This window comes from Priestia endophytica DSM 13796 (assembly GCF_900115845.1).
Taxonomy (GTDB): Bacteria; Bacillota; Bacilli; order Bacillales; family Bacillaceae_H; genus Bacillus_I; species Bacillus_I endophytica.
The window spans coordinates 115,344-346,029 of record NZ_FOXX01000001.1; the positions used below are offsets into that span (position 1 = coordinate 115,344).

242 protein-coding genes, 1 riboswitch and 1 other annotated feature (2 of these 244 only partly in view) are annotated in these 230,686 nt (G+C 38.4%); of the genes, 12 read left to right on the forward strand and 230 right to left on the reverse strand.

All coding sequences use genetic code 11. The features are described 5' to 3' along the window. From dapA to BM012_RS01015, 94 genes are all read right to left on the reverse strand, one after another. A protein-coding gene (gene dapA / locus BM012_RS00550) for a 4-hydroxy-tetrahydrodipicolinate synthase (RefSeq protein WP_061801678.1) crosses the window boundary here: on the reverse strand, positions 1 to 151 show its 5' end (the start). Its footprint begins 725 nt before the window's first position; only the first 151 of its 876 coding nucleotides appear in the window; its start codon is at positions 149 to 151; its stop codon lies beyond the left edge, outside the window. Beyond that, a complete protein-coding gene (gene dapG / locus BM012_RS00555; RefSeq protein WP_061801679.1) occupies positions 148 to 1,398 on the reverse strand; it encodes an aspartate kinase in 1,251 nt (416 codons plus the stop codon). The genes dapA and dapG overlap by 4 nt, the downstream gene beginning before the upstream one ends. A gap of 32 nt (positions 1,399 to 1,430) precedes the next feature. Further along, positions 1,431 to 2,474 (reverse strand): aspartate-semialdehyde dehydrogenase, encoded by a 1,044-nt coding sequence (gene asd / locus BM012_RS00560; RefSeq protein ID WP_019391867.1) that lies wholly within the window; start codon positions 2,472 to 2,474, stop codon positions 1,431 to 1,433. 185 nt (positions 2,475 to 2,659) lie between these two features. Next, on the reverse strand, positions 2,660 to 3,256 hold the full coding sequence (locus BM012_RS00565) for a dipicolinate synthase subunit B (protein WP_061801680.1): 597 nt from the start codon (positions 3,254 to 3,256) through the stop codon (positions 2,660 to 2,662). Then, entirely contained in the window at positions 3,253 to 4,155 is a 903-nt protein-coding gene (dpaA, locus tag BM012_RS00570) for a dipicolinic acid synthetase subunit A (RefSeq protein ID WP_019391865.1), read from the reverse strand. Before dpaA ends, BM012_RS00565 begins: the two co-directional genes overlap by 4 nt. Before the next feature lie 112 nt (positions 4,156 to 4,267). Beyond that, complete coding sequence (locus BM012_RS00575; RefSeq protein WP_019391864.1) at positions 4,268 to 4,534, reverse strand: YlmC/YmxH family sporulation protein; 267 nt, start codon at positions 4,532 to 4,534, stop codon at positions 4,268 to 4,270. A 69-nt stretch (positions 4,535 to 4,603) separates the two neighbouring features. After that, the gene (locus BM012_RS00580) at positions 4,604 to 5,842 is read right to left on the reverse strand and encodes a M16 family metallopeptidase (protein WP_061801681.1); all 1,239 of its coding nucleotides are present in this window, start codon (positions 5,840 to 5,842) and stop codon (positions 4,604 to 4,606) included. Between the two features lie 13 nt (positions 5,843 to 5,855). Continuing rightward, positions 5,856 to 6,845: a polysaccharide deacetylase family protein gene (locus BM012_RS00585; RefSeq protein WP_061801682.1), complete on the reverse strand. Its 990-nt coding sequence runs from the start codon at positions 6,843 to 6,845 to the stop codon at positions 5,856 to 5,858. Between the two features lie 129 nt (positions 6,846 to 6,974). Then, positions 6,975 to 9,095 carry a polyribonucleotide nucleotidyltransferase gene (gene pnp / locus BM012_RS00590; protein WP_061801683.1) on the reverse strand — a complete coding sequence of 707 codons (2,121 nt, stop codon included), beginning with the start codon at positions 9,093 to 9,095 and terminating at the stop codon, positions 6,975 to 6,977. Between the two features lie 152 nt (positions 9,096 to 9,247). Further along, positions 9,248 to 9,517 (reverse strand): 30S ribosomal protein S15, encoded by a 270-nt coding sequence (gene rpsO, locus BM012_RS00595; RefSeq protein ID WP_019391860.1) that lies wholly within the window; start codon positions 9,515 to 9,517, stop codon positions 9,248 to 9,250. Between the two features lie 137 nt (positions 9,518 to 9,654). Then, complete coding sequence (ribF, locus tag BM012_RS00600) at positions 9,655 to 10,611, reverse strand: bifunctional riboflavin kinase/FAD synthetase (protein ID WP_061801684.1); 957 nt, start codon at positions 10,609 to 10,611, stop codon at positions 9,655 to 9,657. 28 nt (positions 10,612 to 10,639) lie between these two features. After that, on the reverse strand, positions 10,640 to 11,548 hold the full coding sequence (gene truB / locus BM012_RS00605; protein WP_061801685.1) for a tRNA pseudouridine(55) synthase TruB: 909 nt from the start codon (positions 11,546 to 11,548) through the stop codon (positions 10,640 to 10,642). A 62-nt stretch (positions 11,549 to 11,610) separates the two neighbouring features. After that, the gene (gene rbfA, locus BM012_RS00610; protein ID WP_019391857.1) at positions 11,611 to 11,970 is read right to left on the reverse strand and encodes a 30S ribosome-binding factor RbfA; all 360 of its coding nucleotides are present in this window, start codon (positions 11,968 to 11,970) and stop codon (positions 11,611 to 11,613) included. A gap of 17 nt (positions 11,971 to 11,987) precedes the next feature. Continuing rightward, positions 11,988 to 12,266 carry a DUF503 domain-containing protein gene (locus BM012_RS00615; protein ID WP_061801686.1) on the reverse strand — a complete coding sequence of 93 codons (279 nt, stop codon included), beginning with the start codon at positions 12,264 to 12,266 and terminating at the stop codon, positions 11,988 to 11,990. Beyond that, positions 12,263 to 14,329, reverse strand: a complete 2,067-nt coding sequence (gene infB / locus BM012_RS00620; RefSeq protein WP_061801687.1) for a translation initiation factor IF-2 — start codon at positions 14,327 to 14,329, stop codon at positions 12,263 to 12,265. The genes BM012_RS00615 and infB overlap by 4 nt, the downstream gene beginning before the upstream one ends. A gap of 20 nt (positions 14,330 to 14,349) precedes the next feature. Continuing rightward, positions 14,350 to 14,652, reverse strand: coding sequence for a YlxQ family RNA-binding protein (locus BM012_RS00625; protein ID WP_061801688.1), 303 nt, complete (start codon positions 14,650 to 14,652; stop codon positions 14,350 to 14,352). Then, entirely contained in the window at positions 14,649 to 14,930 is a 282-nt protein-coding gene (gene rnpM, locus BM012_RS00630) for an RNase P modulator RnpM (RefSeq protein WP_061801689.1), read from the reverse strand. Before rnpM ends, BM012_RS00625 begins: the two co-directional genes overlap by 4 nt. 15 nt (positions 14,931 to 14,945) lie before the next feature. Next, positions 14,946 to 16,055 carry a transcription termination factor NusA gene (gene nusA, locus BM012_RS00635; RefSeq protein WP_061801690.1) on the reverse strand — a complete coding sequence of 370 codons (1,110 nt, stop codon included), beginning with the start codon at positions 16,053 to 16,055 and terminating at the stop codon, positions 14,946 to 14,948. Positions 16,056 to 16,095: 40 nt separating this feature from the next. Then, positions 16,096 to 16,566: a ribosome maturation factor RimP gene (gene rimP, locus BM012_RS00640; RefSeq protein ID WP_019391851.1), complete on the reverse strand. Its 471-nt coding sequence runs from the start codon at positions 16,564 to 16,566 to the stop codon at positions 16,096 to 16,098. 317 nt (positions 16,567 to 16,883) lie between these two features. Then, the gene (locus BM012_RS00645; RefSeq protein ID WP_061801691.1) at positions 16,884 to 21,197 is read right to left on the reverse strand and encodes a PolC-type DNA polymerase III; all 4,314 of its coding nucleotides are present in this window, start codon (positions 21,195 to 21,197) and stop codon (positions 16,884 to 16,886) included. A 96-nt stretch (positions 21,198 to 21,293) separates the two neighbouring features. After that, positions 21,294 to 22,991 carry a proline--tRNA ligase gene (locus tag BM012_RS00650; protein WP_061801692.1) on the reverse strand — a complete coding sequence of 566 codons (1,698 nt, stop codon included), beginning with the start codon at positions 22,989 to 22,991 and terminating at the stop codon, positions 21,294 to 21,296. A gap of 85 nt (positions 22,992 to 23,076) precedes the next feature. After that, the gene (gene rseP / locus BM012_RS00655) at positions 23,077 to 24,342 is read right to left on the reverse strand and encodes an RIP metalloprotease RseP (protein ID WP_019391848.1); all 1,266 of its coding nucleotides are present in this window, start codon (positions 24,340 to 24,342) and stop codon (positions 23,077 to 23,079) included. Positions 24,343 to 24,357: 15 nt separating this feature from the next. Further along, entirely contained in the window at positions 24,358 to 25,500 is a 1,143-nt protein-coding gene (gene dxr, locus BM012_RS00660) for a 1-deoxy-D-xylulose-5-phosphate reductoisomerase (RefSeq protein WP_061801693.1), read from the reverse strand. A gap of 18 nt (positions 25,501 to 25,518) precedes the next feature. Then, positions 25,519 to 26,301, reverse strand: coding sequence for a phosphatidate cytidylyltransferase (locus BM012_RS00665; RefSeq protein ID WP_061801694.1), 783 nt, complete (start codon positions 26,299 to 26,301; stop codon positions 25,519 to 25,521). Then, complete coding sequence (locus BM012_RS00670; protein ID WP_235606095.1) at positions 26,298 to 27,008, reverse strand: undecaprenyl pyrophosphate synthase; 711 nt, start codon at positions 27,006 to 27,008, stop codon at positions 26,298 to 26,300. Before BM012_RS00670 ends, BM012_RS00665 begins: the two co-directional genes overlap by 4 nt. Before the next feature lie 236 nt (positions 27,009 to 27,244). Beyond that, on the reverse strand, positions 27,245 to 27,802 hold the full coding sequence (gene frr, locus BM012_RS00675; protein WP_061801696.1) for a ribosome recycling factor: 558 nt from the start codon (positions 27,800 to 27,802) through the stop codon (positions 27,245 to 27,247). Then, positions 27,802 to 28,527 (reverse strand): UMP kinase, encoded by a 726-nt coding sequence (pyrH, locus tag BM012_RS00680; protein WP_061801697.1) that lies wholly within the window; start codon positions 28,525 to 28,527, stop codon positions 27,802 to 27,804. The genes frr and pyrH overlap by 1 nt, the downstream gene beginning before the upstream one ends. Positions 28,528 to 28,640: 113 nt before the next feature. Further along, the gene (tsf, locus tag BM012_RS00685) at positions 28,641 to 29,522 is read right to left on the reverse strand and encodes a translation elongation factor Ts (protein WP_061801698.1); all 882 of its coding nucleotides are present in this window, start codon (positions 29,520 to 29,522) and stop codon (positions 28,641 to 28,643) included. A gap of 88 nt (positions 29,523 to 29,610) precedes the next feature. Continuing rightward, a complete protein-coding gene (rpsB, locus tag BM012_RS00690) occupies positions 29,611 to 30,330 on the reverse strand; it encodes a 30S ribosomal protein S2 (protein WP_061801699.1) in 720 nt (239 codons plus the stop codon). Positions 30,331 to 30,478: 148 nt separating this feature from the next. Next, on the reverse strand, positions 30,479 to 30,964 hold the full coding sequence (locus BM012_RS00695) for a hypothetical protein (protein ID WP_061801700.1): 486 nt from the start codon (positions 30,962 to 30,964) through the stop codon (positions 30,479 to 30,481). 54 nt (positions 30,965 to 31,018) lie between these two features. Further along, on the reverse strand, positions 31,019 to 31,786 hold the full coding sequence (locus BM012_RS00700; protein WP_061801701.1) for a FliA/WhiG family RNA polymerase sigma factor: 768 nt from the start codon (positions 31,784 to 31,786) through the stop codon (positions 31,019 to 31,021). Between the two features lie 112 nt (positions 31,787 to 31,898). Next, entirely contained in the window at positions 31,899 to 32,354 is a 456-nt protein-coding gene (locus BM012_RS00705) for a chemotaxis protein CheD (protein WP_061802311.1), read from the reverse strand. A 166-nt stretch (positions 32,355 to 32,520) separates the two neighbouring features. Continuing rightward, entirely contained in the window at positions 32,521 to 32,922 is a 402-nt protein-coding gene (locus tag BM012_RS00710) for a chemotaxis protein CheW (protein WP_061801702.1), read from the reverse strand. Further along, complete coding sequence (locus tag BM012_RS00715; protein WP_061801703.1) at positions 32,919 to 34,814, reverse strand: chemotaxis protein CheA; 1,896 nt, start codon at positions 34,812 to 34,814, stop codon at positions 32,919 to 32,921. The genes BM012_RS00710 and BM012_RS00715 overlap by 4 nt, the downstream gene beginning before the upstream one ends. A 53-nt stretch (positions 34,815 to 34,867) precedes the next feature. Beyond that, entirely contained in the window at positions 34,868 to 35,731 is an 864-nt protein-coding gene (locus BM012_RS00720; RefSeq protein WP_082802457.1) for a MinD/ParA family protein, read from the reverse strand. Beyond that, positions 35,731 to 36,816, reverse strand: a complete 1,086-nt coding sequence (gene flhF, locus BM012_RS00725) for a flagellar biosynthesis GTPase FlhF (protein WP_061801705.1) — start codon at positions 36,814 to 36,816, stop codon at positions 35,731 to 35,733. Before flhF ends, BM012_RS00720 begins: the two co-directional genes overlap by 1 nt. Next, the gene (flhA, locus tag BM012_RS00730) at positions 36,816 to 38,852 is read right to left on the reverse strand and encodes a flagellar biosynthesis protein FlhA (protein WP_061801706.1); all 2,037 of its coding nucleotides are present in this window, start codon (positions 38,850 to 38,852) and stop codon (positions 36,816 to 36,818) included. Before flhA ends, flhF begins: the two co-directional genes overlap by 1 nt. A gap of 30 nt (positions 38,853 to 38,882) precedes the next feature. Next, positions 38,883 to 39,959, reverse strand: a complete 1,077-nt coding sequence (flhB, locus tag BM012_RS00735) for a flagellar biosynthesis protein FlhB (protein WP_061801707.1) — start codon at positions 39,957 to 39,959, stop codon at positions 38,883 to 38,885. Beyond that, positions 39,959 to 40,735 carry a flagellar biosynthetic protein FliR gene (fliR, locus tag BM012_RS00740; protein WP_061801708.1) on the reverse strand — a complete coding sequence of 259 codons (777 nt, stop codon included), beginning with the start codon at positions 40,733 to 40,735 and terminating at the stop codon, positions 39,959 to 39,961. The genes flhB and fliR overlap by 1 nt, the downstream gene beginning before the upstream one ends. 5 nt (positions 40,736 to 40,740) lie before the next feature. Continuing rightward, complete coding sequence (fliQ, locus tag BM012_RS00745) at positions 40,741 to 41,010, reverse strand: flagellar biosynthesis protein FliQ (protein ID WP_019391829.1); 270 nt, start codon at positions 41,008 to 41,010, stop codon at positions 40,741 to 40,743. Between the two features lie 9 nt (positions 41,011 to 41,019). Further along, positions 41,020 to 41,688 carry a flagellar type III secretion system pore protein FliP gene (gene fliP, locus BM012_RS00750; protein ID WP_061801709.1) on the reverse strand — a complete coding sequence of 223 codons (669 nt, stop codon included), beginning with the start codon at positions 41,686 to 41,688 and terminating at the stop codon, positions 41,020 to 41,022. Then, positions 41,681 to 42,301, reverse strand: coding sequence for a flagellar biosynthetic protein FliO (locus BM012_RS00755; protein WP_235606096.1), 621 nt, complete (start codon positions 42,299 to 42,301; stop codon positions 41,681 to 41,683). Before BM012_RS00755 ends, fliP begins: the two co-directional genes overlap by 8 nt. 69 nt (positions 42,302 to 42,370) lie before the next feature. After that, the gene (locus tag BM012_RS00760) at positions 42,371 to 42,733 is read right to left on the reverse strand and encodes a response regulator (RefSeq protein WP_061801711.1); all 363 of its coding nucleotides are present in this window, start codon (positions 42,731 to 42,733) and stop codon (positions 42,371 to 42,373) included. 30 nt (positions 42,734 to 42,763) lie between these two features. Continuing rightward, positions 42,764 to 43,930 carry a flagellar motor switch phosphatase FliY gene (gene fliY, locus BM012_RS00765; RefSeq protein WP_061801712.1) on the reverse strand — a complete coding sequence of 389 codons (1,167 nt, stop codon included), beginning with the start codon at positions 43,928 to 43,930 and terminating at the stop codon, positions 42,764 to 42,766. Next, a complete protein-coding gene (gene fliM, locus BM012_RS00770; protein WP_061801713.1) occupies positions 43,920 to 44,918 on the reverse strand; it encodes a flagellar motor switch protein FliM in 999 nt (332 codons plus the stop codon). Before fliM ends, fliY begins: the two co-directional genes overlap by 11 nt. Positions 44,919 to 44,950: 32 nt before the next feature. Next, positions 44,951 to 45,376: a flagellar basal body-associated protein FliL gene (gene fliL, locus BM012_RS00775; RefSeq protein ID WP_061801714.1), complete on the reverse strand. Its 426-nt coding sequence runs from the start codon at positions 45,374 to 45,376 to the stop codon at positions 44,951 to 44,953. Beyond that, positions 45,376 to 45,591, reverse strand: a complete 216-nt coding sequence (locus BM012_RS00780; protein ID WP_061801715.1) for a flagellar FlbD family protein — start codon at positions 45,589 to 45,591, stop codon at positions 45,376 to 45,378. Before BM012_RS00780 ends, fliL begins: the two co-directional genes overlap by 1 nt. Positions 45,592 to 45,615: 24 nt before the next feature. Further along, complete coding sequence (gene flgG, locus BM012_RS00785; RefSeq protein ID WP_061801716.1) at positions 45,616 to 46,419, reverse strand: flagellar basal body rod protein FlgG; 804 nt, start codon at positions 46,417 to 46,419, stop codon at positions 45,616 to 45,618. Positions 46,420 to 46,440: 21 nt separating this feature from the next. Beyond that, the gene (locus BM012_RS00790; protein ID WP_061801717.1) at positions 46,441 to 47,067 is read right to left on the reverse strand and encodes a flagellar hook capping FlgD N-terminal domain-containing protein; all 627 of its coding nucleotides are present in this window, start codon (positions 47,065 to 47,067) and stop codon (positions 46,441 to 46,443) included. Then, positions 47,068 to 48,294, reverse strand: a complete 1,227-nt coding sequence (locus BM012_RS00795; protein WP_061801718.1) for a flagellar hook-length control protein FliK — start codon at positions 48,292 to 48,294, stop codon at positions 47,068 to 47,070. It abuts the gene before it with no gap. 12 nt (positions 48,295 to 48,306) lie between these two features. After that, positions 48,307 to 48,900, reverse strand: a complete 594-nt coding sequence (locus BM012_RS00800; protein ID WP_061801719.1) for a MotE family protein — start codon at positions 48,898 to 48,900, stop codon at positions 48,307 to 48,309. Between the two features lie 10 nt (positions 48,901 to 48,910). Further along, entirely contained in the window at positions 48,911 to 49,357 is a 447-nt protein-coding gene (fliJ, locus tag BM012_RS00805) for a flagellar export protein FliJ (RefSeq protein WP_061801720.1), read from the reverse strand. A gap of 14 nt (positions 49,358 to 49,371) precedes the next feature. Then, positions 49,372 to 50,673, reverse strand: coding sequence for a flagellar protein export ATPase FliI (gene fliI, locus BM012_RS00810; protein WP_061801721.1), 1,302 nt, complete (start codon positions 50,671 to 50,673; stop codon positions 49,372 to 49,374). Then, positions 50,670 to 51,446, reverse strand: a complete 777-nt coding sequence (fliH, locus tag BM012_RS00815) for a flagellar assembly protein FliH (RefSeq protein WP_061801722.1) — start codon at positions 51,444 to 51,446, stop codon at positions 50,670 to 50,672. The genes fliI and fliH overlap by 4 nt, the downstream gene beginning before the upstream one ends. Beyond that, positions 51,439 to 52,449, reverse strand: a complete 1,011-nt coding sequence (fliG, locus tag BM012_RS00820; protein WP_372440002.1) for a flagellar motor switch protein FliG — start codon at positions 52,447 to 52,449, stop codon at positions 51,439 to 51,441. The genes fliH and fliG overlap by 8 nt, the downstream gene beginning before the upstream one ends. Positions 52,450 to 52,470: 21 nt before the next feature. Continuing rightward, complete coding sequence (fliF, locus tag BM012_RS00825) at positions 52,471 to 54,066, reverse strand: flagellar basal-body MS-ring/collar protein FliF (protein ID WP_061801724.1); 1,596 nt, start codon at positions 54,064 to 54,066, stop codon at positions 52,471 to 52,473. Between the two features lie 71 nt (positions 54,067 to 54,137). After that, positions 54,138 to 54,431, reverse strand: a complete 294-nt coding sequence (fliE, locus tag BM012_RS00830) for a flagellar hook-basal body complex protein FliE (RefSeq protein ID WP_061801725.1) — start codon at positions 54,429 to 54,431, stop codon at positions 54,138 to 54,140. Between the two features lie 9 nt (positions 54,432 to 54,440). After that, positions 54,441 to 54,887: a flagellar basal body rod protein FlgC gene (flgC, locus tag BM012_RS00835; protein ID WP_061801726.1), complete on the reverse strand. Its 447-nt coding sequence runs from the start codon at positions 54,885 to 54,887 to the stop codon at positions 54,441 to 54,443. Positions 54,888 to 54,889: 2 nt separating this feature from the next. After that, entirely contained in the window at positions 54,890 to 55,279 is a 390-nt protein-coding gene (gene flgB / locus BM012_RS00840; RefSeq protein WP_061801727.1) for a flagellar basal body rod protein FlgB, read from the reverse strand. A 330-nt stretch (positions 55,280 to 55,609) separates the two neighbouring features. Then, positions 55,610 to 56,389: a GTP-sensing pleiotropic transcriptional regulator CodY gene (gene codY / locus BM012_RS00845; protein WP_019391809.1), complete on the reverse strand. Its 780-nt coding sequence runs from the start codon at positions 56,387 to 56,389 to the stop codon at positions 55,610 to 55,612. 99 nt (positions 56,390 to 56,488) lie between these two features. After that, complete coding sequence (gene hslU / locus BM012_RS00850) at positions 56,489 to 57,892, reverse strand: ATP-dependent protease ATPase subunit HslU (protein WP_061801728.1); 1,404 nt, start codon at positions 57,890 to 57,892, stop codon at positions 56,489 to 56,491. Between the two features lie 15 nt (positions 57,893 to 57,907). Continuing rightward, positions 57,908 to 58,450, reverse strand: a complete 543-nt coding sequence (hslV, locus tag BM012_RS00855; protein WP_019391807.1) for an ATP-dependent protease subunit HslV — start codon at positions 58,448 to 58,450, stop codon at positions 57,908 to 57,910. A 64-nt stretch (positions 58,451 to 58,514) separates the two neighbouring features. Beyond that, positions 58,515 to 59,417, reverse strand: a complete 903-nt coding sequence (gene xerC / locus BM012_RS00860) for a tyrosine recombinase XerC (protein ID WP_061801729.1) — start codon at positions 59,415 to 59,417, stop codon at positions 58,515 to 58,517. 60 nt (positions 59,418 to 59,477) lie between these two features. Then, the gene (trmFO, locus tag BM012_RS00865) at positions 59,478 to 60,785 is read right to left on the reverse strand and encodes an FADH(2)-oxidizing methylenetetrahydrofolate--tRNA-(uracil(54)-C(5))-methyltransferase TrmFO (RefSeq protein ID WP_061801730.1); all 1,308 of its coding nucleotides are present in this window, start codon (positions 60,783 to 60,785) and stop codon (positions 59,478 to 59,480) included. Positions 60,786 to 60,866: 81 nt separating this feature from the next. Further along, positions 60,867 to 62,945, reverse strand: a complete 2,079-nt coding sequence (gene topA, locus BM012_RS00870; protein ID WP_061801731.1) for a type I DNA topoisomerase — start codon at positions 62,943 to 62,945, stop codon at positions 60,867 to 60,869. Positions 62,946 to 63,012: 67 nt separating this feature from the next. Then, on the reverse strand, positions 63,013 to 63,900 hold the full coding sequence (gene dprA, locus BM012_RS00875) for a DNA-processing protein DprA (protein WP_061801732.1): 888 nt from the start codon (positions 63,898 to 63,900) through the stop codon (positions 63,013 to 63,015). A gap of 78 nt (positions 63,901 to 63,978) precedes the next feature. Continuing rightward, on the reverse strand, positions 63,979 to 64,905 hold the full coding sequence (sucD, locus tag BM012_RS00880) for a succinate--CoA ligase subunit alpha (RefSeq protein ID WP_061801733.1): 927 nt from the start codon (positions 64,903 to 64,905) through the stop codon (positions 63,979 to 63,981). A gap of 18 nt (positions 64,906 to 64,923) precedes the next feature. After that, positions 64,924 to 66,084 carry an ADP-forming succinate--CoA ligase subunit beta gene (sucC, locus tag BM012_RS00885; RefSeq protein WP_061801734.1) on the reverse strand — a complete coding sequence of 387 codons (1,161 nt, stop codon included), beginning with the start codon at positions 66,082 to 66,084 and terminating at the stop codon, positions 64,924 to 64,926. A 134-nt stretch (positions 66,085 to 66,218) separates the two neighbouring features. After that, the gene (locus tag BM012_RS00890) at positions 66,219 to 66,491 is read right to left on the reverse strand and encodes an EscU/YscU/HrcU family type III secretion system export apparatus switch protein (RefSeq protein WP_061801735.1); all 273 of its coding nucleotides are present in this window, start codon (positions 66,489 to 66,491) and stop codon (positions 66,219 to 66,221) included. Beyond that, positions 66,491 to 68,035 carry a hypothetical protein gene (locus BM012_RS00895; RefSeq protein ID WP_061801736.1) on the reverse strand — a complete coding sequence of 515 codons (1,545 nt, stop codon included), beginning with the start codon at positions 68,033 to 68,035 and terminating at the stop codon, positions 66,491 to 66,493. Before BM012_RS00895 ends, BM012_RS00890 begins: the two co-directional genes overlap by 1 nt. A 9-nt stretch (positions 68,036 to 68,044) precedes the next feature. Further along, entirely contained in the window at positions 68,045 to 68,818 is a 774-nt protein-coding gene (locus BM012_RS00900) for a ribonuclease HII (RefSeq protein WP_061801737.1), read from the reverse strand. Positions 68,819 to 68,884: 66 nt separating this feature from the next. Beyond that, positions 68,885 to 69,757 (reverse strand): ribosome biogenesis GTPase YlqF, encoded by an 873-nt coding sequence (gene ylqF, locus BM012_RS00905; RefSeq protein ID WP_061801738.1) that lies wholly within the window; start codon positions 69,755 to 69,757, stop codon positions 68,885 to 68,887. A gap of 16 nt (positions 69,758 to 69,773) precedes the next feature. Beyond that, a complete protein-coding gene (gene lepB, locus BM012_RS00910; RefSeq protein ID WP_040056674.1) occupies positions 69,774 to 70,331 on the reverse strand; it encodes a signal peptidase I in 558 nt (185 codons plus the stop codon). A gap of 149 nt (positions 70,332 to 70,480) precedes the next feature. Next, positions 70,481 to 70,825, reverse strand: coding sequence for a 50S ribosomal protein L19 (gene rplS / locus BM012_RS00915; RefSeq protein WP_061801739.1), 345 nt, complete (start codon positions 70,823 to 70,825; stop codon positions 70,481 to 70,483). A gap of 139 nt (positions 70,826 to 70,964) precedes the next feature. Next, positions 70,965 to 71,708: a tRNA (guanosine(37)-N1)-methyltransferase TrmD gene (gene trmD, locus BM012_RS00920; RefSeq protein ID WP_061801740.1), complete on the reverse strand. Its 744-nt coding sequence runs from the start codon at positions 71,706 to 71,708 to the stop codon at positions 70,965 to 70,967. Beyond that, positions 71,708 to 72,220: a ribosome maturation factor RimM gene (rimM, locus tag BM012_RS00925; protein WP_061801741.1), complete on the reverse strand. Its 513-nt coding sequence runs from the start codon at positions 72,218 to 72,220 to the stop codon at positions 71,708 to 71,710. Before rimM ends, trmD begins: the two co-directional genes overlap by 1 nt. Positions 72,221 to 72,232: 12 nt before the next feature. Further along, complete coding sequence (locus BM012_RS00930) at positions 72,233 to 72,619, reverse strand: YlqD family protein (RefSeq protein WP_040056676.1); 387 nt, start codon at positions 72,617 to 72,619, stop codon at positions 72,233 to 72,235. Positions 72,620 to 72,693: 74 nt separating this feature from the next. Continuing rightward, on the reverse strand, positions 72,694 to 72,966 hold the full coding sequence (rpsP, locus tag BM012_RS00935; protein WP_019391791.1) for a 30S ribosomal protein S16: 273 nt from the start codon (positions 72,964 to 72,966) through the stop codon (positions 72,694 to 72,696). A gap of 83 nt (positions 72,967 to 73,049) precedes the next feature. Then, positions 73,050 to 74,390, reverse strand: coding sequence for a signal recognition particle protein (gene ffh, locus BM012_RS00940; RefSeq protein WP_061801742.1), 1,341 nt, complete (start codon positions 74,388 to 74,390; stop codon positions 73,050 to 73,052). A 13-nt stretch (positions 74,391 to 74,403) separates the two neighbouring features. After that, complete coding sequence (locus tag BM012_RS00945) at positions 74,404 to 74,730, reverse strand: putative DNA-binding protein (RefSeq protein ID WP_026009511.1); 327 nt, start codon at positions 74,728 to 74,730, stop codon at positions 74,404 to 74,406. 94 nt (positions 74,731 to 74,824) lie between these two features. Beyond that, positions 74,825 to 75,820 carry a signal recognition particle-docking protein FtsY gene (ftsY, locus tag BM012_RS00950; protein ID WP_061801743.1) on the reverse strand — a complete coding sequence of 332 codons (996 nt, stop codon included), beginning with the start codon at positions 75,818 to 75,820 and terminating at the stop codon, positions 74,825 to 74,827. Positions 75,821 to 75,840: 20 nt separating this feature from the next. After that, complete coding sequence (smc, locus tag BM012_RS00955; protein WP_061801744.1) at positions 75,841 to 79,401, reverse strand: chromosome segregation protein SMC; 3,561 nt, start codon at positions 79,399 to 79,401, stop codon at positions 75,841 to 75,843. A gap of 42 nt (positions 79,402 to 79,443) precedes the next feature. Beyond that, positions 79,444 to 80,193, reverse strand: coding sequence for a ribonuclease III (rnc, locus tag BM012_RS00960; RefSeq protein ID WP_061801745.1), 750 nt, complete (start codon positions 80,191 to 80,193; stop codon positions 79,444 to 79,446). A 221-nt stretch (positions 80,194 to 80,414) separates the two neighbouring features. Next, a complete protein-coding gene (gene acpP / locus BM012_RS00965; RefSeq protein ID WP_019391784.1) occupies positions 80,415 to 80,648 on the reverse strand; it encodes an acyl carrier protein in 234 nt (77 codons plus the stop codon). A gap of 80 nt (positions 80,649 to 80,728) precedes the next feature. Further along, positions 80,729 to 81,469, reverse strand: a complete 741-nt coding sequence (gene fabG / locus BM012_RS00970; protein ID WP_061801746.1) for a 3-oxoacyl-[acyl-carrier-protein] reductase — start codon at positions 81,467 to 81,469, stop codon at positions 80,729 to 80,731. 2 nt (positions 81,470 to 81,471) lie between these two features. Next, positions 81,472 to 82,416 (reverse strand): ACP S-malonyltransferase, encoded by a 945-nt coding sequence (gene fabD / locus BM012_RS00975; RefSeq protein WP_061801747.1) that lies wholly within the window; start codon positions 82,414 to 82,416, stop codon positions 81,472 to 81,474. A 2-nt stretch (positions 82,417 to 82,418) separates the two neighbouring features. Beyond that, positions 82,419 to 83,444, reverse strand: coding sequence for a phosphate acyltransferase PlsX (plsX, locus tag BM012_RS00980; RefSeq protein ID WP_061801748.1), 1,026 nt, complete (start codon positions 83,442 to 83,444; stop codon positions 82,419 to 82,421). Continuing rightward, on the reverse strand, positions 83,428 to 84,024 hold the full coding sequence (gene fapR / locus BM012_RS00985; protein ID WP_061801749.1) for a transcription factor FapR: 597 nt from the start codon (positions 84,022 to 84,024) through the stop codon (positions 83,428 to 83,430). The genes plsX and fapR overlap by 17 nt, the downstream gene beginning before the upstream one ends. 123 nt (positions 84,025 to 84,147) lie before the next feature. Beyond that, complete coding sequence (gene recG / locus BM012_RS00990; protein WP_061802312.1) at positions 84,148 to 86,196, reverse strand: ATP-dependent DNA helicase RecG; 2,049 nt, start codon at positions 86,194 to 86,196, stop codon at positions 84,148 to 84,150. After that, entirely contained in the window at positions 86,189 to 87,076 is an 888-nt protein-coding gene (sdaAA, locus tag BM012_RS00995) for an L-serine ammonia-lyase, iron-sulfur-dependent, subunit alpha (RefSeq protein WP_061801750.1), read from the reverse strand. Before sdaAA ends, recG begins: the two co-directional genes overlap by 8 nt. Positions 87,077 to 87,094: 18 nt before the next feature. Next, positions 87,095 to 87,757 (reverse strand): L-serine ammonia-lyase, iron-sulfur-dependent subunit beta, encoded by a 663-nt coding sequence (sdaAB, locus tag BM012_RS01000; protein WP_061801751.1) that lies wholly within the window; start codon positions 87,755 to 87,757, stop codon positions 87,095 to 87,097. An 84-nt stretch (positions 87,758 to 87,841) separates the two neighbouring features. Beyond that, positions 87,842 to 88,873 (reverse strand): PTS sugar transporter subunit IIC, encoded by a 1,032-nt coding sequence (locus tag BM012_RS01005; RefSeq protein ID WP_061801752.1) that lies wholly within the window; start codon positions 88,871 to 88,873, stop codon positions 87,842 to 87,844. A gap of 217 nt (positions 88,874 to 89,090) precedes the next feature. Then, positions 89,091 to 90,755, reverse strand: coding sequence for a DAK2 domain-containing protein (locus BM012_RS01010; RefSeq protein ID WP_061801753.1), 1,665 nt, complete (start codon positions 90,753 to 90,755; stop codon positions 89,091 to 89,093). Between the two features lie 16 nt (positions 90,756 to 90,771). After that, complete coding sequence (locus BM012_RS01015) at positions 90,772 to 91,134, reverse strand: Asp23/Gls24 family envelope stress response protein (RefSeq protein WP_061801754.1); 363 nt, start codon at positions 91,132 to 91,134, stop codon at positions 90,772 to 90,774. Between the two features lie 264 nt (positions 91,135 to 91,398). Here BM012_RS01015 and rpmB point away from each other — a divergent pair, with 264 nt between their 5' ends. Continuing rightward, positions 91,399 to 91,587 (forward strand): 50S ribosomal protein L28, encoded by a 189-nt coding sequence (rpmB, locus tag BM012_RS01020; RefSeq protein ID WP_019391773.1) that lies wholly within the window; start codon positions 91,399 to 91,401, stop codon positions 91,585 to 91,587. A gap of 30 nt (positions 91,588 to 91,617) precedes the next feature. Here the strand turns inward: rpmB and spoVM are convergent, their stop codons facing one another. The 15 genes from spoVM to BM012_RS01095 all read right to left on the reverse strand — a co-directional run bounded on the left by spoVM (position 91,618) and on the right by BM012_RS01095 (position 108,024). After that, positions 91,618 to 91,701 (reverse strand): stage V sporulation protein SpoVM, encoded by an 84-nt coding sequence (gene spoVM, locus BM012_RS01025; protein WP_019391772.1) that lies wholly within the window; start codon positions 91,699 to 91,701, stop codon positions 91,618 to 91,620. Positions 91,702 to 91,797: 96 nt separating this feature from the next. Beyond that, positions 91,798 to 92,430 carry a thiamine diphosphokinase gene (locus BM012_RS01030; RefSeq protein ID WP_061801755.1) on the reverse strand — a complete coding sequence of 211 codons (633 nt, stop codon included), beginning with the start codon at positions 92,428 to 92,430 and terminating at the stop codon, positions 91,798 to 91,800. Positions 92,431 to 92,479: 49 nt separating this feature from the next. Further along, complete coding sequence (rpe, locus tag BM012_RS01035) at positions 92,480 to 93,130, reverse strand: ribulose-phosphate 3-epimerase (RefSeq protein WP_061802313.1); 651 nt, start codon at positions 93,128 to 93,130, stop codon at positions 92,480 to 92,482. Position 93,131: 1 nt separating this feature from the next. Then, entirely contained in the window at positions 93,132 to 94,013 is an 882-nt protein-coding gene (gene rsgA, locus BM012_RS01040) for a ribosome small subunit-dependent GTPase A (RefSeq protein ID WP_061801756.1), read from the reverse strand. Between the two features lie 15 nt (positions 94,014 to 94,028). Further along, positions 94,029 to 96,029 (reverse strand): Stk1 family PASTA domain-containing Ser/Thr kinase, encoded by a 2,001-nt coding sequence (gene pknB, locus BM012_RS01045; RefSeq protein WP_061802314.1) that lies wholly within the window; start codon positions 96,027 to 96,029, stop codon positions 94,029 to 94,031. 5 nt (positions 96,030 to 96,034) lie between these two features. Continuing rightward, on the reverse strand, positions 96,035 to 96,778 hold the full coding sequence (locus tag BM012_RS01050; RefSeq protein ID WP_061801757.1) for a Stp1/IreP family PP2C-type Ser/Thr phosphatase: 744 nt from the start codon (positions 96,776 to 96,778) through the stop codon (positions 96,035 to 96,037). Positions 96,779 to 96,875: 97 nt separating this feature from the next. Next, a complete protein-coding gene (gene rsmB / locus BM012_RS01055; protein WP_061801758.1) occupies positions 96,876 to 98,216 on the reverse strand; it encodes a 16S rRNA (cytosine(967)-C(5))-methyltransferase RsmB in 1,341 nt (446 codons plus the stop codon). Next, positions 98,209 to 99,156, reverse strand: a complete 948-nt coding sequence (gene fmt, locus BM012_RS01060; protein ID WP_167360128.1) for a methionyl-tRNA formyltransferase — start codon at positions 99,154 to 99,156, stop codon at positions 98,209 to 98,211. Before fmt ends, rsmB begins: the two co-directional genes overlap by 8 nt. A 154-nt stretch (positions 99,157 to 99,310) precedes the next feature. Continuing rightward, entirely contained in the window at positions 99,311 to 101,728 is a 2,418-nt protein-coding gene (gene priA / locus BM012_RS01065) for a primosomal protein N' (RefSeq protein ID WP_061801760.1), read from the reverse strand. Further along, complete coding sequence (gene coaBC, locus BM012_RS01070; protein WP_061801761.1) at positions 101,725 to 102,933, reverse strand: bifunctional phosphopantothenoylcysteine decarboxylase/phosphopantothenate--cysteine ligase CoaBC; 1,209 nt, start codon at positions 102,931 to 102,933, stop codon at positions 101,725 to 101,727. Before coaBC ends, priA begins: the two co-directional genes overlap by 4 nt. A gap of 79 nt (positions 102,934 to 103,012) precedes the next feature. Beyond that, the gene (gene rpoZ / locus BM012_RS01075; protein WP_019391762.1) at positions 103,013 to 103,213 is read right to left on the reverse strand and encodes a DNA-directed RNA polymerase subunit omega; all 201 of its coding nucleotides are present in this window, start codon (positions 103,211 to 103,213) and stop codon (positions 103,013 to 103,015) included. Then, positions 103,213 to 103,827: a guanylate kinase gene (gene gmk, locus BM012_RS01080; protein WP_019391761.1), complete on the reverse strand. Its 615-nt coding sequence runs from the start codon at positions 103,825 to 103,827 to the stop codon at positions 103,213 to 103,215. The genes rpoZ and gmk overlap by 1 nt, the downstream gene beginning before the upstream one ends. Positions 103,828 to 103,842: 15 nt before the next feature. After that, positions 103,843 to 104,106 (reverse strand): DUF370 domain-containing protein, encoded by a 264-nt coding sequence (locus BM012_RS26000; RefSeq protein ID WP_019391760.1) that lies wholly within the window; start codon positions 104,104 to 104,106, stop codon positions 103,843 to 103,845. 141 nt (positions 104,107 to 104,247) lie between these two features. Further along, positions 104,248 to 105,126, reverse strand: a complete 879-nt coding sequence (locus tag BM012_RS01090; RefSeq protein WP_061801762.1) for a YicC/YloC family endoribonuclease — start codon at positions 105,124 to 105,126, stop codon at positions 104,248 to 104,250. A gap of 222 nt (positions 105,127 to 105,348) precedes the next feature. Continuing rightward, positions 105,349 to 108,024 carry a calcium-translocating P-type ATPase, SERCA-type gene (locus BM012_RS01095; protein ID WP_061801763.1) on the reverse strand — a complete coding sequence of 892 codons (2,676 nt, stop codon included), beginning with the start codon at positions 108,022 to 108,024 and terminating at the stop codon, positions 105,349 to 105,351. Positions 108,025 to 108,159: 135 nt separating this feature from the next. On the opposite strand from BM012_RS01095, the gene BM012_RS01100 reads away from it, so the two are divergent. Next, complete coding sequence (locus BM012_RS01100; protein WP_061801764.1) at positions 108,160 to 109,872, forward strand: Rqc2 family fibronectin-binding protein; 1,713 nt, start codon at positions 108,160 to 108,162, stop codon at positions 109,870 to 109,872. Between the two features lie 119 nt (positions 109,873 to 109,991). Here the strand turns inward: BM012_RS01100 and pyrE are convergent, their stop codons facing one another. From pyrE to BM012_RS01300, 40 genes are all read right to left on the reverse strand, one after another. Then, a complete protein-coding gene (gene pyrE / locus BM012_RS01105; protein ID WP_061801765.1) occupies positions 109,992 to 110,627 on the reverse strand; it encodes an orotate phosphoribosyltransferase in 636 nt (211 codons plus the stop codon). After that, positions 110,624 to 111,340 (reverse strand): orotidine-5'-phosphate decarboxylase, encoded by a 717-nt coding sequence (pyrF, locus tag BM012_RS01110; RefSeq protein WP_113765337.1) that lies wholly within the window; start codon positions 111,338 to 111,340, stop codon positions 110,624 to 110,626. Before pyrF ends, pyrE begins: the two co-directional genes overlap by 4 nt. Beyond that, a complete protein-coding gene (locus tag BM012_RS01115) occupies positions 111,312 to 112,253 on the reverse strand; it encodes a dihydroorotate dehydrogenase (RefSeq protein ID WP_061801767.1) in 942 nt (313 codons plus the stop codon). Before BM012_RS01115 ends, pyrF begins: the two co-directional genes overlap by 29 nt. Next, entirely contained in the window at positions 112,250 to 113,023 is a 774-nt protein-coding gene (locus BM012_RS01120; protein ID WP_061801768.1) for a dihydroorotate dehydrogenase electron transfer subunit, read from the reverse strand. Before BM012_RS01120 ends, BM012_RS01115 begins: the two co-directional genes overlap by 4 nt. After that, on the reverse strand, positions 113,020 to 116,235 hold the full coding sequence (carB, locus tag BM012_RS01125) for a carbamoyl-phosphate synthase large subunit (RefSeq protein ID WP_061801769.1): 3,216 nt from the start codon (positions 116,233 to 116,235) through the stop codon (positions 113,020 to 113,022). Before carB ends, BM012_RS01120 begins: the two co-directional genes overlap by 4 nt. Further along, positions 116,220 to 117,320, reverse strand: a complete 1,101-nt coding sequence (locus BM012_RS01130) for a carbamoyl phosphate synthase small subunit (RefSeq protein ID WP_061801770.1) — start codon at positions 117,318 to 117,320, stop codon at positions 116,220 to 116,222. The genes carB and BM012_RS01130 overlap by 16 nt, the downstream gene beginning before the upstream one ends. Next, entirely contained in the window at positions 117,317 to 118,603 is a 1,287-nt protein-coding gene (locus tag BM012_RS01135; RefSeq protein WP_061801771.1) for a dihydroorotase, read from the reverse strand. Before BM012_RS01135 ends, BM012_RS01130 begins: the two co-directional genes overlap by 4 nt. Beyond that, entirely contained in the window at positions 118,587 to 119,495 is a 909-nt protein-coding gene (locus tag BM012_RS01140) for an aspartate carbamoyltransferase catalytic subunit (RefSeq protein WP_061801772.1), read from the reverse strand. The genes BM012_RS01135 and BM012_RS01140 overlap by 17 nt, the downstream gene beginning before the upstream one ends. Before the next feature lie 151 nt (positions 119,496 to 119,646). Then, complete coding sequence (gene uraA / locus BM012_RS01145) at positions 119,647 to 120,951, reverse strand: uracil permease (RefSeq protein WP_061801773.1); 1,305 nt, start codon at positions 120,949 to 120,951, stop codon at positions 119,647 to 119,649. A gap of 129 nt (positions 120,952 to 121,080) precedes the next feature. Next, a complete protein-coding gene (pyrR, locus tag BM012_RS01150; protein ID WP_019391747.1) occupies positions 121,081 to 121,623 on the reverse strand; it encodes a bifunctional pyr operon transcriptional regulator/uracil phosphoribosyltransferase PyrR in 543 nt (180 codons plus the stop codon). 188 nt (positions 121,624 to 121,811) lie between these two features. Further along, the gene (locus BM012_RS01155; protein ID WP_372491616.1) at positions 121,812 to 122,702 is read right to left on the reverse strand and encodes an RluA family pseudouridine synthase; all 891 of its coding nucleotides are present in this window, start codon (positions 122,700 to 122,702) and stop codon (positions 121,812 to 121,814) included. A gap of 21 nt (positions 122,703 to 122,723) precedes the next feature. Beyond that, complete coding sequence (gene lspA / locus BM012_RS01160) at positions 122,724 to 123,182, reverse strand: signal peptidase II (protein WP_061801775.1); 459 nt, start codon at positions 123,180 to 123,182, stop codon at positions 122,724 to 122,726. Positions 123,183 to 123,422: 240 nt separating this feature from the next. After that, on the reverse strand, positions 123,423 to 123,677 hold the full coding sequence (locus BM012_RS01165; protein WP_064504925.1) for a TraR/DksA C4-type zinc finger protein: 255 nt from the start codon (positions 123,675 to 123,677) through the stop codon (positions 123,423 to 123,425). A 158-nt stretch (positions 123,678 to 123,835) separates the two neighbouring features. Beyond that, positions 123,836 to 126,604, reverse strand: a complete 2,769-nt coding sequence (gene ileS / locus BM012_RS01170) for an isoleucine--tRNA ligase (RefSeq protein ID WP_061801776.1) — start codon at positions 126,602 to 126,604, stop codon at positions 123,836 to 123,838. A gap of 75 nt (positions 126,605 to 126,679) precedes the next feature. Next, positions 126,680 to 126,913 (reverse strand) — a binding site (T-box leader). A 75-nt stretch (positions 126,914 to 126,988) separates the two neighbouring features. Beyond that, entirely contained in the window at positions 126,989 to 127,498 is a 510-nt protein-coding gene (locus tag BM012_RS01175; RefSeq protein ID WP_061801777.1) for a DivIVA domain-containing protein, read from the reverse strand. A gap of 141 nt (positions 127,499 to 127,639) precedes the next feature. Further along, positions 127,640 to 128,416: a YlmH family RNA-binding protein gene (locus BM012_RS01180; protein ID WP_061801778.1), complete on the reverse strand. Its 777-nt coding sequence runs from the start codon at positions 128,414 to 128,416 to the stop codon at positions 127,640 to 127,642. Positions 128,417 to 128,441: 25 nt separating this feature from the next. After that, positions 128,442 to 128,711 (reverse strand): YggT family protein, encoded by a 270-nt coding sequence (locus BM012_RS01185; protein WP_225985182.1) that lies wholly within the window; start codon positions 128,709 to 128,711, stop codon positions 128,442 to 128,444. Next, positions 128,705 to 129,169, reverse strand: coding sequence for a cell division protein SepF (locus BM012_RS01190; RefSeq protein WP_061801779.1), 465 nt, complete (start codon positions 129,167 to 129,169; stop codon positions 128,705 to 128,707). Before BM012_RS01190 ends, BM012_RS01185 begins: the two co-directional genes overlap by 7 nt. Before the next feature lie 17 nt (positions 129,170 to 129,186). Continuing rightward, positions 129,187 to 129,864: a YggS family pyridoxal phosphate-dependent enzyme gene (locus BM012_RS01195; RefSeq protein ID WP_061801780.1), complete on the reverse strand. Its 678-nt coding sequence runs from the start codon at positions 129,862 to 129,864 to the stop codon at positions 129,187 to 129,189. Then, a complete protein-coding gene (pgeF, locus tag BM012_RS01200; protein WP_061801781.1) occupies positions 129,861 to 130,691 on the reverse strand; it encodes a peptidoglycan editing factor PgeF in 831 nt (276 codons plus the stop codon). Before pgeF ends, BM012_RS01195 begins: the two co-directional genes overlap by 4 nt. A gap of 90 nt (positions 130,692 to 130,781) precedes the next feature. Next, on the reverse strand, positions 130,782 to 131,039 hold the full coding sequence (locus BM012_RS01205; RefSeq protein WP_061801782.1) for a YlmC/YmxH family sporulation protein: 258 nt from the start codon (positions 131,037 to 131,039) through the stop codon (positions 130,782 to 130,784). Between the two features lie 111 nt (positions 131,040 to 131,150). After that, entirely contained in the window at positions 131,151 to 132,056 is a 906-nt protein-coding gene (sigG, locus tag BM012_RS01210) for an RNA polymerase sporulation sigma factor SigG (RefSeq protein ID WP_206765242.1), read from the reverse strand. Positions 132,057 to 132,117: 61 nt separating this feature from the next. After that, positions 132,118 to 132,837, reverse strand: a complete 720-nt coding sequence (gene sigE, locus BM012_RS01215) for an RNA polymerase sporulation sigma factor SigE (protein ID WP_019391734.1) — start codon at positions 132,835 to 132,837, stop codon at positions 132,118 to 132,120. 25 nt (positions 132,838 to 132,862) lie between these two features. Continuing rightward, positions 132,863 to 133,774 (reverse strand): sigma-E processing peptidase SpoIIGA, encoded by a 912-nt coding sequence (gene spoIIGA, locus BM012_RS01220; RefSeq protein ID WP_061801783.1) that lies wholly within the window; start codon positions 133,772 to 133,774, stop codon positions 132,863 to 132,865. Positions 133,775 to 133,958: 184 nt separating this feature from the next. Continuing rightward, positions 133,959 to 135,131, reverse strand: coding sequence for a cell division protein FtsZ (gene ftsZ / locus BM012_RS01225; RefSeq protein WP_019391732.1), 1,173 nt, complete (start codon positions 135,129 to 135,131; stop codon positions 133,959 to 133,961). Between the two features lie 36 nt (positions 135,132 to 135,167). Further along, positions 135,168 to 136,496 (reverse strand): cell division protein FtsA, encoded by a 1,329-nt coding sequence (gene ftsA / locus BM012_RS01230; protein WP_061801784.1) that lies wholly within the window; start codon positions 136,494 to 136,496, stop codon positions 135,168 to 135,170. A 417-nt stretch (positions 136,497 to 136,913) separates the two neighbouring features. Further along, positions 136,914 to 137,702, reverse strand: coding sequence for a cell division protein FtsQ/DivIB (locus BM012_RS01235; RefSeq protein WP_061801785.1), 789 nt, complete (start codon positions 137,700 to 137,702; stop codon positions 136,914 to 136,916). A 311-nt stretch (positions 137,703 to 138,013) separates the two neighbouring features. After that, the gene (gene murB / locus BM012_RS01240; RefSeq protein WP_061801786.1) at positions 138,014 to 138,916 is read right to left on the reverse strand and encodes a UDP-N-acetylmuramate dehydrogenase; all 903 of its coding nucleotides are present in this window, start codon (positions 138,914 to 138,916) and stop codon (positions 138,014 to 138,016) included. Positions 138,917 to 139,015: 99 nt separating this feature from the next. Continuing rightward, positions 139,016 to 140,107 (reverse strand): undecaprenyldiphospho-muramoylpentapeptide beta-N-acetylglucosaminyltransferase, encoded by a 1,092-nt coding sequence (murG, locus tag BM012_RS01245; protein WP_061801787.1) that lies wholly within the window; start codon positions 140,105 to 140,107, stop codon positions 139,016 to 139,018. A 198-nt stretch (positions 140,108 to 140,305) separates the two neighbouring features. Next, entirely contained in the window at positions 140,306 to 141,406 is a 1,101-nt protein-coding gene (spoVE, locus tag BM012_RS01250; protein WP_040056699.1) for a stage V sporulation protein E, read from the reverse strand. 70 nt (positions 141,407 to 141,476) lie between these two features. Beyond that, a complete protein-coding gene (murD, locus tag BM012_RS01255; protein ID WP_061801788.1) occupies positions 141,477 to 142,823 on the reverse strand; it encodes a UDP-N-acetylmuramoyl-L-alanine--D-glutamate ligase in 1,347 nt (448 codons plus the stop codon). Further along, complete coding sequence (gene mraY, locus BM012_RS01260) at positions 142,824 to 143,798, reverse strand: phospho-N-acetylmuramoyl-pentapeptide-transferase (RefSeq protein ID WP_019391725.1); 975 nt, start codon at positions 143,796 to 143,798, stop codon at positions 142,824 to 142,826. A 41-nt stretch (positions 143,799 to 143,839) separates the two neighbouring features. Next, positions 143,840 to 145,318: a UDP-N-acetylmuramoyl-L-alanyl-D-glutamate--2,6-diaminopimelate ligase gene (locus tag BM012_RS01265; protein ID WP_061801789.1), complete on the reverse strand. Its 1,479-nt coding sequence runs from the start codon at positions 145,316 to 145,318 to the stop codon at positions 143,840 to 143,842. 203 nt (positions 145,319 to 145,521) lie between these two features. Next, entirely contained in the window at positions 145,522 to 147,441 is a 1,920-nt protein-coding gene (locus BM012_RS01270) for a stage V sporulation protein D (protein WP_061801790.1), read from the reverse strand. Positions 147,442 to 147,613: 172 nt separating this feature from the next. Next, a complete protein-coding gene (locus BM012_RS01275) occupies positions 147,614 to 149,833 on the reverse strand; it encodes a penicillin-binding protein (RefSeq protein ID WP_061801791.1) in 2,220 nt (739 codons plus the stop codon). Next, a complete protein-coding gene (gene ftsL, locus BM012_RS01280; RefSeq protein ID WP_061801792.1) occupies positions 149,833 to 150,192 on the reverse strand; it encodes a cell division protein FtsL in 360 nt (119 codons plus the stop codon). Before ftsL ends, BM012_RS01275 begins: the two co-directional genes overlap by 1 nt. Before the next feature lie 31 nt (positions 150,193 to 150,223). Next, positions 150,224 to 151,162, reverse strand: a complete 939-nt coding sequence (gene rsmH / locus BM012_RS01285) for a 16S rRNA (cytosine(1402)-N(4))-methyltransferase RsmH (RefSeq protein WP_061801793.1) — start codon at positions 151,160 to 151,162, stop codon at positions 150,224 to 150,226. 390 nt (positions 151,163 to 151,552) lie between these two features. Further along, entirely contained in the window at positions 151,553 to 153,163 is a 1,611-nt protein-coding gene (bshC, locus tag BM012_RS01290) for a bacillithiol biosynthesis cysteine-adding enzyme BshC (RefSeq protein ID WP_061801794.1), read from the reverse strand. 81 nt (positions 153,164 to 153,244) lie between these two features. Further along, positions 153,245 to 153,628: a DUF3397 domain-containing protein gene (locus BM012_RS01295; RefSeq protein WP_061801795.1), complete on the reverse strand. Its 384-nt coding sequence runs from the start codon at positions 153,626 to 153,628 to the stop codon at positions 153,245 to 153,247. A gap of 2 nt (positions 153,629 to 153,630) precedes the next feature. After that, complete coding sequence (locus BM012_RS01300) at positions 153,631 to 154,512, reverse strand: 2-dehydropantoate 2-reductase (RefSeq protein WP_061801796.1); 882 nt, start codon at positions 154,510 to 154,512, stop codon at positions 153,631 to 153,633. Positions 154,513 to 154,759: 247 nt separating this feature from the next. On the opposite strand from BM012_RS01300, the gene BM012_RS01305 reads away from it, so the two are divergent. After that, a complete protein-coding gene (locus BM012_RS01305) occupies positions 154,760 to 155,233 on the forward strand; it encodes an N-acetyltransferase (protein WP_061801797.1) in 474 nt (157 codons plus the stop codon). Positions 155,234 to 155,280: 47 nt separating this feature from the next. Here the strand turns inward: BM012_RS01305 and BM012_RS01310 are convergent, their stop codons facing one another. From BM012_RS01310 to BM012_RS01320, 3 genes are all read right to left on the reverse strand, one after another. Further along, positions 155,281 to 155,847, reverse strand: coding sequence for an RsfA family transcriptional regulator (locus tag BM012_RS01310; RefSeq protein WP_061801798.1), 567 nt, complete (start codon positions 155,845 to 155,847; stop codon positions 155,281 to 155,283). A 141-nt stretch (positions 155,848 to 155,988) separates the two neighbouring features. Beyond that, entirely contained in the window at positions 155,989 to 156,159 is a 171-nt protein-coding gene (rpmF, locus tag BM012_RS01315) for a 50S ribosomal protein L32 (RefSeq protein WP_019391714.1), read from the reverse strand. A 68-nt stretch (positions 156,160 to 156,227) separates the two neighbouring features. Then, positions 156,228 to 156,743, reverse strand: coding sequence for a YceD family protein (locus BM012_RS01320; protein ID WP_061801799.1), 516 nt, complete (start codon positions 156,741 to 156,743; stop codon positions 156,228 to 156,230). A 159-nt stretch (positions 156,744 to 156,902) separates the two neighbouring features. On the opposite strand from BM012_RS01320, the gene BM012_RS01325 reads away from it, so the two are divergent. After that, the gene (locus BM012_RS01325) at positions 156,903 to 158,108 is read left to right on the forward strand and encodes a nucleotidyltransferase (protein WP_061801800.1); all 1,206 of its coding nucleotides are present in this window, start codon (positions 156,903 to 156,905) and stop codon (positions 158,106 to 158,108) included. Between the two features lie 41 nt (positions 158,109 to 158,149). On the opposite strand, the gene BM012_RS01330 is transcribed toward BM012_RS01325, so the two are convergent. Then, positions 158,150 to 159,175, reverse strand: coding sequence for a SepM family pheromone-processing serine protease (locus tag BM012_RS01330; protein WP_061801801.1), 1,026 nt, complete (start codon positions 159,173 to 159,175; stop codon positions 158,150 to 158,152). Then, positions 159,165 to 159,959, reverse strand: coding sequence for a patatin-like phospholipase family protein (locus BM012_RS01335; RefSeq protein ID WP_061801802.1), 795 nt, complete (start codon positions 159,957 to 159,959; stop codon positions 159,165 to 159,167). Before BM012_RS01335 ends, BM012_RS01330 begins: the two co-directional genes overlap by 11 nt. A 180-nt stretch (positions 159,960 to 160,139) precedes the next feature. Here BM012_RS01335 and ylbJ point away from each other — a divergent pair, with 180 nt between their 5' ends. Continuing rightward, positions 160,140 to 161,351 carry a sporulation integral membrane protein YlbJ gene (ylbJ, locus tag BM012_RS01340; RefSeq protein WP_074842752.1) on the forward strand — a complete coding sequence of 404 codons (1,212 nt, stop codon included), beginning with the start codon at positions 160,140 to 160,142 and terminating at the stop codon, positions 161,349 to 161,351. A 27-nt stretch (positions 161,352 to 161,378) separates the two neighbouring features. On the opposite strand, the gene coaD is transcribed toward ylbJ, so the two are convergent. From coaD to BM012_RS26240, 3 genes are all read right to left on the reverse strand, one after another. After that, the gene (gene coaD, locus BM012_RS01345) at positions 161,379 to 161,861 is read right to left on the reverse strand and encodes a pantetheine-phosphate adenylyltransferase (protein WP_019391708.1); all 483 of its coding nucleotides are present in this window, start codon (positions 161,859 to 161,861) and stop codon (positions 161,379 to 161,381) included. A 32-nt stretch (positions 161,862 to 161,893) separates the two neighbouring features. Further along, positions 161,894 to 162,445, reverse strand: a complete 552-nt coding sequence (rsmD, locus tag BM012_RS01350) for a 16S rRNA (guanine(966)-N(2))-methyltransferase RsmD (protein WP_061801803.1) — start codon at positions 162,443 to 162,445, stop codon at positions 161,894 to 161,896. A 63-nt stretch (positions 162,446 to 162,508) separates the two neighbouring features. Next, on the reverse strand, positions 162,509 to 162,652 hold the full coding sequence (locus tag BM012_RS26240) for a hypothetical protein (RefSeq protein ID WP_161939269.1): 144 nt from the start codon (positions 162,650 to 162,652) through the stop codon (positions 162,509 to 162,511). A gap of 180 nt (positions 162,653 to 162,832) precedes the next feature. Between BM012_RS26240 and BM012_RS01360 the strand changes: the two genes are divergently transcribed. Further along, positions 162,833 to 163,219, forward strand: a complete 387-nt coding sequence (locus BM012_RS01360; RefSeq protein ID WP_061801805.1) for a DUF7147 family protein — start codon at positions 162,833 to 162,835, stop codon at positions 163,217 to 163,219. Between the two features lie 3 nt (positions 163,220 to 163,222). Here BM012_RS01360 and BM012_RS01365 read toward each other — a convergent pair whose 3' ends face one another. From BM012_RS01365 to BM012_RS01545, 37 genes are all read right to left on the reverse strand, one after another. Beyond that, positions 163,223 to 163,495 carry a YlbG family protein gene (locus BM012_RS01365; protein ID WP_026009502.1) on the reverse strand — a complete coding sequence of 91 codons (273 nt, stop codon included), beginning with the start codon at positions 163,493 to 163,495 and terminating at the stop codon, positions 163,223 to 163,225. A 91-nt stretch (positions 163,496 to 163,586) separates the two neighbouring features. Continuing rightward, positions 163,587 to 164,030, reverse strand: a complete 444-nt coding sequence (locus BM012_RS01370) for a YlbF/YmcA family competence regulator (protein ID WP_019391703.1) — start codon at positions 164,028 to 164,030, stop codon at positions 163,587 to 163,589. Between the two features lie 161 nt (positions 164,031 to 164,191). After that, positions 164,192 to 164,548 (reverse strand): hypothetical protein, encoded by a 357-nt coding sequence (locus BM012_RS01375; RefSeq protein WP_061801806.1) that lies wholly within the window; start codon positions 164,546 to 164,548, stop codon positions 164,192 to 164,194. A gap of 56 nt (positions 164,549 to 164,604) precedes the next feature. Continuing rightward, positions 164,605 to 164,844, reverse strand: coding sequence for a YlbE-like family protein (locus BM012_RS01380; protein WP_061801807.1), 240 nt, complete (start codon positions 164,842 to 164,844; stop codon positions 164,605 to 164,607). Between the two features lie 18 nt (positions 164,845 to 164,862). Then, positions 164,863 to 165,267, reverse strand: coding sequence for a YlbD family protein (gene ylbD, locus BM012_RS01385; RefSeq protein ID WP_061801808.1), 405 nt, complete (start codon positions 165,265 to 165,267; stop codon positions 164,863 to 164,865). 70 nt (positions 165,268 to 165,337) lie between these two features. Continuing rightward, complete coding sequence (gene lhaT / locus BM012_RS01390) at positions 165,338 to 165,931, reverse strand: lipoprotein heptaprenylglyceryl N-acetyltransferase LhaT (RefSeq protein WP_061801809.1); 594 nt, start codon at positions 165,929 to 165,931, stop codon at positions 165,338 to 165,340. Positions 165,932 to 166,011: 80 nt separating this feature from the next. Next, positions 166,012 to 166,785 carry a menaquinol-cytochrome c reductase cytochrome b/c subunit gene (locus tag BM012_RS01395; protein ID WP_061801810.1) on the reverse strand — a complete coding sequence of 258 codons (774 nt, stop codon included), beginning with the start codon at positions 166,783 to 166,785 and terminating at the stop codon, positions 166,012 to 166,014. 25 nt (positions 166,786 to 166,810) lie between these two features. Continuing rightward, positions 166,811 to 167,485, reverse strand: coding sequence for a menaquinol-cytochrome c reductase cytochrome b subunit (gene qcrB / locus BM012_RS01400; protein WP_019391697.1), 675 nt, complete (start codon positions 167,483 to 167,485; stop codon positions 166,811 to 166,813). A gap of 3 nt (positions 167,486 to 167,488) precedes the next feature. Continuing rightward, positions 167,489 to 168,001 carry a QcrA and Rieske domain-containing protein gene (locus BM012_RS01405; RefSeq protein WP_061801811.1) on the reverse strand — a complete coding sequence of 171 codons (513 nt, stop codon included), beginning with the start codon at positions 167,999 to 168,001 and terminating at the stop codon, positions 167,489 to 167,491. Between the two features lie 128 nt (positions 168,002 to 168,129). Continuing rightward, the gene (locus BM012_RS01410) at positions 168,130 to 168,570 is read right to left on the reverse strand and encodes a DUF2487 family protein (RefSeq protein ID WP_061801812.1); all 441 of its coding nucleotides are present in this window, start codon (positions 168,568 to 168,570) and stop codon (positions 168,130 to 168,132) included. Between the two features lie 85 nt (positions 168,571 to 168,655). Then, entirely contained in the window at positions 168,656 to 169,204 is a 549-nt protein-coding gene (locus tag BM012_RS01415) for a ReoY family proteolytic degradation factor (RefSeq protein WP_019391694.1), read from the reverse strand. 141 nt (positions 169,205 to 169,345) lie between these two features. After that, on the reverse strand, positions 169,346 to 170,605 hold the full coding sequence (locus BM012_RS01420) for a tetratricopeptide repeat protein (protein ID WP_061801813.1): 1,260 nt from the start codon (positions 170,603 to 170,605) through the stop codon (positions 169,346 to 169,348). Between the two features lie 131 nt (positions 170,606 to 170,736). Further along, on the reverse strand, positions 170,737 to 172,023 hold the full coding sequence (gene aroA / locus BM012_RS01425; RefSeq protein WP_061801814.1) for a 3-phosphoshikimate 1-carboxyvinyltransferase: 1,287 nt from the start codon (positions 172,021 to 172,023) through the stop codon (positions 170,737 to 170,739). 29 nt (positions 172,024 to 172,052) lie between these two features. Then, positions 172,053 to 173,156, reverse strand: a complete 1,104-nt coding sequence (locus tag BM012_RS01430; RefSeq protein WP_061801815.1) for a prephenate dehydrogenase — start codon at positions 173,154 to 173,156, stop codon at positions 172,053 to 172,055. Between the two features lie 106 nt (positions 173,157 to 173,262). Next, positions 173,263 to 174,366: a histidinol-phosphate transaminase gene (gene hisC, locus BM012_RS01435; protein WP_061801816.1), complete on the reverse strand. Its 1,104-nt coding sequence runs from the start codon at positions 174,364 to 174,366 to the stop codon at positions 173,263 to 173,265. A 5-nt stretch (positions 174,367 to 174,371) separates the two neighbouring features. Continuing rightward, a complete protein-coding gene (trpA, locus tag BM012_RS01440; protein WP_061801817.1) occupies positions 174,372 to 175,190 on the reverse strand; it encodes a tryptophan synthase subunit alpha in 819 nt (272 codons plus the stop codon). Continuing rightward, entirely contained in the window at positions 175,156 to 176,388 is a 1,233-nt protein-coding gene (gene trpB / locus BM012_RS01445) for a tryptophan synthase subunit beta (RefSeq protein ID WP_061801818.1), read from the reverse strand. The genes trpA and trpB overlap by 35 nt, the downstream gene beginning before the upstream one ends. Beyond that, a complete protein-coding gene (locus tag BM012_RS01450; RefSeq protein WP_061801819.1) occupies positions 176,378 to 177,004 on the reverse strand; it encodes a phosphoribosylanthranilate isomerase in 627 nt (208 codons plus the stop codon). The genes trpB and BM012_RS01450 overlap by 11 nt, the downstream gene beginning before the upstream one ends. After that, positions 176,994 to 177,761 (reverse strand): indole-3-glycerol phosphate synthase TrpC, encoded by a 768-nt coding sequence (trpC, locus tag BM012_RS01455; RefSeq protein WP_061801820.1) that lies wholly within the window; start codon positions 177,759 to 177,761, stop codon positions 176,994 to 176,996. Before trpC ends, BM012_RS01450 begins: the two co-directional genes overlap by 11 nt. Further along, positions 177,754 to 178,773 carry an anthranilate phosphoribosyltransferase gene (trpD, locus tag BM012_RS01460; protein ID WP_061801821.1) on the reverse strand — a complete coding sequence of 340 codons (1,020 nt, stop codon included), beginning with the start codon at positions 178,771 to 178,773 and terminating at the stop codon, positions 177,754 to 177,756. The genes trpC and trpD overlap by 8 nt, the downstream gene beginning before the upstream one ends. After that, on the reverse strand, positions 178,766 to 180,286 hold the full coding sequence (gene trpE / locus BM012_RS01465) for an anthranilate synthase component I (protein WP_061801822.1): 1,521 nt from the start codon (positions 180,284 to 180,286) through the stop codon (positions 178,766 to 178,768). The genes trpD and trpE overlap by 8 nt, the downstream gene beginning before the upstream one ends. A 281-nt stretch (positions 180,287 to 180,567) precedes the next feature. Continuing rightward, the gene (gene aroB / locus BM012_RS01470; RefSeq protein ID WP_061801823.1) at positions 180,568 to 181,641 is read right to left on the reverse strand and encodes a 3-dehydroquinate synthase; all 1,074 of its coding nucleotides are present in this window, start codon (positions 181,639 to 181,641) and stop codon (positions 180,568 to 180,570) included. Further along, positions 181,641 to 182,813 carry a chorismate synthase gene (gene aroC / locus BM012_RS01475; protein ID WP_061801824.1) on the reverse strand — a complete coding sequence of 391 codons (1,173 nt, stop codon included), beginning with the start codon at positions 182,811 to 182,813 and terminating at the stop codon, positions 181,641 to 181,643. The genes aroB and aroC overlap by 1 nt, the downstream gene beginning before the upstream one ends. Before the next feature lie 166 nt (positions 182,814 to 182,979). Continuing rightward, on the reverse strand, positions 182,980 to 183,750 hold the full coding sequence (locus BM012_RS01480; protein ID WP_061801825.1) for a CheR family methyltransferase: 771 nt from the start codon (positions 183,748 to 183,750) through the stop codon (positions 182,980 to 182,982). A 76-nt stretch (positions 183,751 to 183,826) separates the two neighbouring features. Next, positions 183,827 to 184,279, reverse strand: a complete 453-nt coding sequence (gene ndk / locus BM012_RS01485) for a nucleoside-diphosphate kinase (protein ID WP_061801826.1) — start codon at positions 184,277 to 184,279, stop codon at positions 183,827 to 183,829. A 96-nt stretch (positions 184,280 to 184,375) separates the two neighbouring features. After that, on the reverse strand, positions 184,376 to 185,338 hold the full coding sequence (gene hepT, locus BM012_RS01490) for a heptaprenyl diphosphate synthase component II (RefSeq protein WP_061801827.1): 963 nt from the start codon (positions 185,336 to 185,338) through the stop codon (positions 184,376 to 184,378). A 46-nt stretch (positions 185,339 to 185,384) separates the two neighbouring features. Then, positions 185,385 to 186,086, reverse strand: a complete 702-nt coding sequence (locus tag BM012_RS01495) for a demethylmenaquinone methyltransferase (RefSeq protein ID WP_061801828.1) — start codon at positions 186,084 to 186,086, stop codon at positions 185,385 to 185,387. Beyond that, positions 186,073 to 186,879, reverse strand: a complete 807-nt coding sequence (locus tag BM012_RS01500; RefSeq protein ID WP_061801829.1) for a heptaprenyl diphosphate synthase component 1 — start codon at positions 186,877 to 186,879, stop codon at positions 186,073 to 186,075. The genes BM012_RS01495 and BM012_RS01500 overlap by 14 nt, the downstream gene beginning before the upstream one ends. 260 nt (positions 186,880 to 187,139) lie before the next feature. Further along, complete coding sequence (gene mtrB / locus BM012_RS01505) at positions 187,140 to 187,364, reverse strand: trp RNA-binding attenuation protein MtrB (protein ID WP_061801830.1); 225 nt, start codon at positions 187,362 to 187,364, stop codon at positions 187,140 to 187,142. Between the two features lie 21 nt (positions 187,365 to 187,385). Next, positions 187,386 to 187,958 carry a GTP cyclohydrolase I FolE gene (gene folE / locus BM012_RS01510; RefSeq protein ID WP_061801831.1) on the reverse strand — a complete coding sequence of 191 codons (573 nt, stop codon included), beginning with the start codon at positions 187,956 to 187,958 and terminating at the stop codon, positions 187,386 to 187,388. 203 nt (positions 187,959 to 188,161) lie between these two features. Continuing rightward, on the reverse strand, positions 188,162 to 188,434 hold the full coding sequence (locus tag BM012_RS01515) for an HU family DNA-binding protein (RefSeq protein ID WP_061801832.1): 273 nt from the start codon (positions 188,432 to 188,434) through the stop codon (positions 188,162 to 188,164). Positions 188,435 to 188,814: 380 nt separating this feature from the next. Beyond that, entirely contained in the window at positions 188,815 to 190,293 is a 1,479-nt protein-coding gene (gene spoIVA, locus BM012_RS01520) for a stage IV sporulation protein A (protein ID WP_061801833.1), read from the reverse strand. 181 nt (positions 190,294 to 190,474) lie between these two features. Next, positions 190,475 to 191,185, reverse strand: a complete 711-nt coding sequence (locus tag BM012_RS01525; protein ID WP_061801834.1) for a hypothetical protein — start codon at positions 191,183 to 191,185, stop codon at positions 190,475 to 190,477. A gap of 40 nt (positions 191,186 to 191,225) precedes the next feature. After that, on the reverse strand, positions 191,226 to 191,429 hold the full coding sequence (locus BM012_RS01530) for a DUF2768 domain-containing protein (RefSeq protein ID WP_061801835.1): 204 nt from the start codon (positions 191,427 to 191,429) through the stop codon (positions 191,226 to 191,228). 181 nt (positions 191,430 to 191,610) lie between these two features. After that, positions 191,611 to 192,651 carry an NAD(P)H-dependent glycerol-3-phosphate dehydrogenase gene (locus BM012_RS01535; RefSeq protein WP_061801836.1) on the reverse strand — a complete coding sequence of 347 codons (1,041 nt, stop codon included), beginning with the start codon at positions 192,649 to 192,651 and terminating at the stop codon, positions 191,611 to 191,613. A gap of 20 nt (positions 192,652 to 192,671) precedes the next feature. Next, complete coding sequence (gene der, locus BM012_RS01540; protein ID WP_040056724.1) at positions 192,672 to 193,982, reverse strand: ribosome biogenesis GTPase Der; 1,311 nt, start codon at positions 193,980 to 193,982, stop codon at positions 192,672 to 192,674. 188 nt (positions 193,983 to 194,170) lie between these two features. Beyond that, on the reverse strand, positions 194,171 to 194,773 hold the full coding sequence (locus tag BM012_RS01545) for a YphA family membrane protein (RefSeq protein WP_061801837.1): 603 nt from the start codon (positions 194,771 to 194,773) through the stop codon (positions 194,171 to 194,173). Positions 194,774 to 194,876: 103 nt separating this feature from the next. On the opposite strand from BM012_RS01545, the gene BM012_RS01550 reads away from it, so the two are divergent. After that, entirely contained in the window at positions 194,877 to 195,011 is a 135-nt protein-coding gene (locus BM012_RS01550) for a YpzI family protein (RefSeq protein ID WP_019391668.1), read from the forward strand. 45 nt (positions 195,012 to 195,056) lie between these two features. Here BM012_RS01550 and fni read toward each other — a convergent pair whose 3' ends face one another. From fni to prsW, 9 genes are all read right to left on the reverse strand, one after another. Next, a complete protein-coding gene (gene fni / locus BM012_RS01555; RefSeq protein ID WP_206765243.1) occupies positions 195,057 to 196,127 on the reverse strand; it encodes a type 2 isopentenyl-diphosphate Delta-isomerase in 1,071 nt (356 codons plus the stop codon). Continuing rightward, positions 196,128 to 197,273 (reverse strand): 30S ribosomal protein S1, encoded by a 1,146-nt coding sequence (rpsA, locus tag BM012_RS01560; protein ID WP_061801838.1) that lies wholly within the window; start codon positions 197,271 to 197,273, stop codon positions 196,128 to 196,130. A gap of 142 nt (positions 197,274 to 197,415) precedes the next feature. Then, complete coding sequence (locus BM012_RS01565) at positions 197,416 to 197,997, reverse strand: lysophospholipid acyltransferase family protein (protein ID WP_061801839.1); 582 nt, start codon at positions 197,995 to 197,997, stop codon at positions 197,416 to 197,418. Next, positions 197,994 to 198,674 carry a (d)CMP kinase gene (cmk, locus tag BM012_RS01570; protein WP_061801840.1) on the reverse strand — a complete coding sequence of 227 codons (681 nt, stop codon included), beginning with the start codon at positions 198,672 to 198,674 and terminating at the stop codon, positions 197,994 to 197,996. Before cmk ends, BM012_RS01565 begins: the two co-directional genes overlap by 4 nt. 130 nt (positions 198,675 to 198,804) lie before the next feature. Continuing rightward, entirely contained in the window at positions 198,805 to 198,981 is a 177-nt protein-coding gene (locus tag BM012_RS26245; RefSeq protein WP_158512826.1) for a YpfB family protein, read from the reverse strand. 69 nt (positions 198,982 to 199,050) lie between these two features. Next, positions 199,051 to 199,707, reverse strand: coding sequence for a flagellar brake protein (locus tag BM012_RS01575; protein ID WP_061801841.1), 657 nt, complete (start codon positions 199,705 to 199,707; stop codon positions 199,051 to 199,053). Between the two features lie 123 nt (positions 199,708 to 199,830). Further along, the gene (gene ypeB, locus BM012_RS01580; RefSeq protein WP_061801842.1) at positions 199,831 to 201,177 is read right to left on the reverse strand and encodes a germination protein YpeB; all 1,347 of its coding nucleotides are present in this window, start codon (positions 201,175 to 201,177) and stop codon (positions 199,831 to 199,833) included. A gap of 13 nt (positions 201,178 to 201,190) precedes the next feature. Next, on the reverse strand, positions 201,191 to 202,162 hold the full coding sequence (sleB, locus tag BM012_RS01585) for a spore cortex-lytic enzyme (RefSeq protein WP_061801843.1): 972 nt from the start codon (positions 202,160 to 202,162) through the stop codon (positions 201,191 to 201,193). 192 nt (positions 202,163 to 202,354) lie between these two features. After that, a complete protein-coding gene (gene prsW, locus BM012_RS01590; protein ID WP_061801844.1) occupies positions 202,355 to 203,029 on the reverse strand; it encodes a glutamic-type intramembrane protease PrsW in 675 nt (224 codons plus the stop codon). Between the two features lie 114 nt (positions 203,030 to 203,143). Here prsW and BM012_RS01595 point away from each other — a divergent pair, with 114 nt between their 5' ends. Beyond that, positions 203,144 to 204,109 (forward strand): asparaginase, encoded by a 966-nt coding sequence (locus BM012_RS01595; RefSeq protein ID WP_061801845.1) that lies wholly within the window; start codon positions 203,144 to 203,146, stop codon positions 204,107 to 204,109. Positions 204,110 to 204,137: 28 nt separating this feature from the next. Here the strand turns inward: BM012_RS01595 and BM012_RS01600 are convergent, their stop codons facing one another. The 9 genes from BM012_RS01600 to BM012_RS01640 form a co-directional block, all read right to left on the reverse strand. After that, positions 204,138 to 205,097: a YpdA family putative bacillithiol disulfide reductase gene (locus BM012_RS01600; protein ID WP_061801846.1), complete on the reverse strand. Its 960-nt coding sequence runs from the start codon at positions 205,095 to 205,097 to the stop codon at positions 204,138 to 204,140. A 144-nt stretch (positions 205,098 to 205,241) separates the two neighbouring features. Further along, positions 205,242 to 206,522, reverse strand: coding sequence for a Glu/Leu/Phe/Val family dehydrogenase (locus BM012_RS01605; RefSeq protein WP_040056728.1), 1,281 nt, complete (start codon positions 206,520 to 206,522; stop codon positions 205,242 to 205,244). A gap of 204 nt (positions 206,523 to 206,726) precedes the next feature. Continuing rightward, entirely contained in the window at positions 206,727 to 207,326 is a 600-nt protein-coding gene (locus BM012_RS01610) for a genetic competence negative regulator (protein ID WP_061801847.1), read from the reverse strand. A 121-nt stretch (positions 207,327 to 207,447) separates the two neighbouring features. Beyond that, positions 207,448 to 208,353, reverse strand: a complete 906-nt coding sequence (locus BM012_RS01615) for a MerR family transcriptional regulator (protein ID WP_061801848.1) — start codon at positions 208,351 to 208,353, stop codon at positions 207,448 to 207,450. Between the two features lie 90 nt (positions 208,354 to 208,443). Then, positions 208,444 to 209,196 carry a metallophosphoesterase gene (locus tag BM012_RS01620; RefSeq protein WP_061801849.1) on the reverse strand — a complete coding sequence of 251 codons (753 nt, stop codon included), beginning with the start codon at positions 209,194 to 209,196 and terminating at the stop codon, positions 208,444 to 208,446. Positions 209,197 to 209,359: 163 nt separating this feature from the next. Then, the gene (locus tag BM012_RS01625; protein WP_061801850.1) at positions 209,360 to 209,818 is read right to left on the reverse strand and encodes a DUF2663 family protein; all 459 of its coding nucleotides are present in this window, start codon (positions 209,816 to 209,818) and stop codon (positions 209,360 to 209,362) included. Positions 209,819 to 209,886: 68 nt separating this feature from the next. Beyond that, on the reverse strand, positions 209,887 to 210,456 hold the full coding sequence (locus BM012_RS01630) for a CPBP family intramembrane glutamic endopeptidase (protein ID WP_061801851.1): 570 nt from the start codon (positions 210,454 to 210,456) through the stop codon (positions 209,887 to 209,889). Then, on the reverse strand, positions 210,443 to 211,975 hold the full coding sequence (locus BM012_RS01635; RefSeq protein ID WP_061801852.1) for a RecQ family ATP-dependent DNA helicase: 1,533 nt from the start codon (positions 211,973 to 211,975) through the stop codon (positions 210,443 to 210,445). Before BM012_RS01635 ends, BM012_RS01630 begins: the two co-directional genes overlap by 14 nt. After that, positions 211,966 to 213,036: a YpbB family protein gene (locus tag BM012_RS01640; protein ID WP_061801853.1), complete on the reverse strand. Its 1,071-nt coding sequence runs from the start codon at positions 213,034 to 213,036 to the stop codon at positions 211,966 to 211,968. The genes BM012_RS01635 and BM012_RS01640 overlap by 10 nt, the downstream gene beginning before the upstream one ends. A 360-nt stretch (positions 213,037 to 213,396) precedes the next feature. On the opposite strand from BM012_RS01640, the gene BM012_RS01645 reads away from it, so the two are divergent. Then, positions 213,397 to 213,645: a ferredoxin gene (locus tag BM012_RS01645; RefSeq protein WP_019391647.1), complete on the forward strand. Its 249-nt coding sequence runs from the start codon at positions 213,397 to 213,399 to the stop codon at positions 213,643 to 213,645. 37 nt (positions 213,646 to 213,682) lie between these two features. On the opposite strand, the gene BM012_RS01650 is transcribed toward BM012_RS01645, so the two are convergent. From BM012_RS01650 to BM012_RS01720, 15 genes are all read right to left on the reverse strand, one after another. Beyond that, positions 213,683 to 214,279, reverse strand: coding sequence for an ECF transporter S component (locus tag BM012_RS01650; RefSeq protein ID WP_061802318.1), 597 nt, complete (start codon positions 214,277 to 214,279; stop codon positions 213,683 to 213,685). 143 nt (positions 214,280 to 214,422) lie between these two features. Beyond that, positions 214,423 to 214,543, reverse strand: a riboswitch (FMN riboswitch). A gap of 104 nt (positions 214,544 to 214,647) precedes the next feature. Continuing rightward, positions 214,648 to 215,337, reverse strand: coding sequence for a peptidoglycan DD-metalloendopeptidase family protein (locus BM012_RS01655; protein WP_061801854.1), 690 nt, complete (start codon positions 215,335 to 215,337; stop codon positions 214,648 to 214,650). Between the two features lie 120 nt (positions 215,338 to 215,457). Beyond that, the gene (locus BM012_RS01660; RefSeq protein ID WP_061801855.1) at positions 215,458 to 216,015 is read right to left on the reverse strand and encodes a sigma-70 family RNA polymerase sigma factor; all 558 of its coding nucleotides are present in this window, start codon (positions 216,013 to 216,015) and stop codon (positions 215,458 to 215,460) included. Between the two features lie 123 nt (positions 216,016 to 216,138). Then, on the reverse strand, positions 216,139 to 217,905 hold the full coding sequence (locus BM012_RS01665) for an ATP-binding protein (RefSeq protein ID WP_061801856.1): 1,767 nt from the start codon (positions 217,903 to 217,905) through the stop codon (positions 216,139 to 216,141). Then, positions 217,902 to 218,618, reverse strand: a complete 717-nt coding sequence (locus BM012_RS01670; RefSeq protein WP_061801857.1) for a response regulator transcription factor — start codon at positions 218,616 to 218,618, stop codon at positions 217,902 to 217,904. Before BM012_RS01670 ends, BM012_RS01665 begins: the two co-directional genes overlap by 4 nt. A gap of 124 nt (positions 218,619 to 218,742) precedes the next feature. Next, positions 218,743 to 219,927 (reverse strand): c-type cytochrome biogenesis protein CcsB, encoded by a 1,185-nt coding sequence (gene ccsB / locus BM012_RS01675; protein WP_061801858.1) that lies wholly within the window; start codon positions 219,925 to 219,927, stop codon positions 218,743 to 218,745. Beyond that, the gene (resB, locus tag BM012_RS01680; RefSeq protein WP_061801859.1) at positions 219,924 to 221,549 is read right to left on the reverse strand and encodes a cytochrome c biogenesis protein ResB; all 1,626 of its coding nucleotides are present in this window, start codon (positions 221,547 to 221,549) and stop codon (positions 219,924 to 219,926) included. The genes ccsB and resB overlap by 4 nt, the downstream gene beginning before the upstream one ends. Positions 221,550 to 221,561: 12 nt before the next feature. After that, positions 221,562 to 222,089 carry a thiol-disulfide oxidoreductase ResA gene (gene resA, locus BM012_RS01685; protein ID WP_061801860.1) on the reverse strand — a complete coding sequence of 176 codons (528 nt, stop codon included), beginning with the start codon at positions 222,087 to 222,089 and terminating at the stop codon, positions 221,562 to 221,564. 90 nt (positions 222,090 to 222,179) lie between these two features. Continuing rightward, the gene (locus tag BM012_RS01690; protein ID WP_061801861.1) at positions 222,180 to 222,914 is read right to left on the reverse strand and encodes a pseudouridine synthase; all 735 of its coding nucleotides are present in this window, start codon (positions 222,912 to 222,914) and stop codon (positions 222,180 to 222,182) included. 123 nt (positions 222,915 to 223,037) lie between these two features. Beyond that, positions 223,038 to 223,571 (reverse strand): spore maturation protein, encoded by a 534-nt coding sequence (locus BM012_RS01695; protein ID WP_061801862.1) that lies wholly within the window; start codon positions 223,569 to 223,571, stop codon positions 223,038 to 223,040. After that, a complete protein-coding gene (locus tag BM012_RS01700; RefSeq protein WP_019391636.1) occupies positions 223,571 to 224,167 on the reverse strand; it encodes a nucleoside recognition domain-containing protein in 597 nt (198 codons plus the stop codon). The genes BM012_RS01695 and BM012_RS01700 overlap by 1 nt, the downstream gene beginning before the upstream one ends. A 1-nt stretch (position 224,168) precedes the next feature. Next, on the reverse strand, positions 224,169 to 225,305 hold the full coding sequence (locus tag BM012_RS01705; protein WP_061801863.1) for a D-alanyl-D-alanine carboxypeptidase family protein: 1,137 nt from the start codon (positions 225,303 to 225,305) through the stop codon (positions 224,169 to 224,171). Between the two features lie 122 nt (positions 225,306 to 225,427). Beyond that, positions 225,428 to 225,898 carry a DUF3907 family protein gene (locus BM012_RS01710; protein WP_061801864.1) on the reverse strand — a complete coding sequence of 157 codons (471 nt, stop codon included), beginning with the start codon at positions 225,896 to 225,898 and terminating at the stop codon, positions 225,428 to 225,430. A gap of 160 nt (positions 225,899 to 226,058) precedes the next feature. Beyond that, entirely contained in the window at positions 226,059 to 226,631 is a 573-nt protein-coding gene (gene scpB / locus BM012_RS01715) for an SMC-Scp complex subunit ScpB (protein ID WP_061801865.1), read from the reverse strand. Continuing rightward, the gene (locus BM012_RS01720; protein WP_061801866.1) at positions 226,621 to 227,376 is read right to left on the reverse strand and encodes a segregation/condensation protein A; all 756 of its coding nucleotides are present in this window, start codon (positions 227,374 to 227,376) and stop codon (positions 226,621 to 226,623) included. Before BM012_RS01720 ends, scpB begins: the two co-directional genes overlap by 11 nt. A 171-nt stretch (positions 227,377 to 227,547) precedes the next feature. On the opposite strand from BM012_RS01720, the gene BM012_RS01725 reads away from it, so the two are divergent. Further along, a complete protein-coding gene (locus BM012_RS01725; protein WP_061801867.1) occupies positions 227,548 to 227,643 on the forward strand; it encodes a YjcZ family sporulation protein in 96 nt (31 codons plus the stop codon). Positions 227,644 to 227,732: 89 nt separating this feature from the next. After that, positions 227,733 to 228,263, forward strand: a complete 531-nt coding sequence (locus BM012_RS01730; RefSeq protein WP_061801868.1) for a DUF309 domain-containing protein — start codon at positions 227,733 to 227,735, stop codon at positions 228,261 to 228,263. Here the strand turns inward: BM012_RS01730 and BM012_RS01735 are convergent. Both BM012_RS01735 and BM012_RS01740 read right to left on the reverse strand, forming a co-directional pair. Further along, on the reverse strand, positions 228,260 to 228,637 hold the full coding sequence (locus tag BM012_RS01735) for a GNAT family N-acetyltransferase (RefSeq protein WP_061801869.1): 378 nt from the start codon (positions 228,635 to 228,637) through the stop codon (positions 228,260 to 228,262). The two genes, BM012_RS01730 and BM012_RS01735, sit on opposite strands and share 4 nt — an antisense overlap. A gap of 301 nt (positions 228,638 to 228,938) precedes the next feature. Next, the gene (locus tag BM012_RS01740; protein ID WP_019391628.1) at positions 228,939 to 229,376 is read right to left on the reverse strand and encodes a peptidylprolyl isomerase; all 438 of its coding nucleotides are present in this window, start codon (positions 229,374 to 229,376) and stop codon (positions 228,939 to 228,941) included. A 236-nt stretch (positions 229,377 to 229,612) separates the two neighbouring features. Here BM012_RS01740 and BM012_RS01745 point away from each other — a divergent pair, with 236 nt between their 5' ends. Next, entirely contained in the window at positions 229,613 to 230,491 is an 879-nt protein-coding gene (locus tag BM012_RS01745; protein WP_019391627.1) for a DUF1002 domain-containing protein, read from the forward strand. A gap of 40 nt (positions 230,492 to 230,531) precedes the next feature. Here BM012_RS01745 and BM012_RS01750 read toward each other — a convergent pair whose 3' ends face one another. Continuing rightward, positions 230,532 to 230,686, reverse strand: partial view of a 6-phospho-beta-glucosidase gene (locus tag BM012_RS01750; protein ID WP_061801870.1) — the 3' end only. It continues 1,180 nt past the right edge of the window; the window shows 155 of its 1,335 coding nt (coding positions 1,181–1,335); its start codon lies beyond the right edge, outside the window — the gene reads right to left on this strand; it ends in the stop codon at positions 230,532 to 230,534.

Sequence of the window (230,686 nt, forward strand, 5' to 3'; positions counted from 1 at the left end):
GTGATTCCCCTGTTGTTCCTGCTACAACAAGTGCATCAGATCCATTCTCAATAAGGTGATTCACAAGCTGTGTTGTTTTTTGAAAATCAATGTTTCCTTTGTTGTCAAACGGGGTTACCATGGCCGTAACCACTTTCCCAAATTCAATCATGGTTTCACTCCTTGACTTCTTTCCTGTGGATTTGATTTAGAAAGCTCAAATGCCTCATGAAGCGCATTTACAGCTTCTTTTAAATCGTCTTGCTTGACTAACACCCAAATGGTTGTATGGCTGTCAGCAGATTGTAAAATTTGAATTCCTTTATCTGATAGAGCACCGACAATTTTAGCTGTTACACCTGGTACGCCTGCGATTCCTGCACCAACCGTTGAGATTTTTGCACAGTTTTTCGTAATCGAAGGATCATATCCAAGCGCTTGTAGAACAGAAACAGCTTTGTCCGTCATCTCGTCTGGCACTGTATAAGCAACACCGCGTGGCGAAATGTTAATAAAATCGACGCTGATGCTCTCCTGTGCCATTGCACGAAACACTTCAGATTGAAGATTGTAATTGCCCTCTTTGCTTAGCACTTTAATTTGGGTAACATCAGACACGTGAGCAATTCCTGTGACAAGACGTTCTTTGACATCGCTGCCTTTTTGGTGTGCCTCACCGTGTGACGTAACGAGCGTTCCTTCTGAATCTAAATACGTCGAACGAACGCGCATTGGAACTTTTGCCTGCATCGCAATTTCAACTGCTCTTGGATGAATCACTTTTGCTCCTTGATACGCCATATTACAAATTTCGTTATACGTCACAATAGAAAGAGGACGAGCATTTTCGACAATGCGTGGATCCGCCGTCATTACGCCTTCCACATCTGTAAAAATATCGACGAATTCTGCATCAATGGCAGCACCAAGAGCAGACGCAGACGTATCACTACCTCCACGCCCAAGCGTTGTTGTATCGCCTTTTTCATCAGCACCTTGGAAGCCTGTCACAACGACAACATCATGGTCTTTAAGCTCTTCTTTTAAGCGGTCGCACTTCATTTCGATAATTTTTGCATTCGTAAAATCACTATTTGTTAAAAAGCCTGCCTGTGCTCCTGTTAGAGACGTAGCTTTAATGCCTTTTTCATTTAACATATTTGAAAATACGATGGAGGAAATGACCTCTCCACAAGACATAAGTAAATCAACTTCACGCTTACTTACATGTCTATTGTTGTCGATTAGCGAAAGAAGAGTGTCAGTTGCATATGGTTCACCTTTGCGCCCCATTGCGGACACAACAACAACCACTTTATATCCGTCTTCTAATGCAGACTGAATATGATAGCTTGCTCGCTCTCTTCCGTTAGCATCGCGAACAGAAGTCCCCCCAAATTTTTGGACAATAATTTTCATTCTTACACCTCATAACGTTGACAATCCTGTTGTTATTTAACAAGGTTCAATTTTATCAAAGATTCAGCGATTTGGACAGAATTCCATGCCGCTCCTTTTAACAAGTTATCAGAAACAACCCAAAGATGGAAGCCGCGAGCTTCATCCAAATCTTGGCGGATACGTCCAACGAAGACGTCATTTTTGCCAACGCAATCAGCAGGCATTGGGTATACTTGATTTGCAGGATCATCTTGAAGCGTAACGCCTGGTGCATCCTGTAAAAGAGCTTTTAAGTCTGATACTGTTACATCGCTATTGTCGATTTCAATATATACAGATTCAGCATGACCTGTTGCAACTGGCAGACGCACGCAAGTAGCTGCTACAGATAGATCTTTCATATGCATAATTTTCTTCGTTTCGTTGATCATTTTCATTTCCTCAAACGTAAAGCCGTTGTCTTGGAATTTATCAATTTGTGGCACTGCATTAAAAGCAATTTGGTAATGTTTTTTATCGCTTTTTACCGGTAATACAGATGGTGTAAACTCTTTTCCTTCTAAAATAGCTTTTGTTTGCTCATGAAGCTCATCAACAGCAGCAGCTCCAGCACCTGAAACAGCTTGATATGTTGAAACAATGACTTTATTTAAACCGTATTTTTCACGAATTGGTTCTAGTGCAACAAGCATTTGAATTGTTGAACAGTTCGGATTTGCAATAATTCCGTTATGTTCTTTTAAGTCTTCTTCATTCACTTCAGGCACAACTAAAGGCACGTTTTCGTCCATGCGAAACGCACTTGTGTTATCAACAACAATTGCTCCATGTTTTACAGCGTGAGGCGCTAGCTCTTGTGAGACGCTTCCACCTGCACTGAATAGAGCAATATCAATACCTTTGAAGCTATCTGGTGTTGCTTCTTGAACTGTTAGCTCTTCACCTTTGAACGTTACTTTTTTTCCAGCAGATCGTGCTGAAGAAAGAAGCGTTAATGTTTCAATTGGAAAATTGCGCTCCTCTAATGTTTTAATCATTTGCTGTCCAACAGCTCCGGTTGCTCCTACGACTGCTACTTGTAAATTTCTTGCCATGATAATCTCCCTCCAACCATTCTTCTACTGCTATTTCTGCTTATTAGAAAATACTGATGGTTTAACTATTTTATTGTACTATCTTACCATACTATGCTATGAAAGGATAAAGGAATTTTTCTCATAATTTCAAAAACAAGCAATAGGGCCCCTATACTTTTATTTGTATAGGCACCCGATGAGATTTACTCGTCTCTGAATCTTTCAACAATAACAGGCTGAAGCTGTCGCCCTTCAATCGCTAGCATAACTGTTTCTGTAAGAAGACTCATACGTGCTACCATTGAGTTTGGTTTCTTTTCAGGATTATCTTGCCCAAAGGGAATAAAATAAAGATTGCGACTCGCCATAAGCCTCATTAAGTTGACCCCATTTAATCCAAGAGCATCGTTTGTAGAAATCCCAAGGACAACAGGCCCGTTGTTTCTCATCGTTGCTTTTGCAGCCATTAGAACAGGTGAATCTGTCATTGCATTTGCAAGCTTGCTCATTGTGTTGCCTGTAATTGGAGCTACTACCATACAATCAAGCGGAATTTTTGGCCCTAACGGCTCTGCTCCAACAATTGAGTTGATTGCTTTATTCCCTGTAATCTCTTCAATGCGCTTCACCCAATCTTCGCCTTTTCCAAATCGAGTTGTTGTATGTTCTACTGTATGAGAAACAACAGGGAGAACTTCAGCTCCTAGTTCTACAAGCTTCTCAATTTGGGGCATAACTGCTTCGTACGTGCAGTGTGATCCTGTTAAACCAAATCCGATTTTCTTTCCTTTTAATGTCATGATGTGCTCTCTCCTCTCTTTTGTGCATCTTCCATTAGAAGCTGTGAAAGAACATTAGCAACAATCTTACCGGCGGTTTTTGGAGCAACTATCCCCGGAAGTCCTGGAGTGAGCATCGCTTTAATGCCGCGCTTCTCTGCATAACGAAAATCTGTTCCACCTGGTTTGGAAGCCAAGTCGATAATAAGGCTATGTGAAGGCATTTTTGAAATCGCTCCCGCTGTTAAAACAGGATATGGAATCGTGTTGATGCAAATATCCACATTGCTCATCTCAGTTTCAAGATTTGAAAGGTGAAAAGGAGTAAGCCCCATTTCAGATACGCGTGCTAAATGCTCAGAGCGTCTTGCCCCAACTTTTACTTTTGCTCCTAAAACACCAAAAGATCTCGCAACACTCATTCCTACACGCCCAAGTCCCAAAACAGCAACATTGGAATTATGAATGGTGAAATCCGTATGTTGGATAACAAGCATAATAGCTCCTTCAACAGTAGGAATAGAGTTATAAATCGCAATATCATCGCGTTCAAAAAGCTGAACAAGCTCTCTGCCTGCACTTTTTGTAATCGCGTTCAAATAATCATTACTAATTCCTGAATAGAGCTTACAGTGTTCTTTTGTTTCTTTTAAAATATCTTCTGTTAAAATAACTTTCTCATTTGAGAAAATCGTTTCAACTTGCCCTTCTAAATTTGTGCCTGGAACAGGTAGAACAATTGCATCAACGTCCTCAAACGCCACTTCATGAAGCTGATATTTCGTTGCACCTGTAAAGCCGTGGTCAAGCTGATCAAAACCAACGAGTGATACTTTTGCATCAAACTCAATTAGCTTACGGATGACCTCAAGCTGCCTTGCATCACCGCCAATGACCGCTACATGTACATCTGTTAACATCCCTCATTCACCTTCTTTAAACAATAGTCCCCGCTCACTAGAGCAGCTTCCTCTTATCTCTTAAACAGTTTATGTTAGATGCATGAAAGAGGTGAATCATAAAAAAAGCATCCTACTTTTCAGTAGGATGCTTTTGCCCATGAATGGTATCAATATCAACCATAATCATATCTGTACCGATTTTTTCGATGTGACTCCACGGCACGCGAGTTTCGTAATTTTGTCTTTTTAAACTAAACCACTTTCCGGTCGAAATGAGTAAGGCTTTAATTTCGCCTGTTTCTTCGTCAATCTCTAGATCTGTTTGTCCAAGCAGACCAAGGCGCTCCGCTTTTTTCATATCCACGATTTCTTTTCCACTCAGTTCACTTAATCTCACAAGCATTCTCCTCTTTTCTCTTCTTTATTCTATATATAAGAAGAGACAACACGAAACATGCTTATTAATTTACTGAAGTGCTTTTGGAAGCTCCCCTTTTGGGCCAATTAAAGAAAGAGATGTTGTGCCACCAAAGATATCCCCAGCAAGCTGAAGGACTTTTTTATGATTCACTTCATCTACCGCCTGAATAATATCGTCTAATGAGCGATGTTTGCCGAGCATAAGCTCGTTTTTACCATTACGACTCATACGACTATTTGTGCTTTCTAAACTTAGCATTAAGTTTCCTTTTAACTGCTCTTTGCTGTTTTCTAGCTCTTTATCTGTGATGCCGTTTTCTTTTATATCATTTAACGTATCTTGAATTGTTTCATAAAGAACATCAAGCTGATGGCCCCCTGTGCCACCATAGATTGTTAAAAGACCGCTATCACGGAATGAAGAATGATAAGAGAAAACAGAATACGCAAGACCGCGCTTTTCACGAACTTCCTGGAATAAACGACTACTCATACTACCGCCAAGCACATTATTCAAGACAATTAAATTGTATGTATCACGATGTCCAATCGGCAATCCGTTGTATCCTAGGCAAAGATGCACTTGCTCTGTGTCTTTTTGACGAAGGATACGCTCTCCGTGAAATTCTGGTGCTTTGTAAGAGATTTCGTCTTTTCCGCCTTCGAACGTCCCAAAGTATTCTTCAATTTTTTGAATGAAACTCTCATCAACATTTCCTGCAACAGATACAACCACATTTTCAGGAATATACGTTTCTTTCATATAATTGCGAAGCGTATCTCCTGTAAACGTGTTCAACATCTCTTCTTCTCCAAGAATCGGATAGCCGAGCGCATGATTTCCGTAAGATGCTTTACCTAATAAATCATGAACAATGTCATCAGGTGTATCTTCATACATCTTAATTTCTTCAAGCACAACATTTTTCTCACGCTTTAGTTCTTCTTCATCAAACACAGAATTAAAGAACATATCTGCTAAAACATCAAGAGCTTTATCTGCATGATCATCAAGAACTTTTGCATAAAAGCACGTATACTCTTTTGACGTGAATGCGTTCACTTGCCCACCAATGCGATCAAAGCTTTCCGCAATTTCACGCGCGCTTCTCGTTTTTGTTCCTTTGAAAAACATGTGCTCTAAAAAGTGAGAAACGCCGTTAAGCTCTTTCGTTTCATTACGTGATCCCGTTCCAATCCAAATACCAAGCGCAACGGAACGCACCGTTGGGATATTTTCTAATACAATTCTTAGTCCATTTTTACACGTATGTTTAACAACCAAAACATGACCTCCTCTAGTGCTCATTCTTCATTTTTTTGTTTTGTAGCTGCTCTGTTTTAATGGGTCTTTCTTCATTAAGGAGTGTTGAAACATCTCTAACGTCATACCCTTTTTCCTTCACTTCACGTATGAGGCGATCAAGAGATGAAGCTGTTGATTTTGTGGGATGCATTAATACAATAGCACCAGGGTGAACCTTTTCCATCACGCGAGAAACAAGAACGTCCTCACTTGGTTTTTGCCAATCGATTGTATCAACGCTCCACATAATGGTGTGCATATCAAGATCATGAGCAATTTTCACCACATCATCGCGATAGCTTCCGCTCGGTGGTGCAAAAAGCTTCACTTCACGGTCTGTTACCGATTCTATCACATCGTTTGTTTTCGTCAATTCTTCCTTAATTCGTTCATTGCTTAAAGTCTTCATGTCTGGATGTGAATAGGAATGATTTCCAATCTCTTGCCCTGCATCAACAATCATTTTAGCCATCTCCGTATTTTCCTTTGCCCAGCGTCCTTCAAGGAAAAAAGTTGCTTTGACACGATGTTTTTTTAATACTTCTAGCATTGTTGGAATATATTCATTCCCCCATGCTACATTCACCGCGAAGGCAACAGTTGGTTTATCAGGATGCCCTCTATAAATGGGAGAAGCCCCGAGGTCTTCCAAATGGACTTTCGGCGCGTTTTGCTTATAGATGAGCTTGCTTTCGTCAAACTCCCCTTTTTTCTTCATATTCCGGTAAGAAGCATCAACATCAACCTTTAAACCATTATATCCAGGTGTCAGCTTCCATACAGGATCAATTTTAGCATCCTGTGGAGCTCGTTCATACTTTTCTGCTTTCTCCTCAATCTCTTCATAGAGAGCATCTTTTACAGCTCCTGCAAAATGAATTTCCCTTGGCATGTAAACTGTATAATGTGTTGTATTGTATGTAATAGCTAAAAGAATACAAAAAACGATAAATGGCATAAAACGAAACAATTGCTTTTTCATTATCTTCCCCCCTCTTCACAAAATTATGTAAAAGGAGGACAAGGTAGAACTAACACCACTTATCATTTCATAAAAAGAAGCTGGGTTCTCCCAGCTTGTTCTTTTGCATTCTTCAGCTTTCAATCTTTATTAAGACTGCGCTTCTTGTTCCTTCTCTTTTTCTTCACGAAGGATCACTTTACGTGATAAGTTAACGCGTCCTTGTTTATCAATTTCAATAACACGAACTAGAATTTCATCGCCAATTGCTAGTACGTCTTCAACTTTTCCGATACGCTCTTCCGCAATTTCAGAAATGTGAACAAGACCGTCTTTCCCAGGGAATAGCTCAATAAATGCTCCAAATTTCTCGATGCGTTTTACTTTTCCTAAATACGTTTGGCCTTTTTCAACTTCACGCACAAGGTCTTCGATAATTTTCTTTGCATTGTGGTTCATCTCTTCCTCTGTAGAAGAAATAAAGATTGTACCATCTTGCTCAATATCAATTTTAACGCCTGTTTCTTCAATAATTTTATTGATTTGTTTACCGCTTGGTCCAATAACGTCGCGGATCTTATCAGGGTTAATTGTCATTGTTAAGATTTTCGGTGCATATCTAGATAGATTTTGACGTGGATCTTCAATCGTGCTTAGCATATGATCTAGAATTTGCATACGGCCGCGTTTTGCTTGCTCTAATGCTTCTTCTAAAATTTCACGAGATAAACCTTCAATTTTAATGTCCATTTGAAGTGCTGTAACACCTTTAGCTGTTCCAGCTACTTTAAAGTCCATATCTCCTAAATGGTCTTCCATCCCTTGAATGTCTGTTAATACAGAATAGTGCTCGCCAGACTTGATAAGTCCCATTGCAATCCCAGCTACAGGTGCTTTGATTGGCACACCAGCATCCATCATTGCAAGCGTACTTGCACAAATACTTGCTTGTGATGTTGAACCATTTGATTCCAATACTTCAGAAACAAGACGAATCGTATATGGGAAGTCTTTTTCAGATGGAATAACAGGCTCTAATGCACGCTCTCCAAGAGCTCCGTGACCAATTTCACGACGACCAGGGCCACGAATTGGACGTGTTTCACCAACGCTGAACGAAGGGAAATTATAGTGATGCATAAAGCGCTTCGATTCTTCAATTCCAAGGCCATCTAAAATTTGCACGTCACCAAGTGCTCCTAACGTACAAATGCTTAATGCTTGCGTTTGTCCACGCGTAAACAGCCCTGAACCATGCGTACGAGGAAGCTTGCTAACCTCAGAAGAAAGTGGACGAATTTCGTCTACGTTACGACCATCTGGACGCACTTTTTCTTCTGTAATAAGGCGGCGCACTTCTGTTTTCACCATTTTGCTTAAAATTTCTTTTACTTGTGAAATCGTGCTTTCATCCGCTTCTTTTTCTTCAAACTTCTCAATTACGCTGTTTTTCACTGCTGTAATTGCTTCTTCACGCGCATGCTTTTCTTGAACTTGAATTGCTGGAATCAAGTCTGCTTCAGCAAGCCCGCGCACTTCCTCTTGAAGTTCTTCATCTAGTGTATGAAGCTTTACTTCCATTTTCTCTTTTCCAACTGCTGCAACGATTTCTTCTTGGAATGCAACTAATGTCTTAATATGCTCATGCCCAAACATAATGGCTTCAAGCATGATTTCTTCAGGCACTTCATTAGCTCCTGCTTCTACCATGTTAATAGCATCCTTTGTTCCTGCAACAGTTAATTCAATATCACTTTTCTCTAGCTCTTCAACTGTTGGGTTTAGAACAAACTCTCCGTCAATACGACCAACAATAACACCTGCGATTGGTCCTTCAAACGGAATGTCTGAAACAGATAAAGAAAGAGATGAACCAAACATTGCCGCAACTTCTGATGAGCAGTTTTGCTCAACGCTCATAACAATGCTAATAACTTGTACTTCATTACGGAAACCATCAGCAAAAAGCGGACGAATTGGACGGTCGATAAGACGACTTGTTAAAATCGCTTTTTCACTTGGGCGACCTTCACGCTTAATAAATCCTCCTGGAATCTTCCCTACTGCGTATAAACGCTCTTCATAGTTTACTGTTAATGGGAAGAAATCAACGTCTTTTGGTTCCTTAGACGCTGTTGCTGTACTTAGTATTACTGTATCTCCATAACGAACTAAAGCAGCTCCGTTTGCTTGCTTTGCAAGCTGACCAACTTCAACGGTCAATTTTCGGCCTGCTAATTCGATCGAAAACTCGCGTTTTTCTTGTTCCATTCTTTGTACTCCTCTCTGAGTGCATGTACTATTTGCTGTTTATACTTATTAGTATAGACGAAAGCATTAAATCCATAACTTTTTATGTAAAACAACGACTCACAATAATTATACATACGAAAAAAGCGGGAGCATTCTCCCGCTTTCTACTATTATCGACGTAAACCAAGCTTGTTAATTAACTCACGGTAGCGAGTAATGTCATTGTTACGTAGGTAGTTAAGTAAGTTACGACGTTTACCTACCATTTTTAATAGACCACGACGTGAATGGTGATCTTTCTTGTGTGTACGTAAATGATCATTTAAGTTTGTAATTTGCTCAGTTAGGACAGCAATTTGAACTTCTGGTGATCCTGTGTCAGTATCATGAGTTTTGTACTCAGCAATAAGTTCATTCTTGCGCTCTTGTGTGATAGCCATCCTATTCACCTCCTCTTAATAATCCCCAATTCCCTAGCAATACGTTGGTGAATCGTAATGCCAAGCAATGGTTAATTTCTGTTCAATGTTCATATTACTATTTTTCGCCTAGAATTGCAAGGATTCTAATGAAAGTTTTATGCGTCGCTCTTCAAGGAAGCAAAATAAGCAGCTGCTTCTCGCTTATCTTGATTGATTTGAGAGACAAGGGCTTCGATTCCAGAAAACTTTCGCTCTTTTCGAATAAGCTTATGCCATTTTACAACGACTTTTTCATTGTAAATCATGTTCTTGAAGTCAAAGATATGTACTTCAATTGTTGGCTTCTCTGGCTTTTTATCATGAAATGTTGGCTTATAGCCAATATTGCACACACCTTCATAGAACTGACCGTTAATGCCAAGCTCAACAGCATATACGCCTGTTCGAGGAATCATATAACCGTCTACTTCTCCAACGTTTGCTGTTGGAAATCCGATCTCTCTTCCTCGTTTTTCGCCATGTACAACTCGACCTGTTATCGTATAGCATCTTCCAAGAAGCTTTTGGATATTTTCGACCCTTCCTTCTTGTAAGAACTTCCGAATAAGCGTTGAACTTACCTTTTCACCTTCGTCCTCAAGCTTTTCGACGACAGTGTACTCACATTTATCCTTTGCGTGTTCTTTCATTGTCTCCATTGTGCCACTTCCAAACTTTCCATATGAAAAATCAAAGCCGGCTACAACGTGTTTGACATTCAAGTTTACGATATATTGTTCAACAAACTCTTCTGGTTGCAAGTTAGAAAAGTCACGATCAAAGCGAACAACGTAAAGAAAATCAATGCCGCGCTCTTTAAGCAAACGTGCTTTTTCTTCAAGCGGCGTTATCATATCAACGTGTGCTGCTTTCTTCCCTAATACAACAGAAGGGTGAGGGTCAAAGGTCATCACGGCACTTTTCACCCCAAGCTCATCAGCAATACGCTTTGCAGTCATAATTACTTTTTGATGTCCTAAATGCATGCCATCAAAGTATCCTAACGCCATTGAAAGCGGTGGAAGTTGTTCACGCACTAGGTGATGTGGATGTTGCAGATGTATGATTTCCAAAACACAATTCACCTTTTTCTACCTTAGATTAAGAAATATCAATAATTTTTGCGGGTTTTATTTTGCCTTCTTTTGTTTCATGATGCTTATAAAGAGCAAGAAGTTTCCCCTCTTCGTTCAAGACGAGCCAAAGAGGCGTATCTATGCTAATTTCTTCAGGTCTTAATAAAACCGCTCCGTTTTTCACTTTCTTTGCTAATGTATCATTTATCGTCCATTTCGGCAAATGAGAAAGAGCCTTTTCAATGCTTAGGAAGTATTTATCTACCGTTCCTTCTTCGGCAGCCTTGCTAAGCTCTTCTAATGTCACACAGTCCTCTTCTGTGAAGGCTCCAGATCCAATGCGGCGCAAATAGGACATATGTGCTGGATAACCAAGCGCTTCTCCCATCATAACGGCAAGCGTTCTCACATACGTTCCTTTACTACATGTAACACGAAAACGCACAGTTGGAAACGACCCTGTCAAGTCTTCTCCGATGATCTCTAATTTTTCAATTGTTACTTCTCGGCTTGGTCTTTCGACACTTTCTCCATTTCTTGCATATTCGTAAAGACGTTTGCCGTTTACTTTTACAGCAGAATACATAGGTGGAGTTTGAACGATTGTACCTGTTAAGCTTTCAAAAACGGTTTCAATTTTCTCTCTTGTGAATGTTTCTGTTACTTCACGTTCTTCGACACCTTCTCCCCACGCATCTTCCGTTGTGGTGGAACGCCCAAACGTTACTTCTCCTTCATATGTTTTAGAAGAAGCTGTTAAATATTCCACAACTTTTGTTGCACGCCCAACGCACATCGGCAGTACGCCTGTTACTTCAGGATCGAGCGTACCTGTATGGCCAATTTTTTTTGTTCGCAATATTTTGCGAAGTTTAAACACACAGTCATGTGACGTCATGCCTTTTGGTTTATCAATAACAATAATCCCTTCCACGTCCACTACTCCTTTTACTCAAAAAATAAAGCCTGCCGCTTGGGCAGGCTTCTCATCATTATTTATTCATGATCATCTTTACGGTCTCTGTGAAGCTCGCCAATTAGTGTTTCAATGCGATTTCCGTAATCGATTGACTCATCAAATTCAAAAAGAATTTCAGGAGTTTTACGAAGGCGAATACGCTGACCAATCTCGCTGCGGATAAATCCTTTTGCTTTTGCAAGGCCTTTTAGCGTATTTTGCTTTTGTTCTTCATCACCAAGCACTGAAATGTATACTTTTGCTTGCTGAAGATCCCCTGTAACTTGAACATCTGTTACCGTTACAAATCCGATGCGCGGATCTTTAATCTTACGGCTAATGATGTCACTCATTTCTTTTTTCATTTGTTCACCAATTCTAGTTGGTCTGAGTTTCATAAAATTTCACCTCGTTTTTATAACCACTCAATATTTGTGAGCGTTCTTTCTATCTCTGGAAACGAGTCTACAAACTCTAAAAGCTTGTAGAGCTCCCTTTCCGATATGTTTTTAGCAGATGAAATGGTCACGATACCAATCGACGTTCGTTGCCAAACATCCTGATGATCAATTTCGGCTATTGACACGTTGAACTTACCTTTAACACGAGTTATGATGCGTTGCAAAACAGCTCGCTTTTCCTTAAGAGAAGCAGCATCATAAATGATCGCCTCAAATGTTAAGTATCCTATCACTTACGCTCAATTTCCTCCATTACGTATGCTTCAATAACATCGCCTTCTTTGATATCATTGAAGTTTTTCACTGTAATACCGCACTCATATCCTTGTGCAACTTCTTTAGCATCGTCTTTGAAACGTTTAAGAGCGTCTAGCTCTCCTTCAAAGATAACAATGCCGTCACGGATGACACGTACACCGCTGTCGCGTACGATTTTACCGTCTGTTACATAGCTTCCTGCAATTGTTCCAACTTTTGATACTTTGAACGTTTGACGAACTTCCGCTTGTCCGATTACTTTTTCTTCGTACTCAGGATCAAGCATTCCTTTCATCGCTGCTTCAATTTCTTCAATCGCTTTGTAGATGATACGGTGAAGACGGATATCAACGTTTTCTGCGTCTGCAGTACGTTTTGCGTTAGCATCAGGACGAACGTTAAATCCAATAACAATAGCATTTGAAGCTGTTGCTAATACGATATCTGATTCGTTGATTGCTCCTACACCAGTGTGAATGATGCGAACATTTACACCTTCAACATCAATCTTTTGAAGTGATGCTGCGACAGCTTCAACTGAACCTTGTACATCTGCTTTTACAATAATATTAAGATCTTTCATTTCACCTTGTTTGATTTGTTCGAATAAATCATCAAGGCTTACGCGTGATTTTTCGCTTCGCTGTGCTTCAAGCTGTTTTGTTGCACGAGCTTCCCCGATTTGACGCGCTTTCTTCTCATCTTCAAATACCATGAAGCGATCACCTGCTTGTGGTACATCATTAAGACCTGTAATTTCAACAGGTGTAGAAGGACCTGCTACTTTTACGCGACGACCTAAATCGTTCACCATTGCACGAACGCGACCGAACGTGTTTCCGACAACAATCGGATCCCCAACGTGAAGCGTACCGTTTTGAACAAGAAGCGTTGCAACACTTCCGCGCCCTTTATCAAGCTCTGCTTCAACAACAGTACCTAACGCACGGCGTTTTGGATTTGCTTTTAACTCTTCCACTTCTGTAACAAGAACGATCATTTCTAAAAGATTGTCGATTCCTTCTCCAGATAGAGCAGATAAGTGACAGAAGATTGTGTCCCCACCCCATGCTTCAGATACAAGCTCATGCTCTGTTAGCTCTTGCATCACGCGGTCTGGGTTTGCTCCTTCTTTATCCATTTTATTCACGGCAACGATAATTGGCACTCCAGCAGCTTTAGCATGGTTAATTGCTTCAACTGTTTGTGGCATAACGCCATCATCTGCTGCAACAACAAGAATTGTAATATCTGTTACTTGTGCACCACGAGCACGCATTGTTGTAAACGCGGCATGTCCAGGTGTATCAAGGAACGTAATTTTCTTGCCTTGTGCTTCAATTTGGTATGCACCGATATGCTGTGTGATTCCACCAGCTTCGCCTGCTGTTACTTTTGTGTTACGAATTGAGTCAAGAAGCGTTGTTTTACCATGGTCAACGTGTCCCATGATTGTTACAACTGCAGGACGTTCTACTAGATCCTCTTCATTGTCTTCGATTTCAAGCGTTTCAAATTCTGCTTCATCAATAACAATCTCTTCTTCTACTTCAACACCGTAGTCTGCTCCAATTAGCTCAATTGCATCTTTATCAAGCACTTGGTTGATTGTTGCCATAACACCAAGTCCGAAAAGCTTTTTAATGATTTCAGACGGCTCGCGGTGAAGCTTCTTAGCAAGCTCAGCAACAGACAAGCTTTCTTGGAACGTAATTTTTTCAGGAAGTGGCTTTGGAGCCGCTTTTTGCTGTGGTACATATGATTGCTGATGATTTGGCTTCTTACCTTTTTTCCCTTTATTGCCTTTATTAAACTGATTTTGTCCACCTTGTTTCTTATTATCTGGACGTTTGTTACGGGAATCTCCTTGATTACCTGTGTTCTTTGCGAACGTTTTGTTTAATTCTGTTTCTGCCTTAGGCTCAATTGTAGCCATATGGTTTGATACTTCAATATTCATTTCTTTCAGTTTATCGATAACGTTTTTACTTGAGACATTGTGTTTTTTAGCATATTCATAAACACGAATTTTACTCATAAACTTCACCCCCACAAAAATTAATCAAGCAGCGTTTTCATCTTTTTCGCAAACCCAGCATCTGTTATGCCAACAACAACGCGGCTATCTTTCCCAATCGCTTTTCCTAAGAGGAACCGGTCCTCAACAAGCTTGACTGGAACGTTATAATAGCTGCATTTGTCCATAACTTTCTTCGAGGTGTTTGCTGATGCATCGCGAGATAATATAACAAGACTAATGGCATTTCTGCGCACGTCTTTAATTACAAGCTCTTCACCAGAAATTACTTTTCGCGCTCGATTAGCTAACCCTAAAAATGATTGCCATTGTTCTTGATTCAACTGCGCTTCTCCTTTTGAGCAAGCTCTAATAGTTCGCTGTAAACTTCCTCAGGTACTTCAGCTTTTAGATGTGTACCAAGCAAATTTTTCTTTTGAGCTAATAACACAGCGTCTTCATCTTTTGAGATGTAAGCGCCACGCCCGTTTTTTTTGCCTGTTACATCAAGCTCTACGTTTCCTTCCGTTGTTCTTACAACTCGAACGAGCTCTTTTTTTGGAAGCATTGTTTGCGTTGCTACGCATTTTCTCATTGGTACTTTTCTTTTACTACTAGACATCTATCTTAACACCTCTTATTCCATCTCAGAATGGTCTAAGTCAAATGCTTCTGGAGAAGATGGCTCCTCTTTTGTTACTAAAATGCCTTCAGCTTCTGCTTCTGATTGGCTCTTAATATCGATTTTCCAGTTTGTTAGCTTCGCTGCTAAACGAGCATTTTGCCCGCGTTTTCCAATTGCTAAAGAAAGCTGATAATCAGGTACAATTACCGTTGTTGCTTTTTCGCCTTCATTCACAAGAACTTCAAGGACTTTAGCAGGACTTAGTGCGTTTGCTACAAATTCCACTGGATCTTCCGACCAGCGAACAATATCAATTTTTTCGCCTTTTAATTCGTTTACAACTGCTTGTACACGCTGCCCTTTTGGACCTACGCATGAGCCAACTGGATCGATTTCATCATACTCAGCATGAACAGAGATTTTTGAACGATCTCCAGCTTCACGCGCAACTGAGCGAATTTCAACAGCACCATCATAAATTTCAGGCACTTCTTTTTCAAACAGGCGTTTTAGCAGACCTGGATGTGTACGAGACACATAAATTTGTGGACCTTTTGTTGTACGTTCCACTTTTGTTACGTATACTTTAATACGATCATGTGGATGGTATTGCTCGTTCGGCATTTGTTCATTTACAGGAAGAAGAGCCTCAATTTTACCTAAGCTTACATAAATAAAGCGAGAATCTTGGCGTTGTACAATTCCCGTCATAATATCTTCTTCACGGTCAATGAATTCAGAATAAATAACGCCACGCTCTGCTTCACGCACACGCTGTGTTACGACTTGTTTCGCTGTTTGAGCTGCGATGCGTCCAAAGTCTTTTGGCGTTACTTCCATTTCTACAACATCATCAATTTCAAAGTTTGGATTCACTTGTTTTGCTTCTTCAAGTGAAATCTCAAGACGCGGATCAAAAACTGCCTCTACAACGTCTTTACGAGCAAAAACGCGCATTGTTCCTTTTTCAAGGTTTAAATCAACACGCACGTTTTGAGCTTGGTTGAAATTTCGTTTATAAGCTGAAATTAATGCGGCTTCAATTGCCTCAATAATCACGTTTTTACTAATACCTTTTTCTTTTTCAAGAACTTCTAAAGCATCTAATAGATCGATACTCATGGTAAACCTGGTCCCCCTTTTTCAATTATCGCATTCCCTATTAGAAAGTAACAGCCAAGCGAGCTTGTGCTACTTTTTCATATGGAATTTCGATTTCTTTCACTCTTGTTTTGATTTTGATAAGGAGGGTAATGTACTCTCCATCAAAGCTTTTTAACTCACCTTCGAATTCTTTTGAATCTTCGATTGGCTCGTATGTTTTGACATAAACGTTTTTGCCAATATTTTTTTCAAAGTCATCTGCTTTTTTAAGCGGACGCTCTGCTCCTGGCGAAGAGACTTCTAAAAAGTAGTTGTGGGTAATTGGATCAAGCTCATCCATTTTTTCGCTAAGACGCTCGCTGACAACGCCACAATCTTCAATGTCTACGCCTTTCTCAGAGTCAATAAACACTCGCAAAAACCAGTCTTTTCCTTCTTTCACATATTCAACGTCCACTAGTTCAAGTCCTAAGTCTTCAAGAATAGGTGTCGCAAGCTGTTCTACGATTTCTGTCACTTTCTCACCCATCATATTCCTCCTTTTAAAAGAGAGCGTTGTTCAAGTTTTATCTTTTTTCCTACCCAAGTCATGCGGTATGCTCTTATAGTTTTGCAATTGTAAGGATAAAAATTCCCTGCTTACATAAGAAAGCAGGGATAAAAAACAAGTACATAATCATCGTGCTTGTTACTAACCATAAAATCATGAAATGAATAGAAAACTTATCCAACGTCTATCCAATAATAAAGAGTGGGTTTCCCCACTCTTTTACGACCGTTATGTCTAGCATTACCATACCTACTATACCATAACCATAATTTTGTTGCAAACCCACTAATCACAACTTAAAACAGTGAAAGCTGGTTTTGGTCTGGCAGTGATTCTAAGCAGCCGTGGTTGTCTAAATACTCAAGAATTGTTTTAGATACACGACCTCTTTGCTGAAGATCTTCTTTTGACAAGAATTCTCCATTTTCGCGTGCTTTTACAATATTAAGTGCAGCATTTGTACCAAGACCCGGAATCGAGTTGAACGGTGGAATAAGCGACGTACCGTCAATAACGAACTCTGAGGCGCTTGATCGATAAAGATCAACTTTTTGAAAAGAGAAGCCGCGTTCACACATCTCAAGTGAAATTTCTAACACCGTTAGTAAGTTTTTCTCTTTTGGTGATGCTTCAAGTCCTTTAGCTAAAATTTCTTCAATTTTTGCTTTGATCGCTGCAGATCCCTTAATCATCGTATCAATATCAAAGTCATCAGCACGAACAGTAAAGTATGTTGCGTAATAAAGAATCGGATGATGCACTTTGAAATACGCAATACGAACGGCCATTAGAACATATGCAGCTGCATGGGCTTTCGGGAACATGTACTTAATCTTTTTACATGAATCAACATACCAATCAGGTACTCCATTTTTCGCCATTTCCTCTTCCCACTCATCCTGAAGACCTTTTCCTTTACGTACAAACTCCATAATTTTGAATGCAAGCGATGGCTCTAGTCCTTGATAAATGAGATATACCATAATATCATCACGACATCCAATTACTTCACTTAGCGTACATACGTTATTATGAATAAGCTCTTGAGCATTTCCAAGCCATACGTCCGTTCCGTGAGAAAGTCCCGAGATTTGGACAAGCTCAGAGAAGGTTGTTGGCTTTGTATCTTCAAGCATTTGACGAACGAATCTTGTCCCAAACTCAGGGATGCCGAGCGTTCCTGTTTTACACATAATTTGCTCTGACGTTACACCGAGCGATTCTGTACCGCTAAAGATTTTCATGACTTCAGGATCATCTGTTGGAATCGTTTTTGGATCAATTCCGCTTAAATCTTGAAGCATGCGAATAGCAGTTGGATCATCGTGTCCGAGAATATCAAGCTTTAACACATTATCGTGAATAGAATGGAAGTCAAAGTGAGTTGTTTTCCATTCTGAATTTCGATCGTCTGCCGGAAATTGAACTGGCGAGAAATCGTAAATATCCATATAATCTGGAACAACAATAATTCCCCCTGGATGCTGACCTGTTGTTCGTTTTACGCCCGTACAACCCGCAACAAGACGATCAACTTCAGCTCCTCTATAGTGGATATCATGATCTCCTGCATAACCTTTTACATATCCATATGCCGTTTTTTCAGCCACTGTACCAATCGTTCCTGCTCTATATACGTAATCTTCACCGAAAAGCTCTTTTGTATAGTTATGGGCTTTTGGTTGGTATTCTCCTGAGAAGTTCAAATCGATATCAGGGACCTTATCTCCTTTAAATCCAAGGAAGGTTTCAAACGGAATATCATGGCCGTCTTTTGTATACGGAATATTACATTTCGGACAGTCTTTATCAGGTAAGTCAAACCCAGACCCAACAGATCCGTCATCAAAGAACTCAGACGTTTGACACTGTGGACAAACGTAGTGCGGTGGCAGTGGATTCACTTCGGTAATTTCGGTCATCGTTGCGACGAAGGACGATCCAACAGATCCACGGGAACCTACAAGGTATCCGTCGTTCAACGATTTTTTAACAAGCTTATGCGAGATAAGATAAATTACGGCGAATCCGTGACCAATAATACTTTTTAATTCTTTCTCAAGACGAGCTTCCACAATTTCTGGAAGGTCGTCTCCGTAGATGGAACGAGCTCTGTCATAACTCATTTTTTTCATCTCATCTTCGGCACCTTCGATTTTTGGTGTATATAAGTCATCTTTAATTGGCTTGACTTCTTCAATTAAATCGGCCACTTTTTGGGTGTTTGTGACTACAATTTCTTTCGCCTTTTCTTCACCAAGGAAAGAAAAGCAGTCAAGCATTTCGTTTGTAGAACGGAAATGCACATCAGGAAGCTCATGACGGTTTAACGGATTTGCTCCACCTTGAGAGCCAATTAAAATTTTACGATAGATTTTGTCTTCTGGATTTAAATAGTGAACATTCCCTGTTGCCACAACTGTTTTGCCAATTTTTTCACCGATTTTGACGATATTTGAAATAATCTCAAGCAGCGCTTTTTCTGTATGAACCAAATCAAGCTCAATTAAATGCTTGTAGTTGCTTGGCGGCTGCACTTCAATATAGTCATAAAACTCTGCTGCTTTTTCCACTTCTTCTGCAGATTTTTGCATCATTGCCTCAAAAACTTCGCCTTTATCACAGGCAGTTCCTACGAGTATACCTTCTCGATATTTCTCCAATTTTGAGCGCGGAATACGCGGTACGCGGTAAAAATACTCTAAGTGTGCAATGGATACAAGCTTAAATAGATTTTTTAATCCTGTGGCATTTTGCGCTAATAGCACTGCATGATATGGACGTGCTCTTTGATAAGCATTTCCTTGTCCCATATAATCGTTAAGCTGATGATGTGATGTTATTTCTTTTTCAATTGCTTCTTTTAAAAGTCTTACAAGAATATATCCTGTTGCTTCAGCATCATAGATTGCTCTATGGTGCTGAACGAGCTCAACGTCAAACTTTTTCGCAAGCGTATTTAAACGGTGATTCTTCATTGTTGGGTAAAGTAAACGGGCAAGCTCAAGCGTATCTATTACAGGATTTTGTGCTTTGCCAAGCCCAATGCGGCCAAATCCCATATTTAAGAAGCCCATATCAAAGCTTGCGTTATGTGCAACAAGGGTATCATCGCCAATCCATTCATAAAACTCTTTTAATACAACTTCGATCTCTGGTGCATTTTCAACCATATCATCGGTAATCCCCGTTAACTCAATCGTTGTTGCTGAAAGAGGATGATGTGGATTTGCAAAACGCTCAAACTTATCAATGATTTCACCTTCACGCATTTTAACAGCTGCAAGCTCAATGATTTTATCGTATGTTGCTGAAAGACCTGTTGTCTCCACGTCAAAAACAATATATGTTTCAGAAGCTAAATCCCGTTTTTGTGGATTATAGGCAATTGGCACGCCATCATCTACAAGATTTACTTCAACTCCGTAAATCATTTTTAAGCCATTTTTCTTTGCTGCTCCATATGCTTCTGGAAATGATTGGGCAACAGCATGGTCTGTTACAGCAATTGCTTTATGACCCCACTTTGCTGCCTGCTGTACAAGTGAGCTAACAGACGTGACAGCATCCATTTGGCTCATTGGCGTATGAAGATGAAGCTCAACGCGCTTTTCATCTTCTGCTGCTGTATCTTGACGTTCCCTAGCAGGAATTTCATTGACGTCGTTTCCAATCATAACAAGATCGCGTACAAACGTATCATTCTGCACGCTACCGCGCACTTTTAGCCACATACCTTTTTTAAGAGACTGAAACATTGGTACATCTTCTTTATCACGTGAAAACATCTTCACAAGAATCGAATCTGTATAGTCTGTAATCTTGAAAGTAAGAAGCGTACGGCCGCTGCGCAGCTCTTTTGTTTCAGCATGAAACACATACCCTTGAATCGTGATGCGCTTTTCTTCATCAATAATTTGGCTAATTGAAACAGGATCGTCTTTAATTGTGTAACCGAGCGTAAGCGGACCTGAAATAGCCCCTGCTTCACTCTCCCGCTGTTCTGCTTTTGCCTTCATTTCCGTAAGAGCTGCAAGAGCTTTTTGTTCATCTTCTTGCTTTTTCTTTTCTACGAACTCATCATATTCTTTCTTCGCTTCCACAACGTCTGTCTCAATTTGAAAAGCAGGAAAGCCATAAGTTGTATATTGAGCTGACAAAAGCTCTCCGTATTTTCGTTTTAATGCTGCTGCTTCAGCAACATTTCGTCCATGAAGACAAAGCTTACGTCCTTGTACTTTTGGATGCTGTTCATTTAATAGAGAAAGAAACATAGGTGAAATTCCTTGAAGCTCACTTAAACAGTGGTTCCAATAATTTTTCACTTCTTCCTCTTCATATTCTTCATTTTTCGCTTTAATTGTAAAAGAAGTTGTTGCAATATGTGAAAACTGTTTGTTCATTCTCATTAATAGTTCATTATATATATTAAATGGTAAAACATGATTAAGCACAAACTGAAAGTGCCAGCGCTTTTGTTCTTTGTGAACTGTAACTTTTTCAAGCTCTCCGCCCTCAAAATAACGGACAATCATATCATCCGTAAGCTCAAGCTGCTGAAGAAGAATGGAAAAGCGTTCACGCTGTTTTATCACTGCTTCTTCGCTCATTTTTCCCCTCCGTTATTTTTATTCGATTTCTATTTTAGCATAAAGAAAGGCACCTTTTCTTCAAAAGGCACCTTCCTTTTCTTTCTTTAAAAATTCTTATTGTTCAAGAAGTTTTTCAATAAGCCCTGGAATCTCCTCTACTTTTGCTTCAAAAGATTCACCTGTTTTACGCACTTTCACTTCCACAATACCTTCGCCAGCTTGTTTACCAACTGTAACGCGGATTGGTAGACCAATAAGATCAGAGTCAGCGAATTTTACGCCAGCTCTCTCTGCACGATCATCATACAGCACTTCATAGCCTTGATCTTGAAGTGTGTTATAAAGAGCTGAAGCCACTTCTGTTTGCTCTTCTTTTTTCACGTTAACTGCAATAACATGAACATCATATGGAGCAACTTGTTTTGGCCATACTAGACCATTTTCATCATTATACTGTTCTGCAATAGCTGCCATTGTACGAGAAACTCCGATACCATAGCATCCCATAATCATTGGCTGTGCTCGTCCATTTTCATCAAGGAACGTACCGTTCATTGCTTCACTATAACGTGTTCCAAGTTTAAAGACGTGACCAACTTCAATCCCACGAGCAAACTGAATGATTCCTTCCCCATCTGGAGAAGCATCGCCTTCTTGAATAAAGCGAAGATCTGCATAGTCTGCTTGGAAATCGCGCCCTGGATTTACTCCTGTAAGATGGAAGCCGTCTTCATTAGCCCCACATACTCCGTTGACAATATACTCGACAGCATTGTCAGCAATTACTTTTACATTCTTCACATTGATTGGTCCAACTGAACCAACTTCACATTGAATGATATCTTTTACTTCGTTTGCAGGAGCAAGCATAATGTCTCTTGCTTCAAGATAGTTTTTCACTTTAATGTCATTGATTTCGTGATCGCCACGTGCCAATACAAGCACATACTCGTCATCAACTTTAAAAAGAAGAGATTTAATGCATTTTTCTTTTTCAATGTTCAATGCTTTTGATACATCTTCAATTGTTTTGCTGTCTGGCGTTGCTACTTTTTCAAGTTCAACAGCACTTTCTGAACTTTTTTCGTAATTAGCAACAACTGGAGCCATTTCGACGTTTGCCGCAAAGTCGGATTTGTCTGAGTACGCAATTGTATCTTCACCAATGTCTGATAACACCATGAATTCATGCGTATCTTTACCACCCATTGCTCCAGAGTCTGCGATTACGGCACGGAAGTCTAGGCCACAGCGTGAAAAGATGCGACGGTATCCTTCAAACATGTCTTCGTACGTTTTATCTAAGCTTTCTTTTGTTGCATGAAATGAGTAAGCATCTTTCATAATAAATTCGCGACCTCGTAAAAGCCCAAAGCGTGGACGCTTCTCATCGCGGAATTTTGTTTGAATTTGGTACACATTTAACGGAAGTTTTTTGTATGATTTTACTTCATCGCGAAGCAGGCTTGTCACAACTTCTTCATGTGTTGGTCCTAGAGCAAACTCACGACCGTGACGATCGTTAAAGCGCATAAGTTCAGGTCCGTAAGAACTCCAACGTCCTGATTCTTGCCAAAGTTCAGCAAGCTGAAGCGTTGGCATTAGCATTTCTGATGAACCTGCTCTGTCCATTTCTTCACGAACAATTTTTTCTACTTTTGCAAGCACGCGCTTACCAAGAGGTAAAATGCTGTAAATACCGCTTGCATTTTGTCTCATAAATCCTGCACGAATTAAAAGCTGGTGACTTCTAATTTCAGCATCTGCTGGCACTTCACGCAGCGTTGGGATAAACATTGCACTTTGTTTCATGGTTTCTCCACCTTTATCCATAATCAATTAAAAAATATGAGAAGCGGCGTCCTTTTTGTTCAAAAAGGAAACGCCGCTTTTTATCTTATTGTACAAAAAAGCGTTGAATATCGTTCCATGTGACAACAAGCATAAGGAGCATCAGAAGCGCAAATCCAATAAAGTGGACAATACCTTCTTTTTGACGATCAATTGGTTTTCCTCTTAACGCTTCAACTAAGAAGAACAGAAGACGTCCTCCATCAAGAGCCGGGAGCGGTAAAAGGTTCACAATTCCAAGGTTAATGCTCAGTGCAGCAGCCCATTTCATCAAGTAGTAGAATCCTGACTGTGCGACTTGTTCTGTTGAAACATAAATTCCAACTGGTCCTGAAAGCATATCAATTGAGAACTGTCCTGTCACTAGTTTTCCAAGCGTTAGAACGATTTCTTTCGTCCATGTTAGCGTTTCAGTTACTCCGTTGGCAATTGCACCGAAAAAGGATTTTTCAACAGGCTGATAAACACCAATAACCCCTACTGTTTCCTCGCCTCGTTTTTCACTTTTTGGCGTAACGTTAATTTCTTCAGCCTGCCCATTACGTTCCACATCAAACGTTACTTCTTCCCCAGGATGTTTTACGACTTTACTGACAACGTCTGTCCACGACGATACACTTTCCCCGTCAATTGCTTTTACAACGTCACCTTCTTGTAAACCTGCTTCTTGGGCAGCTCCATCTGATGTGATTTCTCCCATAATTGGTTTATCTACCGTGTAGCCTTGAAAAACGCCGATAATCGCAAAAAGAAAGAAAGCAAGCACAAAGTTCATCATCGGACCAGCGAAAATGGCCATTGCACGCTGTCCGAGCGTTTTTGAACCAAACTGACGCTTGTACGGGGCAATTTGTACTTCTTCTCCGTCATTAACGAAAAACGATGTATCACTAACGGTAAAGCGCTCAAGACGACCTTCTTCGGAAGAAGCTTCATATCCTTCTACAAACATTTTATGTTCTAAGTCGATACGTTCAACTTCAACGACCGTTGCATCTGGATGCTCGTCTTTATTGTTAATAATAATTTTATTAACCTCGTCTTTATCATTGAACTTTAGTCCAATCATTTGACCTGGTTTTACTTCAATCATTTCTGGATCTTCTCCAGCCATGCGGACAAACCCACCTAGTGGCAAGAGACGAATTGTATATACAGTTTCATTCTTCGTGAATGAAAAAACTTTTGGACCGAAGCCGATGGCAAATTCGCGGCAAAGAATGCCAGCACGTTTTGCAAAAATAAGATGCCCTAGCTCGTGAACAAAAACTAGTAACCCAAAAATGAGTACAAACGCTATAGGTGTCGGCAAAAGCTATTACCTCCTTTAAGAAATTAAAGACAATACGTAAGACCTTGTTTCTAAATCTACTTCTTTTATTGTCTGAAGACAAGGATTTTGCTGGACAGTATGCCAGTTTAATGCCTTCTCAATCACGTCTTCAATTTGCAGGAAGGAAATTTTCCCTTCAAGGAATAACGCAACGGCTTGTTCATTTGCTGCATTCAATACAGTTGGCATTGTACCTCCTGTTTTCCCTGCTTCAAAAGCAAAAGAAAGACAGCGATAACGTTCGAAATCCATTTTAGCAAAATCCAATGTACCAATCTCAGCGAGGTTAAGAGGCGTAGAGGGAAGCACCATCCGATTTGGATATGTAAGAGCGTATTGAATAGGTACGCGCATATCAGGTGTTCCAAGCTGAGCCATTACGCTACGGTCATGAAACTCAACCATAGAATGAATGATACTTTGTTTATGGAGAAGCACATCTATTTTCTCATATGGCATGTTAAAAAGCCAATGTGCTTCAATAACTTCTAACCCTTTGTTCATCATTGTTGCTGAATCAATGGTAATCTTTGCGCCCATTGACCAGTTCGGATGGTTTAAGGCTTCCTCAACGGTTACTCCTTCTAGCTCTTGTCTTGTTTTGTCTCGAAAACTTCCTCCAGAAGCCGTAATAATAAGACGATTAATCTCTTTCATATTTTCGCCTTGCAAACATTGATAAATAGCAGAATGTTCACTATCAACCGGAAGGATGCTTACTCCATATTCCCGAGCTTCCTTCATAACAAGATGACCTGCTGTTACAAGCGTTTCCTTATTTGCAAGAGCAATTGTTTTACGCGCTCTAATAGCTTCTATTGTTGGAAAAAGACCAACGCTCCCCATTACAGCCGTAACAACAACATCTGCTTCAGAACATGTAGCAACTTCTATCAAACCTTCTTCTCCATATACAATAGTAATATTGAGAAACTCGTCTTTTAATACCTCATAGTCTTCTTTTTTTGAAACTGATAAAATCCTAGGCTGAAACTCTGCTACAATTTCTCGTGCTTTATCAATATTTTGTCCTACTGACATGGAAACGAGTGAGAATTCGTCACGATGCGTTCGAATGACATCTAGCGTTTGTGTTCCAATTGAACCTGTTGCGCCTAGTAAGGCAATTTTCTTCACGTATGTCCCCCCGTTCAATTATATTAAAAAGTAAAGAATAGGGAAAACAAACAGCCAGCTGTCTGTTCGGTCAAGCACTCCCCCGTGTCCAGGTAAAATATTGCCTGAATCTTTTACACCATAGTGGCGTTTAAACGCTGACTCTACAAGATCTCCAACTTGTCCAAATATAGAAAGAACAAGACCGATCACCATAAGATGAAGAGGGGACTCTGTAAGCGGCGATAAAAACGCAAAAAGAAGCGCTACAATCACTCCACAAACAATTCCTCCAACTGAGCCTTCAATTGTCTTATTTGGACTAATGTCAGGCCATAGTTTTCGTTTCCCCATACTTTTCCCAATAAAATATGCTCCAGAATCACTTGCCCATGTTACAAAAAGAGCAAGAAATACGTAAGAAAGCTGTTCTTCGCGAATCGCAATAAAATAATAAAAACCCATTCCAATATAGATGGTTGCTAAAATAACAAAACCAGCATCATCGAATGTAAAACGGTTTTTAATTAATACAGTATACGTCAGCAGCAATAAAACAGCTAGCAAAACAACTTCTACTTTATGATTAAATATCGTATTAGCAAGCGACGCATTTGTCTGTGAAAGCAAAAACGTCCAAATAAGCAAGATACTCATAAACGTTGGGAAAGATAGGAGCGAAATTTTTCGCATTTTTAATAATTCAAAAACTCCAACCGTTGCTAACAAATAAACAAGCAGTGTAAAAGGCAACCCGCCAACTAAGACAAGGGGTACAAAGATAGCGGCTGCAATGACTCCTGTAATGATTCGTTGCCTCATTTTTTATCAACATCCTTCACGCCACCAAAACGGCGTCCTCTATTTTGGTAATCCTCTAAAGCTGACAGAAAATGCTCTCCCCTAAAGTCAGGCCATAGAACATCAGTAAACCAAAATTCAGCGTAAGCAAGCTGCCATAGCATAAAATTACTTAAGCGAATTTCCCCGCTTGTGCGAATAAGCAAGTCAGGGTCTTTAAGGTCTCCGCTCATCAAATGTTTCTGAATATCAGCTTCTGTTACAGCCTTGTTTGGATCAGCTTCTTCCATCAGTTTATTCACCGCATAAACAAGTTCATCACGGGATCCATAGTTTAACGCAAAGTTCAAAATAAGGCCCGTATTTTCCTTCGTTCTTTCGATTGCATTGTTCACGGCATTAAGCGTATGGGCTGGAAGTCTTTCTTTGTTTCCCATCACCCTTACTTGGACATTTTCTTCAATCAGCTCTGGTAAAAATGTGTTTAAAAACTCTTCTGGAAGCTTCATAAGAAATTCAACTTCCATTTTTGGCCTTTTCCAATTTTCTGTTGAAAATGCGTAGAGAGTTAATACTTTAACATTTAACTCATTAGCAGCACGAGTAATTTTCCGCACAACTTTCATTCCTTCATGGTGACCCATAATGCGCGGCATGGCTCGTTTCTGAGCCCAGCGTCCGTTTCCGTCCATGATGATGGCTACATGCTCTGGAATAGACCCTTTCATCACTTGTTTCTTACGCTGTTCATACGTACCTGTATTTGACTTTTGCTCCTTTAAAAGCTGTTGAAATTTCTTTATCATGTCAAAAGTCCCCCGTTATGCAAACATCATCTTTTTTCTGTAATTTTTGTATAAAAAGGCTCGGTCCCCTTTTATATTTTTCATACTACCATTATTAACAAAAAAACCCCCTGTAAACAATAGAGGGTCTTTTACAATATATTTTACAGTGAAAAAGATTATACTTCCATAATTTCTTTTTCTTTATCTTTTGCAATACCATCCACTTTTTCGATGTACGAGTCTGTAAGCTTTTGAATGTCTTCTGTGTAGCTGCGGAGATCATCCTCTGTAATCTCCCCATTTTTCTCAAGCTTTTTAAGATCTTCGTTTCCGTCACGACGAATATTACGTACTGCTACCTTGCTATCCTCGCTGTATTTCTTCACAAGTTTTACAAGTTCACGACGACGCTCTTCTGTTAAAGCAGGAATTGTAATACGGATGATTGTGCCATCATTTGATGGAGTAAGACCAAGGTCTGCTTTCATGATTGCTTTTTCAATTTCAGCAAGCTGTGTTTTGTCATATGGTTGGATAACAAGCATACGAGCTTCAGGTACACTGATTGTTGCAAGCTGGTTTAATGGTGTTTGAACACCATAGTATTCAATCATTACTTTATCAAGTAGGGATGGATTAGCACGTCCAGCACGAACTGTTGCTAATTCTCTTGTTAAAGCTCCTGTCGCTTTTTCCATTCTTTCTTTTGTTTCATTTAATACTGTTTTTGGCATTATTCTTTCCCCCTTACAATTGTTCCAATGTTCTCTCCCACAACAACACGTTTAATGTTGCCTTCTTCCATAACAGAGAATACGATAAGTGGAATATCGTTGTCCATACATAGTGAAGAAGCTGTAGAATCCATGACTGCTAAACCTTGTTGAAGCACTTCAATATAAGAAAGTGTTTCGTATTTCACAGCATCAGGTACTAAAGTTGGGTCTGCGCTATATACTCCGTCTACGTTGTTTTTAGCCATTAAAATAACGTCTGCTTCAATTTCTGCAGCACGTAGAGCAGCCGTTGTATCTGTTGAGAAGTACGGATTCCCTGTTCCTGCCGCAAAAATAACAACGCGTTTCTTTTCAAGATGGCGAATCGCTTTTCGTCTTATGTACGGTTCAGCTACTTGGCGCATTTCAATTGACGTTTGCACGCGTGTTTGAACTCCAAGATTCTCTAAGCTATCTTGTAATGAAAGAGAATTCATTACCGTTGCAAGCATTCCCATGTAGTCTGCATTTGCACGGTCCATCCCCATCTCACTACCAATTTTACCACGCCAGATGTTCCCACCGCCAACAACAATGGCAATTTCAACACCTAAATCGTAAATTTCTTTTACTTGAGCAGCAACAGACTTGATGATTTCAGGTTTGATTCCAAATCCTTGTGATCCTGCTAATGCTTCACCGCTCAGCTTTAATACAATTCGATTATATTTTGCACTACTCATATTAAACCTCCATCGTCCCAAGTGTACGATATCATTTTTTAGGAAAGGGGAACACAACGTGTTCCCCCCTTCTTTGCTTTATAATTTGCCCATTTATAAAGAATATAATGGTCTTATTTTTTAACTTGGTTCATTACTTCTTCAGCGAAGTTTTCTTCACGTTTTTCCATACCTTCGCCAACTTCATAACGAGTGAAGTCTGCAACAGTAGCACCTTTAGAAGAAACGAATTTACCTACTTTTTGATCAGAATCTTTAACAAATGCTTGATCTAGTAAGCAAATTTCTTCAAAGTATTTGCCAAGACGGCCTTCAACCATTTTTGCAACGATTTTTTCTGGTTTACCTTCGTTAAGAGCTTGTTGAGTTAATACTTCACGCTCACGAGCTACTTCTTCTTCAGAAACAGCGTCACGAGAGATGTATTTAGGGTTGATTGCAGCGATGTGCATAGCAACGTCTTTTGCAACAGCTTCGTCAGTAGTTCCTTCAAGAACTGTTAATACGCCAATGCGTCCGCCCATATGAAGGTAAGCACCAAATGCATCATTGTCGCCTTTTGTTTTAAGAGCGAAACGACGAAGAGAAAGTTTTTCACCAATTTTAGCGATAGCGTTGTTGATATGACCTTGAAGAGTTTCACCGTTCTCCATTTTGCTTTCTAATGCTTCTTCAAGACTAGCTGGTTTAGCAGCTAAAAGGTGTGCACTAATTTCTTTAGTAAGGTTTTGGAAACCTTCGTTTTTCGCAACAAAGTCAGTTTCAGAGTTCACTTCGATAATAACAGCTTCATTATCTTGAACCTCGATTTGTGTTAGACCTTCAGCAGCGATACGGTCAGCTTTTTTAGCAGCTTTTGCGATCCCTTTTTCACGAAGGAAATCAATTGCTTTTTCCATATCCCCTTCAGTTTGAGTTAGTGCTTTTTTGCAGTCCATCATACCTGCGCCTGTTTTTTCACGTAGTTCTTTTACCATTTGTGCTGTAATCGCCATAATATTGCCTCCTTAGTTTTGGTATGTATCAAGTAATCATCTGTAAAAAAAGGTGATAAAAGGCTACCCCTTTATCACCTTTCCTTCATTAAGCAGTTGTTGTTTCAGTTTCAGTTGCTGCTTCTTCACCTTGTTTAGCTTCAAGAACAGCATCAGCCATTTTAGAAGTTAGAAGTTTAACAGCGCGGATTGCATCATCGTTTGCAGGGATAACATAGTCGATTTCGTCTGGATCACAGTTTGTATCTACGATACCAACGATCGGAATATTTAATTTTCTTGCTTCAGCCACTGCGATACGCTCTTTACGAGGGTCGATGATGAATAGTGCATCTGGAAGTTGCTTCATGTCTTTAATTCCGCCTAGGAATTTTTCAAGACGATCAAGCTCTTTACGTAAGCCTACAACTTCTTTCTTAGGAAGAACTTCGAAAGTTCCGTCTTCTGCCATACGCTCGATGTCTTTAAGACGCTTAACGCGTTTTTGGATTGTTTGGAAGTTTGTTAAAGTACCACCTAACCAACGTTGGTTAACGAAGTACATACCAGCACGTGCTGCTTCTTCTTTAACAGAATCTTGTGCTTGTTTTTTAGTACCAACGAAAAGGATTTTTCCACCTTCTGCTGCTACGTCTTTAACGAAGTGGAATGCTTCGTCAACTTTTTTCACAGTTTTTTGAAGATCGATGATGTAGATCCCGTTACGCTCTGTGAAAATGTATTTCTTCATTTTTGGGTTCCAACGGCGAGTTTGGTGACCGAAGTGAACACCTGCTTCAAGTAATTGTTTCATTGAAATTACTGACATTAATTTTTCCTCCTAACGGTTTTTGGGTTCCTCCGCTTAAGTCATCTTTAGATAAAACTGACGTTGAGCCAGCACCGTTATCTAAATCTTTAAGCGTGTGTATTAACACCAGAAATAAATATAGCACATTCACTATTCACAAGCAAGTTCAAATTCTATTTTCTTGTCGAAATTGTAAGAATAGGCGAATTTCCGCATCCCCTCTATGTAGATGTTTGGCAATTTCTTTACTTGTTAAACCTCTATCGTGTAAAAAATAAACCGTTTTCCGCAACTTTTCCCCTTCTAGTTCGTCTATCTTTAGTTTTGCAAGATATGTTTCAATCGTGTCTTCTTGCGTTTGAAGAGATGGAAGAAGATCAGAAAGATCTTCAGGTTTGCTAACTGCATTAAATTCTGTTCGGTTTGGTTTTTTTATATTATTTTCTCTAGACTTTTTTAAACTCTTAATAAGATTATGGTGTTCTTCTTGAAGCTCAAGTAAATAAGCAGCCATTGTTTCTTCGAGTTCTTTTGCCGAGCGTTTTTGTGCTTGCTCTATTCTCTTCATTTCACTTCTTTTCATATAAAGAAGCGTAATACAAAAGAATGATATGACGTGTAAAATGAGAGAAATCACAATAAAGAATGCCATTCTTCTCCTCCTTCCTTTTCATAGAAAAAGACGAGCATTAAGAGCTCGTCTTCTTTAGGCCTGCTCCATTATCTTTGTAAGCATATGACGCATTTTATATAATGCTTTTGAGTGAATTTGAGAAATGCGCGACGTTGATAAAGACATGACATGGCCAATCTCTGTAAATGTTAAATCTTCTTTATAAAAAAGAGATACAACAAGCTGTTCTTTTTCGTTTAAGTTTTCAATTACTTTAGCAAGATTTTCATACATTTCTTCTTTCAAAAGCTCTTCTTCAGGAAGAACTGCTTTATCATCACGAATAGAATATGTTTGTTGTTCTTTGTCTTCAGATTCTTTCATATATTCATCCATTGATAATATATTAGCGAAAAAACCTTCATTCATTGTTTGTAACACTTCTTCTTCTGTTACATCTAGACTTGCTGCTACCTCTTTAGGGGCGACAGTTCGTAAATATTCTTGCTCAAGCTCTTCAATTTTTGATTCAATCTTTTTAGCTCGTTCTCTCGCTCCTCTTGAAAGCCAATCTTCTTTTCTTAATCCATCTATAATAGCACCACGCACGCGGAATGATGCATATGTATCAAATTTCAAATCACGTTTATAATCAAATTTTTCAAGTGCATCATACAACCCTGTAAGGCCAAGGCTGAACAAATCCTCTTTACTTACACTTTTTGGAATACCAATTGAAATACGTTGAACATGGTAATGGACGAGCGACATATATTTACGAACCAACATGTTTCCGGCATGAGGGTCTCGTGAATGTGTCCATTTTAGCCAATATTGTTCTTCTAGAGATGGTTGTGCCATTCGACTCCTCCTCGTCATGCAAACAGCTTTTAATTCAATAACTTATATTTTTAAATGAATGCTGTTATGCTAAACTACCGCTTCAAAAATTTAATGTTCATCGCTCATAGATTTATATTTCTCTAACATTTGTGTTGATGCTTCGAATGAAAAGAACTTCGCTTACAGGATCAAATTTAATCGTTCTTCCCCTTCGTCCCCCAACGTCTTTTGAAAGGAGAGGGACATTGACTTCGTGTAAGAATCGTTTAAGGGCCTCAATATTTCTTGGTCCAATCCTCATGTCATGCTCTGTTGAGTAGTGTTGAAACATTTGGGCACCGCCTGCAATTTTCGCTCGGAAATTTTCTAACTTTCCACCGTTTTGTAACAATGTTTCGCACAAAGCATACACAGCTGTATCAGCATATTTCGCTCTATTAAACTTTCTATCTCCGCTTTTTTCTGCATAAGGTAGCATCACGTGTGCCATAGCAGCCATCTTTTCTTTTTGATCATAAATGACGACCCCTACACAAGAGCCAAGGCCGACGGTATAAATACAGGATGGTGCACGGACAAATCCCATTTCCGCAATGCCTACCTTTACCGCGTCTTTTCGATTATTTCTCACTTGAAATGCTCCTTGTAAGAGAAAAATTCCAATCCAAACTCTCTATCTTTTTCATCATATGCTTCCTATTCTTCTTTTTCAATAAGGGAAAGACTGCAATTCATTCTATTTCATTTAAAATCTACTGCTCTAAAACCTTATTAACATCAAGAGCTAATAAAAACTGTTCTTCCCTTTTCACAGCTCCATTCACATAGGAGGAACTTCCATCATCAGGAGAAGCTATTCCTTGTTCATCAAGGTCTAAAATATCGACAGCCTCATCTACGATAAGCCCAACTTCTCCTTCTTCACCTTTTACAACAACAATCCGCGTCGCACTATCGTATTTTTTTTCTTTCATTCCAAACCTTAGTCGAAGATCGATAAGTGGCGTCACAACTCCTCTTAAGTTTGTTACTCCTTTAATGTAGGAAAATGTTCTTGGAACGTGTGTGATAGTATGCATTTTTTCAATGGAACGAACATGAGAAATCGGCAAGATATAAGCATGGTTTCCTACGTTAAATTGAAGCATTTTCATCCGTCTATCCCCTTTACTCTGTCTTTAAAAAGCTCATTGTGATTTAGAATGAGCGCTACCTTGCCATCTCCCAAAATCGTAGCTCCGGAAACAAGACTAACATGTTTTAAATAAGAACTAAGTGGTTTGACAACAATATCTTGTTGATGAAGAAATCCGTCTACACCAAGAGCTACGTATTTTTCTCCTTTTTCTAGAATAACAACATAGTGATGAAGACGTTCCTTTTGTTCCTCATTATATTCAAAAAGCTCATTTAAGAAAAAAAGCGGGATCACTTTATTTCGGAAATGGATAGCATGTTCTTCTCCAATATGTAAAATCTCTTCTTTTTCAATAAAAAGCGTTTCTGCAATTGAAGAAATAGGAACAGCACAAATATCTTCTTTCATTTTAATGAGCATCGCGCACACAATAGAGAGCGTAGCAGGAATATCAATTGAAAACACGGTTCCTTGTCCACTCTTAGAAGCAACACTCGTTGTTCCACCTAATGCTTCAATACTGTTTCGCACTACATCAAGCCCAACACCACGGCCTGATAAATTGGAAACTTCGTCTGCTGTAGAAAAGCCTGGTGTAAATAAAAGTTGGTAAACATCTTCATCAAGCATTGAGTTTGCTTTTTGATTTGAAACAATGTTTTTACTAATAGCCTTAGCTAATACACTCTGTCGGTTTATTCCACTTCCATCATCTTTAATCTCGATTAAAATACGGCTTCCTTTATATCGGGCGCTAAGCTCTATTGTTCCTTCTAGTTCTTTTCCATTTTCTCTTCTTTGTTCTGGATGCTCAATGCCGTGATCTATAGAATTTCGAATGAGATGAACAAGCGGATCCCCAATTTTCTCAACAATTGTCCGATCAAGCGCTGTCTCTTGTCCTGTCAATTTCACGCGAATTTTCTTTCCAAGCGTTCTAGCTAAGTTTCGAACCATTGGTGGAAAACGTTTAAACGCCGTTTCAATGGGAACCATTCGCATGTTAATAACAACTTGCTGCAAATCATTTGTTAATCGAAAAAGGTGTTTAACTGTGTCATCAAGATCATGATCAGAAAAAGGCTGAATCATTTGCTGAATACGCGTTCTATCAATCACAAGCTCTTCTACTAAATTCATAAGCACATTCAAATCATCAAGCTTCACTCGAACGGTTTCAGAAGCTGCCGTGTACTCAGAAGAGACGACAGCTTCTTTTTTGTTCTCTCTTATATGAAGCTCAACGTTTTTCACATCGGTCATGTGCATTACTTCTTTTTGAATGAGTGAAAAGGGCTCCTCTGATCTTATATGAATGATAAAATGTTCTGTGAAATTACCTTCTTTAATCTCTTCAAAGCTTGGAGAAGTTTTAATAACAGTAGCATATTCTTCTATCTTTTGAAGCACCATATAAGCACGCGCTCCCTTTAATAAGCAATCTTCAGAAAGATGGATTTTGATTATACTATCATCATTGGTAGAAAGAGACGACAGAGGCTTTTCTTCTCTTTCTTTAGAAAGGGATGGGGAAGATAGAAATTCATGAAGTTCTATTAGCGTCTCTGTTTTAAATGATGCAGTTCCTTCCCCTTTTACAATCTTATCTACGGATTCGCTAAGCTCTTCTACCGCTTGAAACATCAAATCTATGAGATCATTAGACCAATCTATCTTTTCATTTCTAAGTTCATCGAGAATATTTTCTAATCCGTGCGTAAGCTCTGTTACATGTTCATAGCCCATTGTGGCCGCCATTCCCTTTAACGTATGAGCAGACCTAAAAATTTCGTGCACAACTCCGTCTTCTCGCGTACCGTTCTCTACTTTTAGAAGATAATCATACATATTTTGAAGATGCTGTTTACTTTCATCAATAAAAATATCCAAATATTGATTCATCTCCATGCTGTCCACCTCAATACTTTCTAAATTACAAACTGCTTCGAGAAACGTATTTTTTATAATCTTTCTCTTTTTTCTAGAAACTGATGTTTTAACCGAGCTAGAAACCCACCTTTTGAAGACTGTGTAGAAGAAGGGTTTACAAAGGATGCTGCAAGCTCTTCCACCGCTTTTGTCGCTTTTCCATTTGGATAGAGAACAAAAAATGGTACTTGTTTCATCGCTGCTTTTGTGACTGCAGAATCGGTCGGAATTCGCCCTAAATAGCTCAGTTGACCATTTAAAAATTTTTCAGTTACTTTATTTATTCGTCCAAAAACAATCTCTCCTTCTCGTAAGGAAGAAGTCTTGTTTATCACAACATTATAAGGACCTTTTAGGGACTCCATCATCATAAACTTCACAGAAGCATATCCATCCATTAATGACGTTGGCTCTGGCGTTATGAGCACAACAATTTCGTCAGCTGCCTTTAAGAAGGATAAAACGCTCTTTGACATTCCTGCTCCCATGTCAAAAATAACATAATCGTACTGCACGAAAGATACGTCGAATTGCGAAAGCAAATGAGTTATGTCTCCCTCATCCATTTCAACGAGCGTATTTAATCCTGTGCCTCCTGAAAGAATATCAATGCCGTAGCTACTTTTTGACACAGCTTCTTGTACTGATACATTTCCATGTAGAACATCTGCAATTGTATACTGTGTTGATATTCCCATTAAAATTTCTACGTTACCCATCCCAACATCCATATCAAACAAAAGCACTTTATAGCCAAGTTTATGAAGAGAAAGAGCAAAGTTAATGGAAAAATGAGATTTTCCTACTCCTCCTTTTCCACTTAATACAGCTAATGCTTTCGTTTTTTTGATTCCTTGCATTTTTAGTCTAAGACGTTCTGCCTGATCTTTCATCATCACTCTTCCTCAAATAAAAAATTCGCAATATTATTTTCTGTAACCGAAAGTAAATCATCAGGCACATCTTGGCCATTTGTTATATAGTAAACTGGTTTTTTATACTTGTGCATCATATTAATAATTGCTCCTAATGACGATGTTTCATCACTTTTTGTGAAAAGAAAAGACTGAATAGGCACTGAAGAAAAGCGAGAAACAATCTCTTCCATATCACTTTGCTTTGCTGTTAAGGCCAGGATTAAATGGGTGTCCATATTATTTTGAAAAGGAATGAAGCTTTGCAATGCTTTTACATACTGTTCATCTCTGTAATTTCGCCCTGCTGTATCAATAAGGATATGGTCATAAGAAACAAATTTTTCGAGCGCTTTTTCAAATTCTCCTTTGTTATAACAAACAAGAAGAGGAACATTTAAAATATCAGCATATGTTTTCAGTTGCGATATGGCGGATACTCTGTACGTGTCTGTTGTAATAAATGCAACGCTTTTTCCATCTTGTAAAACATACTTTGCCGCAAGTTTAGCGAGAGTTGTTGTTTTCCCGACTCCTGTTGGTCCTACAAGATTAATACATTTTTTAGCTTCTTTTTCGGTATAAAGCGGGATCACAAGATCTTTTATATAATGCTTTGCTTCCTTTACTACGTTTGCTTCCCCAAGAAAATACTTTTCAAGAAGCAATGGCGCCATCTCATCTAAAATTGATTCTTGTATTCCCTGATTCTCTAAATGTACGAAAACTTCTTTGACTGCCTCTGGGTAGCTCGCGAACTTTTTCTCTGCAGAAGAAGACGAAACAACTTCTTTTAATGACTTGATTTCTAATAAAAGCTCTTCGTATTGAAGAGATGGAGAAGCTTGTTGTTTTGGCTTCTCTTCTCTTTTTTTTACAGAAGGGGCAGATTGAGTTCCTCTCTCAACAGCAGCAATGACCTCAAGCCTTTTAGTTTTGAAAAGCCCGAGAAATCCGCCTGTCTTCACTGCTTTTGAGTTTAAAATAACTGCTTCTCTTCCAAGTTCTCCACGAATTTTGTCCATCGCCTCTTTCATTGTTTTAACTCTATATTTTTTTACTTTCATTAGATATTTACCACTCCAATACTCTGCACTTCAACTGAGGGCTCAAGCTCGTTATACGATAGAACCGCTATTTGTGGAATGTAGCGTTCAATAAGCTGACGCACATACATGCGAACGGCTGGTGAACATAAAATAACCGCATGATGTTCGTAAAGTGAAGACTGTTCAACTTCGTGAGCAATATTTTGAACAATGGTTTGGGAAACGGTCGGATCAAGCGACAAATAGTTTCCATGCTCTGTTTGATGTACTGCTTCCGCCATTGTTTTTTCCACTTTTCCAGACAGAGTAATCACTTTTAGGCCATTGTTCTCTTTTGAATGCTGAGAAGTAATTTGACGAGACAGTGATTGACGTACATACTCTGTAAGCAAATCAGGATCTGAGGAAGTTTTCCCGTAATCTGCTAGCGTTTCGAAAATAACGGGCAAGTTCCGAATAGAAACGTTCTCCTTCAATAGTTTAGAAAGTACTTTTTGAATATCACCAACGCTTAAAATCGCAGGCGTAATTTCTTCGACTAAAATTGGATATGTTTCTTTCACATGATCAATAAGCTGTTTTGTTTCTTGACGTCCAAGCAGTTCATGAGCGTTTTGTCTAATGATTTCTGTAATGTGTGTTGAAACAACAGAAGGAGGGTCAACGACCGTGTAGCCGTACATTTCTGCTCTTTCCTTCATCTCTTCATTTACCCATTTTGCTTTCATGCCAAATGCAGGCTCCACTGTATCAATTCCTTCGATTCCTTCCTCTTCCTCACCAGGGCTGATTGCCAAGTAATGATCAAGGAGAAGCTCTCCTTTTGCAAGCTCGTTCCCTTTTATTTTCAAACGATACTCATTTGGTTGTAGTTGAATATTGTCTCTTATTCTGAAAACAGGGATTACAAGACCAAGTTCAAGCGCAAGCTGCCTTCTAATCATAATCACTCGATCTAGAAGATCGCCTCCTTGGTTCGTGTCTGCAAGAGGAATCAGCCCATAGCCAAATTCAAACTCAATTGGATCTACATTTAATAAGCTAACAACACTTTCAGGACTTTTCATCTCATCAAGCTGCGTTTCTTCACGAGCGAGCTCATCTTCCGTTTCTTCTTCCTTGCTCTGCTGTTTTGAGATCATATATCCTCCAAAAGCAATCAATCCACCGAGAGGAAGCGTTAATACATCGCTTATCGGCGTAACAAGGCCTAAGAAAATAATAGTTCCACCTGTAATATACAAAACAGGAGGTAGCCTAAAAAGCTGCTTTGTAATATCTTGACTTAAGTTTCCGTCAGACGCCGCTCTTGTAACGATAATTCCGGTTGCTGTTGAAAGCATTAAGGCAGGGATTTGACTCACAAGCCCGTCCCCAACCGTTAAGAGCGTATACGTTGTCGAAGCTTCGGAAAGAGACATGCCAAGCTGCATCATTCCCACAATCATTCCAACGATAATATTAATGATTGTAATAATCACTCCTGCAATAGCGTCGCCTTTTACAAACTTACTTCCTCCGTCCATTGCTCCATAAAAATCTGCTTCACGCTGAATTTTTTCGCGGCGTTCAACGGCTTCACGCTCTGAAATCATGCCAGCATTTAAGTCAGCATCAATACTCATTTGCTTTCCTGGCATCGCGTCAAGTGTAAAACGTGCCGCTACTTCGGAAACACGCTCCGCTCCTTTTGTAATAACAATAAATTGAATAATAATTAAGATAATAAAAACAACGAATCCAACAAGAGGGTTTCCCCCTACAACAAAATTCCCGAACGTTTCAACTACTCCCCCAGCTTCCCCTTGACCTAAAATAGAACGAGTTGTCGAAACATTTAACCCTAAGCGAAAAAGCGTTAATACAAGAAGAAGCGACGGAAACACGGACATTTCTAATGCCTCTCTCATATTCATCGCCATAAGCAAAACAAGAAGTGAAAGGGAAATGTTGACCATGATTAGAACACTCAACAACCAAGTTGGAAGCGGAATAACGAGCATGACGATAATTAAAACAACGCCTAATATAATTGGTAGATCTCTTGCTGTCACGTTTTTTCCTTCCTCCTTTGTTTAGTAATACTAGATCTTTTTTTGAATACGGTAGACATAAGCTAAAATTTCAGCCACTGCTTTAAAAAATTCTTCAGGAATGGCCTGCCCTACTTCAGCTTGCTCATATAACCCTCTGGCAAGCGGTCGATTTTCAATCATTGTAATATCATGTTGTGCGGCAACTCCTTTGATCTTTTGAGCAACAAAATCAACTCCGCTTGCCACAACGTAAGGCGCATCTGCTTTTTGTTCATCGTATTTTAGAGCAACAGCATAGTGTGTTGGATTTGTAATAATAACATCTGCTGTAGGTACATCTTGCATCATACGCGACATTGCCATTACCCGCTGTTTCTGCTTAATTTTTGAACGAATCTGCGGATCTCCTTCCGTGTTTTTATGTTCATCTTTAATATCTTGCTTTGTCATTCGAATGTTTTTTTCATAATCGTAGCGCTGATAAGCATAATCCAAAATCGCAATAAAAAGCAGAACAAGTGACGCTGCAATCCCCATTTGAAAAATAAGTTTTCCAATTGTTGGTATAGCATCTTGAACACCTTTTTGTGCTAACAGAAGAACTTCTTTTAAGTTCGCCCATAAAATAAAAAAAGTGACAAGCCCAATGCATGAAATTTTTAATACAGACTTAAAAAGTTCCACAAGGGCACGCATTGCAAAAATTCGCTTAGCGCCCATAATTGGATTGATTTTTTTTAGATCAAATTTTAATGTGTCAGTAGAGAACAAGAGTCCTATTTGAGCATAGTTTGTCAAAATCCCGCCAACAAGAGCCACTGCCATAATAGGAAGAACGGCGAATGCGATTTTAGGAAGAAGGTCCATAAATACTTTCATGACGTTTTGCTCTGTAATATCAAAGAGGAGATTATGCGAGAATCCTTCTGCTAAAATATCTAAAAACTGTTCTAGTATAAACTTGGCTCCAAACGAAAAATAAAGAAATAAAAACAAGAAAACAAGGGCTGCATTGATATCCTGACTTTTTGCTACTTGTCCTTTTTTTCTTGAATCTTGCCTTTTCTTTGGAGTTGCTTTTTCCGTCTTTTCTCCCGCAAAAAACTGGAGATCAAGCTTTAACATTATTCCCCTCCTAGGCGAGCTGCGAGCTGCATCATTACTTCAAGCATTAAATCAAACACTTCCTTCATAACTGAGAACAAGCTGCCAATAACGATAATTAATAGTAAAAACGTAACCATAATCTTTACAGGAAATCCAACAACAAAAATGTTCAGCTGTGGTACTGTACGGGCTACTATCCCTAAAGCAACATCAACAAGGAAGATTGCCGCTACAATGGGAAGCGATAACTGAAGGGCAATGGCGAACATAGACGAAAACCCATAAATGACCGTCTTAATAAACGACTCTTCTCCAAAGTGAAGTGATAGTTGACTAAGCGGCACAAGCTGAAAACTTTCGTAAAGACCATTAATTAATAAATGATGACCATCAACCGATAATAAAAATAACATGGCAAAAATAGATAAGTATTGTCCAACAAGCGGACTTTGAGCTCCTGTCTGAGGGTCAATAACACTAGCGATTGCAAAGCCCATTTGGAAATCAATAAAACTTCCCGCTGTTTGAATAGCGCTAAAAGCAATATAAGCAATAAGACCAAGGCTAATGCCAACCATGCATTCCTTTAGACTCAAGAGCAAAAATCGCCCGTCAATCGGAATAGCTTCAGCTCCGATAGCGCTTGTTAATACAATAGCTAGCAAAGCTGAAAATCCTATTTTGTGCGATGAAGGAATCGTCCTGTAAGAGAAAAATGGAGCCACAATAAAGAACGTTGATATGCGCACAAGCACAAGCAAAAAAGTTGGGAGAATAGAAAGTAAATGGTCCATTTCAATCACCCTATATAATGATGCAAGTTACTGAAAAGTTGATATGTAAACTCAACCATTGTAGACAGCATCCATGGGCCAAATAAAATCATTCCAAGGAACACGGCCACAATTTTGGGAATAAAAGCGAGTGTCTGTTCTTGAATTTGTGTTGTTGCTTGAAAAATACTAACAAGCAGACCAACAACGAGCGCAAGTAAAAGCAATGGTCCACTTACAAGAAGAATGGTCCATATTCCGCGCTCTGCTAACGAGATAATAAATTCACTATTCATAGTAACCACCTATTGAAAACTTAAGAGTAAGGATTTAATAACAAGGTTCCAACCGTCTACAAGAACAAAAAGTAAAATTTTAAATGGTAAAGAAATCATGACAGGTGGAAGCATCATCATCCCCATTGACATCAAGATGCTTGAGACAATCATATCGATAACTAAAAACGGGACAAAAATCATAAAACCAATTTGAAATGCCGTTTTCAATTCGCTAATCGCAAAAGCAGGTACAAGAGCACGCATTGGGATTTCTTTCATCGACTCAGGCTTTTCGGTTCCTTCATAGTTTAAAAAAAGAGCGAGGTCTTTCTCCCTTGTGTACTTGGTCATAAATTCCTTCATAGGCAGTGCTGCTTTATCATAGGCCTCATCTAAACTAATTTCGTTGTTGAATAACGGCTGGAGCGCTTCTTTATTCACTTCTGAAAACGTTGGTGCCATTACAAAAAAGCTGATGAATAAAGCGAGCCCAATAAGTACTTGCGTTGGAGGTGTTTGCTGAGTTCCAAGCGCTGTTCTTAAAAAAGCGAGTACAACAACAACTCTTGTAAAGCACGTCATTAAAATTAAAATGCCTGGTGCTAAAGAAAAAACGGTCAGCAACAAAAGCAGTTTTATTGTTGTTGATACAGATTCTGTGTCTGTCGTGTTGAAAAGATTTACAAACTCATTCATCGTCACCGTTTTTCCTTTCCATTTTATTTAAAAGCTCTGATCTTTCATTCTTCATTTCTTGTAAACGAGATTGAAATTCAGTCTTAAAATCTTTTTGTGTTCTTTTGCGTTTTTCCAAAAAAGTAGGAAGAAGCGTTTTATATGTTTCGCTACTTCCAAGCTCATTGTATTCGCGTAAAAGCTTTTCTCTTTCTTCGTTATCTGTAATTTGTGTTAAAAGTTCAACGTTTTGTCCAACTCCTACCACAAGTACTCTTTCTCCTACTTTGACCACCTGCACAGAGCGATTGTTTCCTAAGGTTGTTCCACCTAAATTTTGAACAAGTTTATGTGCTTGAAGTCCATGATTTCGCTTGTTTACAAATTTTAAAACTCCATATAAAAGGGCAATAACAAAAATAAAAGCTATTACTACTTTGACATAGTCCCAAGCGGACACAAAATCATGTGAGCTCTCACTTTGATTTTGAGAATCTTTAGTTGTTTGAGCCGTTTCCCCACACTTTTCCTTGTTTTCTAGACAATCACTAACAGATGGCTCACTGGCTGCAAATGTTATAGATGGAGATAATAAAAACAACACGCAAATAATACCAGCTATCGTTTTTAACACTTTCAACAAAAGCCACCTCTTCTATGAAATTTCATAGCCAAGGTGTAGAGAACACCTTGGCTCCATATCTTATCCTAATGTTTTAGAAATTGCTTCAATAACTCGATCTGCTTGAAACGGTTTAACAATAAAGTCCTTTGCACCAGCTTGGATAGCATCGATAACCATTGCTTGCTGTCCCATTGCTGAGCACATAATTACCTTGGCATTTGGATTCACTTTCTTAATTTCCTTCAATGAGTGAATGCCGTCCATTTCAGGCATTGTAATATCCATTGTTACAAGATCTGGTTTATGCTCTTTATATTGTTCAATAGCCTGCAGTCCGTCTGCAGCTTCAGCTACAACTTCGTAGCCATTCTTCGTTAAAATATCTTTAATCATCATTCTCATAAACGCAGCATCGTCAACAACTAAAATCCGCTTTGACATTCCCTTGCCCCCCTCATCATTCTTACTTTCTTATCTTAATTTGTTTAAACGATCTCGTTGACTTACGATATCTGTAACACGCACCCCAAAGTTTTCATCAATAACGACAACTTCTCCCTGAGCTACAAGCTTGTTATTTACTAATATATCAACAGGCTCACCTGCTAATTTATCAAGCTCAATAATAGATCCTGATGAAAGAGTTAAAATTTCTCTAACAGACCTTCTTGTTCTTCCAAGCTCAACTGTTACATCTAAAGGAACATCCAATAACATATCTAAGTTTTTCGTATCCGCTTTTTGAATCGGAGATGGCTCAAATTCAGAAAAAGTAGCCTGCTGAACATCTGTTTGAGAAGGACGGGACTCGTAAGGAGTATCTTGCTTTTCTGTATTCATCGAACGGTCTTGCTCATAATCAAAGTACGGTTTTTCATCCTTCATTGTTTTCTGTTCCTCTGTCATTTTTTCTTCTGTCATTTTTATCGGTTCATTTGAATCATTTTTAGGTGTTACATCTCGATGAGTTAAACTGCTAACCATTTGCTTTGCAACACGAATAGGCATAAGCTGCATGATGTCTGAGTCCATAAGCTCGCCAATTTTGAGTTTGAAGGCCACTTTTACAAATGTTTCTTCTGGTGGTACGACTTTTGTACCTTCTCCTTCAATGATATTTAATAGCTCTAGACTTGGAGGAGAAATATCTACCTTTTTCTGAAATACTTTTGACATAGATGTCGCAGATGTTCCCATCATCTGATTCATTGCTTCTTCAACAGCACTTGTCTGGATATCGTTTAGCTCAAGTGCAGCATCTTTCCCTGTTCCTCCAAGCATAAGATCAGCAATAATTGTGGCATCCTTCTGGGAAATAATAAATAAGTTCACTCCGCTTAATCCGTTTACATACTCCACTTGAAGAGCCACACAAGGATGTGGAAATTCTTTTGCTAAATCATGATGATATATAAGGGAAATACCAGGTGTTGTAATCTCTACTTTTTGATTTAATAAAGTAGACAAAGTGGTGGCAGAGCTCCCAAAAGATATATTTCCAATTTCGCCTAAAATATCGCGTTCTTCTTCTGTTAAGAGCTGATCAACGTTTTCCTGCTCTGGGCTCTCATAGTCATCGTCACTTCCCTGAAGGAGAGCATCTATTTCATCTTGTGAAAGCATGTTGTCATTGTTCATCGCTTTCCCCTCCCGTCACTTTTTCTAAAACTTGCACAGCCATTTTGCGTCCCATTTTTCCTGCCTGCGCTTTAAATTTAGGTATATGATTTACTTTAATTGTTAGCGGTTGACCAATCGATTGGTCCAAACAAATTACATCTTCATTTCCAAGTGATAAAAAGTCTTCAATGGTAATTTTCGCTTGACCGAGCTCTGCTACAATAGGAAGCTCTGCGCTATACACACGTTTTTTCAGGAGTTCTGTTTCTTCAGAGGTCGGCTCTTTTTTCGTTGACTGCATCCAATAGTGCATGGAAAGCTTTGAGACGATAGGTTCAAGTACAACATGTGGTAAACAAATGTTAATCATTCCCTTTACATCCCCAATTTGAGTTGTAAGCGAAACAACGACAACTGTTTCATTTGGTGAAACCATTTGAAGGAATTGAGGGTTTACTTCAAAGTCAGAAAGCTGTGGTTTCATTTTAGCAACGCTGCTCCAAGCTTCTTCAAATGAATCCAGTGATTTCTCTACAAGATCTGTAATTAGCTTTGTTTCAATTTCTGTTAGTGTGTCAACTTTGTTTACACTAGAACCTGTCCCACCTAAACGTCTATCAAGCATTGCATAGGCAACCTGTGGATTTAATTCAAAAAGTACTCTCCCAGCAAGAGGAGGAACTTCAATAATGTTCAAAAATGTCATATTAGGGATTGACCGTATAAATTCTTCATATGGAATTTGATCAACAGATGCTACTGAAATTTGTACATATGTACGCAGCTGTGCTGAAAGATGCGTTGTTAAAAGGCGAGCAAAGTTTTCGTGAATGCGCGTTAAGCTTCGAATTTGATCTTTTGAAAAGCGAAGCGCTCGTTTGAAATCATATACTTTTACTTTTTTAGCACGATCTTCTTTGCGAAGTTGTTCTGCATCCATCTCACCAGCTGAAATGGCTGAAAGTAATGCATCTATTTCAATTTGTGATAATACTTCATTTGACAAGCTATACGCACCTCCTTAAGACGCTTTGTCATTTATTGTATTATTTTGGAGGTTGTATAAATTTTTACAACTTTTCCTTCTTGCATCAAACTATTAATCTCTTCTTTCAACATTTGTTCAAGTGAAGAAATCCCTTCTTTTCCTCGAAATTGTTCTACTTTCATATTTGAAAGCTGTTTAATCATAAGGTCTCTTACTTGAAATTCACGTTTTGTTAGCTCTTCTTTTGCTTCCTTACTGTTCGTTTGAAGAGTAAACGACATCTTTATATAATTTTCACTTGATAAGTTCGTTGTAACGTCATCCATATTCACAGAAGACTCCACAACTTCATCAATAGATGGCTCTTTCACTTCTTCTGCTTTTCCTTCTTTTTTAAACAGAAAAAACCAAGTACTGCCTCCAGCAAGCAGTAAAAGAAAAATAATAATCGTTATGATTTTCACTTTTTTACCCATCAATCTTCTTCTCCCTGCACGTTCTTTTTACCTAAAATATGAACTTCGCTGTAAAAAGCGCTCACTTTAGCGGAAACAGATTCGACCGTTTCTCTTACAACAAACTTCTTTCCATTTGTTAACGTAATTGTTGTATCTGGAAATGCTTCCACCTGTTCAATATATAAAGCATTCAAAGTAAATTCTTTGCCATTTAGACGCGTCAGCATAATCATTCTAAATGCTCAACTCCTATGATTCTATCGTTTAAGGTTTAATAGCTCTTGTAATACTTCATCAGATGTTGTAATTACTTTTGTATTAGCTTGAAAACCGCGCTGGGCTACAATCATATCCGTAAATTCCTCTGACAAGTCAACATTTGACATTTCAAGAGTTCCTGACATTACTTCACCATATCCATCCCCACCAGGTGTACCATTCAAAGGAGCTCCTGAGTTCGCAGAAGATTGGAATAATGAACCTCCTGCTTTCTCTAATCCTTCTGGGTTAGAAAAACGAGTAAGTCCTAGTGTTGCTACAACGTTCCAGTTACCATTTACTTTCACATTGATTCTTCCTGAAGTATCAATAGCGATATCTTCAGCATTTGTTCCAATCGTAATGGCTTGGTTATTCGTATTTAAAACTTTATAGCCGTCTCCGTTAACAAGGGCCCCATTAGCATCTACATAAAAGTTGCCTGCTCTTGTATAAAATTCTTCACCATTTCCTGATTGAACTCGGAAATACCCATCTCCAGCAATAGACAAATCAAGCGTTCGACCTGTTGACTGTGTACTTCCTTCTGTATGAAGAGTATCAATAGACTGAATTTGTGAACCTAAGCCAATTTGTTTTGCATTTATCCCTCCCAAATTCACTCCATTTTGGTTCGTCGGAGCATTTGCGCTTCCAACTTGCTGACTTATCATATCTTTAAAAAGAACTCTTCCTTTTTTAAATCCCGCCGTGTTTACATTAGCAACGTTATTTCCAATCACATCAAGCTTTGTTTGAAAGTTTTTCATTCCACTAATCCCAGAATACATCGAACGTAACATATACATTCTCCTCCTAAACTTTTATGATAAAACTCTAGTAATTTGACTTTGTTTAATCGTATTTCCGTTCTCCATTTCAAAAAGAAGAGTTCCATTTTTTAAAGAAACCGATTTAACAGCAGCTTCTTTTTCAGCCCCGTCTTCCTGCCATCCTATTGTTCGTCTAATAAGATTGCTTGCATTTCCTAAAACATCAACATTTTGCACCCCTATTTTATCAAGGTCTGCTGTATTTCCTTTTAATCCTTCAGTTGTTTCAAACATCATTTGATTATCATCTATATAAACACTTTTAATGATGCCTGTTTGCTCTTTTTTTGTTTGACCATTCTCTCCTGTTGAACTCCACCTCACATTTTGATCTATTAAACTCTGCAGTTGTAAAAGCGTGTTCGGTTCTTGTTCTTCAATAAAACTTTGAACAGCTGTATTCAAATTTGTTATTTGTTCAAGCGTCGAAAAAGTCGCCAATTGAGCAATGAATTCCTTATCATCAACAGGATTTGATGGATCTTGGTTTTGAAGTTGTGTCATTAAAATATTTAGAAAATCATCTTTTCCAAGCTCGCTTCCTGAAGAAGACGTTTTCCGCTTCTCAGATTGCATTGTTTCATAAGAAAAGCGATTATTAATTTCCACTTTTAGCACCTACATTTCTTCTATCATTTCAAGCTCTTTCAAAATCTCTTCAAAGCGATTCTCTTCTTTTTGCTCTTTTGATTGTTGTTCTTTTTGTTTTCCTTCTTCATCACGAGAATCTCTTTTCAACTCAGCATCTGAACCCTCAGAGGCTGAAAACTGTTGAAGCACTTCCATTTTTTCAACCTGTACGCCTTGATGGGTTAGAGCACTTTTTAAGTGATGAAGATGATGTTCAAGCATTTCCTTTGTAGCTGATGTACTTGTTACAATTGTAGCAGTGAGCTTATTCTGTTGTTTTACAAGCTGAACTGTTATAGTACCAAGCTCTTCTGGATTAAGCTTAATGAGAAGCTTTGTTTGGTTTCCATGAACAAAGAGAGAACTGCGCTGAAAAGCTTGCTGAAGCTGCCGTACAAGCTGGTCTTCCTGTGAAGAACCATTATTGCCAATATAAAAAACAAGCTGGTGGACTTTACTCATTGTCCCGCTCGGAATAGTAGACACTAAGTTATGTTGAGTATCTAACATTCCCTTTCCTTCTTCTCCTCTTTTAACAGATGGAAAAAGGAAGGAAGCAAACGGAGAAGAGGACTCTTTTTTCTGAGAAAGAGTGGTTAATTTGTGATCAATATGAGAAAGCACGCGCTCTAATTCTTCTCTTGAAGGTAGTTTAGATGATCCCTTTAAAATCTCATCTTTCACGTTTGCTGGAAAGACCTCCAACAGCTTTGAAAAAACTTTTAAAACTCTCATTTCATCGTTTGTTAATGTCTCCTTCATATCTGCAAATAAAGGGCTTTTTTGCATTAAAAAAACCAATTCAGCATCATGGACGTTCCCCTGAATTAATTCTTTTTGAAGTATTTGAACAATCTGCAGCATTTCTTGAATCTCTTTTCCTGTTCCTTTTCCATCAATAGGAAAGAGATTATTTAACCCACTCTTCTCTGTGAAGATTTTCTCAAGTTTTTGCACCCTTGATGTCAAGGGAAGATCTCCCGAGGACTCTGACGTTATATGTTGATAAAAGAGAAGACTTATTAAACCTTCTTCTGCTGCTATATTATCATCATTTCTGCTTTCCTTTTCTTGTAGCTGTTGACTTTGTTGTTCCTGTTCTATACCTGCTTGAAGAAGCAAACCTTGAAAAAGAGGAGAACCCGTCTTTGGCTCTTTTTCAAGAGATGTTTTTAAAGAAGGGAGTGGTACTATTTCGGATGTAGTAAGTTTCATTCCTTTTTCTCCTTATTGAACGTTCGCTTCTTCAGCCAAAAGTTCAGTATACTTAGCAGCCATGTCAGGTTCCATTTTTGCTAAAATGTTTGCGAGCGCTTCTGTTTTTAGTTGTCCGAGTAAATCAAGAGCTTGGTCTTCTTTCAATTCGCTTATAATAAGGGCAGCATTTTTAGGTGACATGGATTCATATGAACGAACAAGGTTCTTCATCTCCGCTGTTTGAGAGTCTCCCTCTTCCCCTGTGCTTGCTTCTGTTTCTTTACTATTTTCCTCAGTTGGCATTTCTGCTTTTGCACGCTCGAGCTTCACTTGAAGATTTTCAATTTCAAGATCTTTCTCTTTTATCTTTTTTTGCAATGCTTCCATTTCTTGATTTTGCGTGTTAGATGAGTTCGTTGACTGAGATGATGCCTCTTGGTCGCTTTCTTCATTTAAGAAAGGAAGGGCTGAGAATACTTTTCCTTTAACATCAACTCCACTAGCGCTTAACAGCAAGTATCCTGCTCCACCTATAATGAGAAGAAAGAGTAAGAAAACAATAAAAAGGAGAGGCCCTTTCTTTCGCTTTGGCTCTTTTTCTGTCTCCGCCTTTTGTTTTTTCATAAGCTTTCCCTCACCTAATTCCTTTCAATAAGTATTGCTGAATAGATACTTCATCCATTTGTTTTGCTTCGCTCTCTCGTTGGAGATTTTGATAATGAATAAGCGATTTTGTTTCCATCTTTTCGTACTTCTTCACTTCGATGTTTTTCTCACGTAGCTTAACTTCTTTAATTCTCATTGTCTGTCGAGCGATGTTCATCTTTTGTTGAAGAACTTCAATTTCACGTTCTAAATAATCCATATAGTTTTGAGACTGTTTTAACTTCTCGACAGAAACACCTATGCTCATTTCTTCATTATATTCATCGATAAAATTCTCTTTATGTTTCAAACATTGATAAAGACGTTGACCAACTTCTTCAAACTGACTGACAGCTTCATTGTATTCATTCAGCATTCGATCTTTTTCAGATTGTTTAATTGCCATAACTTTAGAAAATTTAAACTGAAAACTCACATTTTTCATTCCTTTTATACTAGGTTGTTCAGCTCTTCAATGCTTTCTTCTAAACGTATTTTTTCATCTGTTCCTTGTTTTAAGAAACTAATAATTTCAGGATATAAAGTCACTGCTTCATCGATTTTCTGAGAAGATCCTCTTTTGTACGCCCCAATATTTATTAAGTCTTCAGCCTCTAAATATGTTGAGAGAAGATCTCTTAATCGATTTGCTTTCTCTTTATGTTCTCTGGTAACGATGCTGCTCATCACCCGACTTATACTTTTTAAAACATTGATAGCTGGATAATGCCCTTTATTTGCAAGAGCTCGGTCAAGCACGATATGCCCGTCTACAATTCCTCTTACCGTATCAGCAATAGGCTCGTTCATGTCGTCTCCATCGACAAGAACTGTATAAAAAGCTGTAATAGATCCCCTTTTGTTTCTTCCTGTTCTCTCTAAAAGTCTTGGAAGTGTAGCAAATACAGAGGGAGTATAACCTTTTGTTGTTGGAGGCTCGCCAACCGCAAGCCCAATCTCACGCTGTGCCATTGCAACACGAGTTACAGAGTCCATCATAAACATAACGTTCTTTCCTTGATTCCTAAAATATTCTGCAATACATGTTGCTGTATAAGCTCCTTTAATACGCATTAGGGCAGGCTGATCTGATGTTGCAACAATGACGATTGAATTTTTTAACCCTTCTTCACCTAAATCATGTTCAATAAATTCGCGAACTTCTCGACCTCGTTCACCAATTAACGCTATGACGTTTAAATCTGCGTTTGTATTTCGGGCAATCATTCCCATAAGGGTACTTTTTCCAACTCCGCTTCCTGCAAAAATTCCTAGCCGCTGACCGTTTCCAACAGTTAATAGCGTATCAATTGTTTTAACTCCAACTTCAATTGGTTCGCGAATTGTTGGACGCTCAAGCGGGTTTGGTGGATCTTCTTCAGCTGAAACGTTGAAAAGACCTTTTGGAAGTTCTTCACCATTTAACGGCTGACCAAGCGAATCTAACACACTTCCAATAAGAGCTTCCCCAACTTTGATTTGGAGTGGCTTTGATGTTGTTTCAACAATACACCCTGGCGAAATATCACGTACATCTTTGTAAGGCATAAGAATAACAAATTCTTCTTTGAAACCCACCACTTCTGCTTTAATATGTGCTGCTCCATTGCGTAAGTGGATGTAGCATATGTCTCCAATAGAAGTGCTTGGCCCTCTTGCTTCAATCATTAACCCTACTACTCTCGTAACTTTTCCGTATCGTTTGAATGAAGAAATGTCTTCTATCCTCTCTAAAATTTCTTTTACTTTCATATCGTTTCCTCATCCTTCACCATTTCGACGAGGCGTTTCTTAATTTCAGCAAGCTGGCTGTCGATGCTTGCATTTACTTTTCCAAATGAAGATTCAATCATACAATCTGTTTCACCAAGGTCCTCACTTGGATAAAAGAACAAGGAAGTATCAGAGCTTAAAAGCAGGCTAAGTTCCTCTTTTCGCTGAGAGACAAGCGTATAGTATTTTGGTGAGATGTATATATGAATATTCTTATGATCACGAACTTCTTTAACTGCTTTTTGAACAACATGAATATACTTCTCTTCATTTTCCTCAAGCTCAATATTTAAAATCTTTTTCGCAACCTTCATCCCAAGCTCTAAAATCACCATCTCTGATTGTTCAATATACTGATAATACGAGTCTTGAACATGGTGAACCATTGCTTCTGCTTCCTTTAAAAGCTCTTTATATTGATTTTCAGCTTCCTGCTTTCCTTGAAAAAAACCTTTTTCAAACCCTTCTTGCTTTGCTCTTTCCAAGAGCTGTTCATATTCTACTTGCCATTCTTTACGTTTTTCTTCAACCGTTTTTTCTGCCTCTTGAAGCAGTTTTTGTGCTCTAAAACGTATTCTTTCAGCCTCTGTCTGAGCTTGCTGAACTTCACTTTCAGCTTGCTCTCGCATTCGCTGCTTTTGAACTTCGCATTCTTCTACTGTTTCAATCTTGAATTGAACAGGCTGTATACCTATCTTTTTTCCATCTTGAGCATGTTGGAATCCATGATGTTTTTTAATAATATTAGACAATCATATCATCCCCTCCGCCGCGCGCAATCACAATTTCTTCTGATTCTTCGAGCTGACGAATGACTCCTACAATTCTTGATTGTGCTTCTTCTACGTCTTTTAATCGAACAGGTCCCATGAATTCCATTTCTTCTTTAAAAGTAGCAACCATGCGCTGTGACATGTTTCGGTAAACAACTTCTTTTACTTCATCACTTGATACTTTTAAGCTAAGAAGCAAGTCTTCGTTACCAACTTCTCGAATAATACGTTGAATTGCTCTGTTGTCCAAAATGACGATATCTTCAAAAACAAACATGCGTTTTTTAATTTCTTCTGCAAGTTCTGGATCTTGAATTTCAAGCGTATCTAAAATGGTTCTCTCTGTTGAACGATCAACACCATTGAGCACTTCCACAACAGCTTCAACACCACCTGTTTGTGTATAATCTTGAGTAACTGTTGTAGAAAGCTTTCTTTCGAGGACTTTCTCAACTTCATTAATAACCTCAGGTGATGTGCTATCCATAACAGCCATTCTTCTTGCAATATCTGCCTGCTGTTCTTGCGGAAGTGAAGATAGAATCTGGCCTGCTTGTGATGGTTCCAAGTAAGAAAGAACAAGGGCAATTGTTTGCGGATGTTCATTTTGGATAAAATTAAAGATTTGAGTTGGATTTGCTTTACGAGCAAAATCAAATGGGCGGACTTGCAGAGACGATGTCAAACGCTTAATAATAAGCGCAGCTTGATCTGCTCCAAGCGCCTTCTCAAGAACGGTTTTGGCATAGCCAATTCCACCTTGAGAAATATAGTCTTGAGCAACAGCTAGACGTTCAAATTCTTCTAGCACTTTATCTTTTGTTTCTAAATTTACTTTTTTAAGAGCTGAGATTTCTAATGTTAAACTTTCAATCTCTTCTTCTGTTAAATGTTTATAAACCGATGCTGAAACGTCTGGTCCAAGCGTAATTAAAAGGATGGCTGCCTTCTGCTTTCCTGTTAACGCACCTTTTTGTTCCACTCTTGCCACAATTTCTTCCTCCTAATCCTCTGTTAACCACGAACGTAGAAGTTTGACAAACTCATCAGGTTTGCCCTGTGCTAAGTCTTCAAGTCGCTGTCTTCTTTGTTGTTCTTCTGTTAGAGGCTGTTCTTCCTCTTCCTCTTCTTCTAATGCATATGCTTCTTCCCAGTCTTCCTCTTCCCACTCTGGTTCTTTTCTTCTACGAATGAGTAGGAAAGCTAGAATAATAACAGCTAGAAGTAATACTCCCCCAATAATGTACATCCATAGTGGAATAGAAGAGGATACCTCTTGTGCCACAGCCGTTTTTCCATTAAAAGGTTGAACAGATACAGCAATTTTGTCTTCGATTTGTTCATCTGTTAATGCTTGTTCATCATCATCTTGTTGAATTGTTGTTTTAACAATTGTGCCAAGAATTTGTTGAATATCATCAACACTTCCAGCTGGAAGTGAATTTGGGTCATTTTTCTTTGGGGGTTCCACCATAACTTGGATACCAAGATCTTTTACCTTATAAGGACTTTCCACAATTTGACGACGGATACGATTCACTTCATTATTGATTTTTTCTTCTTTTCGTTCATAGTCACCATCTCCGTTTTCTTCACTGCTCTCATAGTTAGGAACTTCACCGTCTCCGGTCCCAGCAGTCCCCCCTTGCGCTGCATTCTCTCCTGTATATGTTTCTGTTAAACGTTCAGCACTTACCGCAATTCCTTCCATATTCTCTTTATCAACAGGTTCCACAAGATTTTCTTCTCTTGTTTCTTGAGTGAAATCAATATCTGTTGAAACAGAGACAACGACTTTATCTTGACCGATCATCGCGCCAAGCATCTTCTGAACTTCTCTTTGTATATCTCGTTCAACCTGCTTTTTCATCGCATACTGAGACTGTATAGAAGCGACCCCACCCTCAGGATTTTTTCCATCGTTATTTGCCAGATCATAGTACTCAAAATATTGATTCATAATAGCGATATTATCTGTTGGCAAATTTGGAACGCTTTTAGACACAAGATGATAGAGAGACTGAATCTGCTGATCGTCAAATTGATAGCCAGGCTTTGTTGTAAGAACAATAGAAGCTTGAGCTTCTTCGCCTTTATCGCTCACCCATACGCTATCTTTTGGTAAAGAAATCATTACGTTTGCATCTTGTACTCCGTCAATTCCTTTAATAAGATTTGCAAGCTCCGTTTGCATTGCATCTACTTTTAGGACACTAAACTCGTTATCTGTCATTCCAAATCCTGAACTCTCACTAAAAAAAGAGTAATCAATGCTGCCGCTTTTCGGAATGCCCTGAGACGCAAGCTCTACTTTTAATGAATCTACATTTTCTTTTGGGACAGAAATGGTTGTCCCACCGTTACTTAACTCTGAGGATACCCCTTTTGCATCGAGCTCCGTTTTAATTTGTCCAGCTTCTTGAGCTGAAAGATTACTATAAAGAGGAACAAATTTTTCACGGTTAGCAAGCATAGACCCAACAATAATTGCAATTAAAATAATGACTAATCCCGCAATCATGAACCATCTTTGCTTTTTACTTCGCTCTCTCCAAAATCCAGTACTCCACTCTTTAATTCCTGTTAATCTTTCTTTCATTTTCTTCCCCCGGTTATGTTTCTTGTCTATTTATTTAGAGTCCAATAACCGCTAAACTTTGGAAAATAAATTTAGATCTGCATTCTCATGATTTCTTGGTAAGCTTCAATTCCTTTATTGCGGAATTGAATAGCAGCCTGCAGGGCGACGCTTGCTTTTTGAGACGAAATCATCACATTATGTAAATCTACATCTTCCCCATTCACAAGTTTTGTTGTCATAGCATCTGACTCATTTTGAGCTTCATTAACTTTATTTACTGCGTCTTTTAAAAAATTAGAAAAACTTTGGTTTGTGCTAGCCCATTCATTTTTAGGCTGAAGCGCCTCAGTCTGTAATGATATGTTCGTAATTCCATTAATCATCGTTACACCCTACTTTCCAATCTCTAATGCTTTTACTAACATCCCTTTTGTCGCATTAAGTGCTGTAACGTTTGCTTCGTACGAACGAGAAGCACTCATAAGGTCCGTCATTTCCTTTAGTGGATCAACATTTGGTAGCTGTACATATCCCTGATCATTAGCATCTGGGTGACTTGGATCATATACAAGTTTAAAAGGTTCAGCATCTTCCTCAATCCCTGTGACTTTTACACCTGTACTATTTGTATTTAAAGCTTTTTGAAAAACGGCTGAAAACTGATTTTCACTATCTGGTGCTATATTTACCATCTTACGACGATATGGTTGCCATTCTCCGTTTACATATTGCGCTCTTGTTGTATTCGCATTAGCGATATTTGAAGCCGTCACATCCATCCTCAAGCGATTTGCTGTTAAGGCTGAAGCGCTGGCATTTAGCCCACTAAAAATTGACAAAATTAATTCCCTCCTCTTAAGACGGTGTTAAGTGAGTTAAATTTTCCGCTCATTCTGTCTACTAAAGCTTGATAATAAAGTTGATTTTGAGCCATATCTGTCATCTCCTTATCAATGTCAACCCCATTGCCGTTTGATTGATAAGCATTATGTACAGTTGTAACTCCTAGAGAAGAAGAGAACGTTGAAAATTCAAAATGACGAGGATCCGTGCGAGTAGCTTTCAGAAGATTATCTTGCTCAGCTTGAAGCATACTTTTAAAAGATACCGTTTTTGCTTTATACCCAGGAGTATCTACGTTAGCAATATTGTTTGAAATTGTTTTCTGTTTCAACGAAGCATAGTTTAATCCATTTTGAATTGAACTCATTGTCTGTGAAAAAAGTTCCATAGTTTTCTCTCTTTACCTCTTTTCGACATTTTTTTCGTACCGATATTATCCATTTTAGGAAAAAGGACATGATATGTCTATAATTTCTTGAGTTTCTTTACTTTTTTTTTTGAAATCTTTAAAGAAAATTAACAATTTATATACAAAATATTAATATTTGTTAAAAATATAAGTAATTTGTTTATTATGTTAAAAATGGTTATCCTACTTTTCTTTAACATTATAAGATCTTTCGACAAAAAATGATACGATTAAAGCACAAAAAAATAGCACTTTAGTAAGTGCTATTTCTAATAAAGGTTTATTGTCCTAAGTCTTTATAACCATTATTTAGTTTGCTTTTAGTTTTGAAAGCTCAAGCAAGAACTTGTTGTTTAGAACTTTGATGTACGTTCCTTTCATACCTAGTGAACGAGACTCAATTACACCTGCACTCTCAAGTTTACGAAGTGCATTTACAATTACTGAACGCGTAATACCAACGCGGTCTGCAATCTTACTTGCTACAAGAAGGCCTTCGTTTCCATTTAACTCATCAAAGATGTGTTCAATTGCTTCTAATTCACTGTAAGATAGTGAGCTAATTGCCATTTGAACAACCGCTTTGCTACGAGCTTCTTCTTCAATTTCTTCAGCTTTCTCATGTAGGATCTCCATTCCAACAACTGTTGCCCCATACTCAGCTAAAATAAGATCATCATCTGTGAACTTCTCTTCTAAACGTGCTAATACAAGAGTTCCTAGGCGATCTCCTCCACCGTTAATTGGTACGATTGTTGTTAAACCGCTCGTAAATAAGTCTTTGTTTTCATTAGGAAAAGCGCTATACTCGCTGTTTACATCTAGATTAGAAGATGTTTCTCTAATATTGAAAAGATTTTTAGTGTACTCTTCTGGAAATTGGCGTGTTTCAAACATTTCTTTCATACGCTCATTTTCAATTTGCTGATTAATTGCAACGCCCAAAAGCTTACCGCGACGACTTACAACATAAATGTTTGCTTCAATTACTTCGCGAAGCGTTTCAGCCATCTCTTTGAAGTTAACAGGTTTTCCTGCTGCTTTCTGTAACATTGCATTAATTTTTCTTGTTTTATCTAATAAATTCATTATGATTTTGCCTCCTGAAAATTGTAAATAATTCTGTTCCCTGTAAAGTCTATCCGCCTCTTCTTTTAAGAAGCGTTCCCTCTCCCCAAAAGGCTGACTTTATAAAATAAACTGACTTAAGTCTTTGTTTTTAGCGATTGAACCAAGTTTCTCTTCCACATACTGTGGAGTAATTTCAATCTTCTCCATCGTTACATCTGGTGCTTCAAATGAAAGATCTTCCAAAAGTCTTTCCATAATTGTATGTAAACGACGAGCTCCGATATTATCCGTATCCTGGTTTACATCGAATGCTACTTGAGCTAGCTTTTTAATAGCTTCGTCAGAAAATTCAATTTTTATACCTTCAGTTTCCAATAATGCTGTATATTGTTTAATAATAGCATTATCAGGCTCAACTAAAATACGGACAAAGTCATCTACTGATAATTTGCCAAGCTCAACGCGAATTGGAAATCTTCCTTGAAGCTCTGGAATAAGATCAGATGGTTTTGAAACGTGAAAAGCTCCTGCTGAAATAAACAATACGTGGTCTGTTTTTACAGGGCCATACTTTGTCATAATTGTTGAACCCTCAACGATTGGCAAAATATCGCGCTGTACTCCTTCACGTGACACATCTCCTGATGAAGATTGGCTGCTTTTACGAGCGATTTTATCGATTTCATCAATAAAAATAATTCCAAACTGTTCGGCACGCTCTGTTGCTTGTTGCGTTACTTCATCCATATCAATTAGCTTCTGTGCTTCCTCATTTGTTAACACTTTGCGAGCTTCGCGTACTGTTAACCGACGCTTTTTCTTTTTCTTTGGCATGAAATTACCTAGCGCATCTTGAATATTCATTCCCATTTGCTCCATACCCGAACCTTGAAGCATATCAAACATAGAAGCTTGCTGTTCTTCTACTTCAACTGTTACATAATGCTCCTCAAGTTCTCCAAGCGCAAGCTTATGAGCCATTCTCTTACGTTCCATTTCGCTTGATGCATCATCGTTTGATGTTTCTTGCTGAGGATTTTCCCCTTCAGCTTGACCACCAAAAAGCATTTCAAATGGGTTTTTATATTGAGTATTTTTACGTTTAGAAGGAACGAGAAGATCAACAATGCGTTGGTTTGCATTTTGTTCTGCTTGCCCGCGTACTTCGTTTGTTTTTTCTTCTTTCACAAGTCGAACAGAAGTTTCCACAAGGTCTCGTACCATTGATTCTACATCACGTCCAACATAACCGACTTCCGTGAACTTTGTTGCTTCAACTTTAATAAAAGGAGCTCCAACTAATTTTGCTAGTCGACGAGCAATCTCTGTTTTCCCTACTCCAGTAGGCCCAATCATTAAAATATTCTTTGGTACAACTTCATCTCGCAGTGATTCACTTAGCTTACTGCGGCGATAACGGTTGCGAAGTGCAACGGCAACGGCCTTTTTTGCTTCCTTTTGTCCAACAATATATTGATCAAGTTTTTCAACAATTTGACGCGGTGTAAGTTCTGTATACATTCTGTTCTTCCCTCCTTAAAGTTCCTCTACAATAATTTGATCGTTCGTATAAACACAAATGTCTCCAGCAATCTCTAGAGAGGCCTTAGCAATATCTCGTGCTGACATGTTTTCACCTGAATATCGTTTGAGCGCACGACCTGCAGATAGCGCATAGTTCCCACCAGAACCAATAGCTAAAATCCCATCATCAGGTTCAATAACCTCACCTGTACCTGAAATAAGTAGCATATGCTCTTCGTTTGCTACGATAAGCATTGCTTCTAGCTTGCGTAACACTTTATCGCTGCGCCACTCTTTTGCAAGTTCAACAGCTGCACGCTGCAAATTACCGTTGTACTCTTCAAGACGATTTTCAAACATTTCAAAAAGAGTAAACGCATCTGCCACAGATCCAGCAAACCCTGCTAGCACTTTCCCATGAAAAAGACGACGTACTTTTTTTGCTGTATGTTTCATTACTACAGCATTTCCGAACGTTACTTGTCCATCTCCTGCCATTGCGCAACCGCCTTTGTGTTGAATCGCAAAAATCGTTGTAGCATGAAAGTCACCCATAATATACATCTCTCCTTCAGCATATGTTCTTGTGTTCTTTTTTCATATTATCCTTTTATGTCGCTTACGCTCTTGGATGATGATTCATATAAATAGAACGAAGGCGATCTTTTGTCACATGTGTATAAATTTGAGTTGTTGACAAATTTTCATGTCCTAGAAGTTCTTGAACAGTTCTCATGTCAGCACCTTCATTTAACATATGCGTTGCGAAAGTATGACGCAAAGAATGAGGAGTAATATGAATGTTCTCTGCCGTTTTCTTAACAATACGGTTTAAAATATAGCGAATGCCTCTAGCTGTTAAAGGCTGACCTCTATGATTCACAAAGAGTGCCTTACAATCAATATTACTCTTTGGGAGCAATTTTAGACGACCTTCATCCCTATATTTTTTTATGGCTTCATATGAGAAATGACCAAAAGGTACATAGCGTTGCTTCTTTCCCTTTCCATAAACCAAAAGAGTTTTCATTGACATATCGATATCACTCAGCATAATTGAAGCACACTCACTTACCCTTATTCCCGTTGCATATAAAAGTTCTAAGATTGCTTGATCTCTTTGACCAAGCGGTGTAGAAACATCGCTTACTTCAAAAAGTAGTTCAAGTTCTTCCTTATATAAGAACGAAGGGTTGCGGTGCGAACGCTTTGGGAGGGATACCATTGTAAACGGATTTTCTTTTACCGTATGCTCGCGCGATAAAAAGCGATAAAAACTTCGCAAAGCTGATACTTTACGGGCAATCGATCGCTTAGAATAGCTGTGCTCGTGAAGTTTGGTTAAAAAGATACGAACGTTGCTATATGTAACGTCCTCTAATCTTTTAATCCCTTCTTCCTCTAGAAATTCCATAAACAATAAAATGTCTTTCTCATAACACAGCGTTGTATATTGTGAGTAATTTTTCTCAATTTGTAAATATTCAAGATAGCAATTTAAAGATTCTTTCACATTTATCATTGCTTCACCTCGCAAAGGCTACTAAATATTATCACACTTTTAGTAGCCCGCGCAAATAATTTATATATTTTTCACAAAATTTTGAACTATCTCAAGTGCACGCTTAGCATACTCTTCATTGCGCTCTTGTTTCTTTTTAATGCGAACTGGGAGATCCTTGAATATTCCAAAGTTTGCATTCATCGGTTGGAAGTTTTTATCACTTGTATGTGTAATATAGTGAGCCATGCTTCCAAGAGCCGTTTCTTGAGGAAAAACTAAAAGTTCCTCACCTAACACATAGCGAGCTGCGTTTATTCCTGCTAAAAGTCCGCTTGCAGCTGATTCTACGTAACCTTCAACACCTGTCATTTGGCCTGCAAAGAATAAATCTTCACGATCTTTGTATTGATATGTCGGTTTTAGAAGTCTTGGTGAATTAATAAACGTATTTCGATGCATAACACCATAACGAACGATCTCTGCATTTTCAAGTCCAGGAATTAAGCGAACAATATCTTTTTGAGGTCCCCATTTAATATGCGTTTGGAAACCAACGATATTGTAAAGTGTTCCTGCTGCATCATCTTGGCGAAGTTGTACAACAGCGTACGGACGTTTTCCTGTTTTCGGATCTTCAAGGCCTACTGGTTTTAATGGACCAAAAAGCATTGTTTTCTTTCCTCTTGAAGCCATTACCTCAATTGGCATGCAACCTTCAAAATATACTTCTTTTTCAAATTCTTTTAGTGGTACAACTTCTGCCTCAATAAGTGCATTATAGAAACGATCAAATTCCTCTTCTGTCATTGGACAGTTCAAATATGCTGCTTCTCCTTTATCATAGCGAGACTTTAAGTATACCTTATCCATGTCAATGCTGTCTTTCTCGATGATTGGAGCTGCTGCATCATAAAAATAAAGATACTCTTCTCCTGTTAAACTTTTAAGTTGTTCAGATAATGCTTGGGACGTTAATGGACCTGTTGCAATAATAGTGGGTCCGCTTGGAATTTCTGTAATCTCTTCATTAAATACCGTTACATTTTCATGATGCTTCACACGTTCTGTTACATGTGCCGCAAATTCATGACGGTCAACAGCTAGTGCTCCGCCTGCTGGAACAGAACAAGCATCAGCTGAGGAAATAATAACAGAATCTAGATGACGCATCTCTTCTTTCAGTACTCCAACAGCATTTGTAAGCGTGTTGGCACGAAGCGAGTTACTACATACAAGCTCCGCAAATTTATCTGTATGATGTGCTGCTGTTTGACGAACAGGACGCATTTCGTAAAGATGTACCTTAATTCCTCTTTTAGCAAGCTGCCAAGCTGCTTCGCTTCCAGCAAGTCCAGCTCCTATTACATTAACGATTTTTTCAGACATTTGTTTCCCTCCAGATGTAATTTCTTTTCTCCTTAACAGATAAAGTGGTGAGCACAACGTTGTGCTCACCACGAAAAAGGTCTAGCTTTGCGTTTCTTCTTTGTAATCACATTCAGTACACGTAACTTGAACACCTTTTTTCTGCTTTTTCTCAACAAGGAGACTTTCACATTTTGGACATTTTCTTGCAATTGGTTTGTCCCAAGATAAGAAGTCACAGCTTGGATAATTCGTGCACCCATAGAAAAGGCGCTTTTTCTTTGATTTTCGTTCCACAACTTGACCGTCTTCACATTTCGGACAATCAACGCCAATTTCTTTTACAATCGGCTTTGTGTTACGACAGTCAGGAAAGTTTGAGCATGCCATAAATTTTCCGTAGCGACCCATTTTAAAGACCATAGGTGAACCACATAGTTCACAATCTTCTCCAGCAGGTTCATCTTTAATTTCGACTTCACGCATTTCTTTTTCCGCTTTTTCTAAACGTTTTTCGAAGTCGCGGTAAAATTCATCGATAACCGATACCCATTGTACTTTACCTTCCTCTATTTCATCAAGGTCTGTTTCCATTTTGGCTGTAAATTCCACATCAATTGTTTCAGGAAAGAACTCAAGGATAAGTTCCAATACAATTTCACCAAGCTCTGTTGGAACAAATCTTTTGTTATCAAGCGCAACATATCCTCTGCGTTGAATAGTATCAAGCGTTGGAGCATATGTAGAAGGTCTTCCGATACCTAACTCTTCCATCGTTTTCACAAGACGCGCTTCAGTATAGCGAGGCGGCGGCTGAGTGAAATGCTGATTTTGTTCGATATCTTTTGAGTACGCTTGCTCTCCTTCCGTCATGTCTGGAAGAATTTTTTCCTTTTCTTCCACTTTATCATCATTTCCTTCTACGTACACTTTCATAAATCCAGGAAACTTAATTTTTGAGCCGTTCGCTCTAAATGTTACACCATTGTTTACTAAATCAACAGCCATCGTATCCATAATAGCTGGTGCCATTTGGCTTGCAAGGAATCGTTCCCAAATCAGTTTGTATAAGCGATGTTGATCTCTTGATACATACTGTTTAATCTCAGAAGGTGAACGCAGAATAGACGTTGGGCGAATTGCCTCATGAGCATCTTGAGTGTTAGCATTTTTCTTTTCTTTCCGCTTTTCTTTTGAAAGAAATTCTTCACCAAACGTATCTTTTACATATTCATAAGACTCTGTTTGAGCCGTTTCTGAAATACGAGTTGAATCTGTACGCATGTACGTAATTAAACCAACTGTTCCTTCTTTTTTCCCTAAATCAATTCCTTCGTAAAGCTGTTGAGCAAGCATCATTGTTTTCTTTGCTCTAAAGTTTAGCTTACGAGCTGCTTCCTGTTGAAGAGAAGATGTTGTAAAAGGAAGCGCCGGATTTCGCTTGCGTTCTTTCTTTGCTACTTTTTGAATTGAAAATTCATTGCCGTCAAGTCGAGCTAGAACTTTTTCAACATCTTCTTTTGATGAAAGCTTTGTTTTTTTGCCATCCATTTCAGTGAAAGATGCTTGAAATTCTTTTTCACTTTTTAAGAAGTTCGCGTTAATTGACCAGTATTCTTCAGGTTGAAAACGTGAGATCTCCTGCTCCCGTTCAATAATTAATCGAACTGCAACAGATTGAACGCGTCCAGCGCTTAATCCCTTTTTCACTTTTTTCCAAAGAAGTGGGCTAATGTTATATCCTACTAAACGATCAAGAATACGACGAGCTTGTTGAGAATTAACAAGATCCATATTAATAGATCTTGGATGTTTAAAAGAAGCTTTAATCGCATCTTTTGTAATTTCATTAAATACGACGCGGCAGTCTGACGATGTATCAACGCCAAGACTATGAGCTAAATGCCAAGCAATTGCTTCCCCTTCACGATCCGGATCGGCCGCTAGGAAAATCTTTTTTGCTTTTTTAGCTGCTGTCTTAAGTTCTTTTAAAACAGGCCCTTTTCCACGAATAGTGATGTATTTTGGGTCGTAATCATGTTCAGTATCAATTCCCATTTGGCTTTTTGGAAGATCTCGAACATGTCCCATTGATGCTTTTACTTTGTATTTTTTCCCTAAATATTTTTCAATTGTTTTCGCCTTTGCTGGCGACTCTACAATAACTAAATAGTCCGACATACTATTGTCCTCCCTTAAAGAGGTAGAATAAAATCTTCATTATTATTAAATACTTATATGCACTTTGTCAAACCTCTTGTTCATTTTTTACTTGGAAATGAATTTCACTTGTTACATCTTTAGCATTGCATACTAGTTTTGCACCAAGCTGAATAAGCTTATTTGTTCCTTTTGAACATTCTTCAAAGATTGAGCCAGGTACAGCAAAAACCTCTCTTCCTTGAGAGAGCGCTTGGTCAGCTGTAATAAAAGAACCGCTTCTTTCCTTCGCTTGAATTACAATCGTTCCAAACGATAAACCGCTAATAATACGGTTCCGTAGAGGAAAATGTGCTCGATGCGGTTTTATAAAAGGGTTGTATTCCGATAATAACAGATGATTGTTAGCGATGTCACTTGCTAAATAACAATTTTCTTTTGGATAAATGTTATAAAACCCGCTTCCTAATACAGCAACAGTTTTGCCTCCATGAAGGATAGTTTCTTTATGTGCAAGCGCATCTACCCCTTTTGCAAGACCGCTTACAACTGTCCACCCTTCTTCCACGAGGGGTTTACACAAAACCTTTGTTGCCTTTATACCGTAGCTTGTTGGCGTCCTCGTTCCAACGATGCTAACAGATTTGTTATTTAATAAACGGTGATCTCCTTTTGCATAAAGAACCCATGGAGGGTCATAAATATTCTTTAATAACGCAGGATACTCAGGATCCGTAATTGTTATACATCGAATATTTTGAGCGCTATATTTCTTTAGAATATCTTGTATTGGAATAGTTTGCAAATCTTTATAGACAATTTCAGTTGAAGAACTTGGAAGTTGAAGAATGGTTTGAAGAAGAGCAGGAGAAGCTTCTCTTAGAAAAGATAGGGAGGAATCATACTGAAGAAGTTTGAGTATGGATTTCCATCCAACCCTTCTGCAGTGTGATAATAAAATTAACTTTTCTCTCATAATTCACCTCTTTAAGTGTTCTAAAAATCGCCATAAAAACCAACCGTTACCTAAATGGTAACGGTTGAACTTCCTATTTTAAGACTGTGAACTTACAGGAATATCGTGCGTTTTACACTTATCGTAAATTCCTTCGTCCTTCAGCACTTTAATAAGCGTTTCTCCCATAACAGAAGGGGTTTCAGCAACGCTAATACCGCATGCGTTAAGCGTTTTAATCTTCTCGCTTGCCGTACCCTTACCACCTGAGATAATGGCACCAGCGTGGCCCATACGCTTGCCTGCTGGAGCTGTTTGACCTCCAATAAAGCCAACAACAGGTTTTGTCATATTTTCTTTTACCCATTGTGCTGCTTCTTCTTCTGCCGTGCCCCCGATTTCACCAATCATAATAACAGCATATGTGTCTTCATCTTCATTAAAAGCTTTTAACACATCAATGAAGTCCGTGCCATTAACAGGGTCTCCACCAATTCCTACTGCTGTTGATTGGCCAATTCCTGCTTGTGAAAGTTGATGAACAGCTTCATATGTGAGTGTTCCAGAGCGTGATACAACCCCAACATGACCTTTTTTATGAATGTATCCTGGCATAATACCAATTTTACATTCTTCTGGTGTGATAACACCTGGGCAGTTTGGTCCAACAAGTCTTGTGCGCTTTCCTTCCATATAACGCTTTACTTTCACCATATCAATTACTGGAATACCTTCTGTAATTGTGATAACTAAGTCAAGGTCTGCATCAACTGCTTCCATAATTGCATCTGCTGCAAAAGCAGGTGGAACATACACAACTGACGCGTTTGCACCTGTTGCTTTTTTTGCATCTTCAACAGTGTTGAAAACAGGTACTCCTTCGATTGTTGTGCCGCCTTTTCCTGGAGTTACGCCTCCAACAATTTTTGTTCCATATTCAATTGCTTGTTTTGTATGAAACAAACCAGTTGCTCCTGTAATCCCCTGTACAATAACTTTTGTATCCTTGTTAATAAATACGCTCATTTTTACCCCTCCTGTTCTTTATTTCACAAGTGCAACAATTTTTTCAGCGCCGTCAGCCATTGACTCTGCAGCTGTAATGTTAAGACCTGATTCTTTTAAAATCTTTTTGCCAAGCTCAACGTTTGTGCCTTCTAAGCGAACAACAAGTGGTAAATCTAATCCTACTTGTTTTGTTGCTTCAACAACACCTTCTGCAATAACATCACATCTCATAATGCCACCAAAAATGTTGACAAAAATTCCTTTTACATTTTGATCGGAGATAATAATCTTGAACGCTTCCGTTACTTTTTCAGCCGTTGCACCGCCCCCTACGTCAAGGAAGTTTGCCGGTTCTCCGCCTGAATATTTAATAATATCCATTGTCGCCATTGCAAGACCTGCTCCATTTACCATGCAGCCAATGTTACCATCAAGCGCAATGTAACTTAAGTCGTATTTTGATGCTTCAATTTCTTTTACATCTTCTTCTTCTAAATCGCGAAGCTCTAACACATCTTTTTGACGATAAAGAGCGTTTGAATCAAAATTAAGTTTTGCATCAAGCGCCATTACTTTTCCATCCCCTGTTGTTACAAGTGGATTAATCTCAGCGATTGAGCAATCTTTTTCAACAAATACTTTATATAAACCAGCCATAAATTTTACAGCTTGACCTACTAACTCTTTTGGAATATTAATATTAAACGCTAATCGACGCGCTTGGAACCCCTGTAACCCAACCGCTGGATCGATATATTCCTTAAAGATTTTTTCAGGTGTTTTTTCAGCTACTTCTTCAATTTCTGTTCCACCTTCTTCAGAAGCCATAAGAACGACGCGTGAAGAAGCACGATCTAATACGATTCCAACATAATATTCTTTTTGGATATCGCAGCCTTCCTCAATAAGTAAACGCTTTACTTCTTTCCCTTGTGGACCTGTTTGATGAGTTACGAGCGTTTTTCCAAGTATCTCATCGGCATATGTACGAACTTCGTCCAAGTTTTTCGCAACTTTTACCCCTCCGGCTTTGCCGCGGCCACCTGCATGAATCTGTGCTTTTACAACAGAAACATCTGATCCTAGCTCTTTTGCTGCTTCTACCGCTTCTTCTACCGTAAACGCTACGCGGCCGTTTGGAACAGCTACCCCATATTTTCTAAGGAGCTCTTTTCCTTGATACTCATGAATATTCATATCCCATCCTCCTAACGTCATTTCAAAAAAATAGACTGCGCTTTCATTGTATAAAATGGAAGTCTACTTGTCTACTATTCTTGCGAAATTTATAAAAGATTCAGAAATGATGGCGTTTTCTTTAGAAATTTGTTCTATTTTTTTGCTTTTTCATCCATTTTGTAAATAAAAGCAAAAATCTCTGCTACTGCCTCATAAAGCTCTTCTGGGATACGCTCGTTCAGCTCTAAATTATGAAGCAAGTTTACAAGAGACGGATCTTCTTGAATTGGAATATTGTTTTCCTTTGCTTTTTCAATGATATCCTGAGCAACGTCTCCGCCTCCTTTTGCCACTACCTTTGGTGTTTTCTCATGTTTCAAATAGGCAAGAGCTACTGCTTTTTTAGAATATGATTCTTTTTTCATCAAATCTTAAGATCCACTCCTTTATATCCACTATGCGATACTTGAGCTAAACTTGATGTTTTATCTTTACTTGCAAAAACTTTTATGTCTGATAGATAATAGTCAAGCTCGCTCAGACCAAGACGAAGTGATGGTTTTAAAGATTCCATAATAGATTTAATATCTGGATGCTCATTTATAATATCTATGATAATCGCTCGATTTTGAACACGGACGCTGACTACCGTTTCTTGTAAATAAGAAAGCTCTAAGTGAAAAAGAATATGACAGTAGTTTGGATCAATTGTTCCATCCTCTCTCTTCTTTCCTTTCCACTGAAGGGAGACTTCTGTTAGCTTTTCCCTTACGTAGAGTGGAAACTGCACGTACAAAGAAGTAATAGGGCCTTGTCCTTCGTCAGAAGATAAGAGCTGAAGAGCGGTCAATTTATGCACCATCTCTTCTGCTCGTTCTCTTAAAAGGGGTGGTAGGGGTTGCTCAAGCATTTTCAAAAGAGCTCCTTTTAATCCTTCTCCAGAGCTTTCTCCTTTTAGCTCACTCTCATATGTAAGACCTAAGGAGGAAAACAAGGTTGATAATATACGCTGAAACTCCTTAGATTGAAAAGAAGTTCGCAGAAGCTTGTTCACCTCTGTTAAAATTTCTTTTCCTTCTTCGTTTATGAACAAGGAGGTTCCTTCTTGAGTAAACTTTCCTCTTAAGTTAGGATTTTTTTCGATGTTCTCTACCATTTGGTGAAAGAACGGCATTTTTTCAATGTTTGGCAAATTGTTCAGAAGCGTTTTTTTCATAGCTGTAATTTTTTCTGCTTCTTCTCCTTTAGGAGATAAGTTCACTAATGCCTGCTGTTCTAAAATACGCTTTTCAATCGCCCCTGTCTGATGGAGAATACGGAAAGGGATATTCCCTTCTAACCAGCCTTTTACTAAATGTGAAAGAACTTCTCTTCCTTTTGTTAGCCTAAAAGCACCTTTAAACTTAACAAGTTCTTCACCATATCCTTCACGATTAGCGAGAGTTGTAAGCTCGTTAAAAAGTGGAGCAAGTGAAGCGTCTCCTAACGATTTTAAAGCTTGGAAAATAGATTTAGATGGCATAAAGTTCCGCGCAATCATCGTCTCTACGGCTTTTTTTTCAGAGGATGGAAAAGAAGGTGATGTTTCCTTAGCGATAATCGTTAAGAACTCTTTTGAAAAAGGAATATTTTTAGAAAGCAAAAAAGCAGCTAAACGTTCTTCCTTCTTTTCTCTTGTTCCTAGCGCTTGCAATATGTTTTGCACATTTTTATCCCCCGCCTCTTCTCCAACAACTTTTAAGCTTGGCAAATCGTCTTTAATATCTATTTCAAAATAATAGGGACGTGAACCGGATAAAGAGCGCTCCAATTTAGCTACAATGCTTTGTCCGTTTATAGAAACAACCGCTATATCTCCTTTAAAAAACTTTTGAATGGTTCCTTTTACAATGCTTCCATCTCTAAGAGGTAGCACTGTGGAATGTTGGATTCCTTCTAACAGCGAAGAGCGCAAAAAAGAAATATTCATAATTCACCTCTAGCTTTCAACATACTCTTTAATTGGTGAAAAGGAACGTCTGTGTTCATCAATAATCCCATGCTTTTCAATTGCATCTAGGTGCTCTTTCGTTCCATAACCCATATGTTTTTCAAACCCATACGCTGGAAACTTTTCACCGAGTTTTTTCATCAGACGATCACGTGTAACCTTAGCTACAATAGAAGCAGCCGCAATTGAAATACTTTTTGCATCTCCACTAACAATATCAATCTGAGGAATAGAAACGTTCGGAAGCTTCATTGCATCAATCAGCAAATAGTCAGGTTCTTTCTCAAGCTCCCTAATAGCGCTTTCCATTGCTTTTCGTGTTGCATGGTAAATGTTCAATGAGTCAATATCTTCTCGTCCAATAATCCCTACACCAACTGCAAGAGCATTCTCTAAAATGAGCTCATAGTAACTTTCTCTTTTTTTCTCAGAAAGCTTTTTGGAGTCCGTTAAACCAAGTGCACGAAAATCAGGGGGAAGAATAACAGCTGCTGAAACTACCGGACCTGCAAGAGGACCCCTGCCAACTTCATCAATGCCTGCAATTAAATCTATACCTTTTGCATAAAGCGTATTTTCGTATTTCATCATCTCTTGAAATTGCTCTTCTAACGCTTCTTGTTTTTTAAACCACTTTTCTTTCTGCTGGATTAGCTTTTGAACCCCTTTACGCTCGTCTGTTGCACACTGCAATAGAAATGGATCACTTTTAGACGTTACCTTTTCTAACTTTTCTTTAATTTCTTTAATGCTTTCACTCATCTTTTATATCGTCCTTTTTTCTTTTTTTTCTATTAAAAAAGGATGCTTTTTAAGCATCCTTTTCATCTATTCCTCTTCACTTTCACGGACCTCATCTGGATAGTCAAATGTAAGGGGACCAAGACGATCTGCACGAATTTCACGCAAAACAAGCTCAGCTGTCTTGTCGTAGTCCACAATACCTCCACCCATTAAACAGCCCCGTTTAGTACCGATAAAGTCAAACAGGTCTACAATCTCTTCATAGCGCTCTGTCACACCATAACGATCTTCTAAACGTGATTCATAACGCTCTTGCAAAAAGCGCAGTGCATAAACTGCTACATCTTGCAAATTTAAAATTGTATCTTTAATAGCCCCTGTTGTAGCAAGCTTCAATCCAACAAGCTCGTCCTCAAATTTCGGCCAAAGAATCCCAGGCGTATCTAGAAGCTCAAGTTCTTTTCCTACCTTAATCCACTGTTGCGCTTGTGTCACACCAGGACGATCTCCTGTTTTAGCGATATTTTTTCCTGCTAAACGATTGATCAGCGTTGATTTTCCAACATTTGGAATTCCAACAATCATTGCTCGCATTGCACGCGGATTTTTAATTCCTTTTTGTCTCATACGATCAAACTTTTCTTTTAAAAGGGTTTTAGAGAGTGAGACAATGCGGTCCATTCCTTTGCCATTCTGCGAGTTAATAGCAAGAGCTGGAATCCCTTTTTCATCGTAGTACTGAATCCACTGTTCCGTCACTTTTGGATCAGCCTTATCCGCTTTATTTAACAGCATGATTCGTGGCTTATTTGCAATAAGCTCGTCAATCATTGGGTTTTGTGAAGATTGAGGGATGCGTGCATCAACAAGCACAAAAACAATATCAATTAGTTTTAATTTCTCGGTAACTTGGCGACGAGCTTTCGCCATATGTCCTGGAAACCATTGAATGGTCATTATTATTCACCTACTTTTAATCAACCGTTCTAATTTCATTAAAAGGCCAGTACACAATGCTTGTTGTGCCAACTACTTTTTTCAAGGAAACCGGTCCAATCGCGCGACTATCTCGGCTATTGCGTCGGTTATCTCCCATAACGAAAATTTCGCCTTCTGGAACGACCTTATCGCCACCTGGAGTGTCTTCTAATTTAAAATCTTCCGTAAGCGGCATGCCGTCGTCAAGTTCACTTTTATATTGATCAAGATACGGTTCTTCGTACGCTTTTCCATTAATATAAAGCGTATCGTTTTTGTACTCAACGTGATCTCCTGGTAAACCAATCACGCGTTTAATGTAATCTTTGCCACCTGGAGCATGAAAGACAACAACATCAAATCGATCAGGCCCACCAATTTTATAAGATATCTTGTTTACAATCATGCGGTTTTGATCATGTAGAGTTGGCATCATTGATTCTCCATCTACAACAATTGGAGTGAAGAAGAAGAATCGAATAATTGCCGCAATAATGACGGCAATCGAAATGGCCTTGATCCATTCTACTGTTTCATTTTTTTTACGAGCCATAGTTTATCCTCCAAACAGCTAAAATGTACCTCTCTACTATACATAAAAAAATAATGATTATTCAACCTTTATGTAAAAATCGGCGAATCTCGCCTAAAATAGTTTAGAAATTTGAAAAAAGGAGCTTGTCAGACAAGCTCCTTTTTGGATTATCGAATTTCTTTAATACGAGCTGCTTTACCACGAAGGTTACGTAGGTAGTAAAGTTTCGCACGACGTACTTTACCACGGCGTACAACTTCAAGATTAGCGATTTTTGGTGAATGAAGTGGGAATGCACGTTCAACACCAACACCGTAAGAAATTTTACGAACAGTGAAAGTTTCGCTAATTCCACCACCACGGCGTTTGATTACAACACCTTCGAACACCTGAATACGTTCACGAGTACCCTCAACAACTTTAACGTGTACGCGAACTGTATCTCCAGAACGGAAAGCAGGTAAGTCACCTTTTAATTGTTCTTTTGTGATATCTTGGATTAATTGTTGCATGATTTCATCTCCTTCCAACAGATGCTCTTATCAATGCTTTCGCATCATTGCAGCGGAACATCGTTTTCAAAGCTTGGACAGCACTGCCCAAAGCCACAAACATTATCTTAGCACATCCCATCAGTAGATGCAATAGCTTTTAAACATCTGAACGATGCGTTTTTTCAATCTGGTCCAGCATCTTCTTTTGGCTTTCTGAAAGCTCATAGTTTTCGAGCAGATCAGGCCTTCTTAGGAATGTTCTACGCAGTGATTCTTCTTCTCTCCACTCCGCTATACGTTTATGATCGCCAGATGTAAGGACGTCTGGTACCTTCATCCCTCTAAAATCCGATGGCCGAGTATAATGAGGATGCTCTAGAAGGCCTGTACTAAATGAATCTTCAACAGCAGATGCTTTGTTCCCTAAAACGTCAGGAAGAAGGCGTACGACGCTGTCAATGATCACAAGGGCTCCAAGTTCCCCTCCCGTCAACACAAAGTCTCCAATTGAAATCTCATCTGTTACAACGTGTTCACGAATTCGCTCATCATATCCTTCATAGTGACCACAAACAAAGATAAGGTGCTCTTCTTTTGAAAGCTCCTCTGCTTTTTTTTGGGTATAGCGTTCACCCTGTGGACAAAGAAGAACAACGCGAGCTTTTGAGCCTTCTTTATTGAGATCAGCAACAGCATCAAAAATAGGTTGTGGCTTTAATACCATACCAGCACCACCGCCGTATGGATAGTCATCAACTGTCTTATGCTTGTTGTCTGCGTACTCTCTAAAATCTGTAACAGCTACATCAACCGCTCCTTTATCACGTGCCTTTTTTAAAATGGAGCTTTCAAGAACACCATGAAACATCTCAGGAAACAGTGACAAAACATCAATTTTCATTAGTCTAATAACCCTTCCATTTCGTTGATGATTACTTTTTTCTCTTCGACATTAATGTCTGCTACAACATCTTCAATATACGGGATAAGGATGTCTTTTCTTCCAGATGCTTTTACGACCCAAACATCGTTTGCTCCTGTTGCTAAAATTTCTTTGATTGTGCCAACAAGGTTTCCTTCCTCTGTGTATACTTCACAACCTACGATTTCGTGAAAGTAATATTCACCTTCTTCTAATTCAACAAGGTCTGAAGATGGTACCTTAAGAAGACAGTTTTTGAATGGCTCCACTTGATTGATATTATGATACTCTTCAAATGTAAGAAGATCAAAATTTTTATGCTGACGGTGACTTTCTACAACAACTTTGATTTCTTCATTGTCCTTGAATATGTATAACTCATTTCCAACCTTGTAACGTTCTTCTGGGAAATCTGTGCGAGAGATAACGCGGACTTCACCGCGAACTCCGTGCGTGTTCACAATTTTTCCTACGTTCAACCACTTTTCCATTGCTTTTCACCTCTATCGAATTTCAATCACGATTCCATCTTTAACAAGAATCGTTTGTAAACTTTTGAATTCTTCCCAGCTGTCGCCTTCTTTTACTTCTACAATAGCATCTAGCTTTGTTTCTTCAAGCTCACTACCAATTGGGAGCAAGTTAAGCTGTTCTAGCTGAAAATCGATAATGCGGAGTTTTTCTAAACGGGTTTTTTGTTCCTTTTCGAATTGTTTTTCAAGCGATGCTGCTGATGGCTTTTTCATATTTTCAATCTTTTTCAACTGAAAGCGCAACTGCTCAATTTCATTTTGCAGCCCTTTTTGTTCAAGAATAAACTTATTCCTTAACTTTTCCTTGCTTTGTTCAGTTAATACTTGTTTCACAATCACTTTTTGGACAACTTTCACCCGCACTCCCTCCTCTTATCTTTATTATATAAAAGAAGTAAAAAAAAGGGGAGGTTATCCCTCCCCTTTTTTCATTACTTGCTTAATTTTGAGTTGTGGAATTTCTCCATGATACCTTCTTTAGAGAAAAGGTTACGTACTGTATCAGATGGTTTAGCACCGTCTGTTAACCATTTAAGAGCAAGCTCTTCATTGATTTTAACTGCTGCTGGTTGCTCAAGTGGATTGTAAGTTCCAACTGTTTCGATGAAACGTCCATCACGTGGTGAACGAGAATCAGCTACTACGATACGATAGAATGGAGACTTTTTAGATCCCATACGTTTTAAACGAATTTTTACTGCCATTATTAAAGCACCTCCGAAATTGTTTCACACAGGATAATATATTATCAATCCTGCATTTGTTTGTAAAGTGTTTTTTCTTAACACTACATAAAAGGAAGTTTAAATCCTTTTTTCTTGCCTTTTGACATGTTTGTCATTTGCTTCATCATCTTCTTCATTTCATCAAACTGCTTAAGAAGTCTATTGACTTCTTGAACAGATCTACCGCTACCTCTTGCAATACGCTTTTTACGGCTTGCATTGATGACTTCAGGCTGTTCTTTTTCAAGCTTTGTCATTGAACGAATAATCGCTTCAATATGACCAATTTGCTTATCATCTACTTGAACATTTTTCAAGCCTTTCATCTTGTTTGCTCCCGGAAGCATTCCAAGAATTTCATCAAGCGGTCCCATCTGTCGCACTTGTCCAAGCTGTTCTAGAAAATCATCAAATGTGAAAGATTGCGTGCGTAACTTTTGTTCAAGCTCGCGCGCTTTGTCCTCGTCAACAGACACTTGTGCCTTCTCGATAAGCGTTAGCACGTCACCCATTCCAAGAATACGAGACGCCATACGCTCCGGATGGAAAGTTTCTAAAGCATCTAGCTTTTCACCCATCCCGACAAATTTAATCGGTGTTTCCGTTACAGAACGAATAGAAAGAGCCGCGCCACCGCGCGTATCTCCATCAAGTTTTGTAAGAACAACACCTGTTAATCCTAATTGTTCGTTAAAGCTCTCTGCCACATTTACAGCGTCTTGCCCTGTCATCGCATCCACAACAAGTAAAATTTCATCTGGCTTTGCCACTTCTTTTACTTGTTTAAGCTCGTCCATTAACGTCTCGTCAACATGGAGACGACCTGCTGTATCAATTAAAACGTAGTCATGATGCTCTTCTTTTGCATGCTCAATAGCCTTACGTGCAATTTCAACAGGGCTTACCTGATCACCAAGTGAGAACACAGGCATGCTGAGCTGTTTTCCTAACGTTTCAAGCTGTTTAATTGCTGCAGGACGATAAATATCCGCAGCAGCTAGCAGAGGTTTACGATTGTATTTTTTGCGAAGAAGATTTGCTAATTTTCCTGTTGTGGTCGTTTTACCGGCCCCCTGCAGACCAACCATCATGACAACGGTTGGTGGACGGTTTGAAGCAGCAATTTTGCTTTCTTCTCCACCCATTAGCTTTGTTAATTCTTCTTTAACAACTTTGATAACTTGCTGTCCAGGCGTTAAGCTTTTCATAACCTCTTGCCCAACAGCGCGTTCATTCACGTTTTTGACGAATTCTTTAACAACTTTAAAGTTAACGTCTGCTTCAAGTAAGGCAAGGCGAACTTCACGCATCATTGCTTTTACGTCTGCTTCTGAAACTTTACCTTTGCCTTTAATCTTTTGAATTGTGCTTTGCAAACGGTCGGCTAATCCTTCAAATGCCATACTATGCCGCCCCCTAATCTAATTTCTCAAGCGAATCAATAAGAGAAAGCGTCTGCTCTTCATCATGCTGTTTTACAGCTTTTTGAAGATCTTGTAAAAGCTGCTTTCTTTGACGAAATCGCTGAAACAAGCCGAGCTTTTCTTCATACTGCTCAAGCATTTGTTCTGTACGTTTTATATTATCATAAACAGCTTGTCGACTCACGCCATATTCTTCAGCGATTTCTCCAAGCGAATAATCATCTAAATAATAAAGCGACATATAACTTTTCTGTTTTGAAGTTAATAATGATTGATAAAAATCATACAGATAGTTTATCCTTGTTGTTTTTTCAAGCACAACCAATCACGCCCTTGTTAAGTGAAAAACCTTTACACTCAAATAGTGTACTTATTTTAAAAACAAATGTCAAGTTTTTTTCTTAACAGTCTTTTTATTCTTCGTCTTCTTCCATAAGCCCTGCAAAAAGGCCGTATACATATTTCTCTGGATCAAATTCCTGAAGATCTTCTACCTTTTCACCAAGACCTACGAATTTAACCGGAATACTCAATTCGTTACGGATCGCCAGAACAATTCCACCTTTTGCAGTCCCATCAAGCTTTGTTAAAACAATGCCTGACACGTCTGTTGCCGCAGAGAACGTTTTAGCTTGGCTCATTGCATTTTGTCCTGTTGTTGCATCAAGAACGAGCAATACTTCATGAGGTGCATCAGGAACTTCACGAGAAATGACGCGCTTTACTTTTTCAAGCTCGTTCATTAAGTTCACTTTATTTTGAAGGCGTCCTGCTGTATCACAAAGCAATACATCCGCTCCTCTTGAACGAGCTGACTGAACTGCATCATACATTACAGCAGCTGGATCTGAACCTGCCGCTTGTTTAATAACATCAACACCAACGCGTTCTCCCCATACTTCAAGCTGTTCGATTGCTCCTGCTCGGAACGTATCCCCTGCTGCAAGCATCACTTTTTTACCTTCTTGCTTAAGCTGATGAGCAAGCTTTCCAATTGTTGTTGTTTTTCCAACGCCATTTACCCCAACAAATAGGATAATGCTAAGGCCTGATTGTTGAATATTCAGAGAAGAGAACTGTTCTTCTCCTCCTGAATAAATATCAACAAGTTTCTCTGAAATAACGTCTTTGATTTCCGTTGAATCTTTGATGTTACGGCGTTTCACTTCCATTTTTAACTCGTCAATTAAGTCCATTACAGTACTAACGCCAACATCAGCGCTAATTAGGATTTCTTCTAATTCTTCAAAGAAATCTTCGTCAACTTTACGATAGCGGGCAACAAGGTCATTAAGACGTCCTGTGAACGACTTTCTTGTTTTCTCCATCCCTTTTTCGTATTTCTTTGTTTCTTCTTGCTCTACTTCAGTTCCTGAAAACTTTTGTTTTAGTTTCTTAAAAAAACTCATGTGAACGTTTCACACCCTTCTTAAACATACTGCTTTTCTTCTTCAAGTTTGACAGATACGAGCTTAGATACACCAGATTCCTGCATTGTTACCCCATAAAGAACGTCTGCTTCTTCCATTGTCCCTTTGCGATGTGTAATAACAATAAATTGTGTTTTCTCACTAAATGTCTTGATGAACTTCGCGAAACGCTGTACGTTTGCTTCATCAAGCGCTGCTTCTACTTCATCGAGCACACAGAACGGCACAGGACGCACTTTTAAAATAGCAAAGAGAAGCGCAATAGCTGTTAATGAACGCTCACCACCTGAAAGAAGAGCAAGGTTCTGCAACTTCTTACCTGGCGGCTGTGCCACAATATCAATACCTGTATTTAAAAGATCTTCTTGATCAGTGAGCTTTAAATCCGCTCGTCCACCGCCAAAGAGCTTTGTAAACACTTCTTTAAAATGCTCTCTCACGCTTGTGAACGTTTCACTGAACCTTTTCTTCATTTCTGTATCCATCTCTTCAATAAGCTGATGAAGTGTATCTTTTGCTTCAACAAGGTCTTCCTTTTGTTCACTTAAAAACGTATATCGCTCAGATACTCGCTCATACTCTTCAATTGCGCCTATATTGACTGTACCAAGTTCATCTAAAGCAAGTTTAATAAGTCTAATTTTTTTGCGCGTTTCCTCAGGGGATAGAGTAAGAGGGTATTGCTGTTTCGCAGCTTCAAAGCTCAGCATATACTCTTCTCTAAGCATATTTAAATATTGATCAAGCTCAACATCAAAGCGATTAATCTGCACTTCTTCATCTTTCAAAGCTTCCATCATCTGTTCTTGCTGACGCGTAAGTTCCTTCTGTTCAGCCATGAACGTTTCAAGCTCTTCTTGAAGCTCTGTACGTTGCTTGCGTCGTTCGCTAATAAGCTTAGCCGTTTCTTCCTTATCGTTTGTTCTAGCTAAAAGCGTATCTTCTAAATCATGCTGACTTGTAAAGCCTTCTTTCATCTGTTCTTTTAAGAATGAAAGCTGATCTTTCTGTTTAGAAAGAGCTGTAGAAGAAGAGTGTAAATCCTGCTCTGCACGCTCTACTTTTTCACGCTGATAAACAAGACGCTCACTCGCTTCTGCAAGCGCAATTTTTAAGTTTGTAAGCTCCCCTTGAACAGTTTCTTTTGAACTTTTTTCCGAGTTTTTCTGCTCTGTAACGAGTTGAATTTCTTCATCAAGATGCTTCATGTCCTCTTCGGCAGCTTGTAGTAATTCCCTTAACTCTGCTTCTCGCTGTTTAAAGCGTTCTTGCTCTTCAAAAAGCGGCGTCATGTCACTATTGTACATTTCAAGACGTCGTTTTGTATTTTTTTCAGTTAACAGAAGCTCGCTCATCTTTGCATTTAGAGCGTCGTACTCTTCTTTTAATGTTTGAACTTTCTCCCCTTGTATAACAGACTGTTTTTCAGTCTGAGCAAGTGACGTTTTGAGTTCTTTAACCTCTTCTTCAAGCAATCCTGTTTTTTCTTCCATTTCAGCAAGCTTTGCAACAAGATCTTCTAGCTCACGCTTTCTCGCAATAAGAGATGAGCTGTTTTTCTTAGAAGCTCCCCCACTCATTGATCCCCCTGGATTTACAACGTCTCCTTCTAATGTTACAAATCGATAGCGATGTGAAACAAGACGAGCAAGCTCATTAGCTCCTCGTAAATCTTTGGCCACAATGACGGTCCCAAGCAAGTTTGAAACAATGTTTTCATACTTTTGCTCATATGAAATAAGATCACGGGCTACTCCAACGAAAGAAGGAGATCCTTGCATCGTTTCAATAACAGAATGAGGAATACTTTTTCCTTTAATCGTAGAAAGAGGTAAAAATGTGGCTCGACCGCTACCTCGCTTCTTTAAATAAGCAATCGCTTTTCTTGCTTGTTCTTCTGCTGAAACAACTATATGCTGCATTGCCCCACCAAGCGCTGTTTCAAGCGCTGTTTCTACCTCTTTTGGAACTGTAATAAGCTCTGCCACTGCCCCTTCAATTCCTGTTAAGGCGCTTTCGCGGGCTTTTAACACTTCTTTTACGCCTTGAAAATAGCCTGTATATCCGTCTTGCATATCTTCCATCATGCTGCGCTTTGACTTTGTTTGTTCAACATATTGATATGCTTGATATAGAAGAGACTCTTTTTTTCTATATTTTTCTGTTAAAGCTTCAACATCTCGTTTTAATGTTAGGCTTTCATTAACTGCTTTATCAAATTCCTCTTTAGCAGCAGAAACTTCTCCATCAAGACTTTTATGCTCCCCTTCAAGTTTCTGATGTTCGCTAAATAGCTCTTTGTTCGCTTCTTTTAAACGATTTTGCCTTTCACTATTTTGCTCGATTTGTTTCTCTAAAAACTGACGTTCATTGCGAAGTGCCGTTTCTTTCTGTGCTTTTTCAAAATAGTCACTTTTTAAATTTTCGAGCTTTCCATCCAGATCTTCACTGTAACTTTCAAAAAGAGACTGCTTTTCTGAAAGCTCTTTTTTTAATCTATGAACATTTTGTTCATACGTTTTTAGAAGTTGTGATGCTTCCTCTTTACTTTTAGTTAAGAAGGCTACTTGTTCCTCTAGGTGTTCTGTGCTTTCCTCAAGCTCGTCTTGCGTTTTTGAAGCATGTTTCTTTCTTTCAATAAGCACTTGCTTACGCCCTTGAATTTTCTCGAGCTCTTCACTAACGTTTAATAAAACCGTTTGCAACTCTTCTAGTGATTGCTCTAGCGTAGTCATATTTTTCTGAGCTTCATCAATATGACTTTCTTTCTTAGCAATAGACTCACTTAACGTTCTAGAAAGTTCTTTATGATGATCATGTTCAAGCTTTAACTTCTCCCATTTTTTATGAAGTTCTTCAATTTCATAAACAGTCAAAGAAATGTCGTAATTTTTTAGCTCTGCCTTTTTCTCTAAATAGTCTTTCGCCATAGAAGCTTGTATTTTTAAAGGTTCGAGTCCTGACTCAATCTCATATAAAATATCGCTCACACGGTTTAAATTATCCTGCGTTTCAACAAGCTTAAGCTCTGCTTTCTTCTTGCGTAGCTTATACTTTAAAACACCTGCTGCTTCCTCAAAAATCTTTCTTCGTTCATCAGATTTTGAGCTAAGCACTTCCTCAACGCGCCCTTGGCCAATGATAGAAAATGATTCCCGTCCTAGACCGGAGTCCATAAATAGATCAATAATGTCTTTTAAACGACAGTGTTGATTATTAATAAAGAATTCACTTTCTCCTGAGCGAAAGACACGTCTTGTAATACTTACCTCGTGATAGTCAATAGGAAGAAACTGTTCGCTGTTCTCAAGCGTCAACGTTACTTCCGCTACGTTTAATGCTTTTCTCGTATCACTGCCAGCAAAAATAACGTCTTCCATCTTTGCGCCGCGCAAAGAGCGGGCAGATTGTTCTCCAAGCACCCATCTAATGCTATCTGTGATGTTGCTTTTTCCGCTTCCATTCGGTCCGACTACAGCTGTCATTCCTTGAACAAAATCAACGGAAATTTTATCGGCAAAAGATTTAAATCCCGCTACGTCTAATCGTTTGAGGAACATCTTACTTCCTCCTTACTTTTGTTAAAGTTGTATATCATAGATTTATTGTTCTTTCAAAAGTGTTAAAGCAGTAATAGCTACTTGTGCAGCTTTTTGCTCTGCTTCTTTTTTTGATCTGCCAACGCCAGTACCAAGCTCTGATCCATTTAGAAGCACTCGTGAAATAAACTCACGGTTATGTGCTGGTCCTTTTTCTTGAAGAATTTGATATTGTAAAAGTCCTTGACTGTCGCGCTGAACAAGCTCTTGCAGCTGACTTTTAAAATCCATTGCATACGTAAAATTACCATCATCAATTTTAGGAAATACGGTTTGTGCTAGCAATCTTTCGACCACTTCAAGACCTTGATCAAGATAGAGAGCACCGATAAAAGCTTCAAACACATCAGCTAAAAGAGCAGGTCTTTGGCGTCCACCTGTCATCTCTTCGCCTTTTCCAAGCAAAACATAATTGCCAAACTGAAGCTCGTTTGCAAACTTTACAAGAGATGGTTCACATACAACAGCAGCACGAAGCTTCGTAAGTTCCCCTTCGCTCATTGCTGGGTATTTGTTAAATAAAAATTTTGATACTGTTAATTCAAGAACAGCATCACCTAAAAATTCCAAACGTTCATTATCTTCATAAGGTTTTTTGCGATGTTCATTTACATATGAAGAATGAGTAAATGCTTGTGTTAACAGCTTTTCGTTGTCAAATAAAATACCCATTTTCTCTTGAAGTTCTTGAAACTGTTTTTTAATTTTTTCTTGTAGTTTTTGATTTTTAGGGTAATAACGATGTCTTGCCATAAATACCTCCAATGGTTTCTTCCGTTTTCAAATTTCCATCTCTTTCTCCAGAAAGGGAGGTTCCGGTCATAATAAGTTGTCTCCAATTGTACTGAAGCCCTTTCACATCTTTAAATTTTCGCAGTAAATCAAAAACTTAAAGGTATGATGGAGAAGATGTTCGATAAAAGTAGAGAAAGCCCCGTTATATAAACGGGACTCTTCTAAAAAGTAAGGACAGCTTATTGCTTGTTCTGTATGTAAGTAACAGCGTCACCAACTGTCGCAATTTTCTCAGCATCTTCATCTGAAATTTCTAATTCGAACTCATCTTCAAGTTCCATAACTAGTTCAACTACGTCAAGGGAATCAGCGCCAAGGTCCTCTTTGAAAGAAGCCTCAAGTTTCACTTCCTCTTCCTTTACGCCAAGGCGATCAACGATGATACTCGTTACGCGCTCTAATACGTCTGACATACTATCACCTCCCCTCAAGTCATTATAGTGGATTCCTCAACAAATTACTAGAACTTCAGAAAGAAAATTCAAAAGCTCTTTTACATTACCATTCCGCCATCAACATGGAGCGTTTGGCCTGTCATATATTTGCTTCCTTCTGATGCTAGGAATGCAACAACTTTGGCAACATCTGCAACTTCTCCAAATTTTGCAAGTGGTACTTGTGATAGAATACCGTTTTTCACCTCTTCAGAAAGTTCGTCTGTCATATCTGTTGCAATGAAGCCCGGTGCAATAGCGTTAACCGTAATTCCTCGAGCTGCTAATTCCTGTGCGCTCGTTTTTGTTAACCCGATTACGCCTGCTTTTGCAGCTACGTAGTTCGCTTGTCCAGCATTTCCGCTTACACCTACAATAGAAGAAATATTAATAATGCGACCGCTGCGCTGCTTCATCATCTGGCGAGAAACAGCTTTTGTGCATAGAAATACTCCTTTTAAGTTTGTCGCAATTACGCTATCCCATTCCTCTTCTTTCATTCTCATCAATAAATTATCACGTGTGATACCCGCATTATTCACAAGAATATCTAAAGAACCAAATGTTTCAATCACTTCTTTGATCATAGCTTGAACTTCTTCACTGTTAGCTACGTCTGCTTTGATTTTGATAGCTTCGCCACCCATAGCTTTGATTTCTTCAACTACTTCTTGAGCTTTTCCTTCGCTTCCTGCATAGTTTACAGCAACTTTTGCTCCTAATGAAGCAAGTTCAAGCGCTGTTGCACGGCCAATACCGCGTGAGCCACCTGTAACAAGAGCTACTTTATCTTTTAACATCCTCATTCACCATCTTTCAAAGATTGAACTGTTTTTTGTAATGATTCCATATCGTATACCGCATGAACGGTTGCACGACGATTCACTTTTTTCACTAATCCAGACAGCACTTTCCCTGCCCCGATTTCAATAAATGTATCAACACCGTCATTCAGCATTCTTTCAACTGATTCATGGAAGCGAACAGGTGAATAAAGCTGTTCCACTAGACGCTCGCTAATTTCTTTCGCCTCTGTCATTGGTTCTGCTGTTACATTTGCTACAACAGGAACGCTCGCATTTGAAATTGTAATGTTAGCTAACACATTTTTAAATTCTTCTGCTGCTGGCTTCATAAGAGCAGAATGGAATGGACCGCTTACGTTAAGAGGCAATACACGTTTTGCTCCGCGCTCTTTTGCAAGTGCTCCTGCTTTTTCAACTCCTGCAACAGTACCTGAAATCACAATTTGTCCTGGGCAGTTAATATTCGCAAGTTGTACAACATCACCATTCTCGCTAATCTCAGCTGTTACTTTTTCAAGTTCTTCTGCATCAAGACCAAGCACAGCTGCCATTGTTCCTTCACCAGCTGGAACTGCTTTATTCATCAATTGACCACGTGTGTGAACCGTTTTTACTCCGTCAATGTACGAAATAGAGCCTGCTGCAACAAGTGCACTGTATTCACCTAGACTATGTCCTGCTACATAATCTGGTTTAATCCCTTCTTTTGTTAATTCATTTAAAAGCACTGCGCTTGCTGTTAATAAAGCAGGCTGTGCATGATATGTTAACGTTAGGTCTTCTGCTGGTCCTTCAAACATTAAGTTTGATAGCGAGAAGCCAAGCGCCTCATTTCCTTCATCAATCATCTTTTTCGCGTCTTCCGATGCCGCGTATACATCTTTTAACATCCCAACAGCTTGTGAGCCTTGTCCTGGAAAAACAAATGCAATTTTGCTCATGCTTATTCCTTCCTTTCACTTTCTATGGTTTGTTCTTGTTTTTTATTCTGTGCAGCGATTTGCCCAGCGATTGTTTTAGGTACGCTTTGTTCTACCATTAATACCGCTTGTTTCACAGCATTAAAAATAGCGTTATCGTCTGAAGAACCGTGAGCTTTAATAACAGGTGCCTTTAGTCCAAAAAGACCTGCTCCACCATACTCTGTATAGTCCATTTGCGTTTTAAGCTTTTTTAATTGAGGCTTTAGAATCCCTGCTGCAACCTTACTCTTAAATGAACTTGTAAGCGTCTCTTTCAGCATTGAAAATACAGAAAGCGCTGTTCCTTCAATCGATTTTAACGCAATGTTTCCTGTAAAACCATCTGTTACAACAACATCTGCAACGCCTTCTAATAAGTCTCTTCCCTCAACGTTTCCGATGAAGTTAATATCGGCATATTGAAGAAGTGGAAATGTTTGCTTTGTTAAGTCGCTCCCTTTTTTCTCCTCTGTTCCTACATTTAACAACCCAACGCGAGGAGACTCGATACCAAATACACTTTTAGCATAAATGCTCCCCATAATAGCATATTGAAGAAGATGATTTGGCTTTGCATCTGGATTTGCGCCTGCATCCAATAGTAAAAATCCATTTCCTGTACGAGTCGGTAGTGTTGGAGCTAAAGCTGGACGTTCAATCCCTTGAATGCGCCCGATAATAAATAAACCTGCTGCCATAAGAGCACCTGTATTTCCTGCTGAAATACAAGCATCTGCTTCTCCGTCCGCAATTTGTTGGGCAGCGAGCACCATGGAAGCTTTTTTCTTACGGCGCACTGCCCGCACAGGTTCGTCCGTTGCTTCAATAACTTCTTCCGTATGTAAAACTGTCATTCGTTCTTTATTTTTCAAGTGTGGATGAATAAGATTTTCATCCCCAACTAAAATGATATGTAAATCAGGGAAATGAGCAATTGCTCGCTCTGCTCCTTCAATTATCGCTTTTGGGGCATGATCACCGCCCATAGCATCAATTGTGATTTTCATTGTGACCCCCCTCTCCTGCTCTATTTGAATGATACATCTCAAATAGGCCGGAAAATACTAGCGTTTGTCCAACGTAGCTTAATACTTCAACAGTTGTTCGTTCTTTTTTTGCACTTTTTTCTTTCACTTTGGCTTTTGCTACAACACGTTCCGCTAGCTTAACAGGCTGGTGGAACTGAATGGATGAATTAGCCGTCAACGCCAATTCATCATTGATAACAGCAACAGCAAGTGAATTGGCCTGTGCAAAAAGGTGGTGGCCACGTGCAATATGATTACGCTTAAAAACGTGCTCTTCTTTTACATCAAAAATAGAAATCGCTGATTGATCAAGATTTAAGTCAATCACTTCACCAATAACCTCTTCAATTGGTAAAGAACGGACTTTATTTTCTAGCTGTGTTGAGGCAACATGCCGAATACGTTCACGAAGTTCAGGAATCGACAATTCCAAGCGATCTAACCGAATGGTTTGTACGCTAACAGAGAAACGTTCAGCTAACTCTTCATCCGTTACAAACGGGTTTTGATCAATTGTTTCTTGTAACTGCTTTTTCCGTTCCTTTTTATTTAATCTCATGCTCCACCATCCGCTTTTTAATACTAGGTACTAATAGCAGTATATAATCAAATGATAGGCTTTGCAACCTTTTTTCCATGAAGAAAAGAGCTGTCCGTCTTGAACAGCTCTAGCTTTGTTCTATTAATCTAGCTTTTCTGTTGTTAAAGCACCTGTTTCTTCAAGATGCATTAATAGCGGGGCAAATTCCTTATCTTTCCAAAGTTTTTCACTGTTAACAATCTTGGCTGCATCATCACGAGCCGTTTCAAGCGCTCTATAATCATGCACCATATCAGCTACTTTAAAATCAGGAAGACCGCTTTGTTTCTTTCCAAAAAAGTCCCCAGGACCGCGAAGTTCTAAGTCTTTCTCAGAAAGAACAAATCCATCGTTCGTTTCCGTCATAATCTTCATTCTTTCTTTCCCAACTTCCGATTTTGGATCTGCAAGCAATACACAGTATGACTGCTCACTTCCCCTTCCGACACGGCCGCGAAGCTGGTGAAGCTGAGAAAGGCCAAATCGTTCTGCATCATAAATAACCATCATTGTGGCATTCGGAACGTTTACTCCTACTTCAACAACAGTTGTTGAAACTAGAATTTGAGTCTTATTTTCGCTAAACTCCCGCATCACTTCGTCTTTTTCATCTGGATGAAGCTTTCCGTGCATAAGACCTACATTCCATTTGTCCCCAAAATATTGTTGAAGTGTTGCATGAACATCGATGGCGTTTTGTACATCGAGCTTTTCTGACTCTTCAATGAGCGGGCAAATTACATATGCCTGTCTTCCTTTCACAAGCTCTTTTTGCACAAACTGTAAAATCCTTTCAAGCATATCATGCTTTACCCAATATGTTTCAATCGTTTTTCTTCCTGCAGGCATCTCGTCAATAACAGAGACGTCCATCTCTCCAAAAGCCGTAATTGCAAGCGTTCTAGGAATCGGAGTTGCTGTCATAAATAAAACGTCTGGAAATTCACCTTTTTCGCGTAATGTTCGACGCTGGTTTACCCCAAATCGATGCTGCTCATCTGTAATAACAAGCCCAAGCTTTTTAAACATTACTTCACCTTGAATAAGAGCATGCGTTCCAACTAAAACATCCACTTCGCCACTTTCTACCTTTTCTAAGAGCTCACGACGGCGTTTTCCTTTAACAGAGCTTGTTAAAAGTTCCACTGTAATACCAACACGACCTAAGAGTTCTTTTAACGATGAAACATGTTGTTCAGCTAAAATTTCGGTTGGTACCATAAGCGCCCCTTGATAACCTGCTTTTACCGTACCAAAAAGCGCAATAGCTGCTACAACTGTTTTTCCTGATCCAACATCACCTTGAAGAAGTCTGTTCATTCTGTACGGCGACTTCATATCAGCGAATATTTCATTTACAACACGCTTTTGCGCTCCTGTTAAAGGAAACGGCAACTGTTCTGTAAACTCTACAATATCCTTCGCTTGAATATGTTGACTCATCCCTTTTGTACCTTCTCGTTCTCTTTTTCTAAGCACCTGCATTTTTAGTTGAAAGAGAAGAAACTCCTCATATACAAAGCGCCGTCTTGCATATTTAAGTTCCTCATGCGTTTTCGGAAGATGAATCACTTTTAATGCCTCTTCACGCTCTAGGAGACGATATTTGTCTAAAAGGGATTTTGGTAAAAGCTCAGCTACTTCTTCGCCGTATTCGCTAAGCGCTTGACGAATAAAACGTCGAAGTGCCTTAACGGTTAAGTTTCCTTTTACAGAGTAAACAGGCTCAATTTCTTGCTGAGCTTTAAATGGACCCACTTTCAATTCTTTTAATGAGATTGTTTGACGATTTTTATCCCACTTTCCCGTTACTGTTACTGTTTCATTTAACTGTAATTTATTTTTCAAAAAACCGCGATTGAACGCGGTTACGTTTACTGCATACCTTCCGACAAGCATGCGAAAAGTTAACCGTGACTTTTTCTTTCCATAAAACATCACATTTGGGGGACCATGTACTATCCCTTCTACTGTTACCGTTTCTTCATGTTTAACTTCCGCTAAATCACGAAGACGGTAATCTTCATAACGATACGGAAAATATTCAATAAGATCAGCTACAGATAGAATACCAAGCGAATTTAGCGATGCATTCGTTTCTGCTCCGATCCCTTTTAAAGCTGAAATAGATAATTGCTGTAATTTATTCACTTTTCGTAAGCGAGCTACCAAAGATCTTTTCCTGAAGTTTGCGACCTGTTGGTGTTGCCGCCAACCCTCCTTGCGCAGTTTCTTTTAGCGCGACAGGCATTGTTTGACCTATTTTGAACATAGCTTCAATGACCTCATCACAAGGAATTCGGCTTGTAATTCCAGCAAGCGCCATATCCGCTGCCACCATCGCGTTGCTAGCTCCCATTGCATTTCGTTTAACACACGGTACTTCAACTAGACCTGCAACAGGGTCACATACTAAGCCTAACATATTTTTCAGTGTAATCGCCATTGCTTCAGCTGATTGCTGTGGTGTTCCACCTGCCATCTCTACAATAGCAGCAGCGGCCATCCCACTTGCAGAACCAACCTCTGCTTGACAGCCTCCTGCAGCTCCTGAAATCGAAGCATTGTTAGCTACAACAAATCCGAACGCACCTGCTGTAAGAAGAAACTCAACCATCTCTTCTCGAGAGGGATGGAGCTTGTTTTGAACCGCAAAAAGCGTACCAGGAACAACCCCTGCACTTCCTGCCGTTGGTGTTGCACAAATTGTTCCCATTGCAGCATTCACTTCATTTGTTGCCACAGCCTTGCTCACAGCATCAAGCAAAAGGTCCCCTGAAAGCGATTTCCCTGTTTTAATATAATTTTGTAGAAGAACAGCGTCTCCTCCCGTTAAACCTGTGACAGATTGAACACCCTTTAATCCACGCTCAACCGCTTCTTCCATCACTGTTAAATTGCGACTCATCTTCTCTAAAATTTCTTCTTTTGTTAATCCTGTTACTTCACATTCTTGTTCAAGCATAATGTGTGAAATCTTTTTGCCTTGTGTTTCGGCAAGCTCCACTAATTCTGCTACATTACGAAACATATCTTTTCCCCCATCTCTTTAATCTATCATTCTTGTAACTTGTAACACGTTTGGAAGTCCTTTAATTTCTTCAATCACTTCATCACTAATATTTTCATCTGTTTCAATGGCCATTAGCGCCACTTTTCCTTTTTCTTTGCGCGATACTTCCATATGGCCAATATTGACATGATATTTGGTAAGTAAATTTGTAACTCCTGCAATGGAACCGTAACGATCATTGTGCACAACAAGAATCGCTGGGTTCATTCCAGATAAATTGAGTTTAAAACCGTTCAATTCAACAATTTGAATTGTCCCACCGCCAATAGAAATACCCACAATCTCCATTTCCTTTTCACCTGCTTTTAATTGCAATCGAGCAGTGTTCGGATGATCGCTTATGGCTTCTTCTTCAATGAAGGTTACGTTCATGTTTGCTGCTTTAGCTAGCTTTAAGCTCAGTGGAATACGCGTATCAGATGTATCAAAGTCAAGCAAGCCGCCAACAAGTGCTACATCTGTTCCATGGCCTTTATATGTTTCGGCAAAAGAACCGTATAATGAAATGATAACGCTCTCAGGTTGAACACCAAAAATTGTCCGTGCTACTCTTCCAATGCGGGCTGCTCCTGCCGTATGGGAACTAGATGGACCAATCATAACAGGACCGATAATATCGAATACAGATTTATATCTCATAAACTCTCTCCTCTGCATACTGAAGTTTTTTTATTTCTCAAAAATAGACAGCATATAGTACTATATGCTGCCTATTTGTTTTCTCTACGCTGCTTCCTGTCCTCTACCACGAACTTCTTCCTCACGTACAATCTTAAAGTTTCTAAATACATATGAACCAAGAAGACCGCATACGATTCCAATCACTCCACATATTAGCACACAAATCGTCACTTTTACAGGATCGTTAAACCCATACATTACAACAAGTCCTGCAACAACTGTTGCTGTTCCTGTTGCATTATTGATAAGGCCAAATAACGCTACAACAATACCTGATAGAGCTCCACCAACAAAATTTGTTACATAAATTGGAATAGGATTTGCCGCAACGAGATCTGCTTGTGTTAAAGGCTCAATTGTCATCGCAATTGTTGTTTTTCTAGAACCAAACTTAAGACGGTCAAAAAGAACATAATTCAGAAAAGCTGAGCCCACAATAGCAACTGCTGAGATTCCCATTGGCAGACCAACTAGTCCAAGCATAGCTGTTAACGCCATTGAACTTAAAGGAGAAGTCGCTACAACTGTGATGATTCCTCCTAATATGATTCCCATTAAGATAGGGCTTGATGATGTGATTTGGTCGATAATTCCACCAATTTTAAGAAGCGTAGCGTCTACTAATGGGGAAACTTCTACTGCAATGAAACGGGCGAGCGGTGCTGCAATAATGACAGTACCTAATAAATCAAGCCCAGCAGGAAAACGTTTCTCAATTACTTTTACTAAAAAAGCTATAATATATCCAGCAAAAAATCCTGGAAGAAGCCCCATTTCAGCACAAGCTACGCCCATCATCAAGGAATATACAGGTGAAACTCCAAGGGCTAAGCAAACGAGTGCAGCAGCTGCTACTCCTGCCATTCCGCCTGCAAGATGTCCTAACTCACCAAGAAACGAGAAACCAATAATGTCGCCTCCTATATATTTTTGAAAAGCTTCTACTAAATAAGATACGACCGCTGCGTTAGCCAAGGCACCCATTGCTTTCATTCCATACGGTGCTTTGTAACTAAATACTGTAAAAAATACGAGAACAATAAGAAGTAATAATGTTCCAATTAAAATATCCATAGAAAACCCTCTCTAAGATGAAAAATCAAATTACTATACTATATATAACAAACTTTAGGAAGCTTCGTAAATGATTACGCATTAAAAAAAAGGTTATTTAAGCATTTATATTCAAAGTTGAACCTACTCACACTATAAGAACTCTCACTTTTTTTATATATAAAAATATTTTTTCAATCAAATAAAAACACCCAACAAAACTGTTGAGTGCTGCTTTTTATTCCACGGCTACAATGTATTGATATACAGGCTGCTTTCCTTCATGAATTTCAAACTCTACATCTTCAAACTTTTCATCGATGTGCTGTTCAAGTTTAGCGATATCTTCCCCATTGGTTTCTTCACCGTAAAGAACCGTTAATATTTCATCATTTTCATCAATCATTTTGGAAAGTAAAAGCTGAACAGCTTCGAGAGAGCTATGTGCTTTTGTTACAATTTTACCTTCGTGAATTCCGATGAAATCGTCTTTTTTAATCTCGATGCCGTCAATTGTTGTATCACGAACCGCATATGTGACCTGTCCTGATTTTACATTTTCTAAAGCATTTGTCATCTCTTGTTTATTTTGAGCTAAATTACGCTCAGCATTAAAAGAGAGCAGTGCAGTCATTCCTTGTGGTACTGTTTTAGATGGAACAACAACGACATCCTTTCCTACGACATCTGCTGCTTGTTCAGCTGTCATTACAATATTGCTATTGTTTGGTAAAATAATGACTTTTTTAGCATTTGTATCTTCAATCGCTTTAACAAGATCTTCCGTACTTGGGTTCATTGTTTGCCCACCTTGAAGTACTACTGTTGCGCCAATGCTCTCTAGAAGAGCTGACACTCCTTGTCCCATTGCAACCGTTACAATGCCATACTCTTTTTGTTTCTTTGGTAAAGAAGGCTTTTCTGTTTTTTGAACAATCGTGCTGTGCTGTTCGCGCATATTCTCGATTTTTAGATTAATCAAGCTTCCATAGCGCTGTCCGTATGTAAGAACTTCACCAGGGTGTTCGGCGTGAATATGAACTTTCACAAGATCATCATCTGCTACAACAAGAAGAGAATCTCCAAATTCACTTAAATCGTTGCGAAATGCTTCTTCAGAGAATGGAAACGATGCTAGCTTATTATCATCAAATTTCACCATAAATTCTGTACAGTAGCCAAACTTAATGTCTTCCGTATTCATATGTCCTTGTGCATTTTTATGGTGCTCAGCATTCACAAGTTCGTTCATAGATGGCTGAACTTCCGTCACATTTGGCAAGTTTTTTCCTTCAAGTGAAGCTAAAAATCCTTCATAAATAATAACAAGACCTTGTCCACCACTATCGACAACCCCTACTTCCTTCAGAATAGGAAGAAGATCCGGTGTTCGTTTTAAAGAAGCTTTTGCTTCTTCTAAAACAGCCTTCATTACAAGCGTTACATCTTTCTCCGTCTTTGCAATATTGAGCGCGTTTTCTGCTGATTCTTTTGCAACTGTTAAAATTGTTCCTTCAATTGGTTTCATGACTGCCTTATAAGCTGTCTCAACCCCAGCTTGAAATGCAGCAGCAAATTCTTCGCTATCTACCACCGTTTTTCCTTCAATTGATTTTGCGAATCCTCTGAAAAGCTGAGATAAGATAACACCTGAATTCCCTCTTGCCCCCATCAATAAGCCACGAGCGAGAAGTTGTCCAACTTCGCCAATATTTTCAGTTTCTTTTGTACCAACTTCCTTAGCTCCTGAACTCATAGATAAGTTCATGTTTGTTCCTGTATCACCATCTGGCACAGGAAATACATTCAGAGCATCCACAAACTCTACATTATTTTGTAAGTTTTGAGCACCGCTCTGAATCATCCTTGCAAAATGCTTTCCGTCTAACGTTGTTATTGACACAACATTTCCTCCTAACTTACACGTTAACTACTCGAACGCCTTGAACATAAATATTAACAGACTCTACTGTTAAACCTACTGTTTGCTCTAGCGTATATTTCACCTTTGTTTGAACATTATGAGCGATTTCAGAAATTTTAGTTCCATAGCTCACAATAATGTACATATCAATATGAATTTCATCTTCGAGCTGTCTTACAACAACACCTCTTGTAAAGTTTTCTTTTCTTAAGATTTCGGAAATCCCGTCTTTGATTTGATTTTTAGATGCCATTCCAATAATACCGTAACAATCTACAGCAGCCCCACCAACAATTGTTGCGACAACATCTGTTGAAATATCAATTTGACCATACTGTGTTTTCATTTCAATGGACATAGTATTGGGTCTCCCTTCTTCCGTTAGATTAACGCTATTTTACTATACATGAAGTTTTTTTGAAAGTTTAACTCCTATTGTGTTATTAACCGCTTTCTTTATCATTTCGGCAACTTAGACTTATTTCCTGTTTTTATAGACTGTCAAGGAAATTTTCTTGAAAGGTTAAGCGCGCACTATTGCATTATAAAAGTACGTATGGTAAAGTAATATAGTATTTTTGATAATTGTCAATGATGTTAGTTATGTAAGGAGGAACTCAATATGGCTCGTAAATGTGTAATCACTGGTCGTAAAACTCGTACAGGTAATGCACGTTCTCACGCTATGAATGCTAATAAGCGTACTTGGGGTGCTAACCTTCAAAAAGTTCGCATTTTAGTTGACGGTAAACCAAAGCGTGTTTACGTTTCTGCTCGTGCTCTTAAATCTGGTAAAGTTGAGCGCGTTTAATAAAAAAAGCACCATATAATGGTGCTTTTTTTATTCCCCTTTTTTCATCGAATTGAGCATCGCCTTCACAATTCCTCCAAGAAACTTCGGAAGTTTGATTGTATAAAATTTCATTTTTTCCCCTCCTACTCGTCACCGCGAGACGAAATAAGATTCAACAACCGTATATTCTATTCATTATGAGCTTTATTATGACACTAGCTAAGCAACTTAATCATTGCTTCTTATCATCATTAATATGCCCTTTGTAAACGAAAAAGTACCGTTTTGTTGAATAAGTTCGTTGCTAATACAAAGCGTCGAACCAACGGGAACACATCTTTTATGTAATGGATACTTAAAACCCTTTAATGTCAGGTTTTCAACCTCAAGGGAAAAAGGGACAAAGGAAATATATTTATAGAGGGAATGAGCTTTAATGTTATATGTTCCTTCCTTATACATTGTTAAAGTATTTTGTTTATCAATAAGACGAACACGCACATTCTTCTGAAGAGCTTTATAAATAAGACTAATCCCCCCAAACATATGATCAAGACGACCACCTGTTGCCCCGTATATATCAATTTCTTCAATCTCTTGGTTAAGGGCCCAGTTTACCGCAATTTCTAAATCTGTTTCATCTTTTTCAGCTGGATACACTTTCAATTCAGGAAAAACATCTTGAATATGTTTAAGCTCCAGCTCTGTTAATGAATCAAAATCCCCGAATGCTTGGATAGGCATGATGCCTTGCTCCATCAATGTATATACACCGCGGTCAACACCAATCCATTTTGTTTCACCATCTTGAAGGGGCGGTATTGTTGACTGTGGAGCTCCTGCTAATATATTAATTTTCATATTGACTCCCCTTTCTTTATAAAAAAAGACCAAACAAAAGTTTGATCTTTTAGTAACTCTCCCGAAGGGCATTGATAGCTCCTGCACGATCTTCTTCATTATAAATCGCAGAACCAGCTACAAGAACATTTGCTCCTGCTTCTCTACAAAGCTTTGCAGTTTGTGTATTTACTCCACCATCAACTTCAATTTCAATATCTAAACCGCGAATTTCAATCAGTTGGGCAATCTGCTCAATTTTCGGAAGAACGCTCTTAATGAATGTTTGACCCCCAAATCCAGGATTCACCGTCATTAAAAGAACAAGATCAATTTCTTCAAGAATATGCTTAATAGAATCAATTGGTGTTGCAGGATTTAGTACAACACCAGCTTTTACTCCTTGTTCTTTAATAAGGCTAATTGTACGATGCAAGTGTGGACATGCTTCTACATGAACAGAAATAATGTCAGCACCGGCTCTTGCAAAGGCAGGAATGTACTGATCTGGATTTTCAATCATTAAATGAACATCAAGCGGCAAGCTTGTAATTGGACGAATTGCTTCAACAACAAGCGGGCCAATCGTAATATTAGGAACGAATTTCCCGTCCATAACGTCAACATGGATATAGTCAGCTCCCGCTGTTTCCACTTCTTTAATTTCTTTTCCTAGCTCACTAAAATTAGCAGATAAAATAGAAGGTGCAATTTTCATTATTCTAATACCTCGGCTTTCTCTGTTTAATTTCATCTAAAAAGCTTAAATAGTGGTCGTAGCGATAAGACGGAATTTCTCCGTTTTCTACCGCTTCCTTAACGGCACACTTTGGTTCTTTCACATGCAAGCAACCTCTAAACTTACATCCTTCGCTCACCCGAACCATTTCAGGGAAGCAATATGGCAATTCCTCTGCTTCAAGCTCTGTAAATTCAAGAGAGCTAAAACCAGGTGTATCCGCCACAAATCCTCCTCCAATAGATAAGAGTTCAACATGTCTTGTTGTATGTTTTCCACGCCCAAGCGATGTTGAAATGTCATCTGTTTTTAAGGAAAGGCTCGGATCTAACACATTTAATAAAGAAGATTTACCAACACCAGACTGTCCTGCTACAACCGTTACTTTATCTTTTAAATATGGAAGAAGCATCTGAACACTATTTTCATCTAATGTTGATGTCAAAAGAACTTCATATCCCATTTCACGGTAATCTGAAACAAAAACGTCAAGCTCTTTTTTCTGCTCTTCTAAAAGCAAATCAAGTTTTGTAATACAGATAATGGGCTCAATGTCATGTGACTCAACAAGCACTAAAAAACGATCAAGCAATGTAGTACTAAACGTTGGCTCAACAGCTGAAAAGACTAGAATAGCTTGATCAACATTAGCAATAGGAGGGCGAACAAGTGAGTTCTTGCGATCCTCTATCCCTAGCACATATCCTTCTTTATCATTTTCAGCTTGAAACGTTACCTCATCTCCAACAAGAGGAGTTACTTTTTGTTTACGAAATACCCCTCTCCCTCGACACTGAATCGTTTCATCCCCACTTAAAACGTAGTAAAACCCGCTAAGTGCTTTAATAATTTTGCCTTCTGGCATAACGTCACTCCTTGTTTATTCATCATCTTCGTAAGGAACTGTCTCCTCTTGAAGAACTTTATCGTCTCTCACAATTTTATAGCTTGCTGTCTCACCCTGTTTCACTGTAAAGGTATACGTTTTAACTGTATCCTCTGTGATTGTGAATGATTCGAATGGAACGTTGCTATCATGATTTGCATCATCAATATATACATCCACTTTTTGTGGCAGTTGTTGAAGGTTTGGATTCACTTCATTTTCTGGTTCAGGTTCAGAAGGTTCATAAGGAATCGTAACCTCCACCGTATGTTCCCTTGGAGGTTTAGGCTCTTCTCCTTTAGAAACGACGATATTAATCGTTGTTCCTTGCTCAACTTGAGTACCAGGAGTTGGTGTTTGAGACACAACAAGTCCTTTTGCCGTTTCGTCTGAATACTCTTCTTTGGTGGATACTTTTAATCCATTTGATGTAGCAAAGTCACGCACGCTCTTTTCCTGCCATCCTTCGTAGTTTTGTAAAACAATAGCAGGAGGTCCGCTGCTCACTTTTAAGTTCACTTCAGTATCTTCCGCAATAACCTCATCGTTTTCATCTGGATCGTGTTCAATAACGGTACCTTTTGGTTCTTCACTTTCTTCTTCTTCAACATTAATATTTTTAAATCCACGCTGCTCTAATAGTTTTTTTACTTCATCAATGTTTCGTCCTGTATAGTCATCAAAGACTGTTTTTTTCTTTCCAGAACTTTGATACAAAGTGATTTGGTCACCTTCTTTGACAGTGGTGCCTTCCTTTGGGTCTGTACGAATAATTTTTCCTTCTTCAATTGTTTCACTTGATTGAGCAATTGGAGAACTTACGTCAAAGCCTTTTGAAATAAGAAGCTTTAACGCTTCTTCATATTCTTTCCCCGCAACTTCAGGAATCTTAACATCTTTTGGAGCAAAAAATGATGGAACAAGCGTTATTGCAGCAATTCCTGCTCCAGCTAGAAAAAGCAGCGTTAAAAATGTAATAAGAAAGATTTTACCCTTTCGCTTTTTAGGTTTCTTCTTGTCCTGGGGAACGTTTTCAGTCGGCGCTTGTGTGCTTTCTTTGTGATGAACAAGCGTATGCTCATCCTCTTCTATATCATCTTCTTTGATGATTGGAATGGCTTTTGTAACTTCTTCATCATCTGGAACTTGAAATTTTTCTTCGTTGAGCTTGTCTGGATTTAATGCAACAGACAGAGCATATTCCATTTCCTCTACAGAATCATAGCGATAAAAAGGATCTTTGGCTGTTGCCTTTAACACAATATTTTCAACACTCTGCGGGATATAAGGATTCCATCGCTTAGGTGATGGCGTATTTGTTTGTAAATGTTTCAGCGCAACGGAAACAGCAGATTCCCCTGAAAAAGGAACCCTTCCTGTCAAAAGCTCAAAAAGTAAAATACCGAGTGAATATATATCTGATTTCTTAGTAGCAAGTCCCCCTCTTGCTTGTTCTGGAGACAAGTAATGAACAGTGCCTAGTACAGAATTTGTTTGAGTAATCGTTGTTGATGAACTAAGTGCAAGCGCAATTCCAAAATCCGTTACTTTCACACGATCATCGTGATCAATTAAAATATTTTGAGGTTTTAAGTCTCTATGTATAATGCCGAATTCATGAGCGTGAGCAATAGCAGATGTAATTTGCTTCATAATATCAAGAGCTTTTTCAATATGAAGTGGACTATGTTCCCCAATATATTCTTTTAATGTTTGACCTGGTACATATTCCATGACAATGTAATAAATTTCGTCTTCTTCGTCAACATCATAAATACTTACGATATTTGGATGATCTATGCTTGCTGCTGACTGGGCTTCTCGATGAAAGCGTTTAATGAATGATTCATCGTTTGCATAGTCAAAGCGCAGCACTTTAATCGCGACATCTCTTTCTAAGATGACGTCGCGCGCTAAATAAACATTAGCCATCCCGCCCCCGCCAATAGGGTTTAGGATTTTGTATCGCCCGCCTAATCTTCTACCTATAAGCATTGGAATCACTCGCTTTCATGCTCAAACTCTACAATGATCAGCGTAATGTTATCTTCTCCACCTAATTCATTTGCTATATCAACAAGAGATTTTGCTTTAGCTTCAATGCTTGTTTCATTCGTAAGAACCTCTTTTAGCTGCTCATCTGATAGTTTATTTGATAATCCATCAGAACATAAAAGTAAAAAATCTCCCTTTTCTACTTCAACAGTTTTAACATCTATTTCAATATTTTTCTCAGTACCTAAAGCTCTGAGGAGAATGTTTTTTCTTGGATGATGCTCAGCATCTTCCTTTGAAATCTGACCGTTGCGAACAAGCTCGTTGACAAGAGAATGATCTTCTGTAAGTTGTGAAAAACCGCTTTCGTTTAAAAGATAGCATCGACTGTCTCCAACATGAGCGACTGTACAAAAAGAAGATGTGCAAAGTGCCCCAACAAAAGTGGTTCCCATTCCTTTACACTCTTCATGATTTTCGGCATATAGAAGAAGCTGTTTGTTGACTTTATGTATTGTATCTAAGAACCATTGTTCAGCTTCTGCTGGTGAATGAAAAGGTGCTTTATCTTCCCAAAAAGTATGGAGCTGTTCAACTGTCATTGAACTAGCAATGTCGCCTGCACGATGGCCTCCCATTCCGTCGGCAATCACCGCAATTTTCTCTCCATGCTTATTTTCAAAAACGCCTCCAGAATCTTCGTTATGAAGACGAACTTTACCTTGGTCTGTTAAATAAACGGCTCCCATAGTTCCACCTCAGTTCATTTTCATAGCTCTTGATGATTTTCTAAAAAAGGAATCTACCTCCTTTTTTAGAAAATCATTTTATGCTACTTCCCATATTTTACACTTTCTTGCGAAAACAAGCTATATAAAACCCATCTGTGCCAAAATCACTCGGCAAAATTTGCAGTGTTCCATTTTCTATTTTACCAGCTACTTTAGCAGGCATTCTATCTTTAAACTGCGGATGAAGCTCAAAATCTTCATGAGCCTCTAAAAACGCTTGAACAACATCCCCATTTTCCTCACGATCAATTGTACATGTGCTGTATACTAAAACACCGTCTTTCTTCAAAAGTGGAGCAACAGCTGATAAAATTTCAAGCTGAATATGCTGTAATTTCATTACATCTTCTTCTGTTTTAGTATATTTGATGTCCGGCTTTCTTCTAATAACACCGAAGCCAGAACAAGGTGCATCAACAAGAATACGATTAAAACTCTCTCTTTCAAATAAGCCCCCCGCTTTTCTTGCATCACATACTTTTGCATCCACATTTTCTAAGCGAAGACGCTCTGCCTGTCCTTCAATAAGCAGTGCTTTATGATTATGAATATCAAGAGCCGTCACTTTGCCGTTTTGAATCATTTGAGCAATGTGCGTAGTTTTTCCACCTGGTGCTGCACAGCTATCTAAAATATGATCACCATCTTGTGGATCTAGAGCATGTGCAACAAGCATTGAACTTTCATCTTGCACAGTAAACAGGCCGTCCTTGAAAGCTTGAGTATTTGCAGCATTTCCTTTTTTCACTTCTGCTGCTTCGGCAAGCAAATCAGATTTTTCAGCTTCAATACCTTGCTCTTTTAAACGCACAAGCACTTCATCACGCTTATAGTATTTTGTATTTACACGAATCGTTTGTTTTGGAGGCTGTAGGTTTGCTTCACAAATGGCTTTTGCTTTATCAAAACCAAACTGATCGCTCCATCTTTTCACAAGCCATTTTGGATGACTTGTTTCAGTAGCAAGTCTGTCCAACTTATGATCAATCTCTTCAGTTGATGCTAAACCTTCACGCTGAAGGTTACGAAGCACGGCATTTACCATTGAAGAAATACCGCGATGACCGCGTTTTTTGGCAATTTCAACTGCTTCATGAATAATAGCATGTGACGGAATACGATCAAGATAGATCATTTGGTAAGCCGATAAACGAAGCAATACAATAACCCATGTTTGCATTTTTTTCGGTTTTTTTAGAAATGGTGCTAGATAATAGTCAATTGTCAACTTGCGTTGCACTGTTCCATATACAATCTCAGTTAAAAGACCTGCATCAAGATTTGAAAGCTTATGATGTTTAATTTGATGATTTAAAGTTAAGTTGCTGTACGCTTGATTTTGTTCAATTGCAATTAACACGTCAAGCGCAATTTTTCTCACGTTGTAGTTACTCATAATCGTCCCCTAGCTTTATTCCAGTCTCAATTAGTGATCCTTGAAGAACTTGAGCAGCCGTCATACGTTTTTTCCCTGCAGGCTGAAGTTCCGTTATTTTAATAGCTGTACTGTTTCCTGTCGCTACGATAAAACCGTCTTTTTCAATTTTAATAACCGTACCAGGAGCTTCGTTTTTCTCTGACTCCACTTTTTCTCCCCACCATACTTTTAACACGTCACCATCTAGCGTTGTATAGGCAACAGGCCAAGGATGTAAACCACGAATATGGTTATAAATTTCTTCTCCGTCTTTTGTCCAGACGATTTTTTCCTGCTCTCGCTTAATATTTGAAGCAAATGTTGCTTGGCTATCGTCTTGAGCAATAGGTGTTAATTCCCCGTTTAAAAGCTGTGGAATAGTTTCCTTCAAAAGAGATGCTCCCGCTTCACTCAATTTGTCATGAAGTGTGCCAACATGGTCTTTTTCTTCAATTGCTACTTCCACTTTTGTTAAGATATCTCCTGCATCAAGCTTTGGCACCATATACATAATTGTCACACCAGTCTTCTTTTTCCCTTGAAGAATGGCATAATGAATTGGTGCTCCACCACGTAGCTCAGGTAAAAGTGAAGCATGTACATTAATGCAGCCATACTTTGGCGCATCTAAAATTGGAGAAGGCAAGATTTGGCCAAATGCTGCTGTTACAATTAAATCTGGTTCATACGAAAGTACTTTTTTGTATTCTTCTTCAACGCTAATCTTTTCGGGTTGAAGCACTGGAATGCCGTGTTTTTCTGCTTCTACTTTTACAGGAGGTGGCGTTAGAACGCGCTTTCTCCCTTTTGGTCGATCAGGCTGTGTTACAACCGCTACAACGTTATATTTTTCTTCTATTAATGTTTTTAATACCGGAACTGAAAAATCCGGTGTTCCCATAAATACGACTTTTGTCAATTCGTTCACTGCCTTTCTTTTGTTCGCACTTAACTCCGCATCCGCTTATTTTCATTACTACATTGTACCACTTTTATAAAACAAATAAAAAGGTCCAAAAAACTAAAATAGCTCTTTGAACCTTTCACATCTATTTTTTTATCTATTTTCCCCCTTACATCATCACATAAGGGTTCAAATCAACGTTTATCGTTAAATTTTGCTTTTGCATTTTCCCTTTGTACTGCTCTAATAAAAAGTGCAGAGAAGAAAAAAGGTCTGGTTCGTTTCTATATTTTATCATGCATTGATAACGATATCTATCCTTAATTTTCGCAATAGGAGATGGCACAGCGCCAAGAATAATAGCATTAGAGGAGAGCTTGTTTTGTAAGAAGGATGCGATTTTATCCGTTTCTCCCATTGCAACAGCCATATTTTCATGTGCTACTGTCACAAGTGCCAAATAATAAAATGGCGGATACTTCAGCATCTTCCGCATTACCATCTCTTTTTTATAAAAAGCATCATAGTCATGATAACTCGCAAGATCAATGCTGTAATGTTCAGGCGTATACGTCTGAATAACAACCTCTCCTGGCAGGGAGTGGCGCCCTGCTCTTCCGCTTACTTGAGTCAGAAGCTGAAATGTTTTTTCGGATGCTCTGAAATCTGGAAGATGAAGCATTGTATCTGCTGAGAGAACACCAACGAGCGTTACATTTTCAAAATCAAGACCTTTTGCAATCATTTGTGTACCAAGTAAGATTTGGGCTTGGCCACTTTCAAATCTAGCAAGCAGTTTTTCATGTGAGCCTTTGCGGCTCGTTGTATCAACGTCCATTCTCACAACAGATGCCTCTGGAATCACCTTAGTAAGCTCTTCTTCCACTTTTTGTGTACCTGTTCCAAAATAGCGGATATGATCGCTTTCACATTCAGGACATTTTGTTGCAAGCTGCTCCTGATGTCCACAGTAATGGCATTTCATTAAGTTCTGATGTCTATGATACGTTAACGAAATTTCACAATGTGGACAAGTAGGCACAAAACCACAGTCTCTGCACATGATAAAAGAAGAATGACCGCGCTTATTTAACATAAGCACAATTTGCTCTCCTTTTTCTAATCGATCCTTCATTTTTTCAAACAGAACGGTCGAGAACATAGAACGGTTGCCATTACGAAGTTCTTCTCTCATATCCACTTTTTCAACTTGGGGCATTTGGGCATTATTCATACGCTTAGAAAGTGTTAAAAGCGTATAATTCCCTTTGCTCCCTCTCGCAAAGGACTCAAGCGTTGGCGTTGCACTTCCGAGAACAACAGGACAGTTGTGATACTTCCCTCGATAAATGGCAACATCTCTTGCATGATAGCGTGGGTTTTCTTCCTGCTTATAGCTTGATTCATGTTCTTCATCAATAATAATAATGCCCAAGTTTTTAAATGGTGCAAAGATAGCGGAGCGAGCTCCAACAACAACTGATACTTCTCCCCGCTGAATTTTGCGCCACTCATCGTATTTTTCTCCTGCTGAAAGTCCACTGTGAAGGACGGCGACTTTTGAACCAAACCGCCCTTTAAATCTTGTGACCATTTGTGGTGTGAGCGAAATTTCAGGAACAAGAACAATCGCTTCTTCCCCTTTTTCAAGAACACGCTGAATAGACTGGAGGTATACCTCTGTCTTTCCGCTTCCTGTTACTCCATACAAAAGAAATACGTTATGCTTATCTTCTTCAATACTTGTATGAATAGGTTTAATAACTTTGCTTTGCTCTTCTGTAAGAGGAAGCGCACTTGTTTTTTGAAACTCTCTTTCTGCAAACGGATTTCTGTACAGCTCAATCTCAATCTTTTCTAGGAAACCTTTTGAAATAAGTGACTTAATAGGAGCATCTGTAATACCAAGCTCGTCTTTCAAGTGCTTTACGCTCATCTTTTCCTTTTGGGCAAGTATATATTGAAGAACAAACTTTTGCTTTTCACCTTTTTTGCCCAGTCCATCCATATACTTCTCAATGTCTTCTTGTTTCATAGAAGGAGAGAGCATAACGCCTCTCAACATTTTTTTATTCACTCTATTTTTAACAATATACGTGACATCTAAAAAGTTCTTACTTATGTCTTTTAAAAGATAAGGAGCGGCAGGATGGTTTTTCATATCGCTAAACCTAATGCTCCCTTTTGAAAAAAGAGGCCGCACACTTTCATGAAGTTGATGCTTTACCTCTTCGGAAGGAAGCGAGATTTCTTTATCGTACTTTGCTTTCATTGCTGCGGGAAGCATCGCTTGAAAAGCTGACATTGCATAACATAGTGTTTCTTCTGTCAACCATTTCCCAAGTCTAAGCAGCTCCTCTGTTAAAACAGGTTGAAGGTCAACCATCTCGTCAATTTCTTTTAAACGAGCAACATCTGAACTTTCTTTTATATCAATCACAAAACCTTGAATCTTACGAGGACCGAATGGAACAATAACACGCATTCCTTTTACAACAACGTCTTCTAGACTTTGTGGAATAATGTAGTCAAAAGGGCGATCCGTTCCTTTTGCTAAAACATCTACAATAATACTTGCTACTTTCATTTTGACCGTTCCTTTAATAAGTTCACAACTTCATTCATAATTCTTTCACTCACATCTTTTTTCGAAAGCAGTGGAAGATCTTGATGATGTCCATCTTTATAGAAGAGCGTCACTATATTTGTGTCTCCTCCAAAGCCTGCACCTTCTGTTGAAATATTATTAGCGACAATAAGGTCAGCATTTTTTGTTTGAAGCTTTTTCATAGCATATTCTTCAACATGCTCTGTTTCTGCTGCGAATCCCACTAATAACTGACCATCTTTCTTTTGTCCAAGCGTTTTTAAAATATCTGTTGTTCGTTCCATTTCAATCGCTAAATCTCCGTCTTTCTTCTTCATCTTCTGCCCAAAAGTTACTTTTGGATGATAATCAGCTACAGCAGCTGATTTAATGACAACAGAAGCATCGTTAAAAACGTTCATAACGGCGTCAAGCATGTTTGCAGCACTTTCAACTTCCACAAATGTAACACCTGTTGGAGGCGTTAAGTTTGTTGGGCCACTAATAAGGGTAACGTCCGCTCCAAGATCTTTAGCAGCCTGCGCTAAAGCGTATCCCATTTTACCTGTTGAGCGATTTGAAAAAAAGCGCACAGGATCTACGTTTTCACGCGTTGGCCCTGCCGTAATCACAATTTTCTCTCCAACGAGAAGCTGTTCTTTTTTCGGCGTAAAGTGCTCTTTTACAAGCTCGACAATTTTCTCTGGCTCTTCAAGTCTTCCTCTACCAATATACCCACAGGCAAGATACCCTGCTGATGGTTCAATAAAGCGGTAGCCATCGTTATAAAGCGTCATAATATTACGCTGAACAGCTTTGTTATCATACATATGCACGTTCATCGCAGGAGCAATCCAAACAGGAGCCGTTGTGGCTAAAAGTGTTGTTGTAAGCATATCATCTCCAAGGCCATTCGCTAACTTTCCAATCGTATTAGCTGTTGCTGGAGCTACAATAATTAAGTCTGCCCAATCTGCAACATCAATGTGTGAAATAACGGTTGGATCTTCTTCTAAAAAAGTATCTGTATAAACGTGATTTCTCGACAGTGCCTGAAATGTGAGGGGTGTAATAAACTTTGTTGCTGACTCTGTCATTATCACTCTTACTTCTGCTCCACTCTGAATAAGCTTACTTGTTAAAGCAGCTGCTTTATAAGCGGCAATTCCTCCGCTTACTCCTAATACAATACGTTTTCCTTCCAACGTTCTTCTCCCACCTTTTACATTTATCTTTTAAAAAAATAACAACCTAATCATAATAGGTTGTTATTCTACGTTCATTTTAGTTTTCCGATTTTTCAAAATGTAGAACGCCTGCATTGATTTCTTCAAGCGCACATCCTACAAACTTGTCTGATACTGGATTTTCAACCATAAGGTCGTTATATTCCTGTAAGCTGCGAGCACGTTTCGCTGCAACTGTTACAAGCGTATATTTTGAATCAAGCTTTGTCATAAGTGTGTCAATTGATGGATATAACATCATTCAACCTCCAGTAATTTTTTATAGCGAGGAGCTACTCGTGAACGTTTGCAATGTTCTGCCGTTACGATTGCTTTAATTTTATCACAAGCATGCTCGACTTTGTCATTTTCGACTACATAATCATAAGAATCCATCATTTCGATTTCTTCTTTTGCAGCTGTTAAGCGGTTATGAATAAGGTCTTCAGACTCAGTTCCTCTTGTTACAATACGATTGCGAAGCTCTGAAAGGCTTGGTGGAGCTAAAAAGATGAAAAGTCCTTCAGGAAATGCTTTCTTAACTTGCATTGCCCCTTGTACTTCAATTTCTAAAAATACGTCTTTTCCTTCATCAAGCGTTTTTTGAACATATTCAACAGGCGTTCCGTAATAGTTTCCTACGTATTCTGCCCATTCAAGAAGTTGATCATTTTTGATCATTTCTTCAAATTCCACACGCTCTTTGAACAAGTAATCGACGCCATGCACTTCTCCTTCACGTGGCTTACGAGTTGTTGCTGAAATAGAATATTGAAGAGAAAGTTCTTCCTCCGAAAATAATGCTTTACGTACCGTACCTTTTCCAACACCAGATGGCCCTGAAAGGACGATTAAAATTCCTTTTTCTTTCATTATAAATGCTACACCTTACCCTTCCGTCAGTTGTTCACCTTTTGATTCAAGTCGTTGTGAAATGGTTTCTGGTTGAACAGGAGCTAAAATAACATGTTCGCTGTCCATAATAATAACTGATCGTGTTTTACGACCAAGCGTTGCATCAATAAGTGTACTTCTTTCTTTTGCATCTTGAATCATTCTTTTAATTGGGGCTGATTCAGGGTGCACAACAGAAATAATTCGCCCTGATGATACAAAATTTCCAAAACCAACATTAATAAACTTGCTGTTCATCAACAAGCCTCCTCAGCTTCCACACTCTATTTTTCACCATTTATGAATGATAACATTGTAGACTTTTTTTCTTGTTTTAAACCCTATGTATCAAAAGTCCCTGCTTCATTTATATATGAACGCTGTACTTTTGACAAGGGGCTATTCAATATTTTGCACTTGCTCTTTAATTCGTTCTAGATTTGTTTTTATATCAATAACTAAACTAGCAATGCTGCTGCTATGAGCTTTTGCTCCTATTGTGTTGCCTTCCCTGTTTAATTCTTGGACAAGAAAGTCCAGTTTGCGTCCCATTTGAGCTCCGCTTTCAAGCGTTTCCTTAAATTCTCTAATATGGCTATTAATGCGCGTAATCTCTTCACTGATGTCTGCTTTCTCTGCAAAAATCGCAACTTCTGTCAGAACACGCTGCTCGTCAAATGAGTCACCAAGATGCTCCTGAAGCTTTTTCTGAATCCGCTCTCGGTACTGTTCTGAAACAGTTGGAGCAAGCTTTGCAATTTCCTCGCAGCTCTTTTCAATTTGACAAATACGATTCATCAAATCTTCTTTTAGCCGTTCTCCTTCATTTTGACGCATTTTATAAAGTTCTGAAACCGCTTTTCTTGCCGCTTCTTGTACAAGTTCTTTAACTTCTGCATTGTCTCCCTCTTCATCATGCGTTGTGAAAACACCTTCCATTTCTAAGATGTCTTGGAATGAAAGAGATTGAGGAGGTAAATTTTGCTCTTTCTCAATCGTTTTTAACGCTTCAACGTATTGTTGAAGAAGTGAGTAATCAGTTTGAAGACTTTTTGTACTCGAACGCTCTCCAGAGACAGTGACAAATACTTCAATTCTTCCTCTTTTAATAGATTCGCCAACAATTTTCTTAAGCTTGTCTTCAACATCAACAAGCTGTCTTGGCATACGAACCATCACTTCACAAAATCGGTGGTTAACAGACTTCATCTCAACTGTTACCGTGTTTTTTTCACTTTCGGCTTTTCCTCTCCCGAAACCAGTCATACTAACTACCATGTTATCACATCCATTGCTTCCCTTTATCTTAAAACCTTGCATATGTGCTTTTCATGTTTTAAGCATTACTACGTAACTTTTTCGTTAAATTATTTAATTATTTATTATAAAACACTTCATTATAAAAGGAAATCTCCCTTTATAACCCTTTGCATTATACCATAAAAAAAGACACGACAAAACAATAACTCCCCTGTTTTGTCGTGTCTTTTCTTTCCTTTTTTACTTCTTCTTCTTTGTTAAAAATGAGCCTGCAAGTAAGAATGTTGGGATGCTCGCCATTGCGATGATGAGCAACCAATCGCGTCCAATGATTGGCACCGTGTGGAAAATCGCTTGAAGCGGTTCAACATAAATTACAATCGCCATAAGCAGAATAGAAGATAAAACGGCTCCGATAAGGTACATGTTTCCAAATGGATTTCGATCAAAAATAGATTTCTCGCTGCGGCAATCAAAGACATGAATCAGCTGAGCAAGTACAAGCGTTGCAAAAGCAACTGTTTGAGCGTACGCCAAATTCCCTGTTTGCTCGTCATATACAATAATAAATGCTAAGAGTGTCGCAATTCCGATTAAAAATCCTCGGCTGATTACTTTCCATCCAAGTCCTCTAGAAAATATACCTTCTTTTGGATGTCTTGGACCTCTTTTCATCACATCGTCTTCTGGTTTATCAAGTCCAAGGGCCATTGCTGGAAGTCCATCTGTAACAAGGTTTACCCATAGAATTTGTATCGGAACGAGCGGAAGTGGAAGCGCTAAAAGCATGGCAAAGAGCATAACTAGAATTTCACCAACGTTTGAAGCAAGCAGATAGCGAACAAATTTCCGGATATTTTCATAGATGTTGCGCCCCTCTTTAATAGCTGACTTAATTGTGGCAAAGTTATCATCAAGAAGAACAAGAGATGATGCTTCTTTTGCAACGTCTGTTCCTGTAATTCCCATAGCGATCCCGATGTCCGCTGATTTAATGGCAGGCGCATCGTTCACTCCGTCGCCTGTCATTGCGACCACATGTCCTTTTGCTTGCAGTGCTTTTACGATTTTCAGTTTATGCTCTGGAGAGACACGAGCATATACGTCAACATCTTCTACAATCTCTTCAAGTTCTTCTTTAGACATTGACGTAATGTCTGTTCCTTGAAGAACTTTTCCCTTTTTCGTTAAAATACCAAGTTCTTTTGCAATTGCTTGAGCTGTAATAACATGATCACCTGTAATCATCACTGTTTTAATGCCCGCTTCTTTACATTCTTTCACAGCTTCTTTTACTTCTGTGCGAGGTGGATCAATCATTCCTTGCAAGCCAAGAAAGGTAAGATTTGATTCCGCTTCTTTTTCGGTTAGTCTATTATGATTTGAAAGTGGCTTATAAGCAATTGCAATTGTACGAAGAGCTCGCGCTGCTAAATCTTCAACAGCTTTGTGCACTTCGTTGTAGCGAGAAACAGAAAGAGATTCAAGACGTTCTTTCCATAATATTTGAGAGCTTGTTGTTAATAAAACATCAGGAGCCCCTTTTGTAACAACATAGCGCTTGCCTTCTTTGTCTTGAATAATAACGCTCATCATTTTACGAGTTGAATCAAATGGAAATTCTTCTACGATTGTAAACTGCTTTAGCATTTCTTCTCTTTCTAATCCAGCTTTTCGAGCTGCTACAACAAGAGCTGCCTCAGTTGGATCTCCATCAAGAACATACTCTTTTTTCCTCTGCAAAATATTTGTGTTGTTACACAACAATCCGAAAAGAAGGACTTGAGAAAGCTCTCTTGATTTTTGAGGATTTACATCGCGATCATCAAGCCTAAATTTCCCCTCTGGTGCATATCCTGTTCCTGTGACTCCCCATGTTGTTCCTCCTGCCCAAACATGAGTTACCGTCATTTTATTTTGCGTAAGCGTCCCTGTTTTGTCTGAACAGATAACAGAGGCACACCCTAGCGTTTCAACGGCTGGAAGCTTACGAACAATTGCTTTTTTTCTAATCATTCGCTGTACACCTAGTGATAGCGCAACAGTGACAATAGCAGGTAATCCTTCTGGAATAGCCGCAACAGCTAAACTTACACCAGCTAAAAACATGCTGTATACGTCATGGCCTTGCAATACACCAACAAACACAACGAGCGCTGTTAAAATAAGCGCAATGATAATTAAAATCTTTCCAAGCTGTGCAAGCTTTCGCTGCAGCGGAGTTGTTACTGTTTCAGCATTTTGAAGAAGATCTGCAATTTGTCCCATTGCCGTATTCATTCCAGTTCCAACAACAACGCCGATTCCACTTCCTCTTGTCACAAGCGTTCCCATAAATGCCATGTTTGTTTGATCACCAAGGGAAAGATTTTCATCATGAAGCGGGTTCGTCTCCTTTACAGCAGGCACAGACTCTCCTGTTAAAGCAGATTCTTCAATTTCAAGTGCTTTTGCTTCAACAATTCGTATATCAGCCCCTATTCTATCTCCTGTTGAAAATTTAATGATATCTCCTCTCACAAGTTCTTTTGAAGGCACTTTGCTCCATTTTTCATTTCGTAACACATTTACTTTCGGTGCTGAAAGTTCTTTTAAAGCATCAAGTGACTTTTCAGCTTTACGTTCTTGAAAGAAACCTAATACACCGTTAATCAAAACGATGGCAATAATAGCGATAGCATCAATATATTCACCTAAGAAACCTGAAACAAGCGTTGCTCCTAGTAAAACAAGGACCATAAAATCTTTAAACTGAGCAAGAAACACAAGCAGTGCAGACGGTTTGGACGCCTCTTTTAACTCATTGTAGCCGTGTTCTCTTATTCGACCTTTTGCTTCTTTTTCATCTAGTCCTTTTTCTTTGTTTGTTTGTGCTGTGTGCAGGACAGTATTCTCACTCATTTCATGCCACTTCATGACACACGTTCACACCCTTTGCCTTTTAATCTCTTCTAAGGTAAGCTTATTCAGACTCGTCCAAAAAAATGCTATACTTTACAATAGAAAGAAAGAGACGAAAGTTTTTTAAATAGGGGTTAAGGAAGTGTTAAAATGTCATTTGACGGAATGTTTACATATGCAATGAAAGAAGAGTTAGTAGAGAAGTTACAAAGCGGACGCATAACAAAAGTGTATCAGCCTTTTATAAATGAGCTTATTCTTGGCGTACGTGCGGGAGGAACGAACTATAAACTTCTTCTCTCCGCGCACCCAAGCTACGCGCGCGTTCACTTAACAAATGAAAGCTATGAGAACCCAAGTACGCCACCGATGTTTTGCATGTTGCTTCGCAAACATTTAGAAGGCGGTATTATTGATTCTATTGAACAAATTGAGCTTGATCGCATTCTGAAAATTGAAGTGCGAGGCCGTGACGAACTTGGTGATGTTACGCATAAAGCTCTTTATATTGAAATTATGAACCGCCATAGTAACATTATTTTAGTTGATCATAAAAAAGAGACGATTATCGACAGCATTAAGCATCTTTCACCATCTGTGAACAGTCATCGCACTGTTCTGCCTGGTCATTCTTACGTTTTTCCACCTGCTCAAAATAAGGAAAATCCATTCCAAGCAGACGAAGAAACAGTGTTACGAAAAGTAGACTTCAACAGCGGCAAACTAGACGGTCAGCTTGTTAGTTCGTTTGAAGGAGTTTCGCCTCTTTTAGCGAGAGAAGTTATTCACACATCTGGTCTTGCTAATCGCACAACAGTACCGAAAGCTTTTGTTGAGCTTATGACTAAGATTAAAGGGAAAGAGTTCACTCCTCAGATTATTAGACATGAAGGAAAAGAAGCGTTTTATATGATTCCTCTTACACATCTAGAAGGTGAAGTTTCTACCTTTTCTTTGTTAAGTGAAGCGCTTGACCGTTTTTACTATGGAAAAGCAGAACGAGATCGTGTAAAGCAGCAAGCACATGACCTCCTGCAATTTATGAACACAGAGAAAAAGAAAAATGAAAAGAAAATTAAAAAGCTCAAAACAACGCTTGATGATGCTGAAAAAGCGAAGAAATTTCAATTGTACGGCGAACTTCTAACATCAAACCTTTTTGCGATTAAGCAAGGAGATAAGAAAGCAGAAGTTATCAACTACTATGATGAAAACGCGGGCACAGTGACAATTGAGCTTGATCCGCAAAAGACGCCATCTCAAAACGCACAGTATTATTTCCATCGCTATCAAAAAGCGAAAAACTCGGTGACTGTTGTACAGGAACAAATTCAAAAAGCAACAGAAGAAATTCAATACTTTGAAACACTGATTCAACAAATGGAATCTGCGACACATAGAGATATTGCCGAAATTCGTCAGGAGCTAACAGAAGAAGGCTATCTGAAGAAAAAGAAAGAAACGAAAGTGTCCAAAAAACAAAAGAATCAAACGCCTCAGCTTGAAGCATACGAATCAAGCGATGGGTATTCCATTCTCGTTGGCAAAAACAATAAACAAAATGACTATTTAACAAATCGAGTAGCAGGACGAGATGAGCTTTGGTTTCATACAAAAGATATTCCAGGCTCGCACGTTGTGATTCGCGATACAAATCCTTCAGAAGAAGCGATTAGAGAAGCTGCCCATTTAGCAGCATATTTTAGCAAAGCAAAACAATCAAGTTCTGTTCCTGTTGATTATACAAAAGTTCGACATGTTAAAAAACCTAGTGGTTCGAAACCAGGGTTTGTGATTTATGAGCAGCAGCAAACTGTTTTTGTGACGCCAAGCGAAGAACTTGTTTTAAAACTAAGAAAATAAGACTTCTTTTAAAGACCGTTCCTCACTTTTATTGAGAAACGGTCTTTTTAATATTATAGTGTTCCTTTTGTCAAAACAGAAAAGCCAACTAGATTCCTAGTTGACCCTTTTTATCACATTTATACGAGTGAAAGCCATTCTGTTGAAGAAGGATCTTTCTTCCACTCTTTCAGTTTTTCTAAATCCGTTTCTGTAATGCTACCTTTTTCACGCGCTACTTCGATTAGAGTAGAATAGTTAGAAAGTGATTTTAACGTAACGTTCGCTTCTTTGAAAGCTTCTTCTGCTTTTGAAAGCTCGTAAGTAAAGATCGAAACAACTCCTAGTACTTCACAGCCTTGTTCTTCTAATGCTTTTACAACTTTCAATACGCTGCCACCTGTTGAAATTAAGTCTTCTACAACAACAACTTTATCTCCTTTTGTCACTCGTCCTTCAATCTGATTCCCACGGCCGTGTTCTTTTGCTTTGCTACGAACATAGCACATTGGTAGGCTAAGAACATCGCTAACAAATGCTGCATGTGGAATACCTGCTGTTGCCGTACCTGCAATAACGTCCACTTCTTTGAAATTTTCTCGAATGAGACTTGCAAGCCCTTGCGCAATATCCTGACGCACTTCAGGATATGAAAGAGTGAGACGATTGTCACAGTAAATCGGTGACTTAATTCCTGATGCCCATGTAAATGGGTCGTTAGGTTGTAAACATACAGCTTCAATTGTTAATAAATGTTGTGCAATTTTCTTTTTCATGATGTTATCCCTCTCCACTCTTTTTGAACTTTTCCATATGCTTCAACAGGATTTTCTGCTCTTGTAATCGAGCGTCCTACAACGATAAAGTTTGAGCCTTTTTCACGTGCAATAGCTGGTGTTGCAACTCGATGCTGATCATGAGCATTGTCTCCTAAAAGACGAATACCAGGCGTCACAGTAAGAAAATCAGGGCGAACAAGCTCATGAATTCTCTCTACTTCGTGAACAGAGCAAACAACTCCATCAAGGCCTGCTTCGTTCGTTAACCCTGCTAAATGTTCAACACTTTGCTGCAGTGAGACAGAACCAAGCTGTTCAGCTCTTACCATCTCATCTGTTGAGCTTGTAAGCTGTGTTACAGCAATACATTTTGGACGAGCTTTACCACTTCTTGTTCCAGCTTCAAGCCCTTCAAGCGCCCCTTCCATCATTGCTTTTCCACCTAGAGCGTGAACATTAACTAAATCAACTTCAAGAGAAGCAAGAGAACTCATTGCTCTTTTGACGGTTACTGGGATATCATGAAGTTTTAAATCTAGAAAAATATGGTGTCCCATACTTTTAATTTCTTCGATCATTCTTGGTCCTTCTTTATAAAAAAGCTCCATTCCAACTTTTACAAACAGTTTTTCATCCCCAAAAGGAGTTAAAAACGTATGAACTTCTTCTTTGTTTGGAAAATCAAGAGCTAAGATGAGCGAATCCTTCACGTTTCTTCCAACTCCTTCCGATGCATTCTTCAATATGTGAAAATCCATACTCTGAAAGTACTTCAGGCAATTCTTCAATAATTTGTGGACAAACGTATGGATCAACAAAGTTGGCTGTTCCGACCGCTACTGCACTTGCTCCAGCATATAAAAATTCTAAAACGTCGCTTGCGTTTGTCACACCGCCCATACCGATAATTGGAATCTCAACTCGCTGACTTACTTCATACACCATACGAATGGCAACAGGCTTAATGGAAGGACCAGAGAGTCCACCTGTTTTGTTCGCTAAAATCGGTTGTCCTGTTTTTAAATCAAGTCGCATGCCAAGCAGCGTATTGATCATTGTTAGTCCATCTGCTCCCGCTTTTTCAACAGCTAAGGCCATTTCAACGATGTTCGTCACGTTTGGAGAAAGCTTGACGTAAACAGGAACTTCTGACACTTCTTTTACTTTTCTTGTTAATTCAGCTGCAAGGGTTGGATCAACACCGAATGTAATGCCTCCTGCTTTCACATTTGGACAAGAAATATTAAGCTCTAACGCATGAACATTTTGGGCTTTAGAAATTTCTTTTGCAACAATCACATAATCTTCTTCTGTTGCTCCTGCTACGTTTGCAATAAGAGGTACATCATACTGTTCAAGCCATTTTACTTTTTTTTCGATCACTTGCTCGAGCCCTGGATTTTGCAAACCGATAGCATTTAACATTCCAGCAGGTGTTTCAGCAACACGTGGGGTTGGATTTCCAAATCTTGCTTGGGGTGTTGTTGCTTTAATCATAATCGCACCAAGCTGACTTAAATCATACAGTCCTGCATACTCTTCTCCAAATCCAAAGCAACCTGAAGCAGGCATAATAGGGTTTTTTAAATCTAAACCTGGCAATTTTGTTGAAAGCATGTTCATAGTAAAACCTCTCCCCCTTTAAAGACCGGACCATCACTGCACACTTTTTTATAATCTGTAGAGTTTTCACTCACTCGACAAACACATGCAAAACAAGCCCCAATGCCGCAGCCCATTCTTTCCTCAAGTGAAAGATACACATCTTTGTGACCATGCTCCTCTTGCAAGGCTTTTAACATCATCGTTGGCCCGCATGAGAAAAGATGATCAAAATCTAAATTGTACTTTCTAATAACGTCTGTAACAAATCCCTTTTCACCGTAGGATCCGTCAGCTGTTGCAATATACGTTGTTCCAAGCTCCGCAAATTCGCTTTCATAAAATACCGTTTCTCTATCTTGGAAGCCAAGCACATGAATAACATTTATTCCTTTTGCTTTTAATTCTTTTGAAAGCTGATAAAGTGGTGGAACACCAATGCCACCGCCAACAAGCAAGGCTGTTTTTTTCAAAGCCATATCTTTAATTTTAAAACCATTACCAAGAGGCCCTAACACATCAAGTGTTTCACCAACCATTTTTTTAGAAAGAAGCTCTGTTCCCATTCCTTCTGCCCGATAAATTAGCGTGCATTCATTTTTTTCTTTATTGATAGATGAAATGCTGATTGGACGGCGTAATAAAGGAAGGTAGGAATTGTTTACCCGAACATGAACGAACTGTCCAGGTTCGTTCATGTTACGGACAAGATCTCCTTTTAGCGTTAGTTCAAAGATGTTTTTAGCTATATTACGCTGTGAAACAATCGTCATATCACCTTTTTTATTCATGAAAGAACAGCCTCCTGTGCTTTTTCATTTTTGTTCATTGGTGCTGTTTGGAATCCCATTGATTCTAGTACTCTTAAAATAGCGTTCGCTGTATCAAGTGATGTTAAGCATGGAATGCCGTTTTCAACTGCTTCACGGCGAATGCGGAAGCCATCACGTGCTGGCTGTTTACCTTTTGTAAGTGTGTTAACAACAATTTTCGCTTCACCGCTGCGGATAAGTCCAAGCAGGTTTTCTTCATGTGATTGGCTAATTTTCTTCACAGCTTCAACTGGAATGTTTGCATTTTTAATGTTTTCTGCTGTTCCTTCTGTTGCATAAATTTTATAGCCAAGCGTATGGAAACGGTGTGCAAGCTCTAGCGCTTCTTCTTTATCACCGTCAGATACTGTCATAAGCACAGATCCATGCTGCTGTATGTTCATTCCCGCTGCAATAAATCCTTTATAAAGAGCCTTTTCAAACGTTAAGTCTTTCCCCATTACTTCTCCTGTTGATTTCATCTCAGGTCCAAGCGTAATGTCAACGCGACGCAGTTTAGCGAAAGAGAACACGGGAACTTTCACGTAAACCCCTTGTTTTACAGGGCATAACCCTGTTTCATATCCAAGCTCTTTTAATGAAGCTCCAACAACAACTTTTGTTGCAATGTTTGCCATTGGAACATTTGTAATTTTGCTTAAGAATGGAACTGTACGGCTTGAGCGTGGATTGACTTCTAACACATACACATCACCTTTTGAGTAGACAAACTGAATGTTTAGTAGACCGATAATGTTTAATCCTTTTGCAAGGCGAACCGTATAATCTACAATTTTATCTTGAATGTCCTGTGGTAATGTTTGCGGCGGGTATACAGCAATTGAGTCTCCTGAGTGAACGCCTGCACGCTCTACGTGTTCCATAATCCCTGGGATGACTACTGTTTCTCCATCAGAAATCGCGTCAACCTCGATTTCTTGACCTGTTAAATAGCGATCAATTAACACTGGATGATCTGGATGTGCTTTCACCGCATTTTCCATGTAGTATAAAAGTTCTTCTTCTTTATATACAATTTCCATTGCTCTTCCCCCAAGAACGTATGAAGGACGAACAAGCACCGGATAGCCGATTTCACGAGCAATATTTACAGCTTGCTCTGTTGATGTTGCCGTTTTGCCAAGCGGCTGTGGTACACCAAGACGTGCTAATGCTTTTTCGAACTTATCGCGGTCTTCCGCTGTGTCTAAGCTTTCAAGTGATGTTCCTAGAATCTTAACACCGCGTGCTTCAAGCTCTTCTGCAAGGTTAATCGCTGTTTGTCCACCAAACTGAACAACAACACCTTTTGGTTTTTCATGTTCAATAACGTGCATAACATCCTCAACTGTTAGTGGTTCAAAATACAGTTTGTCAGATGTACTAAAGTCTGTTGAGACCGTTTCTGGATTGTTATTGACGATAATCGCTTCATATCCTGCTTCTTGGATGGCCCATACAGAGTGCACTGTTGCATAGTCAAACTCAATTCCTTGTCCGATACGGATTGGTCCTGATCCAAGCACCACAATACTTTCTTTTTCTGTTATTTCTGACTCGTTTTCTTCTTCGTACGTACCATAAAAGTATGGTGTTTGTGATTCGAACTCTGCTGCACATGTGTCTACTGTTTTATAGACTGGGAAAAGTTTGTTTTCTTTGCGGAACTCATAGACGTCACGCTCACTCATGTCCCAAAGCTTCGCAATTTCTTTATCACTAAAGCCCATTTCTTTTGCTTTTTTCAATACTGTATAGTCTTTTTGATTTTCTTGTACTTCTTTTTCGAACTTGATAATATTCTCCATTTTCTTTAAGAAGAAAAGATCTATCTTGCTAAACTCATGAATTTGATCGATTGTGTAACCGCGGCGAAGTGCTTCTCCAACGTAGAACAAGCGCTCATCACCTGCCGTACAAATACGTTTTTCTAACAGTTCATTATCAATGTTTTCTGCTTCATTTAATGTAAGATGATAAACCTTTGATTCAAGTGAACGCACAGCTTTTAGCAATGATTCTTCAAATGTGCGACCAATTGACATTACTTCACCAGTTGCTTTCATTTGCGTTCCAAGCTTACGGTTTGCTGATTCGAACTTATCAAATGGAAAGCGAGGAATTTTCGTTACAATATAGTCTAATGCTGGTTCAAAGCATGCATATGTTCTTCCTGTTACAGGGTTTTTCATTTCAGCAAGCGTTAACCCTACAGCAATTTTTGCTGCAAGTTTTGCAATTGGATAACCTGTTGCTTTAGACGCTAGCGCAGATGAACGGCTTACACGCGGGTTTACTTCAATGATGTAATAGTTGAAACTATATGGATCAAGCGCAAGCTGAACGTTACAGCCTCCTTCAATTTTTAAAGCACGAATAATTTTTAGAGAAGCATTTCTTAGAAGCTGGTATTCTCTATCGCTTAACGTTTGACTTGGTGCTACTACAATAGAGTCTCCTGTATGAATTCCAACAGGATCGATGTTTTCCATGTTACAAACAACAATTGCATTATCGTTGCTGTCACGCATTACTTCATACTCTACTTCTTTAAAGCCTGCAATACTTTTCTCAAGAAGACACTGAGTAACAGGACTTAACTTCAATCCACTTGTGACAATTTCGTTTAGTTCTTCGTCATTATGACAAATCCCTCCACCTGTTCCACCAAGCGTGTATGCTGGACGCACAATAACAGGGAAACCTACGCTTTCAACAAACGTATACGCTTCTTCCAGTGTGTGAATAATCTCACTATCTGGTACAGGTTCACCAAGCTCGTTCATAAGAGAACGGAATTGTTCACGATCTTCCGCTTGTTCAATTGCCTGTAAGTTCGTTCCAAGCACTTCAACACCAAGCTCTTCTAGAATTCCTGCTTTTGATAGTTCCATTGCAAGGTTTAAACCTGTTTGCCCACCAAGCGTTGGGAGAATAGCATCCGGGCGTTCTTTACGTAAAATGGATGCTAAAAAGTCAAATGTAAGCGGCTCTAAGTATACTTTGTCAGCCATTTCTGTATCTGTCATAATTGTTGCTGGATTCGAGTTCACAAGAATAACGTTATAGCCTTCTTCTTTTAGAGCTAAACACGCCTGTGCTCCCGCATAGTCAAATTCTGCTGCTTGCCCGATGATGATTGGTCCTGATCCGATTACTAAGATTGTTTGAATGTCTACGCGTTTTGGCATGTAAGATTCCCCGCTTTCTTTTCTTCTTCCATCATTGTGATAAATTGTTCAAATAAGCTGTTTGCATCTTCAGGTCCCGGAGACGCTTCTGGGTGGAACTGAACTGTAAAAGCACGGTATTTCGTATGTTTTAATCCTTCTATACTATCATCGTTTAGTGCAATGTGTGTAATCTCAAGATCTGTATTCTCTACACTTTCTTCTCGAACGGCATAGCCGTGGTTTTGAGAAGTAATCATCACTTGCTTTGTTTCAACATTTTGTACTGGATGGTTCGCACCACGGTGACCGAATTTCATTTTTTCGGTATCCGCTCCACATGTTAAAGCAAAAAGCTGGTGTCCAAGGCAGATTCCAAACAAAGGAATTTTCCCAAGTACTCCTTTGATCATTTCCTGTGCTTCTGGTACATCTTTTGGATCCCCAGGTCCATTTGTTAGCATAATGCCGTCTGGATTTAAGCGTAAAATTTCTTCTGCTGTTGTATTGTACGGTACCACGATAACATCACAGTGACGCTCTGTTAGCTCTCTTAAAATTCCGTGCTTCATTCCAAAATCGACAACAACTACTTTAAAACCGCGACCAGGGCTTGGGTATGGTTTCATTGTAGAAACTCGACTCACTTGGTCCGTTGCAAAATCTGTTCCACGAAGCGCTGCTGCCACTTCTTCTGGATTTTCATCCATTCCACAAATTTTCCCTTTCATTGCTCCAACAGTACGAATTCTACGTGTAAGCTTTCTTGTATCAATACCAGAAAGTCCTGGAATTCCTTTCTCTTCTAAGAACGTATGAAGTGAGTATTCACTGCGGAAGTTTGATGGAAAATCGCATGTTTCTTTAACGATAAATCCTTTCACAGCTGGTGTAATTGACTCAAAATCATCTCGGTTAATTCCATAGTTTCCGATCAATGGATATGTCATTGTAACGATTTGGTCACAGTAAGAAGGATCTGAAAGAACTTCTTGATAGCCTGTCATTCCTGTGTTAAATACAACTTCCCCCATCATTTCTTTAGTGCTACCAAATCCTTCTCCAATAAATACTGTTCCATCTTCTAAAATTAACTGACGTTTCATACTGTTACACTCCCTTTTTCCCATACGCGTTTTCCATTTGCAATTGTCATAACAGGCCACCCTTTACATGTCCAGTCTGTGAATGGTGTGTTGCGACCTTTTGATAAAAACTCATTTGGATCAATCTTTTCTTCTTCTGTTAAGTTCACAAGCGTAAGATCTGCTATTGCCCCTTCTTCTAATGTTCCATACGGTAAGTTAAAGACTGAAGCAACTTTTTCTGTCAAAAACTCAACAAGCTGTGCTAATGTTAGAACATTTTTTTCAACAAGGTTTGTATAAAGAAGCGGGAATGCTGTTTCAAGTCCTACGATTCCGAATGGTGCACGCTCCATTCCAACGCTCTTTTCTTCTTCTGTATGTGGTGCATGATCTGTTGCGATGAAATCAATTGTCCCATCTAAAAGTCCTTCAATAAGAGCTTGTTGATCCTCTTTTGCTCGTAGTGGTGGGTTCATCTTAAATGACGTGTCTTGTCCTTTAATATCGCCTTCATTTAAAAGAAGATGATGTGGCGTAACTTCTGCTGTGACGTTAATTCCTGCTTTTTTCGCATCCCTGATAACGCGAACAGATTCTTTTGTACTTACATGACAAACGTGATAATGACAACCCGCCGCTTCTGCAAGAAGAACGTCTCTTGCAATATGTACGGCTTCACAAACGGATGGAATTCCGTTTAATCCTTGCTCACGAGCGTATTTTCCGTCATGAACAGAGCCTTTATAAATCAATGTATTATCTTCACAGTGTGCAACGATTGGAATGTTGAGTGCTGCTGCTTTTTTCATTGCTTCATACATCATCCCTGCAGATTGAACACCAACTCCGTCATCTGTTAGCGCAAATGCACCTGCTTCTTTTAATCCATCAAAATCTGTTAGTTCTTTTCCAGCTTGGCGAATTGTAATGGATCCGTACGGTAGAACACGGACATGCCCTTTTTCTTCAATACGATTAACAAGCCATGTCATTCCTTCTTTTGTATCTGGAACAGGTCTTGTATTTGGCATTGCTGCAACAGTTGTGAAGCCTCCTCTTGCTGCTGCAAGCGTTCCTGTCTCAATCGTTTCTTTATGCTCGCCGCCTGGCTCACGCAGATGGATATGAGCATCAATGAATCCCGGTAAAAGAAGCTGACCTTTTCCATCTATAATTTCAGCAGCTTCGCTTGAAATATTTTTGCTCACCTTAACAATTTTGTTTTCTTCAATGAGAACTTCTTTTTCCTCTAGTTGGCCGTTATTTGTTAGTACCTTTACGTTTTTAATGAGCAATTGCATATTTCATTCCCCTTTCAGTCATTTGTAAAGAACGCGCAAGCACGCTCATTCGGATATAGACGCCGTTTTCCATTTGTTTAAAAATGCGTGAGCGCGAACATTCCACAAGCTCATCGGCAATTTCGACTCCTCTATTTACTGGAGCTGGATGCATAATAATGCTTCCTTTTTTCATGTTCTTTTCTCGCTCGATTGTTAGTCCATATTGTTCATGATAAGCACGTAGGTCTTCGTCCTTTTCATGTCTTTCAAGCTGAATGCGCAGAAGCATAACAACATCCGCTTTTTCAACTGCTTCATCAACTGTTACATATGTGCCTTCTAGTGAAGAATCTTTCCACTCCTCAGGCCCTGCTAGAAGAATGTTCGCTCCTAGTTTTCCTAATATTTCGACATTGCTTCTTGCAACCCGACTATGGCGTAAGTCACCTATGATGGCTACGTTCAGTCCTTCAAAAACGCCAAACTCCTCTTTAATTGTCATAAGATCAAGCAAACATTGGGTTGGATGCTGACCACATCCGTCTCCTGCATTTATGACCGGAATTGAAATCTTTCCAATGAGATCTTTGTAATACTCATCTTCTGTATGACGAATGACAACTGCTTCTACTCCAATAGATGATAAAGTTTGCACAGTGTCATAGAGAGTTTCGCCTTTTTGAACGCTTGACGTTGTTACATCAAATGGAATAACGTCGAGTCCTAGTCTTCTTTCCGCTACTTCAAAGCTTGATTTTGTACGCGTGCTTGGTTCAAAAAATAAATTCGCAACGAACGTTTGCTTTTGAAGCTGTGTTGCATACTTACCGTGTTTCATTTTCTCTGCATTTTCAAGAAGATCTAAAATTTCCTCAACTGATAAGTCAGCCATTGATACTAAATTCTTCATGTTTCTCCTCCTATTCTTTTGGAGGTGAGGAGGTTTGCTAACAAAACACCCTCTCCATTCACAAGTTTGTGTAAGGAAAGGGTGTTTTAGGCTATAGCAAACCTACACACCCTTTTAAGTCTCACAGGACTTTAGTTTAAAAGGTGTAGCTTTATACAATATTTTTTTCAATTTCAATAACTTCTGCTTGTTGTGCTTCTTGCTTTTTTTTCTCTTTCGGTAGTACAAGGTTTAAAACAACTCCGATAATCGCCGCAAGCGTCATCCCATCAAGCTCAAGCTGATGTGTAATTTTAAGCGTTGTGCCTCCAACTCCGATTACAAGGATAATGGATGAAATCACAAGGTTACGCTTATCGCTTAAATCAACTTTCTTATCAATCATCATTTGCAATCCAGATGAAGCGATAATTCCAAAGAGTAAAATTGATACGCCTCCCATTACTGGTGATGGAATGCTTGAGATAAGAGCTGAAATCTTTCCAACGAACCCGAACAAGATTGCAATTACGGCTGCTCCTCCGATAACGAACACGCTAAACACTCTTGTAATCGCCAGCACGCCGATATTTTCTCCATATGTTGTGCATGGAGGTCCACCAATTAACCCAGCAATCATTGTTGCCACTCCATCTCCTAAGATTGAGCGATGAAGACCAGGCTTTTTGATAAAGTCTTTTTCAACTACTTTGTTCAGTACAAACAAGTGACCAATATGTTCTGACAGCGTCACAATCGCAATCGGAATCATGATAAGAGCTACATGCCAAGAAAATGAAGGTGTATAAGATAGAAACGGGATAGCAAAGTCTGGCATCGCAATCCAACTTGCTTCTTGTACTTGTTTAAAATCAACCAAACCTTGTGTTAAAGCGAAGATATAGCCAACAGCAAGACCGATAAGAACCGGTATTAAGCCAAGAAATCCTTTAAAGTATGTTGAAGCAATGACTGTAACTCCTAATGTTACAAGTGCTACAAGTAAAAACTTGCCGTTGTAGTTTCCATCGCTATCATTCATTGCCATGTTTACCGCTGAGCCAGCTAAGCTAAGACCGATTACCATAATTACTGGACCAACAACAACAGGTGGTAAAAGCTTCATAATCCAATTTACGCCTGTTTTTTTAATAAGAAGAGCAACAATAGCATAAATTACACCAGCTAAGAATGTCCCAAACATCGCTCCTTGAATCCCGTCGCTTGCTTGAGCCGCAATGAGAGGCGCGATAAAGGCAAACGATGAACCAAGATATGCGGGAATTTGCCCTTTTGTAATAAGCAAAAATGTCAGTGTTCCAATTCCGCTTGAGATCAGCGCTATTGAAGGACTTAGCCCGACAAGAAATGGTACAAGCACCGTTGCTCCAAACATCGCGAACAAATGCTGTAAGCTGAGGGGCAACCATTTGCTTAAAGGTGGTTTTTCCTGTACACCAATCGTTTGTTTTTTCATCTTTTTCTCTCCTTAAATAAAAAACCTCTTTACACCGGAGGGCATAAAGAGGCGATGATAGACGTATCCTATCACACCACCTTTATGAGCCTCACAGGACTCCGTTTAAAAGGAGGTTTTTTACGTTTATTATTTTTCCATAATTGTTACTTCATCAAGTTCGTCTACTTCTTTCAACTTGACCGTTACTTTTTCACTCTTAGATGTTGGAATGTTCTTCCCAACATAGTCAGCGCGGATCGGAAGCTCTCTATGGCCTCGATCAGCGAGTACAGCAAGTTGAATTTGAGATGGTCGACCAATATCCACAAGTGCATCCATTGCAGCTCTCACTGTTCGACCTGTATAAAGGACATCATCTACAACAACGACAGTCTTGTTTGACACTTCTACAGGAATGTCAGAACCTTTTACAAGAGGTTCATTTGTTTCTGTTGCTTTTGATAAATCATCACGGTAAAGAGTAATATCAAGCTCTCCTACTGGAATCGGCTTTCCTTCGATTTGTTCAATTCGTTCAGCAAGCCTATTTGCAAGGTAAATGCCTCGTGTTTTAATGCCAACAAGAACGCATTCTTGAATGCCTTTGTTTCTTTCAATAATTTCATGAGCAATACGTGTCAACGCTCTTCTGATCGCTTGCTCATCTAGTACGTTTGCTTTAATTCCCACCTGCGTTCACCTCACTTCTTCATTCCATAAAAAAGCATCCTCTTTGTCCGTGACTGAGAGGATGCCGGGTATAGTAAGCTTGCAGATGCCTGCTGCATCTGCGGTCCGTTTCCTTCTCAGCCTCACAGGACTGATTTTAAAGGGTCTTATTTAACTACTTAAGATTATGTCATCATTATAAGAGTTTGTCAACTTCTTTTTGCTAATAAATCAAGTAAGTCGCTGAACTCTTCAGGAAGCGGTGCTTCAAACTCTTTGTATTCTCCTGTACGCGGATGATCAAATCCTAAAATGCCCGCATGTAACGCTTGTCCATCAATATCAAGAGTCTTTTTTGGTCCGTATTTTGGATCTCCAGCAAGTGGGAAGCCAATATATTTCATATGAACACGAATTTGATGTGTACGGCCTGTTTCAAGCTGACATTCTACAAAAGTGAAATCTTTAAATCTTTCGAGCACTTTGAAATGTGTAACAGCATCACGGCTGTTTTCATTTGTAACTGTCATGCTTTGACGATCTTTCTTATCGCGACCAATCGGTGCGTCAATTGTGCCGTTTTCATGAGCAATTTCTCCATGAACAATTGCTTTATATCGTCTTGTTACCGTTTTAGCAACAAGCTGACTTACTAATGACTCGTGTGCTAAATCATTTTTAGCAACCATTAAAAGGCCTGACGTATCTTTATCAATGCGATGAACGATACCTGGACGCATAACGCCATTAATACCTGAAAGGTCTTTACAATGAGCCATAAGCCCATTTACAAGCGTTCCTGACACATGACCTGGCGCAGGATGTACAACCATGCCACGCGGTTTATTTACAACAAGAACGTCTTCATCTTCATAATAAATATCTAAATCCATTTCTTCTGGAACAACATCAAGCGGCTCTGGCTCTGGAATTTCAATAATAATCGTATCATTTACTTTTACTTTGTAGTTTCCTTTAGCTTTGCTTTCATTTACTTTGACATTTCCATCTTTAATCCACTGCTGAATTTGCGTTCTTGATCCTTCAATCGCAGAAGAAAGTACTTTATCAAGCCTTTGTCCTGCTTGACTTTCTTCCATACTTAACGTAATAACTTCCATTTATTTTGACTCCTTTTTTCCATCAAATAAAGTAAACACACATACAAGAATAACCCCTATCACAAGTGCAGAATCTGCAATGTTGAAAATTGGATAGTTGTAAGAAAAAATGTATGTATCAATAAAATCGACAACTTCTTTACGTATGAGACGGTCGATAAAGTTTCCAATAGCTCCTCCAAGCATAAAAGCAAGTGCTACTTTAAGACGCGCTTCTTTTTTGCCTAGTTTTTGTATATAAACAATGATTGCTCCAATCACGATAATCGTGATGAGGTAAAAAAACCACATCTTCCCTTCTAGTATTCCCCATGCTGCTCCTCTGTTGCGATGGGATGTAATGTAAAAGAAATTTTCAATTACCGTAATGCTTTCTCCATACTCCATTTTTTGAACGACAATCCATTTTGTTAATTGATCAAGCGCAATAACAAATAGAGCAATCAAATAATACCACACAGCCGCTCCTCCTTCTCTAGTTACCTTTTCACCCTTCCTAAAAATAAGAAGAACCCTACTTCAAACCATAGGGAAAAAGGAAAAGGCTTTTCTCTGCCAGTATTTTGACGAATTTATTACCATTATGAATTTTAGCACAAGTTGTCCTCTATTTGAAATTCAAATTTAAAAATGACCTTTTTTAGCTCATAAAAAAAAGTTAGAAGCTTAAGTTCTACTTCTAACTCTTTTATCACCATTTTAATGATATATAATTTCTTCCTCCGTGCGGGCCGTTGGCAGAGCTGAAAGCTTATGATAAGGAATTTGCGCCCCTGTGCTCTCATCAACACCAAAAACACCAATTTCCAACTTTAAAAGCGCTCGTTCAACATCATCTAAATCATCTTGGATATACTGTCTAACTTGTGGGTTCGTACTAGCGGTATTTCGGTATAAACTTCGCTTAAGCTCATCACGCATTACAAGTAATTCATGTCTAATGCTCTCATACATGCTATCCCCCATCCCTGCTGTTAAAGTTGTTGTTAAGAGTAGTTATAGTGTGACCGGTTGTGACATAAAATGTGCAACACAACTTTTTCCTTAAAGACAGTAAAAAAAGCCTTTTATCCATAAAAAAACCTCCGTATAGAAACGGAGGTTTTTTATCATTATGCTTCTTTAATTTCCATACTGTCTACAATGCTTGCGCAACGGGTGCAAAGTGTTGGATGATTTTTGTTTTCTCCAACTTCTTTTGTCACTGTCCAGCAGCGTTCGCATGTTTCACCTTCAGCTTTTTCAACTGTGATCGCTACCTCATCAAAACGAGCTGCATTTTCAGGAGCTTCGTCTTTATTTCCAGCAATCTCAAGATCTGACACGATGAAAATTTGTTTCAAGTCTTCTTTAATAGAAGAAAGAAGCTCTTTTGTTGTTTCGCTTGGATATAGTGTTACTTTAGCTGTTAATGATTTACCAATCACTTTTTCATTACGAGCTACTTCAAGTGCTTTTAACACATCATCACGAAGCGTTAAGAAACTGCTCCATTTTGTTAAAAGCTCCTCTGCACCTTTTACAACAAACTCTTGAGGCATATCTGTTAGCTGTACGCTTTCTTCTTCTACAGCTGGGATATGTGCCCATACTTCGTCAGCTGTATGAGCTAAAATTGGAGATACAAGTTTTGTTAGGGCAACAAGAGAATCATAAAGAACGGTTTGAATTGCACGACGATCATGGCTGTTTTCTTCTTCAATATAAAGAATATCTTTTGCAAAATCCAGGTAGAACGAACTCATATCAATTGTGCAGAAGTTATGAACAGCTTGGTAAACAGAAGCAAATTCATAGTTATCGTAGCCTGCTTTTACGTTTTTGATGAGCTCATTTAATTTCGCCATCATGTAGCGATCAACTTCACGCAAGTTTTCCATCTCAACGCGATGTTCACTTGGATTAAAGTCTGCTAAGTTTCCTAAAAGGAAGCGGAACGTATTGCGGATTTTACGATATACTTCAGCAACTTGTTTTAAAATCTCATCTGAAACGCGTACGTCTGCTTGATAGTCAACAGATGCAACCCATAGGCGAAGAATATCTGCTCCAAGCTGCTTCATGACTTTTGCAGGTACAACAACGTTTCCGATTGATTTACTCATTTTACGTCCTTGACCATCTAGAGCAAACCCGTGGCTTAATACGCCTTTATATGGAGCTTTTCCAGTTACAGCAACAGCTGTTGAAAGAGATGAGTTGAACCAACCGCGATACTGGTCAGAACCTTCTAGGTAAAGGTCTGCTGGGCGTACAAGGTCTTCCCTTTCTTCAAGAACAGCTTGATGTGATGAACCTGAGTCAAACCAAACGTCCATGATATCTTGTTCTTTTGTAAATTCACCATTCGGGCTTCCTGGGTGTGTAAATCCTTCTGGCAGAAGTTCTTTTGCTGTACGTTCGAACCATACATTTGAACCATGTTCTCTAAATAAGTTTGATACGTGTTCAATTGTTTCATCTGTAATAATAGAGTCGCCATTTTCTGCGTAGAAAACAGGAATTGGAACACCCCATGCACGCTGACGAGAAATACACCAGTCACCACGGTCACGCACCATATTATGAAGACGAGTTTCTCCCCATTTTGGCGTCCATTCTGTCTCTTTAATTGCATCTAGTAATTCGCTGCGGAAGTCTTTAATTGATGCAAACCATTGTGCCGTTGCTCTAAAGATTGTTGGTTTCTTCGTACGCCAGTCATGCGGATATGAGTGGGTAATGAACGATAATTTTACGAGTGCTCCAACTTCTTCAAGTTTATCAACGATTGGTTTGTTCGCTTTATCATAGAATAATCCAGCAAACTCGCCTGCTTCTTCTGTCATAACCCCTTTTTCATCAACAGGGCATAGTACTTCAAGTCCGTATTTTTGACTTACGATAAAGTCATCTTCCCCATGTCCTGGTGCTGTATGAACGCATCCAGTACCAGCCTCAGTTGTAACGTGCTCACCTAGCATGATTAGGGAATCACGGCCGTATAGTGGATGTGAAGCAGTGATATTTTCAAGCTCTGCTCCTTTTAGAGTGCGCACAACTTTGTACTCATCCCACTCTACTTCTTTTGTAAACGATTCAACAAGGTCTGAAGCAATAACATACTTGCTACCGTTTACTTCAACAATGCTGTACTCAAGCGCTGGGTGAACCGAAATTCCAAGGTTAGCCGGCATTGTCCAAGGAGTTGTTGTCCAGATGACAAACTTCTCATCTGTTAGAACGCCTTTTCCGTCTTTCACATCAAAAGCGACATAGATAGATGGTGAACGTTTGTCTTGATATTCGATTTCTGCTTCCGCTAGTGCTGATTCACTTGAAGGAGACCAGTATACAGGCTTAAGACCTTTATAAATGTAGCCTTTTTTCGCCATTTCACCGAAAACGCGAATTTGCTGTGCTTCATACTGTGGCTCAAGCGTTACATATGGATTTTCCCAATCACCGCGAACCCCAAGTGCTTTAAATTGTTCACGCTGTCCATCAATTTGCTGCCAAGCGTATTCTTCACAAAGCTTGCGGAATTCAGCAATGCTCATTTCTTTACGCTTTACACCTTTTTTCGTTAGAGCTGTCTCAATTGGTAAACCGTGCGTATCCCAACCAGGTACGTATGGAGCGTGAAAACCAGCCATTGATTTATAGCGTACAATAAAGTCTTTTAACACTTTATTTAACGCATGCCCCATATGAATATCTCCATTTGCATATGGAGGTCCATCATGTAAAACGAAGAACGGACGACCTTTTGTGCGTTCCTGTACTTTTTCGTAAATACTCATTTCTTCCCATTTCTTCTGCATTTCCGGCTCGCGCTTTGGAAGATTACCACGCATTGGAAACTCTGTTTTCGGCATTAAAAGCGTTTGTTTATATTCCATTTCCTTACCTCCACTTTCTAGTCATTTCCTATAAACGCTCGTTACGGCATAAAAAAAGAAACCAACTCATCCCCATGAAGGGGCGAGAAGGTTTCCCGCGGTACCACCCTAATTGATTCGTTGACGATAGAAAAAAGTCAGCTCATCCTCTTTCACATTCTTAACGCGAATGAAACGCCATTGTTTACTATAAGTTCAACATGGAACTCCAGGGTGATGTTCATTTCTTTTTTGATATCAGGCTTACACCATCCCTGACTCGCTTGATCATAATTGAAAAGAAATTACTGTCCCTTTCTTCGTCTGTAGGGTAATCGAGCATTTTATTGAGTATTATATGATAACTCTCCTCAAGATGTCAAGATTTCTTCATAAGAAAGGCTGTTATTCGCCATTCTCTCCGTCAACATCCTCACCAGCTGCAACCATTTGGTAATCCATCATATGATCCCAGTCGTCGTTATCCAACATCTCAAGCTGTGCTTCAATAAGCATACGGAATCTTGTACGATATACTTTTGATTGCTTTTTCAGCTCTTCAATATCAAGCATAATTTTGCGAGATTTAGCAAGAGACTCATTAATAATGCGATCCGCATTTTTCTCTGCTTCTTTAATGATAAGCTTTCCTTCTTTTTGCGCATTGCGTTTAACGTCTTCTGCTGTTTCCTGCGCAATTAAAATGGATTTGTTTAGCGTTTCTTCAATGTTTGTAAAATGACCAAGCTTTTCTGTTAGTTCGTGAACTCGTTCTTCAATTTCTTTTTTCTCTCGAATAACTTGCTCATAGTCTTTAATAATTTGATCTAAAAATTCATTTACTTCATCTTCATCATATCCACGAAATCCTCTGTTGAATTCTTTATTGTGAATATCTAAAGGTGTTAAAGGCACAAGAGCCACCTCCATCAATTAAGTTCATAGTTAAATTTGTATATCTCACTACAGCGGTTTCGCTGTTACCAAATAAGGCTGATCTAAACTACACATTGTCATATTCAACATTTTACATCACATTCCTGCCTTATTTAACAATTATTTTAGTTTACCAACCGTTATTCGCCATTTTTCTTTCTTTGTCTTTCCATTAATGCTAACAACACGAGCTCGTCCATGCCCTTTTAAAGAAAGAGTATCTCCTTCATTACACTCAAAAGAAGGTTGTTCAAGTGTTTTCCAGTTCACTTTAGCATGTCCACCATTAATAAGAGTTTGAACTTTTTGCCGAGATATGTTGTGGATGGAAGAAAGAACAGCATCAAGGCGAAGTGATGAAACCGTCGTTTCTTTCAGTTCTAATTCTTCTTTGTTATCCATTACGCTGCTTAGCGGTTTGGTTTGTAACGCTACAGATGTTTTTCCCATTTTTAAAATGTTCATTTTTACAAAGGAAGACATCTCCCGAGCTACAATAAACTGAATCCGCTCTTCTCCAGCGATAATATCTCCATACTTTGAACGTCGAAGTCCAACAGACATTAGAGTGCCAAGTACGTGCCGATGCTCTAGTGTAACAAACTTTGACGCGTACTTGACCTCAAAAAGTTCAAGCTCATAGTCTTCTTCACTTGGCTCATAATAGCTTGGAAATAAAAGAGCACGCTTTCTTTCTGCCCCTTCATAGCCACCAAAAAAAGAAACCTTTACGTCCCCTTCGCTTCCGATAATTGTATGCACAATCTCCTGTTCACGGGGATCTAAAAAGTCTGTGAGCTTTGGGCTATATTGATTTAATACTTGCCCTTGCCACTCTAACACAGCGTCAACGAACTCGTGCTCTTCTTTTCTGAAATGCTGATAAAGTTCTGTCATTATACCACTCTGCTTGCTTTAAAATTTATAAAAACATCAGAAACACTTGGTGCAATCCTATGCGAGCCAAATTTAAAACGAAAAACGCTACAATTGGTGAAATATCGATCATTCCAAGCGGTGGAATGATGCGTCTAAACACTTCTAAATATGGCTCACAAATGCGCCCTAAAAACTGACCAACGGCATTTTCTCTCAAATTAGGAACCCATGACATTAATACATAAATGATTAAAGCCCATGTGTAGATTTGAATCACATTATCTAAAATATTTAATATTAACAGAGCTACCACCTCTTATTATTCGTTACTTGTTCTTCACCTACGTCACTAATTGCTCCTGTAACGTCAACGTTGTCTGGTGTGCATAGAAAAATATTCGTCCCTACTTTTTGAATATCTCCGCCTAATGCATAAACTGTTCCACTTAAAAAGTCTACAATTCGCACGCCTTGATCGCGGGAAATACGCTGCAAGTTTACTACAACTGCTTTTCGATTTTTTAAATGATCTGTAATATCCTGTGCTTCCGCATACATTCTTGGCTCAAAAAGCACAACTTTTGAAGATTTTTGTACGCTTTGAAGACTGATAACATTTTGATTTTGGCTTTGAGTTTGCGTTTGCTGTTTCATCTCTCTTGGCTCTTGCTCCCTTGGTTCTTCTTCATATCTTCTTTGCTCATATTCTTCCTCTACATATTCATCTTCTTCAAGAGCAAAAAAGTTTTTGAACTTACTTTTCATTCCCATTGCTCTACCTCTCCTTCTTAAAATTCTTTTCCAACAAGCGAGGTTCCGATACGAACAAAAGTTGCGCCTTCTTCAACAGCTATCTCATAGTCATTGCTCATGCCCATTGATAGCTCTGTGCAAGGTGCGGATGGAAGATTTAGAGCTGTAATTTTTTCTTTTAACAGTCGAAGTTCATAAAAGTAGTGTCTTAGCTTCACTTGATCTTCAATGTGCGGAGCCATTGTCATGAGGCCTATCACTTCAATTTTTTGAAAGTCTGACAGCTTCTGCACGAACGGAATAACCTCTTCTTTTTTTAAACCGTGCTTTGTTTCCTCATTCGATACATTGACTTGAATAAAGCATTTTAAAGGGTGTTCCGCTCGTTTTTCTATTTCTTTTGCAAGAGACAAACGATCTAATGAGTGAAGATAATCGATTTTATTAATAACATCTCTCACTTTACGCGTCTGCAGGGAACCAATAAAGTGCCAAACAGCTTCTTCACCAAGCGTTTCATATTTGTCTAGAAATCCTTCATTACGGTTTTCTCCTAAATGAACCACGCCAGCGTCTAGCGCTTTTTGAGCTGTTTCTTTTGAAACATACTTTGTCACAGCAACGAGTTTTACTTCGTCAATGTTTCGGTTAGCGCGCTCACACGCTGCCTTTATTTTGCTATGTATATGTGCGGCATTTTGTGCAACGTTCACAGGCTGACACTCTCCTTATATCCAATAAAACTAAACATTCTTCCTGTTTTTCCTTCATCACGGCGATGTGAAAAAAATGTTTCACTTTCACAGCTTGTACAGCGTGAGGAAAGAAGAATATTTTCTTCTGCAATTCCTGCTTGTAAAAGCAGATGCTTGTTCACTTTTTGCAAGTTCAGCGTATACTGACCTTTTTCAACTTCATTATACGCACTTCCTGCCCTATCATCTAGCACCGTTTTTACTAAATCAATAACTTCATCATTTACAATATAGCAACATTCGCCAATTGATGGTCCGATAGTAACAAAAATCTCACTCTCTAGTATTCCTTCACTTTTAAAAGAGGAAATCATCTCTCCTGCAATGTTTCCAACTGTACCACGCCATCCTGCATGAGCAAGGCCAATACAGTGATAATTCGGAGCTATAAAATATAGCGGCACACAGTCTGCGAAACAAAGCGAAAGTAAAATTGATGGATCTTTTGTATAAATACCATCACATTTTGCGATGCCGTCACTGTAGCTTTGTGTTCCTTTGCCTTTATCATTCATCGTTACTTTCTGAATATTTGTGCCATGAACTTGTTCTGCACATACCCAGCTTTCGAGTGGAAATGACAATTGTTCTGCTACAATATGACGATTTCTAACAACGTCTTTTGCACTATCATTCACATGTAGACCAAGATTTAAGCTCTCATAAGGGGGAGAACTTACTCCACCCTTTTTTGTTGTAAATCCAGCCGTTAAGTTGGCATACTTACTTTCCCACGGCTCTAACGATAAAAGGGTTTCTTTCTTACTTTTTACAAACGGTTCCATTTATTATCAATCCACACTTCCCCTTATTATAAGCATAGCTTTTTCTCATTGTAACACAGTTTGTTATCATCTGTTGACTAAAAAAGCGCTCTATTCACTAGGAAATTCAGAAGCTTTTTTGTAGCGAACTAAAATAACATCTGAGCCAATTTTTACTATACTTCGCCATGGAATAACAATTTCCTCTTCTTTTGTAAACATGCTTAACATCCGATTTGAACTTTGAATAATAATCGAATAGATTTTTCCTGTTGAAACGTCAATATCCACATCCCCAATGTTCCCTAACCGCTTTCCATCTGATACGTTCACAACGTCTTTTGCCTGAAATTCTGAGATTCGGATCATCTCTTTCTCCCCTTTATACACTTTTTATTATATATATGGGACGCGTTGTAAAAACAGAAGTTAATCCGATAAAAAAAGCGGTTAAGACTAGTCTTAACCGCTTTTTTGCGCTTAGTTCTGAATATTTTTGTTCATTTGTTTAATAGCTGCTTTTTCGAGCCTTGAAACTTGAGCTTGTGATATCCCAATTTCCTCAGCAACTTCCATTTGGGTTTTCCCTTGAAAAAACCGTTTGCGCAAAATCAATTTTTCACGCTCGTTTAATCTTCTCATTCCTTCTTTAAGGGCAATTTCTTCAATCCAGCTTGTATCTTTGTTACGATCATCACTAAGCTGATCCATTACATAGATTGGGTCGCCCCCATCATTATAAATTGGCTCAAATAGCGAGACAGGATCTTGAATCGCGTCAAGGGCAAAAACAATTTCTTCGTGTGAAACATCGAGCACTTTTGCAATTTCTTCTGCTGTTGGTTCTTTAGAAGTTTCACCAATGATTTTCTCTCTCACTTGCAACGCTTTATACGCAATATCACGCAGTGATCTTGAAACCCGTATCGGATTATTATCGCGCAGGTAGCGACGAATCTCCCCGATAATCATCGGTACGGCATATGTGGAAAATTTAACGTTTTGGCTAAGATCAAAATTATCAATAGATTTCATGAGACCGATGCATCCAACTTGAAACAAATCGTCGACATATTCGCCACGATTGTTAAACCGTTGAATGACGCTTAGCACAAGGCGCAAATTTCCGTTTACGAGCGTTTCTCTAGCGCTAGTATCACCGCTTTGCATGCTTTTAAAAAGCTTGCGCATTTCTTCATTTTTTAGTACAGGTAGTTTTGCAGTATCAACGCCGCATATTTCTACTTTGTTTCTTGCCAATGGTGACCCTCCTATCAGGAGATGATGTTCAAAATTCAGTATCTCCTTGAAAGGAAAAAATATGCACGCGGGGATGGTACGAAAAATGAGAACAAAGAGCAAAAGGGCATCGTATATACATTTCATTGTTTTTATTTCTAAATTTCAAAATATTAAAAGAAAAGCGAGAAGGCTTAATTCCTTCTCGCTACACCATTTTATTAAATTCTTTTTGCAATCTTTTAATTATCCGCTTCTCAAGTCTTGAAATATAGGACTGTGAAATTCCCAGCATATCAGCAACGTCTTTTTGAGTTTTCTCTTCATCTCCTCTTAAACCAAAGCGAAGTTCCATAATTTGTTTTTCTCGATCAGTTAATTGATGAAGAGCTTTTAAAAGCAGTTTCCGATCAACTGTTGCTTCCAAATCCTTTGTAATAATATCATCTTCTGTTCCTAAAATATCAGAGAGAAGAAGCTCATTACCGTCCCAATCAATATTTAATGGTTCATCAAACGATACTTCTGAACGAAGCTTATTATTGCGTCGCAAATACATAAGAATTTCGTTTTCAATACAGCGTGAAGCATATGTGGCAAGCTTGATTTTCTTTTCGGGATTAAATGTGTTAACTGCTTTAATAAGGCCAATTGTCCCAATGCTTATTAAGTCTTCAATATTTATCCCCGTATTTTCAAATTTACGAGCAATATACACAACAAGCCGCAAGTTACGTTCAATAAGAATCGAACGGGCTGCTTCATCTCCATTCGGAAGCTTTGTAAGCAAAACAGCTTCTTCTTCCTTAGAAAGTGGAGGCGGTAGTGCTTCGCTTCCCCCAATATAGTATACTTCATCCGTTTTTAAACCAAGCTTAATTAAGAGTTTGTACCACCATAATCGCAAGCGAATTTTATATGTAGCCATTTTTCTGCCCCTTTCTTCTCTCAAATTAAGAAACGTTTGATACAACAATCATTTTTGGATGAACAATACACTCGTACGCTTTTTCAGGTGAAAGCTCGACAGGACTTATGCCAACGAGCACTCGTTTTACTTTCATTTCTTCATCTTGATATTGAAATGTTACAAAGTCAGGCTTTAAAGCTAACAACAGCTGACTCGAACTACCAACACTTCTGTACGGAACAAAGCGAATACGGTTTGTCCATTCTACAGGTAGTTCATCATAAAGATGATCTTCATCAAGACTTGATGTTAACTCAAGAAGCTTCGAAGGTACAATTTCACTCATTAGCTCTTTTACAGCAATCATAACAGGCGTTTTTGTCAACGGCTCTGTAAGCTGGTTTCCGCTGTCAATCAGCCCTTTTGCCTCTACTCTTTGTCCATTAATATGAATTGTCACTGGAATCAATTCATCATAAAGCACTTTTCTCGTTTGCAATCCTTCCACTCTCTTTTTGGAAAAATAAAAAAGAACAGGGAATGTGAGAACAATAAAAACCCAACTTACAGGATCTCCAAAGCTTGCTGAGTGAGGAGCTGCAGCAGCTTGGAAAATAAGCGTGTCTGAGAACATAAAGTGAAGACCCATCAATCCTCCTCCAACCGTAAAAGTAGCAAAATAGAATGTTAATAAACTCTCAATCAAGTAGCGGAGGCGAACGAAACCAAAAGCAACAAGTACCATTACAACCGAAAAAGCGAGTTTTCCTCCATAGTGTTCTACAAAAGGAGCTACATCTGTAAACAAAAGAATGACAATCAATGATCCAATAAAAGCTCCAAGAAGCAATCTCCACCATTTAAATGGCCTCTTTAAAAGAACCGCACAAAGCAGCAGAAGTAGCGCATCAAATAGAAAGTTTAGTAGCCATATTAAATCAAGATAAATGGCCAACTCTGTTCCACTCCTCCCTCTTATTCTTCTTTTGTTATGAATTAGTATAAAACACTGTCCCACCAAAGTCTGTCAGTTCATGATGAGAGAAAGAAGTAATTTTGACGTTTTTTTGCTCATTTTGTTTTCTTCTCAAATAAAAAAATCCCGAGAGGATTTCCTCTCGGGATTTTTCATTTTATGCTTAACGACGACGATTGCGGTTTCGTAAGAATGTCGGAATATCTAGCGCATCATCAGATTGAGATGGCTGTGAAGAAGGACGGCTGTACTCTTGTTGAGAAGTTGGCTGTTCTTCACGCTTTGGCGCAGGCTCGCGTTTTAAAGGCTCACGCTTCGGCTGTTCACGCTCATATTTTTGCGATAGTGGGGGACGTGATTGCTGTGCTGCTTTTGTAAGATTTGAATCATCAAACCCTGTCGCAATAACTGTAACAACAATCTCATCTTTTAAACTTTCATTGATAACCGATCCGAAAATCATGTTTACTTCTTGATCTGATGCAGAAGCAACAATATCAGCAGATTCTTGGACTTCATAAAGGCTTAAGTTTGTTCCACCTGTAATGTTCATTAGAACCCCTTGCGCTCCATCAATAGATGTTTCAAGAAGCGGACTTGAAATCGCTTTTTTCGCTGCTTCCGCTGCACGATTTTCTCCTGTTGCAATTCCGATTCCCATTAAAGCAGATCCTCTGTTAGACATAATTGTTTTTACGTCTGCAAAGTCTAAGTTGATAAGACCAGGAACAGCAATTAAATCCGAGATACCTTGTACACCTTGACGAAGTACGTTATCTGCTTCACGGAATGCTTCAAGCATTGGCGTGTTTTTATCAACGATTTCAAGAAGACGGTCATTTGGAATAACAATTAGCGTATCTACCGCTTCTTTCATAGATTGAATACCGCCTGCAGCTTGTGTTGCACGTTTTTTTCCTTCAAACGTAAATGGACGTGTTACAACACCAACTGTTAAAGCACCTTCTTCTTTGGCGATTTGAGCGATAACAGGAGCAGCACCTGTTCCTGTTCCACCGCCCATACCAGCTGTAACAAATACCATGTCAGCGCCTCTTAACGCTTCTTGAATTTGCTCTTTACTTTCTTCCGCTGCTTTTTTACCAACTTCAGGATTAGCTCCAGCACCTAATCCTCTCGTTAACTTTGCACCGATTTGCATTTTCACTTCTGCTTTTGATAGATTTAAGGCTTGAGAATCTGTGTTAACAGCAATAAATTCTACACCTTGTACACCGTGTTCAATCATGCGGTTTACAGCGTTATTACCGCCGCCACCTACACCGATAACCTTTATTGTTGCTAATTGATCCACATTTGTATCAAATTCCAACATCTTAAGTTCCTCCTAATTCTAGACATTACGTTGCTTTTAATCAAAGAAATATCCGAAAAATCGTTTCATCCGATTTGATAAGTTCTTTTCATTTTTCGGCTTTTGCTTTGAATTTAAGTTTGAGTTTGAGTTTGAGTTTATTTTTGCGTTTGGTTTTGGTTTTGGCTGTTGAGGAGTCATTATTTCTTCCTCAACCATCTCTTCTTGAATAGGTGTACTAATATCCCGTCCTTGAATTTTTGCATTTTTATAGGCGAACTTTATTAGGCCAACACCTGTTGTAAAATGTGGTTCTCTTACTCCAATGTAATCAGGCATTGCAAGTCTTACATTGTTTTCAAGCACCACTTCTGCCAGTTCAAGAACTCCTGGCATAGAAGCAACACCACCTGTTAGTACATATCCTCCTGGAACATCTTTGAATCCTAAATTGTTTACTTCCTGAACAACCATATCAAAGATTTCCTCTAGTCTCGCTTCGATAATATCAGCGATTTCCAGTTGATTGAACTGCTGATGTTGATCGCTTCCAATGATGGGTACACTAAATACTTCTTCTTCTGATGCATGATCATAAAATCCATGACCGTGAGCACGCTTAATTTTTTCTGCATCTTCTGTTGAAGTTCTAAGACCAATTGAAAGGTCTTTTGTGATATGTTCCCCACCGATTGGAATAATTCCTGTAGCTTGTAAGTGTCCTTTGCTGAAAACAGAAACGGTTGTTGAGCCGCCTCCCATATCAATCATTGCGACACCAAGGTTTTTTTCATCCCGAGAAAGAGCAATTGAACCTGCTGCTAATGGTTGCAAGCAAATATCCGTAATCTCAAGTCCTGCTCTTTCTACACAGCGTAAAAAGTTATGTAACACGGTCTTCGATCCCGTAATAATCGTGCCTTCCATCTCAAGACGAACACCTAGCATTCCTCTAGGATCTGTAATCCCTTCTAGTCCGTCTACAATGAACTGTCTTGGAATAACATCGATAATCTCACGGTCAGGAGGAATAGACATAACTTGCGCTGCGTCAATAACACGTGCAATATCGCTATTCATAATTTCCCGATTCTCGCTTGAAACAGCTACAACTCCGTGACACTCTTGTAATCTTACATGGTTTCCGCTAACGCCAACAACAACGCGATGAATCTCCATACCTACCATACGCTCTGCTTGTTGGACAGCCTTCTTTATCGAATGAACGGTTTCATCTATATCAACAATCGACCCTTTTTTAAGTCCACTAGATTCCACGTTTCCAACACCAATGATATTTAGTGAATCATCACTCATTTCACCGATGATTACTTTCACACTGGATGTACCGATGTCAAGACTTACGAAAATCTCATTGCTGTTCATTCTCTGGCACCTCCCTTAACACTTCAATCCTACTTTTTTAGGAGAACAACAATTATATTTATCATATGAAACTATTCAACATATAGCTCTTTTTCCCTTTTGTGAATTGAATTTTTTTATCTTTTTTGTTTAAATAACCGTTATTTTTAATAGAGTTCGATCATAACAAGAATTTACTATTTATTGAATGTAAAAGATTCGTAAACCTATTAAATATTAGTCTACACTAATATGAACCGCTAGAAAAGTGTAACTTACGCCCAATTGGGTATTATAAAACAAAGAAAGAGTAAAAAACACCGAAAAATAAATCTACCGCATTTTCCCAGCTCTCTTCACCTATTTTGTTCCCTTTGAAACAGTAATTATAACGAGCTAATTATAGAACGATACTCCCTTTAAAAGGTTTCACTTTTCCTACTGAGCTTCTTCTGCTTCATCTTCTTTTTTATCGTCTTTAAAGTATGGATCGTAAAGTCCATCATATACTTCGAAATCAATAACTCCTGCCGCTTCTGGTCCTAACTCACTAACGATTTGTGGATAAGCTAAAATTTTCTTTGATAAATCTTCAATATTTGCCGTTACTTCAAAACCGTCATTCATATAAAGCGTGATAAACATTTTGTTTACATCTGTTGGGGTATACTCAATTTCTGAAATTGAATGTGCAATGCTGTCTGGAATTTTAATCAGTTCTTTGATCATTTCTTCCAAACGTTCGCCATTAGTCCAACCTACTAAGAGCGGTGCATCCCCATGGGTATCTTCCCCTTGATTAGATTTTAAGATCTCTCCGTTTTCTAAGATAGGGATAAATTTTCCGTCATCAGCTACGTAAGCAACACGATCATACTCTTTTACATGAATATTGATTTTGTTAGGAAAAGCCTTCTCAACAGAAGCACTCTTAATTTGCGTATTTTCTTTAATTTTTTTGCTAACATCATCTGAATCAACGCTAAAAAAGCTCGTATGTGTTGATAAATCGCTCGCTTTAATAATTTCTTTTTTGGATGTGTACTCGTTTCCTTCGACGTTAATCTTAGCCACGTTACTAAGCGACGACTGTGTGTAAAGAATAAACAAGATCAGGATAAAAAAAACGGACATATATATAATAAGTCTCCGATTAGCTCTTGATTTTCTTTGTTCCTTTAGCTTAGGTAAACGATCTTCCAAATTTACTACTTTGCGTTTATCCATTTTCATTCACCCTATATAGCTTAGTCATACAAGCAAGAGCCTGTACATATTACTAACATTATAGCACATACAGCACGCCTAAAAACGATATTCTCGCAATCGATTCTTCGTACGTGTAAGAAGATGATTGTGTTTTGTTCCTTTTATTAGAGCAAGGAAAAAGACCACTTTCTTCAAGTGATCAAAAGAATTAAAATGTTGCATCCCTCTAATTTGCGATATAAGGGAAAGCCAATTACTCACTTTCCCTTTCTTTCACACTTTCAAACAGCTTTTCTCATGTCTTTGTTCCTTTTGCTACGGTAAATGATTTAGCTCACAATTTCAACTTCTGTGTGCATTTCAATGCCTTCTTTTTCTTTTATTGTCTTTTGAATATACTTGATAAGATCAACAACATCCTGTGCTGTTGCATTTCCTGTATTCACAATAAAGTTCGCATGAAGGTCACTTACTTTTGCTCCACCGATTTCATATCCTTTTAAGCCATTCTTTTCAATGAGCTCTCCTGCATAGTTTGGAAGCGGATTTCTGAAAATACTTCCTGCACAGGGAAAATTCCATGGCTGCGTTTCTTTACGATAGTCTTTGTTCTTTTGAATTTTTTCAACAATTGCCTCGCGATTTCCTTCTTCAAGAGATAATACAGCCTGGATACAAATACCAGGACGTTCGTTTTGAAGAATAGAGTGGCGATATGAAAACTGAAGTTCATCGTTTGTTAACCATTCAATTGTTCCATCTTCAAATAAAACAAGCGCTTTTTCCAGTATCTTGGACATATCAGAACCGTGGGCTCCTGCATTCATGTAGACAGCGCCGCCTACAGAGCCTGGAATTCCCGCAGCAAACTCGAGCCCTGTAAGCCCTTTACGGCTTAGCTGTGTTGCAAGTGCGACAATGGAGTATCCTCCTCCAACTTTTACTTTTGTTCCCTCAACTGTAAGATCGCTAATATCTCGACCAAGCTTAATAACTGCTCCTTTAATTCCTTCATCAGACACAAGCAAGTTAGAGCCGCGACCAATTGCTCGCCATGGAATGTTATGTTCCTTAATAAGAGTCATTGCTTTCTCAAGACCTTGAACGCTATTTGGCTCAATAAAGAGCTCCGCAGGGCCGCCAATTTTAAGCGTTGTATGATGTGCGAGAGGCTCATGTTGAAGCACTTTTCCTACATTGTTTTCTTTTAGTTCTTGCACTAACCGTTCCATAGAATCCTCCTACATTTATCTAGCTATATACGTCCACTTTATTATATGTGGGTATTGACCTAATAGTGATTTTGACCATTTTATTAAAGGTGACAAAAGTTATTTTGTCAAGTTCTTCAAAAGCTCATAAAGAACGGTTGCTGCATGTGGCATACCTAACTTTTTCGATGCAGCTCTCATATCTTTCAGCTTTTGCTCATTAAGTAAAATTTCATCAATGGACTCAAGCAAGCGTTCGCCTGTTAAATCAGCTTCTAAGCAAAGCGTTGCTGCATCATTGTCGCTTAGTGCACGCGCATTTTTTTCCTGATGGTTATTTGTTACATACGGACTTGGGACTAAAATGCTCGGAAGTCCTAACGCAGTAATTTCTGAAAGAGTTGTTGCTCCTGCTCTTGCTACAATCAAATCAACGCCAGAAAGCACTTCTGGCATGTTATGTAAGAAAGGCTTAACAATAACATTTCCTTGCGCTCCTGCTTCTTCAAGCTGCTTCACAACTCGCTCATAGTGCACATCACCTGTCACGTATAAAAACTCGTACGGTTTTTGACCCGCTTCCTTTATAACGCTTAACAGTGCATCATTAATTGGGCGAGCTCCTCGGCTTCCTCCCACAATAAGTACACTTTTCTTATTTAAACTAAGACCAACATCTTTTTTTCCTTTTATTCCGTCCTGATTAAGTACTTCAGAAGCACGGGGATTTCCTGTCATAACCACTTTTTCACTAGGGAAAAAAGCTTCTGCCTGTTCAAAGCATACAGCTACTTTATCTACATACTTGCTTAAAAACTTATTTGTTAAACCTGGAACGCTGTTTTGTTCATGAATAACTGTTGGAACCCCAAGCTTTGAAGCAGCATAAACAACAGGGCCACACACGTATCCTCCTGTTCCAATTACAACATCTGGTTTAAATTCTTTAATATACTTTTTACTTTTAGATACACCCTTTAAAAAGCGGGCTACTGTTTTTACGTTATCAAAAGATAGCTTTCTCTTAAACCCTGAAATTTCAATTGCTCGAAAAGGAATACCTGCTCTTTTCACAATATCGCTTTCAAGTCCTTTTTCTGAGCCTATATATAAGACTTCTGTATTAGTTTCTTGTTTTTGAATTTCTCTAATAAGGGCTAAAGCCGGGTAAATATGACCACCCGTTCCCCCTCCACTTACGATTACTTTCATATCTTTCACCTCATCTGCACAACTTTTTAAATCATACCATAAAATTATATTACATAGATGATATGAAATTTACGTTTTTTAAACATTTTCTCTTCTATTATTGCATGAAATTTCTATTATAGAGACATTCCTAACTATTTTACCAAAAATAATAAGAGATAGAAAAAAAAGAACTGCTACAATTGTAGCAGTTCTTTTTTAGTAACGAGAATGTCGACTAACGTTTAGCAGCACTCCAACAGCTGCTAGCATAAGTGTTAAGGAAGATCCTCCATAGCTTAAAAACGGTAGCGTAATCCCTGTGACAGGAATTAAATTTGTTACAACCCCAATATTAATCATGACTTGTATAGCAACCATTGAAATAACCCCAATAGCTAGGAAACTCCCGTACAAGTCAGGAGCTCCAAGCGCTATCCTTACTCCTCTCCATAGAAGGAGAGCAAACAGGATGAGCACAATCGAGCCTCCAATGAAACCAAGCTCTTCTGCTAAGATAGCAAAAATGAAATCTGTTTGAGGTTCTGGCAAGTAAAAGAACTTTTGTCGACTTTGTCCAAGTCCCATCCCAAGCAAGCCGCCTGGCCCGATGGCATAGAGTGATTGGATAACCTGAAATCCACTTCCTAGCGGATCTTCCCAAGGATCAAGGAAAGACGTAATTCGCTTGATGCGATACGGTGCAGATGCAACAAGAGCAACAAAGCCTGCTACCCCAACAAGTCCTAAATAAGCAAAATGACTAATTCGGGCTCCCGCTACAAAAATCATTACAATACATGTTCCAACCATTACTGTTCCAGTCCCTAAGTCAGGCTGAAGCATAATGATGCCAAATGCTAGAAAGACGAGCCCAAGAGAAGGCATTAGTCCTTTCTTAAAAGAAGTGATCTTCTTTTGATTATCTGCTAGATATTTGGAAAGAAACGCAATCATCGCAAGCTTCATGAACTCTGAAGGCTGAATGGAAAAAGCTCCAACGCCAATCCAGCTTGTAGAGCCGTTTCGCGTCATCCCTACTCCAGGAACGAGAACAAGTACAAGAAGCACAAAGCAAATGATAATAAGGGATTTTGACCACTTCCGCCATGTCCAGTAATCAATGTTCATAATAACAAACATGGCACATACCCCAAGCCCTGCAAACAATAGCTGTCTCTTAGCAAAAAAGAACGAATCATCAAACTTGTACGAAGCCCATACAGCACTTGCACTGTACACCATAATGAGTCCAATTGTAAGCAATGAAAGAGTTAATACAATTAAAATGAAATCTGGCGTTGTTTTTTTAGTTGACAATGTAGCACACCTCTGACTACAAGAATTCAGAGCTTCTTCCTAAGGTGTGAACAGTTTTTGAGACAAGCTCCTATTTTAGCTTATGCACGCAATTAATAAACATGTCACCACGCTCTTCAAAAGTTTTAAACTGATCCCAACTTGCGCATGCAGGTGATAAAAGAATAACGTCTCCTTCTTCTGACAGTTTATATGCTGCTGCAACAGCCTTCTCTACATTATCGACACGTTTGATTGTTTGTATTCCTACATTTTTTGCAGATTCTTCAAGCTTTGGCGCTGTTTCTCCAAATGTGACAAGCGCTTTTACACATGAGAGCGCATCTTCTAAATCTTCAAATCCATTTCCACGATCAAGACCGCCAGCTAATAAAATGACGTTCTCTTTAAAACCAGAAAGTGCCGCCTTTGTTGCTAAAATATTCGTTGCTTTTGAATCATTATAAAACGCTCTGCCCTGAATATTTGTAACATACTGCATTCGATGTTTAACACCTGTAAATGTTTTCAAAACACTCACAATCGCTTCTGTGCTTGCTCCGTAAAGCTTGCATGTAGCAATCGCTGCTAAAACATTTTCAATATTGTGCTCTCCTTTTAATAAAACATCATCCCAACTGATAATCTCCTCTTCTTGGAACATCAGTTTATTTCCTGATAAATAAGCTCCCTCTTTCAGGTCTTTATGACGTGAAAAAGGCACAACTTTTGATTTGATACTCCCGAAGTTAGCAGAAACGACAGGGTCATCAGCATTGATAACGGCATAATCTTCTTCATCTTGATGGCTAAATAAATTAAATTTCGCTTCAACATATTCCTCTTTTGAAGAGTGATAGTCTAAATGAGCATCAAAAATGTTTAATAATACAGCTATCTTAGGCTTGTATTCTCGTATTCCCATAAGCTGAAAAGATGAAAGCTCTGTAACAATAACTTGGTCTTTTTCTGCTTTAGCTCCAACCTCACAAGAAACTGTTCCAATATTGCCTGCAATAAGGGGTTCTTTTTGGGCTGCTGCTAAAATCTCATAAATGAGTGTTGTTGTCGTTGTTTTCCCATTGCTTCCCGTAATTCCGATAATTGGAGCTTCCGACAGCTCATAGCTCAACTCAACTTCTGTAATAACCGGAATTTCTCTTTTTAAAGCTTCTTGGAGAAAAGGAATACGATATGGAATTCCAGGATTTTTCACAACCATATAAGCATTATCTAAAAGGGATAGAGGGTGCTCTCCAAATACAGAAGAGATCCCCTCTTTTTCTAGTTCTCTTTTTACTTCTTCTTCTGGTTCTGTACGGTCTGTTACCGTTACATTAGCTCCAAGTCTATGTAGAAGTTTAGAAGCGGCTAGCCCACTTTTGGCTAATCCTAAAATAATCACATTTTGATTTTCATATGTTTTGATTGTTTTCACTTAAATCCACACCTCAATGTAAATGCCTAAAATCGCAAATAGTAAACCAACTGTCCAGAACGTCATAACAACGCGCCATTCGCTCCACCCGCTAAGCTCATAGTGGTGATGAAGCGGACTCATTTTAAAGATGCGTCGTCCTGTCGTTTTAAATGAAATAACTTGAATAATAACAGATAGCGTCTCAATAACAAATACGCCTCCGATAATAATGAGTAGAATTTCAGCGTTAATTAAAATTGCAATTGTCGCAATAGCTCCTCCAAGCGCTAGTGAACCTGTATCTCCCATAAACACTTTTGCCGGGTAAGCGTTAAAAACTAAGAAGCCAAGTAAAGCTCCAACAACAGCTACAGAGAAAATAGCTACGTTAAACTGCCCTGCATACCAAGCAAGCACAGCAAAAGCTCCAAATGCAATCGCTCCTGTTCCAGATACAAGACCGTCAAGTCCGTCTGTTAAGTTTACGGCATTTGAAAATCCAACAAGCCAAATAATTAGAAAGATAACATAAAAAATACCAAGCTCGATTTCTACATCTGTACCCGGAATATTAACCGCCGTTGATAGATTAGCTGAACGCGCTACAATGTAAAAAATAACGGAAATAACAATTTGTCCAAGCAGTTTCTGCTTTGACGTTAATCCTAAGTTACGCTTTAGGACAACTTTAATAAAGTCATCTAAAAAGCCTAATAAACCAAAGCCAATTGTTACAAATAGAAGTAAGAATGTTTCAACTGTTGGTTCTAGATAAATATTTGTCATCACAAGTGTTGTGATCACGATGGAAAGTAAGATCATAATTCCGCCCATCGTTGGCGTTCCAGCTTTTTTCTGGTGTGATTTTGGTCCCTCATCACGAATGCTTTGACCAAACTTCAAACGTCTTAAAAACGGAATGAAGAAAGGGGAACAAACCGCCGTTACTAAAAACCCCACCAAAATTGTTACTAATATCAATTGCTCAAACACGTGATTTCCTCCTCTTAACATCAAAAAAACAGATCTAGGGTTTATGCCTGCTTCGTTTTGCTTTCAATAGATTCTAGTGCAACTTTGCGATCATCAAAGTCATTAACAGTTCCACCGATAATTTGATACGTTTCATGACCTTTACCAGCAATTACGATAACATCTTTAGCCTGCGCTTTGTTGATGGCGTACTGAATTGCTTCACGACGGTCTTCAATTGTTGTAAAGTTTTCTTCTGTGAGCTCTGTTGTCATATCGTTTAGAATTTCTTTTGGATCTTCACTTCTCGGGTTGTCAGAAGTAAAGATTGCTTCTGTACTATATGACACAGCCACATTTGCCATGATTGGACGTTTTGTTTTATCTCGGTCTCCACCACACCCAACAATAACATATATATTTTGCTCGGCAAATTGTTTGACCGTTTTTAACACATTTTCTAAACTATCCGGCGTATGAGCATAATCGACAATAACTGTATAGTCTTGTCCTCCATTTACAACTTCAAAACGACCGTCAACGCCTTTTACTTTAGAAAGAGCTGCTACAATTGTTTCTAAATCTACATTAAGCGCAAACGCGGCCGATGCTGCAGCTAAAATATTATAAATGCTAAACTCACCAATTAAATTAACGTGCATTGTCTTATTTCCAAGAGGCGTCACAAGCTCAAATGTTGTTCCGCTACTTGTCATTTCAATATTGTGAGCCATAATGTCGCTTTCTTCGTGAATACCATACGTTAGTAGAAAAGCAGTTGTCATTTTGGCATACAGTTTTGATGAAGCATCATCAGCATTTAGGACAGCGTATTTAGGAGACGTTTCTTCAAATCGGTTTCCAAGCTGAGAAAAAAGAAGACCTTTCGCATAGCGATACTCTTCCATTGTATGATGATAATCAAGGTGATCTTGCGTTAAATTCGTAAATACAGCTACATCGTAATCACAACCGTGAACACGTCCTAAATCAAGCGCATGTGATGAAACTTCCATTGCTGCGACTTCAACATTTTCATCAACCATCTTGCTAAAAATGCCTTGCAAAGCAAGCGATTCAGGAGTTGTATTTTGAACAGGATAAACTTCGGAACCAATTCTTGTCTCAATTGTGCCAATAACACCTGTTTTTTGTTTTTTCTCTTGAAAAATAGCTTCTAATAAATGCGTAACTGTTGTTTTTCCATTTGTTCCTGTTACGCCAATAAGCTTTAACTTTTCAGTTGGTTGTCCGTAAAAAAAGTTAGCAAGCAAAGCCATAACGCGTCTTGTGTCTTTAACAATTACAACTGGAATATCAACATCTAGCTCATGTTCTGCTACAAGAGCTACTGCACCTTTTTCAACTGCTGTTTTGGCATAGTCATGTCCGTCAACCGTATACCCTTTCACACAGAAGAACAGGGAGCCTTCTTCAACTTCTCGGCTATCCATCTTAAGAGAAGTAATCTCTGGATTTTCATTACTTGTAACGTTGAACTGCCACTTTGGCAAAACGTTAATTAATTCTGTTAGTTTCATTGTATTCAAACCTTCCTTTACCTAAACCATTGTTATACCATTTTATGTCCACAAACTCAATATAAGGGTTAGCTGCGTTATTCCTCTTCCCATTTTACAGAAAAATAAGCCACGGGGGAATTCCCCAAGGCTTATTTCTTGAAATAATTTCATTTCCAAATCCGCTAAGCATACGCTAACCTTTATAAAATTGCACAGTGAGTTTATTTTTCTCCTAAATAAATTCTAACCGTAGACCCTGCTTTAAGTTTTGTTCCGGCTTTTGGAGACTGTTTCACGACAACATCTCCTTTTCCGCTTGCATCTATTTTTAAATCAACAAGCTGCTCACGTAAGTCTTTTTTATCTAGTCCTACTAAATCTGGTGTGTCAATCATCGGTGTGTCAAGCCATGTTAGTTCTTTTTCAATTTGATCTTTGCGTGGTTTAACCCCCATTGCTCGCAAGCTATCTTCCATAATGTTTCCGACAATCGGAGCTGCTACTACTCCTCCAAACTGTACAGTTCCTTTTGGATTATCAACAGCTACATATACAACAAGCTCTGGGTCATCCGCCGGAGCTACGCCGATAAAAGAAACGATATGATTGTTTTCTAAATATTTCCCATCTTTTACTTTTTGCGCTGTCCCTGTTTTTCCTCCAACTCGATACCCTTCTACATATGCGCCTTTACCAGACCCTTTTGCAACAACGCTTTCAAGTGCATAGCGTATTTGCTCAGACGTTTTCTCTGAAATAACTTTACGCTTCGCTTCAGGTGCCTGCTTTTTCACGACTTTTCCTGTAACAGGATCTGTCCATTCTTTGGCAATATGTGGTGTATAAAGAGTACCACCATTCACTGCGGCAGAAACCGCTGCAACTTGTTGAATAGGTGTTACAGATACACCTTGACCAAATGCTGTTGTTGCTTGTTCAACAGGACCAACTCGGTCAAGATTAAATAAAATCCCTTTGCTCTCTCCCTGTAAATCAATGCCTGTTTTTTGTCCAAAGCCAAAGTCTTTAATATAATCAAAAAGCTTCTCTTTGCCAAGACGTTCTCCAAGCTCAACAAAACCTGGGTTACAGGAATTTTGTACAACTTCTAAAAACGTTTGTTCACCATGTCCGCCTCTCTTCCAACAGTGAAGAGTTGAGCCTCCTACTTCAATTGATCCATCATCAACAAACGTATCTTTAGCAAGATCTACTTTTTTCTCTTCAAGAGCAGCAGCTAACGTAATAATTTTAAATGTGGATCCGGGCTCATACGCGCTCCAAACCGGTAAATTTCGGTTGTACACATCAGCAGATACATTTTTAAAATTCGTTGGATCAAAATCCGGTCTGCTTGACATACCTAGAACTTCTCCATTTTTGGGATTCATTGCAATGGCAATCATCCCATCAGGATTGTATTTAGAATCAGCAAGATCAAGTTCCCGTTCTAAAATGGTTTGTACTTTTGTATCAATTGTCAGCTTTAAATTCAGTCCATCTACAGGGGCCGTGTAGTCATCTGCAATATTAGGCATTCTTTTACCTTTTGCATCAGAATAGAATTCAACAGCTCCTTTTTCCCCGCTAAGCTGCTTGTCATAATATGCTTCAAGACCTGTTAGCCCTTGGTTATCAATTCCTGCAAATCCTAATACATGAGATAAATAGCTTCCAAATGGATAATAACGAATAGAATCTTCCGCAATATAGACTCCTTTTAATCCAAGCGCGCGAATTTCTTTTGCTTTTTCATGAGAGATTTTACGCCCTTCTGGATTAATTCGTTCACTTGCTGCTTTCTTTGTAACATGCTTGTATGCTTTTTCTTTTGACATATTAAGTACAGCAGCAAGCTTTTCTGCAGTCTCTACAGGATCTTCAATTTGTCTTGGAACAATTAAAACAGAGGGGGCGCTTTTATTTGTTGCAAGCTCTACTCCATTTCGGTCTTGAATTTCACCACGTTTTGGTTCAAACGGAATGTTTCGGCTCCACAAACTTTTGGCTTGCTCTGTTAATGTATCTCCTAATACAAACTGAACGTATCCTAAGCGAACGTTAATAATCGAAAAGATAAGAATCCCGACAAAAAGGACAATTAACAGTCGCTTTCGAACGGTAACTCCAGACACGCGCATATTACGTTTCCTCCCCTACGTTTAAGCTCGTTCTCTACTATATGCTTGTACTTTCTCATATAGAACGAACAGAGGAGGCTTGTTCACAAGCAAAAGTTCCCACAAATAAGAATTACACACTCTTATTTGTGAGAACATTGGATTTACTAAAAAACCGTAATCTTTTAATCTATTAATCAAGCGGTGCGTTGCTGTCACTTGATTCTTCTTGTTCGTCATCGCTATCTTCTCGCTTCTCTTCAGCTGCTTTCTTTGCTGAGTGAAGTTCCACGCTTAAAAGACTTTTATTTTCCAATGAGGCACCTTTTTTAATACTTTGACTGCCTTTTGCTACATAGCCGTGACCGCTAACAGCTGTCTTTAAATTAAGCAGCTCGCTAATTTCGAGCACATCACGGTAAGAAAACCCGGTTAAATCAGGCATTGTTGGCGAACCATCTGTTTGTAGGAAAACTTTGTTTCCATAAATGATTCTTGACCCCGGAGCAGGCTGCTGCTCTGCAATCGTTTCTCCATTCCCAATAATAACTGGAGATAGCCCTTTTCCTGTTAACTCTTTCTTTGCTTCCTCAACAGAAGAACCAACATATGAATCTAGCGTGTTTCCATACTTTGTTTCACTAGATTTTGTTTTCTCTTTTTCTTCTTCACTAGGTTTCACCTGTAAATACTGCAAACTTTTTTGCATTGTTGGATTGAACACTTCTGCAACTGGCTTTCCACCTGTTTCATATGCTTTCAAATGAGGTTGCTTAACAGCAACGTACATCACTAATTCAGGATCATCTGCTGGAGCCATTCCCATAAATGAAAACGTATAGTTTTCACGGCCTGTCAGATATTTACCGTTCTCTCCTGCAAGTTGTGCTGTTCCTGTCTTCCCTGCCACTTCATATCCATCAATATCGTAAGCAGCACCTGTTCCATGCTCGCCTGTGACAACCGTACGAAGCAGTTTACGTACTTCTTTTGCAGACTCAGCAGAGATTGGTTTACCTACTACTTCTGGTTTTGTTTCTGAAATCACTTTATCTTTTTGAGAATCAACCACTTTTTTCACAACGTACGGCTTCATCATTTTTCCATCATTGGCAACTGCCGTTACAGCTTGAATTTGCTGGATAGCTGTAATAGCTGAGCCTTGTCCAAATGCTGTTGTAACTTGTTCAAGCGGTTTATTGTACACAAATTTACTTCCCACTTCGCCTGGGATATTAATTCCTGTCTTTTTATCAAGACCAAATTTCTTAAAGTATTCCATGAGTCGATCAGGACCGATTTTCTCCATTGCAAGCTTTGCGAAAGCGACATTTGAAGAACGCTGTACTCCTTCATTATATGTGATAGGCCCCCAGCCAACACCATTGTTATGGTCGCCAATTTTACTGCCGCCTACTTTATAACTTCCCGATTCATACAGCTCATCTCCGTTGTATACTCCTGCATCAACAGCTGCTGAAAGGGTAAAAATCTTCATTGTTGAGCCAGGCTCGAACCGAGAGCTTATAGCACTGTTTCCAAAGTTCTGGATGTTCCGCTGATTTGGATTAAATCCAGGTCTATTTGACATAGCCAGAATCTCGCCTGTTTTAGGATTTGCCACAATGCCAATAATACTTGATGGTTCATACTCTTTTTGCACTTCGCTCATTGACTCTTCCAAAAAGACTTGAATTTTTTGGTCGATTGTTAAATACACATCTTTTCCTTGCTTAGGTGCAACAATGGATTCTTTTGGATTAGGAAGCTTTAAGCCCGTAGAATCACTTTCATACGTCATATAGCCATCCTTTTCTGTTAAAGCATCGTTAAACTGCTTTTCAATCCCCATCATTCCAACAGTTTCACCTTTTTCATTTTTTTGAGCATATCCAATGATGTGAGAAGCAAATTCCCCATTTGGATAAAAGCGTTTGGAACTCTCTTTAAATCCAATTCCAGGTAGATTTAACTTTTCAATCTTTGCCCGAAGCTCATGATTAATGTTACGTCCACCTGGACCAAGCTCAACCTGAAACGCTCCTTTTCTCGTTAAGAGCGAAAGCAGCTTGTCTTCTTTCATATCAAGAAGAGGGGCAAGTTTTTCTGCTGTTTTTTCTGGATCTTTGACATGGTCTTCATAATCTTTGTCCAAAATAGCAATCACGGTATACGCTGTTGTATCTTCGGCAACAGCAGTACCATTTCGATCGTAAATTGTGCCCCGATGAGCTTCAATTGTGCTTTTATGCGTATGAGCTTTCTCAGCTCGTGAAGCTAAAAGCTGACCGTTTGCTTTTCCTGTGACTTCGATATAAAAAAAGCGACCAGCTAACACAAAAAAGAGCGAACCAAATATTAAAATTAATATCGCTGCTCCTTTTCGTATTGATCGATTGTTTTGTTTCGACATTACTTCTCACTCACAACTTTCACATTGTCTGCATTCATTTCTAAGCCCAGTTTTTTAGCTTTTTCTAAAATGCGATCATATTGACTAAGCTCTTTTACTTGATCATTTAAATCCATATTCACTGTTTTTTGAGCTTTTACTTTTTCTTCTACTTTTTGCACATTCGTATTTGCCTCATATAGAGCAGCTTGATTCGAAATAAACTGAATCGAACCGAACAGCATAAACCCACAGAACGTTACATAAATAAGCTTTTCACCTAAAGGAAGACGTACTTTTTTCTTTTTTGTTACATGTTTAATTTTGTGCTGGACAACTTCTCTTTCTTTTTCTTTTAATTTATACGCTAAATTATTCAATGCAACCCCTCCCTTTTTTTATCGCACCTTCTTATTCTTTTGCTTTTTCAGCTATACGTAGCTTAGCAGAGCGTGCACGATTGTTTTCAGTAAGCTCTTCTTCGCTCGGAAGAATTGGTTTTCTTGTAATCAGCTTTAATGCTGGCTCATATTCTTTTGGAATGATAGGCAATCCATGAGGCAAGTCTGGTAAAGAACTTTTTTCTTTGAACATAGCTTTACAAATGCGGTCTTCTAATGAGTGGAACGTGATAACACTAATACGTCCGCCTTTTCTCACAACCTCAATTGCTTGTTCAAGCGCCATTTCAAAAACACCAAGCTCATCGTTGACAGCAATTCGAATAGCTTGAAACACCCGTTTTGCTGGATGTCCGCCTTTTCTACGAGCTGGAGCTGGGATTCCTTCTTTAATTAGTTCTACAAGCTCATTTGTTGTTTCAATTTTTTTCGTTTCTCGGTAACTTTCAATTTTTCGCGCAATTTGCTTGGAAAATTTTTCTTCTCCATATTGGAAGAAAATTTTCACAAGCTTTTCATACGGCCATTCATTTACAACGTCAAATGCACTTAGCTTTGATTGTTGATCCATTCGCATATCCAGCGGAGCGTCATGATGATAGCTGAATCCTCTTTCAGGAGTATCAAGCTGTGGGGACGAAACGCCTAAATCAAATAGAACTCCATCAACTTTTGTAACGCCAAGTTCTACAAGCTTTTCTTTTAAAAAGCGGAAGTTACTTTTTACAAACGTTACTTTTCCTTCATAAGGAGCTAGCTTTTCTTTTGCATTTTCTAATGCTACATCGTCTTGGTCAAAAGCAATAAGATGACCTTCTGATGATAGCTGTTGTAAAATATATTCACTGTGTCCTGCTCCACCAAGGGTACAGTCCACATAAATGCCGTCGGGTTTAATATGTAATCCCTCTGCTGCTTCTTCTAATAAAACTGTCTTATGTTTGAACATGCTAGCACCTACTTTTTGTTCCCTAAACTATTACACCCTCTAATTTAGGATGCTTTTTCTATTATATATTAAATTACTTGTTTTTTTTAGCTTTTTCTACAAACTATCGACGAATTTTGTCAATTTATTATATCATTGTAAAACATGCAAAAAAACATCCAGTTACTCCCACAGTTTGAAGGCTAAAAAAACGCTTTCTGTTGCATTATAATGTTCACATTTTACGTTTGAAAAGTCCTGATGTGTTTTTCTTTTGAAATTGTTCTTCTTTGTTAGTATCTCCGACTTCTTTCTTTCTTACAAACAAAAATGTTTTTTTCATAAAATGTTTTTCTTTATAAATTTAATTCTATTTGGGCAAAAAAAAATCCTGCTAGAGGCAGGATTTTCTTATAAATAAATGATTTTCAATTTATGATCAAACTCGACAGAACAGCTTACAAGTTCGTCTACAAATGTAAAACCATATTTATTTATGTAGTAAAAAACGTTCCAAATTCTTTCCTGTGGCGCATTTTGTGGGACTAAAGCATTTTCAATCGAAAGATATTTATTCCACGTCGCACTATGTCTTTTTAAGTGATCTTTCTCCATAATTTGGCTGATAGAGGATATCTGTCTCATAATAAGCTGTCGATTTTTATGAAGTAGATCAACATATTTTTTATTTTCTTGCAATACTTTATCACGAAATAATGAATGTACTTTTTCTACTTCTTCTTCTAAATACTCAATATGAGAAAGATATGCTCCTTGCCCACTCTCTTTTAGCCATTCATCTCTACGTACAGAAACGTTGCCAGAGAAAACGTCTTCTAACGATAAATCTAATTTTTCCATATCTCTCGCAATACCACGTTCAATAAATGCGTAAGAGAGTCTTGGCACAACAGGAGGCATCTTCATATCAAAAGTACCAAAAACGTCCCCAAGTTCAGCCCAATAAGCTACTTCCCCTGGCCCCGCGATAAAAGCAAGCGTTGGGAACAAATATTCTTGCATAAGAGGACGAGTTACTACATTATTGCTTAAAAGCTCGGGTTTTACTTCAGCAATCGTTAGAAGCTCATCTTCTGAAAGTTTAATGCTTCCATTTTTCCCATAAAATTTTGCTCCATTTCTTTGGAGCAATACGCGACGTCCATCTTCTGAATAAAAAATGTGGGCATTAGCCATGTCTGTTTCAATGGCATTTTTATAGCGATGACGAAGTTTCCCCTGCGTTTCTCCAAGGGCTTCACTAATTTTAGCATTCTTTTTAATAAGCTTCGTGAAAAAATCAGCTTCAATTTTTCTTAAGGATGATGAACCTGAGTCAATTAAAATGAGGCCATGTTTGCTGAATAACTTGGTAATGAGGAGAGCAAAGAAGTCAACGTACGTTGTCGCACTTTGCAAACAGGTTTCAACAAACGATAGTGCTTCTTTCGAATACTCTTTTTCCCCGAATGCTTGAAAAGCTTCCTTCACCCACTTTTGGAGAGTTTCTTTATGAAGTACTGCCTCAGAAGCCATTTTCTGTTCTCCATCTTTGTAGACATGTTTTTTCATCCCATTTTCTTCTACAAAAATATGATTAATCTCAGCAATATCATGATCTTCTCCTGCAATCCAAAAAACAGGGAGAACGCGCGAACCTAACTTTTCCTCCTGCTCTTTTGCTAATTTAAGAATAGAAACAATTTTATTTATCGTATATAGCGGGCCTGTTAATAGACCTGCTTGTTGTCCGCCGACAACAACCGTTGTTTCCGCGTTTTTTAAAGTCTCAATGCTTGCTAATGTTTCTTTACAGGCACCTAAACGTTCGTTATATGAAAGCAAATGATTTACTAATGCCTCTCTTGGTAACGAGCGAAGCATTAAGTCCTCTTTTCGCTCTTTATAAACGGTTGGAGATAAAACATCATAATGAAAATATTCTCCAATAAAAGAATCTCCATTCACATAATCGTTCATAAGTGGATTAAGAGGTTTTCCCGCATAATCTATAAGTTCCATTGATGAACTTCCTTTCTGTACTCGAATTCACACTTCCCATTATCAATGCTATGCGTTCATTCGTCTAGTAAATAGCCTCAGCTAAATGTTTTGAAGACGACTGAAAATCCCATATATAAAAAGAGCTAAATGCACAATAAAAAAAAGAAGAAAGCTCACTCTCCAAAATCCTTTTAAAACTCTTTTAAATTGGACGTCTTTCGTCTTCTTCCACTGTAGCAATGTTGTGAGAGCTGCAATAGTTAAAAGGATGAGTAAAATAAGCCATAAATGTGAGCCTTCCCAAATAACGGCAGATAGGCAGTATACAGAGAAAATAAGGATAACGGTTGTAATATCAATTGATAGATGAAAAGCTCTTCGATTGCTTCCTAAAACTTTGCGAAGCACAGCATAAAACAGAATAAACGCCACTAAAGGAAGCGTTATAAGCGTTGCTAAAATCGCTGAAAAGATGCTTCCCATCCTTAACTCTCCCCCTTTTCTAATCCTTTTATAGAAGCGTATAAAAATGATAAAAGAGGCGTCTTGATTTTCTTTCTCTCCGCTTCTTCCAACACGTAACCAACGATTGCATCAATCTCTGTTATACCTCTATTTTGCAAGTCTTGAAGCATTGAAGAACGGTTGTCTTTGGTGTTTTTGCAGATTGTTAATACATTTTTAAAAGTACTTTCCACATCTTTTAACTCTAACACATTATGTACTTCATTAAGTAAAGCTCTCATATTTTTAAGAAAGTAAGGATTTTCTAAGAGAACTCCATTTTCCACCTTATAAAGAGCTGTTAAGGGGTTCACGAGTATATTTATGACAAGTTTCCCAAGAAGCATTTCCTTCCAATCATGTTCATAAACAAACGGAAATCGTTTGTCATATCTCAAAAGCGAAGAAAGGAATGTTTTTTCCCCTCTCCATACACTTACTTTTGTTTTTCCCTCTCCTTTGTGATGAACGGTATTTTCATTAAGCCGCAATGCTCCATGCTCAACAACTCCTAGAAAAACATTTTCAGCTGTTAATTTATCAAGCATTTTCAAGTGATTCATACCATTTTGAATAAAGAGAAGAGGACGGCATGTAGCCTTTAAAATGGGCATAACTGAAGAGAGCTGATATTCCTTTAACGTTACTACAGCGAGATGACCTTCATCCACATAAGAAGAGATTGGTTTTACTTTTGGAAAAAAGCGAAGAGAAGCTTCTTTATAAACTAAAATCCCCTTTTGCTTAATAGCATTTGCTTGTTCTTCTGTTTTAGTGTATAAAGTAACATCCCATTGTTCTGATAAATACCCAGCATATAATAATCCAAGGCTTCCCCCACCAATTACGTCTAGTTTCTCCATTTTGCTCTCCTTCTATTATTTTTCCTTTAAAAGTCTTTTCTCTCTTGTATTGTACCAACAGAAAGAAAGAAAAAAAAGAGTCGAAGAGGGGCGAAAGTCTCATTTTTATTCTTCCCCTAAATTCCATCATGCTCTCTCTTCACCTTCTTTAAGAACATTTTCTAAGCATTGTACGAGCAATTTTCTAATAATTTAGTATATAATGACAACAAGGGGTTCTTTATTACTTCTACAAGGGGGATTTTTTATGTATAACAAAGATGTAAAGAGGCTAAAAATCAACTACAAGACGCTTGAAGAATTTAAGAAATTTAAAGAATACGGCATACAAGAGCTCTCCATGTTAGAAGATTTACAAGCAAACATCTCAGAAAATGAAATAGAGTCACCTTTCTTTGGGATTTATTTAGGAGATAGTTTAGTCGCACGTATGAGTTTATACAAGCGAGGAAAGAAATATGATCAATACTTTGAACCTTCTCAAGAATATCTTGAAATATGGAAACTTGAGACGCTGAAAGACTATCAACAACAAGGATATGGAAGAGCTCTTATCGAGTTTGCCAAATCGTTCAACCTACCTATTAAAACAAGTCCACGTGTTAAGTCAAGTGAATTTTGGAACAAGATGGGCTTCACTCCTGTAAAATACGATATGGATCGAGACTTAGGCGAGAATCCACTTGTGTGGCAGCCTGCTGGTGTTGCTCAAAAAGCTTAACAACCTTATAAATAAAAAAGACAAGAAGGGATTTCCCTTCTTGTCTTTTACTTCACTTCTTCCACTTTTTCCTTTACAGTTGAGTCACTTAAAACAACTCTTTTTGCTCTTTCCATAATTTCAATAAGTGCTTTATAGTCATCTCTTACAACAATTAAATTTGTTTGTAGCATTTGTTTTTCCTGCTCTAACCTGTTTACTTTCTTTTCTAACTCTTTTATTTTCAAACTAAGCTTTTTATTTTCTTCTGCAGTTTCCAAAGAACCACCATTTCCATTTTTAAGATTCTGCAGATAGCTAATAATCTCATCAAGCGTTAACGTTTTAACCCCTGTTCCTTCCTCAGGAGCATTTTGCACAAAAATCGGTGCTGGAACAGCTGAAGACTTAAATTCTTTTCGCTGTTTTTTAGCACTTTCAATTCCTGTTTTATATTGCTTGCGAACATAGGAATTCCAACGAAACCCGCAAGCAGCTGATGTTCTTGATAGCTTTCTTCCTACTTCCTCAAAAGCTGCTAGCTGTGTCCCACCTTCTCTAATATGGCGAAGGACTACTTCCGCCAACAATAAATCTTCATCACTAGTCCATGCATCCTGCCTTGTTGATGTCATCTTTAATCCCCCCTATTCTGTTTACTATATACGTATGCAGCTAATAGGGAAGATAGACTAGAAGAAATACATGATTGTTTTTTAAAACTCTTCTTTTTCAAGACAAATAAAAAAACAGTGCAAAAGTGCACTGTTTTTTTATTATTTTGCTACTTCTTTTCCTTTGTATGTTCCACAAGCTTTACATACGCGGTGTGCAAGCTTCATGTCGCCACAATTTGGGCATTCTACCATACCAGGAACTTGTAGTTTGAAATGCGTACGACGAGTTCTTTTCTTCATTTTAGAAGTTCTTCTAAAAGGTACAGCCATTCTTCCCACCTCCTTAAAAGGATTTACATCATATGAAGGCCGGTTAAGCCGGATCTTCTTAAAGGTTGTTAGTCTTTCTTGTCTTTAAAATAATCCTGAAGAACAGAGAGACGTGGATCTACTTTTTGTTCTTGATCTTCCTCTGTAATAACCTGCCAATCGTGACCAGATTGAGGGGCAGCCCCTTCTGGATTCTGTTCGTCACTAAAAACTTGGATAGGTACTTGAAGGACGATAAGTTCTTCCACTACCGGCTGTAAATCAACGATATCTTGTTCAATGTAATGAACATCTTCTCCTGTTTCTTCATCTGTTGACGTTAAAATAAAGGTTTCATCCGTTTCAATGTCAAATTCATAAGGAACATCAACAAGTGTTCTCGCACAAGGCAAGATAAGTTCCCCTTGTATTCTTAAATGAAAGGTAACATGCGTTGAGAAAATGTCTCCTCTTCCCGTAATATGAACCGGAGAAATATCACGAATCTCTCCATCTCGCTTTACGATGTCAGACAGATCTACTTTCTCATCTATAGTTAAACCTTTACTTTGTAATTTACGCAATTGGTGCACTGACCATTTCAACGTTATCACCTCAAAGCAACAAAAGTAATTATAGCCTTCACAAAGCTATTTGTCAATATTTTTTCTTTACACTATAATGTTGGTAATCGTTATCGTATATCCACTTTATCATTTTTTTTATAAATTGCAAAAGAAAAGTTTAAAAAGGAGGCAAAAAGCTTGAAAACAGTAGGTATTATCGCGGAATATAATCCGTTTCATAACGGGCACCTTTACCATATAAATGAAGCAAAGAAGCAAAGTGATACAGATTGTGCAGTCGTTATTATGAGCGGGAATTTTCTCCAGCGCGGGGAACCTGCTCTTGTTTCAAAATGGGCTCGCACTGCAATGGCTTTAAAAGCGGGAGCAGATGTTGTGATTGAGCTTCCCTTTTTATTTGCTGTAGGACATGCTGATACGTTTGCATATGGTGCTATAAACCTTCTAGAATCTCTGTCTGTTTCTTCTCTTTGCTTTGGGAGTGAACATGGAGACATCTCTGCCTTCCTAAAAGCAGCTGAAATTGCACGTGAAAACAAGCCTCTTATCGAAGAAAACATTAAAGGTGAAATGAAAAAAGGGAGCAGCTATCCAAATGCAGTAACAAATGCTTTAACTCATTTTAAAACTGATTTAGATTTATCACAACCAAACAATATCCTTGGTTTTTCTTATGTAAAAGAAATTCAGAAGCTTGGTGCTAATCTAGCTCCTTTTACAATTCAGCGAAAAAGTGCAGACTATCATGATGAAAGTCTTCCAAGCGGTCCTATTGCAAGTGCTACAAGCATCCGAAAAAACCTATTCTCAAACCAAACAACTATTGAAAGTCTTTCTTCTTTCACACCACTTTCTACAGTTGATGAGCTGCAAAAGTATAAGAAAACATATAAACTTTTGCATAATTGGGAAGCCTATTTCTCCTATTTGCAGCATCAACTTTTCATTCTTTCGGCTTCTGAACTTAAAAGCCGTTATGAAATGGAAGAAGGAATGGAATATCGCTTCTTAAAAATGATGAAAGAAGCTGACTCCTTCCAAGCATTGATGACCCTTGTTAAAAACAAACGTTACACGTGGACAAGACTTCAGCGCATGTGCCTACATATTTTAATGAATACAAATAAAGAAGATGCTAAAGCTCTTCTAAGCAGTCCTCCCCCATATGCAAGACTTCTAGGAATGACAAAGCAAGGAAAAAACTACTTAAATACAATGAAAAAAAGTTTTGAAGTTCCCCTTGTTTCAGCCGTATCTAAAATGGACCATCCCCTTTTGAATATGGATATAAAAGCAACTAGAGTATATAGCCTACCTTTAGACACAAAGGTGCGTCAGTGCTTTTTCAAACAAGAATATACAACACCACCTATTCAACTATGAAAAAGAGCTGTTTCCCGTATCATACGGAAAACAGCTCTTTTCTATTCTTTTTCAGGCATCTTATTTAAGTAGGAAACAGCATCGTCAAACGTATCAACAGGTACAACTTTCATATCTGTATCAATTTGCTTAGCTGCCTTTAGGGCATTTTGATAGTTAGAATTTTTTGCTCCATGATTGTTCGGCGCAAAGAAAATCTCCGCTCCTGCTTTATCAGCTGCCACAATCTTTTGCTCAATTCCGCCAATTTCTCCTACCTCTCCTTTTTCATTGATTGTGCCTGTTCCAGCAATTTGACGTCCCTTTGTCAAATCATCTTTTGTTAACTGATTATAAATTTCAAGTGAGAACATGAGTCCTGCTGATGGGCCACCAATTTCTTCTGAGTTAATTTTGACTTTTGGATCAACAGAGATATCAAAATCTGTTACAAGGGAAATTCCCATTCCAACTCGGTTGTTCAACACTTTTAACTGTTCTAGCGTAATTGTCTCTGTTTTGACTTTTCCATTTCTCTTAAATGTAACGCTTACTTTATCTCCCGCTTTTTTTCCTTCTACATATGAGATAAGATCTTCGCTGCGTTTTACAAGTTTGTTGTCTACTTTTGTTACAACATCACCTGTTTTTAATATGCCGTCTGCTGGCATATCTGGAGCGACTGCCATTACGTAAACACCGTCATATTTGTACTCTATATCTTTGTCCGCCTTCTCGTACGCAATGGCAATCGCAGATTCCTGAGACATTTCCATCATATGAAGCTGACGAGTGTTATACTCTTCATTGCTTTCATTTTCACCCAATATTTCCTCTTCTTTATACAGGTGACTAAAGTCTTGAAATTGAGCAAGTACATAAGAAAGGGGTGTTGCTTTTCCAATACGGACCGTTGTTAACATGAGGGACCCATCTTCTTTATAACCGCCTTCCACTTTCACAATCGGTTCTAGCTCTTCTGCAAGTCCTGGCTTTGTAATATAATATGGCAATGGAATGAACGTAATGGAGAAGATAATAAGAACTCCAACGATAAACCATATAACTCTTTTGCTGCTACTTTTCATAAAATGACTCCTTCCACGTCTCGATCTTTTCCTTAATAGCGGGAAGTTGTTTTATTGCTTCTGCTTCCCCTTGTTCAATAATTTCTTTAATGTTTGTAAAAGCTCTTGAGCTAAACTTTTCAACGCGTGGACGAATCATAATGTCACAATTTGTTTCCCGGTTTTTAACAAGCTCCATTTGCAAAATATCAAAACTTTGCAAAATAACGTCAAAAATCGAACCAATCTCAGCATCCATTTTAACACGTGAAACGTTCACACCAATAACAATATCAGCTCCCATTTCTTTTACGACAGAGACTGGGATGCGATCAACAACTCCTCCATCGACAAGAAGACGGCCATCAATTTTTTCAGGTACAAAAATGCCTGGTATCGAAATACTGGCTCTTACAGCTGGAGCAATTGGTCCTTTATCAAATACTACTTTTTCTCCTGTTTTAATATCTGTTGTTACAATTGATAAAGGGATATTTAAGTCTTCTATGTTCTTGTTTTTCGTAAACATACGCACAAGTTCTTTCACACGTTCTCCTGCAATAAAACCCATTTTAGGTAACGCAAAATCCGTGTAATATTTACGCTTAAACGCAAACGCAATGCGGTAAAGCTGCTCCATTTCAAGCCCAGTTCCGTAAAAGGCACCAACAAGCGCTCCCATACTGCTTCCTGCTAAATAGTCCACTTCTATATTTTCTTCTTTTAAGACTTTTAAAACTCCAAGATGTGCAAATCCTCTCGCACCTCCAGAGCCTAGAGCAATACCAATTTTCGGGCGATTCATCTCCTTCACCCCATTATCCTTTATGAATTCTTTGGTCTAAATAATCCCCCAATGCTCGTATATTAGAATATGTACAACCTTCACTTTGGAGACGAAATCGTTAAAAATAGTTTATCACGTCTCCCTATTTGTTGCATGTTTAACCCAAATGTAATCTATGATAGCTAAAGGAGGAAAAGTGTGAAAACATCGTTTATAAAAACTGGTCTTCTCTCTTTATTATCTCTTATGCTAGCAAGTACTCTTATTATGTATCCAAAACAAGCTTTTGATGCTTCTTTACGAGGCCTCAACATATGGTGGGAAGTTGTTTTCCCTTCTCTTCTTCCTTTCTTTATTATTTCTGAGATGCTGATTGGTTTTGGAGTTGTTCGCTTTATTGGTATTTTGCTTGAACCTTTGATGCGTCCCGTTTTTCGCGTTCCGGGTATCGGTGGATTTGTACTTGCGATGGGAATGGCTTCAGGATTTCCAGCAGGAGCCAAGCTATCCGTGAACATGCGTAAAAAAGGGCAGCTAACACGAATTGAGGCAGAACGTCTTGCTTCCTTTACGAATTCCTCAAATCCTGTATTTATTTTCGGAGCCGTTTCTGTCGGTTTTTTTCATAATCCTCATTTAGGAGTGTTACTTGCTTGCGCTCACTATGGGGGAAATTTGCTCGTTGGCATTGCAATGAGATTCTACGGACGAAAGGAAGAAAGAGATTACCGCGCTAAAGAACCAAAGAGCTCTTTTTCACCCCTCTTTGCTTTTAAAGAAATGCATAAAGCTAGAATAGAAGATGGACGAATGATTGGCAAACTGCTTGGTGATGCAATTATGTCCTCTGTGCAAACGCTCTTTATGATCGGCGGATTTATGATCATTTTTTCTGTGTTAAACAGGCTTCTTTATGTAACCAACATTACGTCTCTCATTGGAGAAGGACTTGGCATCATTTTTTCAGCCGTTGAATTGTCAACATCTTTAAGTTTGCCGTTTATTTCAGGAATTTTTGAAATTACACTCGGTAACCAGCTTATTAGTGAAACGCATTCACCACTATTTCAACAAGTTGTGCTCGCTTCATTTGTTCTTGCATTTAGCGGATTGTCTGTTCAAGCCCAAGTAGCAAGCCTTTTAGCAGATACTGATATTCGCTTTTCACCCTTTTTCATGGCCCGTATCCTTCATGCTGTGTTTTCCGTTTTCCTTATTTTCCTTTTATGGAATCCGCTTCGTGAACATGTTACAACACTAAGTGGAAGCGGTGAACCTTCACAAAGTGTTTTATCGCTCTTTTTCACAGAATGGTGGCAAATATGCATTACATATGGTCCGCTTTTCACTATTGCTATGCTTACTATATACACTTATCTTTATAGTCGAAAAATAAAGTATAAGTTATAAAAAAAAGCGATAACGCTATCGCTTTTTTTACTCTTTAAACTTTTGACTAAGCGCTTCTGCAACAGGTGCTGGCACAAGTTCTGAAATGTTCCCTCCGTATTTGGCTACTTCTTTTACAATGCTTGAACTTAAAAAAGAATATTGATTGTTTGTCATCATAAATAATGTTTCGATATTGTCATCAAGTACTCTGTTTACAGAAGTAATTTGCATTTCATATTCAAAATCAGAGACCGCTCGCAAACCTCTTAAAATAGCGCTTGCATCTTTTTGTTTCGCATACTCCATTAAAAGACCTGTATGAATCTCGATTTTAACGTTTGGCAGATGACTTGTGACTGTTTTTAATAATTCTGCTCGTTCATCAGCTGAAAAAAGCGGTTTTTTGGCAGAGTTGTGCAAGATACATACATAAACCGTATCAAACACTTTTGCACCTCTTGTAATAATATCTAAGTGGCCATTTGTTACAGGATCAAAGCTGCCTGGACAAATTGCAATGCTCCCCATAATTTTGCTCCCTTCTCTTCCTAAAACTTGTTTTATACATGTTTATAAATCGAAATAACCGTTAATCCATATACTTCTTTTTTAACGCGATGCAGCTTACCAATAACTTCTGGAAGTTCAACATTATTCTCATGCTCCGCCATTATAATACCTTCTTCTTTTAACAAATGACGTTTTTGAATTTCCTCCATAAGATGCAGGAGTTTTTGTGCTTTATATGGCGGATCAAGCATAATTAAATCAAAATGTAGCTCTCGTTTCTCTATAGCTTTCAGCGCTCGTTCTGCATCATTGCGATACACTTCAGCACGATCTGTAAGCTTACAGAAATTTAAATTTTCTTTGATGGTCCGAATGGCTTTCCCATCTCGGTCTACAAAAATCATGCTTTGGAGCCCTCGACTTAGCGCCTCAATTCCAAGACCACCGCTGCCTCCAAATAAATCAAGCCCTATCCCACCATCAAAATAGGGTCCAATCATATTGAAAATCGCTTCTTTTACTTTATCTGTTGTCGGGCGAGTTGTTGTGCCTGGAACAGCTTTTAAACTTAATCCTTTTTTATCCCCTGATACTACTCTCATTATTTTTCAACCTCGGCTTGTCAAGATATGTATACTTCATTTCACTTATCTTATCAAATTCTTCTACAAACGTAAAACAAGCTCACTTTCTTTTAAAGTTTTTTTGCGGCCTTTTGTATAACTTTTTTTAGATTTGGATAAACTGACAATTAGCAACATCTTGATGAGATGTTGTTGCCAACCGCGGAGAAGACTTACGTTCCCCATAAGTTCTTCCTCCGGTTTCTCCTCTCCCTTTGCCTTCTTATCTTGATTAACAAACATACGGGAATGTTAATCTTGCTATAGAAGGACCCTGCAATCAAGTGATTGCAGGGTTTTTTTATATCGTCTTTTTTGGTAGAGTAAGCTTAGCTCTTATTATAAAACATTAAAGGAGAAAAGAAGATGATTCAACGTTTCATTGAACTTGGGGAAGGTTATTCAGACCTTTATGAACTATTAGAAATAGCGAGAAATCAATCACACCGCGTACGCCATCTTATGATTTTAAATACAGAAAAGGAGGGAAGAAAGCTCTCTTCCTTTCTTGTCATCCTTGAGCCTACTTCTGTTGGTTCTTTTCAACCTCTTTATATTTGTCGCGAAGGTATTGCTGTTACAGATCAAAAAAGCAAGCGACTTCTTCTATTCGAAGCGCTTGCTGAAGATTTAGGAAAAACCATTATAATGCTTGATGTAAAACCCTCCACTTTTTTTGGTGAAAAGGAACTTTACTTCCAGCATTTAATCGGCATTTTGCGAATGAATCGCTATATTCCACCTTTAAGCTAAATTTTATAATCCAATTTTATAATCATATTCTTTTGCTTTATCAGGTCTTGAGTTTTCAAACTCTGTTTTCAAAGATCCTTTATAAGATAGAAGAACTTTCTTCACATATGGGAGGCTCTTTAATTTAGTCATTACGCCTTCTGATTTTTCTTTGTCACAGTATAAAACCGCATATTTAAGCGATTTTGAAACGTAGTGAACGTTTCCATATTTTCTTAAAGCTTTTGCTTGCTTTACAGAGTTTAAATAAACGACAAGGCCTTGTCGCTCTGTCATAATCACCATTGCTTCCCCCTTTATTGCTTGTACTATGTATAATGCTAAGGCGTGTTACTAAACTGTAACACGCCTTAAAATCTATATTAGGTCAGCTACATCCACAGCTTCCACCAGCGCCGCAGCCACCGCCACAGCTTGACATCGTATCAAAAAACGGATTACCTGTTGGTACTTTAATTTGAGCTGAAACAGCGCTACCTATTTCTACACTTATTTCATCAAGTACATTTTGCAATTCTTTCTCAGCTTGCTTGAACGCCCAAATTGTACCGTGTAAGTCAACCTCTCGCTTTAAACGACGAATCTCTTTTGTAACAAGTTTAAAATCTGGATGATATTTTCCGAAACGCTGAACTTCCTCATAGCGTTCTTTCATCTTCACAAACTCGCTAATTAAAGCTTGCGCTTCCTTATCTTCCTCTAATTCTTTTAACTTTGTTCGATAATCGTCGCCGATTTCTGAATGGATAATCATGGCGGATAGCTCGTCAGCCTGTTCTAGCAAATGAATGGTTTCCATCGTTGCAAACATTCATCTATACCTCCGCTTTTCTTTTTCAGATTGCGTTATACGGGGCGTTTTCAAAAGAAAACATAAAAATAACGCTTTTTATTACCCTTTTCCATTCTACCATGAATGGTCTTGTAATAAAAAGCGCGAAGATGAGAAAATATGATTTTATGCTTTCTTTCCTATTCAGTTATAGGCTCTTGTTCTTTTTCCGCTTCTACTTGAAAGGAAATCTCTTTTTCTACGCCATAGCTATTTTTCTCATTTTTCATCACTTCAATCTGAACCTTATGCTCTCCGCCTTTTAATCCTCTTATCACAAATGCAGCCTGCTCAATAAAGATCGTCTTTTTATCATCAATCGTTATTTTAAGCACACCTTTATTTTCATCATCTCGTACAAATGAAAAGTTGTGAAGACGGCAATCAATATACACGGCCCCTTCTTTCACACTATAATTTACATCTAGCGTTGGCTTTTCAGCAGCATGTGCAGCCGTCGGACTCAAAAGAGCGAAAACAAGTAATAAAATACGCAAACTCAATTCCTCCTTTTTTAGGAATAGTGTTTGCGTTTTTTCATTCTTTACTCTTTTTAATCTCCGCTTCTTGTTGCTTGAAACATCGCTAGCATCATATTTGCCATCTCAACGGAATTATAAAACTTCTCAACTTTATGAGGAATTGTCTGTTTGTAGTAATTTAAAGACGCTAGTTCAAAATCGTTTAGCGCATGGGGATTACGCGTTAATTTACGATACCACATAGGCTGCTGCCTAATAAAATCACGTAGTTTCTCTTTTGCTTGTATATATTCATACACTTCTTGGCGCATACTGCCACCTCAACTGTTTTAGTCTTTTTTGAACCAAAATGGAGACGTGTTCCCTCCTCCTTGTTGTTTTTGGGCATTGCTTTTTGAAGTATTTGAACTAAATTCCTGCATTAATCCTTGCAGACTAGAAATAGCTGCATTTGCGTTTGACACATAATGCTGAACTTGGTTCATATCCATTTTTTTCAGCTGACTCCAAAGCCCACTAATAAAATCACGCTGTGAAGATTCAGTCTTTGTTTCTTCATCTGTTTTATAAGCATTCCAAACTTCGTCTTCTTCACCAAGCAAATACCAATCTTCATAAAACTCTTTCCATGTTTTGCGATTTGCGCGGACTTCCTCAATTAGTTTGGGATTTTTCTTGACAAAAGCTTTAAACTCCTCGACCTTTGGATGAAGTTTCTTTTTCGTTTGCGCCACGTTCTTTCACCTCGTATATATAGCCTACTAGCTATTGTAAGTATGGAGGTGTCGTCTCGTTCGCCCATTTTTATACTTTCTTTGTATGAGAAGCATCTTTATGTAAAACAAGAAAATATGCAAGTAAAATACTAATTATACTAAGCCAAAATGTAAAATAACCAATTTCCTTCATATAATTATTTAGCATACTATATGTTGGCATCATGCCAAAAACGTAATCAATGATTTCATTATGTAAAGTCCAAATCCCTGCAATAACAAGATGAATCATCTTAAAACGATATTCTTTCACGTAAAGAAGACCTTGAAGTGCCATCCCTGAATGTGAAAGTACGAGCATAAGCATCGCTCCATTAAAAAATCCAGTTACACCATATGTTAATAAATTCATAACAACAGCCCAAACTCCATACTTGAAAAGAGTAATAAGAGCAAGTGCTTCAAATAGTTTAAAGCTTCGATTTAATAAGAACCCAACTAACACAAAAACAAAAAATAAGCTTGCTGTTGGACTATCTGGTACAAAAGGTAAAAAGATAGCTGGCGTATGTGCAAGCTGATTTCCATACCAGTAGTAACCGTAAACCGTGCCTAAAATATTAATAATAAGCAATAAAAATAAAAATCGTCGATCTTTTAAAACAATAGAAAGATAATCCATATCCTAACCTCCTTTCCCTCATTATAAGGTGTCCAAATAAAATAAGGAAGCAGGCTACTAGGAACCGGCTTCCTTATTTTTTATTCTTTAGGCCTTCCACCGCTCTCAATATATTCAGAGAGCGTTTTTAACTCTTCGTCTGTGCCTTTAAAAACTCCAGAAGGCATATTTCCTTTTCCTTCTTTTGCAATCTTTGAAATTTCATCTGCCGAGAGCTTTGTTTCTGCTAATGCAGGCCCTCCTGCTCCTCCTTCAAGGTTTTCCCCATGACATTGCAAACAGGTTTGCTCATTCGCAATTTTATACCCTTCTGCTTCTTGATCAACTTCTGCAACGTTTTTAATTTCCCCTTGTGCTTCACGCTCTTCCCAATTAACTGCTTTTACAGATTCCCATGTTAAGTAGAACGTTCCTGCTACAGCTAAAAGCATAAATCCTGTTGCAAATGGGCGTTTCGTTGGTCTTCTTTCAGGCCCTCTGTCAAGAAATGGTGCAAGTAAAAGTGCTCCAAACGCAATTCCTGGAATAATAAAAGCGCCAATTGCGTTGTATGGTCCTGAAGCATATGTGTATTTTAGGAGCTGGTAGAGAAACAGAAAGTACCAGTCTGGTAATGGCGTATATCCTGCATCATTTGGGTCCGCCATTCGTTCAAGTGGTGAAGGATGGGCAACTGTTAAACATAGATATCCAATTAAGAAGACAGCGCCAACAAGCCATTCTTTGAGTAAAAAGTTAGGCCAGAATGCTTCTGTTTTCCCTGGATATTCCGAATAATCTTTTGGAATATTGCGTCTTTCTTTATCTGGTACGCGTGAGTCTCCAACAAACTTCATTCCCTTTCCGCGATGCATCTTATCTCCCTCCTCTTTTCAACTTTTAAAGCGGACCTGATATTCCTTGTTTTCTAATCATGATAAAGTGTGCACCCATTAATCCTAGCAAAGCGCCAGGCAGGAAGAAGACATGAATAGCAAAGAATCTTGTTAAGGTTTGGGCTCCCACAATCGTTGGGTGCCCTGCGAGCAGCGTTTTAATTTGCCCTCCAATAAGCGGGGTTGATTCTGCGATTTGAAGTCCTACTTTTGTAGCGAATAGCGCTTTCATATCCCATGGTAATAAATAACCTGTAAATCCTAAACCAAGCATAACGAAGAAAATAAGCACACCTACAATCCAGTTCAATTCTCTAGGTTTTTTGTAGGCACCTTGGAAAAAGACGCGCAGAGTATGTAAAAACATCATCACGATGACTAAACTTGCGCCCCAATGATGCATGCCACGAACAATTTGGCCAAACGCAACTTCATTTTGAAGATAATAAACAGACTCCCATGCATTTTTTATATCTGGCACATAGTACATCGTCAAAAACATACCAGACAAAATTTGAATAACAGTAATAAAAAAAGTAAGGCCACCAAAACAGTATACAAAAGCAGAAAAGTGATGGGCTGGGTTGACGTGTTCTGGAACTTCATGGTCAGCAATGTCGCGCCACATTGGCGTAATATCCAACCGCTCATCTACCCAGTCATATATTTTATTCAACATACGCTACACTTCCCCCCGTGGTTTGACATTCCCTAAATATAAAGTTCCTTTTTTAACTTCCATGTGGAAAAGATCCAGCGGTGCCATTGGTGGAGTACCTGGCACATTCTTTCCGCTTTTTTCATAAAGGCCGTTATGACATGGACAAAAAAACCGGTTTGGGTGATTTTTCTTATCTCCATTCCAGTTTACTGTACAGCCGAGATGCTTACAGATTGGGGAAAGAGCCACAATCTCTCCTTTGCTGTCCTTATATACCCATGCTGTTCTTGGCTCTTCTGATTCATGCCATGCATCAACTTGATCAATAGTGAACTCAAACCGCTGTGGTGTTGTTGTAATTTCCTTCACTTGTGCAACAGCAACCATTTCTTCGCCAGCCCCTTTTTTCAGAACTGGATCAACTGCAAAACGAACCATTGGCATTAGCATTCCAGCCGCCATAAACCCTCCTACACCTGTCAATGTATAAGTCAAAAACTGACGGCGTGACACACGATGCTCTCTTTCCTCCATCGCTTTCCCTCCCTAATCCTTTAAAGGAACATTTTCTACTAAAAAGGCCTCTTTTCGACAATTTACGTCAAAATATTTTAAATTTTCTAACTAATTTGGGTATAGAAATCTTAATCAAAGGCCATTTTTCACTTCCACATTCCTAAAAGACTTTTTGTTACCTTTTCAACTTGAATCATGATTGCTTCTTTCTTTCCTTTCTCTGTTTCTTGCATTTCAAAAGGGACAAAAACAACCGATCCTTTCACTTGTTCTTGTTGCCACGCTTTATCACTAGTTAGAAAGAGAATATGCTTTGCTTCTCCATCATAGAAGTCTTCAATCCATTGCTCTAGACGCGCGGTTACTGAGGGCTCTTTACTATGATACGTGAAAGGAGGACATAACATTACTCTCCCTTTAAATCTGTGCTCAATTTCATTTGTAATCGCTATCAAGTTTTCCCATAAAAAACCATTCTTCTTGACTTCGTCCACAAAATTGACTGCGTGAAGCGGAATGATAATTGTATCAATGTATTCCTTTTGAGCAAGATAAATTCCGACATCACTACTATTCCATTTCAACATTGCCCCCTCCAATTCCTTCTCTAAATTCCGACTATATTAAGCATAGAAAAAACCTCGTCACTTGACAAGGTTTTCTTCGTATTTCTTATTGACTTTCTTCATATTTTTTTAAGTAGTCTGTTAGACGATAAAATTCCTCTTTGTCTCCTTCATCCAGAGCTTTATCGATAAGCTCCATAATTTTCGCTTTATGGAAAGACTTAATGGAATCGTCTAACATTTTTTCAGCAAGCAACCGATCTTTTTCGTTTACTTCTAGGTTTTTAGGAATGTAAGGATTATCTTCTAAAACAGCAACATACTGTGGTGAGAGATACGATGAGCGAAAGTTTAGCTGAATGTAAATATCTTCATCCCTGTTCAAACGAATATCATGAAATGATTTTTCCGCATCTGTTGTCATAACGTTCTCTTTGTAGAATCGAAATGACGGATCGTCAACACAATGTGTTGACATAATTAATCCTCGAGGACAAAACTGAGCTTTCTCTACAAAATGAACTTTCTTCATTAGTTGATCATGGCTCATTAAATAATTCAAAATCCAAACGCACTCACGTCTTTTTAATTGATAATTTGTTAAAAACCAGCGAATAAATTCTTTCTTTTCATCTATAGATACTGGGATCGCCATCTACTTTCACTTCCCTCCTCTTTTTTACCAATAGAGATTTTCTCCTTTGCGTTCTATATTCCCATTCCTACAGGATAGAAAACGGGGTGATTATAGTATAATGCTTTGTCTATTACTTCAACACTACAAGGATTTTTCCCTTCACAAATCTTCTAATTGCCATAAGATTTCTTGTATGTCTGTTGCAGATGGGTTAATTGAGAGTATTTTTTCAAACATAGTGCGCGCTTCTCTTCTTTTTCCCTCCTCCATGAGAAACATACCGTAGTCTTCTAAGAATAAAATATCTTCTTTAAAGAAACTATATGCAGCTTCGTAAGCATTTAATGCTTTTTTGTATTCTTCTGCACCTTCGTATGCTTTAGCAAGGTCCCATTCAAAATGAGGATCGTCCTCTCCAAACTCTTTTGCATGTTCATAGTGCTCAATAACATCTTCAAATCGTTCTTGATGCAGAAGGAGTTTGGCAAGAGTTAAGAGGGCTTCTAAATAGCCAGGATCAAGAGCTAAAGCTTCACGGAAAGCTTTCTCTGCCCATTCCTCGTTTTGAAGTTTAAGAGCAATCTTTCCACTATAAAACCAAAGCTCTTTATTGAATTCATCATCTTTTATTCCTTCTTTTGCTGTTTGAAGTGCTTCTGCTAACATTTCTTCTTGCTCATATGCTTTAGCAAGTGGAAGATATACAGAATGATACTGTGGATCAAGTTCTTTTAGTTCTGTTAGCCTTGCAATTGCTGTTGTATGCTGACCTGCTTGATAAGCTGTTACTCCATATTCAAACAAAATATTAATTTCAAGCTTATTCTCGAGTGCTTTCTCATAATGTGGAAGTGCTTCTTCAAACTGACCAAGACCGCTGAGTGATTCAGCTAAACGATGGTGTAAGTTTGTTCCATTGAAGTCCTCTTCTGTCTTCAGCAATTTTTTATAGTACTTTTGTGCATTTTTAAATTCTCCTTGACTAAGAAAGAATTCGCCAAGCGCAAAGTCGATGACAGGTTCATCAGGCAAAAGCTCTTTTGCATTAAGCAATTTAGCTTCTGCTACTTCAGGAAGACCTTGCATCTCATATAAATCAGCCATTAAAAGCAAGGCTTGAGCATAAACCGGATGACTGTGTGAAATCTTCTCTAATGTTTCAAGTGCTTTCTCTTCCTGTTCTACATCAATATAAAGCTCTGCTTTAATAACAAGAAGCTCTGCTTCATTTGGATAAAGCTCCAGCAGCTTGTCTGCCATTGCAAGCGCTTCATCAATCAGACCCCACTGTTGAAAATATTCGAGAATGAGAAGTTTCTCGTCATCTGCCACAACATCTTTTATTTCGTTGATAAGTTTTAAACCTTTTTCAACTTCATTGCTTTCAATATATTTTATGGCTTGTTCAAGCTCTGTCATATATAATCTCCTTTTACATCCTTCTTACTTTTATCTAGTATACTCCATGATAAAGGACAATGAAAAATGTTTCAAATAATCTACTCGGTTTTAGGCAACAGAAAGAGAGAACCAGAAATGGTTCTCTCCTGTTAGCGTGACAGTTTTGCTAAATGTTCAAAGAAAGTTGGGTACGAAACGCTAATTGCTTCTGCACGCTCTAGCTCTACATTTGAAGAAGTAATAAGAGATGCAACAGCAAGCATCATACCAATGCGATGGTCACCATGACTATCAACATTTCCTCCATGCAATGGAGTGCCTCCTTTAATAATCATTCCATCTTCTGTTGGTGTAATATCTGCTCCAAGTTTATTTAGTTCAGTTGCAACAGTAGAAATACGGTCTGTTTCTTTTACACGCAGCTCTGCTGCATCTTTAATAATTGTCTCTCCTTCCGCTTGTGTTGCAAGAAGAGCAATAATCGGAATTTCATCAATAAGGCGTGGAATTAAGTCTCCCCTAATTTCTGTTCCTTTAATATCAGACGTTTCTACAACGAAATCACCAACAGGTTCTCCGTTTTCAATACGCTCCGTTTCAATTTTGTATTTAACATTCATCATATCTAATACATCAACAATACCTGTGCGGGTTGGATTCAATCCAACGTTTTGAAGGCGAATACGACTGTTTGGTACAATCGCTCCTGCAACAAGGAAAAACGCAGCAGATGAAATGTCACCAGGCACGTTTACTGTTGTTCCTTTTAACGTTTGTCCACCTTGAACAGAAGCACTCGTTTCATCGCTTTCTACTTCTACTCCAAAAGCGCCAAGCATTCTTTCTGTATGATCACGTGATTTATGAGGTTCTTTTACCGTTGTTTTTCCTTCTGCATTAATGCCTGCTAAAAGAATAGAAGATTTAATTTGAGCACTTGCAACAGGCGATTCATATGTAATCCCTTTTAATGCATGCCCACGCACAGCAAGCGGCGTATATTGGCCATTTTCACGTCCATCAATTTTTGCTCCCATTAAGCGAAGCGGAACAGTTACACGAGCCATTGGGCGTTTAGCAATCGAGTCGTCTCCAATAAGGCAGCTGTGAAAGTCTGTTCCAGCTAGAAGACCTAGAATAAGTCTTGTTGTTGTGCCAGAGTTTCCAACATCAAGAAGCTGACTTGGTTCTTTTAAACCTTTAAAACCGCGTCCGTTGATTTCAACAACATCTTCTGTACGAGTAATTTCAACGCCCATCGCTCGAAAACATTCAATTGTGCTTAGGCAATCTTCTCCTTCTAAAAAGTTATGAACCGTTGTTTTTCCTTCTGCAATAGAACCAAACATTACGGCTCTGTGCGAAATTGATTTATCGCCAGGGATGGCAATTTCCCCTTTTAAACTTACTTTCTGACTTTCCAACACTTTCGTCATTTTTTATTCACCTGCTCCTTTTTTCTATTTTAAGATGGAATAAATGTTCCATACCCATGACTTTCTAAACATATTCTAGCCTTTTCACGATCTTCTTCTTTTTGAAGACTAAGACGAAGCACTCCATAAATATCTTCACGTGTTTCTAAAATGCGTAGATTTGTAATACTGATTCTTTCTTCTGCTAAGTAGCCTGTTACTTCTGAAATAATCCCTGGATAGTCTGGCACGTCCACATACAAATCGTAAAAAGAAGGAATCGCTCCTTTTTCTTTTACAGGAAGACCATCTCGAAAGTTTTTAGCTTCTTCGAAATAATTAAATATCCCTTCTGCATCAAGCGAACGTACCATTTCTTTAATTTCTTCCATTTCTAATGCCCACTCATCAAAAAGTTCAAGCATTGATTGTTGATTATGAATTAAAATATCTCGCCACATAACAGGACTGCTTGAAGCAATACGCGTAATATCTCGGAAACCTCCTGCCGCAAGCTTTGAGGTTAACTCATTTTGCTTTTTATATTTTTTAGCTTGATGAACAAGACTTGCCGCAATAATATGAGGGAAATGACTAATAACTCCTGCTACTCTATCATGCTCAGAAGGCGTCATTTCGATAAGCTGTGCCTTTGTTCCTTGAAGAAGCTGTTTAAGCTCGCTAACCTTCTCCTCTGGCGTATGTTCAGAAGGAGTTAAAATATAATAAGCATTTTCAAACAAATGAACCTTTGCCGCAGCTACGCCACTTTTGTGAGATCCAGCCATTGGATGCCCTCCAATAAAGTGAACGTCTTGATGTGCAAAAATGTTCGCTGTCTCAACGATTTTTGTTTTTGTGCTTCCGACATCTGTAATAATAACGCCTTTTTTCAGTTTTAAAGAAGCAAGTTTCTCACATAAGGCAACAGCATGTGTAACAGGTACCGCAATAATAATAATGTCTGCTTTTTCACATGCACACTCAATAGAAGAAGCTTCCTCATCAATAACACCTAGTGATTTGGCAAGATGAAGCTGATCTTGGTTTATATCATATCCAATCATATGTACGCTTTCTTGCGTTTCTCTCATGTTTAAAGAAAGTGAACCACCTATCAAACCTAGTCCAATGACAGCAATATTTCTTGTCATGTTTTCCACCTCATTAATACTAAAACTTTGTCCCTATATTTTAAGCCAAGATGAAGCCCACGTCTATGTGTGCCTCATCTTGGCCTTTCATTTTCATCTTTATACGTTAGCTCTGCACTGCATGTTCTTGTAAGAAAGTATGAAGATGTCCCAAGATTTCCTTATTCTCCTCTTCTGATCCAACTGTAATACGAATAGAAGTTGGGAAACCAAGCGCATTTCCTGATCGAATGATAATACCTTTTTGAAGAAGATAGTTAAAAATAGCATCTCCTTCATAATGTTTAAAATCAATCAAAATAAAGTTGGTTTCTGAAGGATAATAAGAAAGCTTGTGCTCTTCACAGAAATTATAATATTGCTGAAGACCTTTTGTATTTTTCTGTCGGCATTCTTCGATAAATGCTTGATCTTCAATTGAAGCGCAAGCAGCTGCCTGTGCTAAACGGCTTGTATTAAAAGGCTCGCGCGCAGGCTCGATCTTTTGTAAAAGCTCCGTATTCGCTACTCCGTACCCGACGCGAAGGGCCGCAAGTCCGTAAGCTTTTGAAAACGTACGAAGGATAATTAAATTTTTATACTGACTTAAAAGTGGAATGGTTTCCGGATAGTCCAATGCTGTTGCATACTCATAGTATGCTTCATCAATGGCTACAAGCGTTGTCTCTGGGACGCGCTGTAAAAAAGCGTGCAAACGATCTTTATTAACATACGTTCCAGTCGGATTATTTGGACTGCAAATCCACACAATTCGTGTTTTACCATCAATAGATTCAAGCATTTTATCTAAATCATGCTGGCCGTCAACAAGGGGGACTTCTCGAATTTCGGCTCCCTCAATTACGGCATTATGCTTGTATTGAGAAAAGGTAGGCGTCGCCATCACTGTATTTGTATCTTTTGTTAAAAGTGAACGACAAAGAACTTGAATTACTTCATCTGAACCATTTCCAAACAAAAGCTCTGTTTCTTTAACATTCAAGAAGTTTGCTACTGCTGTACGAAGCTCGCTCGCATAGCCATCTGGATAAAGCGTTAACTTTGAAGCTTCCTGTTTAATAGCTTCAACAGCTTTCGGTGAAGAACCATATGGGTTCTCATTTGATGCTAGTTTAATAACTTTCTCTAATCCAAATTCTTTTTTCACTTCCTCAATCGGTTTTCCCGGCTTATAAGGAGTTAGTGAAAGAAGCTGTTTTTTGACTTCCACGCTTTTTACACCTCACAAAGTGATATAGGAGAGATAATCTCTTCAATATAATTCTCAATAGTTGTTAAGGCTTCTCTCTTCTCCTCTTTGCTCCCTTTTAAAGCATCTTCTAGCTCTCCTACTTTGTGAACAAGTGCACTTCCAATAACAATTCCATCGCTATGATCAATAAGCAATTGCACTTGGTCTGCTTTAGAAATGCCAAACCCAACTGCTACAGGGACCGTTGCGTATCGTTGCACTTCATCTAAGAACTCATGCACATTTTCAGGAAGCTTATCTCGCACACCTGTTACACCAAGAGAAGATACGCAGTACAAAAATCCATCAGCAGATGCTGCGATTTTTTGAATGCGATCTTTGGATGTTGGAGCAACCATAGAAATAAGAGCTACTTCATTCTCTTTTGATAGAGAACGAAGCTCTTCACTTTCTTCATATGGAAGATCTGGGAGAAGAAAACCATCAACTTGATTTTGTCGCATTAAAGCGAAAAAGTTTTTGTACCCCAATTGTAACACAGGATTAAAATAGGTAAAGAGGATAATCGGAATTTCAACGCCTCTTTCCCTCATTTTTGATACAAGTTTGATCGCTTTTGTAATAGTCATTCCTGATTTTAACGCTCTGCTTGAAGCGGCCTGAATCACAGGTCCATCTGCAAGAGGATCTGAGTATGGAACGCCAAGTTCGAGCACTGAAGCTCCTACTTTCTGGAGACTGTATGCTAACTCAACTGTCACTTCTTCTGTAGGATCTCCTGCTGTAATAAAAGGAATAAATAATTTTTTATGCTTTGGTAGTCTCTCTTTGAACGTGCTCATTGTCCATTTCCTCCTCTAGTAAACGAATTAGTGAATTTACATCTTTGTCACCACGGCCTGATAAACATACAAGAATGGTTTCATCCTTTGATTTTAAAGGAGCAAGCCTGAAAGCTTCAGCAAGCGCGTGTGATGATTCAATAGCAGGCATAATGCCTTCTGTTTTAGTTAAAAGTGTAAATGCATCAAGTGCTTCACGATCTGTTGCACTTTTATATTCGACTCTTTTGATGCTTGAAAGCAATGCGTGTTCTGGTCCAACACCAGGATAGTCGAGCCCAGCTGAAATGGAATATGGTTCTGTAATTTGACCGTGCTCGTCCTGCAGTAAGTTTGTGAGTGTGCCGTGTAAAACCCCTTTGCTTCCACGAGCCATCTTAGCTGAGTGAAGACCTGAATCAAGCCCTTTTCCACCTGCTTCAACTCCAATTAATTTAACGTCTTCATCGCCGATAAAGTCGTAGAACATTCCAATTGCATTACTTCCGCCTCCAACACACGCAATCACAGTATGAGGCAAACGCCCTTCTTTTTCTAGAAACTGCTTTTTCGCTTCAATACCGATAATCTTCTGAAAGTCACGAACCATTTTTGGATAAGGATGTGGTCCTGTTGCAGAGCCAAGTAAATAAAAGTGGTCTTCACAATGTGAAACCCAGAAACGGATAGCTTCACTTGTCGCATCTTTCAGCGTCTTTGTTCCTGAAGAAACGGGAATAACTTCTGCGCCAAGAAGCTTCATTCTGAATACGTTCAGCTTTTGACGTTCAATGTCTTCCTCACCCATGAACACTTTACATTCCATGCCAAACTTAGCTGCAACTGTTGCTGTAGCAACGCCGTGCTGTCCTGCACCTGTCTCTGCAATAAGCTTTGTTTTCCCCATATACTTTGCAAGCAGTGCTTGACCAAGCGCATTATTAATTTTATGTGCTCCTGTATGATTCAAATCCTCACGCTTTAAATAGATTTTAGCTCCACCAAGCTTTTTAGTCACTTGATCTGCATACGTAAGAGCCGTTGGGCGACCTGAATATTCTTTTAACAAATTCGCATATTCTTCTTTGAAATTTTGATCTTCCATTGCTTTATTTAATGCTTCTTCAAGTTGCTCAAGAGGGTACATTAATGTTTCAGGTACATATTTCCCTCCATATTCTCCAAATCGGCCAAAACTGTCTGGGTAGCTATATTTCATTGTGCATCTTCCTTTCTAATTCACTGATCAATGTTTTCGTTTTTTTTCCGTTCTCTTCAATCCCACTTGAGATATCAACAGCTTGTGGGCTATATGTTAAAAGATCTTCAATATTTCCCGGGCCGATTCCTCCCGCGATAAAGCACAGTTTTTGCAAATCCTCTGCCTTATTGGTATATTTCGGAACAACGCTCCAGTCAAACGTTGTTCCCGTTCCGCCAAATGAACCTTTTACTTTTGTATCGATTACAAATCCGTCTACAACCTCGCTGTACAATATCATGTTCTCTTCGGTGTCTGTATCATGAGGTAAAGCTTTCCATACATCTTTCCCTGTTGCCTCTTTTAAGCGAAAAAGGTCTTCCTTCGTTTCTTCTCCATGACATTGAACAACATCAAGTTTTGCTCTTTTCACTACTTTTTCGATTATGCTTAACTGTTCATTTACGAAAACACCTACTCTTTTTTTAGAAGAAACAGCCCATTTTCCAACATCTTCCGGTGAGACATAACGTTTACTTTTAGAAGTAAAAATAAACCCAACGTAATCACACATGCTTTCTGTTACAAGCTTCCACTCTCTATCATTCTTAACTCCACAATACTTAATTTTCATAAACTTCTTCACCAAATAAATTATAAATAGCTGTAGTTTGATCTTCTTGACGCATTAATGATTCACCTACAAGAATGGCATTTGCGCCCGCTTTTTTTACGGTTTGCACATCTTCATAAGTAAAAATCCCACTTTCACTTACCATCAGACTTTCTTTAGGAACAAACTGACTGATTTCCTCTGTTTGCTGAAGCGTTGTTTGAAAAGTGTGTAAATTACGGTTGTTAATCCCTATAATTTCTGGTGTGAAAATCGTTAAAATGCCTTGAAGTACTTCTCTGCTATGTACTTCGACTAAGCAATCTAAATGAAGTTCCTTTGCCTGTAAGTACAATTCATGCAGTTTTTCTGGCCTCATCGCCTCTCCAATGAGTAAAATAGCGTCTGCTCCAATACGAGCGCTTTGCTCTACTTGCAGAGAATCGATAATAAAGTCTTTTCGAAGAACAGGAATGGAGACTTCCTTCTTAATGTTTGTAAGATACGTATGATGACCTTTAAAATACGGTTCATCTGTTAAGACAGATAAAGCATTTGCCCCTCCATTCACATATTGCTTTGCAATCTGGACAGGATTGAAATTTTCTTTAATCAGTCCTTTTGAAGGGGAAGCTTTTTTCACTTCAGCGATCAATGAGACAGGACGTGCTTTATTTTGTAACGCTTGATAAAATGAAATCTTTTGAACATCCTCTTGCTGTCCTAACTGTATTTCTTTTAGCTCTTCTCGTTTTGTTTGTAAAATTTTCTCAAGCATGAAGGTTCACCTCTTTTGTCATATGTCTAAAATGTTGTTGAACAGTTTTACTTTTAATCGCTTCCTCTGTAATGCGAACTCCCTCTTCAATAGACAACGCTTTGCCACTTACATAAAGGGCTGCTGCTGTATTTAAAACAACCGCATTTACAGCCGTTGTCGGCGCTTTGTTGGCAAAAATATCTTGAATTAATCGAGCGCTCTCTTCCGCTGTTTCTACAACAATTTCCTCCTGAGTTCCGCGTTGTAAGCCAAAATCTTCAGGTGCAATTGTATAAGTTGAAATTTGACCTTCTTTCAGCTCGACAATGTCCGTTTTCGCACATGCGCTTATTTCATCAAGGCCGTCCCTTCCTGTTACAAATAAAACATGATGGGGATTAAGCTTTTGAAGCGCTTTGGCAAGTTTTTGAGAAAGTTCAAAAGAATACACGCCAATGACTTGCTTTAAACAATTAGCAGGGTTTGCCATTGGCCCTAAAGCATTAAATACAGTCCGAAATCCAAGTTCTTTACGAATTGAAGCAACATTTTTCATTGCCGGATGATAAAAAGGAGCGAACAAAAAAGCCATGTTATAGTGTTCTAATTTTTCTTTTGCTGCTTCTTCTGTTAACCCAATATCAATACCAAGATACTCAAGCACATCAGCACTCCCGCTTTTAGAGGAAACAGCCCTATTGCCATGCTTTGCTACTTTCACCCCCAGAGAGGAAGCGGCGATAGCGCTTGCTGTTGAAATATTAAAGGTAGAAGCTCCATCTCCTCCTGTTCCGCACGTATCAACGGCATCCTGAAACGAAGTTGAAAAAGGACGCATGTTCTCACGAAGTGCACGAACAAAGCCTGTTATTTCTTCAACCGTTTCGCCTCGATACGTTAAGATTGTTAAAAAGCTAGCAACTTGACTTTGTGATACATTTCCTTTCATAATGCCATCCATCACAAGCTGTGCTTCGCTTTCTGTTAAAAATCCACCGTTTAGACATTTCTTTAAGTATTCTTTAAACATGCAACTTCGCTCCTTCTTTTCCGTAGATTTCTTCAGCTACGTTAATCGTATGAATAAGGGCGCTTGCTTTGTTTTTAGTTTCTTTATATTCAAGCTCAGGCACTGAGTCATACACAACGCCAGCTCCTGCTTGAACATATGCATTTTCGTCTTTTAGTACAATCGTGCGAATTGCAATACATGAATCAATATTTCCATCAAAATCAATGTAAGCGACCGTTCCTGCGTACACATTTCGTGCAACAGGCTCCATTTCATTGAGTATTTGCATAGCTCTAACCTTTGGAGCTCCTGATACTGTTCCAGCCGGAAAGGCAGCAAGAAGTGCTTGAATTGGGGAATATTTACGATCAAGCTCTCCTGTAACTTTTGAAATCATGTGCATAACGTGAGAGAATGTAACAACTTCCATTAATACTGGCGTTTGAACGCTTCCGTAGCAAGCAACGCGCCCAATGTCATTTCGGGCTAAGTCAACGAGCATATAGTGTTCTGCACGCTCTTTCTCATCTTGAAGCATTTCGTTTTTCAACTTTTCTTCTTCTTCTTCTGTTCGTCCTCTTCTCCTTGTGCCTGCTATTGGATGAATTTCTAAGTGTCCGTTCACAACTTGAATAAGTCGCTCTGGAGAACTCCCGATAATTTCAGCGTCTTCTAGCTTAATATAAAACAAGTATGGCGAAGGATTAACAAGACGCAGAATGCGATAGATTTCCAATCCTGATAGAGCCGTCTTCAATTTAAAGCGCTGTGATAAAACACCTTGAAAAATATCACCGCTCCGAATATATTCTTTTAATTTTTCAACATCTTCTACAAACTTCTCTTTCGTATAGGAAGACTCAACAGAGCTAAAATCAACTTCTTTACGCTCAGCTGAAAAAATGATTGGTTCCGCTGCGCGACAGTCCTTTTTAAGCTTTTCAACATAGAAACGAATTTTTGCTTCTCCGTTATCGTATACCTCTTTTAACTTTTCTTCATCTCGCTCTTCATGTGTTTGAAGATAGTGAATAAGCGTCATCTTCTTATTTTTGTGATCATAAGCAGCAATTGTTTCACAAAAAGAAAAATGAACAGCAGGCATTCCTAAATCATTTTCTTTATGAACAGGAACCTTTTCAAAAAGAGATAGAGAGTCATAGCTTAAAAATCCGACGGCTCCTCCCTTAAATGGAAGCAGCATATCTGGAATCTTTGCTTTCACATATTCTTTTGCCAATTCAAATGCTTCATTTAAACAAGTAGAACTGTTTAATTTTGTCCCATCTGATCGCTCTAAAAAGAAAGTGCCGTTCTGTTCTTTTAAATATAAAAAAGGATTAAGACCAATAAATGAATAGTTCGCCCATGGTGAGCTCTCATCACTGCTCTCAAGCAGATAAATTGCTTCTTCTCCGAGACATTGAAAAAGATCAACTGGCATAACGTTATCCATTAAAAATGTTTTTGTAATTGGGATTGTTCGATAATTTAATGATGCTTGCAAAAAAGAAGTAAAATTAGTATTCATATGCTCATTCCTCCATATCGTAAGTGAAGAATGAGAACAGTGAGGTGGGTGATGATAAGAGGGATAATAAAAAAGCCCAAAGTCAAATAAGACTTTAGGCAAATAGACATTTTGATATACTACTACTCTTCTAACCTCTGCTCTGCTCTCTCTACACTCGTCTCATCTACCTAGTTTATATTCACTTATACTCAGCTCTACAATGTTTCCTTATACTCTCTAAAACTCTAACTTACAGAACATTCTAATACCTAGAATATTTGCTGTCAACCATTAAAACTCTATGTTGAAGTCTCAGACAATAGAGATAAAATGGTCTTCTCATCAACTTTCATTAATAAAGGTTCTCCAATTTCCTTTAAAAGAACCATGTTAATTTGACCGTGTTGCGCCTTTTTATCAGCTTTCATCTTAGCTACAAGATTGTTCTTATCCAACCCTTGTGGAATATCTGTACGATATCCAAGCTTATGTAGCCACTCTTTAAGTTTTTCAAGAGGAAATGTTGTATCAATAAGCTCTTTTCCAATTTCGAAAGCAAAGCACATCCCAATCACAACAGCTTCTCCATGAGTAATCTCCCCATATCCAAGCTCTGCTTCAATCGCATGCCCTAGCGTATGACCAAAATTCAAAAAGGCGCGAATACCCGTTTCTTTCTCATCGTTAGCTACAATTTCAGCTTTTACCTTTATCCCTTCTTTAATAGACTGAATAAGCGTTTCTCCTTTTAAATCTTCAAAAGTAGACACACTAGATTTCAACCAATCATAGAAAGTCGTCGAATAAATAAGCGCATGTTTCACCACTTCTGCAAATCCTGAGCGCCATTCTTTTTCACTTAGCGTTTCTAAAAGTGAAATATCATAAAAAACGGCTTCTGGCTGATGAAAAGCACCAATCATATTTTTGCCCAACTCATGGTTAATCGCTACTTTTCCACCAACTGCGCTATCGTGTGCAAGCAGTGTTGTTGGAACTTGAATAAACGGAATGCCACGCATATATGTTGCGGCAACAAATCCAGCTAAGTCACCGACAACTCCGCCGCCAAATGCGATAATGAGTGATTGACGATCAAGACCGTGTTCAAGGGCAAAGGTTTGAACATTATAAAAATGCTCAAACGATTTTGCTCCTTCTCCACTTGGCAAAATATACGAAAGAGCTTGATTAGGAAGCTCTTTCATCAGCGCCTTGCCATGATGTTTATAAACCGTTTCATCTGAGATAACAAGGATGTTAGAAACTGACGGACATACATCTTCAATGACGCTGTGTAAGTTTTCTAATATACGTTCACCAAAATAAACGGGATACTTTTTAGACGCTGTTTTTATCTGCAGGGATTCCATTAAAATTCTCCTGCATAGCTTTTTAAGCGCTCAATATTTTCTTTAATAAGATCCATACGGTCATGACCAAATTGCTCTACAATTGCATTTGCTACTTCCCATGCTACAACAGCTTCTGCTACCACACTTGCTGCTGGAACCGCGCAGCTATCTGAACGCTCAATGCTTGCTGAAAAAGGCTCTTTCGTATCAATGTCAACACTTTGCAATGGCTTATAAAGCGTCGGGATTGGCTTCATTACGCCGCGTACAACAAGAGGCATTCCAGTCGTCATTCCGCCTTCTAGACCACCTAAGTTGTTGCTTCCTCTTGTATATCCTTCTTCTTCATTCCAAAGAATTTCATCGTGAACTTTGCTTCCAGGCAAACGGGCTGCTTCGAAACCAATTCCAAACTCAACGCCTTTAAATGCGTTAATGCTAACAATCGCTGCAGCAATTTTAGAATCCAGTTTGCGATCGTATTGAACGTAGCTTCCAACACCTGGTGGGAGACCTTCAATAATCACTTCGACGATTCCACCTATAGAATCTCCGTTTTCTTTTGCACTATCAATAGCACTCATCATTTCCTGCTCTACGCTTTGATCAAAGCAACGTACAGGAGATTCATTTGTACGATTTTTTAGCTCATTTAAATTTTTATATTGAGGAGGATTTGCTCGAACTCCGCCGATTTCTAGAACGTGTGATGCAACATTAATACCTAATTCACTTAAAATCTTTTTCGCTACAGCTCCAGCTGCAACACGTACTGTTGTTTCACGAGCAGAAGAACGTTCAAGAACATTACGTAAATCACGGTGACCATATTTCATTCCACCAATAAGGTCAGCATGTCCTGGACGTGGACGCGTAATTTTTCTTTTTACTTCTTCCTTCTCTTCTTCTGAAATTTCTTCAATGCCCATAATTTTAGTCCAATGCTTCCAGTCGTTGTTTTCAACAACAAGCGTAATCGGAGAACCTAGCGTTGAAGCGTGACGAACACCGCTTAAAATCTCTACTTCGTCTGTTTCAATCTGCATTCTTCGTCCGCGGCCATAGCCTTTTTGACGGCGTGCTAAGTCTTCATTGATATCTTCAGCCTTCAATGGAAGATTTGAAGGCACTCCTTCTAGAATTGTAGTTAGTTGGGGTCCATGTGACTCTCCAGCAGTTAAGTATCTCATCTTACTCCTCCGTCTATTATGTTTGTTTAATAAAAAATTTTCTGTTGTGTATGACTATAACACAAAAATTTGGATTGTGGAACGTAAACTTTAACGCTTTTAAGCTCTAAAGTATTTTCAATTAAAAATTATTAATGATTTTCAAACTGTAGTCTATCTTTTTTCTTTATTCTTTGCGATAAAAAAAGGGACGGGAACACGTTAACCCATAAGAGCTCGTATTAAAGATTTGTTCAGTACTTCCGACGAACAAAACTCCTCCTTTTTTTAAAGATTGACTCATTTTCTCATACAGAGCATGCTTTGCTACATCTGTAAAATAAATCAAAACATTTCGACAAACAATAAGATCATAGTTGCTCTGAAAAGGGTCTTGAAGAAGATCATGTTTTTTAAATACAACCGTATTTTTAATGTCTTCGCTAATATAATAAAGTCCTTCTCTATATGTAAAATACTTTGTTTTCATATGTAAGGGGAGTTCCTGTAGTTCTCTCTCTCCATAAACACCTTTTCTTGCTTTCCTTAACACTGTTTCATCAATATCTGTTGCTAAAATACGAATACTTTTTAATGGTAAAAACTGAGCTAAGATCATTGCAATTGTATATGGCTCTTCACCTGTCGAACATGCTGCACTCCAAATTTTTAAGGAGTGCTTTTTCTGAAGCATTGGAACTAAAATTTGCTTCTCTAGCTCCACCCATTTACTTCCGTTTCGATAAAATTCAGAAACATTAATTGTAAAACGATCTAGGAATTCTTGTAAAAGCTCATTTTTCTCACATAATGCTCTATAAAAATCCATAAAAGAAGAAGCGTGACGTTTCTGATAAAGAGATGTTAGCCGCCTTTTCATTTGGGGTTCTTTGTATAGTGATAAATCAATCCCTGTTTTCTTTTTGATGTTAAATATAAACTGCTCGTAGTCATTCACCTTATTCACCCTTACTTCTTTACCTTTACCAAATTAGCTTCATATCTATTAGAATATAAAAAAAGCTAGCATAATGCTAGCCTTCATACACCCAATCATTTATTAGTTTCGTATAATTAACAAGCTCGCTTTCGTTAAAAAACAGCGAGATTTCTCGTGTAGCGCTTTCATTTGAATCTGAACCATGAACAACATTTTTAGCAACCTGCAGGCCGTAATCTCCTCGGATTGTGCCAACCTCTGCTTCAGCAGGATTTGTCTTTCCTAGCATCTTTCTAGCAACTGTTACAGCATTTTCGCCTTCCCAAACCATCGCAAAAACAGGGGAAGATGTAATAAAGTCAACAAGTTCTCCAAAAAACGGCTTCTCTTTATGTTCTTTATAATGTTCTTTAGCTAAGTCTTCTGACACGTTCATAAGTTTTGCTCCAACTAATTGGAAACCCTTTTTTTCAAAACGTGTGACAACATCACCAACAATATTACGCTGTACTCCATCAGGTTTTACCATAATAAATGTTCTTTCCATAATCTCCACCCTTTATGTACTTTATGAAAACGCAAACATCACAAGTGAATAATATCACTAATTCAGAATTTTTACAACAGTAGGGTGGAGAAGTTATTAGAATTTTCTTTTTCCGATAAACTTTGCAAGCTTATTGTACGTATTTTTCGCTTTGCTTGGTGGAAGCTCATTTAAAACCGTAAGTGCTTTATCAAGATACATATCGCTCACTTTCGTCGCTTTTTCAATTGCTCCACATTTTTTTATTTCTTCAATGATAATTGAAATACGCTCATGTTCTCCTTCAAAAAGCTTTTCAACTTGTTCTCTCATGCCTGGTACTTCTAATGCATAAAGAGTTGGAAGAGTAATATTTCCTTGTAAAAGATCACTTCCAGCTGGTTTACCAAGCTGTTTTTCCGAAGATGTAAAGTCTAAAATATCATCGGTAATTTGAAACGACATACCCACATAATATCCGAACCAATAAAGACGCTCATGAATACTTTTGTCTGCTCCTGCTGCAATAGCACCAAGCTGACAGCTCACAGCAATAAGCAATGCTGTTTTTCGCTTGATCCGTCTGAAGTACGTACGGAAATTTTGTTGTAAATCATATTTATCTTTAATTTGCTCAATCTCGCCTAAACATACTTCTACAATAGCATGTGAGAGCACTTTATGAGCTTCAACATCCGGGATCTTCGTCATTAATTCCAAAGAGCGCCCAAGAATATAGTCCCCTGTATACATTGCAATTCGATTATCCCATTTGGCTTTAATTGTAGGCTGCCCGCGACGTACGTCTGAATCATCAACAACGTCATCGTGAACAAGAGATGCCATATGAATAAGTTCAAGTGCCATAGCTACATTCTTGATATTTTCGATATCATAGTCGCCAAACTTTGCTCCTAGCAATACAAAAACAGGACGAATTCGTTTTCCTCCTGCTTGTAAAAGCTGAAGAGAAGCCTCTGAAATAATGGACGTGTTTTCTTTTTCAATGGCTTCTTCTAGCTCTTTTTCAATTCGAGAAATATCTCCATGTAAAAAGGCATATATCATTTGTAATTTCATTCTTTTCACCTTTTAAACAAATTTCATCGAAATAGCGTTGATGATGTTATTTAATCCCCATATGCATTGCAGCAGCTCCGCCTGCATACGCTTTGATATTGATTTTCTCAAAACCTGCTTCTTCAAATAAACGTTTGAGGGCGCGTCGATCTGGAAAATCTTTTGCTGATTCTTGAAGCCATGAATATTCCTCGTAGCTTTTAGCGAACAGCTTTCCAAAGAGCGGCATAATTCGCTTAAAGTAAAAGTAATAAAGCTGGCGATACCCAATTAATGTTGGCTGAGATGTTTCTAAACAAACGGCCTTGCCCTCTGGCTTCAATACACGGTGCATTTCTTTTAATACTTGTAAATAGTCAGGAACGTTTCTAAGACCAAAGCCAATTGTGACATAGTCAAAGCTATTATCCTCAAAAGGCAGATCCATTGCATTACCATGAATAAGAGAAACGTTAGCATATGGAGAAGCTTTTACTTTCTTCTCACCAATTGAAAGCATATTTTGACTAAAATCAAGACCTACTGCTTCCCCTTGTTCTCCGACAGCTTCAGCCATAGCAAGCGTCCAATCCGCTGTACCACAGCAAACATCTAAAGAACGAGATCCTTTTTTTACATTCATGCGTTTCATCGTATCTTTTCGCCATAGCTTATGCTGACGAAAACTAATGACCGAGTTCATTTGATCATAGTGTTCTGAGATGTTTTCGAATACTTTATGAACGCGTTCTTCTTTAGATTCTCGCATCGTTTACCCTTCTTCCCATACTCGTTTCATGAATTAAAAGTGATTTTATATATTTTTTCATTTCCTCACTTTTTGTAAACTCGTCTCCATCAATAAGAGCGTTTCGATTCGTTTCTATATAGGAATCGAGCATTGCTATTCCTTCACGCTTATTAATCGAATTTCTTTTCATATATCTTTTAAACGTTTCTGTAAAAAGCGTTTTTTCATCATTCAGCAAACATTGCTTCTCATATAAAAAGCGCTTTGTTAATAAGACATTTAAAAAGAGCTTTGTCCATTTCGGCTGCTCAAAATATTCCGTTAGAGCTGTAAACACAGCAGTTTCAATTAATGTGAAGTGATGAATCATCTCTTCTAGCGTTTTGACTTCATTTCTATATAAAAACATCTTTGATATATTAGTTTTTTTAATTGCTGTAGCAAGACGTTGAATAAACGTAATATCACCTGCTTGTGAAAGCAGAAAATAGTACAAACCGCTGTAATAATCCCCAGCAAGAACTGTTAACTGTCGTTCTTTTTCAAGCGACGTATCACTAGGAAGTTGTTGAGTGGAGACTAAGTCATGGGTGTCCAATGCAAATTGCACAAGCATAACGGACACAGCATGTGCATGCAACGGCTTTTCCGCTGTTGAAAACGGCTCTAGAAAAGAACATAAAAGCAACAGCTTATCTTCATCAATGCTCGGAGTTGAAATTATGTTCTTCATGTATTTATGTTGTAACTTATTTGTAAGCTGCTCTTTTACGTCCTCTATAAATTCCAAGATGTTGGACACATCAATCACCCTTTGTCTCCCTTTCATTATTCATTATTCTTTTCGATAATCGTTCAAAATAGACAACGTCAATTATAACACAAGTTTTTCGTAAAAAAACGGTTAATTTTACAATGCTTTTCAAACGTTCTCGTTTTCAAAAAACAGATAGTATATATAAAGAAAAGCAGGAAACTTCCTGCTCATCTTTGCGTTTATTCCTAATTCTAGTCTAGGAAATATTCTACTTTTTTAAACAGACTTACGCTTGCTTGAGACGTAATATAAGCTTACTTTTTCGCCTCTGATTCCACTTCTCCATGTTGAGACTGGATAATCGCTTTTCCACGAACTTTAATAGCTGACGTATGCTCTGTAAACTGAGCAATCATAACTTCACCTTTATCCAGTTTTTCTGAATGATGAAATCTCGTATCAGATCCTCTTGTTAATCCGATTACGTTTACTCCATCTTCCTCTGCTTTAATAACGATATATTCCGCTGGTTTTGACATACTCCTAGCTCCTCTCACTCTTTACGATTTAATTAATGATAGCACTTCAGCACGAGCAGCTGCATCTGATTCAAGTATGCCTCTTACAGCTGAAGTAACCGTTTTTGAGCCTGGCTTCTTCACACCGCGCATCGTCATACACATATGTTCTGCTTCGACAACGACCATAACACCGTGTGGATCTAATGATTCAACAATTGAGTTTGCAATGGTTGACGTGATGCGTTCTTGAAGCTGAGGACGTTTCGCAACCGCTTCAACAGCGCGAGCAAGCTTACTAAGCCCTGTCACTCTTCCTCCACGCGGGATATAAGCGATATGGGCTTTTCCATAGAAAGGAACAAGATGATGTTCACACATCGAGTAAAACGGAATATCTTTGACAAGTACAAGCTCTTCGTGATCTTCACCAAAAACTGTTTTGAAATGTTCTTTTGGATCTTCTTTTAGTCCAGAAAAAACTTCTTCATACATTTTCGCAACGCGCTTTGGTGTATCAAGTAGTCCTTCTCTGTTTGGATCTTCTCCAATTGCTTCTAAAATGAGCCGAACCGCATGCTCAATTTGTTCTTTGTTAACATTCTGTTCTGCCATAAAACTAGCCTCCATTATATTCGGTCAATGACGTTCAGTCGTCATTCATATTTATCATAAACTTTGCTTTATGGAAGCAAAGTTGGTTTTAAGAGGATAAAGAGATAATTCCAAACAAAATTCTAGCATACGGAACACCCAAAGGCAAAAAAGAAAGGTCGCCTATTAAGCGACCTTTCTAAGCTCTTGTTAATATGTAATGTTTATTTAACAGCATCTTTAAGAGCTTTACCTGGTTTGAACGCTGGTACTTTGCTCGCTGGAATTTCAATCTCATCCCCAGTTTGTGGATTACGACCTTTACGAGCAGCGCGCTCACGTACTTCAAAGTTACCAAAGCCAATCAGTTGAACTTTGTCACCTTCTTTTAACGCATCTAGAATTGTATCAAAAACAGCATCAACTGCTTTTGTAGCATCCTTCTTTGAAAGCTCGCTAGCTTCTGCAACTGTATTGATTAAATCTGTCTTATTCACGCTATTCACCTCCTCCCAAAAAGGATAATGAATCCATCGATCTCTTGTAAGAGATATCGTAACATTCCTAGTCCTTATTTCATTTCTTTACATATTACTCAAACTTTATACGTTAGAATCCTCTTGTTTCGTTAATATGCCTACATCATAAAGGATTCATTAATAAAATGCAATGGTTTCACAGTATGTTCCATTGGCTTAGGCATATCTTGCTCGCTATGTCTTTTAAAAGATTAACATATCGTATATTGGTAATCAAGCGAAAAGTTATGAACAATGCTAGGTTTTCTCTATGAATAATCCAAAAGACTTAGCCCATTTTAAGAGATTCTTATTAAATCAACGCAAAAAAGAGAGGATATCCTCTCTTTTTTGTTAGTTTATAAAATAATCGCAATCAAGCCACCAGAACCTTCGTTAATAATGCGTTCAAGCGTCTCCTTAAGCTTGTAACGTGCATTTTCAGGCATTAGAGAAAGCTTTGCTTGAATCCCCTCTCTCACAATAGAGCTTAAAGAGCGGCCGAAAATGTCTGAGTTCCAAATAGAGAGCGGATCGTCCTCAAAGTCTTGCATAAGGTAGCGAACAAGCTCTTCACTTTGCTTTTCAGTTCCAATAATGGGAGAAAATTCAGACTCTACATCTACTTTAATCATATGAATAGATGGAGCTACTGCTTTCAACCGTACACCAAAGCGAGAGCCATGTCTTGTAATTTCAGGTTCATCAAGACTCATATCTGCAAGTGAAGGTGCCGCAATTCCGTAACCTGTTTGCTTCACCATGCGAAGGGCGTCTGAAACTTGATCGTACTCGACTTTAGCATGAGCAAATTCTTGCATAAGCTCAAGAAGATGATCACGTCCCCTGATTTCTACGCCAACAACTTCTTTTAAGATTTGGTCATACAAGTCATCTGGCGCAAAGAGGTCAATTTCAGCAATCCCTTGCCCCATGTCAATCCCTGCTAATCTTGCTTCATCAATGAACTCATACTCTGAAAACAAGTCAACAACTCGATCAACATCACGAAGTCTCTTAATATCTTTGACCGTTTCTTGAACAGCTTCTTGATAGTTTTCACGGAGCCAATGTTCATCTTTTAATACCATAACCCAGCTTGGTAGATTCACGTTTACTTCGAGCACTGGGAACTCAAAAAGTGCTTCACGTAGCACATTGTGTACATCTTGATCTCTCATGCTTTCAACACTCATAGCAAGCACTGGAATATCATATTTTTCAATTAGATTTTGACGAAGCTTCTCTGTATCAGGATGAAATGGCTGCACAGAGTTAATGACCATAATAAATGGTTTCCCTACTTCTTTGAGCTCCTCAATAACGCGCTCTTCTGCTTCAATATAGTCAGCTCGAGGTATCTCCCCAATCGTTCCGTCTGTTGCAATAACAACGCCGATTGTAGAGTGTTCTTGAATGACTTTTCTCGTTCCAATTTCCGCAGCTTCGTGAAATGGAATTGGTTCTTCATACCACGGTGTATTAATCATCCTCGGCCCATTTTCATCTTCATATCCCTTTGCTCCTGGAACCGTATATCCTACACAGTCAACAAGGCGAATATTTACATCCAGTCCTTCGTCAACTTCCACATTTACAGCTTGATTCGGAACAAATTTGGGCTCAGTTGTCATGATTGTCTTCCCTGCTGCACTTTGCGGCAGTTCATCTTGCGCACGAGCTCTCTCACCTTCATCCGCCATGTTTGGAAGTACAACAAGTTCCATAAATTTTTTAATAAATGTTGATTTCCCTGTTCTTACAGCCCCAACGACTCCGAGATAAATATCTCCACCTGTACGTTCCGCGATATCTTTGAAAACATCAACCTTTTCCAAAAGATCCCCCTCCGATCTATGAGTTCATAACCTATATAATGCCTAGAACACTATATACTTATGATGTTGTCCTATTAAAATATGACTAGCTTAAAAGAAAAAGATTTGTCTATCCTTTTATATGAAAAAGGTTAAAAACCCCTTCCCTTCAATATGTATTCGAAGAGAAGAGGTTCATGACTTAATTTTGGAGAATTAGGGGTTCTCCCTTATCGTTCACAGTATAAGAGGGGGAAAAGACAGGTACAAAAGGAGAGTTTTCAACAAGAACCTCTCTTATATCATCTCCTTTTTTATAGCTTTTTTCTGTCTTATTCAATGCTCGATATAAATCTTCTGAATAATCTACAAAAAGCTCAGCTTTTCCGTTGACTAATACGGGCAGTGTTTGGCCACTGTAGGGACTTTGGACGGTGATTTTATGCTCATATCCGAGTTTTTTGTAATCAAGCGTATAAAATCCACTTCCTGCTTCTTGTGCATATGGAGGAGAGCCATGCTTCTGTCTATAAGCGTCTAATCGAATGTGAATATCATGGATTTTTTGGGACACAGAAACATCAATTAATTTTACTGTTGGATCTTCTTCAGGAGAAACAAGCACATAAGAATATACTCCTCCTGCTTCATAAGAGTTTCCCGGCACGTCTTCAAGATAAGCAGGGATAAGCTTGTTAAAGTCTATGGGATACTTCTGATATAAAGGTGTTTTCATATCTCTTGTCTTAATAGGAACAATGCCTCCCTTATCTTCTCGAAATTGATCAACAGCCGTCTGGACAGCATTAAGCTGGGCCTCATACGGAACTTTGTTTTCTTTTAATCTTTCTTCAGGATATAAACAGCCTGTTAATAGAAAGAGAATACATAAAAGAGAGCTAGCCTTTTTCATGAAAAAACCTACCTTATCACCTATTATGTAAGCAAATACATTACTTTTGGACAGGTCCGCTGAATACAACAAGCATAATAATAAGACCTGCTATAACCATGAAAAGATATGCAAAAGTAGCAGTAAGCCCTTTCAAAAACTTTCTTTTAAGCTTAAATCTGCTCACGTAAATAAAGAATACGGAAAAGAACATAAAAGCAATTGCTCCAAAGGCAATCCACATTTTCATCAATCCTTCTGACATTCTTTTCAGCTCCTTTTCCTTCTTAATACTTTAACTATATAGTTCTTGTTTTTTTTTCATACACCTTTAATTTTTTAGTTTCTATTACAAAAAGTAAAAAAGCCTTGGACAACATATTGTTGTCCAAGGCTTTTTGTCTCTAAAACAAAATTGAATAATAGAGATTTCTTTCTATCCTCTATTAAATACCTCTATCATCTAAAATATTCGTTAAATCTTCCATTTCATGCGTTTTTGTTCTCCCCATAAGGCCGTCAACAGCACTCTTCGCATCAACGTCATTGAACAAAATGTTATAAATAGCCTCTGTTATCGGCATTTGTACGCCAAGCTTTGAGGAGAGCTGGTAAGCTGCTTTGGCGGTACGCACACCTTCCACAACCATTCCCATATTATCCAATACAGATTGCAAGCTTTGCCCTTTGCCAAGCAGATTGCCAGCACGCCAGTTTCTAGAATGTACGCTTGTACACGTTACAATTAAATCCCCGATTCCGGTTAATCCAGAAAACGTCAACGGGTTAGCTCCCATCGCGCAACCTAAACGAGAAATTTCGGCTAGTCCTCTTGTAATAAGAGCAGCTTTTGCATTATCTCCATAGCCAAGGCCATCGCTAATTCCAGCACCAAGGGCGATAATATTTTTCAGCGCTCCGCCAATTTCTACTCCTACAACATCCGAATTTGTGTACACGCGAAAATATTGGTCATTAATGAATAAATCTTGAATTCTTTCTGCTTCTTCCATATTTGTAGAAGAAACGGTTACAGTTGTTGGCTGTTTCCGGCTCACTTCTTCAGCATGACTTGGACCTGATAATACAACAACATCTTTAAGTGTCGAATGATTTCCAAACTCTTCTTCAATCATCTCAGAAATGCGCATATGTGTGTCAGGTTCAATACCTTTGCTGACGTGAACAATCGTATACATACCGTTTGTTAATTTAATGCTTTGACATACTTCTCGAATTGCTTTTGTTGGAACAGCTAAAATAATCGTATCTAATCCTTCAATAGCTTTCTCCAATGAAGCTTCTCCATAGATGTTTTCAGGAAGCATAACTCCAGGCAAATACTTTTCGTTTGTGTGGCATTCGTTAATTTCCTTCACCGTTGCCTCACGATGCCCCCATAAACGAACATGATGTCCATTATCTGCTAAAACGATAGCAAGAGCTGTTCCCCAGCTTCCTGCTCCTAAAACTGCAATATTTGACAATTTTCCCACGCCTCCACTCTCTAGTTTCGTTGTCGTGCAAAAATACGAATTGGCGTTCCTTCAAAGCCAAATGCTTCGCGAATTTTATTTTCTAAGAAACGCTGATATGAGAAATGCATTAGCTCTGGTTCATTTACAAATACAACAAATGACGGTGGCTTAACCGCAACTTGTGTTGCATAAAAAATCTTTAATCGTTTTCCGTTATGCGTTGGCGTTGGGTTCATCGCCACAGCATCCATAATAATGTCGTTCAATACGTTTGTTTGAACGCGCATTGCATGATTTTCACTTGCTGTTTGAACAACAGGTAAAAGAGTATGAACGCGCTTTTTCGTTTTCGCTGATAAGAACACAATTGGTGCATAGCTTAAGAACTGGAAGTGATCACGCACTTTCTCTTCAAATTCCTTCATTGTTTTTTCATCTTTCTCAACTGCATCCCATTTGTTCACAACAATAATAATAGCTTTACCCGCTTCATGTGCATAGCCTGCAACACGTTTATCTTGTTCAATAATACCTTCTTCTCCGTCTAATACAACAAGAACGACGTCAGAGCGTTCAATTGCTCTTAAGGCACGAAGTACACTATATTTTTCGGTACTTTCATACACTTTTCCTTTCTTTCGCATTCCGGCTGTATCAATAATTACGTATTCTTGATCATCTTTTGTGAGTTTGCTGTCAATCGCATCACGTGTTGTACCTGCGATATTACTTACAATAACGCGCTCTTCTCCTAAGATGGCATTCACAAGTGAAGATTTCCCTACATTTGGACGACCAATTAATGAAAACTTAATAACTTCATCTCCGTATTCTTCGTCTTCATCTTTCGGAAAATGACGAGCAGCCTCATCAAGCAAATCTCCAAGCCCTAATCCATGTGAACCTGAAATTGGGAATGGTTCTCCAAATCCAAGAGAATAAAAATCATAAATAAGCTCTTTCATTTGTGGATTATCAATTTTGTTAACGCCAAGTACAACTGGAGTTTTCGTACGATATAAAATTTTAGCTACTTCTTCATCAGCTGCTGTAATGCCTTCACGACCGTTTGTTAGGAAAATAATAACGTCCGCTTCATCCATTGCAAGCTCAGCTTGCTGACGAATTTGCGTCATAAATGGCTCATCGCTAAGCTCAATTCCGCCTGTATCAATAATATTAAAGTCTTTGTTCAGCCATTCAGCAGAACTATAAATACGGTCCCTTGTTACTCCTGGAACGTCTTCTACAATCGAAACGCGCTCACCGACAATACGATTAAAAATAGTCGATTTTCCAACGTTTGGACGACCTACAATTGCAATAACTGGTTTTGCCATAACTTTGTCTCCTTCATGTGTTCATCATCTAAACGCGATACTTTTTCTTTTAACCATCGCTATGATTTTTTATTTCAAATTTGTCTCATTTCATTTTTCAAATGTTCCGTTTTAAAAAATAAAGGACCCTTTTATATAATAAGGGTTTTTAACCTTGTTATTTTATCAAAAACCATCATTATGAACAACTACCCTTTTTTGAAAAAGGAAGATGGTCTTTCCTTTAAGCGAACAAAACTAATATAATAAAATGCTTTTTTTGCGCTCTCCCATGAAAAAAGAGCAAGTGTTACAGCTGCTATTAAGCTTAAAAACGCTTCATCCCCAACTTCGGGTTTTATCCCTATCTTTCCTAGCACAATGGAGAGGAGTGCTTCTCCTACGCATGCTCCATTAATGAAGTGCCACTGCCTCGCCCGATGCGGTGCAACGACAACGCATGTAATGAGGAACATACAAGCGCTCAGAAGCCATAAGTAATCTCCAATGATCCAAACTGGGTCATACAGAGCAAACAAATAAAAACCTCCATAAAATAGAGCAATTATGAGTGTATATATCCAGCTTATCATATAGTTTGTTTGATTTTTGTAAGGAATAAAAGAACTTGTGAACAAAACAAGATACGCTACATTAACCTCCCAAATTTCAAAAGAAATAAACGTTGTAGAAAAAATAAGCAACAGTAAAATAAGAGCACTTAAATATGTTCTTTCCTTTGTTTTTTCCATAAAAAAAGTCAGTAAAACCCACCATATCCAAGAGAACCAATAAAAATAAAAGATATCCATCCACTAACCTCCCAACATCTCCATTATGTGTAAAAACCATTCAAAATAATCGTATAGGAAGAAAACTGAGCGGGAATCCTAACTTACTAAAGGAGGGGTAACAGTGGGAAAAGACCGTCAAGAAAAAAAGCTAAGAGAGTCTAAACGTGTGGAGTCTGACCGTGATCAGGGTCTTCATTACAAGGGAGCAACCCATATGCAAAGCCCTGAAGAAGCAAGACAAATTAACAAACGCTAAAAAAAGGCTTGAGTATCATCATACTCAAGCCTCCTTTTTTGTTGTTTACATCTTCGTTCGAGTTCCGTATTTGTTTAAATCAATTCCACGTGAAGATAGCCAATGATGTGTATCACCGCTAATAACGAGCGGAACCTCTTTTAGTTCCTCCACAGTTCGGCAACCAAGAGCAGCCATAATAATTTTCATTTCGTCTTGAACTGTCCCAAGTTCTTCTAAAAGACCTTTCATTCCTTTATCTCTTAGAACTCGAAGGAGCGTCCCTGCCATTCCTACCGCATTTGCACCAATACTTAGCGCTTTCACGGCATCTACAGCAGATTGAATTCCACCTGAACCAATTGTGGATATGTATGGATGTTTATTGTTTACTTCTATTAAAGATGCTGCTGTTGTAATTCCCCAACTATTAAAAAATTCGTAGTGACGGGCGCGTCGTTCATTTTCAATTTTGGAGAAGTTTGTTCCCCCGTATCCACTTACATCTACAATGGAAACACCAACATTTGAAAGCTTTTCAACTGTTTCATGGCTCATTCCAAATCCTACTTCTTTTACGACAACGGGAACGCCAACTTCTTCCACGATTCGTTCGATTCGTTCAAGTGCTTGTTTAAAATTCCGATCGCCTTCTGGCATGACAAGCTCTTGAATAACGTTAAGATGAATCTGGAAAGCATCGGCATCAATCATCTCAACAGCTCTTTTTGCTTGTTCTACTGTAGCTTCACTTCCAAGATTAGCAAGAATAATGCCATCCGGATTACAGCGTCTTACCACTTCGTATGTTGCCGCTTCCTCGCTATTTTTAATTGCCGCCATTTGGGAACCAACAGCCATGGCAACACCCGTTTGCGCAGCTGCTTTTGCTAAACTTCCATTTATTTGTTCTGTTTCACGTCCGCCGCCACCTGTCATCGCATTGATAAAAATTGGCGAACTTAAGAAAAGCTCGCCAATTTTTGTAGAAATATCAATTTCATCAACAGATGTATTCGGTAAACTATTGTGAACAAATCTTATATCTTCAAACCCATGTTTTCGTTCTTGCCCTGTTGAAAGAGCATGGTTAATATGATCAATCTTTCGTTGTGCTCTGCTCACAATCATCACCATTTATCTCAGTTTTTTTAGCTGATCTCCAATCATTTCTCCAAGTTGGAAACCTGTTGATTCTTCTTTTTTCTCATACTGACTATAGTCTACTTTTTGTGCACCTTTTCCTTCTTCAAGTTCACGGATGCTTAGTGACAAACGTCTTTCATTCTCGTTCACATCTAAAACTTTCACCTTAACAGCTTCGCCTTCTGATAAAACTTCATGTGGCGTACCGATATGCTGGTTTGAAATATGAGAAATATGAACAAGGCCTTCTACACCAGGCTCAACTTCTACAAATGCTCCAAAGGAAACAAGGCGATTCACTTTTCCTTCCAAGACATCTCCTTGTTTAATACGGTCACTAATGTTTGACCAAGGTCCTTCAAGCGTATCCTTAATAGAAAGTGAAATACGAGAATTTTCTTTATCAACAGACAATACTTTAACGTTTACTTTATCACCTTCTGTAACAACATCAGATGGTTTTTCAACATGAGTATGTGAAAGCTGTGAAATGTGTACAAGGCCGTCAACGCCACCGATATCTACAAACGCGCCAAAATCTGTTAAGCGTTGTACTGTCCCCTCAAGAACTTGCCCTTCTTCAAGAGAATGAAGAAGTTCTTGCTTTTTCGCTACTTCCTGCTCTTCTACAACAGCACGATGTGAGAGAATAACGCGATTTTTCTCGCGATCAAGCTCCATCACTTTTACGCTCATTGTTTTTCCTTTATAATCTTCAAAGTCTTCTACAAAATATGTTTCTACTAAAGAAGCCGGAATAAAGCCTCGCACGCCGATATCAACAACAAGGCCACCTTTGACAATGTCTTTTACTTCAACGTCAAACACTTCTTTTGATTCTAATTTTTCTTCTAAATCGTTCCATGCTTTATCTGCATCAACAGCACGTTTTGATAAAATTAAAGCTTCATCTTCTACTTTAAGAATCTTTGCCTCAATTTTCGCGCCAACTTCGATCACATCTTCCGCTTTTTCAATATGTAAGCTTGACAGCTCACTAATCGGAATGATGCCATCTACTTTGCTGTTTTCAACTTCTACAAAAACTTGCTTTTCTTCTACTTTTGAAACGGTTCCAGTAACTGTTGCACCCACTTCTAGGTTGTTAATTTCTACACTATTCATATCTTCTACCATTGCCTTAACCTCCTTAGTTGACCAACAACTTACTTATTTAAAAGTTTGAATTTATACTGTCTTCTCGCTAGTCTACGAGAAATCCTCTTTTTTCTAACTTCTAATAAATATACCCTTTTTGTCAAGTGTTAAGCCTTAAATGTTATTGATATTTATCGAGCAGAAGACCGATTTCTTTCATTACAACTTCCGTTACTTCTTCAGAAGAGACTCGCTCTTTTCTCATCTCGGTCACATCAATTGGTTTACCATATACAACCTGTAGTTTCTTAAACGGTTTATAAGGACCAATAACGGCACATGGAACAATAACCGCATTTGAACGAAGAGCAAAAAAGCCAACACCTGCCATCCCTTTCCCAAGCTTTCCATCTTTGCTGCGCGATCCCTCTGGAAACAGACCAAGCGCGCCACCTTCTTTTAAAATAGAAATTCCTTTGCGGAGCGCATCTCGATCGCTAAGCCCTCTTTTAACAGGAAAAGCGTAGATTTTTGGCAGTAACGTTTTCAAAACAGGAACTTTAAAAAGCTCCGCTTTAGCCATGAAGTAGACAGGACGAGGAAACGTCATGCCTACAACAGGAGGATCAAAATTTGAAATGTGGTTTGAACAAACAATTACGCCTGCATCTTTTGGAATATTTTCTTTACCGATTATTTCCACTCGGAATAGCGGGGTCAAAACGGACTTTACTACCCCACGTGCAAAACCGTAAATGCTCATGAGACATTAATCCTTTCGTCAGCAAGATCAAGAATCTTAGTTACCACTTCTTCAATTGTTAATGAAGTTGTATCAATTTCTACTGCATCTTCTGCTTTTCGAAGTGGAGAAACTTCTCGTTCAGAATCAAGCTTGTCACGCTTGGCAATATCAAGCTTAAGCTGTTCTAAATCTGAATCAAATCCCTTTAGTTTATTTTCTTCATAGCGTCTATACGCTCTTTTTTCTACTGAAGCAAGTAAGAAAACTTTTACTTCTGCGTGTGGAAGAACATGTGTACCAATATCGCGTCCGTCCATCACAACTCCACCGCCTTTTGCTAACTTGCGTTGGCGATCAACCATTTCTTTACGAACTTCTCCATGTTTTGCAACGATGGATACTTCTTTTGTTACTTCATTTGTACGAATTTGTTCTGTTACATCTTCTCCATTAATAAAGATAAGCTGACCTTGAGGAGAAGGCTTTAATGTAATATCTAACGTGTATAAAAGATCTATTAGGGCTTGTTCGTTTTGAAGATTTACTTTTGTTCTTTGCGCCTCATAAGTTAGGGCTCGATACATTGCCCCCGTATCAACATAAATATAAGATAAGTTAGTAGCGACGATTTTAGCAACAGTGCTTTTTCCTGCAGCTGCTGGTCCATCAATCGCAATTGAAATGTGCTTTTCCATGCGTCCTCCTCTAGTTATTTTAAAATTTCAATTCGTGCATATGTGAACGAAAAAAAAGCAGGGATTTCCACTCCTGCATGCTTTCCTTGAGTATCTTGTTTACTCTCTCTTTATCTTATCATACGTTCCCTTACTGGTCGAACGTTTCCACAATTTTTGTGATATTCTCTTTTGTTACGCCTTCGTATTGAGGAATTTTTGAAATATATGGGCTGATAGCTTCTACCCGCAGAAGAGCCTGAGAAAACAGCAAACAAAAGAGCTGGATAATAAGAAGCTTAAAAAGAACCCTTTCTACTTTTTTCATCTATAATCACTCCATTAAGCTATAAAAGTTATTTCTTTCTCATTATGGGGCAATCATTTTTGTTTTATTCTAAAGAAGACCTTTTCTCTTTAATTCTCTCTGCACTTCCAGCGTGTATCGAATAAGCGCCTCTCGCTCTTTAACTCCAAGCGTTAAAAACTTAACCCCGACATTATGTTGCTTTTCTACATGAGAAGGCAAAATATTGATAACCTCTACTTCGGTTTGTATATGATAATATTGATCATAAAGCTCAAAAACGAGCCAAACATTTATTTTATCTCCCTTTTGAAAAAAGACTCCCTTTTCTTTAACAGCTAAAAGAGCTCCGCTTGCGCTAATATTTTTCGTGATTGTTGTAAAAGGCTCAAATGTTCCATTTAGAGAGTGAAGAGCAGCAGGAAGTGTTGCATCAACGCGAACATACTCACGTCGCTGGTGTTTAACTAAGCTTTCTTTTCCTTTATAATGAAGCTGTATCATAGGAATTTCCTTTTTTATACGACCAACAACTTCCGTTAAAAAATGGTATGTTACCCCATCCCCCTCTACAAAATAAGATTTTAATCTTGTATGCATAAGAAGAAACGCACTCTTTTTGGTTGCTTGATGAATAGGATAATCAATATAAATGTATCCTGCTCCTTCCTCAACAACTTTGCAATAGTACTTTCCCTCTCCTTTTACTTCTTCTAGCATCAATGATGTTCCAATCTTCAGCTCCATACACACTCTCTTCCTCTCTCCTTGTTACCGTTCGTTTTTCATATAATAGGATAACCTACTATATTTTACTAGTTATTATTAAACCATGAACAAAAAGAAAGAGAAAGGGTATCCCTTTCTCTTCTAGACACCATTATAAATTGGTTCTGTGTTATCCATTTTCTTCACTTCTTCTTCATTTCCATTTTCAGCATTAATAAAAATGCGGTATGTGTCTTTATTAATGGTTCCTAAAAACTCATAGCACAGTACTTCTTCACCAAGATCATTTTGAATGATCGCAAGTCTTTCTTCTTGAATGAGTACATTTTCATTAATTTTCTTTTTAGCTTCATCAGCGGTAAGAGCAGGCTTTGGAATTTCACGGTCTTGGTGCGCAGCTAAGAAATCTGCTGCTGAAAACCCGACAATACTTCCATCTCCAAGTGAAACTTTAATTTTCACAGCGTCTGGATAAATACGAACTCCTTGTCTCTCTTCTACAAATGTAAAAACTCCTACATTATCATATTGAGCACTATCAGATGCCACAAGACTTTCAAATCTTTGATCTTTTAAAAATTTCATCGCTTTATTCATCGCTTTATTCAAGCTGATATTTTGCTTGTCTACATCAACATGGCGAATAGCCCAAATCGGATAACCACCTTTTTTCGTAATATCCATATTTGTTTCTTGTTCTTTTCCTGGCTCTTGAATACGCAGGCTGTAAAATTTATAGTTTGCTCCATTTCCATTTTTCGTTACATCAATCTTTGCATTTTTGTCTAATTCGAGAAATGAGCGCGCAACTTTCTTTGCTTCATTTTCATCAATTTCTTTTCCTTTTAGTTTTGAGAAGTTTTTATTTCCCTCTTCACTGCTTGCATTTGTTGGACCAAAGTCAGTCTCTGAATATTCTCCAGCTCTCTTTTCAACTGTCTTCAAACCATCAATAATTGTGTTGTCAGCTTGAGAATCGTTTGTGGCAAGCGCCATTTCGACGTCCATCCAGCGAAGGTTATCTTTTAACACCAAATTTTGCACCTGCCGTAAATCTTGCTGAATATCTGTAGACTGTTTATAAAGCTCTTCTAGTCTTCCGTACTCCTCATCTGTTAACGGCTTTTTATCTAAATCACGTACGCCAACTCGGTACGAAAAATCGCTAACATTTGAAAGAAACTCTTCTGTTTTATTGAAAGGAACAAGTGTTAAAGGAAGCTGTCCAACGTTACTATGTGCTTCAGATGTCACACGCCAAACTTCCGTTAATGCGGGAGAAAGCTGATCTCTGGAGCTCATAGCAAGCGTTGAACCCATTTTGTCATTCAATAAGCTCATATCATATGTTAAATCGTGGAAAGCTCTTTGATAGTTATTTTCCGCTTGCAAAAGAACCGCTGTTTTTTCTTTATGTTCTTGGTACCCCCAATACCCAACACCTATAATCCCAATAGACAGGATACAAATCAATATTGTTCGTAACATATTGCTCACCTCTTTATCTACAGAATATATGTTTCCCTATTTTCTTAATTTGCGGTCTTGACCATATCCATGCACTTGTAGCAGTATCTGGATTAAAATAGTATTCTGCGTTTCCTGTTGGGTCCATGCCGTTTAAAGCATCTAGAACCGCATTCTTAGCCGTTGCGTTTGGAGTAAGCCAAATTTGACCATCAGCAACCGCTGTAAAGGCTCCAGGTTCAAAAATGACGCCTGCTGGAGTATCAGGGAACGACGGGCTTTCCGTACGGTTGATAATAACAGCTGCAACAGCAACTTGACCGATGTATGGTTCACCTCGAGCTTCTCCGTAGACAGCATTGGCCATCAAATTAATATCATTTTGTGAATACCCATCAGGAACATTTGCTGCTTGTGGTTTATTAGAGTTTCCTGTTTTTGTAGCAGATTGCTGTGTCCCTTGGTTTCCACCAGGGGATGATTGATTTCCATTAGCTCCACTACTTCCTTTTTGCCCAGCGTTATTTGGGCTTCCTTTAGACGTTCCACCTTTGGTAGAACCTCCGCCAGCCTGTCCGCCTCCTTTTGATCCACTACTTCCTTTTTTGGTCTGTTGATCAAGCGGAACATTTCCATAGTGCGAAAAATCTCGCCCTTTTCGAATTTGCTCTTTTACATATCCTTCATGATATTTTGTCGCAGCAACAAGTTTTCTCTTCATTTCAGGCCCTACTAATCCGTCTACTTTCATTCCAAATTCATACTGAAAGTTTCTTGATGCCCAGTACGTTCTCCATCCAAATACTCCATCAATTGGTCCAGTATAAAAGCCCACATATTGCAACCTTGACTGTAGCTCTATTACATCATTACCAACAGCTCCATGCTGAATTACTTGATTTGAAAAGGCTTTGGCTACATTTTTGTCAGAATAAGTTGGAATAAAGACCCATTGACATATGAATAGTACAAATAAAATATTCCTTACTTTACGAAACCGAATCATCCTATACCCTCCTAAATCATACCTGATTGATGATAAGAGTATTTTTTGTAAAGTCCGCTATTTTATTCAGATCTCCCCTTTCCTTCCCTCCATAAGAAAAACCCCTTAAAAGCAGGGGCTTTTAAGGGGTTTACTCGTTAAAATCATTTAATTTATCTTTTTTCCATAAACTTCTAAATTTTATCTTTCACTTCAAGAAGGCGTATAAAAATCGCTAATAGGTGGTTTTGTTTTTTTGGCTTTTTTTACTTTCCACAGCCCTAACGCCCATAAGAAAATCATGAATGGAATCATTAATACCATCCAATTATCAATCGATCTTAAGATATAGTCGTACATCCCATGAAGCAAAATGGGAATAAATAAAGAATACGCGAGCCATTTTCTACGGCTGCTTTTCCCAAAAAACTTTCCTTTTCCAAGATAGTATCCCATAACAACGCCGAAAAGAGCATGACTCGAGACAGGTAAAACTGCACGAGCAAAAGCGTCTTGCACACCGTTCGCAACAAGGTAAAGGATGTTTTCGGCAGTAGCAAAGCCTAATGAAACAGCGGCCCCATATACAATGCCGTCGTAGTGTTCATCAAATTCTACATGCTGAAAAATTGTAAAATATAGTACAAACCATTTAAAATACTCTTCTAAAAAGGAAGTTGTAAGAAAGGAATTTAAAAATGCCCCTTGCAACACTTGCTCTTCTTGCATGACATACTGTATAAACATAATAGGCAACACAAGGACTGCCCCAAAGATAAATGTTTTTAAGACAACTGAGATTGGCTCTGTTTCGTACTCATCTTTTAAATAAAAGTAGCTCAAAAGCGCCAGTCCAGGGGCAATGCCTGCTGAGATGATTGCGAGCATTCAAGCGCCTCTTTTCTCTTTTTTTTAATCGTACCATGTTCATTAGTGATTGAGAATGGTTTCAGTTAAAAGAATTTACTGTTCCTAGTTCATAATTCATAAGGAGGGATAAACATGCGAAAGATTCATATCATCCATACTGGCGGAACTATTTCTATGGAAGAAGACCAAAGGGGAGCTGTTAAACCAGGGGATAAACATCCGCTTAGCGATCTTTCGGGTTTATTTGATATTGAAATTGATGTTCAAATTTCAGAAATTTTTCGTCTTCCGTCCCCGCATGTAACACTTGCACATATGCGCCAGCTTGCAAAAGGGATTGAAGAAGCAATCCACAATGGAGGTGCCGAAGGTGTTGTGGTTACACATGGAACTGATACACTTGAAGAAACGGCATATTTCCTTGATCTTGTTCTACAACAAAACGTTCCTATTGTACTAACTGGTGCAATGCGTTCAAACAATGAGCTTGGAGCAGATGGACCCCACAACCTTTTTTCAGCTGTCGAAGTTGCGCTTTGTAAAGAAGCTGGAGATAAAGGTGTTCTCGTAGTCATGAATGATGAGATTCATACTGCAGCTAACGTTACTAAAACACATACAAGTAATGTGGCCACATTTCAAAGTCCTCAGTACGGACCGATTGGAATTGTAACAAAGCGCGGAGTAAATTTCCATCATGCTCCAACATCTCATGACCATTTTCCAATTAAAGAAACGACGAAAAATGTTATTCTCTTAAAAGCTTATGCAGGGATGGATGAACAGATTTTCCAAGCTCTCTCTTCTCTTAAAATAGATGGACTCGTTATTGAAGCCCTTGGTCAAGGAAACATGCCTCCTCAGACTGTACCACAGCTTCAAAAGTATATTGAAAAAGGCATTCCAATTGTTCTTGTTTCACGCTGTTTTAATGGCATTGCGCAAGATGTGTATGGATATGAAGGCGGTGGAAGAATGCTAAAAGAACTTGGAATCATTTTTTCAAATGGGTTGAACGGTCAGAAAGCTCGTATCAAACTCGCCCTTGCATTAGAAACAACTTCAAATCACGACGTTCTTTCTCAATATTTTACTTAATGAAAAAAGGCGACAATGCTCGCCTTTTTTATGAAATAATATGTTTGGCAATAAGACCTCCATGAAAGCGTCCATTTTCAATAAAGATTTCATTTGCATTATTTCCTGCTGCAATGACACCGGCAATATAAATTCCTTCAACATTCGTTTCCATTGTTTCGCTGTTAAAATGCGGGCGACCTGTTTCTTCATCACGCTTAACACCCATCTTATTCAAGAAGGCATGATCTGGATGATATCCTGTCATAGCGAAAACAAAATCATTTTTAATCTTATGAACTTCTGTTCCTTTTACATATGTGAGATGCGATTCCGTGATTTCTTTCACATTTGCTCCAAACTCCATTTGAATGGTTTCGTTGCGAACAAGGGCTTCAAACTCTGGCAGCACCCAAGGCTTGATGCTTGGTGAATATTCAGTACCACGGTATAACACTGTCACTCGCGCTCCTGCTTTTACAAGTTCAAGCGATGCATCAATACTTGAATTTTTCCCTCCGATCACCACAACATCACAGTTGTAATAAGGATGTGCTTCTTTGAAATAGTGAAAAACCTTTGGAAGATCTTCGCCCTTTACGTTCATGTAGTTTGGATGATCATAGTAACCAGTTGCAATGATTACCTTCTCTGCTTCATACGTTTCCTTATCTGTGAAAACATGAAACATTGCATTTGATTGCTTTTCCACTTTAACGACCTTTTCGAACGCATTCACGCGAATTTGTTTACGTTCAACAACTTCACGATAGTATGCAAGCGCCTGATTTCGCTTTGGCTTCCGATTTTCTGTAATAAAAGGAACATCACCTATCTCCAATTTTGCACTTGAACTAAAAAATGTTTGATGTGTTGGATAATGGTAGATTGCGTTTACAATGTTCCCTTTTTCAATAACAAGGGCATCTATCCCTTCCGCTTGCAGAGCAAGCGAGGCAGATAGTCCACAAGGGCCTCCTCCAACAATTATAACTCTTTCCTTCTTCATTGCCGCTCCTCCTTAGTCGTAAAAAAACTTCACTATTTATTAAACTGTATAAGAGCAATTAAAATTAAAGCTTTTTTCTTATAAATTAAAAAAATCTCCTAATCTATATTAGGAGATTTTTTGGATGGATGCAAATATAGGGCTTTAAATCCACCCTCTAAAACGAGAGGCTTCGGCCATTTTTCTAACACCAACCATATATGCAGCTAAGCGCATATCAACTTTTCTCGTTTTCGATATATTGTAAATGTTATGAAATGATTTGACCATTACTGTTTCCAGTTTTTGCTCTACTTCTTCTTCTGTCCAATAATAACCTTGATTATTTTGAACCCATTCAAAATAAGAAACAGTTACTCCGCCAGCGCTCGCTAGCACATCTGGCACAAGGAGAATGCCTCTTTCAGATAAAATTTTAGTCGCTTCAAGCGTTGTAGGTCCGTTTGCTGCTTCAACTACAATGCTTGCTCGTATATCATTTGCATTTTCTTCTGTAATTTGATTTTCGATAGCTGCTGGGACAAGAATATCACAATCAAGTTCTAAAAGCTCTTTGTTTGTAATTGTACTATCAAAAAGCTTTGTTACAGTACCAAAACTATCTCGTCGATCTAGTAAATAATCGATATCAAGACCGTTTGGATCATGAAGAGCTCCGTATGCATCGGAAATGCCAACTATTTTAGCTCCAGCATCATGCATAAATTTAGATAAAAAGCTACCCGCGTTTCCAAATCCTTGAACAACAACGCGTGCTCCTTCCAGTTCGATTCCTTTTGCTTTCGCTGCTTCACGAATACAAATTGTTACTCCTTTAGCTGTTGCTGTTTCACGACCATGTGAGCCTCCAAGCACAAGCGGTTTTCCTGTAATAAAACCAGGAGAATTAAATTCATCAATTCGGCTGTACTCATCCATCATCCATGCCATAATTTGCGAGTTTGTAAAAACATCTGGAGCTGGAATATCTTTCGTCGGTCCAACAATTTGGCTAATGGATCTTACATAGCCGCGACTTAAGCGCTCAAGCTCACCAAATGACATATTACGTGGGTCACATACAATACCGCCTTTTCCACCACCATAAGGAAGATCAACGATACCACATTTCAAACTCATCCAAATAGAAAGCGCTTTAACTTCTTTTTCTGTTACACCTGGGTGAAAACGAATTCCTCCCTTTGTTGGCCCAACAGCATCATTATGCTGTGCACGATAACCTGTAAAAACTTTCACAGAGCCATCATCCATACGTACAGGAATTTTCACTGTCATTAATCGTAAAGGCTCTTTCAAAAGCTCAAATACTTCTTCTGGATACCCTAACTTTTCTAAAGCACTATGTATAACAGTTTGAGTTGACTTTAATACATCGTTTTTGTCTCTATCATCATGTTCATTGGTTTGCATTTTATCGGCAACCATTTAGAGAACCTCCCACAGTCAAATATAGTAAATGGTGCTTCTTTCATGACATAGTATACACCTTTCATATGCTGATGCAAAGAGAAAAACGCAAATTTTCACATTTAAAAACTGACTTTATTGAAAGCGATTAAATCTTCTCTAGAAATTTAAAAAAAGAGCGACTATATGACGAACGTTCGTCATATAAAATCGCTCTTCTTTTCATGATGAAAATTTTTCAGCTATAAACGATAGCGCATTCTTTTCAAGGAGCATTTTCCCATATTCATGAATGCGATATTTTGTCAGCGTTGACGGATATCCATACTCAGCCAAAAGCGCTACAAGAGTTTCTGTATCCAAATCTTCTTCATTCTCTGTATCCACTAATAGATAAAAGTGTTTGCCATAAGAATAAAGCGTACCACTTTTCACATCTAAAGGGGAGAGTCGATTTGCAAGCTGGATAACGTCTTCAAAGGATGAAAATTCAAAGAAAATGTCCTGATTTTCATCAAGCGTTACCTGCATTTGAATATAGTCGTCCATGAAGTCATCATCTTCTTGGTCTGAGAGGTCTTCAGAACTTGTTGTTAAAATAACGACCATGCCCTGCGCTTGAAGAGCAAATACTTCAACAGCAAGCGACTGTGTTGGTTGAAAACCTAACTCTTCACTCGCCTGGTCAACCATATCTCTAAAAAGCTGCTGGACTTTTAACGAGTTGTTCCACATATCCTCTTTTGATAATCCGCGTTCTGTTAAATCATCAAACGTCAAGAAAATTTTTATCTTGTTATAATTCAGGCGCTCTAATCTCATCATACACCCTCCCCATTCGCCGAAACAACGACATTAACAGTTTAATATATGCACTTGTTGAAAAAGAGTTCATTCGTGCTGTTACAATAGAGTTTACATGTTTATAAGAAAGAAGACAACCTTATTGCATTTGAATCTCTGTTAATTTTATGTTAATCCAATGTTCCCATTCTTGTTTTGAATCACCAACAATAAAAGAAAGGATGCTTTCGTCTTCCACATTTGAAAAAGCAGTTCCCCCAAGGCCGATTGAAAGTGAAGGAAATTCCCGCTTCACTTCTTTTACAAGAGCTATTGTTTCTTCCTGGTTTTCTTTCATTGTGCATGACATAAACAATAAGGAAGGCTGAACTTCTCCAACAACTATTTTCACATCTTGATTATCGACGCTGCTCCCTAAATAAATAACTTCAAAACCTTTCATTTTTAGAAAGAGCGTAAAAATGAGTAATCCAACTTCGTGACGCTCATTTGGTCCACATACAGCAATTGCTTTTGGCATAATTGGTGGAGATGGAAAAGAATAAAGAATAATGCCAATTCTTGTTTTAATAAGCTGTGATGCATAGTGCTCATGGGCGCTTGTAATTTTCCCTTTCTCCCACAAATCTCCAATGGATATTAATAGAGACCCTAAAATATCAATAACTACCTTCTCAATTGAATAAAGACTAAAAGCTTGATCCATAAGCTGCTGAGCTCTTGTTTCTTGAAAAGATAAGAGAGCCCTCAAAAGATCTTCTTTGATTTTTGAGGTTGTTGTTGCTGTATCTTCTTCCTCTATTGAAAAAACAGCCTCTTTTTCAAGTAGCGAAACGGCTTGACTAATTGTAAAACCACTATTTACTTTGTCTGTTAACCATTTTATCGTTTTTAGGTCTCGATCCGTATACAACCGATGACCTGAATCATTACGGACAGGATCTACTATATTGTATCGTCTCTCCCATGCACGCAATGTTCCAGGCTGAACACCTACAAGCTGTGAAATTGCTTTTATATTATATTTTCCTTCTCTTGAAGCCATTGCAAACCTCCAAGTAAACATCGTTTCTTTATCTAGTTGAATTATACGTTACCATTATTTTTGTGTAAACGTTGTATACATTTTGTATCATTAGCTTGTAATTGTAATATGATGTGTCTGAGGCTTCGCGCCAAGTCTTAGAGGTACCTTCGTTGTACCATATCCATTACTTATTAAAATAGTCGTTCCATTTCTTGTATAAACTCCCCCATGCTCGTAAGGTCCCCATCCAAAAAAGCGAATTTGTCCTCCGTGTGTATGACCGCTTAAAATGAGGGAAATATTCATCTCCTCCTTTATACTTCTCATAATGAAAGGATTATGGCTCAAAAGTAAGCGAAAAGGAGCTTTTGCACCTTGAACAGCTTTTTCTAAATCTGCCTTTCGTTTTGAAACATCCTCAACGCCAATGAAATCAATCGAATGCTCTTTCAACAGATACGACTTTGATTCATTACGAAGGACAGTTACACCATTTTCTTCAAGCAACTCTGAAAGCTCATCTTCTCCTGCTTCATAGTCATTATTTCCCCATACAAAATAAACAGGTGCTAAGCTTTTTAGTTTTTTCACATTTTCTGCTACCTGAAGAAAAGGCACTTCCTCTTCCGTTAAGTCTCCCCCTATAATGACCGCGTCAACCTCATCTTTCATTTTCTCAATGAGTTTGTCATCTATTTTCCTTTTATGAACATCAGAAATAAAAAAAAGACGCAGTTTTTCACGAGCGGGAAACTGCGGGAAACGGAACGTATGATATACAATTCGGTTTTCAAATGCACTTTTCCACATGTATCCTAATAAAGCAACTGGAAACAACACAATGGAAAATATAAACTTCACGATATCTCCTCCTCTACTTCTCCTGCTTTTTCTTGGTGTACAACATCTGCGCTCCCTTAACAGTCACAAATGTTAGAGAAGAATTTTTGAAAATGTATTTTTTTATAAAAAGTATTCAAAACTTATACTATGAAAAAAAACGGAATATGGGTCTGTCCTATTGCTACTTATGCTCGTGATATAAATTCACATCAAACTTTTTCATCATCATTGCAAAGACGGCTTGTCTCGCTTCCCATCTAGTTGGCTGAGGCCAGTATTCCCCTGCTTTCTGAATAATTTCACATCGAAGCTCGTGAAACTCTTTTTCTGCCTTCTCACATTTTTCATGAACATATTTTAAATAGAAAAAAAGGCTTCCCATCATAAGAATAAACATAAAATAAATGGACCGTTCAAGCATATGAGTAAGAACGGATTGAAACGTTAACTGTTCTAAAGTTTGAAGAGAAAACCACGTGTACCCCATTATTCCAACCGCCAAAAGAAGCAATAGCCCCTGTAGCTTTTTTTCTTTTTTTGTTAACGTATCAAACTTTCTTTTCCGTTTCACGACGCTTTGTAATACAAACTTTGTCGCTTCATCTGTATGATGATCAAGCGCTTGAATTTCTTTCTCCATGCCCACTCCTCCTACATTCCGCTTTCTTAATATAGGTATGTGGTTGTCCTAGTCATTATTATGTTTTTTTATGCGTGTTCTTCTTTTTCAATATAGCGAATATATAAAGCAAGTACAAAATCAATTACAAAATGAGCCGTCATTGTCACAAGTAAGTTATCCGTCCACCAAAAAAGCAAGCCAATCATAAAACTCATTAAAACAACCGAAATAAACAGTACTGGTTTTGTTAAATAACGAACATGAATAAGCGCAAAAATAATACTTGCTCCAACAAGACCTATATGCGCTTGTACAACTCCTCGAAAAAGCAGCTCCTCTACAAAGGAAATAAGAAGACAAAGAAAGACAATATGCCAAAAGGAACGAGAGCGAAAAATTTGGCGATTGATTCCTCCATCATCATAAAGATGACTTGGCAGCTTTATTGTCAGTAAAAGATCAACTGCCACGACAACAAGGGCTGGAAGCATGCCAAATAAAAAAAGCTCTCGAAAGTCAAGCTGAAAATACTCCCCTAATTCTGCTGGTTGATCATGCAGAAAGAATAAGAGCCCAACTGTGAGAAGAAAGAGTAGCCCCTGTGTGCCATATAAACTCCAAACCAGCTCTCTATCACTATACTTAGAAGTATTCATATTTTTCCTCTTTCTGTCCTAACAGATGTGATAAATGATTTATCCAACTATACGTTTTTTTCTCATCATTCACAGATCCTTGTTCTTCATATGCTTCTTCATCAATCCCGCAAATGTCACAACATAATGGTGGAGTAGGCTCGTTATCGTTCTGAAAATAACTAAGGATAATGGAACGGCGACATGATTTTGAAAGTAGAAACTTCTTCATCTCTTTGAAACGAGCTTCTTTATCATGAAGCCTGCTTTCAACAGCTTTCTGGATATTATTAACCATTTCTTCTTTATGGTTCGTCTTCTCTAGTTTGTCATTTTTAATCATACCATTTTGCTGCAAGTGAAAACGAATAAAGCGCCAGTGAACTTCATTAATGCCATATGTCTCGATAATATCTCGATCAAGTAGCGAAACATTCGTTCCATCTTGGTACTTTTCTAATATAGATAAAACAGCATAGCATAACGAACGGTCAGGAAGTTCGCTACTCATAAGATGAAAAGCGAGCTCATCATCGCGTTCATCGTAAAGAACAACGGAAAAACTTTCTTTTCCGTCTCTCCCTGCTCTTCCCATTTCTTGAACGTAGCTTTCAAGCTGTGTTGGGGGATGGAAGTGGAGCACAAACCGAACATTTTTCTTGTTTACTCCCATACCAAATGCACTTGTGCAGCAAATCACATCAAGCTGATCATGAAGAAACTGCTGTTGAATCAAAATGCGCTCATTATATGGCATCCCCCCATGATAAAAAGCAACATTACTTACTCCATTCTCAAGCAAATATTCTGTTAAGTTTTCCGTCCAATTTCGGCTTGAGCAATAAATAAGGCAAGGTTTTTTCATTTTTTGCACATAGCGCAGTACATGCTCTTTTTTTTCTTCTATACTTTCAACTCGTTCAACTTTCATTCCAATATTAGGACGATTCACAGAATAAATAAGCTTTGTTACATCTTCTAAGTGTAAATGTGCTATAACATCCTCAATGACCGCTTCTGTCGCAGTTGCTGTTAATGCTAAACAAGTTGGACGCTCAAGTTTTTCCCACACTGATCCAAGCATTGAATATTCTAGCCTAAAATCGTGCCCCCATTGTGAAATACAATGTGCTTCATCAACAACAAAAAGAGCGATGCCAATTCGTTTCAAAGCATCCATCGTTCGGGGATTTTGTAATGCTTCTGGAGAAGCATAAATAAACTTATACTTTGAAAGCTCGTTCACTGCTTTTTTCCACTCTTTTTCCTGCAAAAAGCTATTCAAAGCAATCACACGCTTTTCTCCATTCATTTTAAGCTGCTGAACTTGGTCTTCCATCAGAGAAAGAAGCGGAGACACAATGAGAATCGGTTTGTTTATAATATAACCTGTGAGCTGATAACATAACGATTTCCCTGTTCCTGTTGGCAAAACAGCTATCGTATGCTTTCCCTCTAGAAGAGAACTTATCACTTCTTTTTGTCCAGACTTAAATGTTTGGTAACCAAACTTCTTAAAAAGAATATCTTCTAACTCCATGTGACTCTCCTTTCTTTAGTCAAATGAGCAAGCACAAGCCTAATCTGAAAATAAGTAATAGAAGATGACACTTCATCTTTGATAGGCTTTAATTTATTTGTATTGAGCTTCAAATAGACACGTTTAATTTCTTCTTGTTCATCATTTGTTACGTAGTCTGAGAGGCTAAAATCATCTACAAAAAGGGCAATTTCAGCTAAATGATCTTCAATCGTACTTTTTTTCAAGCGACGAATTCTCATAATGTCTTCAAATGACTTGTTTCTCTTCATAAGTTCATATGTTGCCTTAGCTGACGATGTTAAGGGAAGAACAACATTAAAATCAGTTAATAATCCTTGTAGTAACTTGTACAAATCCTTCTGCTTTTTCAACATATGAATGATAAAATGCACCGTTGCTAATTGGCAAAGATGCACATAGTGCTCATCAATATTATACTCTTTCGCAATTTGAACGTTTGTTTCTCCTGCATACTGATATCCTGAAAACTGTCGCACAAATATCTCTACATTAAGCTGTGGGGTTTCCTTCAAAATATCTTTTAGTTCTTGAAAGAGTTGATGAGCTAATTCAGTCCGATTCTGCCCATTTCGCACAAGAAATTTTTTTAACCATCTTAGCGTTTCTTCATCTCTTGTCACAGGAACAAATTTCTTCTCTTTGTAAACTAAATTCGAAGCAGTTTGGAAAAGAACAAGAAGACGTTTCCAAAAAGGGTATGTTACATTGGCATACTGCCAGCCGTTCAGTGAAGATGGAAGTTCATTAGTCGTTAACCACTTTTGTACATATTCGTGACCTTTTTCTGTAACCTGATAAACATGTTCCCCTTTGGAGATAATAGTCTCTCTTTGAACTAAGGTTGTGATCATACTATCAAAGGATGGTTTTCTTAAATAAGGAAAAGATTGGAACAAAAAAGATAGACCGTAGATTTGCCCATCTTGGATTGTTTGGGCTGATTTCTTTCCTTTTAATAAATGATAAACGCCATATATTGTACGCTCTTCTTTTAAGCGTTGAAGACAAAATAACATTACAATATGAAGAGAATTCATAATAGATACGCTTCTCCTTATAACATTTCTTTTTTCTTTATTTTAACATGCATTTGTTTTTCACACACTTTTTTCCCTTTGCATAGCCTATAAAGATCCATTGAAAAATAAGGACAATTCCTATTCGTTTTTCCTTACGCCTTTTCGGGTAATACTATAATGAACAGAATGAATTAGTTCAACAAGATGTTCCTTGTAGCTTGTTGTTAAGATAAGCATTAGGATGACAGAATGATTTTTCTATTGAAAACTTATCCAAACAGCCGTACAATGTTTAATGAGTATGAAACGTATTGTTTCGTGATAACTACAATAATCATAAAATTTATATGATGGATAGAATTTTAGGAGGTCTTTATAATGGCAAAGTATACGATTGTTGACAAGGACACATGTATTGCTTGTGGTGCATGTGGAGCTGCAGCACCTGATATCTACGACTACGACGACGAAGGTATTGCATTTGTAACATTAGACAACAATGAAGGCGTTGTAGAAGTACCGGAGGCACTTGAAGATGACATGATGGATGCATTTGAAGGATGCCCAACTGAGTCTATCAAAGTAGCGGACGATCCTTTTGAAGGCGACGCTCTTAAATACGAATAGAAAAAAGCTCGTTAGGAATTATCCTAACGAGCTTTTTTTATTTTGAAACAGATGTTGAAGGATGAATAGAGCGTTTTGCAATCCAAGTGTGCATTTTAGCATACATAAGACCAAACAGAACTCCGACAATAGCACCTTTAACAATGTTGAATGGGAAGATAGCCGTTGTAACTGTTGCATAAAGCATTTTATCTGACATCGCTGGTGCTTGTAAAAACCATGTGTAAGCCGGTAAAATAACATAATAATTAAGAATGCTCATAACAATTGAAGTTAAAATAGTTCCTACTGCAAGACCGAGCGTAATGCTTTTACGGTTGCGAAACTTGCGAAACATGAGCGCAACGGGCACTATATATAAAACTCCAGCGATAAAATTAGCAAGCGATCCAACTGGAACACCTGTCATGCTTCCTTGAACAGCATAATACAGGAAGTTTTTAATTGCTTCAACTGCAATTCCCGCTAGCGGTCCAAAAACAATTGCTGCAATAAGAGCAGGAAGCTCACTGAAGTCAATAAGCAAAAAGCTTGGGAAAATAGGGATAGGAAAATTAAGCATCATCAATACATAAGCAATACTGCTCAGCATTCCTATCGCAACGAATTTTTGAGTCTTTTTATTTTTGTTCATAATCCTCTCTCCTTCTTTGCGATCCATCTCAAAGAAGAAAGGCTCTTGTATTAAACGCAAATAAACTCCTTCATAAATAACTGAAGGAGTTAGCAGAGCTCGTTTAATAAACGTTTAGCCATTAAAAAGTTAAACGTTTGAACCTCCACCTTCTCCCTTCCAGACTGTACTGTCGGCTTTGGAATTTCACCAAATCCTGCTTTCAATGAAAGCTCGCGGGCTATAACCGCCGGTCGGGAATTTCACCCTGCCCCGAAGATGAACCATATGTGATTTTATGTTCATTATAACTTTTCTCGAATTAAAAGTAAATTATAAAAACCTTTTTCCTTTCCTTAGCAATAAAAGATCTCCTTTTAGGAGACCTTTTATTGCTGAACGATAAGCTTTTCTCCAGCATAAATCGTTGTTTCATCTAAGTTGTTCCATGCTTGTAAAGTTGAAACTGATACACCGTATTTCTCAGCAATATTTGATAACGTGTCCCCTTTTTGAACAGTTGTTTTCACTTTCCCATCATTTGTTGTCTCTCCATAAACAGACTGAAAAACTTCCCTTATAACTCCCCCTCTTAAATAAGCATAAAGCTTTTCTTCATCAAGAAGAGGAAGAGGATCAACGGCGTTTGTTTTATGTTCATTCCAATTTCCTTTATGTACTTCAAAATGCAGATGACTTCCCGAAGAACGACCTGTACTTCCAACTTCACCAATTATTTGACCTTTTCTAACTGTGTCACCTTGCTTTACCAGACGCTTGTGCAAATGAGCGTATACTGCTTCGTATCCATTGTTTTGTTTAATAAAAACAACGTTTCCATATGTTGAGGAAGGGTAGGATTTCGTCACTTTACCGTCTGCAACTGTTTCAACATTTGTTCCAATAGGAGCTGCAATATCAATGCCATAATGCTTAGCATGACGTGTGCCAAATAAGTCTGTTAATATTCCCTCAGTTGGCCAAATCCACTGTTCGGCTTCTTCAGCATTTCCCTGTACAGACCCGCTTCCAACTATAAAAGCGACTATTGTTACAATTCCAAATATGCGTGCTTTCATCGCTGTAGTTCCTCCTAAAAAACATGTTTAGTCCCTGCCTTAAACTGTGCCTACCATTTTAAGACATCTCCCATATACTTTACGATTTTTAAGAGTTTTATCCAGAAAAATGTTAAAAAGTTAATGTTGTACATTATACTTTCTTGACTGTATTTCACGATTACATTTACGCTTTCTTCCTCCACTCATTTCCGCCCTTAACGCTTTAATGGCTCGATGCTGCGTTGTTTTCACTTTACTTTCTGACCACCCTAAAAAATGGGCAGTCTGTCCAACAGATAATCCACGAATAAAACGACAAAGTAAAACAAGCTGAAAATCATTTTTGCACGTGCTGAGCCTTTCATACAGCTGCTGTATCTCTTCCTTGATGAGGGTATGTTCTTCTGGAGAAGGAGATTCTTCATAACAAATGTGCTTCCGCCAACTTGATAAAAGACGACACTCTTTTAAACCTTTTTCTTTTCTAAAATAGTCTATTGCAATATTTTTAGCAATTGCAAAAAGCCATGTCTTTTCACTACAGTTTCCTTCAAATTTACTACATGATTTCAAAACACGTATGTACACTTCCTGTGCTAAATCTTCTGCTTTCTCTCGATTTTTAACTGTATATACTAAAAATTGAAGTAAATCTTGATGATATGTTATATATAGCCGCTCAAGTACAGTGTTCATCATCTATCCCCCTCCCCTATGCTTTCTAAAAGGGTTAAAATACTAATAAATGGTAATTTAACTTTACCTAAATGAAAAGAAAAAAGCTAGAAAAAGATGGCTCTTTTCTAGCTTTTTTTCTTTCTATTGTGGCAGTCGAATTGAAAACGTTGTGCCTTTTCCTAACGTACTATGAACTCGAATTGTTCCCTCATGAGCCTCAACAATATTTTTAGCAATCGCAAGTCCAAGACCAGTTCCTGCTTTTCCTCTTGTTCTTGCTTTGTCGCCTTTATAAAAACGTTCAAAAACAAATGGCAAATCTTCTTCAGCAATACCCGCTCCTGTGTCCTGTACTTTAAGAGAAAGGGCACTAGGTAAACTTTCGACTTCTAATGTTACAGCTCCTTCTCCCTGCGTATGACGAATAGCATTATCAATAAGATTTGTTAAAACTTGCTCTAGCTTGTCCGCATCCATTTTCACTTCTTGTCTTTGAAGTGATTCTAACAATAAATGAAGCTCAATATTCTCTTCTTTTGCAACACCTTGAAACTTCCGAAGCACTCGTTCTGTAAATGATTCAATGTCTACTTCATCAATTGAAAGTCTAATATGACCCGCTTCCATTCTTGCTAAATCTAACAGTTCATTTACAAGACGACCCATCCTTAATGATTCATCATGAATAACTTTTGCAATTTCTTTCATTTCTTCTTCTGTTGAAGCAATATCATCAACAATTGCTTCACTGTAGCCTTGCAGCATTGATATAGGTGTTCTTAATTCATGCGAAACATTAGCAACAAAATCTTGACGAAGCTTATCAAGTCTGCGCTCTTCTGTCATATCCCTGATAACAGCAACAGCTCCACGTATTTTTGTTTGATTATACAGCGGAGACATTAGGATAACCCATGTTCTTCCTTGTACTGTCATCTCAGTTACTTGCTCCTGCTCTGTTTGAACAACTTCTTCTAACAAACGCTGCACTTTTGATGAAAGACCTGATGCATTTGTAATATCAATTTTTTGTTCATAGAGAGAAGCTTGCAAAAACTGTTCGGCAGGTGGATTTGTAATAAGAATAGTGCCATTTCGGCTAAATGTAATAACTCCATCTGCCATACTGCTTAAAATACTTGAAAGCTGTTCTTTTTCTTGATTCAATGCATTTAAATTATATTTAAGCTGACGCCCCATTTGATTGAAAGCAATAGCGAGCTCTCCAATTTCGTCATACGTTAAAATAGGAACTTTTGTATCAAAGTTTCCTTTCGTTACTTCAAATGCAGCTTGTTTCATTTTACGAAGGGGAGCTGTAATTCTTGTAGAAAGGAAGAAGGCAAAAATTGTCGTTAAAATAATAGCAATCCCAGCTGCTAAAAGAATAAATTTTGTTGTTTGACGAGAAGGCTCTTGGAGATAAGAAAGAGGCTGATATAAATATACGGCTCCTTTCTCTCCAGAAGACATTGTAAACGGCATTGAAACGATATAGATTTGATCTGATTGCCCTTCTTTCGAAAGGTTTAGGGTTGTTTCTTTCTTCCGCATCTCTGTTCCATTTGCACTGTTTTTGAAATAGCTGTCTTCTTTTAAGAATTTCTCAATTTGCTTTTTGTCTTCTCGAATATTCGGTGAAAAGCTATATTCATTTCCTTTTTGTACGATAATATTTGCATCATCAATGAGATTCCATGTTGCCTTTAAAGCTAAATCTCCATCTTTCATTTCTTCTACAAAATGAGCAACTTGCTTGCTTGTACTGTTCAAATCCTCTTCGGCTTGATCAACAATATAGTTTTCGAAAAACTCAAGAAGTAAAATGGTTAGAATGAATAAAACGACAGAAAGAAGCAGAATGATTGTAATCCAAAGCTTCCCTACAACACTTCGCCAAAGTCTCATTCATTGCCAACCTCAAACTTGTAGCCAACTCCCCATACCGTCACAATCATACTTGCTGCCTTTTCTGATTTTCGGTTCAATTTTTCACGGAGTCTCTTCACATGTGTATCAACCGTTCTTAAATCTCCAAAAAAGTCATAATGCCATACTTCACGAAGAAGATGCTCCCGATCGTATACTTTGTCTGGAGATTTAGCGAGGAAACAAAGAAGCTCGTATTCTTTTGGTGTTAAGCTTACTTCTTTTCCTTCAGCTGTAACCCGATGGGCATCATTATCAATTGTAAGGTGTGGGAATACAAGCAAGTCTTTTGCTTTTGTTTCCGTTGTTAAATATGACGTTTGAGATGAGCGGCGCAGAAGAGCTTTTACGCGAAGTACAACTTCACGTGGACTAAATGGTTTTACAATATAGTCATCTGCTCCAATTTCAAATCCTTGAACCCGGTTTGCTTCTTCCCCTTTAGCTGTTAGCATTGCAATTGGTGTAGATTTTTTCTCTCTTATAATTCTGCATACTTCAAGTCCATCTTTTCCAGGCATCATAATATCAAGCAAAATCATGTCATAGTCTGTCTCAAGCGCTTTTGCTACTGCATCATCCCCATTTGAAGCTTCATCAATAGCATATCCTTCACGCTCTAGGTACATTTTCAATAGTCTTCTAATTCTTTCTTCATCATCTACGATTAAAATTCGTGCAGCTACGTCCATTTTCTTACCTCCTAGTTTCTCTTATGTACGACTTATTATCGTTTATTGTACTCCTAGATTCATCCCTATCATACGTTTTTATGTCCTTTCTCTGCAATTGAAAAACCTTCACAGCTGTGAAGGCTTAAGCATATGAATGAAGCCCTGCTAAAATTAAGTTAACAGCAATAAGGTTAAACATAATAATGGCAAAGCCTATAACAGCAAGCCATGCTGATTTTTCACCATGCCATCCTTTTGAAAGACGGAGATGTAAAAACGCTGCATAAAAGAGCCATGTAATGAGAGCCCAAACTTCCTTTGGATCCCATCCCCAAAATCTTGTCCACGCTATTTGAGCCCATATCATCGCGAAAATAAGAGCACCAAGAGTGAATATTGGAAACCCAATTGCTACAGAACGGTAGCTAATTTCATCTACTAACTCCGAGTTTGCATTTCGTACAAGCGGTTTTAAAGCTTCTCCAAGCCTTCTACGTAAAACCAATCGTAATACTACGTAGAGAATCAAGCCGCCAATGATGGACCAAATGCATGTATTAAGTTTAGCTGCATTAATAAGTGCAGGCACTTCTACAAATGGGCTCAATTTTCCTCCTGTTACAAGCTCGTGTTCGTTTGGTCCAACAAGTGCTGGAAGATGATACACTGCTTCTGCTTTCTCACCATGCTTATCAACCCATGAAAACGTTGCTTCATAATCCGCAATTCGAAAAGATGAGGTAATAATGACGAATGCAAGTGTTGTAACAAGGCTATACAACACAACTTCAAGCCAAAACGTCCTCTTCCCTTTTTTAGTTTGATCAACTTCCTTAATTAAATAGATAAGCCCTGCTGCAAAGCTAACGGCTAAGATGGCTTGACCAAGCGCTGTTGTTGTAACATGAATATAAAGCCAGTGACTTTGCAACGCGGGAATAAGAGGTGAAATATCCCGTGGGAACATGCTTGCATAAGCAATGAGCAAAAGGGCGATAGGAAGGGTAAAAACCCCAAGTGAACTTAATCTATACATAAAGTATAGCAAAATAAATGCCCCAACAAGCATAAGTGAGAAAAACGTCATAAATTCGAATAAATTACTCACAGGAACGTGTCCTGCTGCAATCCATCGGGTGACAAAATAACCTGCTTGTGCGACAAATCCTACAATCGCTAACGAAATACCAAATGTTGTAAATTTATTTTTTCCATTGTTGCGCTCTACTTTTTTTGATCTGATAGCTCCCCCGAAAAAAAGCGTTGCAATTAAGTAGACGATAAAAGCTGTATAAAGTAAGTTTCCACTTAAACTAACTAAGTTCATGCTTTATCCCCTCCCTTTTTCTTTTCTTGCTGATCCTCTGGCATCACAATTGCTGTTCCTTCTATTACTTTTACAAGCTCTCGTTTTAGTCCAAACCAGTTTTTGTTTGTATGACTTGCCATAAATAACCCTTGAGCTGTATGTCGGACCCAAATACGACGATGATTCCAATACATACCTTGAATAACTCCAATCATAAAGATTAATCCACCTAGTCCTAGTATCCAAAGGGTAGAGTCTTTATGAACAGTAAGCCCTGTCACATTTTTCGTATCAATTCCTGCAAACGTCATCTTATACTTATTCTCTCCTAGAGGTTCGACATTTTGTCTAATGGCTACAAAACTTGTTTCTCCCTCCTGCCGATCTGGGGTAAACATTTTAAATACAAAAGCCGGATTTGAAGGAGTTTTCGTTTTTGTATCAGGATTTCCTTCTTCATTAAAATAAAAATCAGGAAAATAGCTTAAAATCTCCACTCTATAGCCCTGTTTTAGCTCATACGTATCTTTTGGATTATGTAAATCAATGGAGATTGTTCCAAAGCTTTCTCCACTTTGTTTGTCGTCTAACGATAACTTCATTTCACTTAGCTCATTTAACCGGTAATCAACTTGATAAACAGCATATCCATCAAATTTTAAAGGCTCATTCACTTTGATAGGAAAGTCTTTTTGTTTTACAAGTTTCTGATCTTCTCCCGCAATCTTCCCTTCTTGCCCTTTATAAAGGGTTACGTCTGTTTGATAGTTTTTAGCTACCGCTCCAACGCGATCGATTGTTTTTTGAAATACTTCATCAGAATCTTTTCCATACTCCTCATAGATAAATTGATTATTTTCCAAAAAATATTCCCCATTTGTACCGGGAATGGCCTTTGTTTCTCCTTCACGAAGCCACATTGTTTTATCAATATACATCCCTGGAACAACCCTAAGCATTGCTCCAATAAGAAAGATAATAAGTCCAATGTGATTAACATAAGGACCCCACCTTGAAAAACGCCCTTTCTCACCTAACAAGTTGCCTTCTTCTTTTTTAACCCTGTATCCTCTCTTTTTTAACCGTTCTTCTACCTTATTAATATCAGATTCTAGCGGATTTTCGGTTACGCTAAAAAAACGCTGTCTTTGTAAAAAAGATTCATGTCGGGTGACAAGCTGCTTTTTCAATGCTCGATGAAGGGGAATAACTCGGTCTAGACTACAGATAACAAGGGAAATCCCAATCGAAGCAATAAGAAGTAGATACCACCATGAGCTGTATAAATTGTGAAAACCAAGCTGATAGTAAAGAGCACCAAGTGTTCCGTATTGTTCTTCATAATAAGTCGAAGGATCTGCATTAATCGGAATGTACGCTTCCTGAGGATAAATCGTTCCAAAAGCTGAGGCAATAAGAGTTAAAACAATAAGCCATATTCCTACTTTCACAGACGAGAAGAAGTTCCAAATATGATCAATTACTGTTTTGTTATACGTCTGCGATCTTCTCGCACTTCCTTCATACCGCATATCTAACAGCTTTTTAGAATTTTCGCCATTTGTTGGTTTTCCACATGCTTCACATAAAATTGTTCCGTGTGGATTCACATGGCCACATTCACATTTCACTTCTTTCATGTTTCAAACCTCCTATGGCTTTATGTTATCCATATATTCCTTGATTTTTTGTTCATCAAGTCCACCTTCAAAAATCTCAACAATCTCCCCTTTAGAATCTATTAAAATAGTTGTGGGCAAAGGACCAATGTCATATGCGGTCTGCACTTCTCCACCATCATCAATCATCACAGGGAATGTAAGGCCGTAACTTTTCGAAAACCGATTAACAGCAAGCTCAGTCTCATCTGCATTTACAGCTAGAATTTCGACTCCTTTGTCTTTAAACTGTTCATACTGATTTTGCATCACGGGCATTTCTTTTGCACAAGGCTTGCACCACGTTCCCCAAAAATTTAAGAAAACGCCTTTTCCTTCATAATCTGAAAGCTTATGCTTTTCTCCGTTTAAATCTTCTAGTACAAAGTCAGGCGCTTTTTCCCCAACCACAACTTTCTCTTTTTCAGCAAAAAATTGAGCGTACATTGTATAGCCAACAGCGCTAAACAAGATGGACAAAATAATCGTTCGAACGAGGAGACGTCTTTTTTTCTTTTTCATAAAATCCCCCTTTACATCGATAAGTTATCCGCTTACATATGTTCCTTTCACCATACTTTAGTATGGTGAAAGGAGCATGAAGCAGTTGCTTCACACTCGCTCTTTTCCTGTATCCGCAAGCGAATTTAATTTTTTCACTTCATGTGGAGTAAGTTCTCTTGCCTCTCCTGCATTTAAACCAACTAAATCTAAAAACGCATAGCGTTCACGCTTTAACTTTACGACCGGATATCCAATTGTTTCAAGCATGCGACGCACTTGACGATTTCTTCCTTCATGAATAACAAGCTCTACAATCGATGTTTGCTTTCGCTTATCAAAGGAAAGAACACGTACTTTTGCTGGTGCTGTTACACCATCCTCAAGACGTACTCCTTTTTCTAGCAAGCGAACTTCGTGCTTTTGTGGAATGCCTTTCACTTTTGCAATATATGTTTTTTCAATTTCATATTTTGGATGCATAAGATGATTTGCAAAAGCTCCATCATTTGTCATAAGCAAAATACCTGACGTATCGTAATCAAGACGTCCAATTGGATAAATGCGTTCTTCTACATATGGAAAATAATCTCGTACAGTTTTACGATCTTTATCATCTGTTACACTCGAAATAACCCCTGTTGGTTTATATAATAAGAAATAAACAGGTTTCTCCTGTTCAATTTGTACTCCCTCAACTTCAACACGGTCCTGTGGCTTTACTTTTGTTCCCAGCTCTTTAATTACTTTGCCATTGACTCTCACTTTTCCTTCTAAAATAAGCTGTTCTGCTTTTCTTCTTGACGCAATTCCTGCGTGTGCAATCACTTTTTGTAATCGTTCCATCGTTATTCACCTCTTGTACATCTTACTTGTTTCATATATGTTGTACAAGTAGTTTTCCTTTAAAAGCTCATTCTTATCATCCATATACGGTAAAAAAGCTTCTTTTACAAAGAAGCTTTTTCATCATGCCCCAAATATAAGCGTTACAATAACAATTGCAGCAATAATTCCGACTAAATCTGCAAGCAGGCCAACTTTTACGGCGTCCCCCATTTTTTTAACTCCCACCGCTCCGAAATAAACGGTTAACACATAAAACGTCGTATCTGTACTTCCTTGCATAACGGAAGCAAGCCGCCCAATAAAGGAATCTGGTCCATACGTTGCAAGTAAGTCAGACGTCATTCCAAGAGCCGCATTTCCTGAAATAGGACGAATAAGTGCAAGCGGCACAATTTCAGGAGGAACGCCAATCGCAAGAAGCATTGGTTTTAAAAAAGAAAGAAGCCATTCCATCGCTCCTGAAGCTCTAAAAATAGAAATAGCTACAAGCATCCCAACTAAATAAGGAATAATGGAAAATGCTAAGCTGATTCCTTCTTTTCCGCCTTCAACAAACAGCTCGTACGTTGGTATTTTTTTAAAAGTAGCATAAATCAGAATAAAACCAATAATAAGCGGAATGAGCAAAATCGAAATAAAATTTACGATTTCCATTACTTTTTCCCACCTTTTTTCAAGCGACGAAGATAAAAGAAACGATCAAGTAAAATAGCACCAAGCATGGAAACACAAGTTGCCAGAAGCGTTGCTCCAATAATTTCAGCAGGACTTTCTGATTCATACGTAATGCGGAGAGCAATGACCGTTGTTGGAACGAGCGTTATACTCGATGTATTAAGAGCTAGAAACGTGATCATTGAGCTGCTTGCTTCATTTTTTCCATTATTTGCTCGCTTCATCTCTTCCATTGCTTTAATTCCAAGGGGTGTTGCAGCATTGCCAAGTCCAAACATATTAGCCATCATATTTGACAAAATGTAGCCAATGGCTGGATGGTCTTTCGGAAGCTCTGGAAAAAGCCTTGAAATGAAGGGACGAGCTAAGCGAGCAAGTTTCACAAGCAAACCTGCTCCCTCAGCAATTTTCATTAACCCAAGCCAAAATACAAGAACACTAATAAGACCTAAACTAATCGTTACAGCCTCCTGGGCTCCTTGAAAAATAGCCTTATTTACTTCTTCTACTTTTCCATTCACAACCGCAAATACTAAGCCAATAACCGTGAGCAAAACCCAAATAATATTAACCATGCTACTGTACTCCTTGGCCTATAAAGAACAGCTCTTTTGCTTTCTCAAAAAACGACCCTGTTTCTTTTCCTCCATGATCATAATAAATAGGCATCTCACCAAGAGCTTTGCCATCTAAAGAAATAGAAATCTTCCCAACAATCTGTGGGACATTTCTTTCATCTTTCCATTCCTTTTTTCTTGGTTTTAAAAGGGTAAGCTTCGTTTTTACTTTTTCCTGCTCTTTTTCTGTAAGAGGATAAATAAAATCTCTCTTTACATAAAGTTTGTCTTCATAAAACTTATTTTTCACACCTTCAATCTCACCTTCTTGTACAACTTTTGTTGCTTTATAGTTGTCGAACCCCATGTTGTACATGTAGATGTGATCATCCCAGTCACTCGGTGCATTAATCGTTACAGCAATGAGGTCTAAATCATCTTTCTGTGCTGATGAGACAAGCGTTCTTTTCGCTCTTTTTGTATATCCTGTCTTTCCGCCTGTTGTATGTGGATAAAGGCTTGTAAGGAGCTTATTTTTGTTTTTAAATACGCGTACATGTGCTCCGCTTTTAGTTCGATATGTTTTCGTTCCAGAGATTTCTCGGAACTTTTTGCTGTTCATCGCATACTTCATTAAAATGGCCATATCATACGCTGTTGAATAGTGATTTTCATGATCATCAAGACCGTGTGGATTTGCAAACTCTGTATTTTCCATACCAATCTCAGCTGCTTTTTGGTTCATTAAGTAGACAAAGCCTTCTTTACTTCCTCCAACATGCTCTGCAATAGCTTCTGCCGCGTCGTTACCAGACCTAAGCATAAGACCGTAGACTAAATCCTCAAGTAAGATTTTTTCGTTTTCCTCTAGATAAATAGCAGAACCTTCTGTTTGAATGGCTTCTCGGCTTACTTTTACTTTTTTATTCATTTCTCCAGACTCCACCGCCAAAATGGCCGTCATAATTTTAGTGATGCTTGCAATACGACGCTTTTCATGAATGTCTTTTTCATACAAGATTCTTCCTGAGCGCTGATCTATTAGTATAGCGCTCCGTGCACTAACATCTCCTTGAGCTTGACTCTTTAATGGAAAGGTACCAGCAAGAAATATAGTGACTATCATATAGCAAAGAATTTTTTTATAACCCTTCATCGTCTCCACGTCCCTTTAGCACATCATTTGTTTGTACAAGTTTATGCCTGTCCGTTTGTTGATATGATTAAAAATAAAGAAGAAAAAACGCCAGCACATGTGCTGACGTTTTTTTTCTTTATTTAATTAGCAAAATAGTTTTTTTCATACATTTGAAGTTCTTCCTGTAAAGAGAGGAAAGGCTCTTCAATGTTCCGAAACAGGACGTGAACAGAGTTTGGTGCCTCAAATCGAAAGTGAATTGCATCACTTCCTGTGTATGATGCCCTACTGTTCTCATACCACAAGTCATTTTTAGGATTGAAAAACTCAAGTACACAGCGCTGGTAAATTCGTTTTAATAGCTGCTGAGCTTGAGCGGAAGGTACGGCTTTGGTTGTTAAAAACATTGTACAAGCTTCTTTTGCTTCTAAGCAATGTACAGAAAGACGACGCAAGTCTGATAAAAGGAGCGGATATTCCTCTTTTTCCTTTCCTTCTCTCTCAAGAACCGTAATGTTTGTGTAATTTAAATAATGCTGAAGCTTCTGTTCAATGACGGAAAGCTTTGTTTGTGCAAATTCAACTTGTTTTTGCACGGCATGTTCCTGCATTTTTTCGCCTCCGAATATCTTTACTCTACAAATTTCATATAGTGGCCAAGCTTTGTTGCTCTTGTCATATTTTATACACGTTTTCTATAAGCGGCACTGCGATTGTCCATTATATGAAAAAATTCGTCTTTTTATACAAAAAACGTCTTTTCTTGGTTGTTTACTCATTCATTTTTTCGAAAAATAAATCTGCTTCTTTTTCTACTTCTTCTTCGTAAAACTCCTCTGGCAATGGAGGTAGTTCCTCCAACGTTTTAAAGCCAAAATGAGCTAAAAAATCGTCTGTTGTTCCATACAAAATAGCTCGTCCTGCCCCTTCTGCTCTTCCTACTTCTTTTACAAGGGCTTTGGCAACAAGCGTTTGAAGTGCTCTATCTGTTTTTACTCCTCTTATATCCTCAACTTCAAGCCGTGTAATGGGCTGTCGATAAGCAATAATCGCAAGTGTTTCAAGAGCAGCTTGCGAAAGAGATTGATGTGTTGGTACAGAAATAAGGCGTTTTATATACTCCGAGTATTCTTTTCTCGTTGCAAGCTGATAGCCGCCTGCAATTTCTAAAACGCTCATTCCTCTTTCACTTTGAGCATAAAAGGTTTGAAACTCCTCCATACACTCCTTTGTTTCTTGCAAAGAAAGCTCAAGCGCAACTGAAATCTGTTCGAGCGTTGCCTTTTCATCACCTACTGTAAAAAGGAGAGCTTCAATAATCGGAAACCATTTCTCATTCTTCACCAGCTTCTCCTCCTTCACTTGCAGACACGAAAAGTTCATCAAAATTCCCTTTTTGTTCTACAATAATTTGGTTTTGTTTTAAAAGTTCTAACACTGCTAAAAATGTCACAACAATGTGTTCTCGTTCAGGAACAGGAAAAAGCTCAAAAAAGCTTGTTTTCTTCCGCGTTGTTCGAAGATCTTTTAAAATATTAGTCATCCGATCTTCAATTTGAATTTCTTGTCTTGCAATTCGGGTTTTTAACGGCTTTTGAATTTTTTTTCGTTTTAATAGTTTCTGAACTGCGCTTAATATGTCGTACATTGAAACGGAAAGCTCTCTGCTTTCTTGCGCTTCGATCTCCATGCTTTGTAAGTCTTGAGGAGGACGTGTAAAAACATATCCACGCTCTATATCTCGTTCTTCAAAATCTTTTGCAACTTCTTTGAAGCGACGATATTGAAGAAGACGTTGCATAAGCTCATCCCTAGGGTCTTCTTCATCAAAGTCCTCTTCTAGTTCTTCAAGCTCTTCTTCCTTCGGAAGCAGCATCTTGCTTTTAATTGCTAAAAGAGTTGCAGCCATTACTAAATATTCACTTGCTACATCAAGCTGAAGCTCTTGCATCGTATGAACGTAAGACATATACTGCTCTGTGATTTTAGCTACAGGAATATCATATATATCGATTTCGTAACGATTAATAAGGTGCAGCAGCAAATCAAGCGGTCCTTCAAAAGCATCTATTTTTACACTATATTCCACTACACTTCACCAACACTTTTTCTTTCATCTTTAGGAGCATTCTGTAACTAGTATAGAGGATTATAGTCTTCTGTCCAATAATAATTTTTGGAATTGGGTATATTGCCCAACCAAAACGAAAGAAAAAACATACTATGCTTATGTAAGAAAAGATTGAAGGAGGAAAACATCATGGGTGAAAAAGGGTTTAATCATGGAAGCGGATTTGCGCTTATCGTTGTTTTATTTATTTTGCTTATTATCGTAGGTGCAGCTTGGTGCTGCTAATAGGTAAAAAAGGAGTTAGCAATTGCTAACTCCTCTTTATTTTGAAGAAAGAAAAACATGTGCTACACTTTTTATAGGAGGTTAAAAACATGAATTTCCCACAATCATACATAGACTATTTAGTTCACTTCCACAGTGATCGAGATTATTTTGAGTGTCACGAAATTTTAGAAGATTTTTGGAAAGAAAAAGAAGTCCAACATAGAGATGAGATTTGGGTTGCGTTTATCCAGATCGCCGTTGGTCTCTACCATCAACGAAGAAACAACTTTAAAGGTGCTTATCGTATGGTTAAAAACGCGCGTCGTATTATGAAAGGTCGACGAACAACGCTTGAGGAACTGGGTCTTCATGCTGAAAAGCTTCTAGCTTCTTTAAAATCTCTAGAAGAACGCATTAGAGCAGAAAAAGCATACGAAAGCTTTTATTTCCCTATTGCAAGCAACGAACTCCAGCAAGTATGCAAAAAAGAAGCTGCTAATAAACAGCTTCTATGGTGGCAGCCATCAAATTTATCAAATAAATTTATTATCGACCGACACAAATTGCGCGATCGTACCGAAATTATTTTACAGAGAGAGACGAATTTGTATAAGAAAAGAAAAAACAGGCAATGTTAAGAAATCGTTTCATTGCCTGTTTTATTATGTTCCTCACACTTTTCAAAAAAGGAGGCTATATGTTCATTCGGACGAACTTCTGCATTCTTATAGATTTCCTGCACTTTTTTCATCATCTTTTTCCCAATTCCCTGTTTACGGTAAGATGGATTGACGCTAATATGCTGAACTTCAGCAACAGTGTCCGAGTGCTTAATAATGCCAATTATGCCAACAAAGTCATCTTCTTCTTTCCAAAGATAAAGCTGCCAATCTGCGTTTTGTTCATACTCTTTAATTGTTTGCTGCAGCTTTTTTAAGTCTTTTTCATTGGGCATAAAGGAAAGCAGACCCATCGCAATTTTTTCATTTGCTTTCTTGTATCGATTTAACATAAAATTCTCCTCTTTAATATAAAGGTTCAGAAAAGAAAAGTATGGCTATAAACCCTTAATAAAGTTTTTTGAATCGACCTTCACTTCGGTGTATCCACCTTATAATACAAAATAACGATTAAAATATCAATGTTTGTTATTTCAGTAATATCTTTGTTTTTTGAAGCCCCGCTGTATTATATGACTTCCTACGCGTTTATTCGGAACATTTTTACGAATAACACTCTTTTATGTAAGCCCTTTCCAAAAGAACCCTATTTTTTATAGAAAAGAAAGAGGAACAAAACTGTTCCTCCACTTTTTACGCATCAAAAACTTCTACTTTTTCCATAATGTCGCCATTAGACATATTTAATGCTGTCTCAATGCCGCTTGTTACTTGTCCAAACACCGTATGTACGCCATCTAAGTGAGGCTGTGGAGCATGTACGATGAAGAACTGACAAGAACCAGTATCACGGCCAGCATGTGCCATAGAAAGTGAACCTACAACATGCTTGTGCGGGTTGTTGTCTGTTTCACAAGGAATGGTTTTATCTGCAGAACCTGTCCCATTTCCAATTGGACATCCACCTTGAGAAACAAAACCAGGAATAACACGGTGGAATGTTAAACCATTATAAAAGCCTTCGTTTGCTAGTTTTTCGAAGTTTTCAACTGTAATTGGTGCTTCATTTGGATAAAGATCAAATTCGATTTTTTCACCGTTTTGCATTAAAATATAGCCTTTTTTCGCCATAGTAATCGCTCCTTTATTAAACAATTTCCATCCTATCTTACCACATAAATGTGAGAGACACGAATTTTTCATTCCCTTCTTTTATTTTTTAAGAACATAACTTTTTTGAAACTCTTTCCTTTTTCAATCGTCTAATAATCTAGTAAGATCTTAGCCCTTCTTTTTGCTATTGCCAGAGCGAAAGAAAACATACTATAATGAACATGGCTTTTCGTCTACGAAGGAGGTTTTGAACCTTGAAAAAGTGTTTCAAACTATTATTAGCAGTATTGATCTCTTTGACAATACTACCGTCTCTTGCTTCTGCTGATGCCGCGGTTGGGGACGTGATCGTAACCCTTGGAGAAAATCTAACGCAAGAACAAAAAACAAAGCTCTTAAATGAAATGGAAGTACCTCAAGATGCACAAGAAGTAACTGTGTCAAATGCTGAAGAACATGAATATTTAGGGGATTTTATTCCAAAATCACAAATTGGTACGAAAGCTATTTCTTCTGCAAGTATTACCCTTGGGGAGAAAGATTCTGGTCTTAACATTACAACAAACAATATCAATTGGGTAACCGATGAAATGTATACAAATGCTTTAATTACTGCAGGAGTTAAAGATGCTAAGATCTACATCACTGCTCCATTTGAAGTTTCAGGAACGGCTGCTCTAACAGGCATCTTAAAGGCATATGAAGTTCAATCTGGTGAAGAAATTCCAGAGGATGTTAAAAAGATTGCTAACGAAGAAATGGTGGAAACAAGCCAGCTTGGTGACTCTGTTGGAAAAGAAAAAGCAGCTGCTCTAATGGCGAATGTAAAAGAAGAAATTGCAAAGAACACCCCGGAAAATAAAGAAGAGATTAAGCAAATCATTGAAAATAATGCAAATGAACTTAATATCAACTTAACAACAGGGGAAATTAACTCTCTTGTTAACTTCTTCAACAAACTAACAAACATTGATATTAATTGGAATCAAATTGAAAATCAATTCAATGTTACAAAAGAGAAAGTAAGCGACTTTTTAAATTCTGAAGAAGGTCAATCCTTCTTGCAGAAACTAAAAGAGTTTTTTATGAGTATTATTAACGCTATTCGTTCATTCTTTGCAAGTTTGTTTTAATTTATAAAAGCGTAAGTGGCTAAGCCTCTTACGCTTTTTTTCATGCTTCTACCGAATCAAAAAACTGAGGTAAATTCTCTCTGTGAGCTTCCAACATTTCATCTAAAATCTTTTTAGCAATGGTATCTGATGGAACAAGCGGATTGATTGTCATTGCTAAAAGAGCTTTTTTGTAATCTCCACTAACAGCTGCCT

What these genes read in the sequence shown, in the direction of transcription:
- dapG (WP_061801679.1), bottom strand. Translation starts at nt 1,398, where the DNA reads ATGAAAATTATTGTCCAAAAATTTGGGGGGACTTCTGTTCGCGATGCT.
- asd (WP_019391867.1), bottom strand. Translation starts at nt 2,474, where the DNA reads ATGGCAAGAAATTTACAAGTAGCAGTCGTAGGAGCAACCGGAGCTGTT.
- BM012_RS00565 (WP_061801680.1), bottom strand. Translation starts at nt 3,256, where the DNA reads ATGACATTAAAAGGAAAGAAAATCGGATTTGGTTTAACAGGATCACAC.
- dpaA (WP_019391865.1), bottom strand. Translation starts at nt 4,155, where the DNA reads ATGTTAACAGATGTACATGTAGCGGTCATTGGCGGTGATGCAAGGCAG.
- BM012_RS00585 (WP_061801682.1), bottom strand. Translation starts at nt 6,845, where the DNA reads ATGAAAAAGCAATTGTTTCGTTTTATGCCATTTATCGTTTTTTGTATT.
- pnp (WP_061801683.1), bottom strand. Translation starts at nt 9,095, where the DNA reads ATGGAACAAGAAAAACGCGAGTTTTCGATCGAATTAGCAGGCCGAAAA.
- rpsO (WP_019391860.1), bottom strand. Translation starts at nt 9,517, where the DNA reads ATGGCTATCACACAAGAGCGCAAGAATGAACTTATTGCTGAGTACAAA.
- rbfA (WP_019391857.1), bottom strand. Translation starts at nt 11,970, where the DNA reads ATGAAACTCAGACCAACTAGAATTGGTGAACAAATGAAAAAAGAAATG.
- infB (WP_061801687.1), bottom strand. Translation starts at nt 14,329, where the DNA reads ATGAGTAAAATTCGTGTTTATGAATATGCTAAAAAACACAATGTCTCA.
- rnpM (WP_061801689.1), bottom strand. Translation starts at nt 14,930, where the DNA reads ATGTCTAGTAGTAAAAGAAAAGTACCAATGAGAAAATGCGTAGCAACG.
- nusA (WP_061801690.1), bottom strand. Translation starts at nt 16,055, where the DNA reads ATGAGTATCGATCTATTAGATGCTTTAGAAGTTCTTGAAAAAGAAAAA.
- rimP (WP_019391851.1), bottom strand. Translation starts at nt 16,566, where the DNA reads ATGGGTGAGAAAGTGACAGAAATCGTAGAACAGCTTGCGACACCTATT.
- BM012_RS00645 (WP_061801691.1), bottom strand. Translation starts at nt 21,197, where the DNA reads ATGAGCGAAGAAGCAGTGATAAAACAGCGTGAACGCTTTTCCATTCTT.
- BM012_RS00650 (WP_061801692.1), bottom strand. Translation starts at nt 22,991, where the DNA reads ATGAAACAAAGTGCAATGTTTATCCCAACGCTGCGTGAAGTGCCAGCA.
- BM012_RS00665 (WP_061801694.1), bottom strand. Translation starts at nt 26,301, where the DNA reads ATGAGGCAACGAATCATTACAGGAGTCATTGCAGCCGCTATCTTTGTA.
- BM012_RS00670 (WP_235606095.1), bottom strand. Translation starts at nt 27,008, where the DNA reads ATGAAAGGGTCTATTCCAGAGCATGTAGCCATCATCATGGACGGAAAC.
- frr (WP_061801696.1), bottom strand. Translation starts at nt 27,802, where the DNA reads ATGCCAAAAACAGTATTAAATGAAACAAAAGAAAGAATGGAAAAAGCG.
- pyrH (WP_061801697.1), bottom strand. Translation starts at nt 28,527, where the DNA reads ATGAGTAGTGCAAAATATAATCGAATTGTATTAAAGCTGAGCGGTGAA.
- tsf (WP_061801698.1), bottom strand. Translation starts at nt 29,522, where the DNA reads ATGGCGATTACAGCACAAATGGTAAAAGAACTACGTGAAAAAACAGGC.
- rpsB (WP_061801699.1), bottom strand. Translation starts at nt 30,330, where the DNA reads ATGTCAGTAATTTCAATGAAACAATTACTTGAAGCAGGTGTTCACTTC.
- BM012_RS00695 (WP_061801700.1), bottom strand. Translation starts at nt 30,964, where the DNA reads ATGGCATTCTTTATTGTGATTTCTCTCATTTTACACGTCATATCATTC.
- BM012_RS00700 (WP_061801701.1), bottom strand. Translation starts at nt 31,786, where the DNA reads ATGGCACAACCATCTCTAGAAGAACAATATTGGCTAAAATGGACACAT.
- BM012_RS00705 (WP_061802311.1), bottom strand. Translation starts at nt 32,354, where the DNA reads ATGGGATTTGTCCGTGCACCATCCTGTATTTATACCGTCGGCCTTGGC.
- BM012_RS00710 (WP_061801702.1), bottom strand. Translation starts at nt 32,922, where the DNA reads ATGAAAATGCTTCAATTTAACGTAGGAAACCATGCTTATATCTTGCCG.
- BM012_RS00715 (WP_061801703.1), bottom strand. Translation starts at nt 34,814, where the DNA reads ATGGAGATGAATCAATATTTGGATATTTTTATTGATGAAAGTAAACAG.
- BM012_RS00720 (WP_082802457.1), bottom strand. Translation starts at nt 35,731, where the DNA reads ATGATGAAAGATCAGGCAGAACGTCTTAGACTAAAAATGCAAGGAATC.
- flhF (WP_061801705.1), bottom strand. Translation starts at nt 36,816, where the DNA reads ATGAAAGTAAAAAAATATAGAGTTAAAACAATGAAAGAGGCGATGGAC.
- flhB (WP_061801707.1), bottom strand. Translation starts at nt 39,959, where the DNA reads ATGTTAAAGCTTGATCTCCAGTTTTTTGCGGGAGAAAAGACGGAAAAA.
- fliR (WP_061801708.1), bottom strand. Translation starts at nt 40,735, where the DNA reads ATGGACCATTTACTTTCTATTCTCCCAACTTTTTTGCTTGTGCTTGTG.
- fliQ (WP_019391829.1), bottom strand. Translation starts at nt 41,010, where the DNA reads ATGAATAGTGAATTTATTATCTCGTTAGCAGAGCGCGGAATATGGACC.
- fliP (WP_061801709.1), bottom strand. Translation starts at nt 41,688, where the DNA reads ATGAATGAGTTTGTAAATCTTTTCAACACGACAGACACAGAATCTGTA.
- BM012_RS00760 (WP_061801711.1), bottom strand. Translation starts at nt 42,733, where the DNA reads ATGTCAAAGCGGATTTTAGTTGTTGACGATGCTGCGTTTATGAGAATG.
- fliY (WP_061801712.1), bottom strand. Translation starts at nt 43,930, where the DNA reads ATGAACAATGACAACATGCTTTCACAAGATGAAATAGATGCTCTCCTT.
- fliL (WP_061801714.1), bottom strand. Translation starts at nt 45,376, where the DNA reads ATGGGTAAAAAAGTGAAAATCATAACGATTATTATTTTTCTTTTACTG.
- BM012_RS00780 (WP_061801715.1), bottom strand. Translation starts at nt 45,591, where the DNA reads ATGATTATGCTGACGCGTCTAAATGGCAAAGAATTTACTTTGAATGCT.
- flgG (WP_061801716.1), bottom strand. Translation starts at nt 46,419, where the DNA reads ATGTTACGTTCGATGTATTCTGGGATTAGTGGAATGAAAAACTTTCAA.
- BM012_RS00795 (WP_061801718.1), bottom strand. Translation starts at nt 48,294, where the DNA reads ATGAAACTTACTACATCCGAAATAGTACCACTCCCTTCTTTAAAAACA.
- BM012_RS00800 (WP_061801719.1), bottom strand. Translation starts at nt 48,900, where the DNA reads ATGAAAAAACAAAAGGCGGAGACAGAAAAAGAGCCAAAGCGAAAGAAA.
- fliI (WP_061801721.1), bottom strand. Translation starts at nt 50,673, where the DNA reads ATGAAAGTAAAAGAAATTTTAGAGAGGATAGAAGACATTTCTTCATTC.
- fliF (WP_061801724.1), bottom strand. Translation starts at nt 54,066, where the DNA reads ATGAAAGAAAGATTAACAGGAATTAAAGAGTGGAGTACTGGATTTTGG.
- fliE (WP_061801725.1), bottom strand. Translation starts at nt 54,431, where the DNA reads ATGATTAATGGAATTACGAACATATCATTACAGACTGAGGCGCTTCAG.
- flgB (WP_061801727.1), bottom strand. Translation starts at nt 55,279, where the DNA reads ATGGAACTTTTTTCACAGACAATGAGTTCAATTCAAAATGGATTAAAC.
- codY (WP_019391809.1), bottom strand. Translation starts at nt 56,389, where the DNA reads ATGAATTTATTAGATAAAACAAGAAAAATTAATGCAATGTTACAGAAA.
- hslU (WP_061801728.1), bottom strand. Translation starts at nt 57,892, where the DNA reads ATGTATACAGAACTTACACCGCGTCAAATTGTTGAAAAACTTGATCAA.
- hslV (WP_019391807.1), bottom strand. Translation starts at nt 58,450, where the DNA reads ATGGGTGACTTTCATGCTACAACGATTTTTGCGATTCAACACAAAGGC.
- xerC (WP_061801729.1), bottom strand. Translation starts at nt 59,417, where the DNA reads ATGATAAATGTGAAAGAATCTTTAAATTGCTATCTTGAATATTTACAA.
- trmFO (WP_061801730.1), bottom strand. Translation starts at nt 60,785, where the DNA reads ATGTCTGAAAAAATCGTTAATGTAATAGGAGCTGGACTTGCTGGAAGC.
- topA (WP_061801731.1), bottom strand. Translation starts at nt 62,945, where the DNA reads ATGTCGGACTATTTAGTTATTGTAGAGTCGCCAGCAAAGGCGAAAACA.
- dprA (WP_061801732.1), bottom strand. Translation starts at nt 63,900, where the DNA reads ATGAGAGAAAAGTTAATTTTATTATCACACTGCAGAAGGGTTGGATGG.
- sucD (WP_061801733.1), bottom strand. Translation starts at nt 64,905, where the DNA reads ATGAGCGTATTTATTAACAAGGATACAAAAGTTATTGTACAGGGGATT.
- sucC (WP_061801734.1), bottom strand. Translation starts at nt 66,084, where the DNA reads ATGAATATTCATGAGTATCAAGGAAAAGAGCTCCTTAGAAAATATGGG.
- BM012_RS00890 (WP_061801735.1), bottom strand. Translation starts at nt 66,491, where the DNA reads ATGAAAAAAGAATCATATTCTAAAAAAGCAGTAGCTCTTGCCTATTTG.
- BM012_RS00895 (WP_061801736.1), bottom strand. Translation starts at nt 68,035, where the DNA reads ATGAATATTTCTTTTTTGCGCTCTTCGCTGTTAGAAGGAATCCAACAT.
- BM012_RS00900 (WP_061801737.1), bottom strand. Translation starts at nt 68,818, where the DNA reads ATGAGTGAAAGCATTAAAGAAATTAAAGAAAAGTTAGAAAAGGTAACG.
- ylqF (WP_061801738.1), bottom strand. Translation starts at nt 69,757, where the DNA reads ATGACCATTCAATGGTTTCCAGGACATATGGCGAAAGCTCGTCGCCAA.
- lepB (WP_040056674.1), bottom strand. Translation starts at nt 70,331, where the DNA reads ATGGCTCGTAAAAAAAATGAAACAGTAGAATGGATCAAGGCCATTTCG.
- rplS (WP_061801739.1), bottom strand. Translation starts at nt 70,825, where the DNA reads ATGCAACAATTAATCCAAGATATCACAAAAGAACAATTAAAAGGTGAC.
- trmD (WP_061801740.1), bottom strand. Translation starts at nt 71,708, where the DNA reads ATGAAAATTGATGTTTTGTCACTGTTTCCTGAGATGTTTCATGGTGTT.
- rimM (WP_061801741.1), bottom strand. Translation starts at nt 72,220, where the DNA reads ATGGAAAAGTGGTTGAACGTAGGAAAAATTGTGAACACGCACGGAGTT.
- rpsP (WP_019391791.1), bottom strand. Translation starts at nt 72,966, where the DNA reads ATGGCAGTAAAAATTCGTTTAAAACGTATGGGATCTAAAAAGTCTCCA.
- ffh (WP_061801742.1), bottom strand. Translation starts at nt 74,390, where the DNA reads ATGGCATTTGAAGGATTAGCCGACCGTTTGCAAAGCACAATTCAAAAG.
- ftsY (WP_061801743.1), bottom strand. Translation starts at nt 75,820, where the DNA reads ATGAGTTTTTTTAAGAAACTAAAACAAAAGTTTTCAGGAACTGAAGTA.
- smc (WP_061801744.1), bottom strand. Translation starts at nt 79,401, where the DNA reads ATGTTCCTCAAACGATTAGACGTAGCGGGATTTAAATCTTTTGCCGAT.
- rnc (WP_061801745.1), bottom strand. Translation starts at nt 80,193, where the DNA reads ATGGCAAGACATCGTTATTACCCTAAAAATCAAAAACTACAAGAAAAA.
- acpP (WP_019391784.1), bottom strand. Translation starts at nt 80,648, where the DNA reads ATGTCAGACGTATTAGAGCGCGTAACGAGTATCATCGTTGATCGCCTT.
- fabG (WP_061801746.1), bottom strand. Translation starts at nt 81,469, where the DNA reads ATGTTAAAAGATAAAGTAGCTCTTGTTACAGGTGGCTCACGCGGTATT.
- fabD (WP_061801747.1), bottom strand. Translation starts at nt 82,416, where the DNA reads ATGAGCAAAATTGCATTTGTTTTTCCAGGACAAGGCTCACAAGCTGTT.
- plsX (WP_061801748.1), bottom strand. Translation starts at nt 83,444, where the DNA reads ATGAAAATCACAATTGATGCTATGGGCGGTGATCATGCCCCAAAAGCG.
- fapR (WP_061801749.1), bottom strand. Translation starts at nt 84,024, where the DNA reads ATGAGATTAAATAAAAAGGAACGGAAAAAGCAGTTACAAGAAACAATT.
- sdaAA (WP_061801750.1), bottom strand. Translation starts at nt 87,076, where the DNA reads ATGTTTCGTAATGTAGCAGAATTAGTGGAGCTTGCCGAAACACAAGGC.
- sdaAB (WP_061801751.1), bottom strand. Translation starts at nt 87,757, where the DNA reads ATGAGATATAAATCTGTATTCGATATTATCGGTCCTGTTATGATTGGT.
- BM012_RS01005 (WP_061801752.1), bottom strand. Translation starts at nt 88,873, where the DNA reads ATGGATATTTTAATTGGAACATTATTACTTCTTATTGTTCTCGTATTT.
- BM012_RS01015 (WP_061801754.1), bottom strand. Translation starts at nt 91,134, where the DNA reads ATGTCCATTGAAATGAAAACACAGTATGGTCAAATTGATATTTCAACA.
- rpmB (WP_019391773.1), top strand. Translation starts at nt 91,399, where the DNA reads ATGGCTCGTAAATGTGTAATCACTGGTCGTAAAACTCGTACAGGTAAT.
- spoVM (WP_019391772.1), bottom strand. Translation starts at nt 91,701, where the DNA reads ATGAAATTTTATACAATCAAACTTCCGAAGTTTCTTGGAGGAATTGTG.
- BM012_RS01030 (WP_061801755.1), bottom strand. Translation starts at nt 92,430, where the DNA reads ATGAAAATTAATATATTAGCAGGAGCTCCACAGTCAACAATACCGCCC.
- rsgA (WP_061801756.1), bottom strand. Translation starts at nt 94,013, where the DNA reads ATGCCAGAAGGCAAAATTATTAAAGCACTTAGCGGGTTTTACTACGTT.
- pknB (WP_061802314.1), bottom strand. Translation starts at nt 96,029, where the DNA reads ATGCTTATAGGTAGAAGATTAGGCGGGCGATACAAAATCCTAAACCCT.
- BM012_RS01050 (WP_061801757.1), bottom strand. Translation starts at nt 96,778, where the DNA reads ATGGGAGCCGTTTATTTAACAGACCAAGGTAAAGTTCGTCTTCATAAC.
- rsmB (WP_061801758.1), bottom strand. Translation starts at nt 98,216, where the DNA reads ATGAGTAACTACAACGTGAGAAAAATTGCGCTTGACGTGTTAATTGCA.
- priA (WP_061801760.1), bottom strand. Translation starts at nt 101,728, where the DNA reads ATGAAAGTAGCAAGTATTATTGTAGATGTTTTAGCAAAAGGAACGGAT.
- rpoZ (WP_019391762.1), bottom strand. Translation starts at nt 103,213, where the DNA reads ATGTTATATCCATCAATTGACACACTTATGACAAAGCTTGATTCAAAA.
- gmk (WP_019391761.1), bottom strand. Translation starts at nt 103,827, where the DNA reads ATGAAAGAAAAAGGAATTTTAATCGTCCTTTCAGGGCCATCTGGTGTT.
- BM012_RS26000 (WP_019391760.1), bottom strand. Translation starts at nt 104,106, where the DNA reads ATGAACAGCAAGTTTATTAATGTTGGTTTTGGAAATTTTGTATCATCA.
- BM012_RS01090 (WP_061801762.1), bottom strand. Translation starts at nt 105,126, where the DNA reads ATGGTAGTTAGTATGACTGGTTTCGGGAGAGGAAAAGCCGAAAGTGAA.
- BM012_RS01095 (WP_061801763.1), bottom strand. Translation starts at nt 108,024, where the DNA reads ATGAAGTGGCATGAAATGAGTGAGAATACTGTCCTGCACACAGCACAA.
- BM012_RS01100 (WP_061801764.1), top strand. Translation starts at nt 108,160, where the DNA reads ATGTCATTTGACGGAATGTTTACATATGCAATGAAAGAAGAGTTAGTA.
- pyrE (WP_061801765.1), bottom strand. Translation starts at nt 110,627, where the DNA reads ATGAAAAAGAAAATTGCACAACATTTATTAACAATTGAAGCTGTATGT.
- BM012_RS01115 (WP_061801767.1), bottom strand. Translation starts at nt 112,253, where the DNA reads ATGAACATGCTTTCAACAAAATTGCCAGGTTTAGATTTAAAAAACCCT.
- BM012_RS01120 (WP_061801768.1), bottom strand. Translation starts at nt 113,023, where the DNA reads ATGAATAAAAAAGGTGATATGACGATTGTTTCACAGCGTAATATAGCT.
- carB (WP_061801769.1), bottom strand. Translation starts at nt 116,235, where the DNA reads ATGCCAAAACGCGTAGACATTCAAACAATCTTAGTAATCGGATCAGGA.
- BM012_RS01130 (WP_061801770.1), bottom strand. Translation starts at nt 117,320, where the DNA reads ATGAAACGTCAGTTAATTTTAGAAGATGGAACAGTATTTATTGGAGAA.
- BM012_RS01135 (WP_061801771.1), bottom strand. Translation starts at nt 118,603, where the DNA reads ATGCAATTGCTCATTAAAAACGTAAAGGTACTAACAAATAACGGCCAA.
- BM012_RS01140 (WP_061801772.1), bottom strand. Translation starts at nt 119,495, where the DNA reads ATGAAGAATTTAGTATCAATGGCTGACTTATCAGTTGAGGAAATTTTA.
- uraA (WP_061801773.1), bottom strand. Translation starts at nt 120,951, where the DNA reads ATGAAAAAACAAACGATTGGTGTACAGGAAAAACCACCTTTAAGCAAA.
- BM012_RS01155 (WP_372491616.1), bottom strand. Translation starts at nt 122,702, where the DNA reads ATGGAAGAAAGTCAAGCAGGACAAAGGCTTGATAAAGTACTTTCTTCT.
- BM012_RS01165 (WP_064504925.1), bottom strand. Translation starts at nt 123,677, where the DNA reads ATGTATGAGAGCATTAGACATGAATTACTTGTAATGCGTGATGAGCTT.
- ileS (WP_061801776.1), bottom strand. Translation starts at nt 126,604, where the DNA reads ATGGAATATAAACAAACGCTTTTAATGCCGAAAACAGAGTTTCCAATG.
- BM012_RS01180 (WP_061801778.1), bottom strand. Translation starts at nt 128,416, where the DNA reads ATGACAGAACTTTATCAGCATTTCAGAAAAGAAGAGCACGAGTTCGTT.
- BM012_RS01190 (WP_061801779.1), bottom strand. Translation starts at nt 129,169, where the DNA reads ATGGGAATGAAAAGTAAGTTCAAAAACTTTTTTGCTCTTGAAGAAGAT.
- pgeF (WP_061801781.1), bottom strand. Translation starts at nt 130,691, where the DNA reads ATGGAACCGTTTGTAAAAAGTAAGAAAGAAACCCTTTTATCGTTAGAG.
- BM012_RS01205 (WP_061801782.1), bottom strand. Translation starts at nt 131,039, where the DNA reads ATGATCCGAATCTCAGAATTTCAGGCAAAAGACGTTGTGAACGTATCA.
- sigG (WP_206765242.1), bottom strand. Translation starts at nt 132,056, where the DNA reads ATGAAATGTATATACGATGCCCTTTTGCTCTTTGTTCTCATTTTTCGT.
- sigE (WP_019391734.1), bottom strand. Translation starts at nt 132,837, where the DNA reads ATGGCTACATATAAAATTCGCTTGCGATTATGGTGGTACAAACTCTTA.
- ftsZ (WP_019391732.1), bottom strand. Translation starts at nt 135,131, where the DNA reads ATGTTGGAATTTGATACAAATGTGGATCAATTAGCAACAATAAAGGTT.
- ftsA (WP_061801784.1), bottom strand. Translation starts at nt 136,496, where the DNA reads ATGAACAGCAATGAGATTTTCGTAAGTCTTGACATCGGTACATCCAGT.
- BM012_RS01235 (WP_061801785.1), bottom strand. Translation starts at nt 137,702, where the DNA reads ATGGATAAACGCAAAGTAGTAAATTTGGAAGATCGTTTACCTAAGCTA.
- murB (WP_061801786.1), bottom strand. Translation starts at nt 138,916, where the DNA reads ATGGAACGGTTAGTGCAAGAACTAAAAGAAAACAATGTAGGAAAAGTG.
- murG (WP_061801787.1), bottom strand. Translation starts at nt 140,107, where the DNA reads ATGAAAGTAATCGTAAGTGGAGGGGGAACGGGTGGTCATATTTACCCG.
- BM012_RS01265 (WP_061801789.1), bottom strand. Translation starts at nt 145,318, where the DNA reads ATGAAACTAACAGAATTAATTAACGTTTTGCCAAAGTGGCAGTTCAAC.
- BM012_RS01270 (WP_061801790.1), bottom strand. Translation starts at nt 147,441, where the DNA reads ATGCGCGTGTCTGGAGTTACCGTTCGAAAGCGACTGTTAATTGTCCTT.
- BM012_RS01275 (WP_061801791.1), bottom strand. Translation starts at nt 149,833, where the DNA reads ATGTCGAAACAAAACAATCGATCAATACGAAAAGGAGCAGCGATATTA.
- rsmH (WP_061801793.1), bottom strand. Translation starts at nt 151,162, where the DNA reads ATGTTCAAACATAAGACAGTTTTATTAGAAGAAGCAGCAGAGGGATTA.
- bshC (WP_061801794.1), bottom strand. Translation starts at nt 153,163, where the DNA reads ATGGAACTTATAGATTATGCGGGAAAACCTCTTAATCCACTTATGAAC.
- BM012_RS01295 (WP_061801795.1), bottom strand. Translation starts at nt 153,628, where the DNA reads ATGGGAAGCATCTTTTCAGCGATTTTAGCAACGCTTATAACGCTTCCT.
- BM012_RS01300 (WP_061801796.1), bottom strand. Translation starts at nt 154,512, where the DNA reads ATGGAGAAACTAGACGTAATTGGTGGGGGAAGCCTTGGATTATTATAT.
- BM012_RS01305 (WP_061801797.1), top strand. Translation starts at nt 154,760, where the DNA reads ATGTATAACAAAGATGTAAAGAGGCTAAAAATCAACTACAAGACGCTT.
- BM012_RS01310 (WP_061801798.1), bottom strand. Translation starts at nt 155,847, where the DNA reads ATGACATCAACAAGGCAGGATGCATGGACTAGTGATGAAGATTTATTG.
- rpmF (WP_019391714.1), bottom strand. Translation starts at nt 156,159, where the DNA reads ATGGCTGTACCTTTTAGAAGAACTTCTAAAATGAAGAAAAGAACTCGT.
- BM012_RS01330 (WP_061801801.1), bottom strand. Translation starts at nt 159,175, where the DNA reads ATGAAAAGTAGCAGCAAAAGAGTTATATGGTTTATCGTTGGAGTTCTT.
- BM012_RS01335 (WP_061801802.1), bottom strand. Translation starts at nt 159,959, where the DNA reads ATGAATCGCCCGAAAATTGGTATTGCTCTAGGCTCTGGAGGTGCGAGA.
- coaD (WP_019391708.1), bottom strand. Translation starts at nt 161,861, where the DNA reads ATGGGGAGCATTGCAATTTGTCCAGGCAGCTTTGATCCTGTAACAAAT.
- rsmD (WP_061801803.1), bottom strand. Translation starts at nt 162,445, where the DNA reads ATGAGAGTAGTATCAGGGGATAAAAAAGGATTAAGTTTAAAAGCTGTT.
- BM012_RS26240 (WP_161939269.1), bottom strand. Translation starts at nt 162,652, where the DNA reads ATGGGGAACGTAAGTCTTCTCCGCGGTTGGCAACAACATCTCATCAAG.
- BM012_RS01360 (WP_061801805.1), top strand. Translation starts at nt 162,833, where the DNA reads ATGATTCAACGTTTCATTGAACTTGGGGAAGGTTATTCAGACCTTTAT.
- BM012_RS01365 (WP_026009502.1), bottom strand. Translation starts at nt 163,495, where the DNA reads ATGACAGAGCGACAAGGCCTTGTCGTTTATTTAAACTCTGTAAAGCAA.
- BM012_RS01370 (WP_019391703.1), bottom strand. Translation starts at nt 164,030, where the DNA reads ATGTTTGCAACGATGGAAACCATTCATTTGCTAGAACAGGCTGACGAG.
- BM012_RS01380 (WP_061801807.1), bottom strand. Translation starts at nt 164,844, where the DNA reads ATGCGCCAAGAAGTGTATGAATATATACAAGCAAAAGAGAAACTACGT.
- lhaT (WP_061801809.1), bottom strand. Translation starts at nt 165,931, where the DNA reads ATGGATTATCTTTCTATTGTTTTAAAAGATCGACGATTTTTATTTTTA.
- BM012_RS01395 (WP_061801810.1), bottom strand. Translation starts at nt 166,785, where the DNA reads ATGCATCGCGGAAAGGGAATGAAGTTTGTTGGAGACTCACGCGTACCA.
- qcrB (WP_019391697.1), bottom strand. Translation starts at nt 167,485, where the DNA reads ATGTTGAATAAAATATATGACTGGGTAGATGAGCGGTTGGATATTACG.
- BM012_RS01405 (WP_061801811.1), bottom strand. Translation starts at nt 168,001, where the DNA reads ATGGAGGAAAGAGAGCATCGTGTGTCACGCCGTCAGTTTTTGACTTAT.
- BM012_RS01410 (WP_061801812.1), bottom strand. Translation starts at nt 168,570, where the DNA reads ATGTTGAAATGGAATAGTAGTGATGTCGGAATTTATCTTGCTCAAAAG.
- BM012_RS01415 (WP_019391694.1), bottom strand. Translation starts at nt 169,204, where the DNA reads ATGGCGATCCCAGTATCTATAGATGAAAAGAAAGAATTTATTCGCTGG.
- BM012_RS01420 (WP_061801813.1), bottom strand. Translation starts at nt 170,605, where the DNA reads ATGACAGAGCTTGAACAAGCCATAAAATATATTGAAAGCAATGAAGTT.
- aroA (WP_061801814.1), bottom strand. Translation starts at nt 172,023, where the DNA reads ATGACGAAAGTGTTGGAAAGTCAGAAAGTAAGTTTAAAAGGGGAAATT.
- BM012_RS01430 (WP_061801815.1), bottom strand. Translation starts at nt 173,156, where the DNA reads ATGACAAGAAATATTGCTGTCATTGGACTAGGTTTGATAGGTGGTTCA.
- trpA (WP_061801817.1), bottom strand. Translation starts at nt 175,190, where the DNA reads ATGAGCACGTTCAAAGAGAGACTACCAAAGCATAAAAAATTATTTATT.
- trpB (WP_061801818.1), bottom strand. Translation starts at nt 176,388, where the DNA reads ATGAAATATAGCTACCCAGACAGTTTTGGCCGATTTGGAGAATATGGA.
- BM012_RS01450 (WP_061801819.1), bottom strand. Translation starts at nt 177,004, where the DNA reads ATGAAAATTAAGTATTGTGGAGTTAAGAATGATAGAGAGTGGAAGCTT.
- trpC (WP_061801820.1), bottom strand. Translation starts at nt 177,761, where the DNA reads ATGCTTGAGAAAATTTTACAAACAAAACGAGAAGAGCTAAAAGAAATA.
- trpD (WP_061801821.1), bottom strand. Translation starts at nt 178,773, where the DNA reads ATGTTTAAAGAATACTTAAAGAAATGTCTAAACGGTGGATTTTTAACA.
- trpE (WP_061801822.1), bottom strand. Translation starts at nt 180,286, where the DNA reads ATGAATACTAATTTTACTTCTTTTTTGCAAGCATCATTAAATTATCGA.
- aroB (WP_061801823.1), bottom strand. Translation starts at nt 181,641, where the DNA reads ATGGAATCCCTGCAGATAAAAACAGCGTCTAAAAAGTATCCCGTTTAT.
- aroC (WP_061801824.1), bottom strand. Translation starts at nt 182,813, where the DNA reads ATGAGATACTTAACTGCTGGAGAGTCACATGGACCCCAACTAACTACA.
- ndk (WP_061801826.1), bottom strand. Translation starts at nt 184,279, where the DNA reads ATGGAAAGAACATTTATTATGGTAAAACCTGATGGAGTACAGCGTAAT.
- hepT (WP_061801827.1), bottom strand. Translation starts at nt 185,338, where the DNA reads ATGAAATTACAAATGATATATGCCTTTTTACATGGAGATATTTCTCGA.
- BM012_RS01495 (WP_061801828.1), bottom strand. Translation starts at nt 186,086, where the DNA reads ATGCGAGAATCTAAAGAAGAACGCGTTCATAAAGTATTCGAAAACATC.
- mtrB (WP_061801830.1), bottom strand. Translation starts at nt 187,364, where the DNA reads ATGTCAAAACCAGCGGAATATATCGTTATTAAAGCAGAGGAAGATGGA.
- folE (WP_061801831.1), bottom strand. Translation starts at nt 187,958, where the DNA reads ATGGCAGAACAGAATGTTAACAAAGAACAAATTGAGCATGCGGTTCGG.
- BM012_RS01525 (WP_061801834.1), bottom strand. Translation starts at nt 191,185, where the DNA reads ATGAAAAAGGCTAGCTCTCTTTTATGTATTCTCTTTCTATTAACAGGC.
- BM012_RS01530 (WP_061801835.1), bottom strand. Translation starts at nt 191,429, where the DNA reads ATGTCAGAAGGATTGATGAAAATGTGGATTGCCTTTGGAGCAATTGCT.
- der (WP_040056724.1), bottom strand. Translation starts at nt 193,982, where the DNA reads ATGGCAAAACCAGTTATTGCAATTGTAGGTCGTCCAAACGTTGGAAAA.
- BM012_RS01545 (WP_061801837.1), bottom strand. Translation starts at nt 194,773, where the DNA reads ATGGATATCTTTTATTTTTATTGGTTCTCTTGGATATGGTGGGTTTTA.
- fni (WP_206765243.1), bottom strand. Translation starts at nt 196,127, where the DNA reads ATGGTGATGATTGTGAGCAGAGCACAACGAAAGATTGATCATATTAAC.
- rpsA (WP_061801838.1), bottom strand. Translation starts at nt 197,273, where the DNA reads ATGGTAGAAGATATGAATAGTGTAGAAATTAACAACCTAGAAGTGGGT.
- BM012_RS01565 (WP_061801839.1), bottom strand. Translation starts at nt 197,997, where the DNA reads ATGAGCATTTACGGTTTTGCACGTGGGGTAGTAAAGTCCGTTTTGACC.
- cmk (WP_061801840.1), bottom strand. Translation starts at nt 198,674, where the DNA reads ATGGAAAAGCACATTTCAATTGCGATTGATGGACCAGCAGCTGCAGGA.
- BM012_RS26245 (WP_158512826.1), bottom strand. Translation starts at nt 198,981, where the DNA reads ATGAAAAAAGTAGAAAGGGTTCTTTTTAAGCTTCTTATTATCCAGCTC.
- BM012_RS01575 (WP_061801841.1), bottom strand. Translation starts at nt 199,707, where the DNA reads ATGGAGCTGAAGATTGGAACATCATTGATGCTAGAAGAAGTAAAAGGA.
- ypeB (WP_061801842.1), bottom strand. Translation starts at nt 201,177, where the DNA reads ATGTTACGAACAATATTGATTTGTATCCTGTCTATTGGGATTATAGGT.
- sleB (WP_061801843.1), bottom strand. Translation starts at nt 202,162, where the DNA reads ATGATTCGGTTTCGTAAAGTAAGGAATATTTTATTTGTACTATTCATA.
- prsW (WP_061801844.1), bottom strand. Translation starts at nt 203,029, where the DNA reads ATGCTCGCAATCATCTCAGCAGGCATTGCCCCTGGACTGGCGCTTTTG.
- BM012_RS01595 (WP_061801845.1), top strand. Translation starts at nt 203,144, where the DNA reads ATGCGAAAGATTCATATCATCCATACTGGCGGAACTATTTCTATGGAA.
- BM012_RS01600 (WP_061801846.1), bottom strand. Translation starts at nt 205,097, where the DNA reads ATGAAGAAGGAAAGAGTTATAATTGTTGGAGGAGGCCCTTGTGGACTA.
- BM012_RS01605 (WP_040056728.1), bottom strand. Translation starts at nt 206,522, where the DNA reads ATGGTTGCCGATAAAATGCAAACCAATGAACATGATGATAGAGACAAA.
- BM012_RS01610 (WP_061801847.1), bottom strand. Translation starts at nt 207,326, where the DNA reads ATGAGATTAGAGCGCCTGAATTATAACAAGATAAAAATTTTCTTGACG.
- BM012_RS01615 (WP_061801848.1), bottom strand. Translation starts at nt 208,353, where the DNA reads ATGGCTTCAAGAGAAGGAAAATATAATATAAAAGCAATTTCACAGCTT.
- BM012_RS01625 (WP_061801850.1), bottom strand. Translation starts at nt 209,818, where the DNA reads ATGGAGAAAGAAATTCAAGCGCTTGATCATCATACAGATGAAGCGACA.
- BM012_RS01630 (WP_061801851.1), bottom strand. Translation starts at nt 210,456, where the DNA reads ATGAATACTTCTAAGTATAGTGATAGAGAGCTGGTTTGGAGTTTATAT.
- BM012_RS01635 (WP_061801852.1), bottom strand. Translation starts at nt 211,975, where the DNA reads ATGGAGTTAGAAGATATTCTTTTTAAGAAGTTTGGTTACCAAACATTT.
- BM012_RS01640 (WP_061801853.1), bottom strand. Translation starts at nt 213,036, where the DNA reads ATGAATTCTCTTCATATTGTAATGTTATTTTGTCTTCAACGCTTAAAA.
- BM012_RS01645 (WP_019391647.1), top strand. Translation starts at nt 213,397, where the DNA reads ATGGCAAAGTATACGATTGTTGACAAGGACACATGTATTGCTTGTGGT.
- BM012_RS01650 (WP_061802318.1), bottom strand. Translation starts at nt 214,279, where the DNA reads ATGAACAAAAATAAAAAGACTCAAAAATTCGTTGCGATAGGAATGCTG.
- BM012_RS01655 (WP_061801854.1), bottom strand. Translation starts at nt 215,337, where the DNA reads ATGAAAGCACGCATATTTGGAATTGTAACAATAGTCGCTTTTATAGTT.
- BM012_RS01660 (WP_061801855.1), bottom strand. Translation starts at nt 216,015, where the DNA reads ATGAACACTGTACTTGAGCGGCTATATATAACATATCATCAAGATTTA.
- BM012_RS01665 (WP_061801856.1), bottom strand. Translation starts at nt 217,905, where the DNA reads ATGAGACTTTGGCGAAGTGTTGTAGGGAAGCTTTGGATTACAATCATT.
- BM012_RS01670 (WP_061801857.1), bottom strand. Translation starts at nt 218,618, where the DNA reads ATGGACGTAGCTGCACGAATTTTAATCGTAGATGATGAAGAAAGAATT.
- ccsB (WP_061801858.1), bottom strand. Translation starts at nt 219,927, where the DNA reads ATGAACTTAGTTAGTTTAAGTGGAAACTTACTTTATACAGCTTTTATC.
- resB (WP_061801859.1), bottom strand. Translation starts at nt 221,549, where the DNA reads ATGAAAGAAGTGAAATGTGAATGTGGCCATGTGAATCCACACGGAACA.
- resA (WP_061801860.1), bottom strand. Translation starts at nt 222,089, where the DNA reads ATGAAAAAGAAAAAAAGACGTCTCCTCGTTCGAACGATTATTTTGTCC.
- BM012_RS01690 (WP_061801861.1), bottom strand. Translation starts at nt 222,914, where the DNA reads ATGGAACGATTACAAAAAGTGATTGCACACGCAGGAATTGCGTCAAGA.
- BM012_RS01695 (WP_061801862.1), bottom strand. Translation starts at nt 223,571, where the DNA reads ATGGAAATCGTAAATTTTATTTCGATTTTGCTCATTCCGCTTATTATT.
- BM012_RS01700 (WP_019391636.1), bottom strand. Translation starts at nt 224,167, where the DNA reads ATGGTTAATATTATTTGGGTTTTGCTCACGGTTATTGGCTTAGTATTT.
- BM012_RS01705 (WP_061801863.1), bottom strand. Translation starts at nt 225,305, where the DNA reads ATGAAGGGTTATAAAAAAATTCTTTGCTATATGATAGTCACTATATTT.
- BM012_RS01710 (WP_061801864.1), bottom strand. Translation starts at nt 225,898, where the DNA reads ATGCAGGAACATGCCGTGCAAAAACAAGTTGAATTTGCACAAACAAAG.
- BM012_RS01725 (WP_061801867.1), top strand. Translation starts at nt 227,548, where the DNA reads ATGGGTGAAAAAGGGTTTAATCATGGAAGCGGATTTGCGCTTATCGTT.
- BM012_RS01730 (WP_061801868.1), top strand. Translation starts at nt 227,733, where the DNA reads ATGAATTTCCCACAATCATACATAGACTATTTAGTTCACTTCCACAGT.
- BM012_RS01735 (WP_061801869.1), bottom strand. Translation starts at nt 228,637, where the DNA reads ATGTTAAATCGATACAAGAAAGCAAATGAAAAAATTGCGATGGGTCTG.
- BM012_RS01740 (WP_019391628.1), bottom strand. Translation starts at nt 229,376, where the DNA reads ATGGCGAAAAAAGGCTATATTTTAATGCAAAACGGTGAAAAAATCGAA.